Source organism: Providencia sp. PROV141 (genome assembly GCF_028481645.1).
GTDB lineage: Bacteria > Pseudomonadota > Gammaproteobacteria > Enterobacterales > Enterobacteriaceae > Providencia > Providencia rettgeri.
Window position 1 is genome coordinate 288,358 of sequence record NZ_JAMPPR010000001.1, and the last position, 219,212, is coordinate 507,569.

Genomic DNA, 219,212 nt, shown 5'->3' on the forward strand with positions numbered 1-219,212 from the left:
GAATAAGCAATACCCAATGTTTTTTTACCAAATAAAGAAATGACATAATAACCTATCCTCGCCCCTAAACCTGTTTTATTCAAGCTCATGGAAACCATGATAGAAATACCAATTAACCAGATTAGGTCATTGGAAAAACCACTTAAGGCATCCGCAATTGCCCCTTTGGTTGATTCAGGATTAGTGACTCCTGTAGCTGCAACTAATGAAATTGCGACAATAGAAACACCCCCTATCGGTAAAGCTTTACCAATAATGGCAGCGATTGTGCCGACAAATAATGCCAAAAGGTGCCACGCATTTGGATTAACACCTTCAGGAACAGGAATTAAAAACCAAATAATTAATGTTATTGCGACTGCGATTAGAGTTGGAACAGGTTTTAAAGGTGTCAGTTTATTCATAAGGTTATCCATACACGTTTAAAGATGGAAATACAGAGTAATTTCAGTTATATATTCTAATTTTATCTTTAGATTAACAATATATAGCTCAAAAACCTTGATATTTATCAGTACGTAGATTCTTTTATGATAAAAACTCAAACTAATTTGTAACAATACGTAATATATTATTTCAGCAATTAATCTTCTGATATATCTTGCACACAAAAACAAGCTTATTCTTACATTAATAAGAGTAAGAATAAAACTGGGCTTATTATTTGCTTTTTTACTAGACTAACAGCACATAAACTCGCATTTTTCGTCTAATCAATTTTTTTCTTAATATACTAAAATTTCAATTATTTTTATAGAGCGTCATCAATTTATGATTGCTGAATCGAATTAATAAAATAAAATCAAGAAATATTCTAAATTGTGTTGAATATATAAAAAATTATAATAATGATAACAACTGATTAAAAAACGCACACTTTACTATTGAACCCATACTCTCTGCTTAATTTATATTAGTTATTATCTAATCTGATAATGCTAAAAAACACTTATAGTGATTATCCTTTGTTCTCATACTCTTTTTATCACTAATCTAATATGAGTAACAAAGCCCATCTAAATATGACTAATAAGGAAATAAAATGTCTACTGATAACATTTACACCACAAATGCTCAACGCCCATGTATTGTGTTATGTACGACCAATAGCCATGAAAGTGCAATTAAAATAACTCAACATTTGTTAGCTAATCGTTTAGCTGCATGTATTTCTCTACTCCCAGAAATAACATCAGTTTATCTATGGCATGGTAATATCACACAAGATAAGGAGATCTTACTATTGATCAAAACGACTCAAGGAAATCAACTCAATTTATTTAATGAGATAAAAAAAATACACCCATATGAAACCCCAGAACTCATTCGCTTAGACCCAAGCCAAATTGAAGATAATTATCTACAATGGCTGATTAATTCTGTTAAATAATAGATGTTCATCTAAATTGAATAACTAAAACGCTATAAATTGTGAGCTAATGTCGTTTTTGTATAAATTAATTCAACTGGTCGGCTATGGTTTACCGTAAATTAATGTTATATAAATAAGCTCGCTTTATATTTATTTTCCCTCCTTAAATATTTGGAGGTTTTTTTTGTCTAAAATTGACTAGTGCATATTCCTTAAACCCGAAGAAAAAAGTCATAAAAAGCGCAACTAATAAACAACATTACACACTGTTTTATTTAAATTATCATAAAAATTAATCTATTAAAGCCATATAATGAATTCTATATTACCTTAGGCTAATATAAACCTAAGGTAATAATCACGAAATTAACTAAAATGTTGCTTCGACGCCAAGTCTAAACGTTCTTCCTGGGATAGGCATATAAATCACAGTTCCTGGGTCAAATGCATAGCGATTAGTGAGGTTATCAATGTTAAAATTCACATGAATATTTTTCGAAACATGATATTTGCCTAACAAATCGAATGTAGTGGTTGAATATAGCTTAGTTACTGGGGCCGCAGCGGTTCCCACTAGCCACTCATGAGGGTAGTCTTTGCCTGAGTTATAACGAACTCGCAAACCTGTTTGTAATTTTTGGTCAAACATTTTCACCCCAACAACTCCGGTCACAACCTTTTTCGGTGGAATACGTGAAGGCGATAACCCCCAAGCAAACCCAACTGAATTACATACCGTTGGAAGGCGACCTAACTCCATTTCGTCTCGTGAACATAACTCAGAATTGTTATAAAATGTCGCATCGAAGGAACCAAATGCATAATTAGAATCGTATTTCAGTTCAATTTCATAACCTGAGAGCTTAAAGCTGTCATAGTTTTTCATTACGATATAAGGGTGATATACCCCCGTTGGGTTCACTCCTTGAGAGAGATAGCCCTTTATATCATTATTAAAATAAGCCACACGTAATTTAGCATTATCTTCATCAAATATAAGGTTTTCTTTTTCTACATTCATTCCAACTTCAAATGATTTAGCATGTTCTGGTTTTAATGGAACATCAGGAGAATAAGAGTAGGTTTGCCCTGATGCTGTGGTCTCGAATAAACTCGGTTCTCTATAGCTATCAGAATATTTGGTATAAATATCAAATTCGTCAGTCACATGAAAACGTAGCTCACCCATTAAATCATTTTTCGGACCGTAGCTAATACTTTTACCTAAAACATGGTCATCAACATCAAAAGCGTGAATACGCCACCCGACTAAAGTACTCACCCATTCCCCTTTGTATGCCATATTGGTAAAGGCTGATTTATTCGTTCCTTTAGCATTACGCGTTACAGGATCTAACTCCTCACCGGGTATGGTTCCTTCTGGTGTCCAAATCGGTTGATAGGTTTTAGTCAATGGCTTTGATTTTTGTTGCATATATTCCACACCATAAGTGATATCGATAGGATAATCTGCAAACTCAGACGTATTTTCTAAGTTAAAGCCCATTCGTTCATCGGTATAGCGATGCTGATATTGATTACCGTAGTGCGCGGTAACATCATCCGTTGTGCCATTACGTTGTTTAAATTTACCTTTTGTCCACCAAAGGCCTAAATTCATGTCTACCCATAATGAATCGGGTTTATAAGAATAGTTTAAAGAGGCAGTATCAATATCTGCGCTACCTAATGACCACTGCGGCATTTTCCCATCGAATTGGTACCAATACGCCGCTAAAACCTCGCCTGCTTTTTGTTCATGATGTCGGTAATTTAATTCAATACTTGAGTATGGGTTAAGATAAATATTAGTTTTTAATAATGTTGACTGACTTTCATAGCTGGTATTAACGACTTCTTGCCCAGGTTTAATCGGAGCATCTGTATTTGCGTATTTATGATAACCATTTTTACCGGCAAAGAAGTTCCCTTGTTTTCTATCACTATGAGCCAACAAAATGTCAAATTTATCATTTCGATATGCAACCCCAGTCGTGATAGAGCCATTATTAAAATGTGAATTCTTAACACCGTTTGAAACACGATACCCAGACTCGCCTTTTTCATCTGAAGCGATAGTCGGGCGTCGGTTATTATTGTAAATATTCCCCTTAAATAAGAAACCAAATTGGTCACCTTGAGGAATAATACTATTTGCTGATAATGTTTTTAATTTAACCGTACCTCCGATGGCTCCTCCTGAGAATTTACTCATCGAAGCCCCTTTTTCGATCTCAATTGTATCGATTAAATCCATATCCACATAAGTTCTATCTGTACTTCCTTGGTAACCACGCCAAGTGTTGGTTGATTGCAAACTGCCATCAATGATAATAGGGACTCGCCCGTTTCCTTGTAATCCTCGAATACCGATATCCAGTGCACCGGCTTCATTTCGTGCATTATTAACTTGCAATGAAGTTTCATTGGCAAATATATCTGAATTGGTCGTTCCTCTTACTGTAGAAATATCATTGGCGTCTATTTGCTTGCTATTTGACTTTATTTTGCTGGCTGTGACGAGAAGTTTATCTTTTTGAGTTGTGGTATTGGTTTGATTCGCTAATGCTGTGCTTGAAGAACATATAATAATTAAGCTAATTATGTTTTTATTTTGAAATATCATTTAAGTAATGCCTTCATTAATTAATGATGATTAGATAGACGTGAAGAAATAGCGTATAAAAGATGTGAGGATACATTTTTTATACTTTTCCATTTATGCATTTAAAGTAAATTTAAGTGCTATGCCATAGATGTAACTAGTCCGAAAAACCTTATTTATTGAATGGTTACGTACTCATTTCCCTTGTGAATATTAATAAGCCTTGGAATATACACCAATGATAATAATGATCAAGATCATAATGAATATCATTTGCATTATCATTAAGATTATTAGTGTTAATTGACTTACCTTTATTCTTTAATCGCATAAAAAAAAGCGACTGATATAAATATCAATCGCTTTATACATAAAAATTGCGTGAATAGGCTAATCGTGTAATGGCGGGGTTCTCACCGACCTATCACCTGCGACATAATAGTCTGCATCACTAGTCGGTAATGGAGGACGGTTTCGAATTTTATCGGCAATTTTCTCCGCGATCATGATGGTCGTTGCATTTAAATTTCCGGTAATAATCAACGGCATAATAGATGCATCGATAACACGTAAATTTTCAATACCGTGAACTCGTCCTGCACCATCAACTACCGCCATATCATCATGACCCATTTTACAGGTTCCGCATGGGTGAAAAGCGGTTTCTGCTCTTTCGCGGACAAATGCGTCTAGCTCTTCATCTGTACTAACCTGTTTTCCAGGGCTTATTTCCTCTCCGCGATATGGGTCAAGTGCAGGCTGAGCCATAATTTCACGGGTAATACGAATAGCAGCACGGAACTCTTCCCAATCCTGTTCCGATGACATGTAATTAAACAAAATACTCGGATGTTGCCTTGGGTCTAAAGATTTTAAGCGAACACGACCTCGACTAGGGGAGCGCATTGAGCCCACATGAGCTTGAAAACCATGCTGATTGACTGCATTACTGCCATTGTAGTTAATCGCCACAGGCAAAAAGTGGAATTGAATATTTGGCCATGCAAATTTTTCACTGGTACGAATAAACCCACCCGCTTCAAATTGGTTACTTGCCCCAACTCCAGTACCTTTAAATAGCCATTCCGCACCGATTTTGGGCTGATTAATCCATTTTAATGCAGGATATAATGAAACAGGCTGTTTGCATTCATACTGCAAATACATTTCAAGGTGATCTTGCAGGTTTTGCCCAACACCGGGTAAAACATGGACAGGCGAAATATTAAATTCAGCTAAAACATCTTCAGGCCCCACGCCAGAGCGCTGCAAGATTTGCGGTGACGCTATCGCCCCCGCGCACAATAAAACTTCTTTACGTGCTTTCACCACTGTAGCTGCCGTGCTCTGACCTTGGTAATACTTCACACCAACCGCTTTTTTACCTTCAAATTCAATGGTATCTGTTGTCGCATGCGTCACAATGGTAATATTTTTGCGCCCTTTCGCTTGGTCTAAATACCCACGACCAGTACTTGCTCGACGACCTTGTGGCGTAACAGTGCGATCCATTGGACCAAAGCCTTCCTGCTGAAACCCATTTAAATCATCTGTTTGCGGGTACCCTGCTTGTACACCTGCTTCCACCATCGCATGAAACAATACATTATTCCCCGTTTTCGGCGTCGTTACACTTACGGGGCCTTCACTACCATGGTAATCATTCGGCCCAATGTCTCGGCTTTCTGCTTTACGAAAATAAGGTAGACAATCAAGATAACGCCAATCTTCTAAGCCAGGCGCCTTTGCCCATCCATCAAAATCCATGGCATTACCACGGATATAACACATCCCATTAATCAATGATGAGCCACCAAGCCCCTTTCCACGGCCACACTCCATACGGCGGTGATCCATATGTGGTTCAGGGTCAGTTTCATAAGCCCAATTATAACGTCGCCCTTGTAATGGGTACGCTAATGCCGCTGGCATTTGTGTGCGAAAATCGAACCGATAATCCGGTCCACCTGCTTCAAGGAGCAGCACAGTAACATCAGGATCTTCTGTCAGGCGGGTAGCAAGAACGTTACCGGCTGAACCAGCACCGATAATAATATAGTCATAGACCATTGTTATCTCCTCTGTTTCAGTCAAATTAAAATGATGTGATTAAAAAACGGATGTAAATTCCCCCAACTCCACTTGAATGGATTTCACTTGTGTATAATTTTGCAGTGTCATTACGCCATTTTCACGACCAACGCCAGAATGCTTATATCCGCCCACAGGCATTTGAGCAGGTGATTCACCCCATGTATTAATCCAACAAATTCCAGCCTCTAATTGATGGATAACCCGATGCGCGCGTGTTAAATCTTGTGTCACGACCCCAGCTGCAAGCCCATAGACGCTATTGTTTGCACGAGCAATCACTTCATATTCTGATTGATAACTCAAAATATTCATTACAGGACCAAAAATTTCTTCCTGCGTGATCTGCATTTCATCGTGGCAATCAGTGAATACCGTTGGTACAACATACGCACCTTGTGCAAAATCACCATCCATTAAGCGTTCACCACCACACAATAATTTCGCGCCTTGCTGTTTACCTAACGCAATATAACGCAGCACATTTTCCATGTGAGCAAAACTGACTAATGGCCCAAAGTTAGTATTTTCGTCAGTGGGTGAACCTATATTAATCCGAGCTACACGCTCAATGACCTTGTCTTCAAACTGCGATTTAAGCAATTCAGGGACAAAAACCCGTGTTCCATTGGTACACACTTGGCCTGAACTATAAAAATTCGCCATCATGGCAATATCCGCGGCTTTATCTAAGTTTGCATCATCAAAAATAATCAGGGGTGATTTACCGCCTAGTTCCATCGTCACCTCTTTTAATGAAGAGGCTGACGCATTCGCCATCACTTTTTTACCCGTTGCGATCCCCCCTGTGAATGAAACTTTGGCAATATCAGGGTGCTCTGTTAACCATTGGCCCACTTCACCGCCTTGCCCGGTCACCACGTTAAATACCCCTGCTGGCACGCCCGCTTCCGTATAGATTTCAGCCAACTTTAAGGCCGTTAACGAAGTGACTTCACTGGGTTTGAACACCATGGCATTACCTGCTGCCAGTGCTGGAGCAGACTTCCATAATGCGATTTGAATAGGGTAATTCCATGCGCCAATCCCTGCCACCACCCCCAGCGGTTCACGGCGGGTATAAGCAAATGCGCTATCACGCAGAGGGATCTGCTGCCCTTCAAGCATAGGGATTAACCCTGCATAGTATTCAAGGACATCCGCCCCTGTAACGATATCCACATAACGAGTTTCAGAAAGTGGTTTCCCCGTATCAAGCGTTTCGAGGTAAGCCAGCTCGTCGTTACGTTCCCGTAAGATATCCACCGCACGGCGTAAAATACGTGAGCGTTCCATTGCGGTCATTGCCGCCCATACTTTCTGGCCTTGTTTGGCGCTTTCTACCGCCCATTGGATATCTTCAAGCGTCGCAGACTGCAAATGCGCGATAGTTTCGCCATTTGCAGGGTTGATTGCAGGAAATTGCCCGCATTCAGGTTGTGAACTGTCGACATAACCACCATGAATATAAAGCTTATGTATCGGTGGATGTTGCATATTATCTCCTCTGAGTGGGTGATTAGGTTCCGATAACCTCTACACGTTTCAGTTGCATATCGATATACTCGTTGGTGATTTTGAGTGCATCCTCGACAGGAAATTGTTCATTACTCAAAGCACTCCGTAACCATAGGCCATCAATTAAAGCAGCTAGCCCCTTCGCGGCCATCCGTGCATCCGCTTTGCTTAACACTCGCCCAAATTCATAACTTAAATTTGAATACAAACGCCGGTCATTGACCTGTTGTAAACGATTTAAATTTGGTTGATGCATACTGCTAGCCCAGAAGGCTAGCCATGTTTTCATCGCCGCCTCACTGGTTTGCGTTGGGTCAAAGTTGCCTTCAACAATTGCTTGAATGCGCAATTTTGGCTCCGCCCCAGCTAACATGCGTAAGCGTATTGCTACCGCAAACCCCAATTGATATTGAATATGCCGCATAGTAGCTTCAAGTAAGCCATTTTTATCACGAAAATAATGGCTAATAATTCCTGTAGAAACCCCGGCTTTACGGGCAATTAACACAAAACTGGCTTCCTGCATTCCAACTTCATTAATCACTGCCAATGTGGCTTGAATTAACTGTTGTTTACGTATCGACTGCATTCCTATCTTCGGCATGGTATTTGAACCTAAAAAATACATTGATCCCTTGTATTAAACGTTTTTTTAATTGAATGTTCAATCAATATTAACTATTGTTTACAACAATTCATTCACAATTAACATAAAGGAGAGGATAACGAAAATCAAATCTTTGCTAATAAATCAATTAATTAGCTAAGAAAGTAATTTTAACCTGTTAAATAAATAAAAATGTGGAACTACCAATGACATCTCAAAATAGTCCGAAAAATAAGCAGAAGGATAAATTGAATTCTGTGGTTTTTTTTACTTCCGCCGGTCTTATTCTGGCGTTTTCTTTTTTCACCATCTTAATGACCGAAACAGCAAATCAGTGGATCGTTGCCGCCCTTGGGTGGGTATCCAAAACCTTTGGTTGGTATTACCTGTTAGCAGCGACGCTTTATATTGTTTTCGTGATTTTCGTTGCCACTTCGCGCTTTGGTAATATCAAGCTCGGCCCCGAGCAATCTAAACCTGAATTTAGCGTACTCAGTTGGTCTGCGATGCTATTCGCCGCAGGAATCGGTATCGACTTAATGTTTTTCTCTGTCGCTGAACCGGTTACCCAATATATGCTGCCACCAACGGGTGAAGGCGAAACCTTAGAAGCAGCTCGTCAGGCGATGGTGTGGACCCTGTTCCACTATGGCCTAACGGGCTGGTCTATGTATGCCTTAATGGGAATTGCACTGGGTTATTTCAGTTATCGTTATAACTTGCCGTTAACCATTCGCTCCGCACTTTATCCTATTTTTGGCAAACGGATTGACGGCCCGATTGGCCACACCGTGGATATTGCTGCAGTACTAGGGACGATTTTCGGTATCGCAACAACTCTGGGGATCGGTGTTGTTCAGCTAAATTATGGCCTCAAAGTATTATTCGATTTACCTCAAGGGCTTCCCGTGCAAAGTGGATTGATTCTGCTATCGGTGATTATGGCAGTGATCTCCGCCACATCAGGGGTAAATAAAGGCATTCGCGTATTATCAGAGCTCAATGTGCTTTTAGCATTTGGTTTGATTTTGTTTATTTTATTTGTCGGCGATACCGAGTTCTTACTTAATGCCTTAGTGCTGAATGTGGGGGACTATATCAATCGCTTTATGGGTATGACTCTCAACAGCTTTGCCTTTGATCGCCCAACCGATTGGATGAATAGCTGGACGCTGTTTTTCTGGGCATGGTGGGTCGCATGGTCGCCGTTTGTTGGCTTATTCCTCGCGCGTATATCTCGCGGTAGAACCATTCGACAATTTGTGATTGGTACTTTAATCATTCCATTTGTTTTCACACTATTGTGGTTATCTATTTTTGGTAATAGTGCATTGTATGAAATCATTCACGGTAATAGCGAACTTGCCAAAACCGTGCTCGACGCCCCCGAAAAAGGCTTCTATTCACTACTTGAGCTATATCCCGGCTTTGGCCTAACCGCCTCCGTTGCCACAATTACTGGGCTGTTATTCTATGTTACCTCAGCGGACTCCGGTTCTTTGGTATTAGGCAATTTCACCTCAAAACTCAGCGATATTAACAACGATGCGCCCAATTGGTTGCGGATTTTTTGGTCTGTCGCGATTGGTTTACTCACCTTAGGGATGTTAATGACAGATGGCGTCGCTGCGTTACAAAATACGACAGTGATCATGGGCTTACCATTTAGTTTTGTTATCTTCTTTATTATGGCTGGGCTATATAAGTCATTAAAAGTTGAGGACTTTAGACGGGTCAGTTCATTAAATACCAATGCGCCAGCACCACTGTATGGCAATGGAACACTCAATTGGAAACAACGTTTAGGACGAGTGATGAATTTCCCCGGAACAACGTATACCCAGAGAATGCTTGATTTAGTCTGTATTCCAGCCATGCAAGAAGTGGCAAAAGAGCTCAGTTTAAGGGGGGCAAAAGTGGAATTTAACACCTTACCACCGATTGCTGATGAGCGATTAGACCATTTAGAGTTAACGGTCGACCTTGGCGAAGAACAAAGCTTTATTTACCAAGTATGGCCTCAGCGCTATTCGGTTCCTGGTTTTACCTATCGCGCACGTTCAGGAAAATCCCATTATTACCGCTTAGAAACTTTCTTATGGGAAGGCTCGCAAGGGAATGATTTAATGGATTACACCAAAGAACAGGTGATCAGTGATATTCTCGACCAATATGAAAAACATATGAATTTCATTCATTTAAGCCGTGAAGCTCCCGGTGCAACCTTAACATTCCCTGAATCTGTATAATGTGAACTCTAAGGGGGCTATGCTCCCTTAGAGTCAACACAAACCAATAGTTAATAGGGACGACCCGCTTGCTCTAGCATTTTTTTCATTTGCTCGCGGTCATTCATCCAAGCCATTGAATTAGGGCACCCTGCTCCCGTCGGGTTAACATCACACACATTAAAGCGCTGTGGAAACGCGTTTTCATCTGTATTTCGCTGCTCTAACAACGCTTGATAACTTTGCTCTTCTTGAGAAAGTTTCTTTTTGGGATCAAAGACAAACTTTTGTTGTGCCTGTAATTCTTTAATTCCTTGGTAGTCTTTATCAAACTCACGATCAGCGGGTGACTTCTCTTTAAATGTAAAGTCGCTGGCAAAGCCATAAGAAGTGAAACAAAGAAAAATAATAACAATAACCTTTTTAAACATATCAATTTCCTGCTGTGTCCATAAGCGAATATTATATGTCAGCAGCAACACTGAATGTTGTATAATAATAAGTGAAATTTATAAAAACCTTAATATTCAAATAAGTAATTTATATGAGTTATTAAATCAATTGATTGATACATCGTTGTTAATGGCTTATCAGAATAATAAGGGTGTTTTTCCACCAACCATCACCCCACAACATCCATTAATTTTTGTTATTTTTTAACCTTGTTATCCCCTTCAATTTTGTCCACGTATATAAGCTCAACTTCAAAACAAATCAGAATAATTAATTAGTTCCATAATGGGTTTATTTTAAATCTATTGGTTGTTTTTATGACAATGTGAAAATGAAATATTAATCTCAAAAAGGGTGTTTACGCAGCATATGATGATGCAAATGACAATCTAAGTGTCCCTGCTGCGTGGGGTAATACAAATTTGAAAGAAGGCAAAGCGCCAGCTCCTAGATAAAAAGTAGAGGTAGGCGAATAAGCAAATATAAGTTTATGATCCGGCTTTCTGAACGCAGTCGACAGCGAATCACGTCCATTTCCATGATCAAAACCGACCTATAACCTATTAGGTTACTAATAATTTTTGTTCTTGTTCCAGAGTCTATTTTCTATAAAAGTGACCTTGTCCTATCAATTACGCCGCAGAGCATAGGCTGAAATTTCCTTTTATAAATTAATAAACTAAGGATATACAATGCATAAAACTTATTTTGGTCCTTATATGGATGTCAGTGTTGATGCAACTTGGAATGATTGGCAAAATTACCCAAATGGCAGACCTAATGCCAAATATAGCCAAGCCGCTATTAAGTATGGGGTAGATATACTGTCTCTTGGTTTTTTAACCGCCACATTGGATAAAAAAGCAGCATGGTCAGCCCAGCCATCCATGCCCATTAGTTGGGCTAAACCTTTGTGTGATGAACTGATCGCAGGCGGTGTTAAAGTTGCTGTTTCATTTGGGGGAGCCGCTAACCAAGATGTTTCATTGGTACAAACACAAGAACAGCTCATCAACACCTACCAAGAAGCCATTGATACACTCAGCGCCTCACATATTGATTTAGATTTCGAGAATGGTCTGTACGATGCTGATAATGCATTTTCTGCCTTAAAAGTCATTGTAGATAATAATCCACAAATCACCCTCAGCTTAACCTTGCCGACTATGCCAACAGGGCTAACCAGCACAGGCTTAGCACTCGTGAAAAAATCGGTCGATGCGGGTTTAATGATGAAGGTTAATGGGATGGCAATGGACTACTACGACCCGAATATCACGAGCCTTGGGGATGCAGCGGTAAAAGCCGCCAATAGCATCAAAAACCAACTAAAACCGCTATACCCGGGGATAGACGATAACGAACTCTATAATTATGTACAAATTACACCCATGATTGGTCTCAATGATGACCTCACCATGTTTAACTTTAATGATGTCAATATTCTCGCTGAATTTGCTAAAAATAATGGCCTTAACTTGGTGTCAATGTGGAGTTTAACCCGTGACCGCCCGGGAAATAAACCTTTCCCAGAGGCCATCAGCTCTGGCAACCCAGAACAAACCTATGAATTTGAATATACTGATTTATTTACTCAACAACTTAATTCATAAATAGCCCATATCACCAATATTATGGATATTGGTGATACCCCATTTTCTGTGAAATATTACGCCCGGCTGTTTTCAGTAATTCGACATAATCGCCAATGCGTTGTTCATCAAAACGAATAGTTGGGAACGAAATCGATAGCCCTGCAATCACATGACCTAACCGGTCGTACACCGGTACTGCAATACAACGTAGACCTAACTCTTGCTCTTCTCGGTCCTGCGCATAATGGCACTCACGCACTACGGCTAATTCCGCCAGCAAGTCCTCTAGAGTTAAAATCGTCGTGGCTGTTTTTTGGCTGAAAGTTTCATCTTTCAATGCTAGACGAATCGCTTGTTCATCTTGCCAAGCGAGTAAAATCTTACCGATTGCAGTGCAATATAATGGGTTACGACGCCCAACTCGTGAATACATACGCAAATTATAACTCGAGTCTATTTTATGGATATAAATAATGGCATCTTCATCTAATGCACCCAAATGCACCGCTTCATGAGTCAGTTGGCCAATGCGGCGCATTTCTTTATCCGCAATTTCGATTAAGTCAACATACTCGAGGGACTTCGCACCTAATTCGAAGAGCTTCAAGGTCAGTGAATACTTATCTGCTTCACCTTCTTGTTCGACATAACCCAACTGCTTCATCGTTTGCAAAAAACGAAATGTGGTGGCTTTTGACATCAACAAACGTTGGGACAATTCAGATACACCAATCTCCTTTTGCTCTCCAAGGGCACTAAGAATACTAAATACCTTTACTACCGCTGATACGGCATCCGTTTGTGTTGTCTTATCCATTACCTTTCCATCATCCTATAAATTGCAGCCTATAAATTGATAGCAATATTATACCCCAAATTAACGAAACTAACTGATATCACCTAAGTTTGAGTAGCATAATTGTCTCTTCATTCAAAAACAAGAACGATGATTCGATATTTTTAAAACGGCGTTTCATTTTTATTGAAATTGGCAATGAAATGCGCTTTAATAGCACTATCAAGTCAGCAATAGTTTACTAATTCGGTGGTGAAAATGAGTGCATATCCGCAAGTTGCCGTTATTGGCGAATGCATGGTTGAGTTGCAAAAATCGGGTGAGCTTTATAAACAAACGTTTGGTGGGGATACACTAAATACCGCACTATACCTGTCTCGTTTAACCAAAGATCACGGTGTGACAACCCGTTATATCACCGGTTTAGGCAAAGACCCATTCAGCCAACAGATGCTAAACAGTTGGCAACAAGAAGGCATCAATACTGAAGAAGTGTTTATTTCAGACAAACATTTGCCCGGAATGTATTTGATCGAAACCGCTGCCGATGGCGAACGTCGTTTTTTCTATTGGCGAGATAATGCCGCGGCAAAATTTTGGCTTGATGAGAATAGTAAGGCACACACACAGCAAATTCTAAATTCACAACAATTTATCTATTTAAGTGGCATCAGCCTAGCCATTTTGCCTGACGCTTCACGTCAGTTACTATTTGAAATGTTACAACAAGCTAAGCAGCATGGTGCCAAAATTGTGTTTGATAATAACTATCGCCCAGCACTTTGGCCTTCGAAACAAGCCGCCCAACAAGCATACCAGCAAATTCTCACGTTAACCGAGATCGCTTTTCTGACCTTTGATGACGAACAACTGCTTTACGGTGATATTGATGAAACCAATGCAATTGCACGTACCCAACAATATGGAGTGAATGAGATTGTGATTAAGCGCGGTGCCGATGCCTGTTTTGTGGTTATTGATAACGAACGCATTGAAGTTCCTGCCAATAAAATAAGCCATGTGGTTGATACCACTGCCGCAGGGGATTCTTTCAGTGCCGGCTACCTTGCTTGCCGTATTTTAGGTGGTAACCCATGCGAAGCGGCAAAAACAGGTCATTTACTGGCTGGAACCGTCATCCAACACCGGGGAGCGATTATTCCATCCGAGGCCATGCAAATCACTGCTTTAGTAAAATGTTAAGAGGCTTTAACCATGAATCAATTACTTGAAAAAATTAAGAAACTCAATGTTGTTCCTGTTATCACCATCAATAATGCAGAGCATGGCGCGCCATTAGCAAAAGCCTTAGTGGAAAATAGTCTGCCATGTGCTGAAGTCACCTTCCGTACCCCTGCCGCGGTACAAGCGATTAAAAATATGCGTGCTGCCTACCCTGAATTACTGATTGCCGCAGGTACCGTATTAACCACAGAGCAAGTTGACCAAGCCATTGAAGCGGGTGTGGATTTTATCGTCAGCCCGGGCTTTAACCCGAAAATTGTGGCTTATTGCCAACAAAAGAACGTGATTATTATTCCTGGGGTGAATAACCCAAGCCTAGTGGAACAAGCCCTTGAATTTAATCTCACCACCTTGAAATTCTTCCCAGCCGAAGCCTCTGGTGGGGTTGCCATGCTCAAAGCACTCAGCGCCGTTTACCCGGTTAAGTTTATGCCAACTGGCGGTATTGGTGTGAAAAATATAAAAGAATACACAGCACTACCTGCTGTATTAGTGTGCGGCGGTTCATGGATGGTACCCAATGACCTTATTGACAGTGAAAACTGGCAAGAGCTCGGCAAACTCATTGCCGAAGCCGCAACTATTTAATTAACAATAAAAAATCTCGTTGTCGTTATTACGCCCTTACTGGATGGTAAGGGCTTTTTTGTTGTTCGTGTTCATTAAAATATTGTTTAATTATTAGCTTTATCAAATTAATCAAAGAATATAATACAATTTACTAATAATTTAGATTTTAGATTTACTTAAATAATTTACAAATAAATAAGAGTTGAATAAAACTGCATACATTTTATTTTCGCAGAAGAAAACCAATAAAGTTTATTTTATTAATACTACTTATATACCCCATTAAAAATCTTATTAACTATCTAATAATATAAAGTTCAAATAACACTTCGGCAACGAGATATAGCTTCCTTTATCGCTTCACCGAGTTCTTCATCAGAAACACTATCAGGCAAAACAATATAGTCATCTTCAGTAAACCCATCCCCCGTCCATGTTTCTAGTTTTTTATGGAGTGTTGGCGTAATTATTATATGATTACCCTCTCGACAAATGTGGCATAACATCATTTTTAATAAAAAATCTTTACGACTTTTCGACTTGCATAATTTTTTCCCATCATTAATCCATTTTTGATAGGCCAAAGATACACCATCACGACTAAAAATATCCTCAGGCGTATTTATATCAATTATTCTACTATTATTCAGTGCTAAAATTATCGTTTTGCCTAACTCCCACATATCAACCTCATTCGAAAGATGATAAATAGGCATTTTATAGTCCAAAACATGAAGATTATAACGCGAAATGGTATGTATAAAATAATATTGCTCATTAAAATAAACATTTACCCAAGACTCTTTAGTAGAAGAATTACTCACCTACCCTCCTTGCTTTACAATTATTACTCTAAGACTTATATTCTTTTCTGCTGCATACATTATTGACTGATTGATTTCCAGCCATTGTGATGCTGTTGTTTTATCTGGAACGCCTAACTCTATTGTTTTAATTTTTATATCTGAGCTTTTCAATTCAACACCTGATTTACTAGCACCTTTAAAATCATTTACTTTATTAATATAACTGATAAGTACTCGATTTATTTCATTCTTCTTTTGGTATGTCTTTGCACCCGTATTTAAGGTTTTCACACTTATAACTTCTCCCTTTGAAAAATAATCGAAAGTTTCAAACCCATAAGGCATCCTTTCTGCTTTCTTAAAATTTCTATGCACACCAATATAATCTTCAAATGGATAGCCTTGCTTGTAAACGCCTTCGCCAAAAGCCATATAGGTTTTTCTACCGTCCGGCTCAATTCTATATATTTCTTTGATATCTATAATAGGCCAAGATTTTTTACCATTCAATAGTGCATCAACATAACGGCCTGAATTCGCTGATATGCTAGCAGCACTTTTAACAGTAACAATATATCCTGCTACCTTAGTAAATAGTTGACCCGTTTCTAAACCCGCATTAAACGCACCATCAGCTCCAGCTTTCTGATATTCGATTTCAATTCTATTAATTCGATTTAGAATATCTTGTTTTTCACCCTCAGCTATATCACTGAACATTGTTTCACTTGTTAATAAAGCACGTATCCCATCCCATGTTTCTTCATAATTTATTGTTCCATTTACAACATCTTTTAATGTATCCCATAACTCTGCAGGAACTCCCGCAACGAAACCGGCAGCAAAAATACCATCCTGATTACTACTGGCTAATCCCCATTTGATATGGATCCCAGCACGCTTAAAAAGATTAGACTCAGCAGCTAGCTCTTTTTCCATTAACTCACGTTGCTTGTGAGATAAATAGTTATAACGAAAAGTATTCTCAGCACTATTTGCTGCGCTATAAACCCCTCCGGGTTCGCCAGTAAATATCGCACCTGCAAATCCGCCAAAAGCTTTCGCTATTTGAGCTTTTTGTTCTGCTTTCTTTTTCCATTCATGCGCCTGAATTAAATTATCATCTAGAGCAATCGCTGCAAATTCCGCAGCAAGCGCACCAACAACAGCACCTTTTGTATTGTTACCTGAAAGCTCAGCAGCAAGCCCGCTCACAGCTGCATGACTGAGCATTTTCCCTGATTGACCTAAAATTTGCCCATTATCGCCAATTAGCCTAGCACCCTCTGCATTCAGCTGATTTGCTACATTACCTAAAAATGCATTTTTTAAATTTTGAGTAAAACTACCACCTTGAATTGATGTATTAATGCTTGAACTAACAACAGATTGTGCCGCAACACGTTGTGCCACATTACGCCAATCACCATCACTCAATAAAGGTAGCTTCGCTTCAGCCCCAGTTCCTTCTCCCCAGCCCATATGAACATCTAAACCACTGAGTGCACCGGAAACAGCCATCTGGGTAATAATCGATTTAACCGTTTCACTCCGGCCTAATGCATTAAATGTTTTTGTTAAATCCCCTTTATTTTCAACCAATGCATTAGCTGTTTGAGTTGATAAAGCCATCACACCACTATAAGCCGCCCCTGATATTGCAGCTCCTGTCACACCACTAGATCTGGATGATGCCCAAGCTGCAAACTCGGTTGCTGTTCCATGAGTCATTGCTGCAACTGAAATCATAATCAGTGCTGACACTACAGGGTTTAAATGCTGACTTTCATAATCCCATTGCTCATAAGCATCTTTAACAATATCCCATTGGATATCTTTACGACCTTTTAAACTGGCTAGCCATTTAGTTTCATCCCTTTTCCCTAATTCATTAAGGACACTTTCTAAATTTTGAGCATTTTTAGCTTTAACATCTACACTCACACCATTCGCAGCACCAACAGTCAACGCACCACCAATATGTAATGAGGGTAATACCCATGTGTCCTCTTTATACCCCTTATCGCGATGAGTAATATAAAAGCCAGTTGAATTAGAAATGACTTGCTCAAACTTATTATTTTTAACTGCTTTAAAATTTACCTTACCAGTCTGGCTAGTTATATTTGCATTTTGTCTGGAATTTAGTTTTGTAGCTTCTAGTGTGATATCGTCTTTGGCAAATAGGTTGATATCTTTATTTGCGACAAATTCAGAGACTTTATTCGTAGCAGATTGAAAGTTTTTTATTTCATGGGTCGAACCCCAGAAGCATGATTTTATACCTAAAAACGATTGCAATATTTACGCTCTTCCTCCCACTTAGTCGTTTCAACCATAGATTGTGCGTAAAGGATCCCCCCCTTAGCTGCAATATCAATAAAGCCTTTCGCCGCAAGTTTTGTTGCTTGAAATAATGTACTACCATTTGATAATAAGATGATATTTTCCCCGCTATTAATCTCTGATCTCCGTTGTTCCCTTTTATCTGTATTATTTTTTCGACCTTCTTCTGTTAATGCTTCAAACTTGATATTGTTATCACTTGTAATTGTGATATTTTTACCTGCTTCTAACTTAGCGCCTCGACTAACAAAATCTCCAGCAGAACTTAAAACAATATCTTTACCACTCTCTATTGAAGTGACTAAAGTTTTCCTTTCATAAAAATTCCTAGTTGGAAAGTCAGTCAAGGAATATGATGTAGAATCAAGAGTAAGTTGTTTGCCCGCTGATAGTGTGATATTTCTCCCACTCGAAAGGTTAGCTGAAATGATCCCGATATCTTCACCACTCATCATAGTGAGATCTTTTTTAGCGGAAATGGGAGCAATTAGTTTCTGTTTTTGTGAATGAGATAATACTCGCGTTAATTCATTAGCTTTTTCTGGTAAAAAATATGCATCTAGTGTGTCCGTAAGAACAGCATCGTATTCTCTAGAAGAGAATCGAGGTCTAATTGAAAGCTCAGAGCCATTTATAAAATTAATGTTATTATTAGAATAAAAACCATAACCTGATGAAAATAAATTACCACCCGCTTGAAGCAATAAATCTTTATTTGTTTGTATCTTCCCTCTATTACCAAGGAAGTTATTAAAGTTATTTTTATATTTTTCACTATCCCATAACTCTTTAACTCGTATCTTAGGGGTGTTTATATCGCTTTCAAAAAATAATATATTTTCACCTGCATTTACAGAGAAATTATTTAGAGGTTTGATTATTGAATCGAGTAAAATTACATTTCCTTTTGCTTGTACTAAGATGTCATTTTTAATTGAAATATTCCCTTCATATGCTTTTCCATTTTTATTGCAATATCTTTCAGGCGTGTCATTTGAAATCAACACACTGCCTTGTAAAGATTTTATAAACGCATTATTTGCATTTACTTGGCTATTTTTCCTTACTTCGATATTTTTATCAGCTGAAAGAATAAAATCATGCTTTGTATCTATTTCTGCATTTTCTAAATCAATATTTGTATTAGAAAATATGTATACATCCTGTTCGGATTTTAACCCATGATTAATTTTAACGTCCCCCCCCTTGATAAAAATATTTTTAGCAGTAACTATATTAGGTACTTCCTGAATGATTTCTTTATCTTTCGGCAGAACGATGAAAGGTTCATCATCATAATAATCAAGGTGAGAATAGCGATTAGATGGATATAGCTTACTTGCTTTTGAGTTGCCATAATCAGGTTTATTAATAATGCTTTTAACAAAGCCATTGCCTAATGATGTTCTATCATTGGATGTATATCTAAAATCCACATCCTCTAAGAAATCACTCATAAAATTATTACCTGCGACAATACTGGCAGGAGCATAAATAGGGTAGTCTATTTGGCGTAATGCAAAAACCTCATCAGGTAGTCTATATCCAGTAATACTATAATCTATAAATTGATTGCTAATGGCAGGGCTATCTGTGAATGTTAATTCATTCCGCATAGCATTTGGTGTAAACCTATAATAACGCTCATGTTCGTTTTGAACTAATAAACTACTATTTATCAAGTTCCTCCCTGTCAATATCATATTTTCTTTTGATTTTATATTACTACCATAGTTTAATAATTCATTAGCGGATATATATAAGTTCTTACCAGCCAAGATATCACCTGTTTTACCAATAGTTTTATAGGCATATTTATAATTCCCTAGGTTAATAACAGGTAGGGAAGAAATGGGAACTGTACCACCAAGTAATCTATTTAAAAACTCCAAGTTTCTTTTTGGGTCACTAATCCCAGAATTGACAAAATAACTATTTTGCCAGTCTCTAAAATCATAGGCGGGCACATCATAATTATGTGTCAGAAAATAAAGAACTCCATCATTTGTTATTCCTTCTTTTATCGGGTTTAAAATAATGGGGTTTTTAAATTCCTTACCCACTACATCATTAGAAAAAACAGATTTTTTATTATCACTACCTTGAGCGGTAAAATATAGTCCCTCTAAGCTTCGGTTATTTGCAACCTCTTTCGCTCTAACAACCAAGTCTCCCTTTTCTGTTTTAATCGTTGCAGACTTATTTACGATAGATTGACTTAAATCTCCAATTGCATTTTTTTGTATCCACAAGTTCTCTTTCGCTTGAACAAGTGCTTTTTCACCCGTATTTTTAATTGTATCAGAAAAAATGCGCATATCCTTACCTGCTATAATCTCGCCTTCATTGACTAAAGAATTTGTCGCAAGGGTAATATCATTTTTCGCATTTAGTTTTGAATTTTTATTAATATAGAGTTCTTTACTACTAACATTAATTTCATTTTTTGATTGAATATTACCGTTTGTTGTGATTTTTCCATCAGTAGTTAGTATTAAGCTTCCTTGTGTGGTGTGAATGTTATTTAAATTGACTCCTATACCTGATGCTGTACTCGTTAATTTGATTTGACCAGCATACATGCCTCCAAGTGCTTTTGTATCAATAGCAATAATAGGGCTTTGTATTTCAGCATTAATTGATGTTACAGTTCCTTTTTAGAAATCAATACGATTATTCCCATGCATCAATGAGACATTTTTCCCTTTAATTTGCCCATTAAGCATCATTGCTTGGCTAATAATATCCGTATAATTTGGGGATTCGGCATTCATTCCTTTATTGCCAATGGTGATCGTCCCTTTTTTTACTTCAATAGCAGATAACTGACCGTCGCTACCAAGAAATGGTTTTCCTGTTGTTAGGGTGAGCGCGGGAATATTGATAAAGCCACATCCATTGCACGTTATTCCATTTGGGTTTGCTATAACCACATTTGCAGGTTTTCCCGCCACTTCCAATTTTCCAAGTAACTGGGACTGACTATTACCTACAACTTCATTAATAATCAGTTCTGCATTAATTTTTCTTAAATTATTGTTTCCATTTATGTCCCCTGCGAGTTGAGTTTTTACAGTATTTTTTGAATTATTTAATATAATACCTTTTTCAGGTACATTAAATTGTTGGTATTTATTATGCGAAATACCATTTTCATTTGGAGTAGCTATATTAATAATATTCGTATTATTTTTTTGATAAACTGAAGAGTCCCCCCCTAAAACTAAAATATTATTACCCCACGATGAATTAATCGGAAATAATATAAACAAACACATCAGATAATAGATAACAAAACACTTAAAATGTGGCGTTTTATTTTTAACCATAAACTTCCCCTATATAGATTATGAGTTAACTTGAACATTCCAATATAATGACAAATTACCCACCTTTAATTTCGATGAATAACACAAGGAAGTACCAATACAAATTACCGACGAAAGTTATGGGTCTATTTTATAAGATAGGCTGAGTGTACAACCAACTAAAGCACTAACATCCCTTGTGTTCTAACTTCATTAACTAAAACATATTATGAGTTTAATTCCATTTTTCTTATACTGTTTCCATTACTTCCTTTTTTTAACACTTGGTTTTGTAACTCTTTTCTTTGATTTAATTCTGACATCAATCTTAGATTTTTATCTTGAGCATAGATATCCCTGACAATTGATAGTAATGTCAAAGAAGAATAAGCATATTTATTAAAAGCGAATATCAAGCTTATTATTTTTATAAAAATGAAAATAGTATTTTCCATGTATATATCCCTATATGACCTAACATGAAAAATAACGGTGATAAATATATCAGGCAAGCATCAAATTTATTAGATGTCTTATAAAAATTGAAGGTTAAAAAAATGATTAGCTTAAAAAGCAAATACAAGCATAACCACCATAAACCTAATTTACTTATTAAGGCTCGTGGTGGTGAATATTTAAATTATTGGCTAACTAACCAATAAAACGTTTTAGTTGTAGCCGCAGCATCTCATTTTCGCGCTGAAGCCGCTTATTTTGCTCCATCAAGCTCATGGCCATTGCAATTCCCGGCCAGTCAATTTCGAGCTCATGGTAAAGTCGCACAGCCCTTCTCACGATGATCACAGCGTGGTCGTCAAATAACCATTCATTGGCGGTTTCAATGGGTTGAATTATCCCCAGGCCGACAATTTCCTGTAATTCCTCTTCCGCAATACCTGTGTGAATACAGAAATCAATAACGGTTAATGATGTAAACTGTTCCATTATTTGCCTCCCCAATTTTTACGTGGGTCAAAACTCTGTTGAGTCTCCGCCAATTTCTGCCACAGCGCATCCGCTTCTGCATTACTGCTATTCGGCATCACGATTTTTATAATCGCATACAGATCCCCTGCTGCACCTTTATGTTTCAGTCCTTTACCTTTAATACGTAATTTTTGTCCGGCTTGGCTATTAGCAGGAACGGTGATCACAATTGGGTCTTTTAATGTTGGAATGGTGACTTTAGTTCCGAGGGCTGCCTCCCATGGAGCAAGCGGCACGACCACTTCTAAATCATGGCCTTTGATATCAAATAATGGGTGTGGTGCAATGCGGATGGTTATCCATAAATCGCCATTTTCACCGCCATTTTCCCCCGCAGTGCCTTGCCCTTTTAAACGGATGCGCTGCCCATCAATCACACCCGCAGGAATGGTCACATTGAGTGTTTTGGGGACTTCGTTTTCGATAAAACCAAAAGCGTTATAGACCGGTAGGTTATAGCTGATGGTACGCTTATGCGATTCTTGGCTTTCTTCAAGGAAAATAGCCAATTCAACTTCTAAATCCTGCCCACGATGACTTCGTGCCTGCCTTGTACTACCACCCCGAGCTCGTTGAGAAAACATCGATGAAAAAATATCATCAAAGCCGCCTGCATCAAACCCTTGCTGGGAATAGGTGTGGCTCTGTTGGCCTTGGTTAGCTTGGTTAAAATAAGGGTCATTCCTGTGTTCCCACATTTCATCGTATTCTGCACGTTTTTCTTTGTCACCAAGTACCGCCCAAGCCTCTGCAATTTCTTTAAAGCGCGCTTCGGCATCCGGTTCTTTACTAACGTCAGGGTGGTATTTTCGCGCTAAACGGCGATACGCGGTCTTAATGGTTTTTAAGTCATCGGTGCGTTGCACACCCATAATGCTGTAATAATCCTTTAGTTCCATAGTCATATCTCGTTCACTTGTCTGTTGAATAGAATTCTTATGGTATTTGCCCTGTTGGGCTAAACATCACGACTACCTTGAATTTAACTTAGGACATTTACGCAGTAATTGGAATAGCTAGGCTATGATAAAATTCCACAAAAAACAGGAAATTTATGTTATTTCCGGCTAAACCTAAAAGAGTGTCGTTTGATTACAAGGGGAAATCTATGGATGCTATTGCCAGTCGCCTGAACTATAAAGTCAATTTTGCCATCTCTATTGAGGATTTTATTCGATTAATTCGCCAGTCTCCATTTAAGGAAATGGTGCCAACCGATAATCTTACTCAATTAGATGCGATGCTGAATAATGCAGATTTATTGGTTAGTGCATGGGATGGCGAACAAGTCGTCGGTTTTGTCCGCACAGTAACGGATTTTAGTTCTTGTTGTTATATCTGCGAACTGGCCGTTGATGCGAATTATCAAAAACACGGCATCGACCGCCAATTAATGCGCCTCGCCGCTGAAGAACTCTCTGCCGACTGCCAAATTTTATTTTTTTCCACCGACAGCAATCTCACCGAATATTTAAAACTGGGCTTCACCCAATCCCCAAGAGCGTGGCACACCACGGCAGAGAACTATTTGGCTAGATCTGCCAATGAAAATTAATATTGAAATGTTATTTAGTAATACGATGCTTTAAACATTCACACAAAATAAATTTAAGAAAAGATCTTTTAACGCCGATGTGGATGCTCTAAATAATTCGTGCTACAGCTAGGCGGCTAGCTAGTTTAGCCCTAGGAGCATACACAAGTATGTGACTAGGGTGAACTAGTGAAGCCAACAACGCTGTGGTGCGAAGTATGACGAGCATCACTTAAGCCGCCCGCGGAGGCGCTTAATAGCCTGACTATGCAGCTGACTCACCCTTGACTCTCCCACATCCAACACCGCCCCAATCTCTTTGAGATTCAGCTCTTCTTGGTAATACAGTGTCAGCACCATTTTTTCGCGTTCTGGTAATTGATTAATCGCCGCCGCGATTTGGTCACGTAGGCTAGAATCCAGCAACAAACTCAGCGGGTTGCCGCCATCGTCTTCATCCATTTGCGGCTCACAGCTTTCCCCGTGAATTTCATGCCACTCATCGTAGGAAAACAGTTGACTATTATTGGTATCTAGTAGCGCTTGGCGATACTCCGCAAGGTCGATATCCAGCGCTTTGGCGATTTCCGGCTCAGTCGCACTTCGCCCTAACGATTGCTCCAGCACGCCAATGGCTTTGGTCATTTCACGCGCTTGGCGGCGCACACTGCGCGGCACCCAGTCACGGCTACGCAATTCATCTAACATCGAACCACGAATTCGCTGCACTGCATACGTGGCGAACGATGCCCCTTGGGTGACATCGAAACGTTCCAATGCATGCAGTAGACCGATGCCCCCTGCTTGGATTAAGTCGTCGATATCAACACTGGCGGGTAGTCTGACTTGCAGTTTCAGGGCTTCATGGCGTATTAGAGGGTAATAACGCTCCCATAGGCTATTTTTATTAATCACACCTTCGGCAGTATACAAATCACTCACAACCTGAATCACCCTTCAAGCTTTATAAAAGGTATTCATTATCTGTGTTGGTTTTGAATTCAATCCGTAGAGTAAGGCACTAAATGTGGCTTTATTTGCCTTATCCTAAATAGGTAAAATTTGAATGATTACCAGGTTAATGCTTGTTTTAACACAACTTTCAGAGGATTTCACGGGTAATACCAGTGGGAGTGGTTGTTTTGTTAAAACCACTTTTTGAACCATTTTTAGCTTTTGGTGTTTTGGCTTTAAAAATATGTTTCTTTAGCCTATATAGTTCGTGCTATAGCTAGGCGGCAAATAAGTTTATACCGATGAGCGTACATAAGTACGTGATTCGGATGAACTTATGAAGCCAACAACGCTATGGTGCGAAATATGACGGCTAATATGACGGGCAAAGAAAAGGCCAGCAATGCTGGCCTTCAATATAATCAACCAATTACGAATTAACGTAACAGGCTCAGAACACCTTGTGGAACTTGGTTAGCTTGTGCTAACACTGCAGTACCTGCTTGTTGCAGAATCTGACCACGGCTCATGTTAGAAACTTCAGTTGCGAAGTCAGCATCTTGAATACGGCTACGTGCTGCGCTCAGGTTGTTAACAGAGTTGTTCAGGTTATTGATGGTAGACTGCAGACGGTTTTGAATCGCACCTAAGTCTGAACGGAAGCTATCAACTTTCGCTAATGCTTTATCTAATGTTGCTAACGGGTTAATTGCATCTGTTTGTTTTTCATCTAATTGAGTAAGATTTTCAAATGCAATAGTTGATGCGACTTCCGCATCTTTTTCAGTTCCATCAGCGTTATACGTAGCATTACTACCTGGATCAAATGTTTGCTTTGCAGTAACTGTAACTTCCTTATCGCCAACTTTCCCTACGATATATACGTTACCCGTGTCTACAGTGCCATCTTCGTTTACTATTTGATAAACTTTAGCATCTTTCAGGTCTACCCCATCTACTTGCAAACCTGTCAATGCTGCTTTAGCTGCCGTATCTCCGATTGCAGGCCCATTTTCACCTTTCATCTCAGCGACATTAACAAATTTACCTTTCCCTGCACTTGCATTAAATTTGTCTAAACCCAGAACTGTGCTATCAACTTTTTTCAAATCAATATTAATAGCTTCGCTATCATTTGCACCAACTTGAATCTTCATTGATGAATCTTGGCTAAGAACTTTTACACCGTTAAATTGAGTTTGTTCAGAAATACGGTCAATTTCTTCCATACGCGCTTTAACTTCTTTATTGATTGACTCAATATCGCTCTTAGAGTTAGTACCGTTTTGTGCTTGAGCAGTCAGTTCACGAACACGTTGTAAGTTATCGTTGATTTCGTTAACCGCACCTTCTGCAGTTTGTGCGATAGAGATACCGTCGTTAGCGTTACGAGCTGCTTGAGTTAAACCTTTAACGTTTGCAGTGAAACGGTTAGCAATTGCTTGGCCTGCTGCATCATCTTTTGCGCTGTTGATACGTGAACCGGAAGATAAACGCTCAATCGCCGTACCTAATACGCCTTGTGAACGGTTTAAGTTGTTCTGAGTAGTCAGAGACAAAATGTTAGTGTTGATAACTTGTGCCATGATGTGATCCTTATTATTCAAATTAATGCGTTAAGCCAAAATGCTTAACTTGATGAATTTCGTCAGCAACTAGGTTATCGGCTACAAAAAAGTCCCCTTTAGGCTTTTTCGTGAAAATTTTTATCTGTCAGGTTGGAAATGGCTTTACAGCCCGCTTTTAATGCCATTAATTTTTAACACTTTCATTTATTTTTATTAATTTTCTTATTATTTAATTTCAATAAGGATAATTACCTACTTTTCTCTTGTCAGCTCTCACCATTACTCTTTTTCAGAATAGTCTAAAATTTTGCTCCGTTTTGCCGATAAGACTCTAAATAGATTTTATTTCAGAGTTAATGACACAGGCATAGACTCTAAATCATTCGGGTTGCAGGTAGGCGACAAGTGAAGATAGACCGATGAGCATACACAAGTATTTGATTCGGCTAGCTGAACGAAGTCAACACCCCCTGCAGCTTGAAGGATGACGAGAATAGCGTAGGAGAAAACATGGCAGGAATATCCACACTCGGTATCGGGTCAAACTTAGATTTAAACGTGCAAATGGACCAATTAGAAGCAATGGAGCGCCGTCGCTTAGAGCCATTAACCACCCAAAAAGCCAGTTATGATGCGCAAATTAGCGCCTTTGGCAAAATGCAGTCATCCTTAGAAAAACTGAAAAAAGCGGCTGAAGACTTAAAAAAATATGGTGATATCAGTACTACCAAAGTCAATGGTGAATATAAAGCCTTTGATGTGAAAACGGACGGTAAAGCGGTCGCGGGTGTGCATGATGTATTAGTGACACAATTGGCAAAAGCGCAAACTATTGCCACCCAAGGACAATCAGACAACAAAAAGTTATTGGGCAGTGATGCGGATGAACGCACCATTACCATCACTCAACCGTCACAGAAAGAAGACAAAGATAAAATCGTTATCAAGCTCGATAAAGAAAGTACTTCTTTAATCGAGATAGCTGATGCTATCAATAAAGCTGATAAAGGTGTTTCCGCCTCTGTTATTAAAGATAAAAACAATGAATACCATTTGGTGGTGACTTCCAAAAAAGAAGGAACTGACAACCGTATTAGCATTAATGTTGATGGCGATGATGAGCTTGCTAAAATACTCAATGTTGAATCGGTTATTGATGACAAAGGTATCGTTACTTTAAATACCGATAAAGATAATGGCATGGTACAAAAAGTTGTACCACAAACGGCTTTACTGGAAATCGATGGTTTTGAATTAGAGTCGCAAACTAATGAAGCTAAAGACCTGTTCCCAGGTTTAACCTTAACGCTGAAAAAAGAGAGTGAAAACGGCAAAGCTGACCACTTAATTGTCTCGGAAGATATCGAGCCCGCTAAAGTCAAAATTAAAGCATGGGTCGAGGCCTATAATGAATTTCAAACTCTTGCTAGTGAACTCACCAAATACACGCCAACAGAAAAAGGCACTGCCCCAGACAAAACCAATGGCCCACTGATTGGTGATTCAACCCTACGAGGTATTCAAAGCACACTGCGCACTCAAGTACGCACCGCGCAAGATAGTGGCGAAATGAATTTACTCAACAAAATGGGCATCAAACAAAAGTTGGATGGTACTTTAGAAATTGATAATAAAAAGTTAGATGCTGCTTTAAAAGAAAACCCAACCAGTATCAAAGTATTTTTTGCCGGTGATGGTGAAAAAACCGGCTTTGGTACGCAAAATTTTAACTTCTTAAAAGATACCTTAGACAGCAAAGAAGGCACTCTGCATAACGCTACCGATGGCATCCAAAAGAAAAAGAAAAACTTAGACAAACGCATTGAGCAGACCAATAAACAAATTGAAAGCACCATGGACATGTACCGTCGTCAATTCCAAAACCTCGATAAAATGATGACGTCACTTAACAGCACCAGTAATTCATTAGGCCGATTATTAGGCTAATACTTTTAGGTTAAAAACATGTATCAACGACACGCACAGCAAGCTTACCAACAGGTTGATTTAGAGAGTGAAATCACCAACGCGACCCCATACCAATTAATCCAAATCCTGTTTAAAGGGGCCCTTAGTGCCCTGAAACGCGGGGAGATTTTTATGCAGCAAGGTAAGGTGGCGGAAAAAGGTAAAGAAATCTCAAAAGCTATCGACATCATTGACACTGGGTTAAAGCAGTCGTTAAATTATGAAGCTGGCGGCGAACTTGCAGAAAATTTAGCAAGTTTGTATGAGTACATGACAATGCAGTTACTTCGCGCCAACCTCGAAAACAACGTGGCTTATGTCCAAGAAGTTTACCAGTTACTCTCCGATATCGCCTCTGCGTGGCAACAAATCGGTGCAAATGTGGATGAAAGATAATCAGGTGGACAATAAAAATCCTATCGATTTACATGAAATATACCGTAATGTCTTAGTATTAAGTGAAAATTTAGTTGCCTTAGCGCAATCCGGGGAATGGGAGACGTTGGTCTCCCGAGAGACAGAATATGTCCTTGCGGTGGAAAACCTCACCAAGTTAACGCAAGCGTTCGAAGAACAGCAGCCAATCACTGAGGAATTTATTCAGTTATTGCATAAAATTATTGAAAATGAACGCATTACTAAAGAATATTTACAACAGCATTTAAACTTTTTAAGCAAAGAAATTAAGCAATTAGACCAAAAACGGGTATTAAATAACAGCTATGGCCAATTTGATGAGCCGGATACCCCGTTAGTCGTTCGCCCGATGGAATAATTTGAGTGTCAGGCCAACAGACCTGACACGCCTTTTATCTTCAACTCTCAGCCTATTGCTGCTGTTTTAAACGTTGCTGCTTTTTCAGTTTTTTCAACAGCATATTGCGTTTTAGCGGCGATAAGTGATCGAGGAACACTTTACCGTGTAAATGGTCGATTTCATGTTGCATGACAATCGCTAAGAACTCGTCGCTGTCCACTTCAAACGCTTCGCCGTGCCTATCGAACGCTTTGACTTTAACGCGCAGGAAGCGGTCTACATCGGCGTAGATTTCGGGTACTGACAGGCACCCTTCTTGATAACTGGTTTCCCCTTCACTTTCGACGATTTCAGGGTTAATAAATACCATCGGTTCATCACGGTTTTCTGAAATATCAATCACCATAATGGATTTAGTTTCCGCAATTTGCGTGGCAGCGAGACCAATACCGTTATCGGTGCTGTACATGGTATCTAACAGATCGTCGATCAAGGTTTGTACCGCAGCGAAATCCGTCACTGGGCTGCATTTAATACGCAGTCGTTCATCTGGAATTTCAATAATTTCTCTTACTGCCATAATTTAAACCCTATAAATTCGATTACTTTCATTCAAATATCAATCATTCAAACTATTTTAAGCAACAGTGACGCATACAATAGCCGCTAACTGCCGCCACAACTCTACCTGTGAAGTATGAAGAACAGATAAAATATTATCGTCTTTCTATTTCACCAACAACATGCAAAAAATGGCATTGTTAATCAGAAAACAAAATTTATTTTAAACATCAATAAATTAACGCTTGTCTGTTTAGACTACCCCTTCATGGAACATAAGCCACATAAAATTTCACAGAAAAATAACACGTTATTTGGAAAAAAACATCTAAAACAGGAAAAATGGTGACTCTTTGTAGGCTCTTTACTGTTTTTGCTTTTACCCACTGATGGCATCTATTCGCTTGTGGCTATTTTCTCGCTTTTAGTTTTTATTAATATTGAGAATATATTTAGACCACATTGAAGTTACTCTCAATTTAAATTAAATCATTCAAAATAAGCACCACCAACTATAATTCCATCAAATAAATATGCCTAGTTAATATAAAAAATAGATGACACTGTATTTATTGCATTCAAACACGGATATACCGAATAAACATCATTTTAAAAATCGATTTTACCCATCAAATAAATAGCCCTACTATAAATGAATAAAGGAAAATAAATTTATCTTTCATTCTTCTTTTAGATAATACGTTTAAATAATACGGAAATTAACAAATGGAAAAGAAAATATTAGCACGTCATTTTGCAGCCTTAGTACTTAGCAGCTTATCTTATCATGCAGCAGCCAACACCACATTTTCAAGCCCTCCTCCATCCTTAAGCAGTATCAACGCGCAAAGCATCAACACTAATGTTAAAAAAATTAGTGATATCAGCGGAAAAATTAACCACATCAACACTACAATTAGCCAAATGGATTCACGCTTTAATAGCGATATTGACACATTAAAACAAAATAATAGTAAACTTAAATCAGAAACTATAGATATGCGAAATGATTTAGAAATATTGAATGATGAAATGATTAATTTTGAGAATATAAACGCAAATAAAATACAGAGCAACACTAATTTAATTAATAGTAAAATCACATCAATACAACAAGACAGAGAAAAAAAACACCATGCATTTGACTCAAAATTAAAAGAAGTCGAATTACATTTGCAGGGTGCACTAATTGGTGTCAATGCAGCCGACCAAGTCACCGACCAATTAAATACCAATATTCAAAATCTAGATAACAAAGTAATTGGAAACACCTCATCAATTAAGACCCTAAAAAGTGACACGTCGAAAACGCAAAAAGCTAATGAACTCAAATTCACCAGCTTAGAAAATAAATTTGACCATGGGATCCACCAGCTTGATAGTAAAATAGATAAACGTGCCCAAGAAGCGAATTCCGGTATTGCGTCAGTCGCTGCAATGAGCAATATCCCTTACACCACAAATACCCGCTTTAGTGCCGGGATTGGTGCGGGTAATTACAAAAATGGCTCAGCAATCGCTGCCGGTGCTCAATATCAACTAAAAGAAAACATCAATTTACGCAGTTCTGTATCTTGGAATAATTCAGATGCTGCCGTTATCGGGGCGGGTGTCGCCTTCGGTTGGTAATTCTCCAACCTATATTGTTCATATCACTTTTATAAATCCTTTATAAGCCTTAACCAATAGTACCAATGATATATTGGTACTATTTTTATTCGCCACGCTAATCAATATCAACATTAACTGGCTTTAAATTAAGTTTAATCTTGGCTGTAAGTGATAATGGCAATTGGTGTAGGGTTAATGGTAACCCAAAGATTAGACGTGCCTATACGAGTCGGCGATGACTCACTTACTTTGTTACAGTTAGCCTCTGATTGGCATTTAGTGAGAATGTCACTAGCGACTTGCGAGTTAAACCCTTGCTTTGTCAAATAGCCCATTTCATTTTCTAGCTTCTGTTGGAAGTCCGCAAAATCGGGTTTTGGCGAGGCATAATCCTCAACTCCAACAAGTGTAGTAGCCACTTGAATGAGCGTACCACCATCAAAAGTGAGTTGGTTTTCATAGCTCCAATCATTAAATGGCTTTTGCTGCCCAAAAGTACAAACTGTTTTGCTACCACTTGCTTGGCATTTCCCCGCCTTAATAAAACTGATGCTATCAATGCTTTGCCCCCAGTTTAAGCCAAATGGTGCAGTCGATGTACTATCACACCCTACCAATAACAGTGCAGTAGCACCAGCTATCATCCATTTCATACCTTTACCTCACAAGTCAATTTATTTCATGCTACAGCGAGGAGTCGCTAAATTAAAGTAAAAAAAGCCATCAACTATTCACACACTCAAAATTAATCTTTAAATTATACATTATTTATTTAACGTTAAATTTACAGATAATTATTTATTATCAATAAGATAAAATTAAAACATATAAATCATCGGATACTCATTGCCAGATTTACCTTAGCTCTATACAATGCTTTTCTTTACACGGCCCCAGAGTCACAGCAATTACAAATAACTATCCTATTATTAGTCAGTTACCCCTCTAGCTATCCCTAAAACTCCCTAGATGGTATTCGAATAACAAGGTAGCTGAATCGTTAAAGCTTAACTCTAGAATTAATTGGCTTTGCAGCTAACGGGCTTAGTAACTGATCGGTGGGCTGATAAGCATTCATCGTCCGTATTATTAACAAACAACCATAACGTAAAGTGCATATTGTGAAATTACTATTTTGTCTTTCTTTAACAACCGCCATTCTTTCTGGTATATGGGCTTGGGTTGCTGATAGTTTAGGGCTAATCGGCTGGGCAGGCTTTTTGGGCTGTACAGCCTATTTTGCTTATCCTAAAGATGGACTAAAAGGACTGGGTATTACCGCATTAACCGTCTGTAGTGGTGTGGTTTGGGGCTTAGTGATCCTGCACAGCGGTGACTACCTGAAGCAGTTACCTCACTTTGTAGGGTACTTCGTGACTGGTATTGTTGCCTTTTTGATGTGTATACAAGCCAAAAAACAGTGGCTTTCTTATATACCCGGCACGTTTGTCGGTACCTGTACTATTTTTGCGGCAGAAGGTGTTTGGTTGGTCACTATTCAATCATTATTAATTGGCGTGTTATTTGGTTTCGCAATGAAAAAAAGTGGGCTTTGGTTATTTGAAAAATTCTCACTAGGTAAAAACTAAAAAAAACCGCCTATATGGCGGTTTAAATAAATCAATGAAACCAAGGGAATTTCAAACAAATTCGATATTACATTAAAATTTTCTTACGACAACATATAACATTTTGATTTCAATAGTAATTAATTAAAGAGTCGACTAAGTATCATTACCTAAGCCCACAAATATAATAACGATGAATTTGTTAATAAAATGATAAAATTCCAGCATGGAATATCTATTTAGATTAATAAAGTTTATGTAACTGGTCTGATATCAGTGGCATTAACGTTTACTAATATAAGAATATCGTGGAATTCGGATTTTTCTGTATCTTTCTTTTCTAAAAAACAGTTAAAACTATTTATCATTTATCGCTACAATTCTCTTTTCCTTTATGCACTTATAGTCTTATTTTTCAGTAAAATAAAAAATTAAAGCATAATGAACTGATAATTTTTATATTATCAAATCGCAATATATATCAGCTCAAAAAACACTCGCTTATCCTTCTGCTATACTTATACGTGAAATATCTTATGACCCGTAAGTGAATTTAACCAAAGGAAGAAGATATGATTAAAAAAATTTGTTTTTTGGCTTGTTCATTAGCTGTCGTATTCTCTTTAAGCGCATGCAACACCACTAAGGGTGTTGGTGAAGATATAGAAGCTGGTGGCGAAGCCATACAAAGAGTCGCTAAATAAATGCTAACAGGCATCATCGGTAATTATTAACTTTCCCACCTAAAACTTACCTATATACCAAACGGTGATAATTTCGCCGTTTGGTATATAAATTGAAATTCTCAAGCCTTGCTATTTTAAGATACAGGACCTTTTAATATTGGCTAGCAGGGTCACAGCTTCATTCTGCCTCTCTTTTACAATGGAAACTACCTAGTTAGGAGAGCATAATGAACCCGAAAAATAAAATTAATGTGTTAGACCTTATTTCACCTGAGATGCAATCTGTAATGCAATTTTATACAGAAAACCCATCCCCTTCCCCTATTGACACCAGCTACTACGGAATGCGACAAGCGTATATTGAAGATAGAAAATATTGGAATTCAGAAGCGCCAACGATGCACTCCATTCACGATATTCAAGTTCCAACTAAATATGGCAATATTTTGACGCGTATATTTCAGCCGATTAAATCCCCATCAGCCACCTTGTTTTATCTCCATGGCGGTGGGTTTATTTTAGGTAATTTACAGACTCACGAACGTATTATGCGCTTACTGGCACTACATTCGGGCTGTACAGTTATTGGAGTTGATTATTCGTTATCCCCTGAAGCACGCTACCCTCAAGCAATTGAGGAAATATCCATCGTTTATCAGTACTATCAGCAAAATGCTGAACAATATAATATCAATATGCAACAAACTGGCTTTGCCGGTGACTCCGCTGGCGCGATGTTATCTCTTGCTTCTGTACTTTGGTTACGTGATAACACCAGCGAGTGCACCGGCATCAGAGCCCTTTTATTGTGGTATGGACTGTATGGTTTGCAGGATTCAGTAAGCCGACGACTATATGGTGGAGAATGGGATGGGTTACAAAAACAAGATTTAGAAGATTATGATAATGCCTATCTTGGTGAGGCAGGTGATAGAGAAGCACCTTATTATTGCTTATTCAATAATGACTTAACCTACGGTATTCCACCTTGTTATATTGCCAGTGCTGAGTTTGACCCGCTATTAGATGATAGTTTGGCGTTATTCCGAACACTAGATGCCAATGATATACCTTGTGAATATAAAATGTACCCAGGAACTTTGCACGCCTTCTTACATTATTCACGCATGATGCAAATATCAGACGAGGCGATTCGTGATGGTGCTAATTATTTTATCAAACAACTTTTATAATATTAGCTCAGTATTTATTGAAAATAGCACAAAATAAAACGAAAAAACCTCGCATTTAGCGAGGTTTTTGAATGCTTAGCGATTCGTTTATCGTTATTTAGCGATAACGTTAGCTGCTGCAGGGCCTTTAGCACCATTTTCAATGGTGAATGAAACTTGTTGGCCTTCTGCTAATGATTTGAAGTTATCACTTTGAATTGCAGAAAAGTGAACAAATACATCTTTGCTGCCGTCTGCAGGAGTGATAAAACCAAAACCTTTATCATCGTTAAACCATTTTACTGTACCAGTCATTGTATTAGACATAGAATTTCCTTTAATTTTTTAAAATTGCCATAAGGCATGTTGCGGTTTGTTCTTGTGGTACTTATGGGAATTAATTAGAAGGAATTCGCAATGAAGTGGTATCTGAGATAGCGCTTAATGGTGAACATCTTAAAACTGACTAACATAAATAGGCCTGTACTTCCAAACCAGTGAGCATATTAAGCCACACTTATAATTAAATGGCAAATTTTATTTTCGCAATCCATTTGCCACACCAATACTTCACGCATTAATTGTAAATAATATAGATATCATTTAATCCACTAATATTATAAATATTAGGCAGTTAGTCATCTCATTATAATATGCGTCGTCATACCTAGTATCTATCAAAAACACCGTAATCCGGCCTTTCACCTCTCATCACAGCTCGCTGTTGCTCATGCACGGCTTCTCTATCAATTTTTTTTTGTTCCGATGAACGGGCGTCTTTATTTGGCTTCGGCCATGTTGACTTATTGGGCTCAAAAGAAGGCGTAAATGTACAGCCTGTCACTAAAAAGAGGCAAAAAAGCGAAGAGATTAATTTCATAATGATTTACTTGGGTAATTATTGATAATAGAAAAACCTAACAAAATTAAATATCGATAACAACCTTAAATATCCTATGTGAATGTTGAAAACATTAAGGATTGGCGGCTTAATCCTATTTAAATGAATAATAGGTAATAGAAACTACTATAAAAAAACATCAATCAACTGACTGATTTATTCCATAATATAAAAAGAATAGCTATTTATCGCGGCCTGTTTTAATGCATTTTCAATTTATCAATAAGTATTGCAATATCCAAACTTCCTTCTATGAGAACCTTTTTATAATCCAAATGTCTATTGACTTATAATCACAACTTTTTGGAGATATTTGGGGTACATGAAAAGCCTAATCTCGTTAATATCTATCGCAGCAATGTGTATTGCAGGGTATTTGGTTTACATAGCGGTGCTGTACATCAAAGTACGCTTTTAGTCACTACAATCTGCCTATGCATACTGTTAACTATCTCTCTAAAAAACCAACAAAAAATTTATTGTTCTTCCTAATTTGTATTCTATTTTCAGCGTTGAGTTGCATTTTTGTGCTCTCATTTAGATTGAGCATTTAAACCAACTTGAATCTGTTGCTAATATCAAGATCTTCATCAAATGACATTAGGCGTGTTATGGAAAATTATAAAGTAATTGAAAAAAAAGGTTGGCATAGAAAAGAGCATTTTGAATTTTATAGCAAATTTGATAACTCTTGCTTTAATTTATGTGTACCCGTGAGCGCTCAAAAATTATATGAATTCGCTAAAGACAAGAATGAATCATTTTTCCAGTTAGCCTTGTATGGAATACTCCATTCAGCCAATGCTATTCCTCAACTAAAACAAAGAGTAATCAATGGAAATATTATTGAGTATAGTAGCATTGATGTTATGACCCCTATATTAACTGAACAGAATGGTTTTCGTCAGATTCTATGTGAAAATGCCGCTGTATTTTCTGATTTTAGCAATCAAGTAAGTCAAAAAATAAAAGAAGTCAAAAATTCTAGTGCAGGCCCTTTATTAATTAAGGATGAGCGTTTTTTTTGTGCAAGCTGCCTACCTTGGGTACATTTTAGCTCAATAACCCATGCTGAGTTACATTTTGGCTCAGCAGTTCCAACCTTAACATGGGGTAAATTAAAGGATGGGGTAATTCCGGTTGCGTGTAAGTTTAGCCATGCCTTCGTTGATGGCTTCCACGCCGGTCAATTTTTTGCGCTCATAGAGGAAGCTTTTCAAAATCCCGATTCTTTATATTCTACCAATATCAGCAAACCTGCACTCTGATATGCAATGGCCAAAAGTGAACCAAAAATTTTAACAGGAAATGAATTTAATAAAGAATAAACTCATATTTTCCTTACAGTATATAAATACTATTTTAAATATTTAAAGGAGGGGCAATGAAGCTTATCGCAATAGACCATGTCCACGTGTATGTCGATGATCTTGATAGCCCCATCACAGCCCTAAGCAAGCAATGGCAAGGAAATTAATTTATAATATTCAACTAATTATATGCATCACACTGGCATTGACATAATTTCTTGATAGGCAGCTACCAGCTTATTACGCACTTGAATACCCATTTGTAAACTTAAACTGGCTTTTTGCATATCGACCATTACATCATTTAAGGAAATATCTTGCTTTCCTAACGTGAAATTTTCAATTTGCTTTGCTGAATCATTACGTGTTTTATTAATTTGATTTACAGAAGCAACCAGATGGTCAGCAAATCCAACTGGCTCTATTGCTGGTTTTATTGGGTTAGTGGCTTGGGTTGCCACGACATTTAATTGTGAAATAACCCCTTCAATGGCTTGAACTGTCATTCGATTCTCTTCTTATTCATTACTGTGAATTTTTCACTAACCTATATTGGCCAGCTTACCCTATCACACCCTTTTTAACTTGAAGCCGATAAATAACACCAATTTTATAGGCTGATTCCGTCATTAGATTCCCGCAAGACAAGAAATAATAGCAAAGTGAAAAAGTGACGTTACGAAGAAGGAAATAACATTGTTTCACCAAAAGTATTTTCATCCGTCTAGTAGTCTGCCAAGCAGGGAATATTTATGAGTGCCGCATCTAAAGACACGGGGGAGGCCAAAAAGGGTTTTGCCTCTATAGTTGAAAGGATTAAAGCTGATCCTAAAATACCGTTAATGATTGCGGCGGCTGCGGCTGTTTCAATTATTGTCGCCCTTCTCCTCTGGTTACGTAGCCCTGACTACCGTGTACTTCTTAGCAATTTAAGTGCTAAAGATGGTGGCGATATTGTTGGCCAGCTAACTCAGATGAATGTGCCATATCAAATTGCTGATAATGGTAGCGCTATTTTAGTTCCTGCAGATAAAGTGCACGAATTACGTTTAAAGCTCGCTCAATCAGGTTTACCTAAAGGTGGCAATACGGGTTTTGAATTATTAGATAAAGAACAATTTGGTATTAGCCAATTTAGTGAACAAATCAACTACCAACGTGCGCTAGAGGGTGAACTCTCTCGAACTATTGAATCATTAAGCCCAGTACAAAGTGCTCGGGTGCATTTAGCGATTCCTAAACCGACCTTATTTGTGCGTGAGCAAAAGCTACCAACAGCTTCGGTGACGGTCGGTTTATTGCCTGGAAGAATGCTCGATGAGGGACAAATTAGCGCCATTGTCCATATGGTATCCAGCAGTGTCACCGGATTAACTGCAAGCAATGTCATTATTGTTGACCAAGCGGGTCGTTTACTGACCAATAACGATAATAGCCAGCAGTCGGCTAATAGTGCACAAATAAAAATGACCAAAGAGATGGAGTCACATCTCAAGCAGCGTATTGAAGATATTTTGTCCCCTCTCGTCGGGCGCGCCAATATCCATGCACAGGTTACCGCACAAATGGATTTCTCTAAAGTGGAGCAAACTTCAGAGGAATATAAGCCAAACCAAACGCCAGATAGCGCTGCTATTCGTTCCCGCCAAAATAGCCAAAGTATGCAAAATAACAATGGTGGAACAGGCGGAGTACCAGGAGCGCTTTCAAATCAACCTGTTAGTGCACCAAATGCACCAATTGAAACCAATAAAGACAATAAAGATGGCACTCAAACAGCAAATAACCGTAATAGCGTCTCAAACTCACAAAGCGATGAAACCACAAATTACGAGGTAGATCGCAAAATTAGTCATACCCAACGGCAAATTGGTGTCGTCGATAGGCTCTCGGTCGCAGTTATTGTTAATTACCATTCACAAGAAGGCGAAAATGGCCCAGAAATGAAGCCATTGCCGCCAGAAATACTGCAACAAATTGAAGCATTAACACGCGAAGCAATGGGTTTTTCCACTGCACGAGGGGACTCTCTCAACATTACTAATTCATTGTTTACCAATGAGACGCCTGTTGAAGAAGTGCCATCGTTGCTTGAAAGCCCACAATTTATTGCTCAGCTTCTGGATTACGGAAAAATACTGCTTATTACTATTATTGCTTGGTTTATGTGGCGTTTTGGTATCAAACCTCAATGGGTTAAATACCGTAAAACACAGCAAGCTCAAGCCGATGCGGAAGTTTTCGTTGCAACACAAATGAAAACCCCGCTCGTGGTTGATGAAGTGATTGATGAAGATATGGATGAGCAAACGCGTCGTCGCCTGACTCGTCAACGTGTTAGCGCAGAAATCCAAAGCCAACGCATACGTGAAATGGCAGAAAAAGACCCACAAATCGTGGCAATGGTTATCCGTCAGTGGTTAGGAAAATCCCAATGAGTCTAAGTGGAACAGAAAAAAGTGCCGTCATGTTAATGACACTCGGTGAAGATCAGGCTGCTGAAGTGTTTAAGCACCTGAACCCTAAAGAAGTTCAGCAATTGAGTATGGCGGTGTCAAACATGCGCCAAATCTCAAATAATGAACTGGCGGAAGTGTTAACGGAATTTGAAGAGTCTGCAATTCAATTTGCGGCGCTTAATATTAACACCAACGATTACTTGCGTTCTGTATTGATAAAAGCTCTGGGCGAAGAACGTGCTGCGAGCCTGCTGGAAGATATCTTTGAAAAACAAGAAACAACCTCAGGGATCGAAAGCCTCAACTATATGGAACCACAAACCGTTGCCGATATTATTCGCGATGAACATCCACAAATTATCGCCACCATTTTGGTTCATTTAAAACGCAACCTTGCAGCAGATGTACTTGAATTATTCGAAGAGCGCCAACGCAACGATATTATGTTACGTATCGCCACCTTTGGTGGTGTACAACCTGCGGCATTAGCGGAATTGACTGAGGTATTGAACAATTTACTGGATGGTCAAAACCTCAAACGCAGCAAAATGGGTGGCGTAAGAACCGCGGCAGAAATCATCAACTTAATGAAAAGCCAGCAAGAAGAAAGCGTTATCGATGCAATGCGTGATTACGATGGTGAACTGGCTCAACGTATTATTGACGAAATGTTCCTATTCGAAAACCTTATCGAGGTGGACAACCGCAGCATTCAACGTATTTTGCAAGATGTTTCGACCGACTCGCTGGTTATTGCCCTCAAAGGCAGCAACCAAGCTCTGCGCGACCATTTCCTCAACAATATGGCCGCTCGTGCAGCAGAAATCGTGCGCGACGATTTGGAATCTCGTTCTCCTGTGCGTATGTCTCAAGTGGAAAACGAACAAAAAGCCATTTTGCTTATCGTTCGTCGTTTAGTCGAAAAAGGCGAAATCGCTATAGGTGGTGGAGACGACGTGTATGTCTAAGTCAACAATTCCAAATGACCAATGGCAACCTTGGCAACTCCGTGAGCTTAATCAATGGGATCTCAACTCAGGCATTCCTGCATTGAGTGATGTTCCTGAGCCTGACGCGCCAAAAGTCCCATGCCTTGAGCCGAAAGAAGTGTTAGAGCAAATTAACTTGCTCGATAACATAAAAGAAGATGCACAGCGTACTGGCTACCAACAAGGGCATGAAAAAGGCCAGCAAGAAGGTTATCAAGCTGGCTTTGAGCAAGGCTTGCGAGCTGGAGAAGAACAAGGGCGTGAGCAAGCGCTCGCTATGCAACAACCCGTGATTGAAACATGGCAAAAATTGCTGTCTGAATTCAATTATTCACTCGATACCTTTGATACGGTCGTAACCACTAAGCTGTTACAGATAGCGTTGACCGCCGCTAAGCAAGTCTTAGGTCAATCAACCGTCTGTGATGGTACAGCATTACTGGAAGAGATCAGTCATTTACTCCAGCAAAAACCGATTTTTGCTGGGCAACCTGAGCTGCACGTCAACCCAAATCATTTTGAATTAATCGAGCAACATCTCGGTTCCCTACTCAACTTGAATGGCTGGCGCTTAGTGGCTGACCCTAAACTGCATATCGGTGGTTGTCGAGTCGTCGCAGAAGACGGTGAAATCGATATGACTGTGGCAACACGTTGGCAAGAACTGTGCCGTTTATATGCACCGGAGAGCTTTTCATGACGGCACGATTGGGACGCTGGATTGCCTCGTTGGACGATTTAGAATCGCGGATGAAAGGGATCCCGATGGTGCGTCGTTATGGCCGCCTCACAAAAATCACTGGCTTAGTGATGGAAGCCGAAGGCATTAAAATGCCTTTAGGGGCAACCTGCTTTATTGAGCGCTCTATTAATGGCGGTTCAGACGAAGTGGTATGTGAAGTTGTCGGTTTTAATGGCCCAAGAATGTTATTGATGCCATTGGCCGATCTTGAAGGGATCTCTCCTGGCGCTCGAGTCTATGCACAATCGACAGGGGAAGACGGGCAAACTAGCCGTTTATTGCCTATTGGTAATGAATTATTAGGCAGAGTACTTGATGCGCAAGGTAATCCATTAGACGGAAAAGGTCCATTGGAGGTAAAAACACGTGCTCCGTTAATCACTCCACCAATTAACCCATTGGAACGAACGCCCATTAGCAATGTATTGGATGTCGGCGTTCGTGCAATCAATGCGTTATTAACAGTTGGTCGAGGCCAGCGCATGGGGTTATTTGCAGGCTCTGGTGTGGGAAAAAGCGTGTTACTTGGCATGATGGCTCGCTTTACACAAGCCGATATTATCGTAGTCGGGTTGATTGGTGAACGAGGTCGTGAAGTCAAAGATTTCATTGAAAATATCTTAGGGGCTGATGGCTTAAAACGTGCCGTTGTCGTTGCAGCGCCAGCCGATGTGTCCCCTTTATTGCGCATGCAAGGCGCCTCTTATGCCACTCGTATCGCTGAATATTTTCGCGATAAAGGTTTAAGTGTGCTGTTGATTATGGATTCACTCACTCGCTACAGCATGGCACAACGGGAAATTGCGTTAGCCGTCGGTGAACCCCCAGCAACGAAAGGCTATCCACCTTCTGTATTTGCCAAATTACCGGCATTAGTTGAGCGTGCAGGGAATGGGAAAAATGGTGGGTCAATTACCGCTTTCTATACCGTTTTAACGGAAGGGGATGACCAACAAGACCCAATTGCTGACTCGGCTCGCGCCATTTTGGATGGCCATATTGTTCTTTCACGTTCACTGGCAGAGTCAGGGCATTACCCTGCGATTGATATCGAGGCATCCATCAGCCGAGCAATGACGGAGCTAATTCCTAAAGAGCATTACCGAAAAATTCAACGTTTCAAGCAGTTAACGTCTAGTTATCAACGCAACCGAGATTTAATTAACGTCGGTGCGTACGCCATGGGGAGTGACCCCATGTTGGATACAGCAATTCAATATTACCCACGGATGTCGAAGTTCTTGCAGCAAGATATTGATGAGCGGTGTGATTATCAAACCGCATGCGAACAGCTGACTCAAGTGGTTCCCAACGAATAGCGAGGGGATAAATGGCCAAAAATAATGCCTTAACAACATTACTCACCTTAGCTGTCGAAGCCTCGGAAGAAGCGGCGAAAGTGTTAGCTCAAGTACGCCAAACGCATACACAAATGGCGCAACAGCTGAGTATGTTGAAAAACTATCAATCCGAATATCGTCAAAAACTCAACCAAACCTTGCATACAGGTATGGAATCGGATAAGTGGCAGAATTATCAGCAATTTTTGGTCACATTGGAACTGACCATTGAGCAACAGCAACAGCAACTGAATTTATGGGAACAACGCGTTAACGACGCTAACCGTCATTGGCAAGAAAAACAACAACGAGTCAATGCGTTCGATACGTTAATTCAACGCGCTGAACATACTGAATACCAACGTCAAAACCGCTTAGAACAAAAGCAAATGGATGAGTTTGCTCAACGAGCGACTTTACGGAGACCTCAATAAATGGACATCAACGCTCTGAATGTGCCAGCTTCATCATCGACGAAAAATGGCAATCTACCACAAAATGAATCGCGCGCTGATGAAAATCAAGCCCCTGCTCTTCCCTTTCAAGCCATGCTTGATAGCCAGCACCCGATTGAAAAACAAAACGTTACTAATCAACCTGTTAATGAGGAAGCTCTTAATAAAGACATTGTCGACAACAAATTGGCAATAGCGGGTAAAGAAATGATAGAGCAAACCCAAGCTGGACAAAAAACGGCTGAAAGTGCCATAGAACAGCTCAATTTCAGCCGTAACTTACGGGCTGATAGTGTACAAACTGCCCTTAATACTGACTTATTGACAGGTAAAGATGCCAACGAGCAAGCATGGTTAAATAGCTTGAAACAGTCATTAGCAGGCCAAGTACAAACAGGAGCGAATACCACAATCCGAACTGAAGCTCATCCAGCTTTAGGGGCATTTAGTCAAAAAATGCAACATCTAACAGATAATACAAATGGCATCATTAATCAAGATGATAGCAAACACCTTGAAGGTTCACAGTTACAGTTAGCAGGCGAAGAAGACAGCCCAGAGCTTGGGGTATTTATTAAGAATGAAAAAGAAGAACGTCGTGACCAGTCTCTTTTTTCCCTTGATAACCCAAAAGAGATACGCGGAAAAAATTTAACTACCGATTTTATGCCATTGAATAAAAAAGTGAGCGATAAAGAACCGGCATTAAACCTACAAAATGTTTCAAGTGATGCCCTGAACCAAACCACAAAAGGTGCCTTTACCTTACAAACTGAAACTGGTGCTTTTACCACCACATCGTCACAACATACAACAACTGCGCCGATTAGCATGATGCCAACGACATCAACAGCCCAAGCGGCAACGATGAATGCGCCAACGGCTACACCAACCCTGCATTTAGCCAGCCAATTAGGTAGCGAAGCATGGCAGCAGCAATTAAGCCAACATATGCTGTTTTTCTCTCGCCAAGGGGTTTCTCAAGCGCAAATTCGTTTGCACCCTGAAGAGTTAGGTTCGCTAAATGTGCATTTACGTATCGAAGATAACCAAGCGGTAATGCACTTTGTGTCCCCGCATAGCCATGTACGTGCTGCTATGGAGTCGATGATGCCAGTGCTCCGCAGTGCATTACAAGAAAGTGGTATTCATCTCGCTCAGGGCTCTGTTGGCCAAGATAACTTGAACCATCAATCTGATAGCTCACAGCAAAATACCCACCAACACGATGGACAAATTCAAGCAACACATCCATCCGTGGGAGCTGTTGGTATCAGCGAAGCGAATGCCACTGTTGCACCAATAGCTACGGCATCACGACAAGGTGGCATTAACACTTTTGCCTAAAAAATAAACAAATTGCGGTAATTTCCTAGCTAAAGCGCCGAGTTACCGCCTTTTTGTTTCGTTTTTCACTCCTTTAACTCTTGGCAACCAAGCCATAATGCTAGAGATCATAACGTAAAAACCCATTTGGGTTTAGCATCCAAGAAACAGGAATTCAGCTAAATGTCGTCGAGCAAAAAATCAAAAAGTTCCAATAAAGGGTTGCTTATTTTACTTACCCTTATCGCCCTTGCTGGTGCAGGGTTTGGAGGGTATACCTGGTGGACGACACAACAAGGCACACAAACGGCGAATGAGGAAGAAAAGCGTCCGAACATGCCGCAACCTATTTTTATGGAATTAGAGCCATTTACCGTCAATTTAACCGGTGCTGCCGATGCGCCTGATCGTGTGCTTTATATCCATGTGACCTTGCGACTGGCGAATGAAAAATCGCGTAAACAACTTCATGAATACCTCCCTGAAGTACGTAGCCGTATGTTACTGCTGCTTTCAGAGCAAAAAGCAAAAAATATCGAGACGCATGAAGGTAAGTTGCAGTTAATGAAAGATATCAAGCAAACACTTACCCCTACCCTGATCCCGGGGGATACCGATCAGGATATTTCTGATGTGTTATTTACTACTTTTATTCTGCGGTAATATTCATGAGCGATAATATTTTATCTCAGGCCGAAATTGATGCGCTGCTTAATGATGATACGCCATCAAGCAGTACGCCTGCGCCAGAGACTCAAGGGAAAGATAATGTTCGCCCTTACGACCCGAATACTCAACGTCGGGTTATTCGTGAGCGAATGCAGTCTCTCGAAATCATCAATGAACGTTTTGCTCGCCAGTTCCGTATGGGTTTGTTCAATATGTTACGCCGCAGTCCAGACATTACGGTGGGTGGCATTAAAATTGAACCTTACCATGAGTTTGCGCGTAATTTACCGGTACCAACCAACCTCAACTTAATTCATATGCCTCCGTTACGCGGTACGGCATTGTTTACCTTTGAACCCGCACTAGTTTATATCGCTGTCGACAACCTATTTGGTGGAGATGGTCGCTTCCCTGTACGGCAAGAAGGTAAAGAGTTTACCAATACTGAACAACGCATTATCAATCGCATGCTCAAATTAGCTTTAGGGGCTTATCGCGATGCTTGGAAACCAATTGCTGATATTGAAGTGGAATATGTACGTTCTGAAATCCAAGTCAAATTCACCAATATCACTACCTCTCCTAATGACATTGTGGTTACCACTCCATTTTTAGTAGAGATAGGCAATACCGTTGGTGAATTCAGTATTTGTATTCCAATTGCCATGATCGAGCCATTGCGTGAGCGCTTGATTAACCCACCAATGGAGCAAGGTCACCAAGAAAATGAAACGTGGGTAACCAATCTTGTTACCCAAGTAAAACGCTCTGAACTTGAATTGGTTGCCAACTTTGTTGACATTCCAATGCGAATTTCTCGCTTACTGCAACTGCAAAAAGGGGATGTGATCCCAATTGAGAAACCTGACCGCCTCATCGTTAATGTTGATGGTGTTCCCGTATTAACCAGTCAATACGGTACTCAAAATGGCCAGTATGCATTGCGTGTAGAACATTTGATTAACCCTGTATTAAACACTCTAGATGAGGAAAGTACCAATGAGTGAGGCGAAGAACTCTCCTGATGCATCAACCAATCACGATAGTGAAGACCTATGGGCTGAAGCGCTGGAACAGCAAAAAAAAGCGGAATCCGCCTCAGCTGGTGCACAGGCTTTCGACAATTTTGATGGACAAAACCCGCTAAATCAGCTGTCCGATATCGATATGATCATGGACATCCCAGTGCGTCTTTCTGTTGAATTGGGCCGCACTAAAATGACCATTAAAAAGTTACTGAGCTTATCCCAAGGTTCAGTGGTTTCTCTGGATGGCTTAGCGGGTGAGCCGCTGGATATTTTAATCAATGGCTATTTAATTGCGCAAGGTGAAGTGGTCGTGGTTTCAGACAATTACGGTATTCGTATCACTGACATCATCACGCCTTCTGAACGTATGCGCCGTTTAAGTCGTTAATTAACAACGTGAGTCGCTAATAATGGCAATATCCAATCAAACTGAGCAGGCACCGACATCTGTGCCTTTTTTATCAACAACCGTTTCCTCGAGTGAACCGAATGCGCCTGCTATTGACCATAATGATAGCTTAACGCAGATATCCGGTACTTTAGGGGGGATTATTTTATTGATATTAGCAGGTGCTTGGTTGGTGAAAAAATTAGGATTTGCGCCAAAAAAAATCGGCAATGAGCAAATCATAAAAGTCAAAAGCCGCTGCTCATTAGGAAATAAAGAACGCATTGTGGTGGTTGAGGTGAATAATGAGTGCTTAGTATTAGGTGTTACCGCACAAAATATCAGCCTGTTACACCAATATTCATCAGAACCTGAAAGCACAACGGTATTGCCAGTTGAACCGCTCACATTTCAGTCTTTATTAAAGAAAAAACAAGAGGCTGCAAAATTTGCAGCTTCAGTGACATCTATGCATAAGTAATCGGAAGCACTCATGTTACCTCTAAAATCTCTTTTCACGATTACTGCTCTCTTGTTTTTACTGCCGAATTCAGCTTCTGCGGCACTACCTGCCGTTATTAGCCATTCTTTAGCAGATGGGGGACAAACTTGGTCTTTACCCGTTCAAACCCTATTATTTTTGACCTTATTAGGCTTTATTCCGGCTTTATTGTTAATGATGACCAGTTTTACTCGCATCATTATTGTTTTAGGTTTATTGCGTAACGCACTCGGAACACCCTCCGCGCCTCCGAATCAAGTCTTACTCGGCTTGGCGCTATTTTTGACCTTTTTTGTGATGTCACCCGTTGCTGACCAAGTTTACCGCGAAGCCTACCAGCCGTTTAGCGAAGACAAAATTAGCCTTGAAACCGCTTTAGAGAAAGGCACTGCACCATTAAGAACCTTCATGTTAGGGCAAACGCGTGAATCCGACTTAGCCCTGTTTGCAAGGATAGCTAAAGTCGGTGAAATTCAAGAAGCGAAAGATGTTCCGTTACGTATTTTAGTGCCCGCTTTTATTACCAGTGAATTAAAAACCGCATTCCAAATTGGTTTTACCATTTTTATTCCATTTTTAATCATCGACTTAGTGGTTGCCAGTGTTTTAATGGCATTAGGAATGATGATGGTTCCACCTGCAACAGTTTCCTTGCCATTTAAATTAATGTTGTTTGTTTTAGTTGATGGCTGGCAATTATTACTTGGCTCATTATCGCAAAGCTTTTTTAATTAGGATTATTTTACTCGGAGTAGTTATGACACCTGAATCAGTGATGGCGATGGGAACTGAGGCGATGAAAATTGCACTGATGCTAGCGGCTCCCTTGTTATTAGCCGCTTTAGCTGCAGGTTTAATTATCAGCTTACTGCAAGCCGCCACACAAGTGAATGAAATGACGCTATCTTTTATCCCTAAAATTTTATCGGTCATTTCCGTGATTATTATTGCAGGGCCCTGGATGCTGAATTTGCTTACCGATTATATGCGATCATTATTGAGCAATTTACCGTTTATTATTGGCTAACAATGCTAACCATTACCAGCGAAACTCTCACATTATGGCTAAGCCAAGGTTTTTACCCTTTCATACGCCTTTTGGCGCTGCTTGGTACAGCGCCCTTTTTTAATGAAAAACAGGCAATTACCAAAGTTCGTGTCGCATTGGCTTTTTTTGTCGTCTTGATTGTTTCCCCACAACTTCCTGTCGTAAATATTCCCCTATTTTCTGCCATGGGGCTATGGGTTATCGTACAGCAAATGGTGATTGGTATTGCGATGGGACTCACAATGCAAATGGCATTTGCTGCCGTGCGCCATGCGGGAGAAGTGATTGGTTTGCAAATGGGGTTATCGTTCGCCACCTTTTTTGACCCGACCGGTGGACCTAATATGCCGATTTTAGGGCGCATATTTAACGTCATCACCATTTTATTGTTTCTCGCTTTCGATGGGCACCTGTGGCTTATTTATATTCTGGTCAATTCATTTGAACTTATCCCAATTCAAACCGCACCATTAAATCGCGATGGTTTTTGGGTGTTTGTTCAATTTGCTAACACTATATTTATTAATGGGTTAATGCTAGCACTGCCGTTCATTACACTATTTCTCATTCTTAACCTTGCTCTCGGTATTCTAAACCGAATGACCCCACAGCTATCCGTGTTTGTGGTAGGTTTCCCCCTTACATTAACCATCGGTATCAGTATGTTAGGGTTGATTATTTCCATACTTCCCCGCTACACGGAACGGCTTATCCACCAAGCATTTGAGCAGCTATCATTGATGTTTAATTTGTTTGTTTGAGAATAGATAATTAATCAATTAATTAATGATTAATTTATTATCAAAGTAATTTTTCGAATTTGATAATTAAAGTAGCCCAAGAAAAACTGATTTAATTTCCTATTTGTAGTCTATATTAAAAGCAACTAGTATAGTTGTAAATATCACCTATTATTTGATACATTTCTAAACTATCTAATGACAGTCTCAGTAAATACCCAATACTAAACCTAACTAAAATTTAGGTATAAAATTAATTTATTTTCGCAAGTAAATTTATATGCCAGTGTCGCTCTGAACATGTCACAATAGCCATTCTATCACATCATTGACTTCTCATTAATATTTTAATAAACAAAATAAAAAATTATTTATTTAAAAATATAATTTTTTAATAAGTGTCATTATATTTTGTGTATTGTTTCATTTCTTTAATGAATGTATTTAAATATTGTAATTTATTTATATTTTCATAAAGAGGAAATCAGATGAATGATGTAATGGTAGTTACCCCACATAGTAGTTTCCGTGATAATTTGATATACGATGGAATCGCTCCCACAGCACATGGTAATATTTCGTTAAGTGATGCTGCTAATGTATATTGCATGAAACCTGACATGATCTGCCCTGTATGTGGTGAGCCGAAATGTATTTATTTCAGAAAACTATGCGAGGAATTATTAAAAAGCCCCAATGAGCAAGATGTAAAGAAGGCAATGGTAAAAAGTATGGGTGTTGGTGTTCCATTCGTTAGAGTTTATGATGAATACCGTAATAAAGTAGAAAACCAACTCGCTAATACCCTTCATAAGAATGGTATTATTCCTACTAAAAAAATTAGAAATGAAATGTTCTCAAAGTATATGAACCTATTTGATCTATTACATAGAAGAGTGGCGAATGGGAGGGTTCAATACATTGACAGGGATATTAAAAGTACAATATTTAGTAAAATAAACCCTAAAACGGCTACGGTTTTAACGTACTTAAATACTTTAGGTGGCACTAAAAACATTAAAAACTACCCAAAAATGATAGAGGCAATTAAAAAAGGCAACTTCAATGATGCTTCTAAAAAGTTTTACAAGAAGATGCCTCAAGATCTTGAAAGTTATTCAGCATTAGATACCCTTATTAATGAAGCTATAGCTAGAAGTCAAGCTGATAATGACTTAAAAAAATTCAGAGTAAAGTTAAAAATGAGATTAAAAAATTACAAACAAATGAGGCAATTAAATCTGCATCAGAAATAATGACAGATGTAGGTGAAAAAGCATCTAAGTTTTTTGGTGATAAATATAAGTCTACATCTAATAAAATCATTAATGAATTAAATACATTTAAAGGTAAAAAAATAAAAAACACAAATGATGCATTAAGAATTCTAGGAAAATCACTCAGCAATCCTTATCTTAACATCCATAAAAAAGATCTCCCCGCCATAACTCAAGCGATTAAGGCAGTTGACGGAAAAAAATTATCTGAAAATTTATATAAATTAGGAACTACCTTTAAAATTGCTGATAAATTTTTAAAATTTGATAAAATAAAAAACAAAGTTGAAGAAGGTTTTGAAACTGGTGACTGGAAACCTTTACTTTTAGAAGTTGAAGCTATGGCTTTAGCTGGAGTAGCAACACCAATTGTATTAGCATTTACCGCTGGAAGTTTAAGCTTATTATTACCATTTACCCTTTCAGCAACAGCCATTTCTGTAGCTACTATTGTACTAACAAGTGTGGTTACATCTTTTATTGATGCTAACTTTGCTGATGCGGTCAACAAAGAGCTTATTCCCTTGGCTAACTAAATTCTAGAAGAAAGAAAGGGGAAATTTTATCCCCATCTTTTTAATTTATATTTTACAGGTAAAAATATAAATGCATTTATGGCCAAACAAGTAACAATGAATATAGAAATAAAAATCGCATAATAATAAATGAAAGAAGTAAATTCGAATGCAGAGATTGAACTTAATTTTCTATTTCCAGATGATATATTATAATCTAAGAAATAATTTATATATGTCATTATACCGATAATAAAAATAGAACTTAAATAACCAAAAATTAGCGTGAGAATTCCATCATTGTATAACTTAAAGTGTTCTTTTTTTATTTCTATAGAGTTCCACATAAGTATGTAATATAACACAGAAATTAAAGGAGTTATTTTACAATATAATGCTGACATGTAGCTTTCATTTGGAAATTTATCTGAGTAAATTACAGGTAACTCACCCAACCAGTTATTAATATTAGTTACAGTAGAATTTGAGAACACATTTAGCCATATTGCAGCTAAAGGAATAGCTCCTAATAAAACAATAATAGTGAAAACCCATTTAGTATTTACCTTAAAAACTCGCATAAATCTCCTATATCACAAAACACTCAAATGAGAATAATACATATTATCATTTAATTATTAAAGTTTATTGCGTAATAAAACATTAATTCAAATTTTTTACATCAAACCTATAACATATTGTCTAACATAGCATTTTTAAAGCTCAAAAAAACCGCGCTTGGATCACTCCAAAGCGCGGTGAGTAAAAATAATATTAAATAATTAACGGCTGCCGAAAAGTGACATGCTGTTTAAGTCTTTAAAAATACTTTGTGAAGCTTCAAACATCGCTTTTTCTTTATAATAATCTGTGGTGGTGCCAGTCCAGTTGGTTTCTAACAACTCACTTTTACGGGCCGCATTTTGAATAGAGCGCGTGTCAGCTAAAAAGTCTAATTTATCAATTTCCTGTAGCTGCAAACCTTGCTTAGCTTCAATATTGGAAATTTGATCTAATGCGGATTTGATGGCACTGTTCGCTTCACCCAACTCTGCTTGCGCTTGGTCTATATCTGCTTGAGATGCACCTTGTAATGGTTTTTTCAGTGATTCGATACCTGTGTTCAATGCTTTAAAAATATTGACCACACCATTACTGTCTGTATCAAACACTTGTGCACCGGTGAAATAGGTTGTCATCTCACGGTCACTCGCCACATTCTGCATAATGGCTTTATCACCGCCGTGATAGAGCACTTCACCACTAGCATCAATTTCAAATGGCGGTTTATCTGATTTAAAACCCGCAAAAATATACCGACCATTTCCATCTGTCGAGTTACCTAACGCCACTAATTGCTCTTTTAAACCCGTTAGCTGCTCAGCCAAAGTATTGCGGTCTTTATCGCTTAAAGTGCCTTGGTTTGATGCCTGAATAATCGTGGTATCGATTTGCGTCGTCACATCTGTCATCTGAGTCAAAATACTCATCTGCAACGTCATTCCCGTTTTAGCAAATCCACGACTGGCTACATATTGTTGGTTACGGTTTTCTGACTGATTAATCCGCACCGCTTGCGAAGATGCTTGCGGGTCATCAGAGGGTTTGCTTACACGCTTACCAGAAGCTAATTGGCTCCCTGCATCCATCCAACGCGCTTGCGCACTGTTCATGTCTTGCAAGCGTTGGTGATAAATCATATTGGTACTTAAACGCATCGCTAAATCCTTATTCTATCGCTAATATTTAGAATGCACGCATCAATGCGTTAAATAAATCATCCACCGTTTTTAGCACTTGCGCATTGGCATTGAAAAACTGTTGGATTTTCTGCATCTGAATACTTTCTTCATTCATATTCACACCCGAGATAGCTTGTTCTTGCTCATAGAAGCTCTCGGTCATCTTATTCTGTGTTTCTGAATCAATTTGCGCTTGCTTGGTTTTACTACCCACATCATTAACTAGCGTTGCATAGAAGTCGGAAAACGTAGAACTACCATCAATCAGTTTTTCGTCTTGTAATTTAACCAGCTCTTTAATGTTTTCATTGTCACCAGGGCCACTGTCTTTGCTTCCCGCTGCCGCAAAATCGGATGCATTGCTGACCAAGGTCTGCATACCGTTGATCACACCACTCACTGGCTTCACCAGAAATGAGTCACCTTTTGACATACCCGTGCTATTACTGATTTTGATTTCTAAACCATCAAATTTCAGTGTACCTGCCGTATTTGAATCCACAGGTACTTTGATACCTTCTGGTAAACGAGTGACATTCCACTCACTGCCGTCAAAACGCATTTCGTAGTTATTGCCTGTGACTTTAGACACATCGCTATAACTGAGATCAAAGTCCGCTTTGCCACTATTATGGGTGTTACTAACAACAGTACCTTTACCAATTTCAAAGAAGTCTTTGCCCGTGTTGCCGTTGGCATCATAACCTTTGCTATGTACTTCATTGAATTTAGTCGCGAAAACTAATGCTAACTTATTGAGTTTTTGATAAGCCGGGTCCATGACTTCTTGGCGAGAACGCAAAATACCACTGAGTTCCCCACCACGAAATGATTCGTCAGGAATTTCACGGACTTGCCCATTAGCACCAACAAAACCAATGCTAAAACGGCTATCATCTTTAGAAGACGGAACCGCTTCCAGACGATTAGCTTTCTCCCCCGTGACTAGCGGTAACCCATTGGCAAAAGTCACGTTATAGTTACCGTTTTGCTCAATAACCTTCACACCAATTAATGAGTTAACTTCATTAACTAAACGGTCACGCACATCTAATAAATCGTTTGGCTCTGAACCACTTACTGAACGGATCCGTGAAATTTGCTGGTTTAAGCCGGCAATTTTTTCAGCGTAGATATTGATGTCTTTTACTTTATTTTCTATCTGGTGATTGGTATCGCGTTCCATTTCCTGCAAACGACGATCCGCTTCTTTAAACTGGCTTAGTAATGCATTTGAATTGCCTAAAAAAACGTCAATCAACGTTTTGTCACTTGCATCACTGGTAGCGGCATCTAACGCGGTGAAAAAGCTACCAATATTGCTTGAGATATCTTCAATATCATTAGTAAGCAAATCATCAACTTTATTACAATTTTTAACGTACGCCTCATAGTCGCCACTACGTGCGCGGGATTGGCTGTACTGCGCATTGATAAATTCATCAAACTCACGGCGAACATGGCTGAAATAAGTGCCGTTACCAAAATAGCCATTAGGTGTCATCGTACCGGGATTCTCCCCGAAAACAGCACTTTGGCGGTGATAGTAACCCACACCGGCGTTGGCTAAGTTGTTAGAAATAACACTTAACCCGCCTTGTGCAGCGTTCACACCACTGAGCGCATTATTCATTACATTGTTCAGCATAAGCTTTTCCTGTTCTGGGTGCTTATCGCCACCATTGGCTGACACAATGAAAGCGATAGCAACTCAAATTATTTAGAGCATATTTGGTTATCGGAAATTCAGCGTAATTGTTTAGTCCAAACTCCCAATAATTCCGTATTTTTAGAAGATATCGTTCAAATCTATGGTATAAGCCTGTACAGCCCTTGAAGCAGAATGACTACCTATTGGTTGATGACCACGTATTTGATTAATCAAGGTGATCAATTTGTCCGAATAGCTCGGGTCTGTGGCATATCCTGCTTGATGTAAACGGCGCGCAGCAATCTCTGGTGTCGGCGCTTTTTTGACATCTTTATAACGCGGATTTTCTGTCAATAGATTGATATAATCCGCAATCGCCTCTTCATAAGAGCCATAAACGCGGAAATCATCACGCATTTTGATGGTTTTGCCGTTAATCACTTCTGTTGTCATAATATTCGTGACAGGCCCTTGCCAGTTTTTTCCCGCTTTGATCCCAAATAAGTTATGACTGGTTTTTCCATCTGACTTCAGAATTTCTCGCTGACCCCAACCACTTTCTAATGCTGCCTGTGCCAAGACCAGAAAATGTGAAATACCGCTGTCTTGACTCGCAGCTTTTGCGGGGCCAATTAAGCGACTAATAAAATTGCTGCTGTTAAGCGATAATACTTTGATTTTTTGGAATGGTGCCGATAGTGCATCGCCCATTGGTGCAAAGTGGCGCATCATTTGTTCCATATTAAATGGCGGTAATGATTGCGCTGTTTTTTCATCTAACGGTAGCAGGCTGTTGGATGTTGGCTCACTTGAAGTGTGTTGGTCTCGAGTAAGCTGCTGGTACATCATTTCCCCAAAACCTAAACCTTTTTGCGAAAGATCTTGGGCGATTTGCTGGTCATACATACTGGTCAGCATGCGTGTTTGGTCGCTGGAAAATAAGCCATCTTGTGGGAGTGCGTCACGCATACTTTTTAGCATCAATTGAACGAATGTTGCCTCAAGTTGCTGCGTGACATGGCGCAGCCCTTGCTCCGAATTTTTATTCAGTTCACCTTTTAACTGCCCCAGTGACTGTAAATCAAATGCGGCACCTTGCAATAGCTGCATATCACTCATTAGATGATCTCCAGTTTCGCGCGTAAACAACCTGCGCTTTCCATCGCTTGTAATATCGACATCAAGTCGTTTGGTGTTGCACCTAGTGTATTCAGCGCTTGAATAACTTGATTTAATTGCACACTTGCGTTGACTTTTTGCAGCGCCCCACCTTGATCACGCACCCCAACATTGGTATTACGAGTCACTACGGTTTGCCCACCCGCAAATGGGGTATCCGGTTGGCTAACTTGAGTTTGTCTTTCTACCGTAACCGCTAAACTGCCGTGTGCAACAGCACAGCTATCTAAAGTGACACTGCGGTTAATCACCACAGATCCCGTACGTGAATTGAGGATTACTTTCGCCTCAGCCACTGGCGCACGTACATTCAGTTCCTGTACCCGGGCTAAAAAACGCACCTGGTCACGGTTATTAGCTGGCACCAGTAGTTGTACCGTTCTTGAATCTAACGCCGATGCAGTTCCCATACCGCCCATACGGTTAATTGCATCAGCAATATCTTGTGCCAATGTGAAGCTATCTTCGTTTAATTGCAGGTTAATCGCACCGTTTTGCCCGAAACTGCTCGGTAATTCTCGCTCGATAGTTGCTCCACCTGTAATGCGGCCACCGTTGAGTTGATTGACCTTAATACTACTCCCACCGCCACTAGCACCCGCACCACCCACTAAGATGTTACCCTGAGCCATTGCATAGATTTGCCCATCAACCCCTTTTAGGGGGGTCATCAGCAATGTACCACCACGTAAGCTTTTTGCGTTACCCATTGAGGAAACAACAATATCTACGGACTGCCCAGTACGTGCAAAAGGAGGCAATTTCGCGGTGACCATGACCGCTGCCACATTCTTTAATTGCATATTGGTACCCGGCGGAACCGTAATCCCCATTTGTGATAGCATGTTATTCAAGCTTTGTGTGGTAAACGGCGTTTGCATGGTTTGGTCACCTGTTCCATCCAGACCAACGACTAAACCATAACCAATCAACGCGTTATCTCGCACACCTTGAACGGTAGTTAAATCTTTAATACGCTCACTGTATCCTGAAAAAGCGAAGCAAAAAAATAGTGATAGCAAAATTAATACTTTGTTTTTCATTGAATTATCTCGGCTGTTTTCTCGCTAATGTTTAATTAATAAGGCGAAACATTTAAGAAAAAGCGTTGTAGCCATCCCATGTTTTGCGATTCGTTAATGTAGCCGTCGCCCACATATTCAATACGTGCATCAGCGACTTGTGTCGAACTCACATGATTGTCTGAACCGATAGTGCGTGGGTTAACCACTCCCGAGAAACGAATCGACTCAGTACCTTGGTTTATCGCAATACGTTTCTCACCAACCACATGTAAGTTACCGTTCGCCAATAATTGGTCTACTGTGACAGTGATGGTGCCTTTAAAGGTGTTGTTGGCATTGGCACCGCCTTTGCCGCTAAAGTCACTGTTGCCTTTAATATCTAATTCTGTGTTTTTACCGCCAATCCACCCTTGCATGAAACCCGGTAAGATCGCAGCTAAGAAACCTGTTTTCCCACTACGATTGGCATTCGCAGAGGAGTTTTTGCTCGCACTCACGTTTTCTTGCAAATTGATGGTTAAAATATCACCAACATTACGAGGGCGCCTGTCTTCAAACAACGGTTGATAACCATAATAAGCGGGTTGCGCGCTTTGAAATATCGAGCCATTGGGTGCAGGTGCTGTCGGTGCTGTTGGAATTGCAGTGGTTTGTGTGTCCACTAATGGACGCGATTTGATTTGTGCACAACCGCTGGTAACTAAGACCAAAACGGCAAGTAACCCTGCCTGTTTAGGCGCTATGAAACGCGTTAGCAACGCTGCTTTTTGCTGTTGAGAAATCGTGCCGCTTTCAATCATCATGTTACTCTTTTGCTGCTGTGTACGTTTTATCATCACGAAGAGATCCCTCTCATTGATAACTCATCACTATCGCAATGAGTTATTTTTACGTATTTTTTACCAATTACAATTGCGTTAAGCGCTGTAACATTTGGTCAGAAGCGGATACCGCCTTACTGTTGATTTCATAAGCACGTTGAGTTTGGATCATGTTAACCAACTCTTCTGCCACGTTAACGTTAGAGGTTTCTAACATATGTTGATAAAGTAAACCGGCACCGTTAGTACCTGGTGCGCTCTCATTTGGTGCGCCCGAACTTGCGGTTTCCATATATAGGTTTTCACCCATACTTTCCAAACCGGCGTCATTAATGAAGGTGGTTAATGTTATTTGGCCAATTTGCTGTGGTTGGTTATCGCCATATACGGTGATAGTCACGGTACCATCACGCGCAATTGACAAGCTATTCGCGTTATCGGGGATCATAATCGCAGGAACGATTTGATAACCACTTGAAGTCACTAACTGGCCATCTTGGTTTGGCTGTAATGCCCCATCACGAGTATAAGCATCTGTACCATCCGGCATTTGCACATGTAAAAAACCTTGGCCTCTGATAGCGATATCGTTGGTATTTCCCGTTTTATTTAATGCGCCTTGCGCATGAATACGCATTGTGGCAACAGGGCGTGAACCTGTACCCATTTGTAAACCAGATGGTAACGAAGTTTGTTCTGAACTCATGGCACCCGGTTGGCGAATATTTTGGTACATTAAATCTTCAAAAACAGCACGTTGGCGTTTAAAACCATTCGTACTAACGTTGGCTAAGTTATTGGAAATAACATCAAGGTTAGTTTGTTGAGCATCAAGCCCTGTTTTGGCAATCCATAATGAGCGGATCATAATAATTCCTTTGTGAAATTAGCTAACAACGAGCAGTTGGTTCGCCCGTTGTGCATTTTCATCAGCACTGCGGACAACTTTCATTTGCATTTCAAAGTGCCTTGCATTGGCAATCATAGAAACCATCGCTTCCGCGGCATTGACATTACTGCCTTCAATGACTCCCGCGGTGACAATTCCTCGTTCACTTTGTGGTAAAGCATTGCCATTTGCCGCTTGCCCTTGTGGTGATAAATGGAACAAACCATCTTCACCGCGGATCAAGTCTTGAGGCTGCGCTTCAACCACTTTTAAACGCCCGATTTGCCCTAACATTGTTGGCGGGTCAGTGGCTAAAAGTGCGGTAACTGTCCCGTCTGCACCAATGGTTAATTCTGCATTTGGCGGAACGTTAATCGGCCCACCATCACCTTGTAAGCGGCGCTCGCCAATGACAAGTTCACCTTCGCTAGATACTTGAATGTTACCGTTACGGGTATAAGCCTCTGTGCCATCGGCTAACTCAACAGCCAAAAAATGCTTATCGTTTAACGCAACATCGGTTTGTTTACCCGTATAATTGAGTGGCCCTTGGCTCATATCAGCACCAGGAGTCGATGCCACCACCAGCGTTCTGGTTTGCTCGCTGTCACCATTTATCGGTACGGCACGCATTGCGGACAATTGCGCTTTAAAGCCTGCAGTTGACACATTGGCAATGTTATTTGAAACAATCGCTTGGTTTTCCAGCGCATGACGCGCTCCCCCCATCGCGGTATAAATGACGTGATCCATGGCCACCCTCTTGTTTTATCGTAAGTTAACCAGCGTCTGTAACATCTGATCTTGTGTTTTGATGGTTTGCGCGTTTGATTGGTAATTACGCTGCATCACAATCATGCTGATTAACTCTTGGCTCATATCCACGTTAGAGGATTCCAATGCACCACTGGTTAATTTACCAAACTGGCCGACACCCGGAACACCGTCCATTGGGTTACCAGAGGCGTTGGATGAGGCCCAAACGTTGCCACCTTGGGATACCAGACCATTTGGGTTTGCGAAAGCGGATAACGCCACTTGGCCAACCACACGTTTTTGCTGGTTAGAATAGTTAGCAGTAATCAAACCGTTATCTTCGATTTTAAAGGTGGTGTATTCACCAGCAGGATAACCATTCACATCAATCGCGCTGACGGAAGATTCACTGACTTTTTGTTGACGAGTTTTCCCTAAATCAACTTTTAAAGTGCCATCATTTGCACCATTTAGCCCTTTGTATGCAAAATCAAACGTTGTTTCTATTGGCGTTACAACAGGGTCATCACCTGGGTTCGGGCCTGGTGTTACCGTTTCTGTCACCAATTTTCCGTTACCATCAAATGACATATCCCCCAGCTTAGTTGCTGCAGTGTCATTCGCGTCTTTAGCGTAAGCCGCCCACTTGTTGTCCGCTGTTTTTACAAAATAAACAGAGATTTCATGCGTGTTACCTTGGCTATCATACGCCGTCATGGTTGTGCTGAAATTGTAAGTCGCGGAATCATCAGGATTATCAACATCGAAAGCTTTATCTTTGATTTTGTCTTCTGAATTCAAATTAATGGTTAATTTCGCTAACTCCGATGCTTTTGCATCCATCATATCCGTTGGGATATTCAAGCCTTCAGGTACACCACCACTTTGAATGGTAACATTGCCTTTTTCATCGACACTCGCTGGGTAACCTGTGACCACCATACCTTGGTTATTCACTAGATTACCGCTTTTATCACGTAAGAATTGGCCATCTCGGCTGTAATAAGTATCACCGTTTTGGTCTTGTACACGGAAAAAACCATTTCCGGAGATAGCAACATCTGTCGCTCTATCAGTACGCGTGATTGGGCCATCTTTAAAATTTTGTGTCACCGCGGCCACATTAACACCGAGGCCAACACCTGAACCTGCAAACATATCTGCAAATGAGGTTGTCGCCCCTTTAAAACCATTTGTTGCGGAGTTGGCAATATTATTACCAATTGAATCAAGCCCCGCTGAGGCTGCATTTAAGCCACTGACTGCTTGTGAAAAAGACATATTTTCTCCATGAGTATTGGGGGTAAATTAAGAAGATGGATAAACCTTGAAAATGCTGCTCAGCGGGACACTTTGCCCAATGCCAACATCAAGTAATGGTGCGTCAGCCCCTGGAGTCACACCGTTAACACGGGTATACCCCAGTTTGGTGACTTCGATTTCAGCCCCCGAACTGACGGCTTTCACATCAAAGTAATATTTTCCTGTTGTATCTGTGACTAAGTTTCCGTTGTTATCACGACCATCCCACGCCATATCATAGATATCGGGTTTAACTTCCGTATCATAGGTAATGGTTCGCACAACCATTCGGTTTTTATCACGAATAGTAATTTCAACTTTGTCTGCCAATTTCGGTAAAAAGAAACCAAACGGCGAAGAAATATATTCAGATTGTGGCTCTTCACCGCCATCTTCACCTTCAATAGCCTCTTTATTACTCAGTCCAAAAGTTGAAGGGCTATTTGGGCTGATGCCTTCATCTGGAAGCGGGTTTGATGGCTTAGTTACATTGCTGTCTTCACCTGTGCTCTCTTTTTTGAGCGGTGCTAAGATGATTTCATTGCGCGGAATAAGCACCCCCTTACCAACCAGCTGAGTGGCTTGTAATGACTGACCTGAACCAATTTGCTGGGAAATACCACTCACGCTATCACTGAGTTTATTCATGCTTTCAAGCGTGGCTATTTGCGCCAATTGGCTGGTTAAATCCGTGTTTTCCATTGGCTTGGTTGGGTCTTGGTTTTGCATTTGCGTGACAATCATTTTTAAAAAAGTGTCACGCATATCGTCACTTTGACTTTTCTTTGGCACATTACTCGCAGACGGCTCAGGGCCAGCGGTCGTATTATCCAAAGGGTCGTACATTGTGGCTGCAATTCCCATGAAAACGCTCCCTTACTGGCCTATTGTGAGTGTCTTTTGCAGCAAGGTTTTTGCTGTATTCATCACTTCTAAATTGGCTTGATAGCTACGGGAAGCTGAAATGGTGTTGATCATTTCACCGACCATGTCGACATTTGGCATTTGCACATAGCCTTTTTCATTCGCTGACGGGTGGCCGGGCTTATATTCCATACGAGGTGGCGTAGGGTCTTCTATCAACTCGCTCACACGCACACCACCTACTTCATGGCGCCCTTGTGGTGCCATTTGAAAAACCACTTGTTTTGCACGGTATGGTTGGCCATCAGGCCCTGCAATACTTTCTGCATTTGCCATATTGCTCGCACTGACATTCAAGCGTTGAGATTGCGCGGTCAATGCGGATGCAGAGATATCAAAAATACTCAGTAAAGCCATGAAGATTACCCTTGCTGTAAGACAGCCAACATACTTTTGACGCGGCTATTGATGAATGTAAGGTCGGCCTGATATTTCAGGGTGTTATCTGCGAATTGGCTACGTTCAATGTCCATATCTACCGTATTACCATCCATTGAGGTTTGGTAAGGAACTCGATATTTCAGGTCAATATTGGGGGCTTTGCCACCTCGCCCTTCGATATGCCCTTTTGAAGTGACAGCAAGAGTCACACCTTTTCCCCCTACCACACCTTTATCCATGGCTTGTTGAAGTTGACGATTAAAGTCAATATCACGTGCTTGGTAGCCGGGTGTGTCGGCATTAGCAATGTTTGAAGCTAATACGGTCTGCCTTGCTTCGCGTATTGACAAAGCCTGTTGCTGGAAAGCAAACGTGGCGTTTAATTTATCAATCATAGTGGCCCTCAATGGAGATAACGCGATCCCTGATTTGAACGTTCGCGAGTAAAAATTAAAATTCGACCTGCATATCTTAGCGGCCTACGAAAAATTCTAATGGCGAGATAAAGGCAAAATAATTGACCTATTTGGCTCATTCGTTATTACAGAGCTGCGTAAACTGCAATCGTGAAAAAGTTTGTTTGCTGGGGGAGATAAAAGGGATGAATTACGCTAAGAAATTGCCATTTTACTTGGTAATCAGCTTGTTAGGACTTACTCCAACGCTTTCTCAAGCGTCGTTACCTCAAAATATCAACCAATACTTTCGACAAATTCATGGTAAAGGCAAGCAAGTTTCAATTGAGATTAAAACGCCGATTGAGCGTTGGCCGACTTGTGAAAACCCCCAGCTCAACCCCCCAGTTGGTGGGCGCAATATGGGTAATGTTTCCCTACCGATACAGTGTGGTAAGAAAAAGCAGTTTATTCAGCTTACCGTGAATGTGACAGGCCAGTATTACGTGGCAACACGTAATATAAATAGAGGGGAATCAATACAATTTGTCGATATCGGCACCAAGAAGGGCTTATTACATAAACTCCCCGCAGGTGCAAGCACTGATAAAATCGCGCTACGTGGTGCGATAGCCCTGCGTAATATTCCTGCCGGGCAAACATTCACAAAATCAATGACAAGACAGCCTTGGGCAATAAAAGCGGGACAAACGGTATTTGTGTTCGCCAATGGTGATAATTTTTCAGTGAAATATGAAGGTCGCGCGATTAATAATGCCACTGCTGGCCAAAATACCCGAGTCCGCTTGTTAAATGGGCAAGTAGTGAATGGGGAAGCGCTAGAAAATGGCAGTGTTCAAGTGGTATTAAGATAAAGATAATCCCATTGATACTCTAAATAATTCGAGTTGCAACTAGGCGACAAGTGAAGATAGACCGATGAGCATACATGAGTCTATGATTCGGCTAGCTGAGCGCAGTCAACAACGCTGCAACTTGCAGTAATACGAGTATATACTCTAAATAATTCGAGTTGCAGCTAGGCGACAAGTGAAGATAGACCGATGAGCATACATGAGTATGTGATTCGGCTAGCTGAGCGCAGTCAACAACGCTGCAACTTGAAGTATGACGAGTATAGCTGGTGAATGATGCAATATTTTGTAACACTATAGACACTAAAGATTCATAAATATAAGCCGATAACTCACATATGACAAAAATCGGGAATAGGAAAACATATTATGGCTATTGAGCAAACATCTGCAATTTCTGCGCTAACTCAGGTGACAAACCGCGACCCACAAGATGCGGCTGCCCCGATGCGCGACAGAAAAGTATCTACAAATGAAATCGTTAAAGAGAGTTCATTTGTCCCTAGTGAGCTGCAAAAGAAGTTATTACAGCCACAAGCAAGCGACATTAATAGTGCTAAAGTTGAACAAATTAAACAAGCTATTAAAGATGGCACCTTAAAAATGGACGCTGGAAAAATTGCTGATGGCATTTTACGTGATGCCCATGAATGCATGTTATCAATGAAATAAAAATAAACATCATGACTGACGAATTACTAATATTACTTGAGCAACAACTCTCTCATTTGCAATCATTGCAGATAGTAATGAAAAATGAAGAGTTATTATTAGGTTATCACCGTGTGCCACCTTCGCCTTTTCAGGAAACTACTGAGCAAAAACGTTTTCTGGTTGCTGCGATTGGCCACGGTGAAACAAATCGCTTGGCATTAGAAACACAGGCAGAAGTCAGTGCACCTTATGAGAGTCATGGCGCACTAGCTGGGGTATGGGAAGCTATTAAGACCTTAACTAGTGAACTAAAAGAGCTGAATTATCGTAATCACCAGATGCTGCAATTGCACATTGAGTTGAATGCTCAGCGCCTAAATTTCGTGAAAAAGCATAATAACCAATCTACTTATGGTGCTGATGGTTTAGAGTCAAAGCGCCCTGCATTAGGTAAGAAAATTTCGATTTAAGGTGTGTTTTGTATTTTTAAACTACAAAGGATTACCCTTTCATGTTTTAGATAATAAACACCTTTTCATCAATCAATGTAAGTAGCCTTAATGCTGCCCCATTTGGTTTAATCTCCCCTCTTTCCCATTTGGAAACACTTTCTTTGGTCATATTTAATATCAAAGCGAGAGAAGATTGAGAAATATTATTTTGCTCACGAATACGTTTAATGTCCTCTCCTGTCATAGGCTTAGGATTGGTGAATTTTTTCTTAAGCTCTTGTGCTTTTATCCGCGCCTCAATACGGCGAGCCGCGGTGCCATCAGCACCACCAATTGCTTCCATTTCTTGAGCAAACTGTAGCAACTCATTAAGTTTATTATTCACAATTAACCTCCATCAACAGATTTGCTTTTAACATCATATTTATTTGGGCATCATCCGCCTGCAATAGGGCTTTCGCAATATCCTTATAAGATTCAAGGAGATCATCCTCTATTTCCTTGGTACTTTTCGACTTTAAGTGGGACTTCAACCAGGCATCTGCAAAAAATAAATGACGACCTTGCTTGTAAAAAATAACTGTCCTGATCCCCCCACTTTTTCCTTTACCTTGTCGAGGTAAACGTTTTTTAATCACTCCACCGCCTAAGTCTGCTTCATACCGACCTGCAAATACATCCATTGCAGCATTGAACAATTCAAAGTCACTTAGGCGTATCTTTTTTGCACTATTTTTAAACATTTTTGTCTTGTAGATTGCCATCCATAGTCCACCATAATTTTTACTATAGTAAAAATTACCATGGTTAAGACGAAAGTATATCCTAATTAAGCAAAGTCATGGAATAAAAAAAGAGGAGAATTACCGTATTCTATCGGCAATTTTCCTCTTTTTAATACTGTAGCTAAATGGTAAATAATACCGATAGAATTAACTGCCGCTGATCATTGACGTCATTCTGATCTTACGGTGGTCAGTCATTTCTAAATTCGACATCACCGCTAACTGGGGTAAGCTGCGACGTAAGAAACGCGATAAAATTAAACGTAATCCGTGGTTAACTAACAGCACAGTAGGCGCCCCCATGGCTTCTTGGTGAGAAACTGCTTGCTCTGCTTGGGTTTGAATAAACTGCGCAAGGTTAGGTTCTAAACCCCCGCCATTTTTAGCCGCTTGTAATAAAATTTGTTCAAGGCCCGCATCTAAGCCAATTACTTGGATTTCTTCAGCATTGCCAAACCATTGCTGAGTGATGGCTCGACCTAATGCAATTCTCACTTGTGACGTCAGGTAGTCAGTGTCTTTTTGCTCACCATTTTCCCCCGCCATTTCAGCTAATGTCTCAATGATGGTACGCATATCGCGGATCACCACATCTTCCATCAATAAATTTTGTAAAACTCGGTGCAAAATAGTTAATGAGATAGTATCCGGGATCAGGTCGTCCGCTAACTTCGGCATCTCTTTTTTCACTCGGTCATACAACATTTGTGCTTCTTGACGACCAAATAAGGTGCTGGAATTTTGCAGTAAAATTTGATTGAAGTGAGTGGCAACAGCGGTACTCGCAGAGACCACGGTATACCCTTGGATTTGGGCTTGCTCACGTAAATCATCATCAATCCAAATAGCCGGTAAACCAAAGGCCGGCTCTTTCGTCGTATCACCGGGTAATGAACCTGCCGCATTTCCTGGGTCAATGGCTAGGCTGCGTCCGGGTTGAGCCTCTCCACGTCCGACTTCAGCCCCCTTAATTAAAATGCGGTACTCGCAAGGGGAAAGCGCAAGGTTATCGCAAATATGTACGACAGGTGGCAAGTAACCGACTTCCTGAGCAAACTTCTTGCGCAAACCTCGTAAACGGCCCAATAATTCCCCTTGTTGTTCATTGTCCACTAAGGGGATCAACCGGTAACCGACTTCCATTGCTAATAAGTCTTCCAGTTGCACGTCATCCCAAGTGGCCTCAACCACTTTGTTCGCTTCTTGGAAATGTTGTGCTTGGCTACCATCACCTGTCGCGCTTTCAGGCTGCTGGGATTTACGCACTAAATACCAACCAAGGGCGGCTAATGCTGCGGTAAATAGTAAGAAAACAAAGTTTGGCATTCCGGGGATCAGGCCGATTAAACCAAGAACCCCGGCACTCAACCACATAACACGTGGGTTATTGAAAAGTTGAGTGACCATCTGTTCACCCACATCTTCATCTGTTGCCACTCGCGTTACAATAACACCAGCCGCCGTTGAGATAATCAGTGCTGGGATTTGCGCCACCAGCCCATCACCAATCGTCAACAAGGTGTACGCGCTTGTCGCATCCCCCAAAGACATGTTGTGCTGGCCAACACCGACAATTAACCCGCCAACCACGTTGATCACCATAATCATGATCCCCGCAACCGCATCCCCTCGGACGAATTTACTCGCACCGTCCATTGAGCCGTAAAAATCCGCTTCTTGAGTCACTTCTGCACGGCGTTTTTTCGCCTCATCATCCGTAATGATACCTGCGTTCAAGTCGGCATCGATGGCCATCTGCTTACCCGGCATACCATCTAACACAAAGCGAGCACCCACTTCCGCAATACGCCCCGCTCCCTTAGTGATAACCATAAAGTTAATCAGTACAAGAATAATGAACACCACAATACCGATGGCAAAGTTACCACCCACTAAAAAATGACCAAAGGCTTCGACAACTCGTCCAGCTGCATCTGGCCCTGTATGGCCATCTAACAAAATAATTCGCGTCGAGGCGATATTCAAAGAAAGGCGCAATAAGGTTGCAAATAGCAAAATAGTTGGAAATGCAGCAAAGTCTAATGTGCGCTTAGTGAACATCGCCACTAATAGCACCATAATAGAAAGTGCAATATTGAAGGTAAACAGTAAATCCAATAAAAATGCCGGCAATGGCAAAACCATCATCGACAAAATCAATAAGATAAGAACCGGTCCAGCGAGTATTTGCCACTGCGTTCCCTGTAAATTTTTCGGCAATTTTAATAATGAAGCCAAATTAGCCATCGCGATTGTTATCTCCAGCAAAGTCCAGCGTCGGTGGCACTGGTAAATTTTTCGGTTTTTTTGGTCTGAGCCCACCTTCACGGCGCCAGCGGCGCAATTGGTAAACCCATGCTAAAACTTCTGCAACCGCAGCATATAATGCAACAGGAATGCTTTGGCCTATCTCCGCATGGCGATATAGCGCACGAGCAAGCGGCGGTGCTTCTAACTGTAATATTCGGTGCTCTTCACCAATTTCTTTGATGCGCTGAGCCAATACGCCCGCACCTTTTGCTAATACTTTTGGCGCCCCCATTTTTTTGTCGTCATATTTAAGGGCAACCGCATAGTGTGTCGGGTTAGTGACGATCACATCCGCACTTGGGACATCCGCCATCATTCGGTTACGTGCAATCGCACGCTGTTGTTGGCGAATTTTGGCTTTAATCTGCGGGTCACCCTCTTGCTGCTTGAATTCATCTTTAATTTCCTGACGACTCATGCGCAATTTCTTTAAATGGGAGCGAAACTGATAGAAAACATCAAAAGCCACCATTGGAATAAGCAAAAACACAATTAAATATCCGGCAAAAATGACTTTCTGTAGTGCATTACTTAGCGCCGTAACCGGTGATTCCATCACTAAATGCAGTAATGATGGCCAACTTTGCCAAAGAAAAATAAACGCCCCCAACCCCACAAATAACGATTTTAAAATTGCTTTAAATAGCTCAGATAACGCATTCATCGAAAAAATACGTTTAAGCCCTTTGATTGGATTTAACTTTTTCAAATCAAATTTAATCAACTTGCTATTAAAAACGAGCCCACCCACTAACGATGACGCAGAAATGCCAACCAAAGCTAACCCGCCAATCACGGGGAATAAGGCAAATAAAGCCTCGCTGACAACACGTCCTAAGTAGCTGATCATCAAACCTGTGTTTTGTAAGTAATGACCATCAAAAATAAAGCCCTGACGAGCTATTTGCCGAAGCTGTGCTGCCAGATGTCCACCACTTAGCCATAGCAAGCTCACGCCTGCTAACATCATCATTAGCGAGCTAAGTTCTTTTGAACGAACGATTTGCCCATCATCTTTGGCTTTTTGCTTTTTATGGGGGGTGGGCTCTTCTGTTTTTTCTACATCACTCTCGTCGGACACCGTGATTCCAAAATTTAATGAAAATACGAGTTATCGCTATAGCATGACAGAGTGTAAAAAAATCAATGGTGGAAAATAGACGTAGTTCAAGGGGGTTATTTGGCTATTGAGCAATACGACGACAATTTTGCGAAAGGTTTCGCAGATATGAGCTCCCACTGAAGATAATCCTATATTTAGCATTAATAAAGAATAAAATCCCTATATGAGCAATAAGCATGCTAAATTACACATGCCTGAACACGTGTAATTAAGGGGGTACCATGAGTACAACGGCTCAAAGAATAAAAAAAACCGTCAGTGTCACTATCGCGCCTGAACTTTATGAGCAAGCAAGGCAAGCCAAACTCAACTTATCTGCAATACTCGCTTGTGCCTTACAAGCTGAATTAAAACGTCTCGAAGCGCAAAAATGGAAAAATGAAAATATTGACGGGTTTAATGAGTTAAATAGGATCAATGAAGAATATGGATTACTCTCAGATAAATACAAGGATTTTTAATGCAATATTGCCTCTATCAAAATCGAGAAGATACGGTCAAATACCCATATTTACTGGATATTCAAAGTAATATTATTGATATATTGAATACTCGCTTAGTCATCCCGTTATTCGATAGCAGGCTAGTTAAAAAGTCATTACCTGTACGCTTAAATCCACAATTATCAATCAACGGGCAGTTTTTCATTTTAATGACTCATCAAATGGCTTGCGTCCCTCATTCATTATTAGGGAAAAAAATTGTTGACTTAAGTTGCCAACGAGACACCATTAAACACGCAATCGACTTACTTATTAATGGCTTTTAACAATAAAGGGTTATTATGGATACTTGCCACCTTGTTGCTCCAGATATTTCCTTAGAAGATGCCCCCAAACATGCCCAGCGCATGCTTGACTGGCTAAAAGAACAAAGCATCATTGACCCACATTTCCAAGGCGTTGAATATGGTGAAGTCATTTATCGCCCTACACCCGCTCACAAAGAACCCATTTTATACGTCATTAATGATGAAATCGTCCCGACCCAACTCCCGGAAGATATGCTAAAAAATTACCTGTCTATCGTAACTGAACATACGGTTTTTCACGCAGGTGGCAATGGCCTCGGTATTTACTGCCCACAATGTGCCAGTGAACAAAGCGAACAGAGTCATGCATGGAGCGATACGGTATCCGATTGGTATGAGGGAAAACCAGAAAACCTCGCTTGTTTTTGTTGCGATTTTCATGGTCCACTTAATGCGTGGCAATTTGATCCGCAATGGGCATTCGGTAATTTAGGTTTTAGTTTTCATAATTGGGATGTCCGCGATGATTTTATTGAGCTATTTGCACAAATACTTGGCAGTAAGATCATCACAGTCTATCAACATGATTAGCGATTAAATGCTCACCTGAATATGTATAGGTTTACCTATACACTATATAATTCAAGGTTTAGAAGGTAAATCCAAAGTAAGGCGCAAGCCAACTGCTTCTGCATATTTTAATAATGTTCCTAATTTCGGGTCGAATTGCGCTTTTTCCAAACGCGACACGTTTTGCTTTTGAGTTTGCATTTTTTCTGCAATTTGCATTTGGGTTAAGTTATTGGCTAAACGCGCTTTTTTAAGTTGGTTGATTAACGCCTGCCTCATTTGTAATTCTGAAGAGCACTCATCAACATCCCCGTTATTTTCTTGAACGATGTTAGCTTGTTCTTTTTGTTCTTTAATCACGAAAGTAGAAATTAAATCGTTATTTATCATTGCAATCCCTTCCTTGTAACGCAAGTACAATAAAACTACCCTAACCCTATATAATTAGAGTAGTTTCATTAAAAAATTTGTCGGTAATTAGAAACCTAGCTCATCAAGTAAATCATCAACTTGAGACTGTGATGCCATTACATTAACGCCTTCTTTATTAATTTGCGGGCCATTGAGCAAACTTTCGTTTTGCGTTTTCGCACGCATTTCAGGTGGCGTATTTTCCATTAATAATGCGAGCAGTTGTTTTTCAGCTTCTTCAACTACTTCCATCATTTTTTTGATGACTTGTCCTGTTAAATCTTGAAAATCTTGCGCCATCATAATTTCCAACAACTCTGCTTTAGTAACTTCGCTGTCTTGGATAACTTGTCCTAAAAAGGCTTGCGTTGACTCACGCAATTGTGCAGGAACCGCATCTTCGGCAGTTTCTTGCCACTGCTGTTGCAGCACCTGCGCATTTTTATTCATTTCCACTTGCAGTGGTTTGATGACATCAATGCCATTTAAGGTTTTTTCTGCCGCTTGCGCCGTCATTTGTGCAATATAGCGCAGCCTGTCTTTTCCATCTGGAATACTCGCCACGGCTTGTTGAACGCTTTTTTCTAAGCCCAATTCGCGCATACTTTCACGCAGGGTTCTCATTAGCGTACCAATGCGTGTAATGACTTGTTTTAAATCATCATTACCGTTGCGAATACCTTCCATACCCACTTGTTCAGTCATGAAAATCTCCTTTGGCACGCACTGTTATTGCAGACCCATTTTTTCAAAAACTTTATTCAGTTTTTCTTCCAAGATAGCCGCTGTAAATGGCTTAACGACATAACCACTCGCGCCAGCTTGCGCCGCTGCGATAATATTTTCTTTTTTCGCTTCTGCTGTCACCATGAGTACTGGGATATGTTTCAATGCATCATCACCACGAATGGTTTTAAGCAACTCAAGGCCATCCATGTTTGGCATATTCCAGTCAGCAACGACAAAGTCGATGCTACCTGTACGGATTTTTTCTAATGCATCAACACCATCTTCCGCTTCTTCTATTTTGTTAAATCCGAGCTCTTTTAATAAGTTACGGACGATACGTCGCATTGTAGAAAAATCATCAACAACCAAAAAACTGAGATCTTTAGCGGCCATAACCACTCCTTCAAAATACAATTGTGAATTCCTGCCTCGGTTTAAACCGTGACAGAAGAAAGTCTTGCTAAAACACTTGGGGCAATCTTGAGAATATCTTGCACTTCATCCGCCGCCCCTATTTCAATAGCAGCACGCGGCATACCAAATACCACACAACTACTTTCGTTTTGTGCGTAAGTGATTGCCCCCTGCTTACGTAAATTTAATAGTCCTTTCGCTCCATCCATCCCCATTCCCGTCAATAAAATACCAATACATTTTCGCCCAACACATTGAGCTACTGAATCGAACAACACATCGACAGAAGGACGGTGCCGGTTAACAGGTTCGCTTTGCTGTAAAATAACTTGAAATCCCTTGCCTTTATCGGCAATCAACATATGCGAATCGCCTGGTGCAATATATGCATGGCCTTTTTGTAATAGTTCGTTGTGTTCGGCTTCTTTTACAGTTAATACACAGAGCTTATTTAAGCGATCAGCAAAAGAACGCGTAAAACCCGCAGGCATATGCTGAGTAATCACGACGGGTGGGCATTCATGAGGCAACATTTCCAGAAATTGACGTATCGCCTCTGTTCCTCCTGTCGATGCACCAACCGCAATCACACGGCTATTACAAACGTAGGGAGAGAGCGCTTTGGCTTGAGAAACTGGCTCACTGACCTTTTTGTCTGAACGAGCAAAACGGCTACGCTGAGTAATTTTTGACATGGCTGCTGCGCGAATTTTTTCGCCAATAATATCGCGATAACTCATCATGGTTTCACGAATGCCAATTTGCGGTTTCGTGACAAAATCCACAGCACCTAATTCCAGCGCTTTTAACGTCACTTCAGAACCTTTCGAGGTTAATGTTGAAACCATTACCACAGGCATTGGGTGTAAGCGCATTAATTTCTCTAAGAAATCAATACCATCCATTCGTGGCATTTCCACATCTAATGTGATTACATCTGGCTCATATTGCTTAATTAAATCACGAGCAACATAAGGGTCTGGTGCGGTATCAACCACGACCATATCATCATGACTATTAATAATTTCGCGCATTAATTGGCGCATCAGTGCTGAGTCATCCACACATAGCACTTTAATTTTTTTCATTACCCCCTCCTCGCAGCCTGTAAGCTGTAGACGGTTTGCCCTTTAATAACGAAACTTTGCGATAACTGCGATAAATTTTCAGAATGCCCAATAAATAACAAGCCATCTGGCTTAAGCAATGGAGCAAAACGCTCTAGCATTTTTATCTGCATCTCTTTATCAAAATAAATCATGACATTACGACAAAAAATCGCATCAAACCGATGTTGCATTTGCCAATCATGATCACTCAAATTTAAATAACGAAATTCAATCATTTGGCGTAATGCTGGCTTGACTCGAGCATAGCCATCAAACTCGCCAACGCCTTTCATAAAATAGCGTTGTCTCTGTAATGCCGTTAAAGACTTCAGCTCTTCTATGCGATACACGCCTTGTTTCGCTTTTTCGAGCACTTCCGTGTCAATATCACTGGCAATGACTTTGGCATTAATTGCGTTTGGCCCAAGCACATCACTCAATGTCATGGCTATCGAATACGGCTCCTCTCCTGTTGAAGATGCAGCGCACCAAATATTAATCGTGCTATTTTTACGTGTGCGAACAAAGTCCGCTAGCGTCACAAAGTGGTGCGGTTCACGAAAAAACGCGGTTAAATTTGTCGTCAGAGCATTCACGAAAGCTTGCCATTCTGCATGGTGAGGCTCTCGCTCCAACATCCGTAAATAATCGGAGAAATTGTCGATATTACAATCACGTAACCGCTTTAACAGCCGGTTATAGACCATATTTTTTTTATTCATGGTGAGGACAATGCCTGATTTTTTATGAATAAATCGACAAACCCGACCAAACTCATCATCAGTCAGTGGTTCTACCTGTGGTACAAAAAGCATCGTACTTGTCGTCCTATTCAATAAAAACCCAGAGGCAGCCAGTTATTTGGCTGCCTTTTAGGATGGATAACCTAAGAAAAAATAACCAATTACGATTATCCACCGAAAACTCAAAAACGAGTTTTCACAACACTTAGCGCCGATTACGATTTAATTGGCTTTCAGGTAATTCAAAGAATGCAACCGTATCAACTAAGTTGTTCGCTTGATCTTCTAGCGCTGCCGTCGCGCTGGTCGATTGTTCAACTAACGCCGCATTTTGTTGTGTGACTAAATCCATTTGGCTTACTGCTGTTGCGACTTGCTCAATACCACGGCTTTGCTCATTGGAGGCAGAGGCAATATTACCCATTAATTCAGTAACTTGGTTAACTGCTGCGACAAGCTCACTCATGGTTGCACCCGCTTCATTAACCAGTTGAGAGCCTTGGCTAACTCTACCTACAGATTCATCAATCAAGGTTTTAATTTCTTTTGCCGCTTCCGCACTACGCTGAGCTAACGCTCGAACCTCACCAGCAACCACAGAGAAACCACGCCCCTGTTCACCCGCTCGAGCGGCTTCAACAGCAGCATTCAATGCTAAAATATTGGTTTGGAAAGCGATGCCATCAATCACACTAATAATGGCGCTAATTTTTTGTGAGCTATTGGAAATGGAGGTCATGGTGTCAATCACGTCTTCGGTGATCTCTCCACCTTTCGTTGCCGTTTTCGATGCGCTAACTGCAAGTTCACTGGCTTGGCGTGCGTTATCCGCATTCTGCTTAACGGTGGCTGTTAATTCTTCCATACTGGCCGCAGTTTCTTCAAGTGATGCCGCTTGCTGTTCAGTACGTGAAGATAAGTTATTATTTCCTAATGCGATTTCACGTATACCCGTGTACATTTGGTCCGTATTTGAACGCAGCGCTGTTACTGAAGTCGCTAAAGACTCCTGCATGTCTTTTAGCTTACCAAACACTTCACCAATTTCATCACGAGTAGTAACTTCAATTTTCTGATTGAGTTTGCCATCAGCCACTAATGCAAAGTGCTCCCCCATACTTTTCAGTGGGTTAATCACTTTACGTTTCATCCAGTAGTGGACAAAAGCAATAACGGCAAGAATAATGACAATCACTGAAGCGAATGAACTCCACGCAAACGTGTTATACATTCTTGCTGCAGCAAGAGATTCATCGTTTTCAGCATTCAGTAATTCAAGGTATTCCTCAACAACTTGCTCCAACTGATCCTGGTTTTCTTGGGCAGGAAGTTCAATATAGGCCGCAATATCTTTATTATCTAAATGTGTTTTTAATGCTTTGAGTGTCAATACAAAGGCTTGATACCGAGCCTCAAGAGCGGCGAGATTTTCTTTCTCACTCAAAAGAGGCTGGTTTTTAAACGTGGTGTAATCCTTCTCAGCTTCTTCGAGTAATTTATCAAAAGTTACTCTCGTTTCTTCAATCAACGGTTCGTTACCACCCACTTTATGCAGCAAAGCAATTTGCGTTAGGCTGTTGCGTGCTTGCATTAGGTGTTTACTGGTTTCCTCAAGCATCGCTCGCTTATCAGACCCCAAATCAATACGCTCTAAAGATTTTAATTCACTTACAACAATCCCAACAGAAACCCCGCTAGACACAATCTGCATCCCACAAAATAGAATGAGAAGTAGATACAAACTCACCGAAATCCGGATATTTTTACCAAACATAGAAATCCCCACTTGTGCCAGCTAAGAGAACTGAACCTCTGAAACATTGCCTTGTTTTCTAATGCACAGAAACGCTGCAAAACCAAAGCCTTGCAGCGAAAAACTGAGCTTAACCCTTAGAAAGTTTCCCAATTGTCATCATCTTTATGTTCTTTCGATGACAGTTTTGTCAGATCCGGCGTTTTAACGATATTTGAAACCGTTCTTGCTGCCGGCTGAATATTGCGTATTTCGCTTTGTTTTAATGGTGGTAAACGGAAGATTGAAATCAATTGTGACAGTTTTGCCACTTGTTCTTCCAATACATTGGCTGCAACCGCAGATTGCTCAACCAGCGACGCATTTTGCTGTGTAACCTTATCCATTTCTGCAACAGCGATGCTGACCTGTGCAATTCCTTTACTTTGCTCATCTGATGCGGTTGCAATGTGCGTCATAATGTCAGTGACACGTGTGACAGACTCGACAATTTTCGTCATTGTTTCGCCCGCATCTTCTGCTTGGCGAGCACCTGTCCCAGTTCTTGACACTGAATCTTCAATTAACGTTTTAATCTCTTTAGCCGCATCAGCACTGCGTTGTGCCAAATTACGCACTTCATCAGCCACCACAGCAAAACCACGACCATGCTCGCCTGCTCGCGCAGCTTCAACCGCTGCGTTCAGCGCTAAGATGTTAGTTTGAAAAGCAATACTATCGATAACTGCAGTAATATCAGAGATTTTCTGTGAGCTATCGGCAATGTTCAGCATGGTACTGACCACATTCGATACCACTTTGCCACCCTCTTTTGCTATCACTGAAGCTTGGTTTGCAAATTCACTCGCTTGGTGGGCGTATTCGGTATTTTGTTTTACGGTTGCAGTTAGTTCACTCATACTGGCTGAGGTTTCTTCTAAGCAAGCGACTTGCTGCTCAGTTCGTGCAGATAAGTCATTGTTACCTGCTGCAATTTCGGTTGTACCTTGGTAAATAGTTTCGCTACCATCTAGTACACCACGAACGGTATTAATCAATTCCTGCTGCATATGTTGAACACCATTGGCCAACTCGCCAATTTCATTCTTGGCAATTGTTGTCACATTCGGTGTTAAATCGCCTGAAGCAAAGACTTTAATACGCTCGATTAAGATGCCGAGTGGTTCAATAATACCTTTACGAACATAGCGATAACTAAAGAAGCCAATTAAGGCGAGTAAGATAGATAACGTCACCAACATATATAACGATTGGCGATAGTTATTATCTGCGTTAACGACTTCGGCTTGAAAATCTGCAGAGATATCCGCAAAATAAGCATTAAATTGTTCTTCAAATTTTATTTGGTGCCCTGAGGTTCTGTGTGCATAAAAACCTTCAAGGTCACCTTTTTCAGCAAATTCGCCTAGCTTGATTAACGCATCGCGATAGGTTTCATAGGTGCTAAATAGTTTTTCAAATTTGGCCTTATCATAATCCGAACTTTGCATTAGCGTGTTATAACGCGCATAGGCATCATCCGCTGATTTAAAGTTACGTTTAGCGGCTTTAATCAAATCTTCTGTCGTTGCATCGTCTTGAATTTTACGGCCTTCAAGTAAATAGGCATTGATAGAGCGGTTTAAGTTAGCTCGAGCTTGTAACAAATTGACCCAGCTTTCCGTTAAGACTTGTCTTTGGCGTTGTAATGAATTCAAATAACTGATGCTGTCGCTGTTATCGCCCAGTTTGGTAAACATCAACCCACTGGATACCAGTTGCAGCAAAATAAAGATAAAAATGACGGACAAAAGTCCCGATACGATTTTAATTCGACTGTACATGACGTTTTACTAACATAATTTTGTTGTATTTTGGATATCGGTCATCCAACCAAAAACTTTAGTTAATGACTTATTATTATTTGAACAATTATTGGGGCTGAGAATTACTCAGCCATGCTGTCAATCAGCGCCATTTCATCGCTTGTTAATAATTTTTCGATATCGACTAAAATCAACATACGGTCGTTTAATGTTCCGAGCCCTGTCAGATATTGAGTTGATAATGTCACGGCAAAATCAGGTGGTGGTGCAATTTGTTCTTCATTCAAGACCAGCACATCCGAAACGCCATCGACGACAATACCGACGACGCGATCTTTTAAATTCACGACAATAACGACCGTGTTATCGTTATACACCACGTTTTCATGGGAGAATTTCACCCGTAAATCAATAATCGGAATGATGACCCCACGTAAGTTAGTCACTCCTTTGATAAAATCAGGGGTATTTGCGATACGAGTCACTTGTTCGTAGCCACGAATTTCCTGCACTTTTAAGATCTCAATGCCATACTCTTCTTCACCCAAGGTAAAAATGAGGTAGCCTTCGCCGTTTTTTTCTTCTTCGTGTTTATTTAAATCATCATCTAACATAGACATGGTGTATGGCCTCTATTTAGTGCACGACAGGTTGAAAAACCTGCTGTTTCTTTTTAATCAAAATGCTGTTATTCATTTTTTGTAGTTCAGCCACATCTAAAATCAATGCAACAGAACCATCACCCATAATCGTTGCTGCGGAAATGCCGGGGATCTTGCGATAATTACTTTCAATGTTTTTCACCACCACTTGCTGTTGCCCGACTAATTTGTCGACCAACAAAGCAAAACGATGACCTGCATTCTGAATAATCAACACAATGCTGTTATCTAAATTTCGTTCGGCTTCTTCGATGGAAAATACGTGGTGTAATTCAACAAGCGGTAGATATTCACCTCGCACAAGCAGCATTTTTTCCTCTCCAGCCAAGCGATAAATATCTTCTTGCCGAGGCTGCAAAGTGCTGATAATAGCACTCAATGGCACGATGAAGACATCTTCCGCTACTTTCACAGACATACCATCCAAAATGGCTAAAGTGAGCGGTAATAAGATGCGGATAATGGTGCCTTTGCCTTCGGTAAAACCAATTTGGATACGGCCGCCCATGTCTTGGATATTTCGTTTCACCACATCCATTCCAACACCGCGTCCCGAAACGTCTGTCACTACCTCTGCGGTTGAAAATCCTGGAGCCATAATCAGCATCGCAACTTCATCATTGCTCATACCATCATGCACGTTCATCCCTTGTGACTTCGCTTTTGCCAAAATACGTTCACGGTTTAGCCCTGCGCCGTCATCACGAACTTCAATACAAATATTGCCGCTTTGATGTGCTGCCGCTAAGGTCAATGTGCCAGCTTCTGGCTTACCATTTGCCACGCGAACTTCTGGCTTTTCAATTCCATGGTCGAGGCTATTACGAACAAGATGATTCAGGGGATCGACGATGCGCTCAATCAAGCTTTTATCGAGTTCAGTTGAACTTCCTTCCACTTTCAGCTCGATTTTTTTACCTAATTTCGATGCAATATCGCGTACCATCCGTGGGAAACGACTGAATACGTAATCCATTGGCATCATGCGAATTGACATAACGGATTCTTGCAAGGCGCGAGAATTACGCTCCAATTGTACGATTGAGCTTAATAAATCACTGTATTCATTTTGATCGACATGCTGACTATGCTGAGTCAACATTGATTGAATAATGACCAACTCCCCAACTAAGTTGATCAACTGGTCAACTTTCTCTACAGCCACACGGATACTGCTCGAATCCCCTTTCGGTTTAGCGATTGCAGGTTTTTTCGATGTATTTGTAGGCGCAGCTACCGCTGGTGAAACAGCTACAGGTTTTGCTTCTTTCTCCGACTCAGGAGCCTCAATTTCGATTGGATCTTCGGAGTCATCCGTGATGACTTTTTCAGGAGATAAAGCGAGGCAATCCGCAAATGATATGACTTGATGAGCAATCTGTGATTCATCCACGACAAAACATAATACGCCACTAATATCATCAATATCGGTGTTTGTACCAAGCCATGCTTGCAAACTATTTGCTGTTTTTTCAGTGTGATACAAGTGCCCAAATAAACTGAGCTCATCTGCCAGTAAATCAACTTCATTTTCTTTGAGCTGATTTAACGAGATCATAAAGTAGTGTGAATATTCACCTTGCTCCGCGAGCGCTTCTTCAAAAACCGCAACTTCAACTTTAGTCTCAGGTAACGCAACAGTTTTCTCAGTGATCTCTTCTGCTCTATTTTCAACCCGGCTAAGCACCTCACAAATGCGCTTAAAGGTCTCTTCATCCGGCAAAGAATCATTTTTATAGGCATCTAACTGTGATGCCATGACATCCTTAGCATCAAGAAAAATATCAATAATGTCAGGTGTGAGTGTTAACTCATCATGACGCGCCTTATCTAAAAGGTTTTCCAATGTATGAGTCGTATTCTGCAACTGAGTGAAACCAAAGGTTGCAGCCCCTCCTTTTATTGAATGGGCACTGCGGAAGATGGCATTTAGCTGCTCGCTATCCGGGTCAAAAGGATCAAGCTCAAGTAAATGTTGTTCCATATCCCTGAGCAACTCATCAGCTTCATCGAAAAATGTTTGATAAAACTCGGTAATATCCATGGTTTTTATCCAATTTCGCTTAAGTTTCACTTAACGCTGACTGCCGGACACTCCGGCAGACAACTAAACATGTTATGTAATAAATTCAAATAACAGCAATTCATCACGGTATTTTCACCGCAGCGACAACACCCACGGCCGTTTCTGGTGTGGGTTTTTGCGGTTTATTCAACACATCATTGATCGGCTTCGCGCCATCATATTCGCGGAGGATCTGCTTTGTTTCTTCATCATTTAATACAATGATACTTATCCGGCGGTTGATCGGAGCAAAGCCATCATCTTTGTCTAAGTGAATAGCTGATGCCATTCCAACCACACGTAAGACTTTGTTTTCATCCATTCCACCGCGAATCAATTCACGGCGTGAAGCATTCGCGCGATCAGATGAAAGCTCCCAGTTGCTGTAATTGGCTCCGTTGGCATAAGCAAGATCATCAGTATGACCGGAGATACTAATTCGATTGGGAACATCATTAAGAAGTGGTGCTATTGCTCGCAAAATATCACGCATATACGGTTCAACCATTGCCGAACCAACTTTAAACATTGGGCGATTTTCACTGTCTACAATTTGAATTCGCAGCCCATCGTTGATCATATCAATCAGTAAATGTGGTTTTAATTCATTCAAACGTGGGTCTTTTAAAATGGCCTGCTCAAGTGACTCTTTTAATTTTTCAAAACGATAGTTTGCATTTCCATCAATAATATTATTAGGTTCTGGCATCACATCCCCATCACGGAAAATAGGGTCTTTACCACCACCTGGAATAGGGTTTGTGGCATCTCCACTTTTACTTCCTGGATTGATAGCTGTACTTAAGGGAGTACGAAAATATTCAGCAATTTGTGTTAATTCTTGAGGACTTGAAATTGAGATTAGCCACATCACTAAAAAAAATGCCATCATCGCCGTCATAAAATCGGCATAAGCAATTTTCCATGAACCGCCATGCCCGTTTTGCTGATGCGAACTGCGTTTTTTAACCCGAATAACATGCGGTGTATTGGCTGCCATCGGATAGTTACTCCTCAGTTGTTTCTTGTGAGCGAGCACCAACTTTCACTTCTCGAACTTTATCTTCAAGTTCAACAAATGAAGGCCTATCAGCACTGAATAACACCTTGCGGCCAAATTCAACCGCAATTTGAGGGGCATAGCCTTGCAATGCTGAAAGGAAAGTGACTTTAATACATTCCATCATTTTCAATTGCTCACTACTGCGTAGTCTTATTAGTGCAGCCAAAGGTAAAATGAAGCCATAAGCCACTAAAATACCTAGAAATGTTCCCACCATGGCATGAGCAATTAAAGCACCCAGTTCACCAGCAGGACGGTCAGCTGAACCCAAGGCATTTACGACCCCAAGAACGGCCGCAACGATCCCAAAAGCAGGCATAGAGTCACCGACCATATTTAATCCCGAAGCTGGGACTTCATTTTCTTGACGAAAAGTTTCTAACTCTTCGTCCATTAATGCTTCAATTTCATGGCTTTGTAAGTTACTACTTACCATTAAACGTAAGTAGTCCACGATGAACATCATGGTGGATTCGTCTTTTAAAATACGGGGATATTGGGAAAAAATTTCACTTTCACTTGGGTTATCAATATCTTTTTCAAGTGCAAGTAACCCTTGCTGGCGTGATTTATTAAGTAATTGAAATAACAACGCCATTAAGTCCATTGACATTGTTTTATTGTAAGAGGAACGACGGAAGAGTTTTGGTAATACTTTACACAAGGCGACGATGGATTTGCCACTGTTACCAACAACAAAGGCACCTAAACCTGCACCTAAAATAATGACAAATTCAGCAGGCTGATAAAGCGCACCTAAATGGCCACCGACCATTAAGTATCCGCCTATAACCGCAACTGTAACAATGATATACCCGATGAGTATTAACACAATATTCCCTTTCACTCCGTTGGTTAACAGATGGCAGTCAAAGGGAATATTAGGAGTGACAGGCAAAAACCTTTGCCTGTTAACCAAATCAATCCAATTACATTACCGCTTTAGTAATGCCATCCTGTCGATATACCGTAATATCGGCTAGATGCTCGGAAAGTTTACGTTTTTTTATTGCACGTGATGGCGGTTGGCATAAACTGCAAGTGAAGCTATTTTCAGGAATATGTGCGTAAGTAATAAAAGAACCATGGCAACAGCTACATTGTGAACTTTGCAACATGCCACTTTCCACAAAGCGGACTAATGTCCAAGCACGTGTTAAAGCTAACAAAGGCTCCTCACCAGGTTCAGGAATACACTGTTCAAGGTATAACCTGTAGGCTTTTAATATGGCATCCACACCACGACATTGACCACTTTTAAGTAAAAATTGATAAGCATTATAGAACATGGATGAATGAATATTCTGTTCCCACGTCATAAACCAATCTGTAGAAAAAGGTAGCATGCCTTTTGGTGGTGGGCAGCCTCTTAGCTCTTTATATAAACGAACTAAACGGCCGCGACTGATTTGAGTTTCACTTTCTAACATTTGAAGGCGAGCGCCTAAAGAGATTAATTCCATGGCTAATCGAATATCATTCGCTTCTTGGACTATACTTTTTTCAGCTGCGGTACTCATCTTTTTCTCGCTATTTCTGTGTCGCCCTCATTATGCGTTTGCAATAATCGGGTCGAAAGTAAGATACCTGTATGAATTTGTTGCAATTCATCAACTCTTGAATCACGGGTTAGCTTTTCAATTGTGTCACTATTATCAAATCTAAACTGGCAGATTAGCTGGTTTGTTTCTGCTAATTTGACTAATTGAGGGAGTGTGAGGTCTGCTAAAGTAGTTGCCATTGCATCAGAGATGCCTAAACGAAACATCGCAGAGGCTTTCTCTTGGGAGATGAGTTTTTGGGCTAATAGCAAATATGAGAGGTTAATATCGTATATATGCTTCAGAAAATCTGTCGTCGAGCTCATTTTTTTTCCTTTCCGAAAATTATCAACATCTGTGCGATCTGTGTGCAAAAAGAACAAATATAAATTTGAAAGTATTGTGTAATCAAATTATTAAATTTAAAAAGTAATTAAATTGGGTAAATACAATTCCATTAATTTTCCCATGTCATCCATTCAAAAGTACCCAATTTGGAGTATAAACACACAAATTTCCAAACTTAAATTAAAGATATTTCCTGAATACCTACAACAATAAAGAATGACTAAAAAATTAGCGATTTCCATAAAAATCAGAAATAGCTGATGTCATTATTAGTCGCCAATTATTATGCACCACTAAATTAACTATTCAAGGTACTTATGTTTCTTTTTATACCAATGGGATGATTACCCCTTAATTCATTAAATAATCTTCATTATCTCTTTATCTTCTATTACTTTATCCTAAATATCCACAACATTTTGAGTCACCTTAAGCAAAATGGCAGGATTTTAATCAAAGCATTCACTCTTTACATGTGATTACTAAGCAAAAAAAACCAAGCACAACATCAAAAACAATATATTGATCCAAATCAATTTATAGTATTAAGAAACTGAGTTACATATGTCTGTAATAAAGCTTTATCGGCACTATTGGAATAAAACTTAATCATTAATTTTCAATAAGTTTAATCCACATTCCAATCATCATTCAAAATTATTCAATCGTGGTTATCATACAAATTCTCACTATATTGTCATACATATTAAGTATCTGGTCTCAATTTTCATTAGATTAATTAAACAATGATTATAATATCATCATCTCGTAATATTAATAAAATTAATAAAATTTAAATAAATTACCAATAATAAAAATTTATTTAGCTTAAATACTTCTGTTGGCTATTTTTGTTTGTTTAATATTTTAAGTAATCATTTTGTTATTAATTTATTAAAGTAATTTTTTTGATTAATTAATATTTGTTTTTTTATATAAAATAGCTGAGATTTCATTTTTTTTAATAAAAAGATCAACCTACGCTAACCTATCACTTTTGTGTTAAGGGTGAAAAATGAAGGTTTCAATTAAGAACATTCCATTTTCTATATATTTTTCATATCACTTTTAAAACATTCCATTGGCACTTAAAATAAAAACAACTAAGCATATTATTACATGTCTTCATGCTTATCCGTTTTAGCTGTTTGCACGCAACGATAACAATTTTAATTAACTAAAGTTATAATAACCATTGATTACTATATACTTTTATTTTAACAAAATACCCTAATCATCATCCTAACTTAAGTAAAATTGCTTAATCTAATAATGAAGGATTAGAAAAAAAATCACTTTTAGTTAAAATAATTCAGTGAGACGTTTGCTTATAAAACAAGCAAATTTGTTGTGCTTTTTATTGGCAAAAATATTCTCCAATTTGCGACAGTCTTCACACTTGTTTTCTTTGTTTCTCAATAGTTTCCGAATAAAACGATACTCTCATTGATATATTTATGTTAAGGAGATCACATTAATATTCCTTACAATGCTCTCTAAGTAGTATGTAGGATCAATATAGACAAAATGAGGGGAAAAATAACAAGGCCGGTGAAGTGATAAACTTGTTTTCCTCATGCACCAATGCAACACTGGGCGCACTAAAATATAATTCTAAGGAAAAGCATGTTCAATTATCAAGCAACTGTAGACTTCATTGAAGAAGAAAACGTATATGAAATCAACTTTAGTGATTTTTCTGAGCTACAGGGTGTTAGCTATTGTAAAGAAGATGTTGAGTTAGAAGCCCAAGAAATTTTGCTCGCTTCTTTTGCTGAACTAATTGAACTCAGAAAACCTATTCCATTAGCAACACAAACAAAAAGTGAAGCAACCTTTACTGTTTATTTACCCATAATCTGCTGCTTAAAAATTGCCTTGCATAACGCGATTCTCAATTCTGCAACACAACGCATCGACCTCGCTCGCAGGTTGAACATCAATGCGCAACAGATAGAACGCTTACTGGATATTCATTACGCATCTAAAATTGAACTTTTAGAGCAGGCTTTATATATATTAGGCATTGAAGCTTCAATTACAGTCACCCAAAAATTGGTTGTTAACAGCATGAACTGATCATCATTGATGAGAAATAGCGCCGAAATAGCTTAAAACACCTTTATTTACCTATACTGATTGTTAGGCGCTGATGTAATGGCGGAGACTTGAGTTAATTTTATTTTTCTCATGTCTCAACCCCTGTAATTACAATCACTTTTTAGGTACATTCCATACTAAAAAGATAGCCTCTTTAAATTGTTCATAATTCAACCAAGTTATACTTTTCCAACCAAATACAGATTCCTTGGGATGTCTCTCACTTTTCGTGTCTTAACTATCTGTGATTTTTATCGTACTCTTAAATGATGAATAAAGGATATCGTAGCCTTATATCCAGTTACTAAATTATGAGTTAGCTCGTATTAAGAGTAGCACTTGACTTACTTAATAAGACTCATCAATATTTGACGTATTACCTTCCCTTTCATAATCCTTAAAATAATTTATTTTAAATAAAAATCTCAATGAGGTACAATAAGTGAGTTTTTATATAGGGTATATGTATGAAAAATGAAAATCACTTAATCTCGAATATAAAAGATAATAACCAACCATACTGGCCTACACTAAAGCTTATATTGAGTTCATTAATTGTTTTTAATTTTTATTTAAATTTAGTTGATAAAAACAAATATTCGTTGCTTATTAATGTTTTTGAATTAACATTAATCCCTATGTTTGTATTTATAGTCGCATTTATAACAAAAAATACAACATGGAAAGGGTTACAATCTCATCTTATTCCTGCTGTTATCATTTATTTTACGTTCCAAACAATCGATATGTTTCCACTTTATTTCACCGGTGAATTAACTTTAAGAACCTATTTATTTTCGCCTCAGTACGGAGTTTGGTTTTTCTTAGCAACGCCTATCTGGCAAACTATTTTTTTATTATTACCGAAAAGCTTTAAGTCAAACAAATTTTACCTCTCTATATTTTTGGCTGCATCCCTGGCAATATCATATATAACAATGAGTTACTTAATGCCAGTTTCCAGTTTCTTCTCAATTACTCTCTATTTACCATTTTTTGTCATCGCTTATTTTATTAATAATAAAAATATATCTTCATTAAGAAAAAAACCTGCCATGGTAATTTTTTGCATAACAGTTTTAGCTATTTTACTCCTTCATTATCGAGATGTTTTTTTAGGGGGAATATTCAGCGGTATCAATTCCTATTTACTCTTCAAAGAATTTATTATTCATATTTTAAATTTTTCTATAAGTCTAATTTTAGGGTCAAGCATTATTTACATTGCTTTATCAACTGATAAATATGCGAAAATATCAAACAATGCTTTAGGTGTTTATTTAATCCATCCAATTATTTGTTTTATTATATTACAAACATTAGTTTTTTTAGGTATAGAACTTAATTTATTATTAATAATAACGTTTACTCTACTAACCATTTGTATAGCACTTTTATTAGCCTCAATTCCAATTATTCATTGGTTTATAGATCCTATTTTTTACTCTAATAAATTGAAATAACGAGATAAAAGCCTAACTCATAAACAATCAACGCTATTTGAATACTAATTAAAAAAGATAAAAAATCACCTCAGCAGGTTAGTTTGAAACGCTGTTTAAATTCCTTACAATCCTAGTTAGTTCAATCCGGCGTCCCGGTGTCAGTTCTTCAAGAAATGGGAGGATGGGAAAGCATAGAAATGGTAAAACGATATGCTCACCTATCACCCATTCACTTGCAAGAACACGCCAAAAACATCGATGATATTTTAAATCTGAGTGGCACGAATATGGCACGCAAGATAATTTGATAACTCACAATCACACGTAACACTTTGTTTTAACTGGTGGGTTGTGGGGGGCTCGAACCCCCGACCTAATGATTAAGAGTCACCTACTCTGCCAACTGAGCTAACAACCCGATACAAATTATTTAACGCCTAACAATTGCTACAGTCAATATGATTCTGCTATTTTTATTATCTAAGTTAATTTAAAGTTACGAATGTAAAATTTAAGAGAACTATCGCTTGAATAAACATCACTTCGTTTCTAACAAGATAACTTTTCCTTATTCTAATTGAGATTTGTGTCACAATATTTCACGCAAACATAACCACAAAATTATAAAAAAGACTGTGGCTAATTATCACAAACCACTACGGACATCTTTAGTATGGAAGAAAATGCGAATTCACTATCAACACAACCCAATGCTGATCGTAATCAGCTAAAACGTAGTCTTAGTAACCGCCATATACAACTTATTGCTATTGGTGGCGCAATTGGTACAGGCTTATTTATGGGTTCTGGTAAAACCATTTCACTTGCAGGCCCATCAATTATCTTTGTGTATATGATAATTGGCTTTGTGCTATTTTTTGTGATGCGCGCAATGGGTGAACTGCTACTTTCTAATCTGGACTACAAATCATTCAGTGATTTTTCTGCTGACCTTATCGGCCCATGGGCAGGCTTTTTTGTCGGTTGGACATACTGGTTTTGCTGGGTTATCACAGGTATTGCCGATATCATTGCCATAACAGCCTATGTGAGCTTTTGGGTTCCTGATTTTCCTGAATGGGTAACCTCATTTATCTGCGTAGTCACCTTATTAACGCTCAACCTCGTTTCTGTCAGGCTTTTCGGTGAGCTCGAATTTTGGTTCGCCATGATAAAGATTGTTGCCATAGTGGCTCTCATTGCAGTAGGTGGCACATTAATTGCCATGAATTTCCAATCCCCTACGGGTCATACGGCATCTTTAAGCAACATCTGGAATGATGGTGGAATGTTCCCGATGGGGATCAGCGGCTTCTTTGCTGGCTTTCAAATTGCTATTTTTGCGTTTGTTGGGATTGAATTAGTCGGAACGGCAGCAGCTGAAACACGCGACCCAGAAAAATCTTTACCGAAAGCTATCAACGCAATTCCTATCCGGATCATAGCATTCTATGTGTTATCTTTAATTGTGATTATGGCAGTTACCCCATGGCGAACCATATTGGCCGATAAAAGCCCATTTGTAGAAATGTTTGTCCTGATAAGCTTACCTGCAGCAGCAAGTATTGTTAACTTTGTTGTTTTAACGTCTGCAGCTTCTTCTGCAAATAGTGGTGTATTTTCCACCAGCCGAATGCTTTTTGGGCTTTCAAAAGAGGGGGATGCACCAAAGCAGTTCAGCCAATTATCGAAAAAAGCCGTACCCGCTACTGGGTTAATTTTTACCTGTATCTGCCTCAGTTTTGGTATTGTTCTGATCTATTTTATTCCTAATATCATGCATGCATTCACACTAGTCACAACCGTGTCTGCGATTCTTTTCATGTTTATTTGGAGCATGATTTTATATAGCTATTTAAATTTCCGTAGAAAGCGCCCTGAGATGCATAAAGCATCCCATTATAAAATGCCTGCGGGTATTGTGATGTCATGGTTAAGCCTCGCCTTTTTTGCCTTTATGGTTGTTTTATTGGCATTTCAGCACGATACAAGACAAGCCTTACTAGCAACACCAGTTTGGTTTATTTTACTCTTCATTGGTTACCAATTCGCTAAGCGCAAAAAGAACCATTAATGAAAAATAAGTAAAAAGGCCGAATAACAGTATCGTTACTCGGCCTTTTTAGTTTATAAACTGGCTCAATTAGCTTGCTTTATATTCTGCCTCAGCTTCATCAAAACGAGCCTGCGCTGCTGCACTTGGCGCTTTAGTTATCAAGCTGACAACAACAATAGCGATTGTTGCGAATAAGAAACCTGGGATGATTTCGTACAAATCAAACCATTTGTATTTGATCCAAACGAGTACCGTCACTGCACCAACTAACATTCCTGCGAGTGCGCCCGTACGCGTCATTCGTTTCCACATTACAGAAATTAAAACAACAGGACCAAATGCGGCACCGAAACCAGCCCATGCATTACTCACTAATGCCAAAACTTTATTATTTGGATCACGAGCAATGTAAATAGCTATTGCAGCGACCAACAACACCATAAAACGCCCGACCCATACTAACTCTTTTTGGCTAGCACTCTTACGGATAAAAGGCTTATATAAATCTTCCGTTAGCGCACTCGCACAAACTAATAATTGGCAACTTAACGTACTCATTACCGCGGCTAATATGGCTGATAATAAAATACCAGCGATCCATGGATTAAACAAAAGCCCCGTTAACTCCATAAATATACGCTCATTATTTTGCATGACCGAATCCGCTAAAGCCGGATTATTTTCAAAATAAGCGATACCAAAGAAACCAACCGCAATCGTTCCACCTAGGCATAACACCATCCATGTCATACTAATACGTCGAGCAGAACGAATAGTACGAGCAGAGTCTGCTGCCATAAAACGTGCTAAAATGTGAGGTTGCCCAAAATAGCCTAATCCCCAACCTAATAATGACAGAATTGCGATAATATTCATGTCTTTAAACATATCAAGATATTCAGGGTTCTTAGCTTTAATCACTTCAATAGAGGTATCTATTCCCCCTAAAGAAAGGATCACAACAATAGGTGTAAGAATCAATGCGAAGATCATTAATGACGCTTGGACAGTATCGGTCCAACTCACGGCTAAAAAGCCACCTAAAAACGTGTAAGCAATCGTCGCGAGTGCACCTAACCACATCGCTTTCTCATAGCTCATATTAAATGTGCTTTCAAATAACAAGCCACCTGCGACCACACCTGACGCACAATAAATCGTAAAGAAAACTAAAATAACAACTGCAGAAATAATACGTAAAATCTTACTGTTATCTTCAAAACGGCTAGTAAAGTAGTCCGGCAATGTTAACGCATTATTATTTTTTTCTGTTTGGACACGTAAACGCCCAGCAACAAATAACCAGTTAAGATATGCACCGAGACTCAAACCGATAGCAATCCAACTTTCAGAAATCCCGGCCAAAAAAATCGCACCCGGTAACCCCATGAGTAACCAACCGCTCATATCTGAAGCACCCGCAGACAATGCGGTTACAACACTGCCTAAACTTCTCCCACCTAGAATATAATCGTCAAAGTTTTTCGTTGAGCGATAGGCCATATAGCCAATTAATAACATGCCAGTAATGTATACGACGAACATAATGATCATCGGAGTGCTTACAGTCATCCTGTTTTCTCCATTGAGTAGCTTTAATATTATTAGTTATCTTTATAAGTGACCGCTGATAACTTGTAACTTCATGGTGTTGCACTTTATTGCACATATTTAATTTATCTGCGCAAACACCAAATAGGTTGTGATTGTTTGTGTTGCACTAACTTAATATCTTAACTGCCACATCCTAGACAGAGTCGTATTAAATTAACAAGAAATTAACTATTTTTTATTGCATAAATAGAATCCATATCACAAATGTTAAAATTTAAACTTAAATTCACAATCAGATGTTTAACTGCCTTACCTAAAGAGGTTGAATATAACCATATGTAAAACATAGAAAATAAATGAATATCTATTTAATTGAAATTATTAGAACTCAAAAAATTCGATATGTTTCACATTTCTTTCAGAAATCACACGTAACAATGTTGCACAAAGTTGCAACATTAAGATAATGTGGTGTAACTTTTTGATTAAAATGACTCGTGACCTAGAGGAATTAAGATGAGTAGCACTACAACTATGGGTGTGAGACTTGATGAAGCAACTCGTGAACGCATTAAAAATGCCGCTCAGCGTCTTGACCGAACATCACATTGGCTTATCAAACAAGCTATTTATAATTACCTAGAACAACTCGATAATGGCCAAGCTTTTCCAGAGCTCGCACCGGGTATCGATGTAAAAGAAAATCAAACTTCTGATGAAGACACCACCGTTGAATCTAACTATCAACCATTCTTAGATTTCGCAGAGCACATTTTACCACAATCTGTAAAACGCTCTGCAATTACTTCTGCTTACCGAATCCCTGAAACACAAGCAGTGCCAATGTTGTTACAGCAAGCACAGCTCCCTACAGAACAAGCTGAAGCCGCTCATAAATTAGCTTATTCAATAGCTGAAAAACTACGCAATCAAAAAAATGGCATCGGCCGCTCAGGCTTAGTTCAAGGTCTACTTCAAGAATTTTCACTTTCATCTCAAGAAGGTGTCGCATTAATGTGTCTCGCCGAGGCCTTATTGCGCATTCCAGATAAAGCAACTCGAGATGCGCTCATCCGCGATAAGATTAGTAATGGGAATTGGCAATCACACCTTGGCCAAAGTAGCTCAATGTTTGTTAATGCCGCGACTTGGGGTCTGCTATTTACAGGTAAGTTAGTTTCTACGCATAATGAAGCTAAACTCTCAACCTCACTTAATCGCATCATTAGTAAAAGTGGTGAACCGCTGGTACGCAAAGGCGTTGATATGGCAATGCGCCTTATGGGAGAGCAATTTGTTACTGGCGAAACTATTTCCCAAGCGCTCGCTAACGCACGAAAACTCGAAGATAAAGGCTTCCGCTATTCCTACGACATGCTGGGGGAAGCCGCATTAACAGAAAAAGATGCACAAGATTACATGGTGTCTTACCAACAAGCTATCCACGCGATTGGTAAAGCATCAAATGGCCGCGGTATTTATGAAGGCCCCGGTATTTCAATTAAGCTATCTGCATTACATCCACGTTATAGCCGTGCACAATACTCCCGCGTAATGGAAGAGCTTTATCCACGTCTATTATCCCTTGTATTACAAGCGCATCAATACGATGTAGGGATTAATATTGACGCAGAAGAAGCCGATCGCTTAGAAATTTCTTTAGATTTACTAGAAAAACTCTGTTTTGAACCACAGCTCGCGGGTTGGAATGGAATTGGCTTTGTAATTCAGGCCTATCAAAAACGCTGCCCATTTGTGATTGACTCAATCATAAATTTAGCTGAACGCAGCCAACGTCGTTTAATGATCCGCCTGGTAAAAGGTGCCTATTGGGACAGTGAAATCAAGCGTGCTCAAATGGATGGGCTAGAAGGTTACCCAGTTTATACGCGTAAAGTGTATACTGACGTTTCTTATATTGCCTGTGCACGAAAACTGTTGTCGGTTCCCAATTTAATTTACCCGCAGTTTGCAACGCACAACGCACATACCCTCTCTGCTATCTACCAAATTGCAGGTAAAAACTACTACCCGGGCCAATATGAATTCCAATGTCTACATGGAATGGGTGAGCCACTTTATGAACAAGTGGTTGGTAAAGTCGCTGATGGCAAACTAAACCGCCCTTGTCGTATTTATGCACCTGTCGGTACTCACGAGACACTACTTGCCTATTTGGTACGTCGATTATTAGAAAATGGTGCAAATACTTCATTTGTAAACCGTATTGCTGATGCCACTATTCCGCTAGATGAATTAGTTGCTGACCCAGTTAAAGATGTCTTAGAACTGTCTAAAACTGAAGGTCAAATTGGCTTACCGCATCCAAAAATTCCGTTACCACGTGATTTATACGGTCAAGAACGTGTGAATTCGATGGGGCTTGACCTATCAAACGAACATCGACTGGCTTCCTTATCAAGTGCCCTACTGAGTGCAGGTATGCAGCAAAAAATGGCAGAACCACTGCTAGGGGGGAATTTCCAAGCTTCACAAACGTTACCTGAAGCAACACCGATTATAAACCCTGCCTGTAATAAAGATATTGTTGGCCATGTTCGTGAAACAACAGAACAAGAAGCTGAACATGCATTAAATACCGCTAACGATGCGGGTACTATCTGGTTCGCAACCCCGCCTTCTGAACGAGCAGCTATCTTATTACGAGCTGCTGATCTTATGGAACAACAGTTACAGCCGCTATTAGATATTTTAGTGCGTGAAGCTGGTAAGACCTACAACAATGCAATTGCGGAAGTTAGGGAAGCGGTAGATTTTCTTAATTACTATGCAACTCAAGTCAAGAATGATTTTGATAACAATACGCACCGCCCTTTAGGGCCTGTGGTCTGTATTAGTCCATGGAACTTCCCGTTAGCAATATTTTCAGGCCAAATTGCAGCTGCTCTCGCAGCAGGTAATACCGTACTCGCGAAGCCGGCGGAACAAACACCATTAATCGGTGCTATTGCGGTTTCCATTTTGCATCAAGCGGGTATTCCACGCGATGTACTGCAATTTTTACCAGGTAAAGGTGAAACGATTGGCGCCCAACTCGTTGGTGATAGCCGTGTTCGTGGAGTCATGTTTACGGGGTCAACTGAAGTTGCAGGATTACTTCAACGTAATATCGCTGGACGCTTAGATGCACAGGGCCGACCAACCCCGCTGATTGCAGAAACGGGCGGATTAAATGCAATGATCGTTGATTCTTCTGCATTAACAGAACAGGTTGTCACTGATGTTGTCGCATCTGCATTTGATAGCGCAGGTCAGCGTTGTTCAGCACTGCGCATTCTATGCATCCAAGAAGATGTCGCAGATAGAACGATTCGTATGTTAAAAGGCGCAATGGAAGAGTGCCGCATGGGGAATCCAGAACATTTATCAACCGATATTGGCCCGGTGATTGACAGTGAAGCAAAAGAAAATATCGATCAACATATTCAAAAAATGCGCAGTAAAGGGAAAGTCGTCTTCCAAGCTGCATTTGAAAATCATGATGATCAACAAGAACAAATGGAAGGAACCTATGTTAAGCCGACATTGATAGAACTTGATGATGTTAGTGAGCTGAAAAAAGAGATCTTTGGCCCTGTTCTGCACGTTGTACGTTTTAAACGAGATGAGCTAGAAGCACTCGTTGAACAAATTAACGCTGCGGGTTATGGGCTGACACTTGGTGTTCACACTCGTATAGATGAAACTATCAACCAAGTTGTTTCAAAAGCTAAAGTAGGTAATCTGTACGTAAACCGAAATATGGTTGGTGCCGTTGTTGGCGTGCAACCTTTTGGTGGTGAAGGTTTATCTGGAACTGGGCCTAAAGCAGGCGGGCCACTATACCTCTATCGTTTATTAAGCGAACGCCCAGATAACGCGGTTTCAAACACGTTAGAGAGACAAGATAGCCATTTACCGATGGATGCCAGTGCCCGAACCGTATTACTCGAGCCATTTGAAGCACTTACTCAATGGTCTGAAAAACAAAATTCGGTTATTTCCCCCTCCGTTATTGAGCTATTTACACGCCATAGTCAGACAGGAACCACTCGTGTATTACCTGGGCCAACGGGAGAAAGGAATACCTATACCTTGCGCCCACGTGGTTTGATTTTATGCCTTAGCGATAATGAACATGATTGTTTAACGCAGTTAACAGCGGTGCTTTCTGCGGGTTGTCAGGTGTTATGGCCAGATAGCGAACTTCATCAGAAGCTATTTAAGTCACTGCCTGAAAAAGTGCGAAAAACCATATCGCTAACTAAAAACTGGATAGAGTCTAAAGAGCCAATCGAAGGGGTTATTTACCATGGTGACAGCGATCAGTTAAAAGAGGTTTGTGCGGCGGTTGCACAACGTAAAGGGCCTATTATTTCAGTACAAGGCTTTGAACGTGGTGAAACTAATCTGCTGACTGAACGCTTACTTCATGAGCGCTCATTGAGTGTCAATACCGCGGCTGCAGGTGGTAATGCTAGCTTAATGACGATCGGGTAATAAACAAAAAGCCTGACCTCGCAGTTTATGAGGATCAGGCCATACATCACAATGTGTTTATTTAAAAATACACTTATCTCATAAGAATAACAGTCCCGGTTCCTATCAGATAAGTGCTATCTCATATATTTACTGCTAGAAACATAAAAGGTGCCCACGAGGACACCATTGTTTAAAAACAACAATGAAAATAACGATGCATATTTTCAGTATGTCGTTCTAATTATTGCACTTTTCTGATTCCCAGAATAAATATTGTTCATATTTACGTAATGCAATATTGTAATTACTAAATGCAGAGTCTGTCATTTTTTCACTTAATTCCTCTTGAACTTTACTTGCAGTAAATTCTTTCATAGAAAAATTAGAGGAAGATAACAGCTCATCTAAACGTCGTAAACGAACAACATATTCACGAACAGTACTATGGCTCATCTCAGTCTGTAAGAATAAATACTGTTTAAATGACATAATATCAAAATAATCAGTATTACTATTGCAATAAATTTCACTACAAAAACGACAAAGTGCAGTAAATTTATCTTGCAGCTCCCCCCAAGTACCTTCATCAACCAATTCAGTCATATCAGCGATAGCTTCTTTATTTAAGATGTCATCGTTGAAAACTAAAGAGATACGATCAAGGGTCTTGTGACAATGTGCACAATGAGTTTGGCTGTGTTTAAAATCTTTGATGTAACGACTCAGAGGCCGTTTCTTTACAATAGAAGCAGACATAATGGTAAAGCCCTGTGTGTAAGTCTAAATATAAAATTGTAACCAAATAAATCAGGTTACATACATTGTATGCCCATAGCATTAATATATTATTTGCTATGTTGCATTGCGATATGGTGAATCCATATCATATATTCTTACTTTACCTTTAGAGAACTAATCATTCTAAAAATGTACAGTAAGAAAAGGTATCGCCCTTTGTTAAAAACATTCTAACCCGTCTCTCGCTCTTTGGCGAATTTCTACGGTGAGTCAATTTTGGTATGAATTTGAGTTAGCGTCAACAAAATTAACTTAATTGTCGTTAACCCTGTACACCTATCATTAACCATAAGTTAAGCGATATTTACTCATTAGTTCGCTTAAAAACACAGACTCTACCTGATAATTTCATCTTCGTACAAAGAAAATTTAATTTAAAAATCAAACTTATACCGATACAAAGGTTTTCTTCTTAAATTTGTGAACTAGCTCACTTTTTACATCTATAATTGCATCTTAAATGAACAGGCATTAATTCTATAAATATTTCATAGTAAAATTTTATCATTCAGCCGTAAATATTTTGTTACAAATAAACGATTTTTTAATAATTTTAATTGTATATGAAAAAATGTTATAACAATATTTCAAAATCATATATAGGTAAATTCACGCATAACGCATTATTCTATTTTGCTAGTGGAAACATAATTATCGTCGAAAAATATGTTTATTAGATTAGATAACCATTTTTCCTTCTACTAATAAACCGTTAACTTCTTATCTCAAGCTTCAATCACTTCATCCATCTATCAATCATTCTAGATAAGCGAAAAATAGTCAAAGCTATTCCATAACAACATGATAAAAAACAATTTAGCTATAATTACGAAATTATGTAATGTAAACACCCTAAAATGAAATATGATAGCCTAATTAAATTAAAACTTAATTAATTGGCTAAGATATTATTTTAGGATTTGTCACGTTTGATATTAAAAACATCTCTTATATACTCAATTTGCTATATAAATAAATAATTTTAATAAGGTTGATTATGAAAAAGTTGATTTTAGCTTGTGGTATGGGTTTATTGGCACTGACAATCACTGCTTGTTCAGAAGAAGAGAAAAAAGGCGAAGTTGCTGGCGCAACTGAAACTTGTAACGCTTACTTCGCTGAAGTTGATAGCTTAATTGCTAAAGCTTCAGAAAACCCGCAAGCAAAAACTCAGTTAGATGCAATGAAAGGTCAGCTGGAAGAAGGTAAAAAACAAGTTGCTGCACTACCTAAGGATCAGCAAGATAAAGCTTGCCAACAAGGTATTGATGCAATGAAACAGATGAAAGCTGCTTTAGGCCTGCAATAAGCCCTATTCTTCTTTATTCTGTAGATCAACAAGAGCCACACTGGTGGCTCTTTTTATTGCGCACAGAAAAGAAGAACCATCCTTGGTTTTTCTTTTTCCTGACTTAACAATATATTATAGCCATGTACCAAAACGTTTAATATAAAACTGCTTCATCAGTTGAGCGACAACACAATAGCTCACTAATGTCAGAGCTAGCCATGGAAAATATTCTATTGGCAACGGTTGTAATCCTATCATTTCACCAAATGAAGAAAATGGAATATATAGCCCGAGAGCCATAATTAACCCTGTCGTTAACATAACAGGTAGTGCAGCTGTGCTTTGTATAAAGGGTATTTTTTGTGTTCTTAACATATGAACAACTAGCGTCTGAGAGAGTAATCCTTCCACAAACCAACCTGATTGGAACAATGCTTCGTGAGCAACACTATTTGCTTGGAATACGTACCACATTAACGCAAAAGTCGTAATATCAAAGATAGATGACGTTGGCCCAATCCAGAGCATAAAGCGGCCGATATTTTTTGCATCCCATTTACGAGGCCGTTTTAAAAACTCTTTATCCATTTTATCCCAGGGTAATGCAAGCTGGGAAATATCATACAGCAAGTTTTGAACGAGCAAATGAATGGCTAACATCGGTAGAAAGGGAATAAATGCACTGGCAATCAATACAGAAAATACGTTACCGAAGTTAGAGCTCGCTGTCATATTTAAGTATTTAATAATATTGCCGAAAGTTTCACGTCCTTTAATCACCCCCTGCTCTAATACCATTAAATCTTTTTCAAGTAAGATGATATCCGCAGATTCCTTAGCAATGTCCGTCCCTGTATCAACTGAAATTCCCACATCAGCATCACGTAACGCCGGTGCGTCGTTGATTCCATCACCAAGAAAGCCAACTGTATGCCCATTTGCTTGTAACCGCTTTAAAATACGGGATTTTTGCAAAGGTGTTAATTTACAAAAAACTGAAACCTGCTCAACTTTCTGACTGAGCTCTTCGTCCGTCAAAGCTTCAATTTCCAGACCAGTCATGATTTCACTGATATTTAGACCAACATCATGACAAATTTTTTCGGTAATAATCGCATTATCACCCGTCAACACCTTCACCGTAACACCATTTTCACGTAGCGCTGCAATGGCTGAAATTGCGCTTTCTTTTGCTGGGTCAAGAAAAGTTAAAATGCCTTGTAGTTCTAACTGATGCTCAGCTTGAGTTGAAAGCGGTAAGCTGGCTTCTGCATCATTCAAACGACGAGTTGCGAGTAACAATACACGAAATCCTTGTCTGTTATAGTCACTCACTAGCTCAGTAATTGTTGCTCTTGCTTGGTTATCAAGTAAATGAAGCTCACCATCTTGTTGATAGCTTTGGCAAACAGCTAACATTTCCTCAGCGGCGCCTTTACAAATAAGTAGAGCTTCGCCTTCTGGTGTTCGTACTGTCACTGACAATTTGCGCCGAATAAAATCAAAGGGTAATTCATCAATTTTTTGAAATCCTTTTAACTGCTCAACTTCACTGTTCCCTCTACCACGACGAATAATTGCCTGATCCATCATGTTTTTAGCGCCACTTTGATGGAAGCTATTTAGCCAAGCCAGTTGCAAGATTTTACTATTTTTCTGCCCATTACTATCTAAATAATGTTCTAAAATAATACGATCTTGCGTTAAAGTTCCCGTTTTATCCGTACACAGCACATCCATTGCACCAAAGTTTTGGATAGCATTTAATCTTTTGACAATTACCTTGTGTTTTGACATGGCAATTGCACCTTTGGCTAAATTCGAGCTAACAATCATCGGTAACATTTCGGGCGTTAACCCCACAGCAACCGCCAGTGAGAATAATGTTGCCTCGAACCAATCACCTTTTGTAAACCCATTGATAAGTAAGACAATTGGTACCATGACTAACATAAAGCGAATCAATAACCAACTTACGCTATTCACACCACGATCAAATGATGTTTGCGCACGGCTCCCCACAATGGATTTAGCCAACGAACCTAAATAGGTTTTTCCACCAGTTGCCACCACAATTCCACGTGCTGTACCGCTGGTAACATTGGTTCCCATTAAACAAATATTTGAAATCTCTAATAATTCATTTTCTGTTGGCGATACGGGATCTAAACTTTTGGCTGAAACGTCACCCAATGTGTCATATTTTTCAACGGGTATGGACTCCCCTGTTAGAATCGCTTGGCTGATAAACAAATCTCTTGATTCGACTAGCTTTAAATCCGCAGGAACCATATCCCCTGCGGATAACAACACAATATCCCCTGGTACTAAGCATTTAATCGGCACCTCTTTTCGAACTGAACGCCCCGTTTTATTGTCGCGGCGAAATACCGTAGCTGTCGTTCGAACTAAGGATTTCAATGCTTCCGCAGCCTTATTGGTACGATATTCTTGCCAAAAACGCAAAAATCCACTCAGTAAAACCATAGTGACAATGATAATCACCCCGGTTAAGTCTGTTTCTTCACCTTGACGTTCGGGAATAACATAATCCGTAAAAAAACTAACAACTGCTAATATAATCAGTACGAATATAAATGGATTTTTAAAGGAAGTGAGTAGTTGCTTCCATGCTGGAGGGGCTTTTTCATGAGCAACTTCATTCTCTCCTTCGGTCACTAGGCGATCCATCGCCTCATTCTCAGATAAGCCTAATAGATTTGTTTGATATTCATTGAGCACTTGCTCAATATTTTTACTCGCTTGTTCGCCAACAATATATTTTTGGCGTGCAGCCGCTTTGACGCTTTTACGCGGTTCTCTTATTTCAGTCATAACGTTGTCTCGAATACAACACTCGTGATTTTAACGCTATCCAACTGAAATAAAATTAGCTTATTATCAGTTAGATAGCTCCAGCTTACGACTCCATGACGGAGGGTGGTCGTCCATTTCGGCTCCTATAGTGAGTTAATTTAAAATCATCAGGCAGGTAGCTCTGATGCGACTTTCCAATTGATAGCACTAACACTTTGCTCAAGACTTATTCTGCATACCAATGCTTCAATTTCCTTTTGCTCCGCGGGGGTTGCAAGGAATTCAGCACACACTTCCAACTGTTCAGGCTTTAATGTGTCGGCACTACTTAACGATTGCAACCGAATATGCAACCCGTTAATTGCTTGTAAAATAAGTGTTCTTACTAAAATTTCATCCGTTTGATGGCACATTACACGGATTTTATAACGCTGTTCGACATCAAGCGCTTGCTGCTGTGGCTGTTTATTAATTCGTGAAGCTGCTTCTCTTAATAAGATGTTGGCGCATAAAATTAATAACGTCGCCATCAATGCTAAAGAATATTGCCCTAATCCACATAAAACACCGATCCCCGCAGAACACCAAAGCGTTGCCGCAGTATTGAGACCTCGAATGTTCATGCCTTCACGCATAATCACACCCGCCCCGAGAAAACCGATTCCAGACACCACTTGGGCAGCAATACGCCCAGGGCTATCAGGAGATGTTGTTACAGAACTTAAAATAAACACTGCAGCACCTGTTGCAACCAGTGCATTGGTTCTCAAGCCCGCCATTCGTTGACGCCACTGGCGCTCAGCACCGATTAATGCACCAAAACACATAGCAGACAGTAAATTTAAAATATCAGGGGAAAAAAGCATGATAATCCCTCCAAAAATAACTTGGATAATGATTTATATGCCTAATAAAAAGCATATAGCCATATATTTTGAGTAAAATAAATTACTCAAAAACCATTAGCTATTGCCTGGAGGAAATAGAGAATAAATATAGACCAACATGATACACACTCAATACAGCTATAATATGCTATCTAATTAAATACAATTATAAGGGAGTAGTATGATGAGGAAACATCAGACACCGCCCGCCATTGTGGCAAGCAGTTAAAAGAAAAGATGATTACTGGCTTGCCATTAAATTAAGTTTTTATTCCAACTCTGACTGTCCAAGTAATAATCTCCTAAGTAAAAGATGGAAGGAGTATAAGTGGGGAAAATTATTAAGTAAAGAACAAAGTGTTCATTAACTTGAAACTTATCTTTCAATTGGCGTAACAAAAATCCCTTCATCACCCTCTTTTTCATTAAAAAACCAAATACCTTCAGGGTAATCAGGTAATGCGATTAAATACATTACTCCTTCATTAAAGGGCTCGATAAGTAAAATAGTGCCTTCTCGACGCTCTTCCCCGTCTGTTTTTACATAAACACGGTCATTAATTTTCATAGCAATCTTTTCCAACAAAATATATTAACCATAAATGTAGCGCATACGAAAAAGCCCGTCATTAAAAATGACGGGCTTTAGAAAATCAGTTGAGCAATTAGCTTAGATAGCAGTTACGTTAGCAGCTGCTGGACCTTTTGCACCGTTTTCAATGGTGAATTCAACTTGCTGACCTTCAGCCAGAGTTTTGAAACCATTGCCCTGAATGGCAGAGAAGTGGACGAAAACGTCTTTGCTACCATCAGCTGGAGTGATGAAACCGAAGCCTTTAGACTCGTTGAACCACTTAACTTGACCTTTCATTTTGTCGGACATTTGACTTTTCCTATATAACATCAAAAAAACTTGCCTTTTGGCATATACGGGCCAGAGTCAACTATTTAATCAGGGAAACACCAAGATGCAGCGTCACGGTCAAAGGCTATCTGTGATAACTTTCTTCTTTAGAACACACTAACTCAGTAATCATACATCAAATAGGACTGCTAAACAGGCCGATACTCATTAACTCATGACTTAAAGATAATAGCAACTATTTTATACGGGCAAACTTCAAAAATATGTCGTTTTTTCGATTGCGTCACTTTTATCGACTATAACGTTAACAAAAATGCTGCATTTAGTTGATAGTTTAAAGAAAACTTTAATTTAAAAAGCCAACAACTCAATAAATGTCAGTAAGAATTATCTGATACAATGACAATCTGTGTAAATATTTTTTTTAACTGATATATAACAATCTCAACAGCTCGTGATACCCTCCTAGTATAGATATCTGACAGAGAGTTATACACATGGATATTATCAAACAAATACTCGTCGAAGACTTGGATACCATCAATAAACGTGAAAACCGAGATGGGAAACCTTACTTTAATAGCCAGTTTCTCGCCAACCACCCTTATTTATGTGTTGGCATGGTTGCAGCTTACGTCCCCCTAGCTATTATTCTTTGGTATGCCCCTTATTTTGGCCCTTATTGGGCACTGGGTATCACCATTCTCTTTATTGTACTAGCAAGTGTGCTACTTTTTGACATTAAGCCTGTCTATCATTTTGAAGATATTGGTGTATTAGATTTACGCGTTTGTTATAACGGAGAATGGTTTGTTACCGAACCCGTTTCTGATAATGCGATAAGTAAAATCATTGATTCACAAGATGTTAGCTCTGCAATAAAGCAAGAAATATCGCGTTTAATTGCATTAAAAGGAATGATATCATTTTATGATATCTATCATGTCGCTTATCCTGAAGTTTCTACGCAATTACCTGGTACACTTGCAGCTCAAAATTAATTCAATATCAATTAACTAGAGCAAAACTTCGTCATAATGTGCAGTGAATGAGCAGTTAGATATTTTTTCTGTTTTTATGATTGACAGCCTGAGATGATATCGTTAATATTCGCCTCGTTCTCAGGAACAAGCAATTCCTCCATAGTTCAGTCGGTAGAACGGCGGACTGTTAATCCGTATGTCGCTGGTTCAAGTCCAGCTGGAGGAGCCAAATTTAAAAAGCCCGCTTAATGCGGGCTTTTTGCTATCTGTTTGATATACCTCATTACTCACATATTACTCATCTCTATTATCAGTTTCCCTAGCTTCCCCTTCCCCTATAAGCCACATAATATAGACAACGACACCTCTTATTGGGGTAGATAATCATCAAATCGATTACTTAACACCCACTTGGCTATTTTTTTCGTTTTTATACTTTACAACAGTGAACAGGATGGGTAATATGCGCCTCGTTCTCAGGAACAAAGCAATTCCTCCATAGTTCAGTCGGTAGAACGGCGGACTGTTAATCCGTATGTCGCTGGTTCAAGTCCAGCTGGAGGAGCCAAATTTAAAAAGCCCGCTTAATGCGGGCTTTTTGCTATCTACCTGAAAATTACGCTTCTGAATATTCAGCTACTGACTAAGCAACCACAAAGACCCGCACCATAGAATGAATAGCTACTCTTTCTCTAGAAAAAATTGTTTAATTGTCTGGCGTAACCATTGATGTGCAGGATCTCTGTCCAACCTTGGATGCCATGCTTGCACGATAAATATAGATTCCAATTCCAAAGGAAGTTCAATTTCAATTAACGGCAAATTAACACTCTTTACCCCTTGCAGTACATGGCGAGGGAGCGGCAAAATATAATCAGAGTTCATCGTTAGCATCATTGCAGAATGAAAGCTCGGTAAAGTCAACACAACATTACGCTGCAATTGAAGGTCACGTAATGCGTCATCAATTGGCCCCAATGTACGCCCCCGTCGCGATACACTGATATGCGGGTAATGCGTTAAACTTTCAGGTGTCACTTGCCCAATTATCGGGTGCTCAGGGCGAACCAACGCCTGAAAGGTGCTGGTAAATAAGCTTTGAGCCTTAATTTCAGGATGCCAATCTCGAGAAGAACCAATAACCAAATCAACTTTACCGCTACGTAAGGAATCATCTTCAGTATCACTTTCCGCAATAAAAATTAAACTACTTCGAGGGGCTAATTCCCTGAGTTTTTCTAATAATCCGCCGCCTAAAGCACCAATAAAAATATCATTCGCGCGAATAACAAATGTTCTTTCTAATGTTTTTGGATTGAATAATTCATCAGGATTAATTAACGCTTCTGCTTGAGCAATAATATGGCTAAGTTGTTCTTTTAATTCTAATGCTCTGGGAGTTGGTACTAATTTACGCCCTGCCCTGACTAAAATCGGATCATTAAATTGCTCACGAATTCGCCCTAGAATTCGGCTCATGGCAGGAGCACTCAGGTTCATTTTTTCAGCTGCTCCTCCGACACTTCCTTCCTCCAATAATAAATTCAACGCATAAATCAAATTGAAATCGATTTTTTGTGGCATTTTTCCTCCTCGCCCCTTTGCAGTCCTCCTTATTAGTGGATTGCGTTTTATGCAATAATTTAATTACATCATTTCATTTTAAACAATTAAATAAAGTTTAGATACTACTGCTGAAAAATGACAGAACAAATTTTTAAATAGCAGGAGTTTGAAATGGTTGATGCGTCTATCACACAACCTAAAAAAAACAAATGGATAGCCAGTGCGAGTGAAATCAGTGGTCGCACATGGATGGGTCTATTTGGTGTTTTTTTAGCAGTAATGGCGAGTGGCGTGGGAGAAAACGCCAGTAAATTCGCCCTAGGCGATATTCAGGGCGCAATGGCATTAAATATCGATACTGGCAGTTGGTTAATTACTTGTTATGTAACCGGTTTTGTAATTGGTTCGGGGTTTACTCCTTGCTTTTGGCCGACATTCTCTTTACGCCGTGTTGCACTTGTTATGTGCTCTATATATCTGGTTGGAGGGTTAATTACACCATGGCTAGGAGATCATTATACCCTTCTATTGACAATACGTAGTTTACAGGGCTTTTCAGGCGGAGCTCTCCCACCGATGTTAATGACGGTAGTGCTACGTTTTATGCCTCCACTGATTAAAGTATTAGGTTTAGGAGCTTATGGCTGGGTTTCTGCATGGAGTGCTACTTTTGGTGCCACTGCAGCCGCTTTTGCCTTTCACTGGGGATGGAGTGGATATTTTTATTGGAACTTACCGCTAATGGCGATAGCTACCATCTGCATTGGCTTTGGTTTGCCACAAGACCCTTTACGCTTAGAACGACTCAAACAGTTTAACTGGCGAGGTTTACTTCTAGGGGGAAGTGCACTTGCCATGCTCACCGTGGGTATTTCTCAAGGAGAACGCCTTGATTGGCTAAATTCATCACTGATTTATGTTTTATTAATGGGTGGGCTTGGTTTATTAGCCCTGTTTTTAATAAACGAGTGGTATCACCCATTACCCTTTTTCAATTTACAGTTACTTGGCAAACGGAACCTGTCGTTTTCATTAATCACCCTTGGTGGTGTGCTGTTGATTATGGTTTCTTTGGTGAATATTACCTCTAGCTATTTATCGGCTATTCAAGGGTATCGCTTAGAACAAACCTCCGACATGATGTTATGGGTATCACTCCCACAACTCATCACGCTCCCTATCATAGCCATTATTTGTAATACCCCCAAAGTTGATTGCCGTTGGGTGCTCGCCATTAGTTTACTTTTGATGGCGACAGCTTGTGTTCTCGCATCACAACTGACCCCAGATTGGAATGGTGACAACTTTAGAATGATTTCTCTCTTACAAGCTGTTGCACAACCCATGGCCGTTATTCCGCTATTGATGATGGCAACGGGCGGATTATTGCCCACTGATGGTCCATTTGCTGCTGCTTGGTTTAATGCGGTTAAAGGATTTGCAGCAACCGCTGCAGGGGGAGCTATTGCCCTATTAAGCCGCCAGCGAGGTGATTTTCATTCCGGCGTAATTACTGACAGTTACGGCAGCACCTATCGCGATACTGCGACGAATTCTATCGGCGAGCTCACAAAACTCGCCTCAAGCCAAGGACATGTTTTAGCTAGCTCTGACCTATATCTGTTGGTTTCTGGTTTAGCACTGTTATTAACCGGGCTGATTTTAGTGATGCCAACTCGTATTTACCCACCGCGGTCTGTTGCCGCTGCTTAGTTATTGATTATCAGGAAATTAGAATGAGTAAGATCAAATTAAAAATTAATAAAAATGTCGCTCTAGCTATCATCGCTATTGTTGTTTTAATGGGAGGTTTATTAATTAATAAATTCGCCATTAAAAAAACTGCTCAAAATACCAATGATGCTTATATCCGAGCGGATATTTCACGTATATCACCACAAATTTCAGGTGTGGTGACCGAAGTCCTTGTGCAAGATAACCAATGGGTTAAAGAAGGTGAATTATTAGCAGTCATTGATCCCAGAGAATTTACAGTTGCACTTTCTCAGGCTGCTGCGCAAGAGCAATCTGCTCGCGCACGACAAGATGATGCAAAAGCCAATTTAACGCGTCAACAGGCCTTAATCGCTGCGGCAGAAGCCCAACTGCAATCTGCAAAAGCAGAACTCCAATTTGCGTACCAAGAAAAAACTCGCTACCACAAAATGGCAAATACTGGCGCAGGCTCACAACAAGCGGCACAACAAGCAACTACACGTGTACAAACAATGACAGCAAGTGTTGCACAAGCCGAAGCATCATTAAAAGCAGCCAAAAATATGTTGCAAGTTTTAGAAGCAAAACAGGCCGATAGCAATGCTGAATTGACATTAGCTCAAGCTAAAAAAGCGATGGCTGAGCTTAACCTTTCTTACACCCGTATTACTGCACCCATTGGTGGCGTAATTGGTAAAAAAAGTTTGCGCGTCGGTGAGTTTGTTAAGCCAGGCGATGCTTTAATGGCTATTGTTCCCCAAAACAAGCTCTACATCATCGCGAATTATCAAGAAACTCAATTGGAAAATATTACTCATGGCCAAGTCGTTGATATTAGTATCGACACTTTCCCAGGGCAAATATTAAAAGGCTATGTCGATAGTATTGCTCCCGCGTCTGGTGTGAGTTTCTCACCCATAGCCCCGGAAAATGCAACGGGTAATTTTACTAAAATTGTACAACGCATACCCGTGAAAATTATTTTTGATAGCAACACCGACCATGCGGTGATGATGAATGCGCTACGTGTGGGTATGTCTGCAGATGTCACCATTAATACACATGATGGGAGCCGCTGATGAACAAAACTGTGATCGCATTGGTTTTGTTAGCACTCACAGGCTGCCATGCCGTTGGGCCAGATTTTGCTCCACCGCAAGCCTCACTTCCAGGCAACTGGGGAGCAACGCAAAACTCCGCAACTTTGCCCACCGAGTGGTGGGCTATCTTTGGTGATCCACAACTGACCCAGTTAGTACAACGTGCAACAACTAGTAACTTAAACCTTCAACTAGCAACTTCACGCATACAACAAAGTCGCGCTTTATTGGGTATCACAGACTCAGCATTAGCACCTGATTTAAACTTTGATAGCGCTTATCAACGTCAACGTGACCCCTCCGGTAAAAAAGGCGAAGCTGATTTCAATAACTGGCGAAGCGGGTTTAGTGCTATCTGGGAAATTGATCTGTGGGGGAAATTACGTCGCTCCTCTGAAAGTGCGCAAGCTAATTTTGCCGCTTCCGAGGAAAACCGTCGTGCTTTATTCACATCTATCGCCGCAGAAATTGCCACTAATTACCTGCGCTTACGAGCGACACAGCAACAAATCATTGTTGCAAAAGAGAACCATGCAACAGCCCTAAAAACGTTACAGTTAACTAAAGTGAGGTTGCAAAATGGTTCGGGTAATCAATTAGATGTAGAACAAGCTCAAGTTCAATTAGACCAAGTAAAAGCTTTGTTGCCTGTTTTAAATGATAGAGAAAATCGCTTGAATAATGCGCTGAGCCTATTACTTAGTGAACAGCCCGGAGCGCTTAAAACTGAACTTGCAGCGACCAAATCGCTACCGCATTTAACAGGCTCAGTACCAATGGGGCTTCCTTCTGAATTAGCATTGCGTAGGCCTGATATTCGCGAAGCTGAACAGCGATTACACCAAGCAACCGCAGAAATTGGCGTTGCAAAAGCGGATTATTATCCACGAATTACACTTACCGGTAATGCTGGCTACCAAGTGCTTTCCCTGTCAGATATGGGCAACTGGTCAGCACGTTCCTTTTCGATTGGCCCTTCACTTTATTTACCCCTTTTTAATGGTGGAAAAATCACACAACAAGTCAAATTCAGTGAGTATCGTCAACAAGAAATGGCCATCACTTACCAACAAACTGTATTACGTGCTTGGCATGAAATTGATGATGCACTTTCGAATTACCAAACTCAACAAATTAGGCAATCCCACCTTGCCGCTGCTGTAAGCGCCAACCAACACGCATTCTCACTGGCACGAGATAGCTATCTCAATGGCGCTAGCGATTTTATACATGTACTGAGTACACAACGAGCCTTATTAGATTTGCAATCGGCTCAAATTGCTTCCCAAGAAGAAACTGCACTTGCCGTCGTGAATTTGTATCGAGCCCTTGGAGGCGGCTGGGAGCAAACTTATCCATCAAATATGCAGCAGGAGCATTCTTATGCACAACACAATGAATAAAATTGTTGGTGACATATTGGAAAAAGATACCAAGCGTAAACGTGAAGCTACGGTTAGTGCTGTACAGAAACCAACCAAATACCTGCGCCGCATTACATTATGCGGTGAAGATGTTGATAAATTTTTAGATGATTTACGTGCCTATGAGCCCGCTTGTTGGATAAAAGTGTTCTTTCCATGGAAAGATAACCTAGCAGGCCGCGCTTACACCATCAGTGAAATTAATAAAACCAACCGTACAATAGATATTGATATGGTTTTACATGGTGAAGGCCCTGCATCATGTTGGGCGGAAAAGGCATTGGTTGGCGATAAACTGGGCTTTGCAGGCCCCTGTTCTGGAGGATTTAAACCGCTAACGGACGCTAACTGGTTACTACTGCTTGGAGATGAAACTGCCATTCCTGCAATGCGCTCTATTTTAGCCTCTTTAACTCGGCCGATTCCTGTTTTTTGGTTTGCTGAAGTGGGTGATAAACAAGAAATTCAATGCCTTGATTATCCACATTTGATAGTCAATAGCTGGCAAGTACGTGAACGCCATTACGAAAATGTCATGAACAACCTACTTGTTAAAGCAGTCAGTCGCTACGCGCTTCCCGCTGAACCGGGTCAAATTTGGCTCGCTTGTGAACAACAAGCCGCTGCTTATCTTAAAAATCACTTTATCAATGAACGGATGATCCCCAAAACCTCGCTGTTTGCCAAAGGGTATTGGAAAAAAGGGGAATCTAACTTTAAAGGCGCTATTTAGCTCGCCCATCAGGAAATAATCATGATTAATAATGTGTTGTTAGCAGTCGACAGCTTTGAGAATAGCAGTAATGCGCTTAGTTTTATGCAACGAATGACTGGCTGTGTCAGCAATGTGATTGTATTAACTGTTGTTGATAATACCTTTGCACTAAGCCGCACTGGATTAACTAAAGAGAGTGATGAGTGGGATGAATACCCTGCCGCGCAAAATGAAGAAGCTTTGGCACAGAAACAATTAAAAGAGGTCACAAACGCCTTAAATAGCATGGGATTTAAAGCCCAAGGACTACTCGCTGCAGGTACTCCTATCGATACCATTCCCAAAAAAATGGAAAAATATAACTGTGAGTTATTAATTATCTCTCATCGTCATCTTTCTTCACTTGGACGCTGGCTTAGTACCTCAGTGACTCGCAGTTTACTCGATGACATCGCCCAACCGGTTCTCGTTATTCCGCTATAGATATTTTCGGTAAGTTACATCCACCCATTACTCAGTGGTTAGCTACGGTTAACCACTAAATTTGAAATCATATACCTCCCATTGACTTAAATTTGTAACCGTCTTTTTGTTAGTGTATGGCCTTGATTAATCAACACTACCCTATTTTCGATCAAACTTCCCACAGTTCGCACAGATAACAGGCAAACAAACATTTTTTCGCTATTCTCCTTTGACAATACAGTAAGAGAAAGCTAATATCCTCTGCGTACCAAGGAGTTCCTCCATAGTTCAGTCGGTAGAACGGCGGACTGTTAATCCGTATGTCGCTGGTTCAAGTCCAGCTGGAGGAGCCAAAATTTAGAGAAGCCTGCTTAAGGAAACTTAAGCAGGCTTTTTGCTATTGTATGGCCTGAATACATTAGCTATTTACGTCATTTACATAACCTACCTCTGAAATAAGCTATAATCGCGATTTCTCATAGCTATTTTTTCACTTTACCTTTATCATTCTATTCCGGCTTGAGCACTCGCTCATCATTCACTCTTCCCCTATGGAGCCGGTTTAATGACAACTGTAACTACCCTAACGATCCGCCGCCCTGATGATTGGCATGTTCATTTTCGCGATGATGATATGTTAAAAACGGTCGTTCCCTATACCAGTGAATTCTTTGGCCGCGCGATTGTCATGCCGAATTTAGTGCCACCAGTCACAACGATTGAAGCCGCAAAAGCTTACCGCGAGCGTATTCTAAAAGCGGTTCCACAAGGACATCAATTTACCCCTTTAATGACCTGCTACCTTACTGATAGCACAGATCCTGCTGAAGTCGTTCGTGGCTTTAACGAGGGGGTATTTACTGCCTGTAAACTCTACCCGGCCAATGCAACAACTAACTCTAGCCATGGCGTATCCGATATTAAAAAGATTTACCCCGTATTAGCTGCGATGGAACAAGCAGGAATGCCACTGCTTATCCATGGTGAAGTCACCGCAAGTCATATCGATATTTTTGACCGAGAAGCCTTATTTATTGAGCAAGTTATGTTGCCACTACGGGCACAGTTTCCAAAACTAAAAGTTGTTTTTGAACACATCACCACCAAAGAAGCGGCTCAATATGTCCAAGAAGCAAATGAATTTACAGCTGCAACGTTAACACCTCAACATTTGATGTTTAATCGTAACCATATGTTAGTTGGTGGCATAAGGCCGCATTTATTTTGCTTACCTATTTTGAAGCGTAATGTGCACCAAGAAGCATTGCGTGCAGCGGTTGCTTCAGGTTGTGACCGTTTTTTCCTTGGTACCGACACCGCACCACATATACAATCACGTAAAGAGTCTTCCTGTGGTTGTGCTGGGGTCTTTAATGCTCCCACCGCATTAGCGGCTTACGCGAGTGTTTTTGAAGAGCTTGGTGCTTTGGCGCATTTCGAAGCTTTTTGTTCCCTAAATGGTCCTAAATTCTATAACTTACCTGTGAATGAAGGGACAATTACGCTAACTAAAGAACAAAATATTATTTGTGAATCCATTGACTGCTGCAATGATAAATTAGTGCCTTTCTTAGCAGGGGAAGATGCACGCTGGACAGTCTCTCAGAGCCAGTAGTTTAACACCCATGGGAAGTTCAAAATACTTCCCATTCTATTTTTGCAATCTTTATTATCCGTTTTATGCATTTTCTGCCATTTAAACAAAAAAAATGTTTTATTTACTTTCTTATTAGCAAAATCTCCTTATACTAAAAGTGGACTCATCACGAGGCCATTGCTCTTAGTCAGTTATAGATATTTATTATTTATCACGATGTTTGATTAGGAGGTTTATATGAATAAAAAAAATGATGTCATTCAAACCCACCCAGTAGTTGGCTGGGACATCAGTACAGTCGATGATTACGACGCTATGATGTTGCGTTTGCACTACCTCCCCGAGCAAGATAAACACACAGGTGACGCTATTGTGGATAAAACCATGTGGCTAACAACTGATGTGGCTAAACAACTCATTCATATTCTTCAAGCAGGTGTAGACAAGATAGAATCAGGGGAATATGTTGAGCTTGGTTTTAAAACACACTAGGGAAATAAATGGATATTAGGATCACTAATATCCATTTAATTTATTCATCCATACAGGTAATTATATATATTTATATAATTACCTTATCAATTAATTACTAATTCGCAATTTAAAATAAGAACACTATTTATTGTTTTTATTAATCCTTGGTTGACTTAACTATCAATTCCAATTTATTGTAAGGCATCTTCTTGAACAAGGATGTTCCAATGCGAATATTAGTTATTGATGAATGTTATTATACACGTCTTGGTATTACAGAATATTTATCCAAAAATAAAAAACTCGAATTTATTAGTACAGGATGTATAAAAGAAGCCATTGGTTTTATAAATATAAACACACCAAGCATTATACTAGTGAATTTAACGTATTATTGTAATTATTCTAATTACTGCCCTACGCTACAGAAATTATTAAGCAATACCAATAATATACGATTTTATATTTATATTAATGCCCCGTATCCACAGACAAACAATCCATTGTTATTAAAGGATAATTATTTCATCCTATCAAAAGATATTATTATTCAAACACTTGATAAGGTTATTCGTGACTATGAACAAATAGAGAAAATCACCAAGCTTGCTAATAACATTGAGTCATCTATTTTCACAATTAAAGAACAAAATATTATTAACAACTGGATGAATGAAACACCTAATCATATTATTTCTCGAAAACTAGGAATTAGCAATAGCACTGTTTATTCACAAAAAAGGCATATTACCTCTAAAGTTTTCGTCAAAAACAGAATAGAGTTATTTTTTATATATAATGTATTTAAATATTTATATTAAAAAAAAGCCCTAATTTCAGGGCTTTCTTATTATAGGTCACATTAATGACTAGTTATCTTTATTTAATAACCCATCGGATAAACGGTGGCGTGATTTATTAAAGATTTTATTACTGACCTCACGGCCTGCACGTCGTGCACGTTGCTCTTGCTCAGGAAGTTTCATTTCTTGTGTACAAGACGAACTGCAGCAGCCTTCATATTTTTCTGCACAGCTAGGGCATTGGATAAACAGTAAGTGGCAACCATCATTAGCGCAATTGGTGTGTGCATCACAAGGTACGCCACATTGGTGGCATTGTGCTAATGTATCCTCTGTAATACGCTCACCCATACGGTTGTCAAAAACAAAGTTTTTCCCTTTAAACCGTAAAGGCAGGCCTTGCTCCTTCGCCTTACGTGCGTATTCAATAATCCCACCTTCAACATGGTAGACATTTTTAAAACCATTATGCAGCATATAAGCACTGGCTTTTTCACAACGGATCCCACCAGTACAATACATCACAACATTTTTGTCTTTTTGCTCTTGCAGCATTTCAACCGCCATTGGCAGTTGCTCTCTAAATGTATCTGATGGTATTTCAATCGCATTATCAAAACGCCCCACTTCATACTCATAATGATTTCGCATATCAACGAAAACAGTATTTGGGTCATCAATCATATCATTCACTTCATGCGCTTTTAGATATTGACCCGTATTTGCTGGGTTAAATGTTTCGTCATCAATACCATCAGCGACTACACGCTCACGCACTTTCATGCGTAGCACCCAGAATGATTTACCGTCATCATCAATCGCAATATTTAAACGTAGGTTTTCTAATGCGGGGTCTGTTGCATAAATGAGTTCGCGTAATGCGCTCACATTGGATTCAGGCACACTGATTTGTGCATTAATACCTTCTTTGGCAATATAAACGCGCCCAAAAACACTCAATGCTTTAAATTGTTGGTACCATTGATTACGAAATTCGTTTGGGTCTTGGATATTAAAATACTTGTAAAAAGAGATAGTGGTGCGCGGCTCGACCTCAGCCAACATGCGCTCTTTTAAGATTTTATTTGAGATTTGGTTATGTAACACTGGCATGGTGTTCTCTTTCCTTTATAACTAGTTAATATTTAAAGCTTAAAATCATGTAGTGTTCACGAAGTGTCCACTCTCGACCATTATCAATATTATCGCTGTTATTTTGTTAATAAAAAACCCCTAATGTTAAGGGGTTTTTATTGGCTATTATTTTCGATGTCTTACTGTATTGATTTATTTTAACAATGAATCATTTTAGTTGATCAAACATGGAGATTAATTATTGAGGTATTCATTGAATATATGCGAGCCTAGGATACGGATCACTTCCGAGCGCTCATCCAAAGAAGAACCCTCTTTTCTGACATAAATGCTGATGAATACGGGTTCATGATTATTTGACCACACCATAGATGTTATCCCTCTGACACCATATTCACTTGCCCCCGATCTATCCGCAATTTTCCACCCCTTAGGAAGAGAAGCTCTTAGCATATTGTCAGCCACCTTATTATTGATCATCCATTCCTTTAATTGGTTTCTTGATACTTGAGTTAGTACTTCTCCCGTCAAAATTTCTTTTAAACTACGACTCATCGCATCTGGCGTTGTCGTATCGCGCAGATCATTCTCAGGATTAATGGTGAGTTCTGGCTCATACCGATCAGAGCGAGTCGCCGTATCACCTATGGACCTCATAAATGCGGTCAGTCCCTCAGGGCCTCCTCCTGACAAAATAGCAAAGTTTGCAGCTGTATTATCGCTATATTCATTTGCAGCCTGACAAGCCTGCTCCAGTGTGAAGGATTTGTTTAAATAACCCTGAGCAACTGGGGAATAGGTCACCATATTTTCTTTAGTAACCAGCATCGAATGGTTTAATGAAATCTTTTTTGCATCCACTTTTGCTAGAACATTAGCACAGGCAATAGACTTAACAGTGCTATCTAAAGGGAAACGCTTATCTCCATTTATCGAAATAGTTCTGTTGTCTGAAAATAGAACTGATAAACCTACTTTCCAACCTTCTTTTTCGTACAATTTGACTTGTTCATCTAAATTCAAAGCAAAAGCAGAAGATACCAGCGGAATACTTAACACTAATGCAGTGAGCGTTTTAAATCGTAAATTCATAGAAAACCTTATTCATTAAGATATATAAAAGAAAATAATTAGCTCAGTTCTTTTACTAATATTGTTCCAGATTAATTTAAAGAATTGATTTATTTGTATTTATTCTAATTAGGATAATTATATTTTTTTTTACCAAGTTAACAAATGATTATATTTTCTAGTAGACCATAGAAAAACTTATGGCTGGGTCAGCCACAAAATCTGACCGACATTTATTGTTTTACAATGCTCCCTATTTCTTAATTTTAATCCTCTCAGAATATTTTTCTTTTTAGTTTGCAGTTCGTTATGTTATAACATTTGTTTTATAAGCCAATTTAACTGACTGAATGATGCGATTTTTTCCTTTCTATTTTTTATTTCTGTTTATAGTTGCTCCGCTGGTAGCGGCACACCCTCACAGTTTTATTGAGATGCAAATTTCCCTTGAAACTAAACAAGATAAATACACAGGGATTAGCTATGTTTGGAAAATGGACCCAATGACATCAGCGGATATCGCCTATGAATTAAAAGGCATTAAACCGGATGACCCTCGTTGGAAACAGCAAGAAGCTATTATTATGGCAAATGTGTTGGTGCAAGATTATTTCACTGATTTTTATTATCAGGGGAAGAAAGTGAGTTTTAAACGCATTCCAGATAGCTACCATTTAGAAAAAGATGGCTTTTCTTTAGTTTTCTTCTTTACCGCTTCATTTATGCAACCCCTGCCTATAGCAGGTTCCCATGTGGAAATTCAAACTTACGACCCAACTTTCTATGTCAGTATGACTTACCAAAATAAACAACAAGTTAACCTACCGTTGGATATTGCTGCTAATTGCCAGATGGAACTACAAGAAGCAAATGTGACCGATTCAATGCGCGCCTACGCTTTCTCTTTAGACAAAAGTGATGATCCAGAAGAGGATTTGGCACTTGGCAAACAGTTTGCACAACGGGTTGATATACAATGTCCATAATACCTTTACGTACGCAAAAATTAATAATTACTGCGCTGTTTGTGGGACTTATTACCTATGTCACTTGGCAGCTCTACATCCACTGGGGATCATGGTTACAACTTAGCCTAGCTTGGCAAAAACAGTTAAACCAAGGGTTATCTTACCTATTGCAAGAAACCACCTCTCGCCCATGGTATGCAGGTGGATTACTGGTGATTGCCAGTTTTGCTTATGGTTTTTTGCATGCCCTTGGACCAGGACATGGCAAATTAATTATCACTACATATATTGCCACCCAAGCGACTCATTTAAAACAGAGTGTTATCATTAGCTTACTAGCATCACTCTTACAAGGGCTTGTTGCGATTACTTTAGTTTCCTTAGTCTTGATCCTATTCCAACTCTCTACTAAGCATCTCAACCAAGCCAGTTTATATGCAGAGCAAATCAGTTATCTATTTGTTATTTTGCTGGGTGGCTATTTATGTCTCAGCGCATTACGTCGTGGCTGGTTAATCCGCAAATCAAAATACTTAGCCCCACTCACGATAAAAAGCATTCAGCCATTGAATTCTTCAACGAAAGCAATAACTAAAACCTCTAGCCACTCGGACAACTGTGGTTGTGGCCACCAACACGTTATTCAGTCTCATCAATTGCAATCCAGTTTTAAAAGTAAACTATTGATTATCCTATCGATGGGGATTCGCCCTTGTTCTGGGGCAATTCTCGTATTGCTGTTTTCTTATGTAATAGAGGTATATACATGGGGGGTTATCGCTGCCTTAGCGATGGCAATGGGTACTGCATTAACCATTTGTTTAATTGCCATTTTTGTTCATTTAATGCGTGATAATGCGGTTCGCGTATCACAATTAAAAGGAAAATCATTTTCCCCTTATTGGGCAATCTCACTAAAAATTTTGGCGGGTATTTTATTTATTTTGATGGGCGTTTTGATGCTTCAAAGCATCGGTTTGGAACAATCGGTTTCCCCACTGTTGCGATAAACCATTAAAAAAGGGAGGGCTCCCCCTCCCAGGCATTTGCCGAAGTCACGGTGTGGTAGCACACCGTTTTATGCGCAATGTCAACTGCTTACTACTTATTGCCAACAACCAGATGGTTAATAATGAAGCTATGCAGGTCCCCATCACTAACCATCCTTATTACTTCGTTTAACCAATTAACTCAATGCGAGCAGGTAAGCCTTGGCGCACCGATGCCCCCGAAACCCAGTCTAACCACGTGTTGGCGACTTCACGTGTTGGGTCAGCAAACCCAAGGTCATTTAAGTTAATTCCTGAACCATTTGCCGCATTCATTGGCATTGGTTGGCCATCCAGATAATGCTGTTTCGCCCCCATTTCGGTATGCCCATAACCATGCTCAATCGCGAGTACCCCTGGCATGACACCATCAAGAACACTCACTTGGGCTTCAGCATGGCCACCCGGTGTGGTGATCCGGATCCAATCGCCATGTTTGACCCCCATTTTCGCTGCGTCATCGGGATGCAGAGCAACAAGATTCGTTGGTTTCACATGGCGTAGACGTTCAATGACTGTCGTTGAACTACTCATGACATGGGATTTAAATGACATCAGTTTCAACGGCCACTCTTGTTCTGGGAATACCGTATTCACATCATCGCCATTTGCCATACGTGGTGGATAGTAGGTAGGGCAACCACTATAACGCTCACCCGTTATGGCGTGTCGATTAATTGCCACTGTTGGGTTCCAAATTTGTAAGCCTTTTTTCCATTGAGGGCCTGTTGCATCGCCATCCCATGCTTTTTCATACGGAGCAAAACGGCCTCCTCGTGTGAAAATATAGGCAACGCGACGAACTTCTTCTGGTTTTAACGTACGCGTAATCGCTGGTAAAATGCGCTCCACGCCACTGATTTGAATATCTTCTGTTGCGGCTTCAGGAACTGGTTTTTCCCCTAACCATGCCATATTTGCAGCAACTCTTAGGTAATAATCTTCCGCTGTATTAAGTGAATGCATGTTGCCATCCATATCTTCAATCACGTTATCACCAAAGCCCGGTAAATTAAGTTCTTTTGCTACAGCGATACAGAAACTTTCCATCGAAACTGGCTGGCCATCCGCTGTTTTAGCTGTGCGTGACTCAACAATCGGCCAACGTGCCGTACTGGCTTTGACCTGCACACCAGACCATGGTGCACTGAAACCCCAACTTTCGAAATTATGGGTATCCGGCACTATGTAATCTGCCAATGCCGTTGTTTCATTCATAAAGGCATCAATACCTATAATCAACGGTAAGTGTTTAGGGTCTTTCAGTTTTTCTTCCATCACCTGACGAATACCTGCAATACCATATACAGGGTTAGTCATATTGGTGATCCACGCTTTCAGTGCATAAGGATACCCCATCAAGGCGGATGCTAACTGTTCGGTTAGTTGGCCTTTGGCAAACGGGTACCAAGGGGCTTTTGCGGGATATGGGTTCTCACCTGCTGCCTGACGCGCTTTGAATTCATCTGATTTTTCATACACTTCATTGCTACGTGATAACACCACACCTTTAGGTTTCACTTTACCTTTATAGCTGGCAATTTTGTAACGCGGCCCATCGTTTTCCCCGTTGAATTTACCACCACCAACAGAAACACCGCCTTTCAAGTTTAAGTTACCAATCAATGCGTTAAGCATGATAACTGACCATGCAGTGTAGAAACCATTACCGCCCATCATACCGCCATGGGAAATAACTGCGGCTTTTCTATCATAAGAAGTCAATGCTTTACCCAGCGATTCAATAGTTTTTACTGGGACATGACAGCGCTGGCTGTATTCTTCCAAAGTCATGCGATTTGCGGCTTCTTTAAGGCACTGGAAGCTAGATTTAACCGTCACTTCACTGCCATCGTGCAAAGTCACTTGGCGTGTCACAAATAGCTCAGCCGTAAGGGCTTCATCAGCCAATTTTAATTCACCCGCAGCATCTTGCACTAAATAGGCTTTCTCATCGTCACCTTCTCCTGTGATATAAGAAGAAATTAACAATTTGCCTGCTAATGGGTGGTTATCATCCGTAATGACTAAATGTGTTGAGTTAGTCCAGCTTTTCTCCCCCATCGCTTCCATGGATTTTTCACTTGGCACACTGAGGTATTTGGCATTGTAACGCTCATTTGCAATGATCCAACGGATCATCCCCATCACTAACGCAGCGTCAGTACCCGGCTGTACTGGGACCCAGTGGCCGTGGTCATTTGCTAAAGTCGTTGTTAATGGTAATGCAGGTGAAACCACCACATAGTTAAATGAATCACGTAAACGCGCTGTCGCTAATTGACGACCTTGGCGCTTAAATGGGTTACCGGATTGCGCGGGAGACGTTCCCAAAAACAGCGCAAAGCGTACGTTATCCCAATCGGGTTTGACGTGGGCGTTTTTGTCCAAATCATCCATCAATGCACCGGAACCGGCACGATAAGCCAATCCACAATACGAACCGTGAGCACCAAAGTTTTTACTACCAAAGGCATTTTGTGCAAAGCGACGGATAAAACCATCACGGCCGTCGTCACCTGCGTTGGTCACTAATAACTGGTTGGCTTTTGGTCCCAGTTTTGGTTGTGATGGGTCTAAAGGCGTTTCTAAATCGCGAATAGCACGTAAACCATCGACATGGCCTTCACCAAATAAGTCCCCTCCCTCAACCACTTCTTTAATCAGTTGTTCAAAACTGATGCGCTCCCATTTACCTTCGCCGCGCTTACCAACACGTTTCATCGGTTCGAGAATACGCAATGGGCTTGTTAAGCCTTCCATTAACGTTGCACCACGAGCACAGGCAGTCGAACGGTGTTCAAGGCCTGATTCTCCACTCATTTTGTTAAATGCCGTTTTCAGCGGCATGCCATAAGGAAAATGCTCTTCATGGGACAGTGGATGATAAGGGTTCCCCGCGATACGCAATACTTCATTTTTCGCTGTATCAACGCGAGCACGAATACCACACTGAGTCCAACAACCAAAACATTGCGTCATCGCAACCACTTGTTCTGGGTTTTCTTGCCAACCTTTCAGTGCCTGTCCTTCAGGACGTAAAGAGTTACCATTGAGCCTATCAAGAGTGACTTTACCTGACGTACCATTAACCAGACCATCGACTGCACGTTTGGCAACATCACGGTAGCTTGCACCAAATAATGCGATACCACCGACAACCAAACCACCTTTAAGCCATTGACGTCTTGAGAATTTAGCCATGTTGCACTCTCCTCGCAAACCAGCGAACACCTTCACGAACAATAATTGTTAATGCAATCCATAAACCGAATGTGCCGACAATAGCCAGTAATCCGTCTGTTCCCAATGGGAAATGGTATGGGTTAGCGATAATGTTATATTTTGGTACCGCTTGAACTTCCATCAGAAAAATCCAACGTATCGTCCAAGCAAAAGCCATTGAAATTAAAGCTAAAATAGTGATATATGCAACCGAGCGAATCGCTTTTAAATTACTGACGGACATCGCAAAAGTGATTAACCACAATGCGCAAACCCCCATTAGCATCCACCATCCTGGGCTTGCTGTATCTAACTGTTGGCGTACTGCAATACCTGAGGTGGTATCACCTGAGAGCCATAGCGCAAAACAAACGGCGAACAGCAATAATGTCACAACTTGAAAGCGAGCTAAGCGATTTTGATATTGAGGTTCACGGCGTGCCCCTAAGCTAATCAATGCAGGTAATACTTGTAACGCACTGAGGAACATCAATACTGGTACCCACCAGCTATACCAAATTGGACGTGCATTTAATACTGAAGCTTCACGACCGGTATATAACAATAATCCTATCGCTGAAAGTGCAGCCAACAAAGCCACCCAACGCGTTGCTTTAAACTCTTTTTTCCAAATCAGTTTCACCACTAATGCGACAAAATATAAACCAATAAATGTAGTGAATAATGGCAGTAACACAGACCCCCACCACATCCAAGACCACATTGTTGGGTGAGCATAGAAATGCCATACCCTTGCGGTTTGGTGTAAATCCGCAGTTAATGCTAATGGAGCGGTAATGCCCATCGTGATAGCAATAAATACCGAAATCATCTCTAAGCGACTGTTTTCTGGTTCATTTCTCCAATGAAGATAACAAGCATACAGTACCGCGCAAGCAGCAATCCCTATGAAGAAGAAATATTGTACCGCCCAAGGAAGCCAAAAGAATTCTTGTGGCTGAGCCATGACTTCTGAAATATACGTTACTTGGCCATTCATCAGAACACCTCCTGCCATAATGCGGGCTGCCCTTTGCCTTGTAGCGGCTGCACGAATGCGTCATCTAAACCGATATAGAAAACTTGTGGTAATGTGCCACTTTCAGGTTTGAGGACTTTGATTTCAGCTTCGTGCTCTGTCAGTATTTTACGAATAGTACTGTTCGGGTCTTTTAAATCCCCAATAATACGCGCGCCACCCACACAAGATTCAACACAAGCTGGCAATAAACCCACTTCTAAGCGATGAGCGCAGAATGTGCATTTATCCGCAGTTTGCGTAGAGTGGTTGATAAAACGCGCATCGTATGGGCACGCTTGTACGCAGTAAGCACACCCAACACAGCGTTCGTTATCAACGACAACAATGCCGTCTTCACGTTGGAAAGTCGCTTGAACTGGGCATACGGGTACGCAAGGTGGGTTATCGCAGTGGTTACATAGACGAGGTAATAATACGTTGGTGAAACCTTCTTCGCCTTTCACTGCAACTTGATATTGATTCACTGTCGTTCTAAATTGACCTTGTGGGGTTTGGTTTTCAACCGAGCAACTTACTGTGCAAGATTGGCAACCAATACAACGGCGCAAATCAATCAACATTCCATAACGTTTTTCTGGGTTGCCTTCTCGGCGTGTCGGGGAAAAACTGAGCCCAGCTTCTGCGATAGGAATTAACGAAGCTCCCGCAGTCACTGCCCCAATTTGTTGTAGAAATTTTCGTTTACTCAGATCCATAATTGGCTCCAGTACTGACATTGCTAATGCGAAAATAAAAGTTATTAATCAATATGTTATTTGTATTACATGCGTTATTGACAATGGGTACAGTCTCGTTAAGATAACCCGTGGAATTGTTATTTCTCTTTAAACCAAATGAGTTATCTTGATAAAACGTGTAGTGCCATTGTAAGAAGTGTGGAGCCGTCGCCCTATTGTGGTTTACCACATACCCGTAGCTAAATTGATCTAACGCAACGAATAACTCAAATATGTTAAAAAAATCGCCTAGGCCGTTGTATCACATACTATTAATCATGCTACTGACGTGCTCTTTGCCTGCAATTTCGGCACAATGGACTATCGGGGTATTAGCCTTGCGCGGGCCGAGTTCCACCCAATCTCATTGGCAACCACTTATTGACACTCTCAATGAGTCTATTCCTGGGGAGCGTTTTACGTTACAACCACTCAATTTAGATGAAATGAAAGAAGCAATTTCCAACCGTAAGATTGATTTTTTGCTGACGAATCCGGCCCAATTTATTCAGTTAGATAACCGCTATCATTTACGTTGGTTGCTCTCCCTTCGTTCTGATGTGGAGCCTAACAGCACGACACGTAATGTTATTGGCAGCTTAATATTAGTTCGCAAAGACAGTGATATTTCAGAAGTTAAAAACTTGATTGGCAAAAAAGTCGGCGCTATCTCGCCGGATGCTTTTGGTGGCTATTTATTAGGTTACAAAGTATTAAGGGATATGGGCTACGATGCGGCTAAAGACTTTAAGATGCAATTTTTAGGCTTTCCTGCTGATGCATTATTATATGCACTGCGTGATGATTCATTATCTGCAGCAATTGTTCCTGTCTGTTTATTAGAAAATATGCATAGTGAAGGGCTGATTGATAAAACACAATTTCGTCCACTAATTCAACATCCAAGCTCTCTGTCTTGTTTAACTAGCACAGAACTGTATCCAAACTGGTCTTTTGCTGCCTTAAGTGAAGTGCCGGACAATTTAGTCGACAAAGTCACCAAAACATTATTATCAACCGATAAAGCCGCCATGCGTTGGGGAGCTCCGGCCTCGGTGACTCAAGTTGAAACTTTGCTCAGGGACGTTAATCAACACCCGCAACAGCGCCAAATCTGGCAAGATATCGTCAGTTGGACCATTCAAAACCAAATCACCCTTAGCCTTGTTGCGTTATTTTTTGTGTTACTTGGCGTTAATCATGTTTGGATTGCCTTTTTGGTTAGGCGCCGTAGCCGCCAATTAGAAGAAGCGCATAACCGCTTACGAGAACAAGAAGCCAATTTACAAAAGGCGCAGCGGTTAAATATTTTGGGGGAAATGGCTTCTGGATTTGCTCATGAATTGAATCAACCCCTGTCTGCAATCCGCCACTATGCCCAAGGGTGTATTCTACGCCTGACTAAAGAGTCTGAAAGCCACCCATTAATTAACGCATTAACGAAAATCGACGACCAAGCTCAACGTGGAGCCGATATCATTCGTAATTTACGCCTCTGGGCGGGTAAACCAAGTCTTGACCCGGCAGTCACCTTGAGCCAACAATCAGTTAAACAGGCCATTAATCATATTTGGCAATTATTGCGTGCAGATCAACACTACCCCGATTCAAGGTTAATTTTACCTGAAACGCCTGACATCTCCCTGATGTTGCCTGATACGTTACTTGAACAATTACTTTCCAATTTAATCAGCAACAGTTTACAAGCAGGGGCAACCCTACTGCATTTCGAGTTCCATTTTTCACAACAGCATTTTTTACTTGTCTTGCAAGACAATGCCGGAGGTATGCCTGCGGGTCAATTAGAGCAAGGGATCACCCCATTTGCTACGACTAAAAAAGAAGGTTTAGGGTTAGGCTTAGTGATTTGCCAGCGTTTGATCCAAAGCCAAGGTGGCGATATTCGTATCGAAAATAACCTGAGTGATGATGGGTTACATGGCCTAATGGTCACTCTCATTTTCAATTATCACAATAAAATCGTGGATTGAGCATGTTTTGCCACGTAATTGATAACATTCACATTAACTATATGTGACAATGGCTTTATTACGATAATCAATACTCATTACATAAAGCACTCTATTTTGTCACCCTCTACACGACGAGGTATATGTATGCCAGTGATCCATCTCGTGGATGATGACCCCGATGTGACGGATGCCTGCCAATTCTTACTCGAAACATTGGGCTATAGCGTTACCGTTTGGAATGACAGTGAAGCATTTATCCAAAATGCGGCATTACACCAAGAAGGCGTGGTGTTATTGGATATGCGCATGCCTAAATTAGATGGTCGGCAAGTTCACCAATACCTTAGAGAGCAACACAGCACATTAGCCGTGATCTTTTTGTCTGGCCATGGGGATATCCCGATGGCGGTAGAACAAGTGAAACTGGGTGCCGTTGATTTTCTACAAAAACCCATTGATAGCCAACAGCTTGCTAAGACCTTAGAGCAAGCTCGCTCACAAACCACTAAAGCCACTGAAGGGTATTTAATTAAGCAGCGCTATGAGACGCTCACCCCTCGTGAAAAAGATATCTGTGGCTATGTGTTGCAAGGCTTAATTAACCGCGAGATTGCGGAGGCAGCCTGTGTTTCTGTGCGCACCGTTGAGGTTCATCGGTCTCGTGTCATGGAGAAAATGGCGGTTCGCAACTTAGCTGAGTTAATGAGCACCATGCAGGCAGTTAACGCTTTAAACGAATAATTTGATATAGTTTAATCATGCCTTTTTATTAATTTATGACTAATATATTCGGATAATAATGATACTAGCTCCAAAATTTCAAAAACGGTTCCTCCACCCTCGTTACTGGCTAACTTGGCTAGGCATTAGCGTATTATATCTTCTTGTTTTATTGCCTTACCCTGTCATTTATTGGATGGGAACTCGTTTAGGTTTATTTTCCAAGCGCTTTTTGAAAAAGCGAGTGAAAGTCGCAGAGCGAAATTTGCAATTATGCTTTCCAGAGATGAGTGAGCAGGAACGGCAGCGCTGCATCGACAAAAACTTTGAATCTGTCGGCATGGGCTTATTTGAAACGGGTATGGCTTGGTTTTGGCCTGATTGGCGCGTTCGTCGCTGGGTCAAGGTCATTGGGGAAGAAAATGCCATTGCAGCTCGCCAAACCGGCAGAGGGATTATCGCGCTCGGCGTTCATTTTTTAACCTTGGAAATCGGTGCTCGTGCCTTTGGTATGTTAAATCCGGGTATTGGTGTGTATCGCGCCAATGATAATGACCTGCTTGATTGGTTACAAACCCGTGGGCGGTTGCGTTCCAATAAATATATGTTGGATCGCAAAGATATGAAAGGCATGGTACGCGACTTAAAAAATGGGGAAATTTTATGGTATGCCCCCGACCATGATTACGGCCCACGCAATAGTACATTTGCTCCTTTATTCGCTGTAGAAAATGCCGCCACGACCAACGGTTCACAAATTATTTTACGCCTGGCTTCCCCTTTAGTGGTGCCTTTTACCCCAAGGCGTTTACCTAACGGTAAAGGTTATGAATTGATCATTCAACCTGCCATTGATGATTTCCCAATTGAAGATAATGTGGCTACCGCAACCATGATGAACCAAATTATCGAAAAGGAAATCCTCAGGGCGCCAGAACAATATATGTGGCTACATCGCCGTTTTAAAACACGCCCTGAAGGGGAACCTTCGTTATACGGGGATTTAGACAAAATCCATCATTAATAATTAGCGTAAGCAGATAAATTATGGCGTAGTTTTTCAACGGCTTTTTATGATGTTTTTCTTGCTGTTTTTTATACTGTTTTCTCTAAATATGGCATGATTTTTCAACTGTTTTTTATAATGCTTTTCTTGCTGTTTTTCATACTGTTTTCTCTAAATATGGCGTGATTTTTCAACTGTTTTTTATGATGCTTTTCTTGCTGTTTTTCATACTGTTTTCCCTAAATAGGCAGAATGAAGCTAACAACGCTGTAGAACTGAATATGACGGGAAAAGTGACTCGGGTAGCTGAATGAAGCCAACAACGCTGTAGAACTGAATATAACGGGAAAATTATGACGGGAAAAACAGAGTATTGGAAACGTAACCTATACGTCGTGTGGTTCGGCTGTTTTTTAACAGGTGCCGCCTTTAGCCTGATCATGCCTTTTCTCCCGTTATATATTGAAGAACTTGGTGTCAAAGACCATGCTTCGTTAAATTTATGGACTGGTGCCGTTTTTAGTATCACCTTCTTATTTTCTGCCATTGCCGCTCCATTTTGGGGGAGATTATCCGATCGCAAAGGGCGAAAATTAATGCTATTGCGATCCGCACTGGGCATGGCGATTGTCATGGTGTTAATCGGCTTTGCGCAGAATATTTGGCAATTATTAGCCTTAAGAGCCATATTAGGTTTATTGGGTGGTTTTGTTCCTAATGCTAACGCGTTGATTGCAACTCAAATCCCCGTGAAAAAAAGCGGCTGGGCTATGGGCGTTCTTGCGACTGGTGCGGTCAGTGGCGCACTTATTGGCCCATTAATCGGCGGTTTTCTTGCTGACCAATATGGCTTACGCCCCGTCTTTTTTATTACCGCAACGGTGCTGTTTATTTGCTTTTTTGTCACGCTCTTTTATGTTAGAGAACGCTTCACGCCGGTTTCTCGCAAAGATGCATTAACGAGCAAACAAGTTTTTGCCTCTCTTCGTAATAAAAATTTAGTCATTAGCCTCTTTTTCACCACTATGATCATCCAAGCCGCAATGGGCTCAATCAACCCTGTCATCACACTCTATGTACGTGACTTATCTAGCTCCCTAGAAAACTTGGCTTTTGTCAGTGGCGTGATAGCCTCCATTCCCGGTGTTGCGGCTTTAATCAGTGCTCCCATGTTAGGTAAACTCAGTGACCGAATAGGCCCTGAAAAAGTTTTACTCGCCGTGCTGGGCGCATCTATTTTTGTATTATTCCCAATGGGGTTGGTAAGTAGTTATTGGGAGTTAGGCTTTCTCCGATTTATGCTTGGGGCACTAAATGCTGCACTATTACCTGCGGTACAAACGTTAATTATCTATAATATTTCTCACCAAGTGACTGGGCGTATTTTCAGCTATAACCAAGCATTACGCGATGTTGGAAACGTGACAGGGCCATTAATGGGCTCCTTTGTCGCTGCCACCTATGGTTTCAGAGCCGTATTCTTTTTCACTGCGGCGTTGGTTCTCTTCAACTTAATTTATTCATGGTTAGTTATCAGGCGCCAATCCGATGGTCTACGCGCTTCCCCGTCCGACCAATAACCCCTTGCTATTTTTTGTACAAAAACCTGATGATTTATACGCTTTATTGTCTCACTTTGCTTAAAATTAAAATTTTAAAGCCTCAACCAATTGATTTTAAATAACTTAATCGATTCAAAATTCTTTCTTTTATTGTCAACTAAAATCCTGTATCTTCCCCTAGCTTATCGTGAGAAATGAGAGTTATATCGACTTTTCACCTTAAAAGTACACCTTTTACAATAAATTCATTCTGTATATAGGTGATTCTATAATAATGTATGTTAAAAATATGTTTCACATACTTATGTTAACATATCAATAACAATTGACATTCAAGCGCACGGCTTGGTGTTTTATATCATGCACAACCTCTCAAGAGAGTATTTATGGGAGTTCACAGATGAACAATTCTGCGACTAAAACAAAAACTTTTTTTGGGCATCCATACCCATTGAGTTCGCTTTTCCTCACAGAAATGTGGGAACGCTTCTCTTTTTACGGAGTTAGACCGTTACTTATCCTATTTATGAGTGCGACATTATTACAAGGCGGAATGGAATTACCCATTGAACAAGCTTCCGCTATTGTCGGTATTTTCGCTGGTGGGGTTTATATCACTTCGTTGCCGGGTGGTTGGTTAGCCGATAACTGGTTAGGCCAGCGCCGCGCGGTTTGGTACGGCTCATTAATTATTGCGTTTGGCCATTTATCCATCGCAATGTCTGCCTTTTTATCAAATACCTTCTTTTTCGTTGGTTTATTACTCATCGTATTAGGTACAGGGTTATTTAAAACCTGTATTACTGTGATGGTAGGAACGCTGTATAAGAAAGAAGATACACGTCGTGATGGCGGTTTCTCTCTGTTCTATATGGGTATTAACATGGGTTCATTTATTGCCCCGTTAATTATTGGTCCACTTCATGAAAAATATGGCTGGCATTTAGGTTTTGGCCTTGGTGGCTTAGGAATGCTGATTGCCCTGTTAATTTTCCGTTTTTACGCTATTCCTCAAATGCGCCGCTATGATAAAGAAGTTGGCCTTGATTCCACATGGAACCGCCCAACGGTTGAGCGCAAAAATGTGGGGAAATGGGTGACCTTTGCCATGGTATTATTGGCCATATTGGTTGTCTTGATTGATAATGGTACGATTCCATTTAATGCCTCCATCATCGCGAAAAGCTCTGCTTATGTTATCTCGACCTGTGTAGGCATCTATTTTTTATTTATGTTCTTCCTTGGCGGTTTAAACAGCAGCGAGCGTTCTCGCTTACTGGCTTGCTTAATTTTACTGATTGCAGCCGCATTCTTCTGGTCCGCTTTTGAGCAAAAACCGACTTCATTTAATATCTTTGCTCGCGACTATACTGACCGCCAAATGGGCAGTTTTGAAATCCCAACCATTTGGTTCCAATCAATCAATGCGTTGTTCATTATATTGTTAGCCCCAGTATTTAGTTGGTTCTGGCCTTCTCTGGCTAAACGTAATATGAACCCAAGCAGCATGACCAAGTTCGTGATTGGTATCTTATTTGCTGCAGGTGGCTTTGCTATCATGATGGTGGCAGCAAACCAAGTGCTTGCAACACAAAGTGGCGTTTCCCCTTTCTGGCTAGTTGGCAGTATCTTATTACTGACATTAGGAGAACTGTGCTTGAGCCCTATCGGGTTGGCAACAATGACCTTACTCGCACCACAAAAAATGCGTGGTCAAGTGATGGGTCTATGGTTCTGTGCAAGTGCGTTGGGTAACCTTGCCGCAGGTATTATGGGTGGTAACATCCGTAAAGACCAATTGGATTCAATGCCTGAGCTATTCTCCCATGTCTCTATTGCACTGGTGATCTGTGCCGTCGTATTGGCAGCATTGATTATCCCTGTCAGGAAAATGCTCAAAAACGCAGATAAAAATGAAGCAGATGCTTAATAACGCGGATTAATTGTCTTTTATCCGGTAGCAACCCACACGCTACCGGATCTCCCCCAGTTTCATTAGCCACCTAATAATTTGCTTATTATATTTCATAAAATAGGCGCTATACTGGCCTATCATCATCCCATAATGACTCTTGGAAACCCTATAATGAGCCTCTCTGCTCCCATTTACTATGTTGATGCTTTTACAGATACCCTTTTTCACGGTAATCCCGCAGCGATTGTATTACTCGATAACTGGTTATCAGATGAACAGCTAATTGCAATTGCCGCAGAAGTAAATTTATCAGAAACCGCATTTTTAGTCGGCCGCCATATTCGATGGTTCACCCCTAAAGTCGAAGTAAAATTATGTGGTCATGCAACACTTGCCGCAGCCTTTGTGTTAAACCATGTGCTCCAACAGAACATTCATCCTTTAACATTTAGCTCTTTATCAGGTGAGTTGGTTGTGACACAAAATGCCCAAGGGTTTACACTCGATTTTCCAATTATTGAATCTGTACAAAGTCATCCAGACCAATATCCACACCTCGCTGACATCCTTGGAGTTAAAATCAAAGAGCTTTGGATAGCGAAAGACCGTTACCTGTGTTTTCTTGAAAGTGCAGAACTCGTTCAAAACTGCCAGCCAGATATGCTAAAGCTTTCACAGCTTTCTCTACCTGGATTAACAATTACAGCAGAAAGTGCTAATAGCGATTATGACTTTGTTTCTCGTTATTTTGCCCCTGCAAAAGGGGTTGATGAAGACCCTGTAACAGGCACTTCACATTGTGCCATTGCACCAATATGGGCAGAACGACTGAATAAAAAGCAATTAGTTGGTCATCAGATCTCATTACGCGGAGGAGTGATTCATTGCGAGCTAACCTCTGATCGAGTAAAACTAACGGGTAATGCCGTTTTGTTCCTAACTGGCCAAATCCACCTTTAAGCTTTATAAATCAAAAGATTAAAATAAAAGCCATTTTTTTTAATTTGTTTCCCTTCCTTAAATTCCGCCAGTGCCATTATTTTTCTTGAAATATTGGCACTCATTTCATACTAGAAAAAAATTTTTTAACATTTAACTAAAAATTTTAATTCCAGCTCAATTTAGTTTACAATTATAATCATTATTAAAGATATAATTACAATTATAAATATTTCTAATTGAAGCTTTGGTCAATTGTGAAAAACTCATTCGATATAAGGAACTTAATAAAATGGCTATTACTAGAAGAAAATTTTTGATTGGTGGTGGCGTTGTTGCCGTTGCCGCAGGAGCCGGAATTTTAACTCCAATGTTAACTCGTGAAGGTCGATTTGTTCCTGGTAAACCGCGACATGGTTTTGTCGCAGGAACAGAAGGCCCTCTACCACAGCAAGCTGACGTCGTTGTTATTGGTGCTGGAATTCTAGGAATTATGACAGCAATTGAACTGGTTGGACGCGGTTTAGATGTTGTTATTGTTGAAAAAGGTAACATTGCAGGCGAGCAATCATCCCGCTTCTACGGCCAAGTTATCACGTATAAAATGCCAGATGAAACCTTCTTACTCCACCACTTAGGAAAACAACGCTGGAGAGAGATGAACGCGAAAGTCGGTGCAGATACTAGCTATCGTACTCAAGGTCGTGTTGAAGTTCCTCTTGATGAAGAAGATTTAGTTAACGTCAGAGAGTGGATTGATACTCGCAGTAAAAACGTTGGTTCAGATATTCCATTCAAAACACGCATCATTGAAGGTGCTGAACTCAACCAACGTTTAAATGGTGCACAATCTAAATGGACCATCGCAGGTTTTGAAGAAGACTCCGGTAGCTTAGATGCTGAAATTGCGACCTTCGTCATGGCAGATTATGCGAAAAAATTAGGTATCAAAATTTATACTAACTGTGCTGCTAGAGGCTTAGAAACACAAGCAGGCGTTATTTCTGATGTCGTCACCGAGAAAGGACCTATTAAAACCTCGCGTGTTGTTGTTGCAGGTGGAGTCTGGTCAAGACTGTTTATGCAAAACTTAGGCGTTGATGTCCCAACATTACCGGCTTATCAATCTCAGCAACTGATCACCGGTTCACCAACTGCACCAGGTGGTAACGTTGCTTTACCAGGCAATATTTTCTTCCGTGAACAAGCGGATGGTACCTACGCAACATCCCCTCGCGTGATTGTTGCTCCGGTTGTTAAAGACTCCTTCGTCTATGGCTACAAATACATTCCACTGCTATCGATGCCAGATTTCCCTGTCCATATTTCATTAAATGAACAGTTAATTAATTCATTTACTGAACCAACAAGCTGGAAACTGGATGAAGTTTCACCATTCGAAAAACACAGAAATATGACTGCGTTACCTGACTTGCCTGAGCTGAATGCATCATTTGAAAAATTAAAAACAGAATTCCCTGCATTTAAGGATTCTAAACTGATTGACCAATGGAGTGGTGCTATGGCCATCGCACCAGATGAGCACCCAATCATTTCTCAAGTCAATGAATACCCAGGTCTAGTTATCAATACTGCGACAGGCTGGGGAATGACAGAAAGCCCTGTTTCTTCCGAGCTCACCGCTGACTTGTTATTAGGCAAAGAACCCTCACTGAATGTGAAACCATTTAGTCTGTACAGATTTAGTTAATATGTGTTTGTAAAATTTGCTCACAAAAACCCTTCAATATGAAGGGTTTTTTTATTGCCTATTGTGGCTCTATTGCTTAGTATTCGAGACTTAAATCAAATGGAGTGATTATGAATAAATTACTATTGGCAATAGCGATTTCACTGTTAAGTGCCACAGCTTTCGCTGAAAAAAGTTACACCGTAGAGCAATTAGAGGACATGATTGCTGATAACAATAAACCACAAATTGCAGCCCCTGTTTTAGATGGTTCTATCGCAAAAGACGATTTCCCAACGTGTAAATCAGGGTTAATCGAGTGGCTTGAAGGCGTTGAAAAATACCCTGTTACCATTGAAAAAGATCTTGATGGCGAAGATTTTTCTGCCACTATCTGGGCTGAATCTAAAGCGTTTTTAGTTTCTTGTGTTAAAAGTGGCAACAATGCAAAAGCTGTTCGTATGAGTGCAGAGTATTTAGATAATTAATTCCATACCCCATTATAATTTAAAGGCTCATAATTTGAACTTTGGGCCTTTAATATTCCCTTTTTGATTTTAGCTACAGCTGACATTCTCAAAAATCCCCCTGCCGGAACGATTCACTTCACATTTATTGCTGAATTAGTTTGAAATGAGTATTACACTTAGCCTTTAACATTATTGCTTTTAACAATTACTAGCATACTAAGTAACAATTGTAAGGTAGACCATGAGTTCCATCGCAGACGATGTCATCACACAAAAAATTGAGCAATCCATTTCTCGCGTCTCTAAAGTGGTATTTCCAACAACAACGAACCACCACAGCACCCTATTTGGCGGTACTGCTCTCGCTTGGATGGATGAGGTTTCTTTTATTACCGCAACACGGTTTAGCCGTAAGCGCCTCGTTACGGTCTCCACTGAAAAAATTAATTTTACTCATCCAATCCCTTCAGGAACCATTGTTGAGTTGGTGGGTAAAGTCATTCGAGTTGGAAGAACCAGTTTGACGGTCAATGTATCGATTTTTTTAGAAGATATGTATTCCGAAGGTCGTGAAGAAGTGATACATGGCCAGTTTAATTTTGTTGCAATTGATGACAATGGCAAACCTACCCCACTATTTGAGTCATAAGCTTTTTTAAGCCATCAACATAAAGGTTTTGTTTATATTGCTAAAGGTGTGAATTCTGTAAATTTTAATTCACACCTTTCTAATAACACATCAGCCCGCCCTTATTTAATTCACTTTTCTCACTTCTGATGTGTTTTATATCGAAAATTTATTCGTATTAAATGTTTTTATAAAATAATCCCCCTAACGCCTTAAACCACACTTAAAATATCAACTAATATTCCATTCCCTTATCTTTTCATTTGCCTGGTATGACTTCTTAATCATTTTTCTTATTAATATCTTGTTACAACAAACACATAACGTGGCTAAAAGATAGGAAATCCCATACACTATATATTGTATATTTTTATTATATATTGATATTTTTAAATTAAAATCGTAGAGTATAGATGATGCCAATAACTCTAAAAATGCGTAAACCTCTCAGGCTTATAGCTTATTTTATATTACGTATTTTGATGTAAACTTTTCTTTATGTAATACACTTTGTTGGTAATAAATCTCATTGAAACATTTTATTAAAAATAGAAATAAACAACGCTAAAATAAGATATCAAATTATGCTTAGAATTCTTTCATTTATTATTTTATGTGCCTTTTCAATTAACCTAAGTGTCGCTGCGGTTCCCAAAGAAACTATCAAACGTATCGAACAGGAAGCACAAAAAGGCGATGTAAAAGCGCAAGTCATGTTGGGAATTGGCTATTATCTTGGGAATGAGCTTAAACAGGACTATGGTAAAGCAAAAAAATGGTTAACGATGGCATCGAATAAGGGCAATTCTGATGCTCAGTTGTTTCTAGGGGACATGTATTTAAATGGTAATGGCGTTGAGGCTAACCTTGAAACAGCGATGGATCTATTCGAAAAATCAGCCAATAAAGGCAATGTTGAAGCCCAAAATTATATGGGCCAGTTTTACTATCAAGGTATTGGTGTAAAACAAAATTATATTACGGCTTTTGAATGGTTCAAAAAATCTGCTGATAAAAAATTTCCACCCGCACAATACCAAGTCGGTAGAATGCTAGAAAGTGGTGAAGGAATTGAAATCAATGAAAAATCTGCAGCTGAATATCTAGCTCAAGCCTGCAAAGCTGGCTTAAAAGAAGCTTGCGTAAAAAAATAAATCTACCCCAATATTTCCTGCATTTTACCTGATGTTATTCATTATAATGGCATCAGGTCCCCCTCTTTTTTTGATGAAAAATCTTATTACGGCTACTTGCTCACACCCTTCCACCAATAAATTCATTACTATTAATAATCAATTTCACAATGTATGATATTGTTCTAAACTTATAATATAAAAGAGAAAGGGAGATATTATGTACAATACAATTTTAGTTCCGATCGATGTAACCGAAGATGCTCTCACTAATTTATTAGTTCCTCATGTTAATTCGCTACAAAAATTGAATGATGCAACAGTGCACTTTCTTGCCGTAACCGCACCAATTTCAAACTACTTACGCTATGGTGGCACCATCTTACCAGGGGACTTCCCTGACGATGAAAAGCAAGCTGAAATTATTCTTACCGAATTAAAAGAAAAAATTAAACTATTTGATATCCCAGCAGATAAAATAAAGGCGAAAGCAACCGTTGGTTCTGTTAAAGACGAAATTTTGGCAACCGCAGAAGATATCAACGCCGATATTATTTTATTAGGCTCACGCCGCCCGAGTATGTCAACCTATTTGCTGGGTTCTAATGCCGCCTCAGTAGTTCGTTATGCAAAAACCAGTGTATTAGTGGTTAGATAATAAAGACTAAAGTACTATTTGAAGCTTAAGCAAACCCATTTTACAAATAAAAGGTTTAGCCTTAATGATTGTTACAAAAAACAGCAAAGACATACACTTTATAGGGCTATTTATGTGTTCATTTAGGGTAAATTAAAGGCTCATAAACATTTTCGTGATTTTCACGCCCTGCTTTTTTAGCGGGGTTTTTTTATGCTATAAAACTGATGAATGGCTTAATCTATAACGCTTAAAAGGAATACCATCAAAATCAACAATGAGTTCTTCAGTAAAACCATAACGTAAAATCGCGGATATCTTCTTGCGAGTTAACGGTAAATGTATTGTAACTGACTCAACCTTCAGTGATGTAAAAGCTTTATTAATAATATTCTTAACAATAGATTTTCCCTTTCCCCAAAACTTAGGATGTAACACTAAAGCTAAATCTGCATCACCCGCTTCATTTTGTAACCCTCCCCAGCCGGCAAATTGGTCATCAATCATAATGGCCCATACTCCATAGCCATGTTGCTCCCAATGCAGCTTTTTTCCTGCGACCCACTGCTGGCAGGCCTGTTCATCGAAATGGCTGCTCCCTAAAGGCATATGTTCAAGTACAGCTGGATGAGTATTCAATGCGATAAGATCTGCGGTAGCAATTTGATTTAGCTGAAAAAACTGAATAGGCATAGTGACTATTTTGTCCACATAAGATATTAATAAACCCAATATATAATTTCGCTATCTTCCCAAAAAATGATGCCCTACTCAAGTTAGTAGGGCATCAATATACCGTGATTACTGTTCTAAGGCTGTCGCCATGACTTTTTGAAAATCTTCCCAATAACAATAGCCGCTTTTATCAATTGGGCACCCTTTTAGCTCTAATGTGACATGTTTAGGCGGTGTTTGTAATGATAAATATGTATTATCCCTAAGCTGGTCTGCAGTTTGGTAGACATATTCTACTTTCATAAAATCTTTATTTGCTTGCTTATCAGTCCAGCGTTGGAACACCAATTTACCCCCAATCGGGGTATGTTCATACTGCTCTGGTAATTGATACGGTTTAAAATCCATTGCTGACATTAGTGACGCAATATTCGAGTCATGACCGACTAAGAATATAAATTTTGCTGTTTCTCCTTTATCGACCGAAACAAAGCCTTTATCGATATAATTGAGTATTGGATGAGCAACATTTTTTGCAATGATTTTTGGCGTAAATAACGTTTCTTGGTAAGCATTTTTTAACGTATTCAGTTTTTTCCATTTTTCAGGGGTATTCACAAGCCCCCAAGCCACTTCATTTGCAGGAAACCCTTCATAATATTGAAGGTCTATCGCATCCACCGCTGAATTTGCAATTTTTAATGGACCACTAACGCCCGGTTCTTTTTCGGCTTCAATAATAAAGCTGTTTTTTGGGCTATTTAAATTACATAATTTGTCTGTTTTACATTTTTGAGAATCTTGAATATTCAGTACACTATCTAACTCTTCATAACCCGCAGTCAGTGATAGCCCTTTAAAATATTGCTCCATCTCAGCGAGAGCCTGCTGTTTAAATTCAGGGGAGGCATTGGTAATAATTGGGTTAAAAACAGGGTCCATTTTACCAATTTCAGGCTGATGATGAATACTTACCTTGCATCCTGGAAATGCGCCTGCAGCAAAGAATTGGGCAGTTGCTATCGTTCTTTGGAGACTATTTGTATAAAGATATACATCCTCATTACTTGTTGGACACAGTTCATCTGCAAGTAATTTGTTTTGGTCGATCCACTCCCTAAAATAATGCCCCATGTAGACTTCAAGTGCGCCGCCTTTAGTAGTGAGATAACCACTTTGTGCATCCCATGCAGGCCATTTTTTATCAGTTACTTCAGTAAGAATACCGGTATTTACGATAGGTGTACGTAAATTATGGCGGCTAAGGACTAAAACTTGATCTAAAACCATATCTGTTTTGCTATCTGTACTCGCTAATACAGGTGCAATAGGTGTTAATAATGCCGTAGATAAACAGAGAGTTAGCAATTTATATTTCATTAATATACCCCTACAATTAAAGCAACAAAGAAAAATACGTTCATCGCTATACAAAGAACTCAGCGAACAATCACACCGCAACTTATCTAATAATGACGAAGTTGACTTTTTTTTCTGCGATAAATATCTCAAAAACAACCTTAAGGTAAACTAAAAACAAACGATTGACATAAAAAAACGAGAAGTTAAGATTTTCCAGTCAATACACGGAGATAATATAATGATAGTCCAAAGCGCAACACGTGCACACGATGATGATATTATTCGTGTTTGGGAGTCTTCAGTGAGAGCAACTCACCATTTTTTAACTGAAGAAAAAATTGCTGAACTAAAAATTGCTATCAAAGATATTTATTTACCGCATTTAGCTGTTTTTGTGACATTCGATAGCGTAGGCAATATGACCGGTTTTCTAGGGTGCGATAAACACCGCCTTGAAATGTTGTTTATTTCCCAAGAAAGTAGAGGCCAAGGTACAGGGAAAAAACTGCTTCAATATGCCATTGATACCTTAGGCATTACTGAGTTGGATGTTAACGAACAAAATCCTCAAGCTATCGGGTTCTATCAACATATGGGTTTTACACAATATGCACGTTCTGAATTAGACGGCGAAGGTAATCCATTCCCTATTCTTCATATGCGTCTTGATAAGAAGTAGTTATGAAAATCATTGAATTAGAAACAACGCGTTTACGGCTGCGTGGATGGCAAGAAGAAGACAAGCAATTACTTTACCAAATGAATAGCCATCCCGATGTCATGCATTATTTTCCTTCGGTGCTTAATGAGCAGCAAAATGCACAATTTATGCAAACCATCATAGATAAATTTACTCAACAAGGGGAATGGGGATTATGGGCTGTTGAATTAAAATCCAATAAACAATTCATTGGGTTTATCGGCTTAAATATTCCTTCAGCAACACTCCCTTTTTCACCTTGTGTCGAATTAAGTTGGCGTTTGTTACCGGAATATTGGCATCATGGCTACGCCACTGAAGGAGCGAGTCGTGTCATCGAATACGCTTTTGATAAACTAAATCTGCCCGAACTGGTTGCATTTACGGCAGTGGTTAATTCACCATCAGAATCCGTAATGAAAAGACTAGGAATGATAAAACAACTAAATAACTTTTATCACCCAGCACTCCCTGATGGCCATTGGTTGCAAGAGCATGTGTTGTATCGCATCAAGGCCAGTGACTTTTTAAACAAGTCTCATCAATAAGAAACTATTCAGACAAAAATGCCCACAAAAAAGCCATCACAATGTGATGGCTCAGATTTGCAGCCAAACATATTATGTTTAGCCGCAAATCTAATAGGTTTTGAAAATAGATTAGGAAAATCAATTTATTGATTTTCGGCTGATAACACAAAGCGGGAAAAACCACGCTTTTATCCCGCTTTGTCAACAAACTAAGCCATCACAATGTGATGGCTTAATGTTATTTAGCACCTACTGCGTAAATTATTTTTTACTTTCAGCTTCGGCTTTGGCTTCTTTCGCTTCTACATCACGGTACCAACGAGGGTGATGTTTTCGCGCCCAACGGCGGCTAACTTTCCCTTCGATCATTCCGTTGATTGAACCTTTAACCCAGAATGCCATGTACATATGAATTAAAATGGCATGGATCAATACAATCGCAGCAACGGCATGAATCAATAACCCCCACCGCACAACCCACATTGGGAATAAATGTGCAAAATAAGGGCGCCAAATGATAATACCAGTTATCAAGAGCACAAAAATCAGGCTCATGATGCTCCAGAACATCATTTTTTGACCGGCGTTATATTTACCGACATCAGCCACTTCATGTTCATTACCCTTCAATACTTCGACAATATTTTTAATCCAAGGTAAGTCTTGCTTATCTGGAATATTGTGTTTCACAAAGCGAACAAACATAAACATCAGCACGACGAAAATCAACACACCAAAAAAGGGATGTAAAATCCGTCCCATTTGCGGCGTACCAAAGGTTTCCGTCAACCATTTCAATGTTGGGAAAAATAACGCGATCCCCGACAAAGCAACCAAGAAGAAGCTGATGACAACCGTCCAGTGACACGCGCGATCAATAAACTTTGTCCGCACAATCATTTTGCTTTTCTTACTCATGGTCATCTTTCTCCTCTTCATCACTCACTTCTTTGTTTGGACCAATTCCCACATAGTGGAAAATCAACCCTGCAAAGGTCGCGATAAATCCAACGACAGAAAGTGGTTTCAAGATGCCCTGCCACAGATTGATTGGTGTATCAATTTGTGGGTCTTTAGGCAGGCCATGATACAGTTCAGGTTTGTCAGCATGGTGAAGCACATAAACAACATGCGTACCACCCACACCTTCAGGATCATAAATTCCCGCTTGCGCATATCCCCGATTTTGTAATTTCGTTACGCGCTCTGCACCGTATTCCAACATTTCTTTTTTCGTACCGAAACGGATAGCCCCCGTTGGACAGGTTTTCACACATGCTGGCTCTTGACCAACACTCACCCTATCAACACACAAAGTACACTTGTACACTCGATTGTCTTTTGGATTTAATCGAGGAATGTTGAATGGGCAACCTGCGATACAATAACCACAACCAATACAGTGCTCTGATTGAAAATCCACAATACCATTTGCGTACTGAATGATTGCTCCTGCTGATGGGCAAGATTTCAAACATCCTGGGTCGGTACAGTGCATACAGCCATCTTTGCGGATCAACCACTCTAGTTTACCCATTTCAGTGGTTTCGCTAAAACGCATCACCGTCCATGATTTTGCGCTTAAATCCGTTGGGTTATCATAAACTCCAACGCAATGGCCAACTTCATCACGGATATCATTCCACTCAGAACATGCCACTTGACAAGCTTTACAGCCGATACAAGACGACACATCAATGAGCTTACAGACTTCAAGCTTATCATCACGCGCTTGTGGCGGAGGCGTAATGCTATTGGTCGCGGAACGTTTAATAATGTCTTGAGATTGCATGGACATGTTCCCTCCCTTACGCCTTCTCAATGTTAACTAAGAATGCCTTATACTCAGGTGTCTGAGAGTTAGCATCGCCGACAGACGGCGTTAACGTATTGGTGATAAACCCTTTTTGAGTCGCACCTTCAAAGCCCCAGTGAATAGGTAGTCCAACTGTTTCAATTGGTTTTCCATCCACCATCAGCGTTTGTAATCGAGGAGTGACAACCGCAACTGCCTTGATAAACCCACGTTTACTGCTGACTTTGACCTTATCGCCTAACGCAATTCCTTTGGCTTTCGCTAATGTTTCGCTGATTTCAACAAATTGCTCTGGCTGGGCAATCGCGTTCAAGCGAGCATGCTTGGTCCATGTGTGGAAATGCTCTGTTAAACGGTATGTAGTTCCGACATAAGGGAAATCTTTGTGGTCACCAAGACGTTTCTTGTCTTCATCAAAAATCCGCGCCGCTGGGTTAGAAACTACATTCGGGTGCAACGGGTTAGTGCCAAGTGGTGTTTCAAATGGCTCATAGTGCTCAGGGAATGGCCCTTCTGCCATCTTATCGATAGCAAATAAACGACCTAAACCTTCTGGTTGCATGATGAATGGCCCAGTTCCTACTTCAGGAGCAGAAGCATTAAAGTCAGGAATATCATTACCGACCCATTTTTTACCATTCCACTCGATAAGCATGCGGTCTTTATTCCACGGTTTACCTTGGGTGTCACAAGAAGCTCGGTTATAGATCACACGGCGGTTCAGAGGCCATGCCCATGCCCAACCCAGTGTGTTACCGATTCCGGATGGGTCGCTATTATCACGATTTGCCATCTGGTTGCCTTTCTCAGTCCAACTACCGGTATAAATCCAGCAAGAAGACGCCGTTGAACCATCTGCACGCAATAAAGCAAATGAGCTGAGTAGCTCGCCTTTTTTCGCTTGTAAATTGCCGTCGGCATCATAAAGATCAACCAGCGCAACACCGTTGTTTTCTTTCGCCACTTCTTCTGATTCAGGATGGAATTGCTGCTTATAATTCCATTTCATTTGCATCAGAGGATCTTGGCCTTGGCCGCCTTCTTTTTCATACAATTCACGGATCTTATACAGAATACCGGTCAATATTTGGCCATCGTTACGCGCTTCGCCTGGAGCATCTGCCGCTTGCCAGTGCCATTGTAACCAACGGCCTGAGTTGGCTATCGAACCATCTTCTTCCGCAAAACAAGTGGATGGTAAACGGAACACTTCGGTTTGAATCGAAGCCGTATCAACGTCATTCATCTCACCATGATTTTGCCAGAAATTAGCCGTTTCAGTGACTAATGGGTCGACAACAATCAGGTACTTCAGTTTACTAAGGCAGCTAACCACTTTATTTTTATCAGGGAATGACGCTACTGGGTTAAACCCTTGACAGATATAGCCAGTCACTTGGTCCTTGCTCATCATGTCAAAATACTTCATTACATCATAAGCTTGGTCCCATTTAGGTAACCAGTCATAACCCCATTGGTTCTCAGCTTGAGCGGAATCCCCATAGAAAGACTTCATCAAACTCACGAAGAACTTAGGATAGTTGCTCCAAAAATTCACCTGATTTGGCAATGTTGCTTTTGGCGTATTCGCAGTAAGGTAGCTTTCAATGTTCTGATGTTTTTCAGAAGGTAGTGTCAGGTAACCTGGCAAACTGGTTGATAGTAACCCTAAATCTGTTAAGCCTTGAATATTCGAGTGCCCGCGTAACGCGTTCACACCACCACCAGCAACCCCCATGTTACCTAGCAGTAACTGGATCATAGCCATGGTACGAATATTTTGTGCGCCAACAGTATGTTGTGTCCAACCTAACGCATACAAGAAAGTCCCGGCTTTGTCTGCCGCGCTTGTTGTCGCTAAGATTTCACAAACCTTCAAGAAGTCTGCTTTTGGTGTTCCACAAATTTGTTCAACAATATCAGGTGTATAACGTGACACGTGCTTGTGAAGTAAATTCCACACGCAACGTGGGTCTTGTAATGTGTCATCGCGTAATGCGTGACCATTTTCATCAAACTTATAATTCCAGCTGGTTTTGTCATAACTGCGCTTATCAGCGTCATAACCACTAAATAAGCCATCGTTAAAATCAAAATCATCTCTAACAATCAACGATGCATTAGTGTAGTTCTGAACATATTCAGCATTAATTTTTTGATTTTCAATCAGGTACAGCAAAACGCCCGATAAAAAGGTAATATCGGTACCTGAACGGATTGGGACATAATGGTCAGCAACTGATGCGGTACGCGTAAAACGCGGGTCTATGACAATCAGTGTGGCATCATTATTATTTTTCGCTTCAATTGCCCAGCGGAACCCAACAGGGTGTGCTTCCGCAGCATTACCGCCCATAACGACGACAACATCGGCATTTTTGATATCAACCCAGTGGTTGGTCATCGCACCGCGACCAAATGTTGGAGCAAGACTTGCTACCGTTGGTCCGTGTCAGACACGCGCTTGGTTATCAACCGCTAGCATACCTAGCGATCTGGCGAATTTTTGTGTCAACATTCCCGTTTCGTTACTGGCAGCAGATGCACAAAGCATCCCTGTTGATAACCAACGGTTTACCATTGTTCCTTCCGCATTTTTTTCGATGAAATTCGCATCGCGATCATCTTTCATCAAGCGTGCAATGCGGGTGAAAGCATCATTCCAACTAATGCGTTCCCACTTATCAGAGCCTGGCGCTCTATATTCAGGATAACGTAAACGATTTTCGCTTTGGATATAATCGAGCAGGCCAGCCCCTTTAGGGCATAAAGCACCACGGTTTACCGGGTGGTCTGAGTCACCTTCGACATGGAATATCGCGGATTTAGCATTCATGGCGCCATCGCCCATGCTATATATTAGTAATCCACAACCGACAGAACAGTAGGTACAAGTATTACGCGTCTCTTTAGAGCGAAGTAATTTATATTCACGTACATTAGCTATTGCCATTCCAGGCATAAAACCTAACGCAGCTACAGTTGTACCTGCCATCCCGCCAGCGCAGATTTTAAAAAACTTTCTGCGACTAACGTTCATTGCTACCTCTTTATATTTTTTGTATAAATCGATGAGAGAATAGCAGCCTAATATGATTAGATATTGCCTAAAATCAATGAAAGTGAAAATAAAAGTTTAATTAATATTAACTGAGTAGTTAAACATCAATTAAAATTACTACCAATAGAGTATTTATTGTTAAATTGATTTGGATCAAATGTTACATTTAAACTATTTTAGTTAAATTCCATTTCAATTAACATTTCGTAAAATAGGATACGTCTATTTCTTAGAAAAAATAAATTTTAAATTTAATTTAAATATAGATTTAGTATTTATCTGATGAAATAAACATAAAGGAATAATTTTGTGATCGCCTTAAATGCCACGTCATCTTAAAATAAACAAATATTTTTTTTCAAGGTGACGTGATAACACTATCGTCTATTTCCAACCACTAATTATGATCCCTGCACCAAAGAGCACAACTAGAGCGCCTACCCAGTCAGTCACGGTAAGAGACACACCATCAACCACTTTCAGCCAAACTAATGCGGTGGCAATATATATCCCGCCATAAGTAGCATAAATTCGGCCACTTGCTTCCGGATGCAATGTCAATAACCAGACAAATAGCATTAAACTTAACGCCGCAGGGATCAATAACCAAGCCCCACCTTGCTTTTTCATCCAAAGATAAGGAAAGTAACAGCCTGCAATTTCAGCCAACGCAGTGATAAAGAATAAAGCAATAATTTTTATCGACATAAAAACCCATTCAAAATAGCCCCCATAAATATCACGTTGATATTAGCAAATTTCATCAACACTGTTATGTGGTTTTCACTAATATCAGTGAAATACGTCTTGCAACCGGTAAGACATAAAAAACGCCAAGGTTAACATAAACACTGACGAGCCCTATGAACAACTCAGCCTTACTCTATATTTTGTAGAATTTTTATCAATAATTCAACAAATTCCATACAAGAGCACAATATCACCTGTATTTTTACCATCACACCCATTATTATACAGTGTATAATAATTTGAATAGGTATTAATATGATTTCAGGACATGTCTTTATAGCAACCAGCCTAGATGGTTATATTGCCCGAAAAAATGGTGATATTGAGTGGCTTGTACAACAAGATTTTCCTGATGAAAATCATGGCTACGAAAACTTCATCAATAACATCGATGCAATCATTATGGGGCGAGGGACATTTGAAACCGTTTGCGGCTTCATGCCTTGGCCCTATGAGCAACCTATTGTGGTTCTTTCATCCACACTCACACTGCAACCCGTTCCTGAGCATTTAGCCGGTAAGGTGCGTTTTTCAAGCCAGGCGCCAGAGCAAGTCATGCAAATATTAGAGTCTGAAGGCTGTAAACGTGTTTATATCGATGGTGGACAAGTCATTCAATCCTTTTTAAAGCAAGGGCTAGTTCATGACCTTATTATCACTAAAATTCCTATTTTATTAGGTGAAGGACGCCCGTTATTTGGCCCACTACCTCAAGATATCTTGCTCAAGCATTTAAATACTCAAAGCTTCCCTTCAGGGCTTATTCAATCCCATTATGAGATAGTAAAATGACGGAGCGAAAACCAGGTCGTCCGAAAGCACAACAACTCAATATTTCCTCTGAAAATATTATTGCAAAGGCAATAGAGATATTAGATGAAAAAGGAATTGAACAATTATCCATGCGACTGATTGCTAAGGAAATGACAATCAGTCCGATGGCTCTTTACCATTATTTTACCGATAAAAATGCGCTAATTAAGGCCATTGGTAACACCCTTTATCACTGTATTAATGTTGCTGATGTCACGGGCACTTTTCCTAAAATAGAAAGCCTTCTATGCCAATATCGAGAAAAGGTGGTTCAGTACCCACAAATTACGTTAGCAATATTTAATACTTCCGCATTATTTCCTGAGCAAGCCACTCGCATAACTAATGAGTTAATTCAGTTACTCACTGAGCTAGGGTTATCAACACAACAAGCAACCCAGCGGGGGTATATTCTCATCGACTATACTCACGGTGAAGCATTAGCAACATCCACTCTCTTACGTAATGAACATCACGCAGATGAAAGAATATGCAATGCACAAGAAAATTATACTGAAGCATTAAAAATTCTTTTAAAAAATATCGATAAGCCATAAGTTAATATGATTAGGTTAAAAATCAAACCAAGCTCCATGCTCCTAAATTTTTAGTTTAAATTTTAAGACCTATTGCTGTTACTATAATAATCACCTTTTCTATCATCTTATTGGCTAATAAAATTATTATGAGAGCAACATCTGAAGAAGCCCGTGTATATATAGAAGTGGTAGAACAAAAAAGTTTTAGTAAAGCGGCTGCTAAACTTAATTTAGCAAATTCAGCAGTGAGCCGAATCGTCAAAAAATTGGAAGAAAAACTGGGGGTCAATTTGCTTAACCGTACCACTAGGCAAATTGACTTAACTGCAGAGGGCGAAATTTATTTTCAACGCATGAAAATTATCTTGCAAGAAATGCAAGCGGCAGAAGATGAATTATATGACACACAAAGCTCTCCAAAAGGCCTATTACGAATTGATGCAGCAACACCGATTGTATTGCATATATTAATCCCTTTTGTTGCTATTTTTCGCAAACAATATCCAGACATTCATTTGTCGTTAGTTTCATCGGAAACCTTTGTTAATTTAATTGAACGGAAAGTTGATGTTGCAATTCGAGCAGGACATCTCACCGACTCCAGCTTACGTGCTCGCCCATTATTTAAGAGTTACCGCAAGATTATTGCGTCTCCAAATTATCTGGAACAACATGATGAACCTAAATACCCTCAAGATCTTTTGCATCATACATGCTTAACCTTTACTGAACCCGTATCACTAAATATGTGGCCAGTTAAAGGCATTGATGGGCAACTAATGGAAATTACTGCAGGGATATCATCAAATAGCGGAGAGACCCTAAGACAGCTTTGTTTAGCTGGAAATGGGATTGCATGTTTGTCTGACTTTATGGTGAATAAAGATATTCAAAATGGCCAATTTGTCGAAGTATTAAAAGATGAATTGCAGCCTATTCCTTTACCATTCCATGCCGTGTATTACAGTGACCGCGTTGTCAGCCAGCGTATTCGGGTTTTTATTGATAGCTTAACTCAATATCTTGCAGAAATTCAGAGGCCATAACAAATTTTAGCCTCTGAGCATATAGAATAATCAGTTAGTCCCAGTTTGGCGCTAAACCTTCTGGGCTAACTAAACGGTCATTACAATCTAATGCTGCAATCGCCGCTTTATCGTCGCTATCTAACTGTAATTGAGTTGCTTGCAAGTTACTTAATAAATTTTCACGTTTTGTTGATGATGGAATAACAGAATACCCTTCACCAATCGCCCACGCTAAAATAACCTGAGCAGATGTTGCATTATGTTTCTGTGCAATACTCGCAATAACCTCATCCTTTAATGCTTTGCCATACGCTAATGTCATATAAGAAGTAATATGGATATTGTGTTGTTTTGCCCACTCAACGACTTTTTTGTTTTGCAGATAAGGTGAAAGCTCGATTTGGTTTGTCGCAATATTTTCAACGCCGACTGCCGCGATTGCTTTTTCCATTAATGGAATAGTGAAATTAGAAATACCAATTTCACGTGTTAAACCTTGTTTTTTCGCTTCCAATAATGCTTGCATGAACTCTTCAACAGAAACAGCATCATTTGGAGATGGCCAATGCACTAGTGTTAAATCCACATAATCCATTTGTAGATCACTTAAACTTTGTTTCAGACTTGGGATGAGCTTATCTTTACTTAAATTCTCAATCCAAATTTTTGTTGTGATATAAAGCTCGCTGCGTTCAACGCCGCTTTCTGCAATAGCCTGCCCAACCGCAGCTTCATTCTCATAAATTTGTGCAGTATCAACGGCGCGGTACCCAACATCTAATGCATTTTTTACTGAAGCAATCACCACATCATCTTTTAAACGGAATGTACCCACACCAATTACAGGAATAGTCATTGTGTTACCTTTCTTAAATTTTTTACATTAAGCTTCACGGGTAATTATTTGGATAGTCCATGTTCATTCGCTACGAACTACCCCATAATTACTGCAACAATTTGAATACGACAAAGAATACGATGGGATAATGCAGAGAAAAATAGCCATAAGCTCAATAGACTTTTGCTAAAAAATCAATAATCCCTATTATTAATAGCTTTAACTATAAAAATAGTCTTTATAGAGACATTTGACTAAACTTCGCCTAATCAAATTATTAAATAAGATAATAATACCATGAAAATAATAAATTACATTTTATTACTCTACTTTTCATGTTTATTTTAGTTTGTTAGCCTAAATATAACTTAGCAATTAACGAATAAGGCAATACAAATGAAAATTCTTCTTCTCAATGGTGGGCAAACATTTGCTCACTCGGCAGGCCAACTTAATCGTACGTTACATGATGTAGCCAAAACCACGCTAAGTAAGTTAGGGCACACTATTCAAGAAACGCATATTGAGTCGGGCTACGATTCCGAAAATGAAGTTAAAAAATTTCTTTGGGCGGATACGATTATTTACCAAATGCCTGGCTGGTGGATGATGATGCCTTGGATGGTAAAAAAATATATGGATGACGTTTATACCCTCGGTCACGGCCATTTATATGCAAATGATGGCCGCACTCGCCAAGATCCAAACAAGCAATATGGTACTGGAGGCCTACTTCATGGAAGAAAATATATGCTTTCCGTTACTTGGAATGCTCCTCTTGATGCATTTGATGAGTTTGATAATTTTTTTGATGGTCGAGGTGTCGATGGTGTCTATTTTGCCTTTCATAAATCACAACAATTTCTCGGATTGAAAAAATTCCCAACCTTTATGGTTAATGACGTGATCAAAGAGCCTAATATTGAAAAATACATCAATGATTACAAAGCACATCTCACCGAAATTTTTGGATAATCAACTTAAAAAGGAATACATTTGTATTCCTTTTTATTATTTAGTCATTATTAATTAATATTATGCAATTTTGCTTATTAATTTCACATCTAATGAATCAATTTTATCTTCTATTTTCTTAATAAAGTCTTTCAAATGTTGTGTTCCATTATGTTTATCTAATGATTTTTGGTCCTTCCAAATCTCAAAGAAAATAAAAATGTTTGGATTAGCATTATCTTGGTGTAATTCATACTGAAGACAACCTTCATCCTTATTGCTTGGCTCAACAATTGATTTAGTTGCTGCTTTCACAAAATCAACTTCATTATCTTTTGCAATTACTGTTGCAACAATTCTTATTTCTGACATAAGCTCACCCTGTTATAAATAGATAATTTTAACTCATCTATTTATAGCATAACTCGAAGTTAGAATTTAACCTTTATTATTCTATAAATTAGAAAATACTTTTCCAGCTTTAATCATGTTGTTATATTGCAAAAATAGTGTAAATTAAAAAGATAATACAATCAACTTTATCGTTTCATTACATTTTATTTTCGCTGATGAGCAAAGGCTGAATTTTAGCCCATCATGGGATGGGAATTTTCAATTTATACTCATTACCGTGCTGGGTAACACATTAACAATTCATTCACATTAATGGATTTACTATACAGATAATACTAACCAGCGTAGCATGATGAAATCATAATATATGAATGAGGCCACAATGAAAAATCATATTCAATTGGATATTAAAGACAATGAAGCCACTTTATCTTACCTATCGGATAAAATAATTTTACCTATTGGCATTAAGAGCTTTAATGGCTTTAAGTTTCAGCATTCCCCTATTACAGCTTATGAAGCTGAAATGGCAATTGAACATATCGAAAACGCGATTATTCCGATAAAAAAACAGCTCCCTACAGGGGAAATATTGCTTTTTAGTCATGATAAAAAATTAAGTTTACTGATAGAAAGTAGGCATATTAATGGTAGCTTTATCACAACATCGCAAATTGAAGATGCTTTTAATGAATTGGTCGATGTGATTAATGGTAGCCCCATTCATTCAACACAATTGCCAACAAATAGCGAATTCAGTGCTTTTTTATTAATCATTAGAGAGATTACTCATCATTGGAGTTTGCATGGTATTACATATAATTAATCACAATAGCGAAGGAGGATAAAGCCCTCCTTCTTTTTCTATCAGCCCTATTAGTTTAGTAGCTTTTCCATTAACAATGCTCTTTTTTCTTCTGCAATAAAACTCGCCAGTAATGCATTTACATTACACTCAGTAAAGTCAGCAATACCCCAACCAAATATATCATGCAATAATTGGTACTCTTTATTTAATGTTACATCCGCAACTGTTCGCGCATCTGTATTTATGCTTAATTTAACGCCCTGCTGTTTCAACTTATTAATAGGGTGGTTTTCGATACTATCAAAGACATTGCACACCAAATTGCAACTTGGGCAAACTTCAAGTAATACATTTAACACTTTGAGCTTTTCAATCGTATTTGAATTCTCAATACTTCTAACTCCATGTCCTATACGCGAAACATTTAGCTTATCTAATGTTTCAATCACGCTTTCATAGCCTAAAGCCTCACCAGCATGTGCGATAACATTGCCGCCGTGCTCTCTGACATAGTTAAATGCGGTTTCATGATTGTCTAATGAAAAGCGAGCCTCATCTGCAGCTAAATCTAGTGCTACAACACCACGAGATTGATATTCTACAACTAATTTTGCCGTTTCAAGACTCTGAGAGGCAGTAAAATGCCTCAAAGTACACAAAATCAAGCCAGCTTCTATTTCGTACTTTACAACTGCCGAATTAATCGCATCTAATGTTATATCGACAACCTCTCGGCTTGAAAGACCTTGTTGAGTATGTAATAAAGGAGCAAACCGAATTTCTGTATAAATTACATTATCCATTTTTAATTGCTCAAACAAATCATCAACAGCGAGTCCAATAGCAGATTTTGTCTGTAATATATTAAGTTGAGGTTTAATGCAACGTAGAAAATCGCCAAGATCTTCGCATCTTACTGGTGCAATAAAGCCTTGTTTAAACTCATTAAACGTTAGTGTTGGGATGGTTTGTTTAACATAAGAATAACTTAAACATGTATCTAAATGCACGTGTAGTTCAATTTTTGGCATAACGTTAATTGCTGTTTTTATGCTTTTAGTAAATACGCTTGACGGTTTTAAAGGTACTTTCATGTTAATATCCTGCGAGTTATTTTTTAATAAACTAGCAAGGTTACTACCATTTAAAAAAGGACATATGTCCTTTTTTAAATGAAAAAAACGAGTATGATTTAAGTATAATTTCAAGCGAAAATGGTTATAAAAATGAAAGCAATAAACTCTACAATAAAGCGTGCAGAATTTATTACTCATCATCAACTTGATAAAATCATTTCTGACGAAACTCTCAAAAAAACAAAACTTATCCACATAAAGGCCAAAGAATATTTAATATTTCAAGATAGCCAAATCAGCCACCTTTACTTCCTTGTTTGCGGAAAATTGCAAATTGAACGTTATGAAACTAACGGTTGCAAAGTCATTTTTTCATTTGAAAATGCATTTTCTATCATTGGTGATTTAGAACTTTTTCAAAGTAACCTTGAAAATGACCGTATCTATAATACGATCCAGGCAGTTACAGATGCAGACTTGCTTGCACTACCTTTATCTATGATCCGAAAAAAAGAAATTTACGCTCCATTATTTTTGCAATTTATCTGTCAGCACCTTAGCAAAAAGCTTTATAACACATCACAGTTACACTCCAGTGCATCATATTCAGTTGAATATAAATTAAGACGCTATCTTACTTTTGCTGAAAAGCAGAATGGAGAAAGTTTTCAATTAGAAAATCGTGACTCTTTAGCTGCAATGCTAGGCGTCTCCGTTAGGCAATTAAATCGAACACTATCTAAACTCGTCAGTGATAAATTGATTGAGAAAAAAGGTAAAAAAATTAAGATATTAAATACTAAGCAGCTCTTAATTTCATGCCAGAAATAGAAAAGGCCACCACTTCATTCGCAATGACAGCCTTGCTATAAAATAAGGATATAGTTATTTTTTGGTTGCTAAAATAACCGAAGAGGCTTTAACTATTGCAGTAACTTTGCTGTTCACTGCTAACCCCATTTCAATTGTACTGTTATTCGTTACTACTGCTGATAATAATGTTCCTGCATCCGTTTTTAAATTAACGACTGAGTTTACACTGCCTTTTTCAATAGACTCTACCTTGCCATTGAATTGGTTACGTGCTGAAAATTGGTACTCTTGTGCATCAGAAACAAGAACAACCCAAGGTGCTTTAATCACCGCAACTGCTTGCTTGCCTTTTTCTAATCCTAACTGTTCAGTGCTGTTTTTAGTGATGATGGCAGCAATGCTTTCTCCATTACCTAAATTTAAAATAATTTCATCATTTACTGAGCCAACAACAACCGACTCAACAACACCTGTAAGTTGATTTCTTGCAGAAATAGCCATTAAACATCTCCTATATTTAATAAAAGTCGACTTCAGTAATACTATTTTTTAGTAATTTAATATTATTACCATTCGAGTTAAGATTTAAAATAAAGTTGCATTTATAGGCAATATTTTTAGCATTATAATCGCACTTAGAATTGACTAATAATATTGTTTGTCCCAATGCACGGATATCCATCGTATGATCAAACGGCTTATTCATATCTTTCCCATAAGTGACTATAGTCTCGGAGATGAGTGCATTATCTTTAAAATAATTTATCGTTGTTGGAAGTTTAAATTCATTATAATCATTTTTGCTATATTGTTTTTTCGTATCAGCAAGCAATGAGCCAGCAATAATGCCATCTTGGTTATATTGGTAGATTAATTCACCATTTGAATCTTTTTTAGACATTATTTGACAGTTATCACCTATCACCATTTCGACAGGACCACTAACATCCCTACCAACCAATTTATTTTTAACTCGCTTTACAAAAAGATAGTTATGAGCACCATTTAAATACTCATCTTTCTTTTGATCAAAAGTAAAACTTTCCACACAACCATCATGACCAATTTTTAACATTGATTCATAATTAATTGATTTATCTTCATTATAAACAACTGATTTTATTTGCTTAACAGCACCTCTGACAGGATTGAAATCATAAAGTTGAGCCAGATTAAATACGACTGGGTTATATTGCTGTTCTTGAAACGCTAATGATACAAAAGAAACAGGGAATAAACTTAAACAAACGATTCCCAATGGGTATTTTTTACTCATTTCTATCGTCTACCTCTAACTGCTACGGCTTGCTTTGACTTAAAAATAGCCTTTTGTATACATATTATCAGTTTTTCGATAAAAGTCAGGTTATGAACTCATAAACTGAGTATAAAACGAGTCTTAAATTAAATTCAAAGCCATTTTCGGCTAAAGACAAATATAAATACGAAAAAATAATAAACAATAACAATGACTGTAACTCCTTTTTTTAAAATAATAATAAAGGAGTTACTTAAATTGATTATGGCATAATTGGAGCCGGTGTTGGCTCGCGCTCATCGTTATAAACACGGCCAAAACGTAGGTTTCCTTGGTTCCACTCCTCAACTGCGGCATGAATATCGGCTTTAGTTCGACCAATAAAATTCCACCACATTAGTACTGACTCATTTAAAGGCTCACCACCCAGTAATAGAATATGGCTATCTGAAGCTAGCTCTATAGAAATTTCTGTTATATTTTTGCCTAAATAAACTAATTCATTACTCTTAATTTGCTGCCCTTCAATAATGGCACTTCCACTTACGGCAAAAATACCGTATTCAAATTCAGATCGTAAAGTTAAAACTTGTCTAGCGGTTTTCTTCGCAATAATATCAAGCCCGATCAACGGTGAAAATGTCAATGTTGGTGCTTTATAAGTGCCATATTCCCCAACTAATAAATTGAAATAGATTTCGCCTTCAGCCCAACGAGGTAACGTAGGATAATGGTCAAAGCGTGGGGAAATATCTTTAACTGCTTCGGGCAAAGCAATCCATAATTGCACAGCATGTAACTGCCGGCTCTCTCCATAGGTATCTTCAGAATGACTGATCCCATGACCTGCTGTCATTAAATTAACCTGTCCTGGCCGAATAACCTGCTCATAACCAAGGCTATCTCGATGCAATACTTCACCTTCAATCATCCAAGTGAATGTTTGTAAAGCAGTATGAGGGTGAGGTGATACCTTCATTCCCTCTGAGTCTCCTTTAAAAACCGTCGGGCCCGCGTGGTCAAGAAAACACCAAGCTCCTATTAGCCTACGCTCCCTTGTTGGCAAAACTCGTGCAACAAGAAGCCCACCGACATCCTTCGAACGTGCTGTAATCAACTGTAAATCAGGTATTTTATCATTAAATTGAATACTCATACTTACCTCATCAGTAATTAGCAAATGTTATTGGCGGATATCACTGTATTCAGGTGTTCTATCGAATATTGCTTTTGCAAAAGGGCATAATGGAATAATTTTTCGTCCTTCATTTCTCATTCGCTCAACAACCTTAGCAACTAATAACTTTGCAATTCCCTGTCCTTTTAAGCTTTCATCAACCACGGTGTGGTCAATAATCACCAGTTCATCGCCAGTATAAACAAAGGTTATCTCGGCAAGACGAGTTTGCTTGTCATCGGATAAAATAAAAAAGCTATTGTGGTCAGATTGGATATTCATCATAAATAACACCCTCTATGTTAAATCAATTTAACTTAGAGTATGTGACGTATACTAAAAAGACAACATTCTACAACTGTCGATGTGATCCAAATATTTTGAAGTTAGCGAGATAACAAAGTAAGAAAAGATGCCACGACAGCGCTTAACTAGAGATTAAATTTAGTTAAACGCTGTTTTTCAATTGGTTAATTAATGTGACACACATTAATTAATTGTCAGAAAAGTTGCTTATCACTGTATAGGTTAATGAGTTTTCTGAGCTATCGATAACTTTTAATTTTACATTTCGATAAGAAATAATGTCGCTATTTTTAAGGTTATACTGAATCGTATCGCCAAATCCTTGGTTCTCAATATTCGAACCTATTTTTTGATAACTAATATCGACAACTTGGTCATTTATCCCATTGAAAATTAAAGCCTGTTCAAATGAATTACCATCAGAATTGTTTAATTTCACCTGTTCGATTTGTGCTTTATCGCTACAAACAGCAACATTGACATCTGTTACGATACAAATCTCATTAGGACTAGATCCTTTTTTAATTAAAAGTGAATTCCAAGGTTGCCCTAAAACCTCAACAGCGACCGAACCAGAGTCAATTATTTGGTCTGGCATATAAAAATCGCCTTTATCACTTGAACCCACTTTTTTGAATACACCCGGAATAATTTTGTATGCCAAATCTATCTGTACAGGGTTTAATACTTTAATTCCGTCTATTTCACTAATATTGCCTTCTCTAACTAAGGGTTGCCCTACTGTAATATGGTTGACCTGACCTATTTTAGGCTCACTGATTTTTTGTGAGTCAGGAACATAATTATACTCAGTCACCGCACATCCTGATAAAGAAGCAATACAAAAAACTGGAACTAATAATTTATTCATCTTGATAAAATCCATGGCATTAAGATATTAAATATTATATTTATAAAACAATTTCAACAAGTTACTATTTTTCTATCCACTGAAATTTTTTGATGAAACTAACCTTGATGATTTAGTTATAACCCATGGTATTAATCATCATTTAGTTATGTGGGATGGTAACTCAAAACTGTGTGCTAATTACTCTCATGTCTGAACAAGCCAAAAAATACAAATAAAAACGTCATTAGAACAACAAAAAACACCTTATATTATTGACGTTTCGTTAACGTATATTCTGCCATGAAAGCATCATATAAGCATTGGTACAACTGGCTTTATTATCATAATTTTTTCATCTGGTTATCCCTTTAGTTGATAAGACCATTTATACATAACCGCCTCAGCTTATGCTTTGGCGGTTTTTTCGTACTTATATTTTTTGATTAAATTTATTGTTATTTGCGTAAGGCATTTTATTATCTAGTAATTTAAAGCTAAAGCTCTCTCTATCTACATATCCAACAACATTGTTTGAATCATATAGCTGAATGAAGAAATCAGCTAGTTCCTCGCTAGAATGATATGTACCAAAAACTTTATCGTAATCATAATATTCTACTCCGTTAGCAATTCGACCAAAATCTGTTTTGGTCGCTGCTGGAGCCAGTAATTTTACTTTAATCTTAGCATCCAAGTTCAATAATTCATGAGCCAATCCCTCAGTAAAAGAGCTAACAAAGAATTTCGAAGCACAATAGGTAACGGCTGTAGGTACGATAGTATATCCTCCTGCAGAACTTACATTGATCAACTGTGAATCATCAATATTCTGATTATCACGCACGAACATTAACGATAGAACTGCGAGTGTATTGATATTCAAATTTAATAAAGTTTGTGCATCTTTTATTGGCTGAGAGAATGCTTCCCCATAATATCCAACACCGGCGTTATTTACCCATACCCGAATATCAAAAGCTTTCAGTTCCTCATAAAGTGAAATAGCATCATCTGTAATAGATAAATCACATGATTTTGTTACGACCTCAATGTATTGATTAATCTTACGCAATTCGATTTTCAATTCATTCAACAAGGAATCTCGCCTTGCTACAGCAATAATATTAAATCCACGCTCAGCTAATTTTATTGAAATTGCACGACCAATACCTGAACTCGCACCTGTAATAACCGCATAATGTTTATTTCTCATGACATACCCTCTTTGACAAAAGTTTCAAAAGGGTAAAGGATAGAGTTAACTCTAGGTCAAGAAATTTCTAGGTAATACATGAATTATTCAATCAGTCAGTTTGCACAACTAACCGGATTCACCATATACACCCTTAGATACTATGAAAAAGAAGGAATATTGAAATCATCCAGACAAGCAAACAATCATAGGTACTATTCTGAAGATGATATTGAATGGGTTAAGTTTATCACTCGTTTAAAAGAAACTGGCATGCCTTTAAAAAAGATTAAAGAATATGCGGTACTAAGAAATATAGGAACATCAACTTCATTTGAGAGAATGAATTTGCTTACTGAACACTACGCTAATCTTGAAAAGCAAATTTTATCTCTAAATGAACACTTAAGTAACTTGAAGCTTAAAATTCAGCATTATCAAGAACAATTAAAAATGAATACCAATTAACTTACACGGCTAATTCACAAGCACCATATCTTATTGTGAATTATGGTGCTTAATAAATTCCCCTGCTATTTTTTAACCCATTCCGCCAGCTTTTGTTCTTTACGTTGTTGATTTGGGTCAATTTCATCCGCCAGCAATCTCTTTGCATCATCACGCTTTCTTCTGGTATCAGTTAGTATAATGATTAGCTCCATTGGGAGGTACTCAAATCATGGAGTATAGATGTACTACCTAAAGGGGGAAGTTTTCAATAGACGATAGTAAACGTTGGAATAATGGAATTTAGTTGGAATGCTTGATTTACTTGGGATTGGGAGACTTTGGAAGAAGTTACTAGAAGTGGAGATGGCGGAGGAGGAGAGATTCGAACTCTCGGATGGTTTCCCATCGGCGGTTTTCAAGACCGCTGCCTTCAGCCGCTCGGCCACCCCTCCGCAATGACGTGCACTATAAACATCCTCTCATTGGATGTAAACCCCTAATTTGATCATTCGCTTTAAAAATATACGTCTTTCATACTGTTAGATGAAAATATCGACATTCTAACGACTTTACTTGGGTTATATCCCAATTTTTGCTAAATTTACGTTCTAATTTTATTTGAGTTGAATAAGAGTATGTTGGTTTTTAATAATCAAGAAATAGAAACAGATGCGCAAGGTTACCTGCTTGATAGCCAACAATGGAGTGAAGAATTAATTCCTTTACTCGCGCAGCAAGAAGATATTGAAATTACTAATGAACACCTGGAAATTATCCATTTCGTCAGGAATTTCTACTTGGAATTTAATACCTCACCGGCTATCCGTATGTTGGTTAAAGCCGTTTCTCAACAATTTGGGGAAGAAAAAGGCAATAGCCGCTATTTATACCGGCTATTTCCAAAAGGCCCAGCTAAACAAGCCACTAAACTTGCTGGCCTGCCAAAACCGGTGAAATGTATTTAATTTCTTGCTAATAGCGGACACTAAAGTCCGCTATTGGCTCGGCTTGCCAATTTTCGGTGAAAAAATGGTCTATCTTGGCACCTGGGGGGCCCCCCGCTTTCAGCCACTCATCAACAAACTCAATATCTTGCTCTGAGCCATAAACAGCTAACTTAACGCTGCCGTCATCCCGGTTACACACAAAACCTTTTATGCCATTCTGATTAGCCCAATGATAGGTTTGGTAACGAAACCCAACCCCTTGAACACGACCATAAATATAAAAATAACGACCTGATGCAGTCATGTGAACCTCCATTGTCAGAGCATAATGTATTGATACCTTCTTTTAACAGTTGTTTTTTATTCATTGAACAGATAATCTGCTAAATGAGGCACTGCTTTTGATAGTTACGTATAAAGACAGTGTATTGCGTTATTGATAATTGTCCATATCTTAGCTTGAAAACGCGTAGCACTGCCCATATATAGTTTGAAGTATAAGCAAGGCTTTTAGGAGGTCGCTATGATGATCACCAGTAAATATGGAATCGGGCAACAAGTTAGACACAAACTTCTCGGCTACTTAGGCGTCGTTGTAGATGTAGACGCTGAGTATTCGCTCGAACAACCACATGATGATGATATTGCCGCTAACAGCACACTACGCGATCTACCTTGGTATCATGTTGTTATGGAAGATGACAATGGGGATGCTGTTCATACTTATTTGGCTGAAGCTCAAATTACCTATGAAACCGTAGAAGATCATCCAGAACAACCATCAATGGATGAACTAGCGGAATCAATAAGGTCTCAGTTGCAAGCACCTCGCCTTCGCAACTAACCTTCAAATATCGATATTGTTATTTATGAACGCAACCGTAAAGCAGCTAACTAGCTGCTTTACTTTTTAGCGTTAGAGAATTATTTATTTTTCAAGGCCTAATGCAGGGATTTCTTGTTTTGGGCATTTATCCATAACAAACTGCAAACCTGCCTGCAAAGCGATTTTTTGCGCTTCTTCGCTAATCACGCCTTTTTGTAACCACAAAACTTTAGCTTTAACTTCTACCGCTTCCCTGGCTACTCCTACTGCAGCTTCTGCATTACGAAATACATCGACCATATCAATGGGCTCAGGTATATCACTAAGCTTTTCATATACAAGTTGCCCTAATAAAGTTTGTCCTGCCAATTTTGGGCTCACTGGAATAACGGTATAGCCTTGGTGCAAAAGATATTCCATAACTTCATAACTCGGCCTATTGGCTTTATCACTCGCCCCAACTAAAGCGATAGTCCGAGCACTCTTTAAAATTTCAGCAATTTCTTGATCTCTCATCAAAATATCTCCCAAAACCTATAAACTATTCATAAGCATTATGATATATGTTGTATATCTTTGCTCATTCAATTTTTAAAGATGTCTATCTCGCATCTTATTTAAGGGAATATCATGGAATCAACTACCCGTAAAATTACAGCCTCAAAAAATATTGCTTTGGTTGCCCATGACCACTGTAAACCCTCATTATTATCTTGGACTAAGAAAAATAATGAACGACTTCAAACTCACAATTTATATGCAACAGGAACAACCGGTAACTTAATTAACCAGCACACTGGATTGCCAGTCACCAGTATGTTAAGTGGCCCAATGGGGGGAGACCAACAAATAGGTTCAATGATTGCGGAACAAAAAATTGACCTATTGATTTTCTTCTGGGACCCTCTTAATGCAGTACCTCATGACCCAGATGTTAAAGCTTTGCTACGCTTAGCCACAGTTTGGAATATCCCTGTCGCAACCAACCCTGCAACCGCGGATTTTTTAATTACCTCGCCCTATTTTGATAATGCGATAGACATTGTTATTCCTGATTACCAAAGCTACTTAACTAAACGAACTAACTAATCTATCAATATTAAGCGCCACTGCATTCTGGCGCTTAATACAAAATAAAATTACCTTAAGGTTTCTTTTGCTTTGGAACGCCCAACTGCTTGAGTTCATCAACAAATTCTGACGGCTTTTCTGGGTGATAAAGCAACCAAACTTGCTGCTTAGCCCGTGTTAATGCGACATATAGCAAACGTCTTTCTTCTGCATGATCAAAATCTTCTGGCTTAGGCAGTAATGCTTGCTCAATAATTGATTCGCGGGCAGGAGCAGGAAACCCCTCCTTTCCACTATTCAAGCCACAAATTATCACATGATCTGCTTGCTGCCCTTTTGAGGCATGGATAGTCATAAACTGAATGTTTAATTTTGGCCAACGAGTCTTGGCTTTATCTAAAATATTAGGTTTTAAATAATGATAGCGAGCGAGCACTAATATCGTTTCATCATCAAGGACATAACCACTCATTTTATCCAACAAACGTTCCAGCGCATCTTCATACAGAAGAATAACGGATTTTTTATTTCCTTTAGTTAAGCTATTCAATGGCTTATCTAACTGCATAGGGTTTTGTAAAATAAACTGATTAGCAATCTCACCAATACGCTCATTAAAACGATAAGTCGTGTCTAAAGCGCAAAGTTCTCCAATACCAAAGTTATGTTCAAACGATGTGGTTAAGTCTAATTCTGCGCCACTAAACCGGTAGATAGCTTGCCAATCATCTCCAACAGCAAATAACGTCGTTTGCTTATTCTGCTTTCGTAGTGCTTGCAATAACTTAGCGCGAAGAGGAGAAATATCTTGAAACTCATCAACTAAAATATGTTTCCATGGGCTAATAAAACGCCCTTTTTCTAGAATATTGATGGCTTGATGAATTAATCCTGAAAAATCAATTGCGCCTTCATCTTTCAATGCGCTTTTCCACGCTTTCAATAACGGCGCCATTAAACGAATACGTTTTTGGAAAAGATCTCTTATTTCTTCCGCCGCATTCTCAATCATGTCCTTCTGACTACCACCATGCATACGCATTAAGCTTAGCCAGCGGTCTAACCGAGTAGCGACTTTAGTGCTAATTTTTTCGTCTTTCCAGAATTCACCGTCTGGAATTTCCCATTGTAACTCTTCAGAAAGCCATTCTCGCCACCCTTTTGCTTGCGCTTTCTTAGCTGAACATTGTTCCCGCCATTCATTTAATAATAATGTATGCCGTTTTTGAGTGTCTGTTTCTAACTCGCTAATCACTGGCGATTTTTTGCTACCTTCACGAATAATATGTAAAGCAAGAGCATGAAAAGTTTTTGCTTCAATATCTTGTTGTAGGCGTGAGTGAATACGTTCGTTCATTTCATCCGCAGCTTTACGACCAAAAGCCAGCAAGAGAATTTGTTCTGGTTTTGCTAAACCTCGCAAGGTAAGCCAGCCCGCTCTAGCGACTAGGACTGATGTTTTACCACTCCCAGCCCCCGCCAGCACTAATACATTGTCCTCACCATTGATCACTGATAAGGACTGTGAATAATTGAGTGGCGATGTTTCTACCTGCTGGAAAAAATCGTGATAGCGAACTAAAACAGACTCACACCAGTGATCATTAATTTGTTTTCTGCATTCTTGACTGTTACTTAGCCAATTCAAACATTCTTGATACTGTGATGCACAATTTTCAAACAATGAAATACGTGCTAAAGGCATAGGCAATGACGAGAATTTTTGTGATATTTTATCTTTTATTTCGGCTAGTTGGTGTAATGTCAACCAATGATCTTGCTGCGTCAATTGTTCAATCGCATTAACGAGCTCAGTCAATACATGAGCACTGACTTGACTCATTTCAATGCTCCATTGCTGCCATTTTTCATTTAAATAATGGTAAAAGCGCTGAGTTTGTTTCCATTCAGTGCCGTGTAAACGAACAACCTGTTCATTCACAATTTCAAATTCTAACTCCCCCCAAACAATCCCTCTCTTACAACGAAGATCAATGAGTTCATTAAATGGGATAAGATATTGGTGGTTTTCACCACTCACTTCAATACCTGCGTTGAGTAAGCGAACCCGATTGTAGGGATGCTGAGCCAGACGCTGTCCAATCTGTGTTGATTTCAGTTCCATACGTCCTGCACCTGAGAAAATCAATGACAAAAATACGGTTGGCTTGATTCCAAACAGTTTTTTATTCCTTGTAAACAAGCTATCCTATATAGATTAAGGCTTGTCTTACCTTTGAGGTACTTTGTGTTAACACTGCTTACCAGTTATCGTCGTGTGCTATATAACAGCCATATTTTATATTATATCCGAATATTTATAGCCCTGACAGGCGCAACCTTAGTGCCATGGTTGTTAGGTCAAGAACCTAAAATCACCATCCCACTCACATTGGGTGTCGTTGCTGCAGCACTAACTGACTTAGATGATAGGCTAACTGGTAGAATAAAAAATTTAATTATTACACTTTTTTGTTTTTTTATTGCATCCGTTTCTATTGAACTCCTTTTTCCCTATCCTTTATTTTTCTTTTTTGGCCTCGCTTTTTCTACGTGTGGCTTTATTCTTCTTGGTGCTTTAGGACAGCGATACGCTACCATCGCATTTGGCGCACTATTAATTGCCATTTATACCATGCTCGGTGTACCCATTTTTGATACTTGGTACCAACAACCCGCATTATTACTGACAGGGGCAATTTGGTATAATATTTTAACCTTGATTGGGCATATTTTATTTCCAGTAAGGCCATTACAAGATGCAATAACCCAATGTTATCAGCAACTTTCAGCTTATTTAGATGCAAAAGCTAACTTATTTGATCCTGATTTAGAAGATGACTACCAACGCTCTGTTTATGATTTAGCATTAGTAAACAGTCACTTGGTCAGCACCATGAACCAAGCAAAAATGGCATTATTGAGTCGATTAAAAGGAGATCGGGGACAAAAAGGTACACGAAATTCGCTACAATATTATTTTGTTGCTCAAGACATTCACGAACGGGCTAGCTCCTCTCACATACAATATCAACAACTTAGCCGCACTTTACGTCATTGTGATATTTTATTTCGTTTCCAACGCCTATTAACCATGCAAGCGAGAGCCTGCCAACAAGTTGCTCAATCTGTTTTATGGCGTAAACAATACCAACATAATCCTCGTTTTGAACGCACTTTCACTTACATTGAAAAATCGCTACAGCTACTAAAACAGCAATCACCTGAACTTCATGAAATTAAAGCCCTGTATAACTTACTTAAAAACTTAAAAGGAATTGATGTTCAACTTAAAGGCCTGAGCCTTGAGCAAAGTGCATGGCAGCAAAATAATAAACAAATAGAACAGTTATCTGATGAATCGTTATCAGGGATTAGTGATATTATTTCACGAGTTAAACACCATTTAACGCCAAAATCATCTTTATTTCGCCATGCAGTAAGAATGTCAATTCTCCTTTGTTCTGGCTATATAATTATCCAACTATTTGATATGGAACGAGGATATTGGATATTACTCACTAGCTTATTTGTATGCCAACCTAACTACAGTGCCACTAAACGCCGCTTAGCCCTTCGCATAATAGGAACTATTGTTGGTATTCTCATTGGTTTACCTTTGCTGAATTTAATCCCCTCGATGGAAGGCCAACTTACGCTAATCGTTATTTCTGGCTTACTGTTTTTTATGTTTCGCAGTAGCCAATATGCTCAAGCAACCTTATTCATCACACTTCTCGTTTTGTTTTGTTTTAACCTACTGGGTGAAGGGTTTGATGTTGCACTTCCACGGATCATTGACACATTAATTGGTTGTTTTATTGCATTACTTGCCGTTAGCTTTATTTGGCCAGATTGGAAATTCCGCCAACTCCCCCAAATCATTCAAAAAACCATGGATAGCAACTGCCGTTATTTAGATGCTATTTTACAGCAGTACTACCAAGGTAAAGACAACCGCCTTGAGTATCGAGTTGCACGTAGAGACGCACACAATAATGATGCAGAGTTCGCTTCCATTGTGTCCAATATGGCTTCTGATCCTAAGTCTTACCGAATCACCCAAGAACAAGCTTTTCGCCTTCTTTGCTTAAACCATACTTTACTCAGTTATATTTCAGCGCTAGGTGCGCATCGTGAAAAAATGCAAAATGAAGGCAATCTTTTATTACTCAACGACGCTATTTGCTATGTTGAATCATCCTTACAAATCACAACCATTGACCCGCTAGTTGTTGATGAAAAATCAGATAAACTTCGCCATAGTCTATTACACCGCATAGATGATATTTCAACCAGTGATGACGAAAAAACGTTGCTTATCATGGAGCAAACTAAGTTATTACTTGAGCTAATCCCTGAGATACAGCAAATCATTCGCACTATCAGTGCAACATAAATATACCGATGAGCGGGTATTAAAATTCTAAATACCCACTCATCCTCGTATAGCTATATGTAATATTGATTATATTAATGGCAAAAGTCGTTTTCAGTGAGTTTAGGCTGACGTCAACTCAAAGCTATTATACCAAGCAATTAGTTCTTGTTTGATATCCTTAGGCAAAACAGCACTATGACATCCTTCTATTGCAGCTGCTAAACCAATCAGTAGCTTGATGCTGGGGTTATTTCTACCATGTTTTTTTAGCTTCATAAAACAAGCCTTTGCACCCATCATGCGCAAATCATCAACATGAGATACGCCTATTTTCCCTAGAGCACGCTCAACTGACATATTCATATTAGGTAAATCTTTTATACGCATGGTCATTGATTGCTTTTGTTTTAATTCCTCGATAGCTGAACGGTACGCTAACTCAATATATTGGAGAAACAAAACTTCGTCATGCCAAACTTGTTCCGAAAGTTGATAGTACCGCATTTCCAATGGAATACCTTTTTTACTATAAACTAACCGATTAAACCCTAACGCTTCAAAGTGGCTCCTCGCAACTAAACAACCACGTAAATAAAAACAGTCATCAAGTACCAGCCCCACAATTGCATCATCGACTAATAAACAAAATCCACCAAAATGATTTTTACGTTTTAATGCGCCAAATTGACTTAACAAACCGGATAAATAAAAAATTTTTTCTTCTTCTAACAACATTACCAAACTCCTTTTTGGGTATGCTCAATTTTCATCCTTGAGAAAATTAAATTTATAATTTCTTTTTTTACAGATAATTACGCGTAACCAATTTTGAGAGTTTCCATAAAAAATGCCAAGCAGAATGCAGAGAAAAACAACAAAGTTGCGAAGCGCTTTGAAAAAATAGTCTTGATATTGGATGGATATACAGTTACTGTATGTTCATACAGCATTGTAACGAGGTAAATTATGAGCATCTATTCTTGGAACAACTCAACAGAACATTCTCTTAATAATTACGCACAATCAATCCCTGCTACAGGGCTTACCAATAGCTCTATGCAACAAGGTATGGTGAGCGAACTTGTTTACGATGAAAAACACCCTATTATGGATTATATTTTATTACCAATGCTTCGTCAGTTTGGGGTTCAATCGCGCTGGTTACTTTGGCTAAGTCCAAATAAACGACTAAGTAAACACTGGTTAGAACAATCAGGTATACCTACTCATAAAGTTATGCAATTAAATCATATGGAAGATATCACTACGATTGATGCCATGGAAAAAGCACTAAGAAGTGGTAATTATAGTGTAGTTTTAGGGTGGCTACCGGAAATAAGCGAGCAAGATTTTATTCGCTTACAATATGCAGCTAAAGAAGGCCGTTCTATCGGTTTAATTATGCGCCCACAAGAAACATATAATATGGTTAGCACACATGCAGGACAGCCAAACCACTTAAAAATTCACTCAAATCATTATCACTAGCTAAGATTAAGAATTTTCTTACTAAATTTAACCTTTAGAAATATTTATCTCTAAAGTTAAATTAAAAGTATTGTAGATCAATCAGATAGATAAAAAATAATCATTACAAGAAATATACATATCTCTCTGATTTATACACTAAAAAAATACTTTTTTTAACGATTATTGCTCACTCTACTTGTATCTTTTTAAGTTCGTTGTAGACTTTAGCTTGTTCGGCTTATGGCATTATTTTTTTACTTTTATTATTTTTTTGTAGATAATGTCTGCGAAACCTAGCAAGTAAATTAAACCAATGGCATATAATAAGGCTCAGCGAAGCCAAGCCAATATTGGATGATAACGAGGCGTAAAAATGAAAAAAACAGCTATCGCAGTAGCAGTGGCAGTAGCAGCTTTTGCAACCGTTGCACAAGCAGCTCCAAAAGATAACACTTGGTATACCGGTGCTAAATTAGGTTGGTCTCACTATGAAGACACTAAATTCACTTCACCTGAAACTGATCTTCATGTAGGTAAAACTACTGACCGCGACACAATCGGTGCTGGTGCATTCGCAGGTTACCAATACAACCAATACATGGGCTTCGAGCTTGGTTATGATTGGTTCGGTAAAATGAAATACAAAGGCGCTGGTAACAGCGGTGACCTGAAATCTATGGGTGTTTCATTAACGACCAAATTAAGCTATCCAATCATGGATGACTTAGACGTTTACACTCGTTTAGGTGGTATGGTTTACCGTACTGAAGCAAAAGCAAACCAAACACAAGGTCGTTTCAAAGAAACTGACACTGGCGTTGCACCTGTATACGCATTGGGTCTTGAGTACGCAATCACTCCAGAGTGGGCGACTCGTTTAGACTACCAATGGGTTAGCAACTTAGGTGACAAAGACAATATCGGTACTCGTCCAGACAACGGCATGCTGAGTGTTGGTGTTGCTTACCGTTTCGGTCAAGCTGATGCTCCTGTTGTAGCTCCAGCTCCAGTTGTTGCTCCAGCTCCAGTTGTTGAAAACAAACGTTTTACTCTGCGTTCAGACGTTCTGTTTAACTTCAACAAAGCAAGCCTGAAACCAGAAGGTCAAGAAGCTCTGAATGAGCTGTACAACGAACTTAGCAGCATCGACCCAACTCAAGGTCGCGTACTGGTAGTTGGTTTCACTGACCGTATCGGTTCACAAAACTACAACCTGCCACTGTCACAAAAACGTGCTCAGTCTGTAGTTGACTACTTAGTTGCTAAAGGCGTTCCAGCTAGCGCAATCGCTGCAGAAGGCCGTGGTAAAGAAGATCCAGTAACTGGTAACAAATGTGACGATGTTAAAGGCCGTGCTGCTCTGATCGAGTGTTTAGCGCCAGACCGTCGCGTTGAAATCGAAATCCAAGGTACAACTGAAGTTGTAACTCAACCAGGTGCTTAATTCTTAGCCCTAGTTTGAATTTCGAACTGAACATAAAAAACCCCAATTAATATTGGGGTTTTTTTACTATTAGATGCTATTAGAATAATAGGTACGATAGAAATATTCACTTTAAAAATAAATATCCCATAATAAACGCATACCACTTGGATACACACAACAGTAATGATCCTTACCGATCTTTATTAATTATCCTTTTCCTTTGACGTCCCGAGGATCGCTTGTAAATCTTGCTTTAATGAGCTCATTTGACTCTCATATTTATCTTTATGTTCTGCATCTTCAATCAACTGAATAATAGTTTCAGACAACGTTTTATTACGTTTCACTGCAAGATTAGACAAACGCTGCCACACCGAAAAATTTAAATCTATTGATTTCTTACGTGTATGGGGATGTTCTGCATTAAAATGACGTTTACGCCTCGCTCGAATACTCTGTTTCATTCGATTATCAAGCTCAGGATTCATATGCAAAGTGATCCACTTTAGTACATCAATCGGTCTATTTTCCATTTTTAGCAGCAAGTCTATCGCTTCTTTTTCTGCGCTTCTTTCTATATAACGGGTAATAGCTTCACCACCTCTTGCTTTATTGACGAGGTATTCCCATTTCCAGCCACATTCAAGATTTTCAAGCTGCTGATATTTCATAATTTTTCCTGAAGAAAATTGAACCTATCTTTATATTAGCAAGATTATAAACAAAATACTCAAGCAGATATTCGATTTAGTAGAATATTCACTTTTTCAGTAAAGAAGATAACCTGCCCTTGTAAAAATAGTGTACAATCCGCCCCTATCTGTTAACAAATTAATAAAACTGCATGTCCACATTTGAATACATACTCGTCATCTATGGGATTGGCGGAGTATGCGCAATGCTATTTACCCTACTCGTAACAAAAGACCCTAACTGTTTTATGCGTTTATTGAGCGCCATACTTATTGGCTTAACTTGGCCAATGACACTACCTATTGTGTTTATGTTTTCGTTATTCTAGTCGATAATTCAACAATTATTGCTGCAAGATTGCCTATCAAAGGCTAATATAACAGGCTTGCCCATTGGGTAATGAATTAGCCTGAATTTTGTTTATAAAACAAACAATATTATTTAGCAAATTTATTAAATAAACCTTGTTCAGGCATATACGCCCAGCTTATTGGCAGGCATTCTATTTATAACCCTATTAATAGCAGATAATTATAGTGATCAGTCAAGAACTAACATGGCAAGGCCTAATTCCTAACTTATCGTCATTTCAGACGAAATTTGTATCTTCAGAAACGTTGACCCCTGCAATTTTGTCAGACATTCAGCCTAGGCTGTCTGATGGCATACAACATTTTGTTGATGAATTTGCCCAAACGCGCTTTATGTTTATCAAGTCTGATGAAAGTGAGGAATATCTTAGCCTTTATGCTAATGCAATTACCCCCTTGCTAGCAAATATCAACACCATTGATGGTGATTATCAATTATCTGAAGATAATCGACTTTTTCAGTGGAAAAATGGTGTTAAAAGCCGTTTTTCTTCTCGTGAAAAAATCGCTTACCGTAATTGGATAGAACCTGAACAATTATTCGGCTATGTCACCCCGTCCTTGAATTTAGTACCTGGCTTACTTCATCAAATCAATGGTGGCATATTAGTTATCGCAGCTAGTGCTTTAATTAACCAGCCTTTAATGTGGGCTCGCTTAAAAAATATGGTTAACCGTCAACAACTTGAATGGTTACCTTATTCTGAAAATCAACCTTTACCAATTGAAATTGAGCCACATCCCTTAGAACTTAAAGTTATTATTGTTGGTGACCGACTCGCTTTAGAAGAATTTGAATTTACAGCACCGGAGCTATTTAGCTGCACTATTTATGGCGAATATGAGCCTATTATGTTCTTCGAGGATGAAGAGCAATTGGCCTTATGGATGCGTTACATAAAATCCATTATTGATTCGAATAAATTACCGAATATTTCGCCTGATGGTTGGGCTCCTTTTATCCAACAAGCTGTACGTTACTGTGAAGATAAATTTAATCTTCCTCTTGATATTCTTTGGCTAGTTCGCTCTCTTGTCGATGCTAGCCATTACCATGTTAATCATTTGCTAACTCAAGAGTCATTTAATCAAGCAAATGAGAATCGCCAATGGCGCCACAGTTTTCTTGCCGAACGAACCCAAGATGATATTTTACAAGAACAAATCTTTGTTAAAACCGAAGGTGAAGTTATCGGCCAAGTTAATGGTTTGTCTGTTTTGCAATACCCGGGGCACCCTGATGCCATTGGTGAACCTTCGCGAATCACCTGTGTTGCACATTTAGGTGATGGTGAATTTACCGATGTAGAACGTAAAGCCGAGCTAGGCGGTAATATTCATGCCAAAGGCATGATGATCATGCAAGCCTATTTAAATTACGAGCTTAAATTAGAACAACCTCAGCCTTTCTCCGCCTCTATCGTCTTTGAGCAATCCTATGGTGAAGTTGATGGTGATAGCGCTTCGCTCGCAGAGCTGTGTGCTTTAATTAGTGCATTAGCTCTACAACCTATTGATCAGCAAATTGCCATCACCGGTGCGGTTGACCAATTTGGTTATGTCCAACCTATTGGTGGGGTAAATGAGAAAATTGAAGGCTTCTTCGATATCTGTGAAAAACGAGGATTAACAGGCAACCAAGGTGTCATCATCCCAATGGCAAATGTGCGCCATTTATGCACCAAGTCGGCTGTCGTTGAAGCGGTTCAAGAAGGTCAATTCCATATTTGGCCTGTTGAACATGTTGCCCAAGCCATTACTTTACTCACTAAGCAGCCGTACTTTGAACAACAAGCTGAAGAGGAAAATGTACACCTGTTAGCTTTAATTCAAGAACGAATCAACCAAGCAAACTCACCAGATAAAGCTAGACTCCCTTGGTTCTTAAAATGGATGAGTTGAGTAAAGATTGCGTAAAAAATAGCAGATCGGAGTTGTTCAGCGTACAAGTGTACGCTATCCTGTAGCCCTACACATAATAAAGGCTATCTTAAGAACATGGTTGAGAAACGCGGATCCTACACAAAAGATGATTTAATTGCTTCTGGTAAAGGCGAGTTATTTGGAGAAAATGGTCCTCCATTGCCATCAGGAAACATGTTGATGATGGATCGTATCGTCAGTATGACTGAAGATGGCGGTACATTTAACAAAGGTTATGTGGAAGCTGAATTGGATATTAATCCGGACCTTTGGTTCTTTGGCTGCCACTTTACAAACGACCCTGTCATGCCAGGCTGTTTAGGCCTTGATGCAATGTGGCAGTTAGTTGGCTTCTACCTTGGCTGGCTCGGCGGTGAAGGTAAAGGGCGTGCGTTAGGCGTTGGCGAAGTTAAATTTACGGGCCAAGTTCTCCCTACGGCGAAAAAAGTCACTTACCGTATCAGCTTTAAACGCGTGATCAACCGTAAGCTGATTATGGGTTTAGCAGACGGTGAAGTATTAGTTGACGGTAAATTAATTTATACTGCAACAGACTTAAAAGTGGGTCTTTTTAAAGACACGAGCGCATTCTAAGCTTTGAAATGCAAACCTCCGCAATGGCGGAGGTTCTTAAATTGATTGATCTCTTTAACTTAAAAACCAAAAAATACGCAAGAAAACGAGTACAGGCTATTTAACCTAAAAGATCAACGAATATGGGGATTATACTACCGCTACGGTTCGATCCTCCATCGCCTTTCGCCAACCACCTAGCCAATGCGACCGAGCATCTACTGCTTGATATGGGCACAGCTCTTTAGAGCGCCCTGCTAAACCTGCTTGATAACCTCTCGATAAAGCTCTTTCTAAACGGTCTCGCTTCTGTCTTTTCATGCCTTACTTCCCTCATCATTTAAATGGAAAAGAAAACAGCACCTACTATTTTTTAATAGGTACTCTATAGAAATAGCGCCCGTTGATAAAAAAATCAAGTAAAGATTTTCATATATTTGTCATAAATAGCATAAATGTGACTTGTATGTGGCAATTAATATAACTCATTGATTTAAATTAAAAACAAAGACATTCTTTTATTTATCATAATATTAGCGAACAAATATAATTATTATTTACTAAATATAAATTAAAAGAATATCTATATTTGATAAAAATAATAATGCACCTGAAATATATAAAACTACATATATTCAAGGTGCATTTAATATAATTTACTTAAATAGTTGCCAATAACTAGTATTTATCTATTTCTTTCGCAATACTCTCAGCCACTTGCTGCCAACCCATCGATAACGTACGGACTAACTCTGGATAGCCATCTTCGTTTTGATCTAACTGCACATCAAAATTACGGCGGATCACGTTGTTATCATGAGAGTAAGTCCAAAAACCTTGCACTAATACTTTACCGTCATACCGCCCATTAAAGGCCGTTAAAGTGATATCAAGTGTATCCGGTGAGTTCTGTAATGGCTGTAACGATACCAATTTTTCAGGTAACGCCGCAGATAATTCACTCACCATCGACTGCCCAAGTTGTTGCTCTAATGGGCTAGCCCATAAGTGGGTACTTGCATTAGTATAACTGACATCTGTCGTTTGGTAGGTAATACCATTTGACGTCAGTACATCTGATAACATAATACGCTGCAACCATACTTGGCCTTTATCCATCACCTCGGCAGATTGTATCTGAGGAGTTTTCATTGGCAATTGGTAGTACTTTTTCTCTGGAGTACTACTACAAGCCGCCAATAACAAAACAAATATCGATAATAAATATCTCATTATTTTTTCACTCCTTTAGGCTCAACATCCTTCGTTGGTTCAGCTTCAAAAACTAGTGCATTACTCTTATTATTCAAGGTACGTAAAAGCGGCTGAACTTCTCTCAATACTTGGTCTAAACGCTGCATGTTATCCACCATTTTATTATAAGCTGGTGAACCAGGTTGGAAACCTTGCATTGCTCGGTTCATTTCTTGCAGTGTTTTTTGCAAGTCATGAGGTAAATTCTGGAACTCTTTACTCGCCATCACTTTGTTGAGCTGTGCCAACATAGCATTAGCCTCTTTAACAACTTTTTGCCCTTCTGCCAATGTTTGTGTGGTTTGATTAAGCATCGGTTCAATTGGCATATTGTTAATTTTATCTAACACTGCAATGACTTTTTGTTGAATTTGCGCTAATCCTGCACTGGTTGTTGGGATAATTTTATAGCCAGCAACCACCGTTGGGCCTTTATAAGGCTCTGCATTTTGCACAAAATCCAAATCAACAAATAATGCGCCAGTTAGCAAATTCCCTGATTTTAATGATGCTCTCAAGCCATCTTTCAACGCTAAATTTAATTCATTTTTTAAATTAAAATTCTTACCAACATCTTTAGAGAAACGTTCTGGCTCAATGTGAATTAAAACAGGAATTCTAAAGTCATTATCCAGAGATTGGTCTAAACCTTCCGTATAAAAAGGCACTTGTGCAACAGTACCTAAACGAATACCCCTGAACTCGACCGGCGCTCCTGGTTGCAGGCCTCGCACTGAGTCGGAGAAAAATAAGACAAAATCTTGATACTGTGTATACAAGGAGTTTTGAATACTGCTTTGGTTATCAAACAGTTGGAATTCAGTATTTTCCTTTACATTCGCACCTGGAACCCACCCCGTTGGAACATCAAAACTCACACCACCAGTAAGCAATGTAGCAATTGAGCCCATTTCAACGTGAACACCTTGGGATGACATATCAAAAGCAATACCACTGTCTTTCCAGAAACGTACATTTGAACTAATTAATTTATCATACGGCGCATTGATAAATAATTGGTAGCGCATATCACGCTTATCCATATCAAAGTTGCTAGTTTCAACAGAACCGACTCGGTAACCACGGAATAATACAGGATCACCCGGGTTTAATTGCCCTGCCTTATCACTCACCAGTACTACACGAATGCCCTTAGCATCTGGTGATGCAAGAGGCGGGGTATCCAACAGAGTGAACTCGAAATGCTCTTTTGCCGCTAAGCCCGGTTGAAGCTCAATATAAGCACCTGAAAGTAATGTACCCAACCCAGTGACACCATCACGACCGATTGTCGGTTTTACAATCCAAAACGCGGAGTCGGTACGCAGTAATTCTTTCATTTCATTGTTCAAACGCGCTTTAATGATCACTCGACTAAAATTGTCATCGAGTGTCACGCTTTCCACAACGCCAATATCAACGCTGCGACTTTTAATTTTCGTTTTACCCGCTTCTATTCCTTCAGCATTGTAAGTGATTAATGTCACTTCTGGGCCTTGGTTGCTAAAGTGGTAAAATAAAACCCAAGCACCAAGCAAGACTGTCACGATTGGGATCACCCATACAGGCGACCAACTTTTTAGCTTGCTAATTTTGGCATTGGCCTGTGGTGTTTCTTTATCAGTCACCCGATGACTCCTTCTTGTTCAACAGTATTTACTGCATTTTTTCTTTCACAGCGGTCCCATGTTAATCTAGGGTCAAAGGTCATCGCTGCAAACATTGTGAGAATAACAACCACACCAAAGAAAATAATCCCCATCGCAGGGACAATATTCATCAATTGCCCCATTTGAACCAAAGAGGCTAAAATAGTAATAACAAACACATCTATCATTGACCAACGGCCGACATATTCCACCAACTCATAAATAAAGTGCATACGATGCGGGTCGCGATTACCGTACCCTTTAGAATCTAGGCAAAGCCACGCAATTCCTATCATCTTCAATGTAGGTACCATGATACTGGCCACAAAAATCACCATGGCAACAGGATATGACCCGTCTTCCCACAACAAAATCACACCATCAATAATGGTCGAATTTAATGCCGTCCCCAACGTATTAGTAGTCATCATTGGCAGCACATTAGCAGGGATATACAACATAATTGATGTGACTAAAAGCGCCAAAGTCCATTGTAAACTTTGGTTTTTACGCACACTACCATGAGAGTGACAACGTGGGCATTTGGACTGCTCGGCAGGTAAAATCGCCGTACACACAAGGCATAAACGTACATTTTGTTTAATACCCGTCTGGCCCACGATTAACCGCCTATCTAGCTTCGGAGCCGCTTCAATTCGGTTCCACAGCCAATGGCGGTCTAAGCACTGAAAAGCCCTTACTTGTAGCATGCAATAAGCACAATAAGGTAAAAAGCTTAACCCGATACCAATATCACCGTAAGCTATCAATTTAACAAAGCTGACTAAGACCCCCGCTAAAAAGATCTCAGCCATACACCACGCTTTCATTTGGAACAAAATACGGGTGATCACCACTTTAATACCTTTAGGAATATGAACTTGCAACCCTAAAAGAATAATTGTGATCATACAAAATGCAGGAATAATCAATGAAAAAAATAGAAAAAAGAGTGCCAGACCGCTATAACGCGTGGTTGCTATAATTTCAATTATTTGGAATAACGAGATTTCATTTTCAATCCCTGCGGCGCCCATCTTAACAAAGGGGAATAAGCAGGCAATAAATAGCATAATTAATGCACTAACTGCATATGCTGCCGGCTGCTTATACGGATATCGCCACTTTGAGACCAATGTGGTCTCACAACGTGGACACGTTGCCTTGCTCCCTTGCTCCAATTCAGGAACTGCAACCAACATGTCACACTGAGGACAAAGCACATGTTCATGAGACTCATGGTTGCACAAAGTGTATTTGCTCCTTTAATTAAAACGTAATTAGCCGTTTTTCAACAATTCAAGCTCTTGCCAACGGTCAAACGCTTGCTCTAATTCAGCTTCTTTTGCCGCTAACTGACTCAGCGTTTTTTCTGTTACATCATGTGGTTGGTTGAAAAAATCAGCATCACCAACTTGAGCTTGCAGCACTTCAATTTCACTTTCAAGTTGTTCCAATTTTGCTGGTAATTGTTCCAATTCGCGTAATAAATTGTAACTGAGCTTATTTGAACGTTTTACCGTTTCTTTCGGTTTCGCCTGTTTATCTTGGCCAGTCACTTTACCCGTTTGTTCTGCTTTCAAACTCACGGTTTGTGCTTTTTGCTGTTGAGCATCGTAATACCCACCAGCAAAACGGTTAATAACCCCATTACCTTCGAAGATCCAACACTCTGTCACGCTGTTATCGACAAATTCTCGGTCATGGCTGACCAGTAAAACTGTTCCTTGGTAACCATCAACTAATTCTTCAAGTAACTCTAAAGTTTCGACATCAAGGTCGTTAGTCGGTTCATCGAGGATCAATAAGTTACTTGGTTTTAGGAATAAACGCGCGAGCAGTAACCGGTTACGCTCACCGCCTGAAAGTGCTCGAACAGGTGTCATCGCACGTTTTGGTGGGAACATAAAATCTTGCAAATAGCCTAGAACATGGCGTGGCTTACCATTTACCATGACTTCTTGTTTGCCTTCTGCCAAGTTATCCATCACGGTTTTATCTGGGTCCAATGCTGCACGATGCTGGTCGAAATAAGCAACTTCCAACTTAGTACCACAATGCACTCGTCCGCTATCTGCTTGTAAATCCCCTAGCATTAAGCGCAGTAATGTTGTTTTACCACAACCGTTTGGCCCAACTAAAGCGATTTTATCACCGCGTAATACTTGAGCTGAAAAATCTTTTACCAGTACTTTATTATCAATCTGGTAATTCACATTTTCCATTTCAAATACAATTTTGCCAGAACGAGATGCTTCACCTACTTGCATTTTCGCTGTGCCCATCACTTCACGACGCTCTGAACGCTCTACCCGTAGCGCTTTCAGTGCACGAACACGCCCTTCATTACGAGTACGACGCGCTTTAATACCTTGGCGGATCCACGTCTCTTCTTGGGCTAATTTACGGTCGAATTCTGCATTTTGCATCTCTTCAACACGCAAAGCTTCTTCTTTGTTCACCAAGTAGTCATCATAATTACCCGGCCAAGAAGACAATTGCCCACGGTCTAAATCAATAATACGGGTTGCCATATTGCGGATAAATGAACGGTCATGGGAAATAAATACGATACTACCTTGGAAATCTTTTAAGAAATTTTCCAGCCAAAGAATGGTTTCAATATCTAAGTGGTTGGTTGGTTCATCTAAAAATAATACTCTCGGGTTACTCACTAACGCACGGCCCAAAGCGGCTTTACGTAACCAACCACCTGATAATGAAGATAGTTCTGCATCTGCAGGTAAACCGAGTTTCTTCAGGACATCACTGATACGAGAGTCTAATAACCATAAATTACGGTTATCCAACACCTCTTGCAATTCAGCTAATTTATTTAGATTTTTCTCGCTCGGGTCAGTTTCGACCTCTTTCGCAACATGGTGATAATCTTTGAGGTACTGAGCTTGTTCTGCAACGCCTTCAGCCACAAAATCAAAAATAGTGCCTTCAATATTACGCGGTGGATCTTGCTGTAAGCGGGCTACAATCAAGTCTTGCTCGTAAATTAACTGACCATCATCCAGCGGCTGCTCTTTCGTTAACACTCGCATTAATGTCGATTTACCCGCACCATTGCGACCAACCAAACATACACGTTCGTTATCTTCGATATGAATTTCGGTATTATCCAGTAATGGGGCATCACTAAACGAAAGGTATGCACCCGACAAATTAATTAAAGCCATTGATTCTATCCTTACTCTGCGTGGCTAATTAGCCAGCAGTTATGTATTTGACGGTTACGAGCAAAATCTTCTGACAGTGTTTTCGCTGTGATTTCTTGTGCTTGTAATCCTAATTCTTTAATTGCTTCAAGATCCATTTTGAAACCGCGTTTGTTATTAGAAAACATCACGGTTCCACCACGGCGCAATAACCGTTTTAGATGGGTAATCAATTGGATATGATCTCGTTGTACATCAAATGTACCATCCATACGTTTTGAATTTGAAAATGTTGGGGGATCAATAAAGATCAAATCAAATTGTTCCCGGCTATTTGCCAACCAGCTCAAGCAATCCGCCTGAATTAAACGATGCTGACGACCTGTTAGCCCATTCGCTTGTAGGTTTTTTTCAGCCCACTCAAGATAAGTACGTGACATATCAACGGACGTGGTGCTTTTCGCTCCACCAAGCCCTGCATGCACTGTGGCGGCACCGGTATAACAGAACAAGTTTAAGAAATCCGCATCTTTACTCATTTGGCCTAACATTTTACGGGCAATACGATGGTCAAGGAATAACCCCGTATCCAGATAGTCCGTCAAATTCACCAACATTTTCGCATTGTATTCTTGCACTAAAAAGAAATCGTCTTTTTGGGCTAATTTCTCATATTGCTGCTTACCTTTTTGGCGCTGGCGTGTCTTTAACACTAGCTGATTCGATGTCAGTTCTAGCACATTCATTGTTGCAGTGATCACATCAAATAAGCGTTGACGAGCTTTACGTTCATCAACGGTTTTTGGTGGTGCATATTCTTGGATCACCACTTTATCGCCATAAATATCAACCGCAACATTGTACTCAGGTAAATCAGCATCATAAACACGGTAACTATCAATACCTTGTTGTTTTGCCCATTTACTTAATTTCTTGATATTTTTACGTAAACGATTTGCAAAATCAGGTGAAATTTCCGCGATAGTTTCTGACGGTGTAGCGGCTAATTGATAATTCTTTTGAACGCAATCTAAAGGACCATTCTTAGCTTTAAATTCACGCTCTGAACGCAGTTGCAAGCAGCTAAGTAATTCAGGAGAGGCACTAAAAATCGATAAACGCCACCCGGGGAAACGGGCCTTCACGATACGCCCTAACTGGCTATGTAGCGCAATTAAAGCAGGCTCACTTTCTAAACGCTCACCATAAGGTGGGTTACTGATAATTGTTCCTATCGTATCGGTGTTAACTGGGTTTTCCAATGCTGCCGCATCACCTTGCTTGAAGGTAATTAAATCCTGTAACCCTGCACGGCGAGCGTTTGCACGAGCCATTTCAAGTACACGCTTATCAATATCAAAACCATAAAAACGTGATGTCGTCTCTTTCAAACCTTGGCGGAAACGAACTTGCGCTTCCGTGGTTAGTTCACGCCAAAGTTCCGCGTTAAATTTCGACCATGCATAAAAGCCCCAATGAGTACGGTGTAATCCCGGAGCTTTATCTGTTGCCATCATTGCAGCTTCAATTAACAGTGTTCCTGAACCGCACATCGGGTCGACCAATGGTGTTCCCTGTTGCCAACCGGAACGGTTAATAATTGCTGCTGCCAGTGTCTCTTTTAAGGGCGCTTGGCCTGCCAAATCACGGTAGCCACGTATATGTAGCGAGTCACCACTTAAATCGAGTGCCACACTGGCTCTTTCTTTATTAAGGTAGACGTTGATACGAATATCTGCTTGCTGGCGAGCGACATCAGGGCGCTGATCAAGCTTGCGTACGAAGCTGTCTACGATAGCATCTTTAACTTTCAATGCACCGTATTGGCTGTTGCGAATTTCTTCGTTAGTCCCTGTAAAATGAACAACAAAGGTATCATTGACAGAGAAAATCTCACTCCAGTCGATAGCTTGTACACCGAGATACAAATCTAAGTCACTGTAAACGTCAAAATCATTCAGTGGCAATAAAATACGCGATGCCAGCCGACTCCACAGTAGGCTTTGGTACATAACACGTTCGTCGGCCTGAAAATAGACACCCCCTTGGGCCACTTTGCATTGGCTAGCGCCAAGCGATTCTAATTCCGTTTTCAGTAGTTCTTCAAGGCCGCGAGCTGTGCTGGCAAACAGAGAATTCATAGTATTTATTACCAATTTGGATGAAAAATTGTTGCGCATTATAGCTAATCTTATGCAGTTGTCATAAAGTTGCTACGCACAATTATAAGGATTAAAAAATGATAACGCTTTCGCGCCTTTATACACACCCAGTTAAATCTATGCGAGGAGTTCGTTTATCCCACGCCTTCGCTGATATTAGCGGTTTGACTTTTGATCGTAATTTTATGGTAACCACGCTGGAAGGTAAATTTATTACGGCGAGAAAATATCCACAAATGTTACTTTTTACACCGGTAATGCTCAATAATGGTCTCCACTTGCGAGCACCAAATGGCGAAAGTGCAACAGTATTGTATCAGGACTTTGATGAGAAACAGAGCCCTACTGAAGTTTGGGGTAATCATTTTCACGCACTTATTGCACCTGAAGCGATAAATAGTTGGTTAACTAGCTTTTTTGACGAGCCAGTACAACTACGCTGGCTTAGTCCTCAGCTTTCTCGCCGTGTCAAAGAATACCAAGATGTGCCAATGTCTTTTGCTGACGGCTATCCCTTTTTACTGATCAACGAAGCTTCTGTCCAAGAACTGCAACGTCGCTGCCCTGCCAGTATTAAATTAGAACAGTTTCGTGGCAACTTAATTATTACTGGCGCCAAGCCGTTTGAAGAAGATACATGGAAAACTATTCAAATTGGTGATGTCATTTTTACATTAGATAGGCCATGTAGCCGATGCATTTTAACGACTGTTAGCCCGGAAAAAGGGGTTAAACACCCCCACAGCGAACCACTTGCAACATTGCAAACCTTCCGTTCAGATGAAACCGGCGATGTCGATTTTGGCCAAAATGTGATTATCAAAAATACAGGTGTTATTCGTGTTGGTGATACCCTGACGGTATTAGAAACTAAACCTGCAAAACAATATTTAGTTCAAGAGCGGGAAAATGACCTAGCCGCTAATAAATTAAATACTCAAGCCAATAATGTCAGTTTAGTTTTTGAGGAAACAGAATATACAGGTGATAACCAAAATGTGATCCTTGAACAATTAGAATCCCATGGTTTAACTATCCCTTATTCGTGTCGAGCTGGTATCTGTGGTCGCTGTAAAATTAAGCTTATTTCTGGGGAAGTCACTCCATTAAAACAAAGTGCCATCAAAGAAAACGGTTACATACTCGCTTGCAGCTGTATCCCAAAAACAGCGGTTAAATTAGCGTTTAACTAAGTGTTGGTTTTGCTTTTTAACACCATCAGGGGAAAAATTCTATGATGGTGTTAAACATTCAAAACTAGATTAATTAAATTAGCAAAGAAACCTATTTATTTAACTATTTTTTCACTGGATCTTTGACGATCATTTAAATAGCATTACCATATAATTGACGTTTAACTTTAGATGAATATTCAAGCATGCGATCGTTCATGATCTTAATTGGATCACAAAATCGTAAAGTTCGATCGGGTAATTCTAAGATTGGTTCTGCTAATAAACATAAACTCGCAGATGGGCCAGCTTCAGCAATAATAAATGTGAAGTACTGGTTTGTATTTTCTAAACACACTTGGATTATTTGCCCCTGTTTAGGTTCATTAATATAGTGAAATGAAGAAAAATACCAACTCTTTGGCATCTGTGGTTTTAAAAAACGAAAAGCAACTAAGCTATTTAAGACTAATTCAGCTCTTTCTTCTTGAGTAATATTTAATCTTTTAGCCTGCTCATCGAATAAATAATATTCACCTGCATCTTCGATACTAAATGGCATCTCATTACGAGCAAAAACCGTTAGCATCTTAGCAGGAAAACATGAACGAAATATCATGCCGTTGGCGAGATCTAACATCACCCTATTATGGTCATGATCAAAATACCAACGCCAATGATCATCAGGTTTAATATTCATAAACGACCCTTTAGCGATTTACCGGTAAATATAGCAGAAATGATCTTTATAGTGATCCTTTCTAAATTTACTCTAGGGCTTATTTTTATATGCTAAAAATTGGATCTACTAAATAAGATACGTTAGAAATATCCGGATAATATTGTTATCTAAATAGCAAATCTACTGAAAATTGCGTTCAATTTGATACAAAAATAGCCACTATTAGCAATATAGTTTAAAAGGGGGAATAAATAAACCCCCTTGATAGGTAAATTTACAATTTATTACTAGATATGATTAACAATATCTTTAATTAATTTTGGCCCATGGTAAATAAAACCAGAATAAATTTGAATTAAAGAGGCACCCGCTTCCATTTTTTCACGTGCTGCAGTAAGGGAATCAATTCCACCCACTCCAATTATTGGCAGTTTGCCATTTAATTCACGCGAAATAATCTTAATAACTTGTGTGCTTTTTAATTGTACAGGACGACCGCTTAATCCACCCGCTTCATTGCAATGATTTATCCCTTGAACCAAAGAACGATCTAACGTGGTGTTCGTTGCAATAACGCCATCGATATTATGTCTGACTAGGCTATCTGAAACTTGGATAATTTCCTCTTCAGATAAATCAGGCGCGACCTTTACAGCAACAGGCACATATTTTTGGTGCTGTAATTGTAATTCCAGTTGTTTTGCTTTTATGCTACTTAATAAATCATCCAGCGCTTCGCCATATTGTAATGTACGTAACCCTTGCGTATTTGGTGAGGAGATATTAATAGCAATATAACCTGCATGAGCATAGACCTTATCCATGCAAATTAAATAATCATCTTTACCTTGTTCAACAGGTGTATCTTTATTTTTACCTATATTGATTCCAATGACCCCACCGTAATTCGATTTCTTGACGTTCTCGACAAGGTTATCGACACCTTTATTATTAAAGCCCATCCGGTTAATTAAACCTTCAGCTTCTACAAGTCGAAATAACCGCGGTTTGTCATTACCAGACTGAGGACGAGGCGTTACTGTACCAATTTCTATAAACCCAAAACCCATTGCACCAAATGCATCAATACATTCACCATCTTTATCTAAACCCGCTGCAAGTCCTAGTGGGTTTTTGAAGGAAAGCCCCATACATTGAACGGGCTTAGTGGCAACTGATTGGCGAATAAGACATTGGAAAGGGGAATGATTCAAACGTTGAAGCTGGCGAAAAGTCAATTCATGCGCTTTTTCGGGGTCGAACTGGAATAGTGCCTTGCGGGCAAGGTGATATAGCATATCCAATAACCTATTTTTACTAGTACGTTTCAATAGAGTAGACATCATGTCGCATGCTAAAACCCCGCCAAATAGGATTTGCCGAGCTTTCATTCATACATGCGGTTTTTTCGTCGGATAAAACGCGCTACAGATTACCCTATCTTATTGCCCTTTTACCACGAAAAAATCAATAAAAATGCATTTGTCTGGGTTTTCGAGGGAAAAACAACCATTTTATGAGAGTTATCTCTCATTTAATATTCCACTTTTGTCATAAACAATAATAAGCCGCTAAATTAAACTTTAGCGGCTTATTAAAGCCAATAATTGACTAGCTATATATAAAACTAGCTTTCTAACGCTTTGGTTATTTTTTCAAATAGATCACCTGAAAGGTTATCTAGCGCTTTTAGCTGCTCAAGCACTTTGCGTATTTGTGCTTGGCGCTGTGCATCATAACGTTTTAAACGGATCAGCGGCTCAATCAGCCTTGATGCTACCTGTGGATTACGCGTATTCAAATCGACTAAAATGTCATACAAGAATTGGTAACCACTGCTATCTTCTGCATGGAAATTAACTGGATTCCCTGCAGTGAAGGCACCGACAAGTGAGCGAACACGGTTAGGATTGCTCATGCTAAATGAACGGTGATTCAATAATTCACGTACATTGGCAAGGGTTTCTTTCGCTGGATTTGCACCTTGTAATGTAAACCACTTATCCATAACTAACCCGTCATGGTGCCAACGCTCATCAAAGTCTGCCATTAACTGCTCTTTACAAGCTAACTTTGATTCGTTTGCTGCGGTCAATGCAGCCAGCGAATCAGTCATGTTATCGGCAGATTGGTATTGTTCCAGTACTAATTTGTTCGCCAGCTCGCTATCGTCACCCGCGGCTAAGTATTGTAGACAAATGTTACGCAGTGAACGTTTAGCTATATCTTGGTGATCAACCCGATACCCATCAATATTAATGGAGCGATAAACAGTGAGAAGCTCATCATGCATTTCTACCGCTAAATGATGATAGATAAAGTTCACAACTTCGTGGATCGCGACAGGGTCGATAACCGTAAATAATTCGGCAAGCTCATTTTCGGAAGGTAACGTTAAGATCAATGCAACTAACGCAGGATCAATCGAATCACTTAATAATACCCCACGGAAAGCATCAACCACCGACTCAGGCAAAACTAATGCCTCGCCGTTTTGATAATGAGCCACGTTAATTTTTACATAATTATTAATTAGTTGCTGCGCGGCATCCCAACGAGCAAATTCATTGCTTGCATGCTGTATCAAGAAAGCTAATTGCTCATCCGTGTAGTTGTAATCTAATTTTACAGGGGCTGAAAACTCACGTAATAAGGATGGAACTGGACGACTTGTCACCTCATCAAATACAAACGTTTGAGTTTCTTGCGTAATGTTTAGCACTGAATTTACAACACTGCCATCACGTTTTAGCGTAATAATTCCACCTTGTTCATCATAGAGCTCAATATCCAATGGGATATGCAATGGTTTCTTTTCAGCTTGATCTGCTGTAGGTGGCGTCATTTGGCTAACATGTAGCGTATATTGCTGTTTTTCTGGTGAATATTCATCACGTACAGTTAAAACTGGAGTCCCTGATTGGCTATACCAACGACGAAATAGTGATAAATCAACATTTGAAGCATCTTCCATCGCCTGCACAAAATCGTCACAGGTTGCCGCACTGCCATCATGGCGATGAACATAAAGTTGTATTCCCGCTTGGAACATTTCCTCGCCGAGCAGTGTATGGATCATGCGAATAACTTCGGATCCTTTTTCATACACTGTTAAGGTATAGAAATTATTCATTTCAATAACTTTGTCAGGACGGATCGGGTGCGCCATTGGGCTTGCATCCTCAGCAAACTGAGCTGACCGCATCACTTTGACATTATTGATACGGTTAACAGACCGAGAACCTAAATCCGAACTAAATTCTTGATCGCGGAAAACGGTTAACCCTTCTTTTAGGCTTAATTGAAACCAGTCACGACAAGTAATGCGGTTTCCAGTCCAATTATGGAAATATTCATGGCCAATCACAGATTCGATATTCAGATAATCTTTATCTGTTGCAGTTTCGCTTTTGGCTAAAACATATTTAGAGTTAAAAACATTCAGCCCTTTATTTTCCATTGCTCCCATGTTGAAGAAGTCAACGGCAACAATCATATAGATATCAAGGTCATACTCTAAACCAAAGCGTTCTTCGTCCCACTTCATGGCATTTTTCAAGGACTGCATTGCCCAAGGAGCACGGTCTAAATTACCTTTATCAACAAAAAGTTCTAACGCAACTTCACGGCCACTACGAGTCACAAAGGTGTCTTTTAAAACATCAAAATCACCTGCTACTAAGGCAAATAAATAACTTGGTTTTGGGAATGGGTCTTCCCATTTAACCCAATGGCGGCCGTCTTCTAACTCACCTTCTGCGATACGGTTACCATTTGAAAGTAAATAAGGATAACGTGATTTATCTGCTGTAATTGTGGTGGTATAGCGAGCCAGTACATCTGGTCGGTCTTGGTAATAGGTGATATGGCGAAAACCTTCCGCTTCACACTGTGTGCATAACGCCTCACCTGAAACATATAGCCCTTCTAGGGCTGTATTTTTTTCAGGACTAATTTCATTCACAATCCGCAATGTGAATGATTCAGGTAATGACTCAATAATCAATTTACCTTCAGATTCTTTATAGTTTTGCCATGCTTTGCCATCGACTTCGAGGCTGACTAACGATAAATCTTCGCCATTGAGTTCAAGCGTTGAAGATTGCGGATTAAGGCGTTTTACCTTGCTTACTGCAGTAACCACTGTCTTCACTGGGTCAAGATTAAAATCGAGGTCAATTTCTGTAATTGTGTAATCAGGTGCTTGATAATCCTGACGATATTTCGCTTGTCTTAACTGGGTCATAAGTAACCTTTTAATTCGTTATATTCAATATCGTACTGCTTTATTACTTATACAATACTATAAGCCACAATAATGTGAATGGATTTGAGAAACATTTTCATCAAAAAATGTTATCTATTTTTATGGCTATGTTAGCTTTGTATGTCTTACCCTACTTAACTTTGTTAAAAATTCGTTTGTTTGTTGGTGCTATAGCACTATTAAATATTTTATGGCGTGTTAGTATCTTTTCGTGATTAATGCTTTTGTCTGTTTCTATGGGCAGAATACACATAAAACGTATTTATTTGATTTCATAGTAATACAGAAAGGCAATACGCGAATTTAGGTTGCCGTGCTCCTTGAAAACAAGAGATAGAATAACACTTCTATCTTTTGCTAAAGTGGGTATACTTTTGCAACTTTAACGATTTAGCTAACGACTATTGCTGCTTTTATCTCATTGTGACTTTTAGGGGAACAAGAGTAAAAATGAATAGCATTAGTGGTAAAGATAAGCTCCGCGAGGATGTCTGCGTGCCATGAATTTAGACGCTACACCAATTATTACATCACTGCTTGATACCGATGCTTACAAGCTTCATATGCAGCAGGCCGTTTTCCACCGTTACCACCAAGTACCGGTTGTCGCTGAATTCCGCTGTCGTAGCAGTCAGATCTTAGGTGCTTACGCCGATGAAATTAGGCAACAAATTCAGTTAATGGCTAAATTGTCACTTTCTGATGACGAGCTGAATTTTCTCCGCCGTTTACCTTTCTTCCAAGAAGACTATCTTATGTGGTTAAAGTCATTCCGCTTTAACCCAGAACAAGTCATTGTCAGTACCACAAACGAAGGCCAGTTAGCCATTCGCATCAGTGGACCTTGGCGTGAAGTGATTATGTGGGAGGTACCGCTCCTTGCATTGGTCAGTGAAATTATCCAAAAAGATAGACACCCAAACATTCATCCTGATGATGCCGTTCAGCAACTCAAAAAGCTGCTAAACGTTTTCTATCAACAAGCTGATGAACACCAACTTGATTTGTCTAACTTTAAGCTTATGGACTTCGGGACACGCCGCCGTTTTTCCTACGACGTACAATCCGCCATTGTTTCGATGCTTAAACAAGAGTTTCCTTATCTTGTCGGGACGAGTAATTACAAACTTGCACACGAATTAGATTTATCCCCTGTTGGCACACAAGCCCATGAGTGGTTCCAAGCCCATCAACAAATCAGCCCTGAGTTAGCAAATAGCCAACGTGAGGCATTGCAGAGCTGGCTTGATGAATACCCTAATCACCTAGGTGTGGCATTAACTGACTGTATCACTATGGATGCCTTTTTGCGTGATTTTGATGCTAACTTTGCGAACCGCTACCAAGGGTTGCGTCATGATTCGGGGGACCCGATCGAATGGGGTGAAAAAGCCATCGCTCATTACCAAAAATTGGGTATTGATCCTATGAGCAAAACGTTGGTGTTCTCTGACAGCTTAGATTTACAAAAAGCACTTGAATTATATCGTTATTTTCATCAGCGGATTAACCTTGTTTTTGGTATCGGTACTCGTCTAACCTGCAATATTCCACATGTAACCCCGTTGAATATTGTGATTAAGCTAGTCGAGTGCAATGGTAAACCTGTCGCTAAGCTATCTGACAGCCCAGGAAAAACCATTTGTGAAGATGATGAGTTCGTCAATCAACTCAGAAAAGCGTTTGACCTGCCTAAAATGGAAAAAGCCAGCTAATTAAGTCGCTTTTCCCTAGCTCTGAGTAAGAATTTGCACTTTTCTTGCCCAGAGCTTTAAAACCCCTTTTTCTTTTATTCACTTACTATTACTATAGCTTTTAAGCTCAATAACCACGCTTCGCTTCAACAGAAATGTTTTATCGCGATTTTTTACTTGTTTCCTAATAAATGGCAAGTAACATAGAGCTTTGGCCCCATGAAACATGGGATTTCGTTAATATCCCTACTTTAACTATTTTAATCGCCATAAACCGATGACATTTTTTGAATAATATTCATAGATATAAGCGGTTGAATGGATTTAAAACAATTTGAATTACATCCTAAATAATTCGAGTTGTAGGAAGGCGGCAAACAAAGTGAGCCCTAGGAGCATACATAGGTATGTGACTAGGGTCGGTTTGTGAAGCCAACGCATCTACGGCTCGAAGTATGACGGATTGAGATAGTCGAAGTAGATATCGTTAAATATGAAGAGAGTGAATTATATGATAGTAGCGCCTGTAGTCGACGTACTGCAAGGCCGAGTGGCGGTTGGCTCTGAAGTCACCGTTCAAGGCTGGGTACGTACAAGGAGAGATTCAAATGCTGGTTTTTCTTTCCTCGCCGTTTATGACGGTTCTTGCTTTAATCCGTTACAGGCTATCATTAATAATAATTTACCTAATTATAATGACGAAGTCCTGCATCTCACAACGGGTTGTTCGGTTGAAGTTACGGGTACCGTAAAAGAATCCCCAGGCCAAGGTCAATCATTTGAACTTGAAGCCACCGCTGTTAAAGTCGTTGGCTGGGTTGAAGACCCTGACACCTACCCAATGGCAGCAAAACGCCACAGCGTTGAATTCTTACGTGAAGCAGCCCACTTGCGCCCGCGCACTAACTTAATTGGTGCCGTTGCACGCGTGCGCCACACATTAGCCCAAGCCCTGCATCGCTTTTTTGATGAACAAGGCTACTTCTGGGTTTCTACTCCATTAATTACCGCGTCAGATACTGAAGGTGCTGGTGAGATGTTCCGCGTTTCCACGTTGGATTACAACAACCTGCCACGTAATGACAAAGGTGAAGTGGACTTCAGCGAAGACTTCTTTGGTCGCGAAGCGTTCTTAACTGTTTCAGGCCAGCTAAATGGTGAAGCTTACGCAACGGCTATTAGCAAAGTGTATACTTTCGGGCCAACTTTCCGTGCAGAAAACTCAAATACCAGCCGCCACCTAGCGGAATTCTGGATGTTAGAGCCTGAAGTGGCTTTTGCCTCTTTAGATGATGTCGCAGGTCTGGCAGAAAAAATGTTGAAATTCGCCTTCAAAGCCGCCCTTGAAGAACGCCGTGATGACTTAGAATTCTTTGCTCAGCGTGTCGATAAAGACGTTATCAACCGTTTAGAAAGCTTTGTTAACTCAGACTTTGCACAAGTTGATTACACGGATGCCATTAAAATCCTTGAAACTTGTGGTCAAAAATTCGAAAACCCAGTTTATTGGGGTGTCGACATGTCTTCTGAGCATGAGCGCTACTTAGCAGAACAGCACTTTAAAGCACCAGTGGTAGTGAAAAACTACCCGAAAGACATCAAAGCGTTCTATATGCGCCTTAATGAAGATGGCAAAACCGTTGCCGCGATGGACGTATTAGCACCGGGTATTGGTGAAATCATCGGAGGTTCACAGCGTGAAGAGCGCCTTGATATGCTCGATGCACGCCTTGAAGAAATGGGTATGAATAAAGAAGATTACTGGTGGTACCGTGATCTGCGTCGTTATGGCACCGTTCCTCACTCAGGTTTCGGCCTTGGTTTTGAGCGTTTAGTGGCTTATGTCACTGGTGTCGGTAACGTGCGTGAAGTAATTCCATTCCCACGTACCCCAAGAAATGCAGCGTTCTAATAACGGCTTTTCTGTATTAACACCCTAATTTACGGGCCAGCTGATGTTGGCCCGTTACTTTTCAACCCTAATATACTTTCGCTGTACAACTATCTCATCTTGTTACATCGAATTGCAGCCACATGATAACCAGATCACATTTTTTACGTTATCACCTTATTATTCTCCGTAAACAGCCAGCAATCTGCTAGTGCTAAGAATAATCTGCTTTTTAATCTCACTATTCTCTTTTTACTAGTGATAAATAACCGCTTTACATTCTCTAAACTGCTCAAAAAAAACTCAATTTATCTTTTGAAAAAGTTCCCTAATTTTTGTAATATTTTTTAAACTGGTACGATGAGTGGTTGTTTATTGATCTATTTTTTACATTCTGAAACATCTAGTTACCATTTGTTTCAGAATCTTTGATTTTGTAGCACTTTGAGGGTAGATAATTTTATTTAGCAATGGAACACTGGTCGCCGACATAGACGACACTAATCTCTCACAAATAGTTCCAATTATTTTTTGCGAATTATTTTTGGCAGTGGCAGGTGTCCGAATAACACCAATGAGGGTAATAATAATGATGAAACGCAATATTCTTGCAATGGTTATCCCAGCTCTGTTAGCTGCTGGTGCAGCAAACGCAGCTGAAGTATACAACAAAGACGGCAACAAATTAGACGTTTACGGTAAAGTTGACGTTCGTCACTATTTCGCTAAAGGCGATAGCGGCCAAGACGGTGATGATTCACGCGTTCGTTTAGGTGTTAAAGGTGATACTCAAATCACTGACCAACTGTCAGGTTTCGGTCGTTTCGAGTGGGAAACCAAAACTAACAAAGGCGAAAACGAAGGCGAAAACAAAAACCGTTTAGCTTATGCTGGTCTGAAATTTGCTGATTTCGGTTCAATCGACTACGGCCGTAACTACGGTGTGGTTTATGACACGAACGCATGGACCGACGTATTCCCATTATGGGGTGCGGACACTATGGCTCAGTCTGACAACTTCATGACTAGTCGTAACCGTAACCTGTTAACTTACCGTAACAACAACGCGTTTGGTTATGTTGATGGCCTGAGCTTCGCGCTGCAATACCAAGGTAAAAACGGTGACGACAACCTGTCTGGTTCTGAGTCTGGTGCACGCAAAGACAACGGTGACGGTTTCGGTTTCTCAACTGCTTATGATTTAGGTTGGGGTGTATCTCTGGGTGGTGGTTACTCTAACTCTTCCCGTACTCCAAAGCAAAAAGTAATCACTGGTGGTGATAAAGCTCAAGCATGGAACGTTGGTGGTAAATTCGACGCTAACAATGTTTACTTAGCAGCAATGTACGGTGAAACACTGAACATGACTCGCTACGGTAAAAATGGTATCGCAAACAAAACTCAAAACGTTGAGTTAGTTGCACAATACCTGTTCGACTTCGGTCTGAAACCATCTATTGGTTATAACCAATCTAAAGGTAAAGACTTAGGTGCTAACGGTAATAAAGACCTGGTTAAATATATCTCTGTAGGTTCTTACTACTACTTCAACAAAAACATGTCTGCAGTTGTTGATTACAAAATCAACCTGTTAAAAGACAATGACTTCACTAAAGCTGAAGGCATCAACACTGATAACGTAGTTGGTTTAGGTTTAGTTTACCAATTCTAATTATCAGTTAACTGATAAGTTAGAAAACGGTAACATGTTTTTGTAAGCAGCGCTTCGGCGCTGCTTTTTTATTTCTCTTTTTCATCCCTAGCATAAATTCCTCTTCCACAAAAATACCAGAATTATCAATAAGACAGACTGATTCACCATCTTTATAGATATTTATGGTCAGATTACATGCAATTCCTACCTAGTTCACAAGATCTCGCCAATTTTTGGTAAAACGGTTGGCAAAAAGCCTTTATCACGTTACCCTGAGAACTCGACTCGTTCGACTAAACCCGTTTTCAGCTACACCCGCGAGTTTCGTATGGTCTGGGCAGATAACAAGCAAGGATAGCCAACCGCATTCTCACTTATGCCTTCATACCCTAGGAACTGTGTGGGTACCACTACAGAGCTTTGGAATCGACAACATGTTTGAAAAAATTACTTCTGCCCCTGCTGACCCAATCTTAGGTCTTGCTGATAGTTTCCGTGCTGATCCCCGCGATAATAAAATCAACTTAGGTATTGGCGTCTATAAAGACGAATCAGGAAAAACCCCTGTGCTTGATACCGTTAAAAAAGCAGAAAAATTCCTGCTGGATAACGAAAACACCAAAAACTATCTTGCGATTAGCGGAATGCCAGAATTTGGCCGTGTAACACAAGAACTGTTATTCGGTGCACAACATGAAATTGTCACCTCGAAACGTGCACGTACAGCGCAAGCACCGGGTGGTACAGGCGCACTGCGTATCGCCGCTGACTTTATTGCCAAGCAAACCAATGCAAAACGTGTTTGGATTAGCAACCCAACTTGGCCTAATCATAAAAATATTTTTGAAGCTGCTGGCTTAGAAGTTTTAACTTACAACTACTATGACGCAGCCAACCACGGTATGGATTTTGACGGCATGCTTAACAGCTTATCATCTGCGATAGCGGGTGATGTGATTGTTTTACACGGCTGCTGCCATAACCCAACGGGTATTGACCCAACCGCTGAACAATGGACAAAACTCGCCGCATTATGTGCAGAAAAAGGCTTATTACCGGTTTTTGACTTTGCTTACCAAGGTTTTGCAAAAGGTTTAGATGAAGATGCCGAAGGCCTGCGTATTTTCACCAAAAACAACCCTGAAATGATTGTTGCGAGCTCATTCTCTAAAAACTTCGGTTTATACAATGAGCGTGTCGGCGCTTGTACCATCATTGCCAAAGACAGTGACAACGCAGAGCGCGCATTCAGCCAAGCGAAAGCGGTTATTCGCGCAAACTACTCAAACCCACCAGCACACGGTGCCGCAGTGGTAACAACCATCCTTTCTGATGACGTGTTAAAAGCAGAGTGGGTCCAAGAATTAACCGCAATGCGTGAACGTATTAAGCGCATGCGCCAACTGTTAGTGAAAACATTGGAAGAAAAAGGCGCTAAACAAGACTTTAGCTTCATTATCAACCAAAATGGTATGTTCTCCTTCAGTGGCCTAACAAAAGAGCAGGTAGAGCGTCTACGTAGCGAATTTGGTATCTATGCGGTCAGTTCTGGCCGTATTAACGTAGCAGGCTTAACACTTGAGAACATGGTTCCTTTGTGTGATGCAATTGTTAAAGTTATTTAAGGATGGGCTTTAACAAAATTGAATGAAATCGGTTTAAAATAGACGTTAACTGAAAAGAACATTATTATCACGACACCCCAAAGTAGTTATTCAACTTTGGGGTGTTTTATTATGAACAATCTATGATTACGGTTAATTTTTTAAGAGCACAGCTATCACGTATGGCTTAAAAAATGTTCAGTGTATTGCACTGCCCCCCAAGCGTTTTTCAAATGAGCTGGGCTTGATGAATCATCAAACGTATTTTCATGTTCAAAACGTTGTTCTACAAGTAGTTGAGTTAGCCTATCCACCGTCTGCTCAGTGTGTTCGTTCCACATAGCATTCGTGCTATCATGAAACACCACTTCGGTCACATTCGCCATCGACATCCTATGGTTATTATGATGAATAGTCACTAACCGCCCACTTTTAGATTGATACGTAGTTACAGCCAGATTAGCTGCAATTTCCTCATATCTAATATCTGTTGGTTTGAAATTAATTAGCACAATCCGATTACGCCCTTCAAAATCGCTAATCGTCACATTTCCTTTGCCCTGGCCACTAACAAGATAAAAATCATTTCCTTTTCCACCAACAAGCTGATCTGCACCATCAATGGAAATTAAAATATCTTGCCTTTCACCACCGTACAACACATCATTACCTTGTCCGCCATATAATACATTTTCACCCCCAAAAGTGACCAGCTTATCGTTCCCTTTACCGCCTTTAACAACACGCCCGTGTCGGCTTTGGTCAATAATAGAATCGTTACCTTCTTTAGCGTCAATTAACCAATGGGTTCTAGAATAGTCAGGTGATAGATTAATTCCGTTATCTTCAGATGTGAGCAGTAATTGTTTTGGAATACCTAATAAACTATCACTCATCTCATTAGCTGGCTGCCAAGTTTCCAATTCACCTGATTTTTGCGCATCTAATAATTTATCTGCAAAATAGTTAGCCAAAGGCTCCATCCCATTCTCTATCATTGACCGGAATTTATCTGGTAATTGTGAATAAGTATGAACTGTCGGTTCTGTTCCTCCTTCCGTAACTTTTTGTTTTATTTTTGCAATTTTGCCAAATTCTGATATGTAGTAATAATACACCGTACCATCGTCAAGCTTCTCAACTATGGGCTGACCTTTAAAGTTAACTAAATGAACATGGTTTTTCCCTTCATTATCATCAATATAGGTCAGGCCAACAAATCTTCCATCAATTAAATAATGGTCATCCCCTACACCACCCATTAATGAATCATAACCAGAACTAGAAATTAGAAAATCGTTACCATCCCCACCACTCATAAAATTCACACCTGAACCACCATACAGCACATTATTTCCACCAATAGATTTGATAGTGTCATCTCCCCCTCCCCCTATTAATATATGACTGGTTAAGCTGCGGTCCAAAATAATGTCATTACCTAATTTACCACTTATTACTTTTTGCTCTGATAGGTAACCTGTTGGCAATTCAATAAAATCATTATTATCTGTGCTTTCTATAACAGGTTTTACAGGTACTATTGTACTGCCTTTTTCTTGCAAGCTAACAGTAAATAAATTTCCGTATTTATCTTGAATAAGTACAGCATCTCGCATATCTTCATCAAAATTTTCAAAACGAAGAGCCAATTTTGTATCACCAAATCGAGCTTTGGCCATTAGCGTTTGCTCATCTATTTTTAATGAATATCCATTTTCAGCTTGCAATATTATAATGACTCTATCCTTTTTTGAATATCGCCCTTTTATATCTGAAAAATCAAATATGACCTCTCCATTCTTGTAATTAGCTTGGTTTATTTGGTAAACATCATTACCAAGACTGACTTTAATACGATTTCCTGACGCAATATGCGATAATATATTATTACTATCATTACCCTTGTATGTTAAATTTTTAGCATGTCCTGAAGGCTTTAATATCCCCCAATCTGGGGAAGAGTATGTTCGTGTATTATTAATTGTAATTTCATCTTTTGTTTCATCAAATAAAACGCCCACGTCTTTCTGGCCAAGTAATTGATCATTGTTTTGCAAGTAAGTAATATTAAATAACTTACCTCGTAAAACATCCGGCTGTTCTTGGGTTAAAGGTGCTAATTGGCTATTTAAGACAAAACCATCACGCGTTCTTAATTTATAATCATGGTTTAATTCACGTCCAATAGAGGTTTTTTTATAGACATTTTTTAACACAACCGTCACTTGACTCGTAATATTGGGGAAAGATAAATCATTAATTTCCGATGTAGATAGTTGTATTTGTAGATAAAGATCCTTTCCCTCAACATAAACATCAGTGATTTCACTTAAACTATATTCGAGATTGACCATACTTAGTGATTGGCTGAACTCCTCAATGACAACTGTCCCATGGTAACCTTTATATGATTTATGATAAATTGGATTAATCGATGAGCGTTTATCGACCCTCTTAGTTTTATTATTAAATCGCCAATTAACACGATATAAATCATCAGTATTTAATAACCATTCGTATCGCCTTATTTGGTAACTATCATGCCCATTTCCACCATTCGCATAACCTTGAGTCAAAATAAGCTTATCTGCGCCATCATAGCCATATAATTTATCAATACCTGCTCCACCATCAATAATATTATTATTATCGTCACCCTTAACCACATCATTCGTATTATCACGCAAAATAATATTTTCAATATTTTTAATATGTGCTATTTTCAATAACTTTGACTCAATTATAGAATGATAGTTAACTTCATTATGTTTTAAATCCACCCTTACTTGATAATTTCTAGGTAAATTATCAATAATTAACGTATCATTACCAGATTGACCATCTAAATATTTATTCGGCCTATTGTTGTCATTTGAATCTAATGAATCTAAATTACCATCTCTTAAATAGAAATAATCATTTTTATTTCCTCCCGCAAAATACTTTTCTCCAGATAAAACTTGAAAAGCATTCATTTGGTTTTTCTTTCCAATAATAATATCGTTACCATTAGCCGTATTAAAGCTAGAACCTCGGTTTTGTAGGTCATTTAAATAAAGGCTGATCTGTGGTATGTTATTTACGAAGTGTTCACTATAGCGCTGATAGTTACCACTAAAAATCATTTGCCCATGTACGCCAAATTTGGTTTTTGTTGAATAAAAGTTCAGCTGCTCAGCATCCGAAGTATTCAATTGTTCTTCAATAGGTAATGTAAATTGGCTATCTTGAATACCATGTCTGGTTTTAAATTGAGTAAATAGTGGGTCGTGATAATCAGCATTAAATCCATAGTACTCATTTGTAGGTTGACTACCATTACGCTCCAAATCAAAAGTATCTTTTTGCACTTTCCTATATTCATAAAAAATTTTATCTTCTACTGCTCTATGAGCAATACCATTTGCCATAAGGATATATCTTCTCAATAGGAAATCAGCTTCTTGTGAAGTAAATGAAGGCGCCCCTCGTTTAATATATTTAGAAATATAAAATCCTGGACTGATGCGCTCACTCCCTAACTCACCACCAAAGTAATTTCCATCAGTATCGACTAAATAATAACGATATGTCTGCCTATAAATAGGCTTTTCAACTACACTTAAATGATGATCAAACCCAGCTTGAACAAGGGTTTGTTCAAAATGCGATAAATCATTTTGCCAATCCATTTTTTTAAACGAATCGATATAACGTTTAATAATTATTTCTTGTTGAGTACGTTCTGTAGGTTCTAAACCAATGGCTCCGCGTATACCCTCTTCTAACTCACGGCTCCAACTAATCTCAATTTCTGATTTAATACTATCAATATGACGTTTAGCGCTATCTACCCAACTTCGTAAAATTAAAAGACCTCCAGCAAAAAGTCCTACCGCTGGAATTGTAGCCGAGGACGCCAATATAGCTATCGTAGTTGCAGCACTAATTCCTATACTCACACAAGTAAAAAAAGCGCTAACAATCAAATCCTGCCGCTGCTTAGGATCAGTGGTGGTTTCCAATTTAGATAAACATTCATAAGCTTGATAGGCATCTAATCCCATCCCAACTAAATTAAAAACAACAACAGTACCAGAAGCTAATCGGCTACGAACAAGGGATGAAGCACCATACTTAGCTGCAATTTTCAATAAAACTGGTTGTAACACCATATCACCGTAATTAAAAAATGCATTACCGCATGTCAGGTAAAATTGTTTTTCTAATTCAGCATACTCTGCTTCCGAAAGATCAGGATTTTCTAATTTAGACAAAATAGTATAGATATTAGCGATGGACTGCATAATACCTACGCCCCCCATAACTTGACTGAATCGGTTTGAAAAGCGTTCAAAACGCGATAACTTTGTTCCCGCAGCATGCAAATTTTCTATTATTTTTGCTGTAAATTCTGGATTATCAAAATCGACATTCTTCTTAGTAAGATAATTCAATTGTTTTTTCAGAATTGTGTTATCTGTAAAGCTGGCATCGCCATCCGTTATTTGAATATTATCTGGGGTATTTAATTGCCTGCGAAGTATTTTTAGCAAAACAAGATCGGTATCTTTACCATCCATCATAGTTAGTTCTACGGCTAGTTTTTCCGAATTAAAGCGTACTTTTTTGTGCCAGCCTGGTTGTTGAGTATGCGTTATGTTGATAGGCTTACCATCGATCGTAACCCCCAAGTTTTGTAATTTCATTAATGGAATTTTTTCATCATTAAAGCTAACCCAGCTATTCTTAGCGCCAGCGAAATCAATATGTTTAATGATATTCTCTCTTACCGTAATATGATCCTGTGATGATTTATAGGTTTCAACATCATTGAAATCGATATATTGAAGATCCGCTCTCAGTTGGTTACCATCCTCAATAGTCAAACCTGAATGCTGACCACGACTTATTTTTATTCCATCAGGCAAGGTAATCTCTTCACTAAAATAGTTTTTTACTAATTGGTAAAATGCATGTTTGGCCTGTTGTGGTACAGCATGTTTAACACTCAGTTGAAAACCATTAGGGTCAAATAGACTATATTCATATAGACCATTACGCATGGTACAACTTACCGTAAACGTAACTAATCCACTTTTAATCAACAACAGAGTATTCTGCTTAGGATGGTTATCCGTATTGCGTGGTGAAAAAACATCCAATATGGATTGGTCTGAGATAGTTATTCCGCTTTTAGCTAAATTATTTTCAATTTCAGTTGAATAATTTTGAATTTGTTTGAGTAATTCAGCTTCACTTTCCGATAATATTCCTTGTTGATACTTTTGCTCTAGTTCTGCTTTTCGCTCAATCAAATTACGTGTTGAAATAGAATCCCCTACCTGGAATTCAAGACCAAAAAGAAGCCCTAATTTCTGATCGAAGTGCTTTGAGTATCCATTTTGGCGTAACCAACCATGATGAATCATGTTGATTTGCACACCTTCAGGGCGATTACATGCTTGTTTATGTAATTGGCTAAATTGTTGCTGTCGTAACTGTTGATCTATATGATATTTCTGTAATGCTTGGGCCAATGAGAGATCTTTAAGCGGCGCATTTTCACCAACAAAATTATCTGAACTAAGCCGACTAAAAGTCGTTAAATTATCATCAATTAAAGTGAATGCATTTGAATCTGTTGTAACCATCAATACTTTTCCGCGATCAAACTCATTTGTTATTGGAAATAACATTTTTAATTGTTGCTTAGACTGTTCGCTTAAATTATTTAATACATGAGGATCATGATATATCGCCCGTAAAATAGCTTGGCTATCTAAAGCTTGTTTTTGCAAAGATGAAGATAATTTAGTTTCAAATAAGCTATTCCAATAGACTTTATTTTCTATGACATCACTATTCAAATATTCATATACTCTAGGACTAATTAATGGATCATAGAGCGCTATTTGTATTTTTTTTGTACTAAATTGGCCATCGGCATCAATAAAATACTGTGCTAAATAAGGATGTTCTGCTAGATGTATTTCACTAATTTTAATCTGCTTTAATGCGATTTTTTCAAGTAACAACTTCAGTTGTTGACGAGTTGTTTGATTTAATTCCGTTACAGGTGAACCTAATTGAGAGTTACTAGGTAACTTTGGCACCATTGTATATTTAATGTTGCTAGATTTAACCTCAATATCAAAATCATACAGTTTAAGCTTTGAAGATAATTCCGTGGTAAACTTTATATATTGAGCGTAACTAGTCGTATCTGGAGGACTAATAGAATGAAATAGCATATCCGTTGATGCTGTTAATGGATATTTCTTCTTAATAGCAACAAGGCCAGCGGCTATATCATCATTCGCATTATCGATTACTTTTGAATCACCAATAAGAACCCATTTTACTTGTTTTTTTCCTGTTATAGATTCAAAATTTTCAGGCTCTCCATATTCCAACACCCATTTTTTAGAGTCTACATCAACTTGAAAAATAATTGTATTTTTCGGGTTTTTAGCTGCAAGAGCTTCGGCTAAATCACGCCCTTTCGTATCACTAATAAAACGAACAATGACAGCAACATCTGACGTATGACTCTTTCTATTTTTTAGGCTTAGCGTACTAATCCGCTTTCCATCCACCATTTCCCATCTAGGTACGGATATAATGCCGATATCATTTAGCTTCGCAGAAAAGTCAGCGTAGAAATGCTCAGGTAATGTCCCGTTATTACGAACCAACTCATCAACAAAAAGTTGATAAGCATTTGGGTTATAAGCCACCTTTCTAACTAAATCAAAATCCAGCTTTTTATTTTCTGGTGAGTGAAATATCGCTATAGGATTTGGTTCAATATTGCTACTAAGTTGGTAAAGTTTAATTTCTCCACGACGAAGCTCATTAATAAAATACAACACCGCTGGCTGATCATTAATTGTTACTATTTTAGTATTACTATTATACTGATAAATAAATTTATGTTTTTTTATATCAAGTAAATAATTACCGTCAATAACATATTTAACTCCAGAAAAATTATTACTAATAGGCCTATTATATGCCACAATCGGCATATCCATACCATATTTCGCAAGAGCATTGACAGCTTTAATTGTAAAATTTTCACTCACCCCTCCAGCCCCTAGATTACATCCCATCAACACTAATTTGTCTGGTTTTCTATTATTTAATACATTACTTTTTAAATAATCTAACCCATCTGCAAACTGCTGTGAATTATAGTACATATAGGATGTAGGTTGATTATTACCGTTATATATACCATGTCCCACAGTCAACCAACGAATTTTTCCTGTGTTCAATTTTTCAACATCACCATGCAAAATATGATATTGCCGACTAGTTATGTCATATTGAATAATCATTGATTTATCTGGGTGTTTAGAAAAAGCACCGGCAACTGCCTTGGCCGATACTTGGTCACCCGCAATTTGAATAATAACATTATAATCATATTCACCCGTATTTCTTATCGAAACAGGCCCATTTGATTGAGACTCCCATTCTCTATATATTATTAACGGGTTAAACCAATCATTGATATATTTAATGCTTACTGATTTTTCTCCAGATAAATCCATATTATTATGAATATCATAAACATTAATATTTTCAAAATCCGTATCTAATTGTAAGATTGCTTTACCTAGTTTCTTCTCAATATTTTTATCTATATCATCAGCAATTAGGCTTTTCTTTCGTTGAATTTCATTATATGCAATCAAATAGCTTTCTGACAATTTTCTTTTGGGATTAAAATATTCTGAATTTTCTCCTTCACGCCAATTTTTATTGATCGGGGCTCGATACCCTTGGTTAATTAATAGCTGCTGAAAATTTGATAGTTGTTCTATATCTCGAATAACTATTGCTCCATTTTTATTCATCGGAAAATAAGTATCAATAGATTGAGAGCTACCTAATAGCGCATTTTTTCCTTTTAACTTATCAGGTAAAAAGAAAGTAATAGGAAAATTATCTTTAAGTGTACTTACAGGATTAGCATCATCAGCCCCATGATGAACCAACTCAAAGCCATCAGCACGTCCTAATTCACGGTTGATATCATTTTTAATTTCTTTTATTTTTTTATTGATAATACCATTATCTTTACCTTCTAGTCTGTTATATTCCACCTCGCTATCATAGGCTTTTTTTTGTTTTGGTGTTAATTCTTCATAGACAACCCCTGCTTTCCATTCCTTCCATGTTGGCATCTCTGTGACTTTAATGTAATCTTCTAATTGTGACACTGGGAAAATAATACTAAACATATCATAATCTGCTATTATTGCTTTACCCGTCTTAGGATCACTCATAACTTGAAATGGCTTAATTTCATTCCCATCCTGATAATAAACTTGCCATACATAAATTTTACCTTGTTTTATTTTTTTTAGCATAAATACTGTCTCTTGGCCATCAACAATTGATGTAGTTCTACTATACCCCTCCCCTCGTTGTTTCTTTAAAGGTGAAATAGCTTTATATTCAATTAATTCATTAACACGTTCTTGTGTAATTTCTAACGTAATAGCTAAAGCTTTATTTTCTTCAATTGATTGCTGAATATAAGAGTTATACTTTTCAAATTCTATACGTGCAGATTTTTTAGCGTACTGTTGTTGTATCGGAATAAAACCACTATGAGGCCCCCAATCAGCACTTTTCCCCTTAATTAAAAGCCCTTTACTACTGTACACACCTGAATTAATCAAGCTTGTTGACTTTGTATCAATAGGGCGAAAACCAATAATAATATTATTCTTATTCGCAACTCTGATAATAGCTTCTTGATGGATATCAGAGAAACCTATCTTTGGTAGCAAACTATCATTCATTATTGGTTTCAATTGTAAATTTATACTTTTATAGTTTAATTCCTTATTTAATTGGATATTTTTTAGCTGTTTTCCTTTTTGCTCCAGTACATTATCAATGCTTTCCACATTGAATTTATCCATATCCACTTTACTACTTAAAGAATACACATTATATTTTCCATCACTAATGAAAAAATTACTTTTTAATTCAAATAATGCTTTTGCATTATTTTTCACCTTATCTTGTAAGTCTGAAAAATCTAGTATATTAGAATACAAATAAAACGATTTCTTATCTAAGGTTACTTTAATCTTTACAAGATTACGTTCAGGACTAAAACTTTTATACATAATATTAACACCAGAAAACTTATCCATAAAGCTTGCTTTTCTAGCAGATAAAATATCATTCTCCGTAGCCTTAATATCCTTAGCATTTAATTCTTTAAGTATTTTGTCTCTTTTATAATTATTATTTTCTTTTAATTCGAAAATTTTTATTTCATAATCATTTCCTTTTAATGGTTTAAACCCATATTGCTGCGCATTCATTTTTACATAAAAATCAATATGGTTGATAAAATTTTCTTGGTTATTAAACTTTACTACTCCGCTATTAGGGTCGAAAAAAGTATAGTTCCATGACTTACTATACTTACTATAAATGGCAGATACTGCCATTGCATGCCTAGCTGAGCAAAATTTAACCAAAAATGAATCGTGGCTTTTTTTTGTGTGTAGAATTAATTTTTTCTTAAAATTATTTAATGTATCATTACTAACTAAATGTTCTGTATAGTTATTATTTTTAGTGTCTAAGCTAGCACCTTTCCTATAGTTATGGGATTCTAATTTTAAATAGTTATCTCTCTGGATATCTTCAGTTAAAATATTAATAAAAAATTTAGTGTCATCAATTGTATATTTTTCTCCTAAGCTAGATAACTGTGCTGAAAATTGTTTTCTCAATTTTATATATAATGGATCAGTAAGTATTAATTTTCCCTTTGGGCTAGCAAAAAAGCTTTTGTTAGCAAAAAGCGCTTCTCCATATTTCTTTAACTTTATTTTTTGCAATTCATATAAATAGGTATAATGAATCACATCTTTACCATAACTATTTTTTTGTGATTGATAATTTTCTTCAATCGTTTTATTTATATAATTAAGAAAGCTTTCATTAGTGATTTTAGTATATTCTAACTCACTAAAGTAATTAGCATTAATAACTGATTTTTGATATGTTGATTGCACTTTAATAACATCACTCATCAGTTCATTTAATAGTACTTGCGCATGTTTTTTTAATGCTTCATGTTTTATCTGTTCTAATGATGTTGAACTATTTTCATAGCTATTCGCTATATTATATAAAAAATTCAATTGTTTTATATATTCTTCACCTTTATCGTTTATCATATAAAGTAGATATTCATTAGTTAATCCATAGCAATAACCAGGTGAAAGTGAATAATTAATTCCGTTTTCCGTCATCATTTTTACAAAAAAATGATGGTTTTTTATATCATTTGCGTAATCAAAAAACTGACTTTGATTGAAATCTACGTTTTCATTATACATTTTTAAAATATCCTTATTAAATTATACACATGATAAATAGAAAATATAAACTGAAAAGTTCATATATGAAAAATTAAATATAAATTAAGATTGGTAATATAAATACTTAATTAAGTTCCAAGCCAATTTAAAATATCAAAATAAACATTAATTATCTACATTTAACAATAAAAGTAAGATGAATTTCAATTATATTTATTTAAATATAATCTGAATATATATATTATTAAACTATTAATAATTTGAGTTTAGGTAAAAAAATGCAATGCCCTATTTATAGGGTATTGCATTAAGTAGATATCGTAACTTTTTGACGATTACCAGATAGGCTGTTCATCTTGCAAGAAAGGGTTTGTTTTTCGCTCAAAACCGAGATTAGACATTGGGCCATGCCCTGGAATAAATTCAAAATCATCGCCAAGAGGCAATACTTTGTTTTTAATAGAGGAAATTAAGTCTTGATGGTTACCACGTGGAAAATCACTTCGCCCGACTCCCCCTTTAAACAATACATCACCCATTGAAATTAATTTATCAGCGTGATTCACAAAAATAATATGCCCAGGGGTATGACCAGGACAATGCAATACATCGAATGTAATATTGCCACAAGTTACTTTATCCCCTTCTTCTAACCAGTAATCTGGCGTAAAATCAGGGCATTCACCTATGTAAAACATCGCATTTTGCTCTGCGAGGTTTTCAATCCAAAAAGCGTCTTCTTTTTGTGGGCCATAAATAGGCACTGAAAAATGCTTAGAAAGAATAGCTGATGCACCTATATGATCAGAATGTCCATGAGTTAACAGAATTTTAGTTAACTTCAACCCAAGGTTTTCAATAGCAGAAATTAATTTTTCTGCTTCTCCACCGGGATCAACAACGACTGCATCTAACGTATTTTCATCCCAAATAACTTGGCAGTTTTGCATAAACGGTGTTACTGGGATAATAGTATATTTCATCGAGCAATTACTCCGTAATCTGTGTCACCTATGCACAGATTACCACGTTCTTGCAGGTCCTGTATCAATATGTATAAAATTGCTTCGAGGATAATAACCAACACCACCAGCCTTCATTTTCAGCGCAGCTTTGCGAATATTGCTCAATTGTAACCCTTCGATATGAAAATCCATTGCTTGCCCGCGAGTATGATAGCTTTTTTTCGCTACCCCTGAACCCTTACGGCGCAGTTGGTTATTTGTTTCTAAGGAACGGTAACCTGAAATCAGCTGTACAGGTTTATTTGTTCCCATCATCATTTGTAATAAATAGATTTGGTCAAACAGTTTAGGGTCGATGGTTTTCACTTTGTCACAACGATAGTCACGGAAAAAATGATTTAAACGTGCTAGTTCAGACTTATTGTAACGGCGCCCGTCAAAAAATTCAGTTTTTAACGATTCGCCTGTATTAATATTTTGAAAACGTAAAATACGTGGTCGAGGGGTCGTCATTGCAGCAAATACATGGCTTGGTAATAAGCTAAGGCCAATCGTTGCGGCCCCAATACCTAACCACTTTCTGCGGGATTGATCAATTATATCCATAGGTGATAGCTCAGACTCTAATAAATTCAGTATTAATCGATAAAATTTTGGCAACCTATTGAGTCTAGCAAATCATGCCTAGCTTTAATGTATAATTATGTAAAGATATGCATACTTCACAGGAATTTTATTGCAATTTTCGTCAAAAAGAGAGTTTTGTCACTCAAACTGCTCGAAACATGCAATTTAAAACACAAATTATGCTGCCTTTATCAAAGGTGAATACAATGGTAATAAATGAACACCCATAAAACAACGGAATAAACAGGATAAAAACGGATTTTAGTGGAGTTTTGCTGAATGGAAATGTACGACGAAGAATACTCAAACAGTTAATTTAAAATATTTAAGGGGAGAAAAACTCCCCTTTTAAATAAACGATTAGTGTAAAACCTTTTTCAATATTGGCAAATATTTATCTGCATTATTAATGGAATTATCATACTGATAAATATCGGCTCGATATTGTGGTTGCTGGTCTTTATCTACCCAAGCAGTTTGATAGTACAGAAAAACCGGGATCCTATCGGGTATATTCACATACCGTGTTGAGCCTTCTTTCAATGCACCATCAATTCGTTTTTGTTCCCAACCGGCATCACCTAACAAAATACTGGCTAATTCGCTTGCTTTATTCACTCGCACACATCCAGAGCTTATTGCACGTGCATTACGATTAAATAAACTATGGTTTGGTGTATCGTGTAAATAAATCGCATCTGAACTCGGCATATTAAACTTGTAGCGCCCTAATGAGTTAGTTGGGCCCGGTGCTTGTCGAATGCGATATGGGAAATTCGCTGGGGTGATATTATCCCAGTCAATAGAATATGGGTTGATTTCATATGAATCAGCGCCCCATCCGGAATAAACCGTATATCCTTTACGGCTAAAATAACTTGGGTCTTGTTTTCCTTTCGGTGCAATATCTTTACGGGCCATACTGGTTGGCACGCTCCAAGGCGGATTAATGACCACGTTATTTAGCGCACTGCTCATGATCGGTGTTTTGCGATCAGCACGACCAACAATCACTTTAGAATCTAATATTACTTCATCATTTAAATAAAAATCTAAAGAGTAACCTGGAATATTAACTAAAATCCCAGTACCACTACTTGCAGGAATAATACGTAAGCGCTGAATATTAAGCGCCATTAAACCCGCTTTCTGCTTAGGCTGCATATTTAGCCAAACACGTGTACCTTTTCCAACCACACCATCGGCTTCTAAACCATATTGTAATTGGAATTTTTTTACAGCGTCGACGAGTTCTTGGTCATATACTTTTGACACAGTGCTCACAGGTGTTTCTGTTGGTTCGACTGTTTGTTCAACCGCCTGCTCTGCAATTTGAGCCATTGTTTCTGGAGGTTCAATTTCTTCGGTTACACTTCCACCTTCAAGTAACCCTTCACGTTGCAGAATTTGACGTAAAATAACCACATCATCGCTAGACTGTCCTGGCTTTAATGTTTTTGTTCCCACCATTTCCAAATTATCTTCAGGCATCGCCAATAACTTCAACATTTCCTTGCGCATAGGCAAATACATTGGATGATTTGGTGCCTGTGATTTTACCCAATTACTTAGGTTATTAGACTCAACTGCCTCAAGCCATGGTTTCATTTGAGCCGTCGTGGGTGCAATAATTTTATATGGCCGATTTGTATATAGCCAGTACTGCCCACTCGCTTCTATCGAAGATAAATACTGTAAATATCCAAGCATGGCATCAGATAAAATAACGTCACGGCCCAACTCATTTAATTGGTTATTTTCCAATATCGCCAACCATTCCCCGAATTGTGGCTGAACCCCAGCAAGAGATAATTCGGCCAATTGCTGTTGAAATTGGCTAATTGCTGTTTCATCTTGCCACAATAGCTGCATTTGCCTATCAGCATATAGTTTTGCTAATTGCGTAGAAAAAATGGGTTTCACATCCGCAGGAAGCGACTGTGTTATTTTGGCTAAACTTTCTGTTGGTGTAACTGAAGCTACCGTTTGAACTTCAGAAACACTTTGTTGCGTATTTTCTTCGTTTGAAAATGCAGGAAATTGTAACGCCATCAACCCGCATATTACTGAGACTTGCAGAGCTCGCACTCTTCTCTTCGCCATACATCCACCTTAATTTACTACATGGATAACAATTTTTTTATTATAATTACAATTTTATTGTATTTAATTTTAGCAGTAATGTTATAGGAATAGACTAATTTTCCTTTTTTCAGATTATATGCAGTTACGTTAACGATTAGTGAGAAAAAGAATTATTTTCATCATGAGGAGTTCAAAAATTTATTAGTGCTTTAAACATAGATGAATTTTATTTTAATTAAAAGCTTTACCCAACGTTTTCTTCACCACTTAATCCCATATAAAAAAAGTGGTTTTTATCATGGGATAATATATTTTAAAAATCGGGTTTTATTCAAATTAATTAATACTCCTGTGAAACCGCTTTTATGTTATTTGTTAAATATAAAAAAGCCGATATTCATTCCTAAATACCGGCTTTCATTTTATTCACAAAAATTATTGCTGCAATGAGAGTGCTTGTACATTCGGGTTTTCTTGTCCAAACCCTTTTAAACCAACAACATGCACATGCTCATGTGTACCAATTACTTTACGAACTAATTTATACGTCGTGCCTTTCTCTGGGCTAATGTTTTCTGGTGCGGCAATAATCAATTGCATTTCAAGCCTATCGCACAGCTCAAATAATGTCGCAATAGATTTAGCATCTAATCGCGCAGCTTCATCTAAGAATAATAAACGACAAGGAATAATATCTTTCGCACGTAAACGACGAGACTCCTCTTCCCAGCTCTGTACCACCATCACTAAGATCGACATCCCAGTACCAATCGCTTCACCCGTTGATAACGCGCCACTTTCTGCTTTTAGCCAGCCATCTGAACCTCTGTTCACCTCCACGTCTAACTCTAAGTAATTACGGTAATCAAGTAATTCTTCACCTATCGTTTGTGGCAACCGCTGCCCAACATCCACTTGTGGGTTAAGGCGTTGATACAATTTCGCCATCGCTTCAGAGAATGTTAACCGTTGGCTGGTGAACAAGTCTTGATGCATTTCACTTTCTTCAGAAAGCACACTGAGTAACAACGCATGACTTTCTCGAATATTCACATTGAGGCGAACCCCTTTAACCTGGCCAAACGCTACCGCTTGCAGCCCTTGGTTTAGCATACGAATACGATTTTGCTCGCGCTGAATGGTTTTGCGAATAATATTTGCCACACTTTTTGAACTGATCGCCAATTTTTGCTCACGCGCTGTTAGCTCTTCTGTTAAACGCGCCAGTTCAATTTCCATTTGCTCGATTGCATCAATCGGGTCATCTGTACGAATAATATCTTGGCGAATACGTTCACGTAGGTGTTGGTATACCGCGATAAAGAAGTTTATCTTCCGCTCTGGGTGTTTTGGGTCTTCAGATAAACGCAATACATCACGTAAATGCTCGTTATCCGCAACCGCTAAACGCAGCGCACCCAAGGCTTTATCCGACATCGAACGTAAGCTATCACCGTCAGTATAGGCCAGCTCACGGCGATGTAGACGACGCTCAACGCCATTGTCTTTCACCAAGCGCATGACCGCACACCAACCGGCTTTTGCTGTCACTACCTGCTCACGCAGCATATAGTAGTCTTTTTCTAACTTACGAAGACGCTTTTGTAAGTTATCCATTTCAGCTTCACATAACGTCAGCTGTTTTTCTAACTGGTTAATACGACTACGATTTTCCATGACTCGCTGGTGCAGTTCATCACGTCGAATTCGAGCACGTTCTTGAGCATCAGGATCCGCTTTTACGCCAATTTCTTGCATTTCAACTTCGAGTTCTTTCAACATCTCTTGTTTGGTATCGAAAGAACTGCGTAACGAAGCGAGAACTTGATGGAACTGTGCACTTTGTGCTTGGTGCTGACGCAATTGTTCACGAGCACGTGTACGTTCAGTTTCTGCCTGCTCTAGACGCTGGCGTAGTTTTTCATTCAAGTCCGCATTTTCATTCACCATCCCCGTTGAATCACTGTAACTAAAGTGAGCACGGCGCTGAACGACTTCGACTAATGCAAAAGCTTGCTGTTTAGCATTTTGTTGGCTGTGTTTTGCTGACTCATAATCTTTGCGTAATTGCTCGTGTTGTTCAGGGTCACTGAGCAATACTGTCACAATCGGTTCTAATTTTTCTAACGCATGACCATGTTTATTCAGAAAATATGCGGCTTCTTCCGCTTCCGTTAGCTCTTCGCTTATCTCTTCGACTCTGTCCACCAATGTTTCATCGAGTAATAACCCCATCTGAGGTAATAAGCGATTAAGAGCAGCAAGGCTTTCTTTGCCTTGTGCAAATTGTTGACGTTGTTGCTGAGTTTGCTCTTCAAACTGTGCCAAAGCACGTTCAATTTCCGAACGTTTCTGATTAAGCGTACGAATTTCAGCTTCAGGATCATCTTCAAAGGCCACCGAAATATGTTGACCAATAAACCGACTGAATGCTTGGTGTGAACGCTGAATTTTCTGTACGTCAAATGATAAATTCGCATAACGCTCAGCCAACTCATCACGCTCAGCAGTTAATGACTCTAAATGACTTTCACGAGCTGCACGACCAAACAAAGGCAATTCAGGATAACGAGAGTAACGCCATTGACGCTCAGACGAACGGACTAATACCGCACTTTCAAATTCTTGCGCATCAAAAACGCTGTCATCGAACGATTGAGGATCCCCTTCGATAAAATAAACATCATCAGGGCAATCTTGTAATGTTTCTAGCTGGCTACGAACCACAGATAAGTCTTGAACCACAATACCATGACGAGCTGGGCCATATAATGCAGAAAAATAAGCCGCATCTTCGATGGTAATATCATCATAAATTTCAGATAACAAAACACCATTAAAGCGCTCTGCCAACGCTAACATGCGGCCATCTTCAGCACCGCTTGGCTGGCTTAGCCGCTCTATTTGCTTTTCGAGATCTTTACGTTGCGCAGCAACTTCATCTCGTTCAACCGTTATTTCCCTTTCTTGTTCTAGGAGTTGCTGCATAAATTCAGTCACTGCAGTACTTGACTCAAACGTTTCATGGGATTGCTCATTAAGCTGTGTCAGAGCTTCTTGAGCCATAATCCATGCGGGAGCTTTAGATGAAAGTTGGCTAATACGCTGGCGAATTTGTTCCAATTCTTGGCGCATTTGCATCCGTCTTTCGCCACTCTCATTCACACCAACACTAAGTTCCTCTTGTTGTGCTTCCAGCTCAGCCATTAATGCGTCAAGCTCATCTGGCTCATAGCTTTGCCCATGACGTTTACAAAATTCTGCCAACATACGTTCTGCATTTTGCTGGCTATTCAAACGCTGTTGTAATTCAGAGAGTTGCATACGTAACGGTTGCACTCGCTCCGCTAAATGCTGTTGAGATGACCAATCACGCAATAACGCCCGCGCTTGTTGGTATGCATCACTGCGGCTCACGTCACCTACCATACTTTTAACTAATTGATAGGCTTGCTCAAATTGGCTATGTGCGGCATCCGCCACACTCATTTTTTGCTCAAGCGCTAATAATGCTTGAGTTGCTTGTTGCTCACGCGCTTCGAAGGTATCTAACCATTCATCTGCATTATCAATGGATAATTCAGAAAGTTGGCATAATTCACGAGCACGCGTTAAAGCATGCAACGCTTGTTGGTACTGAATAGCACGTGTTTGTTGTACATCCAACGCTTGTTGGTAATCGGCGAGTTGGTTTTTTAGTTCATCAACTTCAATTTCAGCGGCTTCAGCTCGTGCCTCATACTCATCTTGAGTTTCAGTCGCTTCAGCAACGACTTCACTTTGTTCTTCAAGGCGATAAGTCAGCTCTTCGATATCCGCCTGATATCGATCTATCTTCTCTTGCTGACGCAGTGCGGCTTGCACTAAATTCAAATGGTCACTGGCTGCTTGGTAGTCCGCTTCTAATTCTGTAGAAGCTCCATTCTGCTCATTCAACTCACGCGCCATTTCGACACTGCGGATTTGTTCAATTCGCAATTGTTTACGGCTGGCTAATAACTCATTGCGCGCAGCCAGTGCTGCATCAAGGTGAATCCGTCTTTCATTGGAATGGCGCATATAATCCGCAGAAACATAATCAGTCGCCTGGCTAATCAAATGTTTGAATAAGTCGCGGTCAGATTGCGTTACACGAATGGCTTCTAATGTTAAACGGTTTTCACGCAAAGCCGCTTCCATATCTTGGAATGCTTTACGTACCCCACTGTTTTCTGGCAATAAATAATCACGTAATGAGCGGGTGATTGCGCTAGAAATACCGCCATATAGTGATGCTTCAATTAGTCGATAATATTTGCTTCGATCACTCGCGGAGCGTAAGCGTTTAGGTAAAACCCCTAATTCAAATAAAACCGAATGATAGTCTGTTATCGAGTTAAACTGCTTGAATAAGATCCCGTCTTGTTGCTCAAGGCGTTCTTTGAGTTCATTCAGTGGAATGACTTTGGCTTGGCGCCCATCAATCACTTCAGTCAATATTTCTGTCGGCACAGTCGCTAAAGGAATACCTTGAACCATAAATGGCTTGATATCGACTTTTTTATCGCGCCCAGCGACTTGCTGTAAACGCACTCCCACCATAACACGCTGATGCTTCGAGTTTAATACATCCAAAATAGCGTAGCAGACCCCAGGGCGTAATTTCCCATGCAAGCCTTTATCACGCGAACCTGATGTCGCACCAGCTTCCGTTGTGTTACGGAAGTGAAGTAAGGTTAAATCGGGGATCATCGCGGTAATAAACGCCGCCATTGTGGTTGATTTGCCAGCACCATTACCACCCGATAACGTAGTCACTAATTCATCAAGGTCAAAAGTTCGGGCAAAAAAACCGTTCCAATTCACCAGCGTCAGTGAGCGAAATTTTCCGCGTTCAATCATTATTCTTCATCCTCATCACTTTCTGCCGGTTCTTGACTCTCTTCGCCATCCTCTTCATCACTGTCTTTTAGTGATAATTCACCGTCAAGAGAGATAGCTTCACCATCACGGATCATCCGTAACTGCGCATCTTGTGGATTATCACCACTGCGCACATCGGCACCAAAACGGAATACAGATTCACTAATAATAAATTTACTCGAATCATTTTGCAGGAAATGCACCATTCCCAAACGGCGTAAGCGATTAAGTGATGTTCTTAATTTTTCCTGCAATTTTTGTTTATCTAGGTCAGAACCTGTCGAACGTTGATTAACAAATTTAAGTAATTTGCTTTCATCCGCTAATGATAACAATTCTTCAAATAACTCTTGTGAGGTAAAAATACCTTGGTTACTCAAGCGTTCAGGGCTGAGATAGAGATAACAAAGAATTTTGCCGACCATCATATCTAATTCAGATAACACGGAGCGAGGTATTAAGGTTGTTGAGCGCGGACGTAAATAGAAGAAACCTTCAGGGGCGCGAATTAGCTCTACGTTATATCGTGCATAAAATTGCTCTAATGCTTCCTGAAAATCCATTAAAAATGCGTGGTTATCGAGGTCATCAACACTAATATGGCGACCTGAACGCAATTGGCTGTCTAGCTCTGGAAAAATCGGGTTAGCTAATGCTTGAGCCAGTTTAACTGGCATAAATTGTTCAATATTTGTCGATGACATGTGCCTGTACCTTGGCTCCGTGATCATTAATAGCTTGCCATTCTGCCGGTAATCCCGCCAAATCAGCCTCTGCGATACCTAATTTAACAGCTTGGTCGATAATAATTCGAGCAACATCAAAATGACGTTTTTGTGGATATTGCAGTAAGTAGTCATGCAACACACGGCCCACATCGAGTGGCCGCTGCTCGATTTTATAAATGGCTAACTCAATTTCCATTAGCTCTGCAAGCTGGTCATTTAATTCACTAAACTCTTCAAATTCAAGCTCTGGAGGTAATTCACCCGTGACTTCTTCATCATGCAACGCGAGCTCTTCATCACGCATATCGAATAATCGATCCGCATTGGCGTAAGTGAGCGCCCAAGGGCTATCAAGGTAATGCTGAACGGATTGACGTAACCGCTGAGAAAAAATTCTATTTTTATCCATATCGATGGCCGTACGGATAAACTTATGAACATGACGATCATAACCAATCCATAAATCGATAGATTGTTGACCCCAGCTAACGATACGGTCTAATTTATTTTGCAGATCAAAAATAAGCCTATCCACTAAGTCCGAGAACACCAGCGCATTCATATTGGCTTCTTGGATACGTAATAAATTCGCTTGCAGTTTATCCCCTGCGGCTTCTAAGGTGTCTTGCAATTCGCGCAATGTACCTGATGTTTCTGACAATAATTGCTCACAGTTAGCGATAGCCGCCTGCCAGTCTTGATTTAATAATGCCGCAATATCTTCTTTTACTGAATTTTGTTGTTCATCCATAATGCGTTGCGATAAATCAATACTGTCAAAAATTTCAGCAACTGAATATTTTAGTGGAGCAAATACATAACGGTGCCAATAAAATTCATCCCCCCCTTCCTCAGCGGCTTCAGCGGCACGTTGTAGTTCTCCTGCAACAATAGAAAGCTGCATGGAAAGTCTTAATGTTGAGAATTCTCGCTGACGAATATAATAATCGCTGATACCAATCCCCAAAGGGGTTAGACGGTAAATTGCATTACCTTCAACAAGGTCACTAGCAAAACGGTTAAATATCTTCTGGCGAACCATATCATTGATAGCATTATTGGCTCTTACCGCCAAAGATTCAGTCGTCTGTTCAAACCCTTTGCAAACCTCACGAAAGGCATCAATCAGCTCCCCTTCACTCATTTCACCATTGACTCTTTCACTGTTTAATACCGCTACCGCCAGCAAAAATGCTAAACGTTCAGCAGGAAGTGAAATTGAAAAATCATTTTTTCGTGCCCAAGACACAAGTTCAGGGACGGTCTGGGAAAAATCACTCATAAATCGTCCTTTTGTATTTGTTTGCGTGCCATGACATGAATATAACGCCCCATGCTAATATAGGGTTCTTCACGGCAATACTGCTGTTCTAATGCCAACAATGCCGGAAAATCTTTTTGCTGTAACTGCCGACTTTGTAAATAGTCATGGAATACCCTAACACCACTTTTACCGATGATTTGCATATTACACTCCTCCAACCAAGTATCAACTTGATGAGGAAAAAGCGGGTTTTGTGGTGATAACGAGCGTTTACGACGACGTTGAATATGTGGCGTTGCAAGATGAAAATTTCCCAAAATTGCGTTACGCATCACCAAGCCATTTGCATTATAGAACATGACAGAAAATACGCCTTCAGGTCTAATTATATCTACCAGTTGTTCAATTGCATATTTTTGATCGCTAATCCATTCAAGTACTGCATGAAATAAAACAAGGTCGACTGGTTCATCAACATACTGAGCTATGTCTTGCACTGCACAATGAATAAAACGCATGTTATCGCTTATGCCTTGTTTCTTGGCGAGTTCACTGGCACGCTCCAACATCTCTTCGGATAAATCGCAAAGTATCACTTGATGCCCCATTTCGGCAAGTTTGCGTGAAAAATGCCCTTCACCACCGCCTGCATCAAGTATTTTTAGGGTTTTACCCTCAAATTGGCTGCACAATAATTGAGTTAAATCTTGCCAAACTACCGCTTCTCGTATTTTTCCTTTTGTCGTTCCGTAGATATTTTTTGCAAATTTATCGACAATATCATCAAAGTTGCGGTCTGCCATGTGCTATCCGGTTGCCTATCATCTATTATTTAAAGCGGTTTATGAGCCAATTTGTCGCGAAAAAACGTAAAATGGTTGATTACATCCTGATACTGAGAAAATTAATGCTAACCAGAAATATTCTCACATTACATTGTACTTATCACATACAATGCCAAGCGACAGTTAAGGCAGGAATTATAACAGATAATAGCTATATTTTTGCATAGTACTTTATTGTACTCAGTAAATTTCGATTTAGTGCTATTAAACACTAACTTGTTATTTTTACGCCAATTTAGCTGCTTTATTGCGTTTTTTTCTGCAAACACCACCACAACGATTGTTCGATAACTCTTAAGAATAGGCTTAGTTATGTTATTTCTCTTAAAAAAATATATTGGTTCGCTATTGATGCCATTACCATTATTGCTCATCGTCGGGTTTATCGGGTTACTTTTGCTGTGGTTCACGCGCTGGCAACGTTGTGGGAAAGCATTTGCTACCCTAAGTTTAGTTTTAATAACCCTATTAGGGTTACAGCCTATTTCAGATACTTTGCTTGCTCCTGCAGAAAAACAATTTAATAAACGCTATGAACTTATCACTGAAACTCCACCTCAAGAGGTACGTTACATTGTTGTACTCGGGGGCGGTTTTACATATAACCCTGATTGGAGCCCAAGTTCTAACCTATTGAATAATAGCTTACCTAGAGTGACTGAAGGCGTCCGCCTTTATCTAAAACACCCCGGCAGTAAACTCATTTTCACTGGTGGTAAAGCAAGTAGCCCTATCAGCAGTGCCGAAGTTGCCGCACAAGTTGCGCAATCCTTGGGTGTTCCCGCACAGGATACGATCCCACTCACTGAACCCAAAGATACACAAGAAGAAGCTTATGAAGTTGAAAAAATTATTGGGAAATCGCCTTTTTTATTAGTCACTTCTGCTAACCATTTACCTCGAGCGATGACTATGTTTACTCAACGGGGAATGAACCCTTTCCCTGCACCCGCAAACCAGTTAGTTATCACGAGTGAAATTAATCCATGGGAGAAATACATCCCTTCCTCATATTACTTCGGTCATAGTGAACGTGCTTGGTATGAATTTCTTGGTACGCTTTGGTGGCATTTAAAACCCAATAACACACAAACGTTAGAAGAGCAGCTTGCCACGCCTGAAGTTATTACCGCTGAATAGTAACAAAAAAGGTGTAATCTATTGAGATTACACCTTTCATTTAGCTAAATCGCATATTAGCTATTCCAGCTATTAGGGAAATGCTGATTACTGAATAAATTGCTTTCTAACTAGTTCAAGGTCTTCAGGGGTATCAACACCAGCACCTGGTGTCGTTTTCGCAACATCCACATGAATTTTCTCTCCATACCAAAGCACCCTAAGTTGCTCTAACATTTCGATTTTTTCTAATGGGCTTGCTTCCCACTTAATATAACGGCGAATAAACCCTGCACGATAAGCGTATATACCAATATGACGTAAAAAGGTATCACCTATTGTGTCTTGGCTTTTCGCAAAGTTGTCTCTATCCCAAGGAATGGTTGCCCGAGAAAAATACAATGCATAACCTTCGTGATCAGTAACAACCTTCACAGCATTTGGGTTAAATGCTTCATGAGCATCATTAATAGGCACAGCAAGTGTCCCCATTTCAGCTTTGCTCCCCTGAAGGTTATGAGCAACTTGGCTGATAATCTCAGGTGGAATTAAAGGTTCATCACCTTGCACATTCACGATGATTTCATTGTCAGAGAAAGCGTAGGTATCAATAACTTCAGCCAACCTTTCAGTTCCAGATTGATGGTCTGGATCCGTCATACAAGCTTCGCCACCTGCTTCAATCACCGCTTTAGCAACATCAGCGTGATCTGTCGCAACTATCACTCGACTAGCACCCGATTTAATCGCTTGCTCCATCACTCGAACAACCATCGGCTTGCCATGGATATCGGCCAAAGGTTTACCAGGTAGACGTGTTGATGCATAACGAGCAGGAATAATAACCGTAAACATGATGATTACTGGCCTTCATCTAATGAAATAGGGCGCGCTTCATTTTCTAGCAATACAGGAATGCCATCACGAATTGGATAGGCTAGATGATCAAACTTACAGATAAGTTCAAGGTTTTCTTTGTTATAACTCAATTTGCCGTGGCATACAGGACAGGCAACGATTTCAAGTAAACGGTGATCCATGTTTTCTCCCGAATGGATTTTAACTCACTTGGAGTCAGGATATCACATGCAGATATCACCGTTAACTTTAATCTTCCTGAATAAGATCTCCTGCAGGAGATGAGAGGATAAAGCAGGAGAAATTGTTCTGTTTATTATTTAATAAGCAATAACGTCAGCTGCCGTTACGCCATCCGAATTACGAGTAACAGAGAACTCAACGTTTTGACCTTCGAATAATGATTTGATTTTTTTATTAGCAATTGACTTTGTTGTCACAAATACATCATCACCACCATTGAATGGGGAAATAAAACCGTAACCTTCTTTTGCGTCAAACCATTTAACTCGACCCATATGTAATTGAAAATTCATATTAAAACTCCTTTTGTTCTGAGAACAATATTTTTATCTTTGTATCATTACTCTTTCTTGCTTCCCATTTATAAATTGCCGATCTATTAATACATCAAAGAGTAATTAAACTTTACCAATTCATGCGCACAAATCATTGTGCATATTTTATAACGCTCATAAATGTAGATTTCAGACACCGCAAATCTACTGAGAAGTTAACAGTCTATTTTGACATTATGATGACAAAATGCAGTGACAGCGACTTTACAGTATAGATTGTGCGAGGATATGAAGACTAACTAAAGAACGGAGCGTGAAATTTAAGCTAGTATGAAATCCAATTATCAATGTATTGCATCTAGATACATAATAAGTGGATCTATATCACATTGGCGATATTATTATCACAGAGGAACGTTATAGACAAGTTTTTTTGTTATTTGTAATAAGTTTTTTTATTCCACTTAAGATTTTTTCAGCGTCTGTCGGCTGTAATTGTGCTTGGATAGGCAGGAACCACCAATTCGGTTGTGCAAAAGCACGACATTTCACCGCATCCTTTTCGGTCATTAATAAGTTTTGCTCATTTTTAACTAACCGCGAAAGCTGTTTTAATTCATATGACTGATGGTCAGCAAAAGCATAAGTGTTAATGACATCTACCCCTTTGTTTTCTAATGAGGTAAAAAAACGAGGTGGATGACCAATACCTGCCATTGCGATAACCGCAGGTAATTGTGTAACCGCTCGTTTTTCACCACTAACAAGGTTACAAGCAACATCACCTTCAAGGGTCATTAAGGCTTCATTTTCTTGAGCTTCACCGCCGTTAACAACGACAGCATTAACACTCTTCAAACGCCCAGCCCTTTCGCGCATAGGCCCTGCAGGCAACCACCAACCATTACCAAACCGACGTTGACCATCAATAACGACAATTTCGTAGTCACGTTGCAATGCATAATGTTGCAGCCCATCATCAGTAATAATCACATCTAATGGAAATTTCTCTAGTAAGGCTTTAACTGCATCACTACGCTTGGGGGCAACCGCTACAGGAGATTTAGTACGATGAAAAATTAATACGGGTTCATCCCCTGCAACTTCAGTTGTCGTTGTTTCATCGAGTATCAGCGGGTACTTTTCAGATTTACCACCATAACCTCGAGAAACAACACCCACACGGTAGCCTTCTTTGGTAAGTGATTCCACTAACCAGATAACAACAGGGGTTTTACCATTTCCCCCCGCTGTCAGGTTTCCAACCACTACCACTGGAATTGGGGCTTTCCATGAACGTTTTAGCCCGATTTTATAAACCACATCCCTAATTACCGTTACTAACCCATACAGGAAAGATAACGGCAGTAATAAGAGATACAGCCATGATTTACCAGACCAAATACGTTCTATCATTGTTTAAATTGAATACTATGTAATTGTGAATATGCGCCATCTTGAGCTAATAGCGATGCATGGTTACCACGTTCAATGATTCGCCCATCTTGTACAACTAATATTTCATCCGCATTTTCTATCGTAGATAGTCGGTGAGCAATGACCAAGGATGTTCTATTTTTCTGTAACTCGTCGAGGGCTGCTTGAATAGCACGTTCAGACTCTGTATCTAGTGCAGATGTCGCTTCATCAAGAATAAGAATTGGAGCGTCGCGTAGAAGTGCGCGAGCAATCGCAATTCTTTGACGTTGTCCGCCAGAAAGCATCACACCATTTTCCCCAATAACGGTATCTAGGCCTTTTTCAAGTTTAGCAATGAAATCCATTGCATAGGCCATTTCTGCAGCTTTCTCTATTTGCTCACGGCTGTAGCTACCATCTGTTGCATAGGCAATATTATTCGCTATTGTGTCGTTAAATAGATAAACATGCTGAGAAACTAACGCGACTTGGCTACGCAATGAAGACAATGTGTATTCACGGATGTCATGGCCATCAATTTGAATAGACCCTTCATCAATGTCATAAAAACGTGTAATCAAATTTGCAATTGTGGATTTACCTGAGCCCGATCGCCCAACTAAAGCAACTGATTTTCCTGCTGGCAAAGTAAATGAAACATCGTCTAACGCAGGATGCTCTTTGGTTGCATAGGTAAAGGTGACATGCTCAAATTTAATATCACCTTTAACTTCTTTAAGTACTTTGGTTCCATTATCTTTCTCTTGTTCAGAATCTAAGATAGCAAATAAAGTTTGGCAGGCCGCCATACCACGTTGGAATTGAGAGTTAACGTTCGTTAATGATTTTAATGGGCGCATCAATGCAAACATTGATGAGAATACAACAGCAATTGTACCTGAAGTTAGCTGATCACGAATTTCAGGAAAACTCGCAGCATATAGGACAAATGCTAATGCAAATGATGCAATTAACTGAACAATAGGGTCTGAAATTGCTGAAGCGGTTACCATTTTCATATTTTGGCGGCGCATATTGTTACTGACTTTATTAAATCGCTCAGTCTCAACTTTCTGCCCACCAAAAATTAAAACTTCTTTATGGCCTTTTAACATCTGTTCCGCGCTAGCCGTCACATGCCCCATACCCGTTTGCATGTTTTTACTGATCTTACGAAAACGTTTGGAGACAATACGAATAGTGACGGATACAACGGGGGCGATCACGATTAAAATAAGGGAGAGTTGCCAGCTATAATAAAACATCATCGCAAACAGCCCGATGATATAAGCACTTTCCCGAATAATTGTAATTAATGCCCCAGAAGAAGAGGATGCAACTTGTTCTGAGTCATAGGTAATCCTAGATAACAGTGTTCCTGTCGATTGCTGGTCAAAAAAACTAACCGGCATTCCCATCATATGACCAAATAATTTACGGCGCATGTTCATCACGACTTTACCTGCAACCCACGAAACACAATAGGTTGAAACAAAGCTAGACCCACCACGAACAATCATTAATCCTAACACCGCGAGCGGAAGCCATTTTAAAACGTCATTATCTGCCTTATCAAAGCCTTCATCCAATAAAGGTTTTAATAAAGAAATCATAAACGCATCACCTGCTGCATTTATGATAAGTGCTATTGCTGCAACGATTAAACCCGCTTTAAAAGGCGCTATTATCGGCCACAAGCGACGAAAAGTTTGTTTTGTCGAAAGGTCTTTATCATTCATACTTTTAATTACCAGACTTAATGTAAGCGCACTATTCTACTCGGGAAATAGCGGTAAGCCAAACCACAGATGATACCAGCGGGGCTGAATTTCATAGCGATAACGTGAAACCTGAATTTTTTCCTTTGTAAACCATAAAGTTAACTGTCCATCTTCTGCTGTATTTAACCATTTAATATTACTATTTTTATATCTAAAATAGACTTTTGGCGATGGAATTTTCCATGCACTGTACCTTGCTGATGATACTGCCACCATTGAAGGTTGAACATTTCTTAACAATAAATCTGTTGATGAAGTGCTGCTTCCATGATGTGGAGCGAAAAGAAGAGTCGAACGTAATTGGTTCTTGTACATTGCAACAAGTGATTTTTCCCCTTGTTTTTCGATATCCCCTGTTAATAAAATTTTATGGTGGCCATCCGTTAATTGAATGACACAAGAATCATTATTATGCGATATCGATGCTAACTTTTCAGGCCATAATACTTCAAAAGTTAATATCCCCCACCGCCATTTTTGGCCTTTAAAACATGGAAGGTGTGCCATATTTTTTATCTTATTAAGTTTATTATTTTTTTCCCTGTATGCCGAAGTTTTTTGTGGCCCAAAACTACTTCTTACGCTTAGCCATGGATATTGCTGGATTAAATAATTAGCCCCTCCAGTGTGATCGAAATGATTATGGCTTAGAATTACTCCAATTGGGGTTATATCATGATATTTAAGGAAAGGAATAATTTGACGCTGGGCATTGCTATCCCCTTTCCATGCATTACCTGTATCATAGAGTAACGCCAAATTATTTTGTTCTATCACAACAGCCAAACCGTGTCCGATATCTAATACCGTCATTCTCCAGCCTTCTTTGAATTGTTTACCACTTCCCCTTTCTAAGAAAATTAAAATAACCACACAACTAACAAGCCCGAAATAACGCTTGTACCACTTAAATAAGACAACAATGATACTTAGCCAACATATTAAGAATAAATAATAAGGGACATTGATGAATTCTGACCAAAAAGTACTTAAATAAGGTAATGGCTTTAACCCTAAGCCTATAACGCTATCTATCACATATAAAAGAGACTGCTGAACTACTTCTATTGGCACTAAAAATACGACTAAAATAGCAGGAACAACACACCAAGAAACGAGTGGGACAAACCAAAGGTTAGCCACTAAGCCCATTACGTTAATACCATTAAATATGATAAGTTGCATTGGAATAAGTAATACTAGTAAGCCAATTTGTAAGTGTATTAATCCTATAATTTTTCCCTGTACGCCTTTAGCTAAATAATATGGTAATGGAAATATTGATAACCAATAAAGAATGGCTAGAACAGCGAAACTAGACAACCAAAAACTATCTGACAAAATCGCCAATGGATCAAATAATAATATTCCAGCTATACTCCAAAGAGCCCATTGCCGAACAAAATACCTTGCTGGTTTATTTCTAATATATATCCATAATAGTAAGGCAAATAATGCTCGAGTCGCAGGGATAGCAAACCCCGAGATCCACGCATAAAAAATAGCTAATCCCAAACCTATTACTGTTGGCAGTATTTCATTGATATATTTTATTGGTAAAAGGTATTGAATTCCCCGAGCAATAAAAATGCCAAACAAGTAAGCTAAGCCAATATGCAAACCTGATATGGCCATTAAATGTGTTAAGCCCGTTTTTTGTAGTAAATAAGTTTGATCTGTGGGTAATAAGCTTCTATCACCAAACATGAGTCCATAAATAACCCCTTTATTAGACAATGGATTAATTAGCTCCATATAGTTATAAATGATTTTTTGCCTTACAGAACACCTCATTTGTAATGGTTTTACTTTTTGGCTTTTCAAAACCCCTATAATTCTATTAGCTAAATAATAGCGTTGTAGATTAATTCCACCTTCATTTAGTGAGCTGTGCAATGGCCTTACTTTGCCATTGATTCGCCAAGATTGCCCTGCACAAACAGATTCTTTTGTTTTCCATGTAACATATAAAGGCGGAAAAACAATACGGTTGTTAATTTTTTCAATACGTACTTTGATTTTTTGCTCTTTGTTATTCAAAGGAGTACCAACAATAACCACATCAATATCATTATTTTTGTTAGATAGGTAATTAACATGATTAATAATGTTAACTCCATGCCAATTACCCCATAGATAAAATATAATAATTAGTGCTAAAAATTTCCCTAACTTGCCAAATAGAAAAAAAATCATTAACAACGTAAGAAATAAAAAAACAAATAACAATTCACTCAACATTATAATTTTAGGTATAAATAAAAGTGGTAACGTACCAAAAATCAATGCAATAGAAGCCATTGTTATCGAAATAGGTAAACTTTCACTAACGATTGAATTATATTTTTTGAGTCTATTTTTTAGCCACCTTATTATGTAGATGATATTTTTTATCAATTTTTGTATCCCTACATAGCATTTGTTCGCTTTAGTTTATTTATTTTTATTAATTTTTTAAGTTTCTTTCTTTTATTTTACGTAGCGCTTTCCAATATATTTTTCACTTACAAAAAAGTACATATTCGTTTGCGAGGAGCTTCGCAAAATATCGATATACTACTCAATATGGTTTTGAATTGGTTTTAATATTTTTTATAAATATAGAGAATAGAGAGGTGTTGGTGTTGGTGTTGGTGTTGGTGTTGGTGTTGGTGTTGGTGTTGGTGTTGGTGTTGGTGTTGGTGTTGGTGTTGGTGTTGGTGTTGGTGTTGGTGTTGGTGTTGGT

Annotated in this window: 191 protein-coding genes, 5 tRNA genes and 1 pseudogene (1 of these 197 running past the window's edge); 90 read left to right on the plus strand and 107 right to left on the minus strand. The window is 39.2% G+C overall.

Annotation, left to right across the window (positions count from 1 at the left end; genetic code table 11):
* Positions 1 to 404, minus strand: the beginning of a protein-coding gene (locus PSF09_RS01375) for an anion permease (RefSeq protein WP_004910038.1). Its footprint begins 1,069 nt before the window's first position; only the first 404 of its 1,473 coding nucleotides appear in the window; the start codon lies at positions 402 to 404; its stop codon lies off the left edge, out of view.
* 638 nt (positions 405 to 1,042) lie between these two features.
* Here PSF09_RS01375 and cutA point away from each other — a divergent pair.
* Positions 1,043 to 1,390 (plus strand): divalent-cation tolerance protein CutA, encoded by a 348-nt coding sequence (cutA, locus tag PSF09_RS01380; protein WP_004910033.1) that lies wholly within the window; start codon positions 1,043 to 1,045, stop codon positions 1,388 to 1,390.
* A 352-nt stretch (positions 1,391 to 1,742) separates the two neighbouring features.
* On the opposite strand, the gene PSF09_RS01385 is transcribed toward cutA, so the two are convergent.
* From PSF09_RS01385 to betI, 4 genes are all read right to left on the minus strand, one after another.
* Entirely contained in the window at positions 1,743 to 3,998 is a 2,256-nt protein-coding gene (locus PSF09_RS01385; protein ID WP_196719025.1) for a TonB-dependent receptor domain-containing protein, read from the minus strand.
* 369 nt (positions 3,999 to 4,367) lie between these two features.
* Positions 4,368 to 6,047, minus strand: a complete 1,680-nt coding sequence (betA, locus tag PSF09_RS01390; RefSeq protein ID WP_272683355.1) for a choline dehydrogenase — start codon at positions 6,045 to 6,047, stop codon at positions 4,368 to 4,370.
* Positions 6,048 to 6,086: 39 nt separating this feature from the next.
* Positions 6,087 to 7,565 carry a betaine-aldehyde dehydrogenase gene (betB, locus tag PSF09_RS01395; protein ID WP_272683356.1) on the minus strand — a complete coding sequence of 493 codons (1,479 nt, stop codon included), beginning with the start codon at positions 7,563 to 7,565 and terminating at the stop codon, positions 6,087 to 6,089.
* A gap of 22 nt (positions 7,566 to 7,587) precedes the next feature.
* Positions 7,588 to 8,190, minus strand: coding sequence for a transcriptional regulator BetI (betI, locus tag PSF09_RS01400; protein WP_272665169.1), 603 nt, complete (start codon positions 8,188 to 8,190; stop codon positions 7,588 to 7,590).
* A 209-nt stretch (positions 8,191 to 8,399) separates the two neighbouring features.
* Between betI and PSF09_RS01405 the strand changes: the two genes are divergently transcribed.
* Complete coding sequence (locus PSF09_RS01405) at positions 8,400 to 10,442, plus strand: choline transporter (protein ID WP_210837376.1); 2,043 nt, start codon at positions 8,400 to 8,402, stop codon at positions 10,440 to 10,442.
* Positions 10,443 to 10,492: 50 nt separating this feature from the next.
* Here the strand turns inward: PSF09_RS01405 and PSF09_RS01410 are convergent, their stop codons facing one another.
* Positions 10,493 to 10,852, minus strand: a complete 360-nt coding sequence (locus PSF09_RS01410; protein WP_247605338.1) for a hypothetical protein — start codon at positions 10,850 to 10,852, stop codon at positions 10,493 to 10,495.
* A gap of 714 nt (positions 10,853 to 11,566) precedes the next feature.
* Here PSF09_RS01410 and PSF09_RS01415 point away from each other — a divergent pair.
* The gene (locus PSF09_RS01415) at positions 11,567 to 12,487 is read left to right on the plus strand and encodes a chitinase (protein WP_272665171.1); all 921 of its coding nucleotides are present in this window, start codon (positions 11,567 to 11,569) and stop codon (positions 12,485 to 12,487) included.
* Between the two features lie 19 nt (positions 12,488 to 12,506).
* Here the strand turns inward: PSF09_RS01415 and kdgR are convergent, their stop codons facing one another.
* Positions 12,507 to 13,286: a DNA-binding transcriptional regulator KdgR gene (kdgR, locus tag PSF09_RS01420; RefSeq protein ID WP_210837367.1), complete on the minus strand. Its 780-nt coding sequence runs from the start codon at positions 13,284 to 13,286 to the stop codon at positions 12,507 to 12,509.
* 237 nt (positions 13,287 to 13,523) lie between these two features.
* Between kdgR and PSF09_RS01425 the strand changes: the two genes are divergently transcribed.
* Positions 13,524 to 14,468, plus strand: coding sequence for a sugar kinase (locus tag PSF09_RS01425; protein WP_272683357.1), 945 nt, complete (start codon positions 13,524 to 13,526; stop codon positions 14,466 to 14,468).
* 12 nt (positions 14,469 to 14,480) lie between these two features.
* The gene (locus PSF09_RS01430; protein ID WP_272683358.1) at positions 14,481 to 15,098 is read left to right on the plus strand and encodes a bifunctional 4-hydroxy-2-oxoglutarate aldolase/2-dehydro-3-deoxy-phosphogluconate aldolase; all 618 of its coding nucleotides are present in this window, start codon (positions 14,481 to 14,483) and stop codon (positions 15,096 to 15,098) included.
* 299 nt (positions 15,099 to 15,397) lie between these two features.
* Here PSF09_RS01430 and PSF09_RS01435 read toward each other — a convergent pair whose 3' ends face one another.
* The 7 genes from PSF09_RS01435 to cbpA all read right to left on the minus strand — a co-directional run bounded on the left by PSF09_RS01435 (position 15,398) and on the right by cbpA (position 23,426).
* Positions 15,398 to 15,904 carry a contact-dependent growth inhibition system immunity protein gene (locus PSF09_RS01435; RefSeq protein WP_272683359.1) on the minus strand — a complete coding sequence of 169 codons (507 nt, stop codon included), beginning with the start codon at positions 15,902 to 15,904 and terminating at the stop codon, positions 15,398 to 15,400.
* Positions 15,905 to 18,187 carry a DUF637 domain-containing protein gene (locus PSF09_RS01440; protein ID WP_272683360.1) on the minus strand — a complete coding sequence of 761 codons (2,283 nt, stop codon included), beginning with the start codon at positions 18,185 to 18,187 and terminating at the stop codon, positions 15,905 to 15,907.
* Positions 18,172 to 20,814, minus strand: a complete 2,643-nt coding sequence (locus tag PSF09_RS01445) for a hypothetical protein (RefSeq protein WP_272683361.1) — start codon at positions 20,812 to 20,814, stop codon at positions 18,172 to 18,174. The genes PSF09_RS01440 and PSF09_RS01445 overlap by 16 nt, the downstream gene beginning before the upstream one ends.
* 75 nt (positions 20,815 to 20,889) lie before the next feature.
* Positions 20,890 to 21,561 (minus strand): filamentous hemagglutinin N-terminal domain-containing protein, encoded by a 672-nt coding sequence (locus PSF09_RS01450; RefSeq protein ID WP_272683362.1) that lies wholly within the window; start codon positions 21,559 to 21,561, stop codon positions 20,890 to 20,892.
* Positions 21,562 to 21,767: 206 nt separating this feature from the next.
* Positions 21,768 to 21,995, minus strand: coding sequence for a hypothetical protein (locus PSF09_RS01455; protein WP_272683363.1), 228 nt, complete (start codon positions 21,993 to 21,995; stop codon positions 21,768 to 21,770).
* Positions 21,996 to 22,191: 196 nt separating this feature from the next.
* Positions 22,192 to 22,485, minus strand: a complete 294-nt coding sequence (locus PSF09_RS01460) for a chaperone modulator CbpM (RefSeq protein ID WP_272665176.1) — start codon at positions 22,483 to 22,485, stop codon at positions 22,192 to 22,194.
* A complete protein-coding gene (gene cbpA / locus PSF09_RS01465; protein ID WP_272683417.1) occupies positions 22,485 to 23,426 on the minus strand; it encodes a curved DNA-binding protein in 942 nt (313 codons plus the stop codon). The genes PSF09_RS01460 and cbpA overlap by 1 nt, the downstream gene beginning before the upstream one ends.
* 209 nt (positions 23,427 to 23,635) lie before the next feature.
* Here cbpA and PSF09_RS01470 point away from each other — a divergent pair, with 209 nt between their 5' ends.
* Positions 23,636 to 24,082 carry a GNAT family N-acetyltransferase gene (locus PSF09_RS01470; protein WP_272683364.1) on the plus strand — a complete coding sequence of 149 codons (447 nt, stop codon included), beginning with the start codon at positions 23,636 to 23,638 and terminating at the stop codon, positions 24,080 to 24,082.
* Between the two features lie 207 nt (positions 24,083 to 24,289).
* Here the strand turns inward: PSF09_RS01470 and PSF09_RS01475 are convergent, their stop codons facing one another.
* Both PSF09_RS01475 and PSF09_RS01480 read right to left on the minus strand, forming a co-directional pair.
* Positions 24,290 to 25,003, minus strand: coding sequence for an RNA polymerase sigma factor FliA (locus PSF09_RS01475; protein ID WP_004909992.1), 714 nt, complete (start codon positions 25,001 to 25,003; stop codon positions 24,290 to 24,292).
* Between the two features lie 449 nt (positions 25,004 to 25,452).
* The gene (locus PSF09_RS01480; RefSeq protein WP_272683365.1) at positions 25,453 to 26,601 is read right to left on the minus strand and encodes a FliC/FljB family flagellin; all 1,149 of its coding nucleotides are present in this window, start codon (positions 26,599 to 26,601) and stop codon (positions 25,453 to 25,455) included.
* Between the two features lie 492 nt (positions 26,602 to 27,093).
* Here PSF09_RS01480 and fliD point away from each other — a divergent pair, with 492 nt between their 5' ends.
* From fliD to fliT, 3 genes are read left to right on the plus strand one after another with little or no spacing between them, the layout of a single operon-like run.
* Positions 27,094 to 28,530 carry a flagellar filament capping protein FliD gene (gene fliD, locus PSF09_RS01485; protein ID WP_272665180.1) on the plus strand — a complete coding sequence of 479 codons (1,437 nt, stop codon included), beginning with the start codon at positions 27,094 to 27,096 and terminating at the stop codon, positions 28,528 to 28,530.
* Between the two features lie 18 nt (positions 28,531 to 28,548).
* Entirely contained in the window at positions 28,549 to 28,947 is a 399-nt protein-coding gene (gene fliS / locus PSF09_RS01490) for a flagellar export chaperone FliS (RefSeq protein ID WP_004909969.1), read from the plus strand.
* A complete protein-coding gene (gene fliT, locus PSF09_RS01495; RefSeq protein ID WP_109911176.1) occupies positions 28,937 to 29,326 on the plus strand; it encodes a flagellar protein FliT in 390 nt (129 codons plus the stop codon). Before fliS ends, fliT begins: the two co-directional genes overlap by 11 nt.
* Positions 29,327 to 29,378: 52 nt before the next feature.
* Here the strand turns inward: fliT and def are convergent, their stop codons facing one another.
* Positions 29,379 to 29,888, minus strand: a complete 510-nt coding sequence (def, locus tag PSF09_RS01500) for a peptide deformylase (protein WP_272683366.1) — start codon at positions 29,886 to 29,888, stop codon at positions 29,379 to 29,381.
* Between the two features lie 707 nt (positions 29,889 to 30,595).
* Between def and PSF09_RS01505 the strand changes: the two genes are divergently transcribed.
* Entirely contained in the window at positions 30,596 to 31,498 is a 903-nt protein-coding gene (locus tag PSF09_RS01505) for a YadA C-terminal domain-containing protein (RefSeq protein WP_272683367.1), read from the plus strand.
* Positions 31,499 to 31,632: 134 nt separating this feature from the next.
* On the opposite strand, the gene PSF09_RS01510 is transcribed toward PSF09_RS01505, so the two are convergent.
* Positions 31,633 to 32,133 carry a hypothetical protein gene (locus PSF09_RS01510; RefSeq protein ID WP_272683368.1) on the minus strand — a complete coding sequence of 167 codons (501 nt, stop codon included), beginning with the start codon at positions 32,131 to 32,133 and terminating at the stop codon, positions 31,633 to 31,635.
* A 468-nt stretch (positions 32,134 to 32,601) separates the two neighbouring features.
* On the opposite strand from PSF09_RS01510, the gene PSF09_RS01515 reads away from it, so the two are divergent.
* The 3 genes from PSF09_RS01515 to aes all read left to right on the plus strand — a co-directional run bounded on the left by PSF09_RS01515 (position 32,602) and on the right by aes (position 34,927).
* A complete protein-coding gene (locus tag PSF09_RS01515) occupies positions 32,602 to 33,069 on the plus strand; it encodes a DUF1097 domain-containing protein (RefSeq protein WP_272683369.1) in 468 nt (155 codons plus the stop codon).
* Positions 33,070 to 33,620: 551 nt separating this feature from the next.
* On the plus strand, positions 33,621 to 33,752 hold the full coding sequence (locus tag PSF09_RS01520; RefSeq protein WP_210838231.1) for an entericidin A/B family lipoprotein: 132 nt from the start codon (positions 33,621 to 33,623) through the stop codon (positions 33,750 to 33,752).
* A 209-nt stretch (positions 33,753 to 33,961) separates the two neighbouring features.
* A complete protein-coding gene (gene aes / locus PSF09_RS01525; protein WP_272683370.1) occupies positions 33,962 to 34,927 on the plus strand; it encodes an acetyl esterase in 966 nt (321 codons plus the stop codon).
* A 93-nt stretch (positions 34,928 to 35,020) separates the two neighbouring features.
* Here aes and cspE (PSF09_RS01530) read toward each other — a convergent pair whose 3' ends face one another.
* Both cspE (PSF09_RS01530) and PSF09_RS01535 read right to left on the minus strand, forming a co-directional pair.
* On the minus strand, positions 35,021 to 35,233 hold the full coding sequence (cspE, locus tag PSF09_RS01530; protein WP_036957846.1) for a transcription antiterminator/RNA stability regulator CspE: 213 nt from the start codon (positions 35,231 to 35,233) through the stop codon (positions 35,021 to 35,023).
* 340 nt (positions 35,234 to 35,573) lie between these two features.
* Positions 35,574 to 35,786, minus strand: a complete 213-nt coding sequence (locus PSF09_RS01535) for an AAA family ATPase (protein ID WP_210838235.1) — start codon at positions 35,784 to 35,786, stop codon at positions 35,574 to 35,576.
* Between the two features lie 632 nt (positions 35,787 to 36,418).
* On the opposite strand from PSF09_RS01535, the gene PSF09_RS01540 reads away from it, so the two are divergent.
* Complete coding sequence (locus PSF09_RS01540) at positions 36,419 to 37,075, plus strand: CatA-like O-acetyltransferase, family 1 (protein ID WP_272683371.1); 657 nt, start codon at positions 36,419 to 36,421, stop codon at positions 37,073 to 37,075.
* A 236-nt stretch (positions 37,076 to 37,311) separates the two neighbouring features.
* Here the strand turns inward: PSF09_RS01540 and fliE are convergent, their stop codons facing one another.
* Positions 37,312 to 37,623 (minus strand): flagellar hook-basal body complex protein FliE, encoded by a 312-nt coding sequence (gene fliE, locus PSF09_RS01545; RefSeq protein WP_004909916.1) that lies wholly within the window; start codon positions 37,621 to 37,623, stop codon positions 37,312 to 37,314.
* 246 nt (positions 37,624 to 37,869) lie between these two features.
* On the opposite strand from fliE, the gene fliF reads away from it, so the two are divergent.
* From fliF to PSF09_RS01620, 15 genes are all read left to right on the plus strand, one after another.
* Positions 37,870 to 39,555 (plus strand): flagellar basal-body MS-ring/collar protein FliF, encoded by a 1,686-nt coding sequence (gene fliF, locus PSF09_RS01550; RefSeq protein WP_272665188.1) that lies wholly within the window; start codon positions 37,870 to 37,872, stop codon positions 39,553 to 39,555.
* Positions 39,552 to 40,544 (plus strand): flagellar motor switch protein FliG, encoded by a 993-nt coding sequence (fliG, locus tag PSF09_RS01555; protein WP_004909913.1) that lies wholly within the window; start codon positions 39,552 to 39,554, stop codon positions 40,542 to 40,544. The genes fliF and fliG overlap by 4 nt, the downstream gene beginning before the upstream one ends.
* Positions 40,537 to 41,265, plus strand: a complete 729-nt coding sequence (gene fliH, locus PSF09_RS01560; RefSeq protein ID WP_109911169.1) for a flagellar assembly protein FliH — start codon at positions 40,537 to 40,539, stop codon at positions 41,263 to 41,265. Before fliG ends, fliH begins: the two co-directional genes overlap by 8 nt.
* Positions 41,262 to 42,626 (plus strand): flagellar protein export ATPase FliI, encoded by a 1,365-nt coding sequence (gene fliI / locus PSF09_RS01565; RefSeq protein WP_272665189.1) that lies wholly within the window; start codon positions 41,262 to 41,264, stop codon positions 42,624 to 42,626. The genes fliH and fliI overlap by 4 nt, the downstream gene beginning before the upstream one ends.
* An 11-nt stretch (positions 42,627 to 42,637) precedes the next feature.
* Positions 42,638 to 43,081 (plus strand): flagellar export protein FliJ, encoded by a 444-nt coding sequence (gene fliJ, locus PSF09_RS01570; protein ID WP_272683372.1) that lies wholly within the window; start codon positions 42,638 to 42,640, stop codon positions 43,079 to 43,081.
* A complete protein-coding gene (locus PSF09_RS01575) occupies positions 43,082 to 44,449 on the plus strand; it encodes a flagellar hook-length control protein FliK (protein ID WP_272683373.1) in 1,368 nt (455 codons plus the stop codon).
* A gap of 162 nt (positions 44,450 to 44,611) precedes the next feature.
* Positions 44,612 to 45,091, plus strand: coding sequence for a flagellar basal body-associated protein FliL (fliL, locus tag PSF09_RS01580; RefSeq protein WP_109911167.1), 480 nt, complete (start codon positions 44,612 to 44,614; stop codon positions 45,089 to 45,091).
* A 5-nt stretch (positions 45,092 to 45,096) separates the two neighbouring features.
* The gene (gene fliM / locus PSF09_RS01585) at positions 45,097 to 46,104 is read left to right on the plus strand and encodes a flagellar motor switch protein FliM (protein ID WP_210838245.1); all 1,008 of its coding nucleotides are present in this window, start codon (positions 45,097 to 45,099) and stop codon (positions 46,102 to 46,104) included.
* Positions 46,097 to 46,513 (plus strand): flagellar motor switch protein FliN, encoded by a 417-nt coding sequence (fliN, locus tag PSF09_RS01590; protein ID WP_004255621.1) that lies wholly within the window; start codon positions 46,097 to 46,099, stop codon positions 46,511 to 46,513. Before fliM ends, fliN begins: the two co-directional genes overlap by 8 nt.
* A 22-nt stretch (positions 46,514 to 46,535) precedes the next feature.
* Positions 46,536 to 46,994 carry a flagellar biosynthetic protein FliO gene (fliO, locus tag PSF09_RS01595; protein ID WP_272683374.1) on the plus strand — a complete coding sequence of 153 codons (459 nt, stop codon included), beginning with the start codon at positions 46,536 to 46,538 and terminating at the stop codon, positions 46,992 to 46,994.
* Between the two features lie 12 nt (positions 46,995 to 47,006).
* A complete protein-coding gene (gene fliP / locus PSF09_RS01600) occupies positions 47,007 to 47,750 on the plus strand; it encodes a flagellar type III secretion system pore protein FliP (RefSeq protein ID WP_004909893.1) in 744 nt (247 codons plus the stop codon).
* Positions 47,751 to 47,772: 22 nt separating this feature from the next.
* Positions 47,773 to 48,042 (plus strand): flagellar biosynthesis protein FliQ, encoded by a 270-nt coding sequence (gene fliQ / locus PSF09_RS01605; RefSeq protein ID WP_004255630.1) that lies wholly within the window; start codon positions 47,773 to 47,775, stop codon positions 48,040 to 48,042.
* Positions 48,043 to 48,044: 2 nt separating this feature from the next.
* Entirely contained in the window at positions 48,045 to 48,824 is a 780-nt protein-coding gene (fliR, locus tag PSF09_RS01610) for a flagellar biosynthetic protein FliR (protein WP_272665192.1), read from the plus strand.
* Positions 48,825 to 49,291: 467 nt separating this feature from the next.
* Positions 49,292 to 50,059 carry a hypothetical protein gene (locus tag PSF09_RS01615; RefSeq protein WP_272683375.1) on the plus strand — a complete coding sequence of 256 codons (768 nt, stop codon included), beginning with the start codon at positions 49,292 to 49,294 and terminating at the stop codon, positions 50,057 to 50,059.
* On the plus strand, positions 50,059 to 50,616 hold the full coding sequence (locus PSF09_RS01620) for a colicin-like pore-forming protein (RefSeq protein WP_144141643.1): 558 nt from the start codon (positions 50,059 to 50,061) through the stop codon (positions 50,614 to 50,616). The genes PSF09_RS01615 and PSF09_RS01620 overlap by 1 nt, the downstream gene beginning before the upstream one ends.
* A 26-nt stretch (positions 50,617 to 50,642) precedes the next feature.
* On the opposite strand, the gene cui is transcribed toward PSF09_RS01620, so the two are convergent.
* From cui to flgB, 12 genes are all read right to left on the minus strand, one after another.
* Positions 50,643 to 51,176, minus strand: a complete 534-nt coding sequence (cui, locus tag PSF09_RS01625) for a colicin immunity protein Cui (protein ID WP_004255638.1) — start codon at positions 51,174 to 51,176, stop codon at positions 50,643 to 50,645.
* A 201-nt stretch (positions 51,177 to 51,377) separates the two neighbouring features.
* Positions 51,378 to 52,313, minus strand: coding sequence for a flagellar hook-associated protein FlgL (flgL, locus tag PSF09_RS01630; protein ID WP_272665195.1), 936 nt, complete (start codon positions 52,311 to 52,313; stop codon positions 51,378 to 51,380).
* Positions 52,314 to 52,341: 28 nt separating this feature from the next.
* Positions 52,342 to 53,985 carry a flagellar hook-associated protein FlgK gene (gene flgK, locus PSF09_RS01635; protein WP_272683376.1) on the minus strand — a complete coding sequence of 548 codons (1,644 nt, stop codon included), beginning with the start codon at positions 53,983 to 53,985 and terminating at the stop codon, positions 52,342 to 52,344.
* 141 nt (positions 53,986 to 54,126) lie between these two features.
* Positions 54,127 to 55,107, minus strand: coding sequence for a flagellar assembly peptidoglycan hydrolase FlgJ (gene flgJ / locus PSF09_RS01640; RefSeq protein ID WP_272665197.1), 981 nt, complete (start codon positions 55,105 to 55,107; stop codon positions 54,127 to 54,129).
* Positions 55,107 to 56,210, minus strand: coding sequence for a flagellar basal body P-ring protein FlgI (locus PSF09_RS01645; RefSeq protein WP_272665198.1), 1,104 nt, complete (start codon positions 56,208 to 56,210; stop codon positions 55,107 to 55,109). Before PSF09_RS01645 ends, flgJ begins: the two co-directional genes overlap by 1 nt.
* Before the next feature lie 35 nt (positions 56,211 to 56,245).
* Positions 56,246 to 57,028: a flagellar basal body L-ring protein FlgH gene (locus PSF09_RS01650; protein WP_371031807.1), complete on the minus strand. Its 783-nt coding sequence runs from the start codon at positions 57,026 to 57,028 to the stop codon at positions 56,246 to 56,248.
* A 70-nt stretch (positions 57,029 to 57,098) separates the two neighbouring features.
* Complete coding sequence (gene flgG, locus PSF09_RS01655; protein WP_004909875.1) at positions 57,099 to 57,881, minus strand: flagellar basal-body rod protein FlgG; 783 nt, start codon at positions 57,879 to 57,881, stop codon at positions 57,099 to 57,101.
* 18 nt (positions 57,882 to 57,899) lie between these two features.
* Positions 57,900 to 58,655, minus strand: coding sequence for a flagellar basal body rod protein FlgF (locus tag PSF09_RS01660; protein ID WP_272683377.1), 756 nt, complete (start codon positions 58,653 to 58,655; stop codon positions 57,900 to 57,902).
* 15 nt (positions 58,656 to 58,670) lie between these two features.
* On the minus strand, positions 58,671 to 59,939 hold the full coding sequence (gene flgE, locus PSF09_RS01665; protein WP_272683378.1) for a flagellar hook protein FlgE: 1,269 nt from the start codon (positions 59,937 to 59,939) through the stop codon (positions 58,671 to 58,673).
* Between the two features lie 27 nt (positions 59,940 to 59,966).
* Complete coding sequence (locus PSF09_RS01670; RefSeq protein WP_272665199.1) at positions 59,967 to 60,824, minus strand: flagellar hook assembly protein FlgD; 858 nt, start codon at positions 60,822 to 60,824, stop codon at positions 59,967 to 59,969.
* Positions 60,825 to 60,836: 12 nt separating this feature from the next.
* Entirely contained in the window at positions 60,837 to 61,241 is a 405-nt protein-coding gene (gene flgC, locus PSF09_RS01675; protein ID WP_004909868.1) for a flagellar basal body rod protein FlgC, read from the minus strand.
* 5 nt (positions 61,242 to 61,246) lie between these two features.
* Positions 61,247 to 61,660, minus strand: a complete 414-nt coding sequence (gene flgB / locus PSF09_RS01680; RefSeq protein WP_004255669.1) for a flagellar basal body rod protein FlgB — start codon at positions 61,658 to 61,660, stop codon at positions 61,247 to 61,249.
* Positions 61,661 to 61,866: 206 nt separating this feature from the next.
* Here flgB and flgA point away from each other — a divergent pair, with 206 nt between their 5' ends.
* From flgA to PSF09_RS01695, 3 genes are all read left to right on the plus strand, one after another.
* Complete coding sequence (gene flgA, locus PSF09_RS01685) at positions 61,867 to 62,535, plus strand: flagellar basal body P-ring formation chaperone FlgA (protein ID WP_272665200.1); 669 nt, start codon at positions 61,867 to 61,869, stop codon at positions 62,533 to 62,535.
* 369 nt (positions 62,536 to 62,904) lie between these two features.
* Positions 62,905 to 63,207 carry a flagellar biosynthesis anti-sigma factor FlgM gene (gene flgM / locus PSF09_RS01690; RefSeq protein ID WP_272683379.1) on the plus strand — a complete coding sequence of 101 codons (303 nt, stop codon included), beginning with the start codon at positions 62,905 to 62,907 and terminating at the stop codon, positions 63,205 to 63,207.
* An 11-nt stretch (positions 63,208 to 63,218) separates the two neighbouring features.
* On the plus strand, positions 63,219 to 63,659 hold the full coding sequence (locus PSF09_RS01695) for a flagella synthesis protein FlgN (protein WP_272665202.1): 441 nt from the start codon (positions 63,219 to 63,221) through the stop codon (positions 63,657 to 63,659).
* A gap of 46 nt (positions 63,660 to 63,705) precedes the next feature.
* Here PSF09_RS01695 and PSF09_RS01700 read toward each other — a convergent pair whose 3' ends face one another.
* From PSF09_RS01700 to flhB, 4 genes are all read right to left on the minus strand, one after another.
* On the minus strand, positions 63,706 to 64,026 hold the full coding sequence (locus PSF09_RS01700; RefSeq protein WP_272683380.1) for a helix-turn-helix domain-containing protein: 321 nt from the start codon (positions 64,024 to 64,026) through the stop codon (positions 63,706 to 63,708).
* Positions 64,019 to 64,405, minus strand: a complete 387-nt coding sequence (locus tag PSF09_RS01705; protein ID WP_272683381.1) for a type II toxin-antitoxin system RelE/ParE family toxin — start codon at positions 64,403 to 64,405, stop codon at positions 64,019 to 64,021. Before PSF09_RS01705 ends, PSF09_RS01700 begins: the two co-directional genes overlap by 8 nt.
* A 168-nt stretch (positions 64,406 to 64,573) precedes the next feature.
* Positions 64,574 to 66,673, minus strand: coding sequence for a flagellar biosynthesis protein FlhA (flhA, locus tag PSF09_RS01710; protein ID WP_272683382.1), 2,100 nt, complete (start codon positions 66,671 to 66,673; stop codon positions 64,574 to 64,576).
* The gene (gene flhB / locus PSF09_RS01715; RefSeq protein ID WP_272665205.1) at positions 66,666 to 67,817 is read right to left on the minus strand and encodes a flagellar biosynthesis protein FlhB; all 1,152 of its coding nucleotides are present in this window, start codon (positions 67,815 to 67,817) and stop codon (positions 66,666 to 66,668) included. Before flhB ends, flhA begins: the two co-directional genes overlap by 8 nt.
* A 263-nt stretch (positions 67,818 to 68,080) precedes the next feature.
* Here flhB and PSF09_RS01720 point away from each other — a divergent pair, with 263 nt between their 5' ends.
* Genes PSF09_RS01720 through PSF09_RS01730 form a run of 3 tightly spaced genes read left to right on the plus strand, consistent with a single transcriptional unit; the run spans position 68,081 to position 69,201 of the window.
* Entirely contained in the window at positions 68,081 to 68,320 is a 240-nt protein-coding gene (locus PSF09_RS01720) for a type II toxin-antitoxin system CcdA family antitoxin (protein WP_272665206.1), read from the plus strand.
* A complete protein-coding gene (locus PSF09_RS01725; RefSeq protein ID WP_272665207.1) occupies positions 68,320 to 68,628 on the plus strand; it encodes a CcdB family protein in 309 nt (102 codons plus the stop codon). Before PSF09_RS01720 ends, PSF09_RS01725 begins: the two co-directional genes overlap by 1 nt.
* Positions 68,629 to 68,643: 15 nt before the next feature.
* Positions 68,644 to 69,201: a hypothetical protein gene (locus tag PSF09_RS01730; RefSeq protein WP_272665208.1), complete on the plus strand. Its 558-nt coding sequence runs from the start codon at positions 68,644 to 68,646 to the stop codon at positions 69,199 to 69,201.
* Between the two features lie 51 nt (positions 69,202 to 69,252).
* On the opposite strand, the gene PSF09_RS01735 is transcribed toward PSF09_RS01730, so the two are convergent.
* The 13 genes from PSF09_RS01735 to flhD form a co-directional block, all read right to left on the minus strand.
* The gene (locus PSF09_RS01735; protein WP_272683383.1) at positions 69,253 to 69,570 is read right to left on the minus strand and encodes a helix-turn-helix transcriptional regulator; all 318 of its coding nucleotides are present in this window, start codon (positions 69,568 to 69,570) and stop codon (positions 69,253 to 69,255) included.
* Between the two features lie 87 nt (positions 69,571 to 69,657).
* Positions 69,658 to 70,296: a protein phosphatase CheZ gene (locus PSF09_RS01740; protein WP_272683384.1), complete on the minus strand. Its 639-nt coding sequence runs from the start codon at positions 70,294 to 70,296 to the stop codon at positions 69,658 to 69,660.
* A 24-nt stretch (positions 70,297 to 70,320) separates the two neighbouring features.
* The gene (gene cheY / locus PSF09_RS01745) at positions 70,321 to 70,713 is read right to left on the minus strand and encodes a chemotaxis response regulator CheY (RefSeq protein ID WP_004255705.1); all 393 of its coding nucleotides are present in this window, start codon (positions 70,711 to 70,713) and stop codon (positions 70,321 to 70,323) included.
* Between the two features lie 41 nt (positions 70,714 to 70,754).
* Positions 70,755 to 71,822, minus strand: a complete 1,068-nt coding sequence (locus PSF09_RS01750; protein ID WP_272683385.1) for a protein-glutamate methylesterase/protein-glutamine glutaminase — start codon at positions 71,820 to 71,822, stop codon at positions 70,755 to 70,757.
* On the minus strand, positions 71,822 to 72,658 hold the full coding sequence (locus PSF09_RS01755; RefSeq protein WP_210837457.1) for a CheR family methyltransferase: 837 nt from the start codon (positions 72,656 to 72,658) through the stop codon (positions 71,822 to 71,824). Before PSF09_RS01755 ends, PSF09_RS01750 begins: the two co-directional genes overlap by 1 nt.
* Before the next feature lie 133 nt (positions 72,659 to 72,791).
* Positions 72,792 to 74,360: a methyl-accepting chemotaxis protein gene (locus tag PSF09_RS01760; RefSeq protein WP_210837445.1), complete on the minus strand. Its 1,569-nt coding sequence runs from the start codon at positions 74,358 to 74,360 to the stop codon at positions 72,792 to 72,794.
* Between the two features lie 116 nt (positions 74,361 to 74,476).
* Positions 74,477 to 76,162 carry a methyl-accepting chemotaxis protein gene (locus PSF09_RS01765; RefSeq protein ID WP_210837447.1) on the minus strand — a complete coding sequence of 562 codons (1,686 nt, stop codon included), beginning with the start codon at positions 76,160 to 76,162 and terminating at the stop codon, positions 74,477 to 74,479.
* Positions 76,163 to 76,266: 104 nt separating this feature from the next.
* Positions 76,267 to 76,764 carry a chemotaxis protein CheW gene (cheW, locus tag PSF09_RS01770; RefSeq protein ID WP_004909833.1) on the minus strand — a complete coding sequence of 166 codons (498 nt, stop codon included), beginning with the start codon at positions 76,762 to 76,764 and terminating at the stop codon, positions 76,267 to 76,269.
* 16 nt (positions 76,765 to 76,780) lie between these two features.
* Positions 76,781 to 78,850, minus strand: a complete 2,070-nt coding sequence (cheA, locus tag PSF09_RS01775; protein WP_272665212.1) for a chemotaxis protein CheA — start codon at positions 78,848 to 78,850, stop codon at positions 76,781 to 76,783.
* Between the two features lie 103 nt (positions 78,851 to 78,953).
* Positions 78,954 to 79,871, minus strand: a complete 918-nt coding sequence (motB, locus tag PSF09_RS01780; protein WP_210837451.1) for a flagellar motor protein MotB — start codon at positions 79,869 to 79,871, stop codon at positions 78,954 to 78,956.
* A 7-nt stretch (positions 79,872 to 79,878) separates the two neighbouring features.
* On the minus strand, positions 79,879 to 80,766 hold the full coding sequence (gene motA, locus PSF09_RS01785) for a flagellar motor stator protein MotA (RefSeq protein ID WP_004909829.1): 888 nt from the start codon (positions 80,764 to 80,766) through the stop codon (positions 79,879 to 79,881).
* 97 nt (positions 80,767 to 80,863) lie between these two features.
* The gene (gene flhC, locus PSF09_RS01790; RefSeq protein WP_004909826.1) at positions 80,864 to 81,454 is read right to left on the minus strand and encodes a flagellar transcriptional regulator FlhC; all 591 of its coding nucleotides are present in this window, start codon (positions 81,452 to 81,454) and stop codon (positions 80,864 to 80,866) included.
* Positions 81,451 to 81,801: a flagellar transcriptional regulator FlhD gene (gene flhD, locus PSF09_RS01795; protein WP_004909823.1), complete on the minus strand. Its 351-nt coding sequence runs from the start codon at positions 81,799 to 81,801 to the stop codon at positions 81,451 to 81,453. Before flhD ends, flhC begins: the two co-directional genes overlap by 4 nt.
* Positions 81,802 to 83,449: 1,648 nt before the next feature.
* Between flhD and PSF09_RS01800 the strand changes: the two genes are divergently transcribed.
* The 3 genes and pseudogenes from PSF09_RS01800 to PSF09_RS01810 form a co-directional block, all read left to right on the plus strand.
* Positions 83,450 to 83,902 (plus strand): hypothetical protein, encoded by a 453-nt coding sequence (locus PSF09_RS01800; RefSeq protein WP_272665214.1) that lies wholly within the window; start codon positions 83,450 to 83,452, stop codon positions 83,900 to 83,902.
* A 488-nt stretch (positions 83,903 to 84,390) separates the two neighbouring features.
* On the plus strand, positions 84,391 to 85,386 hold the full coding sequence (locus PSF09_RS01805) for an acetyltransferase (protein WP_272683386.1): 996 nt from the start codon (positions 84,391 to 84,393) through the stop codon (positions 85,384 to 85,386).
* 116 nt (positions 85,387 to 85,502) lie between these two features.
* Positions 85,503 to 85,676, plus strand: a pseudogene (locus PSF09_RS01810) (tyrosine-type recombinase/integrase); the annotation flags it as partial.
* Positions 85,677 to 85,710: 34 nt separating this feature from the next.
* On the opposite strand, the gene PSF09_RS01815 reads toward PSF09_RS01810, so the two are convergent.
* A tRNA-Lys gene (locus PSF09_RS01815) sits at positions 85,711 to 85,786 on the minus strand.
* 255 nt (positions 85,787 to 86,041) lie between these two features.
* Here PSF09_RS01815 and cycA point away from each other — a divergent pair.
* Entirely contained in the window at positions 86,042 to 87,442 is a 1,401-nt protein-coding gene (gene cycA / locus PSF09_RS01820; protein ID WP_272683387.1) for a D-serine/D-alanine/glycine transporter, read from the plus strand.
* A 69-nt stretch (positions 87,443 to 87,511) separates the two neighbouring features.
* Here cycA and putP read toward each other — a convergent pair whose 3' ends face one another.
* Positions 87,512 to 88,996, minus strand: coding sequence for a sodium/proline symporter PutP (putP, locus tag PSF09_RS01825; RefSeq protein ID WP_210838621.1), 1,485 nt, complete (start codon positions 88,994 to 88,996; stop codon positions 87,512 to 87,514).
* Between the two features lie 498 nt (positions 88,997 to 89,494).
* Between putP and putA the strand changes: the two genes are divergently transcribed.
* A complete protein-coding gene (gene putA / locus PSF09_RS01830) occupies positions 89,495 to 93,478 on the plus strand; it encodes a trifunctional transcriptional regulator/proline dehydrogenase/L-glutamate gamma-semialdehyde dehydrogenase (protein ID WP_272683388.1) in 3,984 nt (1,327 codons plus the stop codon).
* A 219-nt stretch (positions 93,479 to 93,697) separates the two neighbouring features.
* On the opposite strand, the gene fliZ is transcribed toward putA, so the two are convergent.
* On the minus strand, positions 93,698 to 94,216 hold the full coding sequence (gene fliZ / locus PSF09_RS01835) for a flagella biosynthesis regulatory protein FliZ (protein WP_004255757.1): 519 nt from the start codon (positions 94,214 to 94,216) through the stop codon (positions 93,698 to 93,700).
* 1,039 nt (positions 94,217 to 95,255) lie between these two features.
* On the opposite strand from fliZ, the gene PSF09_RS01840 reads away from it, so the two are divergent.
* Entirely contained in the window at positions 95,256 to 95,567 is a 312-nt protein-coding gene (locus PSF09_RS01840) for a DUF5339 domain-containing protein (protein WP_004909809.1), read from the plus strand.
* Positions 95,568 to 95,681: 114 nt separating this feature from the next.
* Here the strand turns inward: PSF09_RS01840 and mgtA are convergent, their stop codons facing one another.
* From mgtA to cspE (PSF09_RS01860), 4 genes are all read right to left on the minus strand, one after another.
* Positions 95,682 to 98,384, minus strand: coding sequence for a magnesium-translocating P-type ATPase (mgtA, locus tag PSF09_RS01845; protein ID WP_272665249.1), 2,703 nt, complete (start codon positions 98,382 to 98,384; stop codon positions 95,682 to 95,684).
* A 149-nt stretch (positions 98,385 to 98,533) separates the two neighbouring features.
* Complete coding sequence (locus tag PSF09_RS01850) at positions 98,534 to 99,232, minus strand: MgtC family protein (RefSeq protein WP_004255789.1); 699 nt, start codon at positions 99,230 to 99,232, stop codon at positions 98,534 to 98,536.
* A gap of 397 nt (positions 99,233 to 99,629) precedes the next feature.
* Positions 99,630 to 99,821: a protein DsrB gene (gene dsrB, locus PSF09_RS01855; protein ID WP_210840052.1), complete on the minus strand. Its 192-nt coding sequence runs from the start codon at positions 99,819 to 99,821 to the stop codon at positions 99,630 to 99,632.
* 102 nt (positions 99,822 to 99,923) lie between these two features.
* On the minus strand, positions 99,924 to 100,136 hold the full coding sequence (gene cspE / locus PSF09_RS01860; protein ID WP_004909801.1) for a transcription antiterminator/RNA stability regulator CspE: 213 nt from the start codon (positions 100,134 to 100,136) through the stop codon (positions 99,924 to 99,926).
* A 479-nt stretch (positions 100,137 to 100,615) separates the two neighbouring features.
* On the opposite strand from cspE (PSF09_RS01860), the gene PSF09_RS01865 reads away from it, so the two are divergent.
* The 3 genes from PSF09_RS01865 to PSF09_RS01875 all read left to right on the plus strand — a co-directional run bounded on the left by PSF09_RS01865 (position 100,616) and on the right by PSF09_RS01875 (position 101,669).
* Entirely contained in the window at positions 100,616 to 101,119 is a 504-nt protein-coding gene (locus tag PSF09_RS01865; RefSeq protein WP_272665250.1) for a YlaC family protein, read from the plus strand.
* A gap of 135 nt (positions 101,120 to 101,254) precedes the next feature.
* Positions 101,255 to 101,330: transfer RNA gene (locus PSF09_RS01870), tRNA-Asn, on the plus strand.
* 263 nt (positions 101,331 to 101,593) lie between these two features.
* A tRNA-Asn gene (locus PSF09_RS01875) sits at positions 101,594 to 101,669 on the plus strand.
* Positions 101,670 to 101,782: 113 nt separating this feature from the next.
* Here PSF09_RS01875 and PSF09_RS01880 read toward each other — a convergent pair.
* Entirely contained in the window at positions 101,783 to 102,685 is a 903-nt protein-coding gene (locus PSF09_RS01880; protein ID WP_210840050.1) for a LysR family transcriptional regulator, read from the minus strand.
* 153 nt (positions 102,686 to 102,838) lie between these two features.
* Between PSF09_RS01880 and PSF09_RS01885 the strand changes: the two genes are divergently transcribed.
* From PSF09_RS01885 to PSF09_RS01925, 9 genes are all read left to right on the plus strand, one after another.
* Positions 102,839 to 104,380, plus strand: coding sequence for an MFS transporter (locus tag PSF09_RS01885; RefSeq protein WP_272665251.1), 1,542 nt, complete (start codon positions 102,839 to 102,841; stop codon positions 104,378 to 104,380).
* A gap of 23 nt (positions 104,381 to 104,403) precedes the next feature.
* On the plus strand, positions 104,404 to 105,462 hold the full coding sequence (locus PSF09_RS01890; protein WP_272683389.1) for an HlyD family secretion protein: 1,059 nt from the start codon (positions 104,404 to 104,406) through the stop codon (positions 105,460 to 105,462).
* Positions 105,462 to 106,886: an efflux transporter outer membrane subunit gene (locus PSF09_RS01895; RefSeq protein ID WP_272683390.1), complete on the plus strand. Its 1,425-nt coding sequence runs from the start codon at positions 105,462 to 105,464 to the stop codon at positions 106,884 to 106,886. The genes PSF09_RS01890 and PSF09_RS01895 overlap by 1 nt, the downstream gene beginning before the upstream one ends.
* Complete coding sequence (locus PSF09_RS01900; RefSeq protein ID WP_272665254.1) at positions 106,867 to 107,640, plus strand: siderophore-interacting protein; 774 nt, start codon at positions 106,867 to 106,869, stop codon at positions 107,638 to 107,640. The genes PSF09_RS01895 and PSF09_RS01900 overlap by 20 nt, the downstream gene beginning before the upstream one ends.
* Before the next feature lie 21 nt (positions 107,641 to 107,661).
* On the plus strand, positions 107,662 to 108,105 hold the full coding sequence (locus tag PSF09_RS01905; RefSeq protein WP_210840045.1) for a universal stress protein: 444 nt from the start codon (positions 107,662 to 107,664) through the stop codon (positions 108,103 to 108,105).
* 259 nt (positions 108,106 to 108,364) lie between these two features.
* Positions 108,365 to 108,440: transfer RNA gene (locus tag PSF09_RS01910), tRNA-Asn, on the plus strand.
* A 212-nt stretch (positions 108,441 to 108,652) separates the two neighbouring features.
* Complete coding sequence (gene pyrC, locus PSF09_RS01915; protein WP_272665255.1) at positions 108,653 to 109,702, plus strand: dihydroorotase; 1,050 nt, start codon at positions 108,653 to 108,655, stop codon at positions 109,700 to 109,702.
* Between the two features lie 219 nt (positions 109,703 to 109,921).
* Entirely contained in the window at positions 109,922 to 110,176 is a 255-nt protein-coding gene (gene bssS, locus PSF09_RS01920) for a biofilm formation regulator BssS (RefSeq protein ID WP_004909784.1), read from the plus strand.
* A gap of 209 nt (positions 110,177 to 110,385) precedes the next feature.
* On the plus strand, positions 110,386 to 110,979 hold the full coding sequence (locus PSF09_RS01925) for a LuxR C-terminal-related transcriptional regulator (protein ID WP_272665257.1): 594 nt from the start codon (positions 110,386 to 110,388) through the stop codon (positions 110,977 to 110,979).
* Positions 110,980 to 111,027: 48 nt separating this feature from the next.
* On the opposite strand, the gene trhO is transcribed toward PSF09_RS01925, so the two are convergent.
* Complete coding sequence (trhO, locus tag PSF09_RS01930) at positions 111,028 to 112,074, minus strand: oxygen-dependent tRNA uridine(34) hydroxylase TrhO (protein WP_272665258.1); 1,047 nt, start codon at positions 112,072 to 112,074, stop codon at positions 111,028 to 111,030.
* Between the two features lie 216 nt (positions 112,075 to 112,290).
* Complete coding sequence (gene bla / locus PSF09_RS01935) at positions 112,291 to 113,148, minus strand: class A beta-lactamase (protein WP_272683391.1); 858 nt, start codon at positions 113,146 to 113,148, stop codon at positions 112,291 to 112,293.
* Between the two features lie 413 nt (positions 113,149 to 113,561).
* Here bla and PSF09_RS01940 point away from each other — a divergent pair, with 413 nt between their 5' ends.
* Positions 113,562 to 114,113 carry a DUF1007 family protein gene (locus PSF09_RS01940; protein WP_272665260.1) on the plus strand — a complete coding sequence of 184 codons (552 nt, stop codon included), beginning with the start codon at positions 113,562 to 113,564 and terminating at the stop codon, positions 114,111 to 114,113.
* Entirely contained in the window at positions 114,104 to 115,105 is a 1,002-nt protein-coding gene (locus PSF09_RS01945) for a nickel/cobalt transporter (protein ID WP_272683392.1), read from the plus strand. The genes PSF09_RS01940 and PSF09_RS01945 overlap by 10 nt, the downstream gene beginning before the upstream one ends.
* Positions 115,106 to 115,273: 168 nt before the next feature.
* Here the strand turns inward: PSF09_RS01945 and ttrA are convergent, their stop codons facing one another.
* Genes ttrA through ttrB form a run of 3 tightly spaced genes read right to left on the minus strand, consistent with a single transcriptional unit; the run spans position 115,274 to position 120,106 of the window.
* Complete coding sequence (gene ttrA, locus PSF09_RS01950; RefSeq protein WP_272665262.1) at positions 115,274 to 118,348, minus strand: tetrathionate reductase subunit TtrA; 3,075 nt, start codon at positions 118,346 to 118,348, stop codon at positions 115,274 to 115,276.
* Positions 118,341 to 119,387, minus strand: coding sequence for a tetrathionate reductase subunit TtrC (gene ttrC / locus PSF09_RS01955; protein WP_371031790.1), 1,047 nt, complete (start codon positions 119,385 to 119,387; stop codon positions 118,341 to 118,343). The genes ttrA and ttrC overlap by 8 nt, the downstream gene beginning before the upstream one ends.
* Positions 119,369 to 120,106: a tetrathionate reductase subunit TtrB gene (gene ttrB / locus PSF09_RS01960; protein WP_272665264.1), complete on the minus strand. Its 738-nt coding sequence runs from the start codon at positions 120,104 to 120,106 to the stop codon at positions 119,369 to 119,371. Before ttrB ends, ttrC begins: the two co-directional genes overlap by 19 nt.
* Before the next feature lie 254 nt (positions 120,107 to 120,360).
* On the opposite strand from ttrB, the gene ttrS reads away from it, so the two are divergent.
* The 11 genes from ttrS (at position 120,361) to PSF09_RS02015 (ending at position 132,821) form a co-directional block, all read left to right on the plus strand.
* Entirely contained in the window at positions 120,361 to 122,118 is a 1,758-nt protein-coding gene (gene ttrS, locus PSF09_RS01965; RefSeq protein WP_272665265.1) for a tetrathionate respiration histidine kinase TtrS, read from the plus strand.
* A gap of 126 nt (positions 122,119 to 122,244) precedes the next feature.
* A complete protein-coding gene (gene ttrR / locus PSF09_RS01970; RefSeq protein WP_109911086.1) occupies positions 122,245 to 122,841 on the plus strand; it encodes a tetrathionate respiration response regulator TtrR in 597 nt (198 codons plus the stop codon).
* A gap of 58 nt (positions 122,842 to 122,899) precedes the next feature.
* Positions 122,900 to 123,844 (plus strand): Kdo(2)-lipid IV(A) acyltransferase, encoded by a 945-nt coding sequence (locus PSF09_RS01975; RefSeq protein WP_272665266.1) that lies wholly within the window; start codon positions 122,900 to 122,902, stop codon positions 123,842 to 123,844.
* Positions 123,845 to 124,179: 335 nt separating this feature from the next.
* Complete coding sequence (gene mdtG / locus PSF09_RS01980) at positions 124,180 to 125,406, plus strand: multidrug efflux MFS transporter MdtG (RefSeq protein ID WP_272683394.1); 1,227 nt, start codon at positions 124,180 to 124,182, stop codon at positions 125,404 to 125,406.
* Positions 125,407 to 125,788: 382 nt separating this feature from the next.
* Positions 125,789 to 127,318 carry a peptide MFS transporter gene (locus PSF09_RS01985; RefSeq protein ID WP_272683395.1) on the plus strand — a complete coding sequence of 510 codons (1,530 nt, stop codon included), beginning with the start codon at positions 125,789 to 125,791 and terminating at the stop codon, positions 127,316 to 127,318.
* Between the two features lie 156 nt (positions 127,319 to 127,474).
* On the plus strand, positions 127,475 to 128,263 hold the full coding sequence (locus PSF09_RS01990) for a PhzF family phenazine biosynthesis protein (protein WP_272683396.1): 789 nt from the start codon (positions 127,475 to 127,477) through the stop codon (positions 128,261 to 128,263).
* Positions 128,264 to 128,534: 271 nt separating this feature from the next.
* On the plus strand, positions 128,535 to 129,953 hold the full coding sequence (locus tag PSF09_RS01995) for an NAD(P)/FAD-dependent oxidoreductase (protein ID WP_210835166.1): 1,419 nt from the start codon (positions 128,535 to 128,537) through the stop codon (positions 129,951 to 129,953).
* 110 nt (positions 129,954 to 130,063) lie between these two features.
* Entirely contained in the window at positions 130,064 to 130,420 is a 357-nt protein-coding gene (locus PSF09_RS02000) for a hypothetical protein (RefSeq protein ID WP_272665271.1), read from the plus strand.
* A 223-nt stretch (positions 130,421 to 130,643) separates the two neighbouring features.
* On the plus strand, positions 130,644 to 131,051 hold the full coding sequence (locus tag PSF09_RS02005; RefSeq protein ID WP_004909747.1) for an acyl-CoA thioesterase: 408 nt from the start codon (positions 130,644 to 130,646) through the stop codon (positions 131,049 to 131,051).
* Positions 131,052 to 131,614: 563 nt separating this feature from the next.
* Positions 131,615 to 132,184: a tetratricopeptide repeat protein gene (locus tag PSF09_RS02010; protein WP_210835266.1), complete on the plus strand. Its 570-nt coding sequence runs from the start codon at positions 131,615 to 131,617 to the stop codon at positions 132,182 to 132,184.
* 199 nt (positions 132,185 to 132,383) lie between these two features.
* A complete protein-coding gene (locus tag PSF09_RS02015) occupies positions 132,384 to 132,821 on the plus strand; it encodes a universal stress protein (RefSeq protein ID WP_004909739.1) in 438 nt (145 codons plus the stop codon).
* 195 nt (positions 132,822 to 133,016) lie between these two features.
* Here the strand turns inward: PSF09_RS02015 and PSF09_RS02020 are convergent, their stop codons facing one another.
* On the minus strand, positions 133,017 to 133,493 hold the full coding sequence (locus PSF09_RS02020; protein WP_272665272.1) for a GNAT family N-acetyltransferase: 477 nt from the start codon (positions 133,491 to 133,493) through the stop codon (positions 133,017 to 133,019).
* A gap of 108 nt (positions 133,494 to 133,601) precedes the next feature.
* Positions 133,602 to 134,855 carry a bifunctional glucose-1-phosphatase/inositol phosphatase gene (gene agp, locus PSF09_RS02025; RefSeq protein ID WP_272665273.1) on the minus strand — a complete coding sequence of 418 codons (1,254 nt, stop codon included), beginning with the start codon at positions 134,853 to 134,855 and terminating at the stop codon, positions 133,602 to 133,604.
* 220 nt (positions 134,856 to 135,075) lie between these two features.
* Between agp and PSF09_RS02030 the strand changes: the two genes are divergently transcribed.
* Positions 135,076 to 135,516, plus strand: a complete 441-nt coding sequence (locus PSF09_RS02030) for a GNAT family N-acetyltransferase (protein ID WP_272665274.1) — start codon at positions 135,076 to 135,078, stop codon at positions 135,514 to 135,516.
* Between the two features lie 2 nt (positions 135,517 to 135,518).
* Complete coding sequence (locus tag PSF09_RS02035; RefSeq protein WP_272683397.1) at positions 135,519 to 136,085, plus strand: GNAT family N-acetyltransferase; 567 nt, start codon at positions 135,519 to 135,521, stop codon at positions 136,083 to 136,085.
* 243 nt (positions 136,086 to 136,328) lie between these two features.
* On the opposite strand, the gene fdnI is transcribed toward PSF09_RS02035, so the two are convergent.
* The 4 genes from fdnI to PSF09_RS02055 all read right to left on the minus strand — a co-directional run bounded on the left by fdnI (position 136,329) and on the right by PSF09_RS02055 (position 141,652).
* Entirely contained in the window at positions 136,329 to 136,985 is a 657-nt protein-coding gene (fdnI, locus tag PSF09_RS02040; protein ID WP_004909726.1) for a formate dehydrogenase-N subunit gamma, read from the minus strand.
* Positions 136,978 to 137,865 (minus strand): formate dehydrogenase subunit beta, encoded by an 888-nt coding sequence (fdxH, locus tag PSF09_RS02045; protein ID WP_004909723.1) that lies wholly within the window; start codon positions 137,863 to 137,865, stop codon positions 136,978 to 136,980. Before fdxH ends, fdnI begins: the two co-directional genes overlap by 8 nt.
* Positions 137,866 to 137,875: 10 nt before the next feature.
* Entirely contained in the window at positions 137,876 to 140,923 is a 3,048-nt protein-coding gene (fdnG, locus tag PSF09_RS02050; RefSeq protein ID WP_272665276.1) for a formate dehydrogenase-N subunit alpha, read from the minus strand.
* A 405-nt stretch (positions 140,924 to 141,328) separates the two neighbouring features.
* On the minus strand, positions 141,329 to 141,652 hold the full coding sequence (locus PSF09_RS02055; protein WP_210835279.1) for a YnfA family protein: 324 nt from the start codon (positions 141,650 to 141,652) through the stop codon (positions 141,329 to 141,331).
* 297 nt (positions 141,653 to 141,949) lie between these two features.
* On the opposite strand from PSF09_RS02055, the gene PSF09_RS02060 reads away from it, so the two are divergent.
* From PSF09_RS02060 to yafC, 3 genes are all read left to right on the plus strand, one after another.
* Entirely contained in the window at positions 141,950 to 142,486 is a 537-nt protein-coding gene (locus PSF09_RS02060) for a dihydrofolate reductase family protein (protein ID WP_272683398.1), read from the plus strand.
* A complete protein-coding gene (locus tag PSF09_RS02065; protein WP_272683399.1) occupies positions 142,483 to 143,064 on the plus strand; it encodes a TetR/AcrR family transcriptional regulator in 582 nt (193 codons plus the stop codon). Before PSF09_RS02060 ends, PSF09_RS02065 begins: the two co-directional genes overlap by 4 nt.
* Before the next feature lie 128 nt (positions 143,065 to 143,192).
* The gene (gene yafC, locus PSF09_RS02070; protein ID WP_272665280.1) at positions 143,193 to 144,092 is read left to right on the plus strand and encodes a DNA-binding transcriptional regulator YafC; all 900 of its coding nucleotides are present in this window, start codon (positions 143,193 to 143,195) and stop codon (positions 144,090 to 144,092) included.
* A 34-nt stretch (positions 144,093 to 144,126) separates the two neighbouring features.
* Here yafC and dkgB read toward each other — a convergent pair whose 3' ends face one another.
* Positions 144,127 to 144,930, minus strand: coding sequence for a 2,5-didehydrogluconate reductase DkgB (gene dkgB, locus PSF09_RS02075; RefSeq protein WP_109911079.1), 804 nt, complete (start codon positions 144,928 to 144,930; stop codon positions 144,127 to 144,129).
* A gap of 378 nt (positions 144,931 to 145,308) precedes the next feature.
* Between dkgB and PSF09_RS02080 the strand changes: the two genes are divergently transcribed.
* On the plus strand, positions 145,309 to 145,887 hold the full coding sequence (locus PSF09_RS02080; protein ID WP_272683400.1) for an NAD(P)H-dependent oxidoreductase: 579 nt from the start codon (positions 145,309 to 145,311) through the stop codon (positions 145,885 to 145,887).
* Positions 145,888 to 145,947: 60 nt separating this feature from the next.
* On the opposite strand, the gene PSF09_RS02085 is transcribed toward PSF09_RS02080, so the two are convergent.
* Positions 145,948 to 146,238 (minus strand): putative quinol monooxygenase, encoded by a 291-nt coding sequence (locus PSF09_RS02085; protein ID WP_272665282.1) that lies wholly within the window; start codon positions 146,236 to 146,238, stop codon positions 145,948 to 145,950.
* A 364-nt stretch (positions 146,239 to 146,602) separates the two neighbouring features.
* Here PSF09_RS02085 and PSF09_RS02090 point away from each other — a divergent pair, with 364 nt between their 5' ends.
* The gene (locus PSF09_RS02090; RefSeq protein WP_272665283.1) at positions 146,603 to 147,046 is read left to right on the plus strand and encodes a hypothetical protein; all 444 of its coding nucleotides are present in this window, start codon (positions 146,603 to 146,605) and stop codon (positions 147,044 to 147,046) included.
* 50 nt (positions 147,047 to 147,096) lie between these two features.
* Here the strand turns inward: PSF09_RS02090 and add are convergent, their stop codons facing one another.
* Positions 147,097 to 148,122 carry an adenosine deaminase gene (gene add, locus PSF09_RS02095; RefSeq protein WP_272665284.1) on the minus strand — a complete coding sequence of 342 codons (1,026 nt, stop codon included), beginning with the start codon at positions 148,120 to 148,122 and terminating at the stop codon, positions 147,097 to 147,099.
* 132 nt (positions 148,123 to 148,254) lie between these two features.
* Between add and PSF09_RS02100 the strand changes: the two genes are divergently transcribed.
* Positions 148,255 to 148,935: a Crp/Fnr family transcriptional regulator gene (locus tag PSF09_RS02100; protein WP_272665285.1), complete on the plus strand. Its 681-nt coding sequence runs from the start codon at positions 148,255 to 148,257 to the stop codon at positions 148,933 to 148,935.
* Between the two features lie 54 nt (positions 148,936 to 148,989).
* Here the strand turns inward: PSF09_RS02100 and PSF09_RS02105 are convergent, their stop codons facing one another.
* The 6 genes from PSF09_RS02105 to PSF09_RS02130 all read right to left on the minus strand — a co-directional run bounded on the left by PSF09_RS02105 (position 148,990) and on the right by PSF09_RS02130 (position 153,724).
* Entirely contained in the window at positions 148,990 to 149,418 is a 429-nt protein-coding gene (locus tag PSF09_RS02105; protein WP_272665286.1) for a TOBE domain-containing protein, read from the minus strand.
* Positions 149,419 to 149,434: 16 nt separating this feature from the next.
* Entirely contained in the window at positions 149,435 to 150,193 is a 759-nt protein-coding gene (locus tag PSF09_RS02110; RefSeq protein ID WP_272683401.1) for a YnfC family lipoprotein, read from the minus strand.
* 244 nt (positions 150,194 to 150,437) lie between these two features.
* Positions 150,438 to 151,331, minus strand: a complete 894-nt coding sequence (locus PSF09_RS02115; protein WP_272665288.1) for a pirin family protein — start codon at positions 151,329 to 151,331, stop codon at positions 150,438 to 150,440.
* Between the two features lie 27 nt (positions 151,332 to 151,358).
* Entirely contained in the window at positions 151,359 to 151,634 is a 276-nt protein-coding gene (locus PSF09_RS02120; RefSeq protein ID WP_164529360.1) for a GNAT family N-acetyltransferase, read from the minus strand.
* Between the two features lie 211 nt (positions 151,635 to 151,845).
* The gene (locus PSF09_RS02125) at positions 151,846 to 152,529 is read right to left on the minus strand and encodes a hypothetical protein (protein ID WP_272665289.1); all 684 of its coding nucleotides are present in this window, start codon (positions 152,527 to 152,529) and stop codon (positions 151,846 to 151,848) included.
* 412 nt (positions 152,530 to 152,941) lie between these two features.
* Complete coding sequence (locus tag PSF09_RS02130) at positions 152,942 to 153,724, minus strand: SDR family NAD(P)-dependent oxidoreductase (protein WP_272665290.1); 783 nt, start codon at positions 153,722 to 153,724, stop codon at positions 152,942 to 152,944.
* Positions 153,725 to 153,802: 78 nt separating this feature from the next.
* On the opposite strand from PSF09_RS02130, the gene PSF09_RS02135 reads away from it, so the two are divergent.
* Positions 153,803 to 154,171, plus strand: coding sequence for a MerR family transcriptional regulator (locus PSF09_RS02135; RefSeq protein WP_210835311.1), 369 nt, complete (start codon positions 153,803 to 153,805; stop codon positions 154,169 to 154,171).
* A 346-nt stretch (positions 154,172 to 154,517) separates the two neighbouring features.
* On the opposite strand, the gene PSF09_RS02140 is transcribed toward PSF09_RS02135, so the two are convergent.
* Positions 154,518 to 154,605 (minus strand) — tRNA-Ser (locus PSF09_RS02140).
* Positions 154,606 to 154,788: 183 nt separating this feature from the next.
* Between PSF09_RS02140 and PSF09_RS02145 the strand changes: the two genes are divergently transcribed.
* Positions 154,789 to 155,118 (plus strand): TusE/DsrC/DsvC family sulfur relay protein, encoded by a 330-nt coding sequence (locus PSF09_RS02145; RefSeq protein WP_272683402.1) that lies wholly within the window; start codon positions 154,789 to 154,791, stop codon positions 155,116 to 155,118.
* 7 nt (positions 155,119 to 155,125) lie between these two features.
* Here PSF09_RS02145 and PSF09_RS02150 read toward each other — a convergent pair whose 3' ends face one another.
* On the minus strand, positions 155,126 to 155,404 hold the full coding sequence (locus PSF09_RS02150) for an acylphosphatase (RefSeq protein ID WP_004909670.1): 279 nt from the start codon (positions 155,402 to 155,404) through the stop codon (positions 155,126 to 155,128).
* 219 nt (positions 155,405 to 155,623) lie between these two features.
* Here PSF09_RS02150 and hspQ point away from each other — a divergent pair, with 219 nt between their 5' ends.
* Positions 155,624 to 155,944 carry a heat shock protein HspQ gene (hspQ, locus tag PSF09_RS02155; protein ID WP_004256095.1) on the plus strand — a complete coding sequence of 107 codons (321 nt, stop codon included), beginning with the start codon at positions 155,624 to 155,626 and terminating at the stop codon, positions 155,942 to 155,944.
* Between the two features lie 84 nt (positions 155,945 to 156,028).
* Here hspQ and PSF09_RS02160 read toward each other — a convergent pair whose 3' ends face one another.
* Positions 156,029 to 156,442 carry a CoA-binding protein gene (locus PSF09_RS02160; RefSeq protein WP_272665291.1) on the minus strand — a complete coding sequence of 138 codons (414 nt, stop codon included), beginning with the start codon at positions 156,440 to 156,442 and terminating at the stop codon, positions 156,029 to 156,031.
* Positions 156,443 to 156,556: 114 nt separating this feature from the next.
* Between PSF09_RS02160 and PSF09_RS02165 the strand changes: the two genes are divergently transcribed.
* Positions 156,557 to 157,015 carry a methylglyoxal synthase gene (locus PSF09_RS02165; RefSeq protein WP_004909663.1) on the plus strand — a complete coding sequence of 153 codons (459 nt, stop codon included), beginning with the start codon at positions 156,557 to 156,559 and terminating at the stop codon, positions 157,013 to 157,015.
* A gap of 55 nt (positions 157,016 to 157,070) precedes the next feature.
* Here PSF09_RS02165 and helD read toward each other — a convergent pair whose 3' ends face one another.
* Positions 157,071 to 159,122 (minus strand): DNA helicase IV, encoded by a 2,052-nt coding sequence (gene helD, locus PSF09_RS02170; protein WP_272683403.1) that lies wholly within the window; start codon positions 159,120 to 159,122, stop codon positions 157,071 to 157,073.
* 123 nt (positions 159,123 to 159,245) lie between these two features.
* Between helD and yccS the strand changes: the two genes are divergently transcribed.
* Positions 159,246 to 161,396, plus strand: coding sequence for a YccS family putative transporter (gene yccS, locus PSF09_RS02175; protein WP_272665293.1), 2,151 nt, complete (start codon positions 159,246 to 159,248; stop codon positions 161,394 to 161,396).
* A gap of 102 nt (positions 161,397 to 161,498) precedes the next feature.
* Here the strand turns inward: yccS and PSF09_RS02180 are convergent, their stop codons facing one another.
* Entirely contained in the window at positions 161,499 to 162,113 is a 615-nt protein-coding gene (locus tag PSF09_RS02180) for a TfoX/Sxy family DNA transformation protein (protein WP_210835317.1), read from the minus strand.
* 231 nt (positions 162,114 to 162,344) lie between these two features.
* Here PSF09_RS02180 and sulA point away from each other — a divergent pair, with 231 nt between their 5' ends.
* Positions 162,345 to 162,866, plus strand: a complete 522-nt coding sequence (gene sulA / locus PSF09_RS02185) for an SOS-induced cell division inhibitor SulA (protein WP_272683404.1) — start codon at positions 162,345 to 162,347, stop codon at positions 162,864 to 162,866.
* 355 nt (positions 162,867 to 163,221) lie between these two features.
* On the plus strand, positions 163,222 to 164,292 hold the full coding sequence (ompA, locus tag PSF09_RS02190) for a porin OmpA (RefSeq protein ID WP_210839496.1): 1,071 nt from the start codon (positions 163,222 to 163,224) through the stop codon (positions 164,290 to 164,292).
* Positions 164,293 to 164,477: 185 nt separating this feature from the next.
* Here ompA and matP read toward each other — a convergent pair whose 3' ends face one another.
* Entirely contained in the window at positions 164,478 to 164,945 is a 468-nt protein-coding gene (gene matP / locus PSF09_RS02195; RefSeq protein WP_004909648.1) for a macrodomain Ter protein MatP, read from the minus strand.
* A gap of 173 nt (positions 164,946 to 165,118) precedes the next feature.
* Between matP and PSF09_RS02200 the strand changes: the two genes are divergently transcribed.
* From PSF09_RS02200 to fabA, 3 genes are all read left to right on the plus strand, one after another.
* A complete protein-coding gene (locus tag PSF09_RS02200; protein WP_004909646.1) occupies positions 165,119 to 165,295 on the plus strand; it encodes a GhoT/OrtT family toxin in 177 nt (58 codons plus the stop codon).
* 208 nt (positions 165,296 to 165,503) lie between these two features.
* Positions 165,504 to 167,240, plus strand: a complete 1,737-nt coding sequence (locus tag PSF09_RS02205) for a Lon protease family protein (protein WP_272665297.1) — start codon at positions 165,504 to 165,506, stop codon at positions 167,238 to 167,240.
* Between the two features lie 96 nt (positions 167,241 to 167,336).
* Entirely contained in the window at positions 167,337 to 167,855 is a 519-nt protein-coding gene (gene fabA / locus PSF09_RS02210) for a bifunctional 3-hydroxydecanoyl-ACP dehydratase/trans-2-decenoyl-ACP isomerase (protein WP_004909641.1), read from the plus strand.
* A 129-nt stretch (positions 167,856 to 167,984) separates the two neighbouring features.
* Here fabA and rmf read toward each other — a convergent pair whose 3' ends face one another.
* The 6 genes from rmf to rlmKL form a co-directional block, all read right to left on the minus strand.
* Entirely contained in the window at positions 167,985 to 168,155 is a 171-nt protein-coding gene (gene rmf, locus PSF09_RS02215) for a ribosome modulation factor (RefSeq protein WP_004909639.1), read from the minus strand.
* A 357-nt stretch (positions 168,156 to 168,512) separates the two neighbouring features.
* Positions 168,513 to 169,067: a membrane integrity-associated transporter subunit PqiC gene (pqiC, locus tag PSF09_RS02220; protein ID WP_109911061.1), complete on the minus strand. Its 555-nt coding sequence runs from the start codon at positions 169,065 to 169,067 to the stop codon at positions 168,513 to 168,515.
* Positions 169,067 to 170,716 carry an intermembrane transport protein PqiB gene (gene pqiB / locus PSF09_RS02225; protein WP_210839503.1) on the minus strand — a complete coding sequence of 550 codons (1,650 nt, stop codon included), beginning with the start codon at positions 170,714 to 170,716 and terminating at the stop codon, positions 169,067 to 169,069. The genes pqiC and pqiB overlap by 1 nt, the downstream gene beginning before the upstream one ends.
* Positions 170,713 to 171,987, minus strand: a complete 1,275-nt coding sequence (gene pqiA / locus PSF09_RS02230; RefSeq protein ID WP_272665299.1) for a membrane integrity-associated transporter subunit PqiA — start codon at positions 171,985 to 171,987, stop codon at positions 170,713 to 170,715. The genes pqiB and pqiA overlap by 4 nt, the downstream gene beginning before the upstream one ends.
* A gap of 30 nt (positions 171,988 to 172,017) precedes the next feature.
* Entirely contained in the window at positions 172,018 to 173,925 is a 1,908-nt protein-coding gene (locus PSF09_RS02235) for an ABC transporter ATP-binding protein (RefSeq protein ID WP_272665300.1), read from the minus strand.
* Between the two features lie 11 nt (positions 173,926 to 173,936).
* Positions 173,937 to 176,045, minus strand: coding sequence for a bifunctional 23S rRNA (guanine(2069)-N(7))-methyltransferase RlmK/23S rRNA (guanine(2445)-N(2))-methyltransferase RlmL (gene rlmKL / locus PSF09_RS02240; RefSeq protein WP_210839522.1), 2,109 nt, complete (start codon positions 176,043 to 176,045; stop codon positions 173,937 to 173,939).
* A gap of 98 nt (positions 176,046 to 176,143) precedes the next feature.
* Between rlmKL and PSF09_RS02245 the strand changes: the two genes are divergently transcribed.
* Positions 176,144 to 177,259: a YcbX family protein gene (locus tag PSF09_RS02245; RefSeq protein WP_272665301.1), complete on the plus strand. Its 1,116-nt coding sequence runs from the start codon at positions 176,144 to 176,146 to the stop codon at positions 177,257 to 177,259.
* Between the two features lie 133 nt (positions 177,260 to 177,392).
* On the opposite strand, the gene PSF09_RS02250 is transcribed toward PSF09_RS02245, so the two are convergent.
* The 3 genes from PSF09_RS02250 to pepN form a co-directional block, all read right to left on the minus strand.
* Positions 177,393 to 177,938, minus strand: coding sequence for a cell division protein ZapC (locus tag PSF09_RS02250; protein ID WP_004909622.1), 546 nt, complete (start codon positions 177,936 to 177,938; stop codon positions 177,393 to 177,395).
* A 269-nt stretch (positions 177,939 to 178,207) separates the two neighbouring features.
* Positions 178,208 to 179,218, minus strand: coding sequence for a quinone-dependent dihydroorotate dehydrogenase (gene pyrD / locus PSF09_RS02255; protein ID WP_272683418.1), 1,011 nt, complete (start codon positions 179,216 to 179,218; stop codon positions 178,208 to 178,210).
* Positions 179,219 to 179,547: 329 nt separating this feature from the next.
* Positions 179,548 to 182,166, minus strand: a complete 2,619-nt coding sequence (gene pepN / locus PSF09_RS02260; protein WP_272683405.1) for an aminopeptidase N — start codon at positions 182,164 to 182,166, stop codon at positions 179,548 to 179,550.
* A gap of 521 nt (positions 182,167 to 182,687) precedes the next feature.
* On the opposite strand from pepN, the gene pncB reads away from it, so the two are divergent.
* From pncB to PSF09_RS02280, 4 genes are all read left to right on the plus strand, one after another.
* Complete coding sequence (gene pncB / locus PSF09_RS02265) at positions 182,688 to 183,902, plus strand: nicotinate phosphoribosyltransferase (RefSeq protein WP_272683406.1); 1,215 nt, start codon at positions 182,688 to 182,690, stop codon at positions 183,900 to 183,902.
* A gap of 490 nt (positions 183,903 to 184,392) precedes the next feature.
* On the plus strand, positions 184,393 to 185,793 hold the full coding sequence (gene asnS / locus PSF09_RS02270) for an asparagine--tRNA ligase (RefSeq protein WP_272683407.1): 1,401 nt from the start codon (positions 184,393 to 184,395) through the stop codon (positions 185,791 to 185,793).
* 571 nt (positions 185,794 to 186,364) lie between these two features.
* Entirely contained in the window at positions 186,365 to 187,444 is a 1,080-nt protein-coding gene (locus PSF09_RS02275) for a porin (RefSeq protein WP_153673711.1), read from the plus strand.
* 416 nt (positions 187,445 to 187,860) lie between these two features.
* Positions 187,861 to 189,051 carry an amino acid aminotransferase gene (locus PSF09_RS02280; RefSeq protein ID WP_272665305.1) on the plus strand — a complete coding sequence of 397 codons (1,191 nt, stop codon included), beginning with the start codon at positions 187,861 to 187,863 and terminating at the stop codon, positions 189,049 to 189,051.
* A 155-nt stretch (positions 189,052 to 189,206) separates the two neighbouring features.
* Here the strand turns inward: PSF09_RS02280 and PSF09_RS02285 are convergent, their stop codons facing one another.
* From PSF09_RS02285 to cmoM, 8 genes are all read right to left on the minus strand, one after another.
* A complete protein-coding gene (locus tag PSF09_RS02285; RefSeq protein ID WP_272683408.1) occupies positions 189,207 to 199,394 on the minus strand; it encodes an anthrax toxin-like adenylyl cyclase domain-containing protein in 10,188 nt (3,395 codons plus the stop codon).
* 317 nt (positions 199,395 to 199,711) lie between these two features.
* Entirely contained in the window at positions 199,712 to 200,359 is a 648-nt protein-coding gene (locus PSF09_RS02290) for an MBL fold metallo-hydrolase (protein WP_210838438.1), read from the minus strand.
* Between the two features lie 39 nt (positions 200,360 to 200,398).
* Positions 200,399 to 200,947 (minus strand): YcbK family protein, encoded by a 549-nt coding sequence (locus tag PSF09_RS02295; RefSeq protein ID WP_210838436.1) that lies wholly within the window; start codon positions 200,945 to 200,947, stop codon positions 200,399 to 200,401.
* A 381-nt stretch (positions 200,948 to 201,328) separates the two neighbouring features.
* The gene (gene ldtD / locus PSF09_RS02300) at positions 201,329 to 203,071 is read right to left on the minus strand and encodes a L,D-transpeptidase (RefSeq protein WP_272665307.1); all 1,743 of its coding nucleotides are present in this window, start codon (positions 203,069 to 203,071) and stop codon (positions 201,329 to 201,331) included.
* A gap of 417 nt (positions 203,072 to 203,488) precedes the next feature.
* Complete coding sequence (gene mukB, locus PSF09_RS02305) at positions 203,489 to 207,934, minus strand: chromosome partition protein MukB (RefSeq protein ID WP_272683409.1); 4,446 nt, start codon at positions 207,932 to 207,934, stop codon at positions 203,489 to 203,491.
* The gene (mukE, locus tag PSF09_RS02310) at positions 207,934 to 208,659 is read right to left on the minus strand and encodes a chromosome partition protein MukE (protein ID WP_004256187.1); all 726 of its coding nucleotides are present in this window, start codon (positions 208,657 to 208,659) and stop codon (positions 207,934 to 207,936) included. Before mukE ends, mukB begins: the two co-directional genes overlap by 1 nt.
* The gene (gene mukF / locus PSF09_RS02315; protein WP_272665309.1) at positions 208,640 to 209,965 is read right to left on the minus strand and encodes a chromosome partition protein MukF; all 1,326 of its coding nucleotides are present in this window, start codon (positions 209,963 to 209,965) and stop codon (positions 208,640 to 208,642) included. The genes mukE and mukF overlap by 20 nt, the downstream gene beginning before the upstream one ends.
* A complete protein-coding gene (gene cmoM, locus PSF09_RS02320; protein ID WP_272683410.1) occupies positions 209,962 to 210,750 on the minus strand; it encodes a tRNA uridine 5-oxyacetic acid(34) methyltransferase CmoM in 789 nt (262 codons plus the stop codon). The genes mukF and cmoM overlap by 4 nt, the downstream gene beginning before the upstream one ends.
* Positions 210,751 to 211,104: 354 nt before the next feature.
* Here cmoM and elyC point away from each other — a divergent pair, with 354 nt between their 5' ends.
* Positions 211,105 to 211,932 carry an envelope biogenesis factor ElyC gene (elyC, locus tag PSF09_RS02325; protein WP_210839486.1) on the plus strand — a complete coding sequence of 276 codons (828 nt, stop codon included), beginning with the start codon at positions 211,105 to 211,107 and terminating at the stop codon, positions 211,930 to 211,932.
* Between the two features lie 87 nt (positions 211,933 to 212,019).
* On the opposite strand, the gene kdsB is transcribed toward elyC, so the two are convergent.
* The 6 genes from kdsB to PSF09_RS02355 form a co-directional block, all read right to left on the minus strand.
* Positions 212,020 to 212,766, minus strand: a complete 747-nt coding sequence (kdsB, locus tag PSF09_RS02330) for a 3-deoxy-manno-octulosonate cytidylyltransferase (RefSeq protein ID WP_272683411.1) — start codon at positions 212,764 to 212,766, stop codon at positions 212,020 to 212,022.
* 5 nt (positions 212,767 to 212,771) lie between these two features.
* Positions 212,772 to 212,951 (minus strand): Trm112 family protein, encoded by a 180-nt coding sequence (locus tag PSF09_RS02335; RefSeq protein WP_115167639.1) that lies wholly within the window; start codon positions 212,949 to 212,951, stop codon positions 212,772 to 212,774.
* Between the two features lie 138 nt (positions 212,952 to 213,089).
* Positions 213,090 to 213,305 carry a cold-shock protein gene (locus PSF09_RS02340; protein WP_004909576.1) on the minus strand — a complete coding sequence of 72 codons (216 nt, stop codon included), beginning with the start codon at positions 213,303 to 213,305 and terminating at the stop codon, positions 213,090 to 213,092.
* A gap of 399 nt (positions 213,306 to 213,704) precedes the next feature.
* Positions 213,705 to 214,703, minus strand: coding sequence for a tetraacyldisaccharide 4'-kinase (gene lpxK / locus PSF09_RS02345; protein ID WP_272683412.1), 999 nt, complete (start codon positions 214,701 to 214,703; stop codon positions 213,705 to 213,707).
* Positions 214,700 to 216,445, minus strand: a complete 1,746-nt coding sequence (gene msbA / locus PSF09_RS02350) for a lipid A ABC transporter ATP-binding protein/permease MsbA (RefSeq protein WP_210839492.1) — start codon at positions 216,443 to 216,445, stop codon at positions 214,700 to 214,702. The genes lpxK and msbA overlap by 4 nt, the downstream gene beginning before the upstream one ends.
* Before the next feature lie 36 nt (positions 216,446 to 216,481).
* Positions 216,482 to 218,884, minus strand: a complete 2,403-nt coding sequence (locus tag PSF09_RS02355; RefSeq protein ID WP_272683413.1) for a DNA internalization-related competence protein ComEC/Rec2 — start codon at positions 218,882 to 218,884, stop codon at positions 216,482 to 216,484.
* Positions 218,885 to 219,212: the final 328 nt, after the last annotated feature.

Coding starts and splice junctions, on each gene's coding strand:
- PSF09_RS02085 (WP_272665282.1), bottom strand. CDS start 146,238: ATGTCAGAAATAAGAATTGTTGCAACAGTAATTGCAAAAGATAATGAA.
- PSF09_RS02135 (WP_210835311.1), top strand. CDS start 153,803: ATGAATTATTCAATCAGTCAGTTTGCACAACTAACCGGATTCACCATA.
- PSF09_RS02030 (WP_272665274.1), top strand. CDS start 135,076: ATGATAGTCCAAAGCGCAACACGTGCACACGATGATGATATTATTCGT.
- PSF09_RS01705 (WP_272683381.1), bottom strand. CDS start 64,405: ATGGCAATCTACAAGACAAAAATGTTTAAAAATAGTGCAAAAAAGATA.
- elyC (WP_210839486.1), top strand. CDS start 211,105: ATGTTATTTCTCTTAAAAAAATATATTGGTTCGCTATTGATGCCATTA.
- PSF09_RS01480 (WP_272683365.1), bottom strand. CDS start 26,601: ATGGCACAAGTTATCAACACTAACATTTTGTCTCTGACTACTCAGAAC.
- pepN (WP_272683405.1), bottom strand. CDS start 182,166: ATGACCCAGTTAAGACAAGCGAAATATCGTCAGGATTATCAAGCACCT.
- PSF09_RS01895 (WP_272683390.1), top strand. CDS start 105,462: ATGAACAAAACTGTGATCGCATTGGTTTTGTTAGCACTCACAGGCTGC.
- cbpA (WP_272683417.1), bottom strand. CDS start 23,426: ATGGAACTAAAGGATTATTACAGCATTATGGGTGTGCAACGCACCGAT.
- cheY (WP_004255705.1), bottom strand. CDS start 70,713: ATGGCCGCTAAAGATCTCAGTTTTTTGGTTGTTGATGATTTTTCTACA.
- PSF09_RS02015 (WP_004909739.1), top strand. CDS start 132,384: ATGTACAATACAATTTTAGTTCCGATCGATGTAACCGAAGATGCTCTC.
- ttrC (WP_371031790.1), bottom strand. CDS start 119,387: ATGGCAGGAGGTGTTCTGATGAATGGCCAAGTAACGTATATTTCAGAA.
- ompA (WP_210839496.1), top strand. CDS start 163,222: ATGAAAAAAACAGCTATCGCAGTAGCAGTGGCAGTAGCAGCTTTTGCA.
- asnS (WP_272683407.1), top strand. CDS start 184,393: ATGATAGTAGCGCCTGTAGTCGACGTACTGCAAGGCCGAGTGGCGGTT.
- PSF09_RS02275 (WP_153673711.1), top strand. CDS start 186,365: ATGAAACGCAATATTCTTGCAATGGTTATCCCAGCTCTGTTAGCTGCT.
- PSF09_RS02120 (WP_164529360.1), bottom strand. CDS start 151,634: ATGAATATCCAATCTGACCACAATAGCTTTTTTATTTTATCCGATGAC.
- PSF09_RS02035 (WP_272683397.1), top strand. CDS start 135,519: ATGAAAATCATTGAATTAGAAACAACGCGTTTACGGCTGCGTGGATGG.
- fabA (WP_004909641.1), top strand. CDS start 167,337: ATGGTTGAGAAACGCGGATCCTACACAAAAGATGATTTAATTGCTTCT.
- PSF09_RS01755 (WP_210837457.1), bottom strand. CDS start 72,658: ATGCTTTTTGTACCACAGGTAGAACCACTGACTGATGATGAGTTTGGT.
- PSF09_RS01865 (WP_272665250.1), top strand. CDS start 100,616: ATGGATATTATCAAACAAATACTCGTCGAAGACTTGGATACCATCAAT.
- PSF09_RS01385 (WP_196719025.1), bottom strand. CDS start 3,998: ATGATATTTCAAAATAAAAACATAATTAGCTTAATTATTATATGTTCT.
- PSF09_RS01535 (WP_210838235.1), bottom strand. CDS start 35,786: ATGAAATTAATCTCTTCGCTTTTTTGCCTCTTTTTAGTGACAGGCTGT.
- mukE (WP_004256187.1), bottom strand. CDS start 208,659: ATGTCATCGACAAATATTGAACAATTTATGCCAGTTAAACTGGCTCAA.
- betA (WP_272683355.1), bottom strand. CDS start 6,047: ATGGTCTATGACTATATTATTATCGGTGCTGGTTCAGCCGGTAACGTT.
- PSF09_RS01520 (WP_210838231.1), top strand. CDS start 33,621: ATGATTAAAAAAATTTGTTTTTTGGCTTGTTCATTAGCTGTCGTATTC.
- PSF09_RS01940 (WP_272665260.1), top strand. CDS start 113,562: ATGCAAATTTCCCTTGAAACTAAACAAGATAAATACACAGGGATTAGC.
- PSF09_RS01735 (WP_272683383.1), bottom strand. CDS start 69,570: ATGATAAATAACGATTTAATTTCTACTTTCGTGATTAAAGAACAAAAA.
- msbA (WP_210839492.1), bottom strand. CDS start 216,445: ATGAATGATAAAGACCTTTCGACAAAACAAACTTTTCGTCGCTTGTGG.
- PSF09_RS01760 (WP_210837445.1), bottom strand. CDS start 74,360: ATGTTTGGTAAAAATATCCGGATTTCGGTGAGTTTGTATCTACTTCTC.
- PSF09_RS02280 (WP_272665305.1), top strand. CDS start 187,861: ATGTTTGAAAAAATTACTTCTGCCCCTGCTGACCCAATCTTAGGTCTT.
- PSF09_RS02115 (WP_272665288.1), bottom strand. CDS start 151,331: ATGAGTATTCAATTTAATGATAAAATACCTGATTTACAGTTGATTACA.
- putA (WP_272683388.1), top strand. CDS start 89,495: ATGAGTAGCACTACAACTATGGGTGTGAGACTTGATGAAGCAACTCGT.
- PSF09_RS02060 (WP_272683398.1), top strand. CDS start 141,950: ATGATTTCAGGACATGTCTTTATAGCAACCAGCCTAGATGGTTATATT.
- PSF09_RS01730 (WP_272665208.1), top strand. CDS start 68,644: ATGGATACTTGCCACCTTGTTGCTCCAGATATTTCCTTAGAAGATGCC.
- mdtG (WP_272683394.1), top strand. CDS start 124,180: ATGACGGGAAAAACAGAGTATTGGAAACGTAACCTATACGTCGTGTGG.
- PSF09_RS02125 (WP_272665289.1), bottom strand. CDS start 152,529: ATGAATAAATTATTAGTTCCAGTTTTTTGTATTGCTTCTTTATCAGGA.
- fliE (WP_004909916.1), bottom strand. CDS start 37,623: ATGACAGTTCAAGCCATTGAAGGGGTTATTTCACAATTAAATGTCGTG.
- PSF09_RS02100 (WP_272665285.1), top strand. CDS start 148,255: ATGAAAGCAATAAACTCTACAATAAAGCGTGCAGAATTTATTACTCAT.
- pyrD (WP_272683418.1), bottom strand. CDS start 179,218: ATGCTATATCACCTTGCCCGCAAGGCACTATTCCAGTTCGACCCCGAA.
- fliO (WP_272683374.1), top strand. CDS start 46,536: ATGGCAATATCCAATCAAACTGAGCAGGCACCGACATCTGTGCCTTTT.
- mgtA (WP_272665249.1), bottom strand. CDS start 98,384: ATGACTGAAATAAGAGAACCGCGTAAAAGCGTCAAAGCGGCTGCACGC.
- flgB (WP_004255669.1), bottom strand. CDS start 61,660: ATGATTGATAAATTAAACGCCACGTTTGCTTTCCAGCAACAGGCTTTG.
- ttrB (WP_272665264.1), bottom strand. CDS start 120,106: ATGGATCTGAGTAAACGAAAATTTCTACAACAAATTGGGGCAGTGACT.
- PSF09_RS02250 (WP_004909622.1), bottom strand. CDS start 177,938: ATGAATATTAAACCTGATGATCATTGGCGTTGGTATTTTGATCATGAC.
- PSF09_RS01740 (WP_272683384.1), bottom strand. CDS start 70,296: ATGACTGAACAAGTGGGTATGGAAGGTATTCGCAACGGTAATGATGAT.
- PSF09_RS01460 (WP_272665176.1), bottom strand. CDS start 22,485: ATGGAACAGTTTACATCATTAACCGTTATTGATTTCTGTATTCACACA.
- PSF09_RS01415 (WP_272665171.1), top strand. CDS start 11,567: ATGCATAAAACTTATTTTGGTCCTTATATGGATGTCAGTGTTGATGCA.
- flgG (WP_004909875.1), bottom strand. CDS start 57,881: ATGATCCGCTCATTATGGATTGCCAAAACAGGGCTTGATGCTCAACAA.
- PSF09_RS01660 (WP_272683377.1), bottom strand. CDS start 58,655: ATGGATCACGTCATTTATACCGCGATGGGGGGAGCGCGTCATGCGCTG.
- PSF09_RS01425 (WP_272683357.1), top strand. CDS start 13,524: ATGAGTGCATATCCGCAAGTTGCCGTTATTGGCGAATGCATGGTTGAG.
- PSF09_RS02065 (WP_272683399.1), top strand. CDS start 142,483: ATGACGGAGCGAAAACCAGGTCGTCCGAAAGCACAACAACTCAATATT.
- PSF09_RS01695 (WP_272665202.1), top strand. CDS start 63,219: ATGACTGACGAATTACTAATATTACTTGAGCAACAACTCTCTCATTTG.
- flgC (WP_004909868.1), bottom strand. CDS start 61,241: ATGGCTTTACTGAGTATTTTTGATATCTCTGCATCCGCATTGACCGCG.
- PSF09_RS01720 (WP_272665206.1), top strand. CDS start 68,081: ATGAGTACAACGGCTCAAAGAATAAAAAAAACCGTCAGTGTCACTATC.
- PSF09_RS02160 (WP_272665291.1), bottom strand. CDS start 156,442: ATGAGAGATCAAGAAATTGCTGAAATTTTAAAGAGTGCTCGGACTATC.
- fliS (WP_004909969.1), top strand. CDS start 28,549: ATGTATCAACGACACGCACAGCAAGCTTACCAACAGGTTGATTTAGAG.
- dsrB (WP_210840052.1), bottom strand. CDS start 99,821: ATGAAAATTAATGACCGTGTTTATGTAAAAACAGACGGGGAAGAGCGT.
- cui (WP_004255638.1), bottom strand. CDS start 51,176: ATGCGAGTTTTTAAGGTAAATACTAAATGGGTTTTCACTATTATTGTT.
- PSF09_RS02000 (WP_272665271.1), top strand. CDS start 130,064: ATGAATAAATTACTATTGGCAATAGCGATTTCACTGTTAAGTGCCACA.
- fliF (WP_272665188.1), top strand. CDS start 37,870: ATGAGTGCCGCATCTAAAGACACGGGGGAGGCCAAAAAGGGTTTTGCC.
- PSF09_RS01750 (WP_272683385.1), bottom strand. CDS start 71,822: ATGAAAAAAATTAAAGTGCTATGTGTGGATGACTCAGCACTGATGCGC.
- ttrR (WP_109911086.1), top strand. CDS start 122,245: ATGCCAGTGATCCATCTCGTGGATGATGACCCCGATGTGACGGATGCC.
- PSF09_RS01505 (WP_272683367.1), top strand. CDS start 30,596: ATGGAAAAGAAAATATTAGCACGTCATTTTGCAGCCTTAGTACTTAGC.
- PSF09_RS01650 (WP_371031807.1), bottom strand. CDS start 57,028: ATGATAAAACGTACACAGCAGCAAAAGAGTAACATGATGATTGAAAGC.
- PSF09_RS01925 (WP_272665257.1), top strand. CDS start 110,386: ATGCGAATATTAGTTATTGATGAATGTTATTATACACGTCTTGGTATT.
- PSF09_RS01430 (WP_272683358.1), top strand. CDS start 14,481: ATGAATCAATTACTTGAAAAAATTAAGAAACTCAATGTTGTTCCTGTT.
- PSF09_RS01975 (WP_272665266.1), top strand. CDS start 122,900: ATGATACTAGCTCCAAAATTTCAAAAACGGTTCCTCCACCCTCGTTAC.
- bla (WP_272683391.1), bottom strand. CDS start 113,148: ATGAATTTACGATTTAAAACGCTCACTGCATTAGTGTTAAGTATTCCG.
- fliP (WP_004909893.1), top strand. CDS start 47,007: ATGTTACCTCTAAAATCTCTTTTCACGATTACTGCTCTCTTGTTTTTA.
- fliT (WP_109911176.1), top strand. CDS start 28,937: ATGAAAGATAATCAGGTGGACAATAAAAATCCTATCGATTTACATGAA.
- PSF09_RS01470 (WP_272683364.1), top strand. CDS start 23,636: ATGGATGCTATTGCCAGTCGCCTGAACTATAAAGTCAATTTTGCCATC.
- PSF09_RS01540 (WP_272683371.1), top strand. CDS start 36,419: ATGGAAAATTATAAAGTAATTGAAAAAAAAGGTTGGCATAGAAAAGAG.
- PSF09_RS02180 (WP_210835317.1), bottom strand. CDS start 162,113: ATGTTGTTAGAAGAAGAAAAAATTTTTTATTTATCCGGTTTGTTAAGT.
- PSF09_RS02010 (WP_210835266.1), top strand. CDS start 131,615: ATGCTTAGAATTCTTTCATTTATTATTTTATGTGCCTTTTCAATTAAC.
- kdgR (WP_210837367.1), bottom strand. CDS start 13,286: ATGGATAAGACAACACAAACGGATGCCGTATCAGCGGTAGTAAAGGTA.
- flgA (WP_272665200.1), top strand. CDS start 61,867: ATGAATTACGCTAAGAAATTGCCATTTTACTTGGTAATCAGCTTGTTA.
- PSF09_RS02005 (WP_004909747.1), top strand. CDS start 130,644: ATGAGTTCCATCGCAGACGATGTCATCACACAAAAAATTGAGCAATCC.
- PSF09_RS02235 (WP_272665300.1), bottom strand. CDS start 173,925: ATGGCTTTAATTAATTTGTCGGGTGCATACCTTTCGTTTAGTGATGCC.
- PSF09_RS02200 (WP_004909646.1), top strand. CDS start 165,119: ATGTCCACATTTGAATACATACTCGTCATCTATGGGATTGGCGGAGTA.
- PSF09_RS02090 (WP_272665283.1), top strand. CDS start 146,603: ATGAAAAATCATATTCAATTGGATATTAAAGACAATGAAGCCACTTTA.
- flhD (WP_004909823.1), bottom strand. CDS start 81,801: ATGAGCTCGACGACAGATTTTCTGAAGCATATATACGATATTAACCTC.
- lpxK (WP_272683412.1), bottom strand. CDS start 214,703: ATGATAGAACGTATTTGGTCTGGTAAATCATGGCTGTATCTCTTATTA.
- fliL (WP_109911167.1), top strand. CDS start 44,612: ATGTCGTCGAGCAAAAAATCAAAAAGTTCCAATAAAGGGTTGCTTATT.
- cmoM (WP_272683410.1), bottom strand. CDS start 210,750: ATGGCAGACCGCAACTTTGATGATATTGTCGATAAATTTGCAAAAAAT.
- fliG (WP_004909913.1), top strand. CDS start 39,552: ATGAGTCTAAGTGGAACAGAAAAAAGTGCCGTCATGTTAATGACACTC.
- ttrA (WP_272665262.1), bottom strand. CDS start 118,348: ATGGCTAAATTCTCAAGACGTCAATGGCTTAAAGGTGGTTTGGTTGTC.
- PSF09_RS01900 (WP_272665254.1), top strand. CDS start 106,867: ATGCACAACACAATGAATAAAATTGTTGGTGACATATTGGAAAAAGAT.
- flhA (WP_272683382.1), bottom strand. CDS start 66,673: ATGGCTAATTTGGCTTCATTATTAAAATTGCCGAAAAATTTACAGGGA.
- PSF09_RS02340 (WP_004909576.1), bottom strand. CDS start 213,305: ATGAATTTTCAATTACATATGGGTCGAGTTAAATGGTTTGACGCAAAA.
- flgK (WP_272683376.1), bottom strand. CDS start 53,985: ATGCTGAACAATGTAATGAATAATGCGCTCAGTGGTGTGAACGCTGCA.
- agp (WP_272665273.1), bottom strand. CDS start 134,855: ATGAAATATAAATTGCTAACTCTCTGTTTATCTACGGCATTATTAACA.
- yafC (WP_272665280.1), top strand. CDS start 143,193: ATGAGAGCAACATCTGAAGAAGCCCGTGTATATATAGAAGTGGTAGAA.
- PSF09_RS02295 (WP_210838436.1), bottom strand. CDS start 200,947: ATGGATATAATTGATCAATCCCGCAGAAAGTGGTTAGGTATTGGGGCC.
- flhC (WP_004909826.1), bottom strand. CDS start 81,454: ATGAGTACCGCAGCTGAAAAAAGTATAGTCCAAGAAGCGAATGATATT.
- PSF09_RS02110 (WP_272683401.1), bottom strand. CDS start 150,193: ATGAGTAAAAAATACCCATTGGGAATCGTTTGTTTAAGTTTATTCCCT.
- PSF09_RS01805 (WP_272683386.1), top strand. CDS start 84,391: ATGAAAAATGAAAATCACTTAATCTCGAATATAAAAGATAATAACCAA.
- sulA (WP_272683404.1), top strand. CDS start 162,345: ATGAGCATCTATTCTTGGAACAACTCAACAGAACATTCTCTTAATAAT.
- cspE (WP_036957846.1), bottom strand. CDS start 35,233: ATGTCTAATACAATGACTGGTACAGTAAAATGGTTTAACGATGATAAA.
- fliH (WP_109911169.1), top strand. CDS start 40,537: ATGTCTAAGTCAACAATTCCAAATGACCAATGGCAACCTTGGCAACTC.
- flgJ (WP_272665197.1), bottom strand. CDS start 55,107: ATGAGTGATATGCAGCTATTGCAAGGTGCCGCATTTGATTTACAGTCA.
- ttrS (WP_272665265.1), top strand. CDS start 120,361: ATGTTAAAAAAATCGCCTAGGCCGTTGTATCACATACTATTAATCATG.
- cycA (WP_272683387.1), top strand. CDS start 86,042: ATGGAAGAAAATGCGAATTCACTATCAACACAACCCAATGCTGATCGT.
- flgE (WP_272683378.1), bottom strand. CDS start 59,939: ATGTCTTTTTCACAAGCAGTCAGTGGCTTAAATGCAGCCTCAGCGGGG.
- PSF09_RS01985 (WP_272683395.1), top strand. CDS start 125,789: ATGAACAATTCTGCGACTAAAACAAAAACTTTTTTTGGGCATCCATAC.
- PSF09_RS02055 (WP_210835279.1), bottom strand. CDS start 141,652: ATGTCGATAAAAATTATTGCTTTATTCTTTATCACTGCGTTGGCTGAA.
- PSF09_RS02105 (WP_272665286.1), bottom strand. CDS start 149,418: ATGGCTATTTCTGCAAGAAATCAACTTACAGGTGTTGTTGAGTCGGTT.
- mukF (WP_272665309.1), bottom strand. CDS start 209,965: ATGAGTGATTTTTCCCAGACCGTCCCTGAACTTGTGTCTTGGGCACGA.
- mukB (WP_272683409.1), bottom strand. CDS start 207,934: ATGATTGAACGCGGAAAATTTCGCTCACTGACGCTGGTGAATTGGAAC.
- fliR (WP_272665192.1), top strand. CDS start 48,045: ATGCTAACCATTACCAGCGAAACTCTCACATTATGGCTAAGCCAAGGT.
- PSF09_RS02285 (WP_272683408.1), bottom strand. CDS start 199,394: ATGTATAATGAAAACGTAGATTTCAATCAAAGTCAGTTTTTTGATTAC.
- motB (WP_210837451.1), bottom strand. CDS start 79,871: ATGGCAGCCAATACACCGCATGTTATTCGGGTTAAAAAACGCAGTTCG.
- fliZ (WP_004255757.1), bottom strand. CDS start 94,216: ATGTCTGCTTCTATTGTAAAGAAACGGCCTCTGAGTCGTTACATCAAA.
- pyrC (WP_272665255.1), top strand. CDS start 108,653: ATGACAACTGTAACTACCCTAACGATCCGCCGCCCTGATGATTGGCAT.
- PSF09_RS02130 (WP_272665290.1), bottom strand. CDS start 153,724: ATGAGAAATAAACATTATGCGGTTATTACAGGTGCGAGTTCAGGTATT.
- fliN (WP_004255621.1), top strand. CDS start 46,097: ATGAGTGAGGCGAAGAACTCTCCTGATGCATCAACCAATCACGATAGT.
- fdxH (WP_004909723.1), bottom strand. CDS start 137,865: ATGTCCATGCAATCTCAAGACATTATTAAACGTTCCGCGACCAATAGC.
- PSF09_RS01645 (WP_272665198.1), bottom strand. CDS start 56,210: ATGAAAAACAAAGTATTAATTTTGCTATCACTATTTTTTTGCTTCGCT.
- hspQ (WP_004256095.1), top strand. CDS start 155,624: ATGATGATCACCAGTAAATATGGAATCGGGCAACAAGTTAGACACAAA.
- PSF09_RS01445 (WP_272683361.1), bottom strand. CDS start 20,814: ATGTATGCTGGTCAAATCAAATTAACGAGTACAGCATCAGGTATAGGA.
- PSF09_RS02165 (WP_004909663.1), top strand. CDS start 156,557: ATGGAATCAACTACCCGTAAAATTACAGCCTCAAAAAATATTGCTTTG.
- kdsB (WP_272683411.1), bottom strand. CDS start 212,766: ATGTTTACGGTTATTATTCCTGCTCGTTATGCATCAACACGTCTACCT.
- cheA (WP_272665212.1), bottom strand. CDS start 78,850: ATGGATATTACCGAGTTTTATCAAACATTTTTCGATGAAGCTGATGAG.
- PSF09_RS01450 (WP_272683362.1), bottom strand. CDS start 21,561: ATGGTTAAAAATAAAACGCCACATTTTAAGTGTTTTGTTATCTATTAT.
- PSF09_RS02020 (WP_272665272.1), bottom strand. CDS start 133,493: ATGCCTATTCAGTTTTTTCAGCTAAATCAAATTGCTACCGCAGATCTT.
- trhO (WP_272665258.1), bottom strand. CDS start 112,074: ATGCCAGTGTTACATAACCAAATCTCAAATAAAATCTTAAAAGAGCGC.
- PSF09_RS01455 (WP_272683363.1), bottom strand. CDS start 21,995: ATGGAAAATACTATTTTCATTTTTATAAAAATAATAAGCTTGATATTC.
- rmf (WP_004909639.1), bottom strand. CDS start 168,155: ATGAAAAGACAGAAGCGAGACCGTTTAGAAAGAGCTTTATCGAGAGGT.
- putP (WP_210838621.1), bottom strand. CDS start 88,996: ATGACTGTAAGCACTCCGATGATCATTATGTTCGTCGTATACATTACT.
- PSF09_RS01880 (WP_210840050.1), bottom strand. CDS start 102,685: ATGCCACAAAAAATCGATTTCAATTTGATTTATGCGTTGAATTTATTA.
- PSF09_RS01510 (WP_272683368.1), bottom strand. CDS start 32,133: ATGAAATGGATGATAGCTGGTGCTACTGCACTGTTATTGGTAGGGTGT.
- PSF09_RS01885 (WP_272665251.1), top strand. CDS start 102,839: ATGGTTGATGCGTCTATCACACAACCTAAAAAAAACAAATGGATAGCC.
- PSF09_RS01995 (WP_210835166.1), top strand. CDS start 128,535: ATGGCTATTACTAGAAGAAAATTTTTGATTGGTGGTGGCGTTGTTGCC.
- pqiC (WP_109911061.1), bottom strand. CDS start 169,067: ATGAGATATTTATTATCGATATTTGTTTTGTTATTGGCGGCTTGTAGT.
- PSF09_RS01405 (WP_210837376.1), top strand. CDS start 8,400: ATGACATCTCAAAATAGTCCGAAAAATAAGCAGAAGGATAAATTGAAT.
- fliM (WP_210838245.1), top strand. CDS start 45,097: ATGAGCGATAATATTTTATCTCAGGCCGAAATTGATGCGCTGCTTAAT.
- PSF09_RS02290 (WP_210838438.1), bottom strand. CDS start 200,359: ATGAAATATACTATTATCCCAGTAACACCGTTTATGCAAAACTGCCAA.
- PSF09_RS01615 (WP_272683375.1), top strand. CDS start 49,292: ATGAATGATGTAATGGTAGTTACCCCACATAGTAGTTTCCGTGATAAT.
- bssS (WP_004909784.1), top strand. CDS start 109,922: ATGAATAAAAAAAATGATGTCATTCAAACCCACCCAGTAGTTGGCTGG.
- def (WP_272683366.1), bottom strand. CDS start 29,888: ATGGCAGTAAGAGAAATTATTGAAATTCCAGATGAACGACTGCGTATT.
- PSF09_RS01725 (WP_272665207.1), top strand. CDS start 68,320: ATGCAATATTGCCTCTATCAAAATCGAGAAGATACGGTCAAATACCCA.
- PSF09_RS02335 (WP_115167639.1), bottom strand. CDS start 212,951: ATGGATCACCGTTTACTTGAAATCGTTGCCTGTCCTGTATGCCACGGC.
- PSF09_RS02145 (WP_272683402.1), top strand. CDS start 154,789: ATGTTGGTTTTTAATAATCAAGAAATAGAAACAGATGCGCAAGGTTAC.
- fliJ (WP_272683372.1), top strand. CDS start 42,638: ATGGCCAAAAATAATGCCTTAACAACATTACTCACCTTAGCTGTCGAA.
- add (WP_272665284.1), bottom strand. CDS start 148,122: ATGAAAGTACCTTTAAAACCGTCAAGCGTATTTACTAAAAGCATAAAA.
- rlmKL (WP_210839522.1), bottom strand. CDS start 176,045: ATGAATTCTCTGTTTGCCAGCACAGCTCGCGGCCTTGAAGAACTACTG.
- PSF09_RS01850 (WP_004255789.1), bottom strand. CDS start 99,232: ATGCTTTTTTCCCCTGATATTTTAAATTTACTGTCTGCTATGTGTTTT.
- fliI (WP_272665189.1), top strand. CDS start 41,262: ATGACGGCACGATTGGGACGCTGGATTGCCTCGTTGGACGATTTAGAA.
- aes (WP_272683370.1), top strand. CDS start 33,962: ATGAACCCGAAAAATAAAATTAATGTGTTAGACCTTATTTCACCTGAG.
- PSF09_RS02245 (WP_272665301.1), top strand. CDS start 176,144: ATGATAACGCTTTCGCGCCTTTATACACACCCAGTTAAATCTATGCGA.
- helD (WP_272683403.1), bottom strand. CDS start 159,122: ATGGAACTGAAATCAACACAGATTGGACAGCGTCTGGCTCAGCATCCC.
- PSF09_RS01890 (WP_272683389.1), top strand. CDS start 104,404: ATGAGTAAGATCAAATTAAAAATTAATAAAAATGTCGCTCTAGCTATC.
- PSF09_RS01800 (WP_272665214.1), top strand. CDS start 83,450: ATGTTCAATTATCAAGCAACTGTAGACTTCATTGAAGAAGAAAACGTA.
- flgL (WP_272665195.1), bottom strand. CDS start 52,313: ATGCGTTTAAGTACCAATATGATTTATCACCAACGCTTGCAAGACATG.
- PSF09_RS02150 (WP_004909670.1), bottom strand. CDS start 155,404: ATGACTGCATCAGGTCGTTATTTTTATATTTATGGTCGTGTTCAAGGG.
- PSF09_RS01840 (WP_004909809.1), top strand. CDS start 95,256: ATGAAAAAGTTGATTTTAGCTTGTGGTATGGGTTTATTGGCACTGACA.
- pncB (WP_272683406.1), top strand. CDS start 182,688: ATGAATTTAGACGCTACACCAATTATTACATCACTGCTTGATACCGAT.
- cspE (WP_004909801.1), bottom strand. CDS start 100,136: ATGTCCGACAAAATGAAAGGTCAAGTTAAGTGGTTCAACGAGTCTAAA.
- cheW (WP_004909833.1), bottom strand. CDS start 76,764: ATGTCTATGTTAGATGATGATTTAAATAAACACGAAGAAGAAAAAAAC.
- fliD (WP_272665180.1), top strand. CDS start 27,094: ATGGCAGGAATATCCACACTCGGTATCGGGTCAAACTTAGATTTAAAC.
- matP (WP_004909648.1), bottom strand. CDS start 164,945: ATGAAATATCAGCAGCTTGAAAATCTTGAATGTGGCTGGAAATGGGAA.
- PSF09_RS01670 (WP_272665199.1), bottom strand. CDS start 60,824: ATGGGAATTGCAGCCACAATGTACGACCCTTTGGATAATACGACCGCT.
- PSF09_RS01620 (WP_144141643.1), top strand. CDS start 50,059: ATGACAGATGTAGGTGAAAAAGCATCTAAGTTTTTTGGTGATAAATAT.
- PSF09_RS01410 (WP_247605338.1), bottom strand. CDS start 10,852: ATGTTTAAAAAGGTTATTGTTATTATTTTTCTTTGTTTCACTTCTTAT.
- flgM (WP_272683379.1), top strand. CDS start 62,905: ATGGCTATTGAGCAAACATCTGCAATTTCTGCGCTAACTCAGGTGACA.
- cutA (WP_004910033.1), top strand. CDS start 1,043: ATGTCTACTGATAACATTTACACCACAAATGCTCAACGCCCATGTATT.
- fdnI (WP_004909726.1), bottom strand. CDS start 136,985: ATGAGTAAGAAAAGCAAAATGATTGTGCGGACAAAGTTTATTGATCGC.
- dkgB (WP_109911079.1), bottom strand. CDS start 144,930: ATGACTATTCCTGTAATTGGTGTGGGTACATTCCGTTTAAAAGATGAT.
- betB (WP_272683356.1), bottom strand. CDS start 7,565: ATGCAACATCCACCGATACATAAGCTTTATATTCATGGTGGTTATGTC.
- PSF09_RS01765 (WP_210837447.1), bottom strand. CDS start 76,162: ATGTACAGTCGAATTAAAATCGTATCGGGACTTTTGTCCGTCATTTTT.
- PSF09_RS01575 (WP_272683373.1), top strand. CDS start 43,082: ATGGACATCAACGCTCTGAATGTGCCAGCTTCATCATCGACGAAAAAT.
- PSF09_RS01945 (WP_272683392.1), top strand. CDS start 114,104: ATGTCCATAATACCTTTACGTACGCAAAAATTAATAATTACTGCGCTG.
- PSF09_RS02080 (WP_272683400.1), top strand. CDS start 145,309: ATGAAAATTCTTCTTCTCAATGGTGGGCAAACATTTGCTCACTCGGCA.
- betI (WP_272665169.1), bottom strand. CDS start 8,190: ATGCCGAAGATAGGAATGCAGTCGATACGTAAACAACAGTTAATTCAA.
- ldtD (WP_272665307.1), bottom strand. CDS start 203,071: ATGGCGAAGAGAAGAGTGCGAGCTCTGCAAGTCTCAGTAATATGCGGG.
- fliQ (WP_004255630.1), top strand. CDS start 47,773: ATGACACCTGAATCAGTGATGGCGATGGGAACTGAGGCGATGAAAATT.
- PSF09_RS01990 (WP_272683396.1), top strand. CDS start 127,475: ATGAGCCTCTCTGCTCCCATTTACTATGTTGATGCTTTTACAGATACC.
- PSF09_RS01905 (WP_210840045.1), top strand. CDS start 107,662: ATGATTAATAATGTGTTGTTAGCAGTCGACAGCTTTGAGAATAGCAGT.